The sequence below is a fragment of the Ensifer sp. EB106-03-01-XG145 genome (genome assembly GCF_058792075.1).
The window spans coordinates 115344-343687 of the sequence record NZ_JBYTEC010000004.1 but is presented as its reverse complement, the minus strand read 5'-3'; the positions used below and the strand labels follow the sequence as shown (position 1 = coordinate 343687).

General features: G+C 60.5%; 208 protein-coding genes and 6 pseudogenes (1 of these 214 only partly in view). 100 read left to right on the top strand and 114 right to left on the bottom strand.

The window, feature by feature from the left end; all coding sequences use genetic code 11:
• Positions 1 to 1017, bottom strand: the 5' portion of a protein-coding gene (locus tag AC3WWH_RS14060; RefSeq protein ID WP_113511700.1) for an amidohydrolase. 138 nt of this gene lie to the left of the window's left edge; 1017 of the gene's 1155 nt are visible here — the first part of the coding sequence; the start codon lies at positions 1015 to 1017; its stop codon lies off the left edge, out of view.
• Between the two features lie 693 nt (positions 1018 to 1710).
• Between AC3WWH_RS14060 and AC3WWH_RS14055 the strand changes: the two genes are divergently transcribed.
• The 9 genes from AC3WWH_RS14055 to AC3WWH_RS14015 all read left to right on the top strand — a co-directional run bounded on the left by AC3WWH_RS14055 (position 1711) and on the right by AC3WWH_RS14015 (position 10036).
• The gene (locus AC3WWH_RS14055; protein WP_492377073.1) at positions 1711 to 1959 is read left to right on the top strand and encodes a Y4oE-related protein; all 249 of its coding nucleotides are present in this window, start codon (positions 1711 to 1713) and stop codon (positions 1957 to 1959) included.
• 217 nt (positions 1960 to 2176) lie between these two features.
• Positions 2177 to 3217, top strand: coding sequence for an ABC transporter substrate-binding protein (locus AC3WWH_RS14050; protein ID WP_492377072.1), 1041 nt, complete (start codon positions 2177 to 2179; stop codon positions 3215 to 3217).
• 125 nt (positions 3218 to 3342) lie between these two features.
• Complete coding sequence (locus AC3WWH_RS14045; RefSeq protein WP_492377106.1) at positions 3343 to 4107, top strand: ABC transporter permease; 765 nt, start codon at positions 3343 to 3345, stop codon at positions 4105 to 4107.
• 15 nt (positions 4108 to 4122) lie between these two features.
• Positions 4123 to 4926 (top strand): ABC transporter permease, encoded by an 804-nt coding sequence (locus AC3WWH_RS14040; protein ID WP_492377071.1) that lies wholly within the window; start codon positions 4123 to 4125, stop codon positions 4924 to 4926.
• The gene (locus tag AC3WWH_RS14035) at positions 4923 to 6011 is read left to right on the top strand and encodes an ABC transporter ATP-binding protein (RefSeq protein ID WP_492377070.1); all 1089 of its coding nucleotides are present in this window, start codon (positions 4923 to 4925) and stop codon (positions 6009 to 6011) included. The genes AC3WWH_RS14040 and AC3WWH_RS14035 overlap by 4 nt, the downstream gene beginning before the upstream one ends.
• A gap of 123 nt (positions 6012 to 6134) precedes the next feature.
• Positions 6135 to 6995 carry a TauD/TfdA dioxygenase family protein gene (locus tag AC3WWH_RS14030; protein WP_492377069.1) on the top strand — a complete coding sequence of 287 codons (861 nt, stop codon included), beginning with the start codon at positions 6135 to 6137 and terminating at the stop codon, positions 6993 to 6995.
• 34 nt (positions 6996 to 7029) lie between these two features.
• The gene (locus AC3WWH_RS14025) at positions 7030 to 7677 is read left to right on the top strand and encodes an RraA family protein (RefSeq protein WP_058329148.1); all 648 of its coding nucleotides are present in this window, start codon (positions 7030 to 7032) and stop codon (positions 7675 to 7677) included.
• Positions 7677 to 8606: a carbon-nitrogen hydrolase family protein gene (locus AC3WWH_RS14020; protein ID WP_113511708.1), complete on the top strand. Its 930-nt coding sequence runs from the start codon at positions 7677 to 7679 to the stop codon at positions 8604 to 8606. The genes AC3WWH_RS14025 and AC3WWH_RS14020 overlap by 1 nt, the downstream gene beginning before the upstream one ends.
• 59 nt (positions 8607 to 8665) lie before the next feature.
• Positions 8666 to 10036 (top strand): MmgE/PrpD family protein, encoded by a 1371-nt coding sequence (locus AC3WWH_RS14015; RefSeq protein ID WP_492377068.1) that lies wholly within the window; start codon positions 8666 to 8668, stop codon positions 10034 to 10036.
• Positions 10037 to 10087: 51 nt separating this feature from the next.
• Here the strand turns inward: AC3WWH_RS14015 and AC3WWH_RS14010 are convergent.
• Together AC3WWH_RS14010 and AC3WWH_RS14005 are read right to left on the bottom strand one after the other, a co-directional pair.
• Positions 10088 to 10291 (bottom strand): annotated as a pseudogene (locus AC3WWH_RS14010) (type II toxin-antitoxin system RelE/ParE family toxin); the annotation flags it as partial.
• A pseudogene (locus tag AC3WWH_RS14005) lies at positions 10272 to 10516 on the bottom strand (type II toxin-antitoxin system ParD family antitoxin). The pseudogenes AC3WWH_RS14005 and AC3WWH_RS14010, both read right to left, overlap by 20 nt.
• 272 nt (positions 10517 to 10788) lie before the next feature.
• On the opposite strand from AC3WWH_RS14005, the gene AC3WWH_RS14000 reads away from it, so the two are divergent.
• Together AC3WWH_RS14000 and AC3WWH_RS13995 are read left to right on the top strand one after the other, a co-directional pair.
• Positions 10789 to 11859: an ornithine cyclodeaminase gene (locus AC3WWH_RS14000; RefSeq protein ID WP_492377067.1), complete on the top strand. Its 1071-nt coding sequence runs from the start codon at positions 10789 to 10791 to the stop codon at positions 11857 to 11859.
• A 33-nt stretch (positions 11860 to 11892) separates the two neighbouring features.
• A complete protein-coding gene (locus AC3WWH_RS13995) occupies positions 11893 to 13242 on the top strand; it encodes an MmgE/PrpD family protein (RefSeq protein ID WP_492377066.1) in 1350 nt (449 codons plus the stop codon).
• A gap of 98 nt (positions 13243 to 13340) precedes the next feature.
• On the opposite strand, the gene AC3WWH_RS13990 is transcribed toward AC3WWH_RS13995, so the two are convergent.
• The 3 genes from AC3WWH_RS13990 to traI are packed head-to-tail and all read right to left on the bottom strand — an operon-like array spanning position 13341 to position 16112.
• Entirely contained in the window at positions 13341 to 14696 is a 1356-nt protein-coding gene (locus tag AC3WWH_RS13990) for an amidohydrolase family protein (protein ID WP_113511718.1), read from the bottom strand.
• Between the two features lie 35 nt (positions 14697 to 14731).
• A complete protein-coding gene (locus AC3WWH_RS13985; protein ID WP_492377065.1) occupies positions 14732 to 15493 on the bottom strand; it encodes a winged helix-turn-helix transcriptional regulator in 762 nt (253 codons plus the stop codon).
• 13 nt (positions 15494 to 15506) lie between these two features.
• Positions 15507 to 16112 carry an acyl-homoserine-lactone synthase gene (gene traI, locus AC3WWH_RS13980; protein WP_492377064.1) on the bottom strand — a complete coding sequence of 202 codons (606 nt, stop codon included), beginning with the start codon at positions 16110 to 16112 and terminating at the stop codon, positions 15507 to 15509.
• 257 nt (positions 16113 to 16369) lie between these two features.
• Between traI and rctB the strand changes: the two genes are divergently transcribed.
• From rctB to AC3WWH_RS13955, 5 genes are all read left to right on the top strand, one after another.
• Positions 16370 to 16687, top strand: a complete 318-nt coding sequence (gene rctB / locus AC3WWH_RS13975) for an SMa0974 family conjugal transfer regulator (protein ID WP_082663692.1) — start codon at positions 16370 to 16372, stop codon at positions 16685 to 16687.
• A 380-nt stretch (positions 16688 to 17067) separates the two neighbouring features.
• Positions 17068 to 17301 carry a type II toxin-antitoxin system Phd/YefM family antitoxin gene (locus AC3WWH_RS13970; protein ID WP_058323408.1) on the top strand — a complete coding sequence of 78 codons (234 nt, stop codon included), beginning with the start codon at positions 17068 to 17070 and terminating at the stop codon, positions 17299 to 17301.
• A complete protein-coding gene (locus AC3WWH_RS13965) occupies positions 17298 to 17687 on the top strand; it encodes a type II toxin-antitoxin system VapC family toxin (protein ID WP_058323407.1) in 390 nt (129 codons plus the stop codon). The genes AC3WWH_RS13970 and AC3WWH_RS13965 overlap by 4 nt, the downstream gene beginning before the upstream one ends.
• 170 nt (positions 17688 to 17857) lie before the next feature.
• Complete coding sequence (locus AC3WWH_RS13960) at positions 17858 to 18043, top strand: helix-turn-helix domain-containing protein (RefSeq protein ID WP_492377105.1); 186 nt, start codon at positions 17858 to 17860, stop codon at positions 18041 to 18043.
• A gap of 65 nt (positions 18044 to 18108) precedes the next feature.
• Positions 18109 to 18285, top strand: a complete 177-nt coding sequence (locus AC3WWH_RS13955) for a hypothetical protein (protein ID WP_162764612.1) — start codon at positions 18109 to 18111, stop codon at positions 18283 to 18285.
• Between the two features lie 199 nt (positions 18286 to 18484).
• Here AC3WWH_RS13955 and traA read toward each other — a convergent pair whose 3' ends face one another.
• Entirely contained in the window at positions 18485 to 23092 is a 4608-nt protein-coding gene (gene traA / locus AC3WWH_RS13950; protein WP_492377063.1) for a Ti-type conjugative transfer relaxase TraA, read from the bottom strand.
• Between the two features lie 222 nt (positions 23093 to 23314).
• On the opposite strand from traA, the gene AC3WWH_RS13945 reads away from it, so the two are divergent.
• The 4 genes from AC3WWH_RS13945 (at position 23315) to AC3WWH_RS13930 (ending at position 26411) form a co-directional block, all read left to right on the top strand.
• The gene (locus AC3WWH_RS13945) at positions 23315 to 23602 is read left to right on the top strand and encodes a TraC family protein (RefSeq protein ID WP_113399669.1); all 288 of its coding nucleotides are present in this window, start codon (positions 23315 to 23317) and stop codon (positions 23600 to 23602) included.
• A complete protein-coding gene (locus AC3WWH_RS13940) occupies positions 23592 to 23822 on the top strand; it encodes a conjugal transfer protein TraD (protein WP_058323405.1) in 231 nt (76 codons plus the stop codon). The genes AC3WWH_RS13945 and AC3WWH_RS13940 overlap by 11 nt, the downstream gene beginning before the upstream one ends.
• Positions 23822 to 25735, top strand: coding sequence for a Ti-type conjugative transfer system protein TraG (traG, locus tag AC3WWH_RS13935; protein WP_113399658.1), 1914 nt, complete (start codon positions 23822 to 23824; stop codon positions 25733 to 25735). The genes AC3WWH_RS13940 and traG overlap by 1 nt, the downstream gene beginning before the upstream one ends.
• Positions 25736 to 25880: 145 nt before the next feature.
• Positions 25881 to 26411, top strand: a complete 531-nt coding sequence (locus AC3WWH_RS13930; RefSeq protein ID WP_113399659.1) for an RES family NAD+ phosphorylase — start codon at positions 25881 to 25883, stop codon at positions 26409 to 26411.
• Positions 26412 to 26572: 161 nt separating this feature from the next.
• Here AC3WWH_RS13930 and AC3WWH_RS13925 read toward each other — a convergent pair whose 3' ends face one another.
• Both AC3WWH_RS13925 and AC3WWH_RS13920 read right to left on the bottom strand, forming a co-directional pair.
• Positions 26573 to 26740, bottom strand: a complete 168-nt coding sequence (locus AC3WWH_RS13925) for a hypothetical protein (RefSeq protein WP_197423518.1) — start codon at positions 26738 to 26740, stop codon at positions 26573 to 26575.
• Positions 26741 to 27071: 331 nt separating this feature from the next.
• On the bottom strand, positions 27072 to 27395 hold the full coding sequence (locus tag AC3WWH_RS13920) for a DUF736 domain-containing protein (RefSeq protein ID WP_058323403.1): 324 nt from the start codon (positions 27393 to 27395) through the stop codon (positions 27072 to 27074).
• 1100 nt (positions 27396 to 28495) lie between these two features.
• On the opposite strand from AC3WWH_RS13920, the gene AC3WWH_RS13915 reads away from it, so the two are divergent.
• Together AC3WWH_RS13915 and AC3WWH_RS13910 are read left to right on the top strand one after the other, a co-directional pair.
• Positions 28496 to 28735: an antitoxin gene (locus AC3WWH_RS13915; protein WP_113399660.1), complete on the top strand. Its 240-nt coding sequence runs from the start codon at positions 28496 to 28498 to the stop codon at positions 28733 to 28735.
• 328 nt (positions 28736 to 29063) lie between these two features.
• Positions 29064 to 30254: a DUF1173 domain-containing protein gene (locus tag AC3WWH_RS13910; RefSeq protein ID WP_113399661.1), complete on the top strand. Its 1191-nt coding sequence runs from the start codon at positions 29064 to 29066 to the stop codon at positions 30252 to 30254.
• 463 nt (positions 30255 to 30717) lie between these two features.
• Here AC3WWH_RS13910 and AC3WWH_RS13905 read toward each other — a convergent pair whose 3' ends face one another.
• A complete protein-coding gene (locus AC3WWH_RS13905) occupies positions 30718 to 31635 on the bottom strand; it encodes an ArdC family protein (RefSeq protein ID WP_492377062.1) in 918 nt (305 codons plus the stop codon).
• Positions 31636 to 31900: 265 nt separating this feature from the next.
• Positions 31901 to 32035 (bottom strand): hypothetical protein, encoded by a 135-nt coding sequence (locus AC3WWH_RS13900; protein WP_336409524.1) that lies wholly within the window; start codon positions 32033 to 32035, stop codon positions 31901 to 31903.
• Between the two features lie 473 nt (positions 32036 to 32508).
• Here AC3WWH_RS13900 and AC3WWH_RS13895 point away from each other — a divergent pair, with 473 nt between their 5' ends.
• Entirely contained in the window at positions 32509 to 33519 is a 1011-nt protein-coding gene (locus AC3WWH_RS13895; RefSeq protein ID WP_113399662.1) for a GSU2403 family nucleotidyltransferase fold protein, read from the top strand.
• Positions 33520 to 33782: 263 nt separating this feature from the next.
• Here the strand turns inward: AC3WWH_RS13895 and AC3WWH_RS13890 are convergent, their stop codons facing one another.
• From AC3WWH_RS13890 to AC3WWH_RS13880, 3 genes are all read right to left on the bottom strand, one after another.
• Complete coding sequence (locus AC3WWH_RS13890) at positions 33783 to 34883, bottom strand: DUF475 domain-containing protein (RefSeq protein ID WP_058323445.1); 1101 nt, start codon at positions 34881 to 34883, stop codon at positions 33783 to 33785.
• Positions 34884 to 35436: 553 nt separating this feature from the next.
• Positions 35437 to 36759 carry an epoxide hydrolase family protein gene (locus AC3WWH_RS13885; protein ID WP_113399663.1) on the bottom strand — a complete coding sequence of 441 codons (1323 nt, stop codon included), beginning with the start codon at positions 36757 to 36759 and terminating at the stop codon, positions 35437 to 35439.
• Between the two features lie 101 nt (positions 36760 to 36860).
• The gene (locus AC3WWH_RS13880; RefSeq protein WP_058323396.1) at positions 36861 to 37301 is read right to left on the bottom strand and encodes a VOC family protein; all 441 of its coding nucleotides are present in this window, start codon (positions 37299 to 37301) and stop codon (positions 36861 to 36863) included.
• 345 nt (positions 37302 to 37646) lie between these two features.
• Here AC3WWH_RS13880 and AC3WWH_RS13875 point away from each other — a divergent pair, with 345 nt between their 5' ends.
• On the top strand, positions 37647 to 38603 hold the full coding sequence (locus tag AC3WWH_RS13875; RefSeq protein WP_113399664.1) for an alpha/beta fold hydrolase: 957 nt from the start codon (positions 37647 to 37649) through the stop codon (positions 38601 to 38603).
• On the opposite strand, the gene AC3WWH_RS13870 is transcribed toward AC3WWH_RS13875, so the two are convergent.
• Positions 38600 to 39508: a LysR substrate-binding domain-containing protein gene (locus AC3WWH_RS13870; protein WP_113399665.1), complete on the bottom strand. Its 909-nt coding sequence runs from the start codon at positions 39506 to 39508 to the stop codon at positions 38600 to 38602. The genes AC3WWH_RS13875 and AC3WWH_RS13870 overlap by 4 nt on opposite strands.
• 46 nt (positions 39509 to 39554) lie before the next feature.
• Positions 39555 to 40193, bottom strand: coding sequence for a TetR/AcrR family transcriptional regulator (locus AC3WWH_RS13865; RefSeq protein ID WP_492377061.1), 639 nt, complete (start codon positions 40191 to 40193; stop codon positions 39555 to 39557).
• Between the two features lie 271 nt (positions 40194 to 40464).
• Between AC3WWH_RS13865 and AC3WWH_RS13860 the strand changes: the two genes are divergently transcribed.
• The 4 genes from AC3WWH_RS13860 to msrA all read left to right on the top strand — a co-directional run bounded on the left by AC3WWH_RS13860 (position 40465) and on the right by msrA (position 42377).
• Entirely contained in the window at positions 40465 to 41001 is a 537-nt protein-coding gene (locus AC3WWH_RS13860; RefSeq protein ID WP_082640969.1) for a YkgB family protein, read from the top strand.
• Between the two features lie 89 nt (positions 41002 to 41090).
• Positions 41091 to 41246 carry a DUF1127 domain-containing protein gene (locus tag AC3WWH_RS13855; RefSeq protein WP_082640967.1) on the top strand — a complete coding sequence of 52 codons (156 nt, stop codon included), beginning with the start codon at positions 41091 to 41093 and terminating at the stop codon, positions 41244 to 41246.
• Positions 41247 to 41417: 171 nt separating this feature from the next.
• The gene (gene msrB / locus AC3WWH_RS13850) at positions 41418 to 41861 is read left to right on the top strand and encodes a peptide-methionine (R)-S-oxide reductase MsrB (protein WP_113399668.1); all 444 of its coding nucleotides are present in this window, start codon (positions 41418 to 41420) and stop codon (positions 41859 to 41861) included.
• Complete coding sequence (gene msrA / locus AC3WWH_RS13845) at positions 41862 to 42377, top strand: peptide-methionine (S)-S-oxide reductase MsrA (RefSeq protein ID WP_058323391.1); 516 nt, start codon at positions 41862 to 41864, stop codon at positions 42375 to 42377.
• 198 nt (positions 42378 to 42575) lie between these two features.
• Here msrA and AC3WWH_RS13840 read toward each other — a convergent pair whose 3' ends face one another.
• Entirely contained in the window at positions 42576 to 43115 is a 540-nt protein-coding gene (locus AC3WWH_RS13840; protein WP_058323443.1) for an RrF2 family transcriptional regulator, read from the bottom strand.
• A 271-nt stretch (positions 43116 to 43386) separates the two neighbouring features.
• On the opposite strand from AC3WWH_RS13840, the gene AC3WWH_RS13835 reads away from it, so the two are divergent.
• From AC3WWH_RS13835 to AC3WWH_RS13805, 7 genes are all read left to right on the top strand, one after another.
• Positions 43387 to 44595: an NAD(P)/FAD-dependent oxidoreductase gene (locus AC3WWH_RS13835; protein ID WP_058323390.1), complete on the top strand. Its 1209-nt coding sequence runs from the start codon at positions 43387 to 43389 to the stop codon at positions 44593 to 44595.
• Positions 44596 to 44670: 75 nt separating this feature from the next.
• Entirely contained in the window at positions 44671 to 45081 is a 411-nt protein-coding gene (locus tag AC3WWH_RS13830; RefSeq protein ID WP_492377060.1) for a cupin domain-containing protein, read from the top strand.
• Positions 45082 to 45103: 22 nt separating this feature from the next.
• Positions 45104 to 45559 (top strand): carboxymuconolactone decarboxylase family protein, encoded by a 456-nt coding sequence (locus tag AC3WWH_RS13825; RefSeq protein ID WP_093234180.1) that lies wholly within the window; start codon positions 45104 to 45106, stop codon positions 45557 to 45559.
• 278 nt (positions 45560 to 45837) lie between these two features.
• A complete protein-coding gene (locus AC3WWH_RS13820; RefSeq protein WP_058324821.1) occupies positions 45838 to 46746 on the top strand; it encodes a DMT family transporter in 909 nt (302 codons plus the stop codon).
• Positions 46747 to 46817: 71 nt separating this feature from the next.
• Entirely contained in the window at positions 46818 to 47213 is a 396-nt protein-coding gene (locus AC3WWH_RS13815; protein WP_058324822.1) for a VOC family protein, read from the top strand.
• A 127-nt stretch (positions 47214 to 47340) separates the two neighbouring features.
• Positions 47341 to 48120 (top strand): ABC transporter substrate-binding protein, encoded by a 780-nt coding sequence (locus AC3WWH_RS13810; protein WP_058324823.1) that lies wholly within the window; start codon positions 47341 to 47343, stop codon positions 48118 to 48120.
• A 483-nt stretch (positions 48121 to 48603) separates the two neighbouring features.
• Positions 48604 to 49353, top strand: a complete 750-nt coding sequence (locus AC3WWH_RS13805; RefSeq protein WP_058324824.1) for an SDR family oxidoreductase — start codon at positions 48604 to 48606, stop codon at positions 49351 to 49353.
• A 23-nt stretch (positions 49354 to 49376) separates the two neighbouring features.
• Here AC3WWH_RS13805 and AC3WWH_RS13800 read toward each other — a convergent pair whose 3' ends face one another.
• Positions 49377 to 50240, bottom strand: coding sequence for a LysR substrate-binding domain-containing protein (locus tag AC3WWH_RS13800; RefSeq protein WP_058324825.1), 864 nt, complete (start codon positions 50238 to 50240; stop codon positions 49377 to 49379).
• Positions 50241 to 50349: 109 nt separating this feature from the next.
• Here AC3WWH_RS13800 and AC3WWH_RS13795 point away from each other — a divergent pair, with 109 nt between their 5' ends.
• Positions 50350 to 50760, top strand: coding sequence for a tautomerase family protein (locus AC3WWH_RS13795; RefSeq protein ID WP_113399345.1), 411 nt, complete (start codon positions 50350 to 50352; stop codon positions 50758 to 50760).
• 522 nt (positions 50761 to 51282) lie between these two features.
• Here AC3WWH_RS13795 and AC3WWH_RS13790 read toward each other — a convergent pair.
• Positions 51283 to 51723: a hypothetical protein gene (locus AC3WWH_RS13790; protein WP_156433237.1), complete on the bottom strand. Its 441-nt coding sequence runs from the start codon at positions 51721 to 51723 to the stop codon at positions 51283 to 51285.
• 479 nt (positions 51724 to 52202) lie between these two features.
• Here AC3WWH_RS13790 and AC3WWH_RS13785 point away from each other — a divergent pair, with 479 nt between their 5' ends.
• From AC3WWH_RS13785 to AC3WWH_RS13725, 13 genes and pseudogenes are all read left to right on the top strand, one after another.
• Positions 52203 to 54296, top strand: coding sequence for a GumC family protein (locus AC3WWH_RS13785; RefSeq protein ID WP_063891552.1), 2094 nt, complete (start codon positions 52203 to 52205; stop codon positions 54294 to 54296).
• A gap of 162 nt (positions 54297 to 54458) precedes the next feature.
• A complete protein-coding gene (gene nusG / locus AC3WWH_RS13780; RefSeq protein WP_058324828.1) occupies positions 54459 to 55013 on the top strand; it encodes a transcription termination/antitermination protein NusG in 555 nt (184 codons plus the stop codon).
• Between the two features lie 308 nt (positions 55014 to 55321).
• Complete coding sequence (locus tag AC3WWH_RS13775) at positions 55322 to 56926, top strand: nucleoside/nucleotide kinase family protein (protein ID WP_492377059.1); 1605 nt, start codon at positions 55322 to 55324, stop codon at positions 56924 to 56926.
• Positions 56927 to 57124: 198 nt separating this feature from the next.
• On the top strand, positions 57125 to 58306 hold the full coding sequence (locus AC3WWH_RS13770) for a glycosyltransferase (RefSeq protein WP_113399344.1): 1182 nt from the start codon (positions 57125 to 57127) through the stop codon (positions 58304 to 58306).
• Between the two features lie 176 nt (positions 58307 to 58482).
• Positions 58483 to 59835 (top strand): exopolysaccharide biosynthesis polyprenyl glycosylphosphotransferase, encoded by a 1353-nt coding sequence (locus tag AC3WWH_RS13765; protein ID WP_058324830.1) that lies wholly within the window; start codon positions 58483 to 58485, stop codon positions 59833 to 59835.
• Positions 59836 to 59895: 60 nt separating this feature from the next.
• Positions 59896 to 61239 carry a polysaccharide biosynthesis/export family protein gene (locus AC3WWH_RS13760; RefSeq protein WP_082641205.1) on the top strand — a complete coding sequence of 448 codons (1344 nt, stop codon included), beginning with the start codon at positions 59896 to 59898 and terminating at the stop codon, positions 61237 to 61239.
• Positions 61240 to 62163: 924 nt separating this feature from the next.
• Entirely contained in the window at positions 62164 to 63918 is a 1755-nt protein-coding gene (locus AC3WWH_RS13755; protein ID WP_058328541.1) for a type I secretion system permease/ATPase, read from the top strand.
• Positions 63919 to 65253 (top strand): HlyD family type I secretion periplasmic adaptor subunit, encoded by a 1335-nt coding sequence (locus AC3WWH_RS13750; protein WP_058328515.1) that lies wholly within the window; start codon positions 63919 to 63921, stop codon positions 65251 to 65253. It abuts the gene before it with no gap.
• A 67-nt stretch (positions 65254 to 65320) separates the two neighbouring features.
• Positions 65321 to 66256 carry a sulfotransferase family protein gene (locus AC3WWH_RS13745; RefSeq protein ID WP_492377058.1) on the top strand — a complete coding sequence of 312 codons (936 nt, stop codon included), beginning with the start codon at positions 65321 to 65323 and terminating at the stop codon, positions 66254 to 66256.
• Positions 66253 to 67755, top strand: a complete 1503-nt coding sequence (locus AC3WWH_RS13740) for a lipopolysaccharide biosynthesis protein (RefSeq protein WP_440660895.1) — start codon at positions 66253 to 66255, stop codon at positions 67753 to 67755. Before AC3WWH_RS13745 ends, AC3WWH_RS13740 begins: the two co-directional genes overlap by 4 nt.
• 347 nt (positions 67756 to 68102) lie before the next feature.
• A pseudogene (locus AC3WWH_RS13735) lies at positions 68103 to 68504 on the top strand (transposase); the annotation flags it as partial.
• A gap of 267 nt (positions 68505 to 68771) precedes the next feature.
• Positions 68772 to 71150 (top strand): RTX toxin, encoded by a 2379-nt coding sequence (locus tag AC3WWH_RS13730; protein WP_492377057.1) that lies wholly within the window; start codon positions 68772 to 68774, stop codon positions 71148 to 71150.
• A 140-nt stretch (positions 71151 to 71290) separates the two neighbouring features.
• Complete coding sequence (locus AC3WWH_RS13725; RefSeq protein WP_492377056.1) at positions 71291 to 75217, top strand: metallophosphoesterase; 3927 nt, start codon at positions 71291 to 71293, stop codon at positions 75215 to 75217.
• Positions 75218 to 75351: 134 nt separating this feature from the next.
• Here the strand turns inward: AC3WWH_RS13725 and AC3WWH_RS13720 are convergent, their stop codons facing one another.
• From AC3WWH_RS13720 to AC3WWH_RS13680, 9 genes are all read right to left on the bottom strand, one after another.
• Positions 75352 to 75651, bottom strand: a complete 300-nt coding sequence (locus tag AC3WWH_RS13720; protein WP_082641195.1) for a hypothetical protein — start codon at positions 75649 to 75651, stop codon at positions 75352 to 75354.
• A gap of 91 nt (positions 75652 to 75742) precedes the next feature.
• Positions 75743 to 76735, bottom strand: a complete 993-nt coding sequence (locus AC3WWH_RS13715; protein ID WP_492377104.1) for a nucleotidyltransferase family protein — start codon at positions 76733 to 76735, stop codon at positions 75743 to 75745.
• Entirely contained in the window at positions 76735 to 77874 is a 1140-nt protein-coding gene (locus tag AC3WWH_RS13710) for a PqqD family protein (RefSeq protein ID WP_492377055.1), read from the bottom strand. Before AC3WWH_RS13710 ends, AC3WWH_RS13715 begins: the two co-directional genes overlap by 1 nt.
• A gap of 46 nt (positions 77875 to 77920) precedes the next feature.
• Positions 77921 to 79138 carry a cation:proton antiporter gene (locus AC3WWH_RS13705; RefSeq protein WP_492377103.1) on the bottom strand — a complete coding sequence of 406 codons (1218 nt, stop codon included), beginning with the start codon at positions 79136 to 79138 and terminating at the stop codon, positions 77921 to 77923.
• Positions 79139 to 79231: 93 nt separating this feature from the next.
• A complete protein-coding gene (locus tag AC3WWH_RS13700) occupies positions 79232 to 79810 on the bottom strand; it encodes an adenylyl-sulfate kinase (RefSeq protein WP_492377054.1) in 579 nt (192 codons plus the stop codon).
• A gap of 23 nt (positions 79811 to 79833) precedes the next feature.
• The gene (locus AC3WWH_RS13695) at positions 79834 to 82014 is read right to left on the bottom strand and encodes a pyruvate kinase (RefSeq protein WP_058324711.1); all 2181 of its coding nucleotides are present in this window, start codon (positions 82012 to 82014) and stop codon (positions 79834 to 79836) included.
• 97 nt (positions 82015 to 82111) lie between these two features.
• Positions 82112 to 83140, bottom strand: a complete 1029-nt coding sequence (locus AC3WWH_RS13690; RefSeq protein ID WP_058324712.1) for a hypothetical protein — start codon at positions 83138 to 83140, stop codon at positions 82112 to 82114.
• A gap of 2 nt (positions 83141 to 83142) precedes the next feature.
• Complete coding sequence (locus tag AC3WWH_RS13685) at positions 83143 to 83991, bottom strand: ATP-binding protein (protein ID WP_492377053.1); 849 nt, start codon at positions 83989 to 83991, stop codon at positions 83143 to 83145.
• Between the two features lie 11 nt (positions 83992 to 84002).
• Positions 84003 to 84926 carry an O-antigen ligase family protein gene (locus tag AC3WWH_RS13680; protein ID WP_492377052.1) on the bottom strand — a complete coding sequence of 308 codons (924 nt, stop codon included), beginning with the start codon at positions 84924 to 84926 and terminating at the stop codon, positions 84003 to 84005.
• Here AC3WWH_RS13680 and AC3WWH_RS13675 point away from each other — a divergent pair.
• Positions 84916 to 85164 carry a hypothetical protein gene (locus AC3WWH_RS13675; RefSeq protein WP_197423497.1) on the top strand — a complete coding sequence of 83 codons (249 nt, stop codon included), beginning with the start codon at positions 84916 to 84918 and terminating at the stop codon, positions 85162 to 85164. The genes AC3WWH_RS13680 and AC3WWH_RS13675 overlap by 11 nt on opposite strands.
• A 497-nt stretch (positions 85165 to 85661) precedes the next feature.
• Here the strand turns inward: AC3WWH_RS13675 and AC3WWH_RS13670 are convergent, their stop codons facing one another.
• Positions 85662 to 86453: a response regulator transcription factor gene (locus tag AC3WWH_RS13670; RefSeq protein WP_082641197.1), complete on the bottom strand. Its 792-nt coding sequence runs from the start codon at positions 86451 to 86453 to the stop codon at positions 85662 to 85664.
• Between the two features lie 319 nt (positions 86454 to 86772).
• On the opposite strand from AC3WWH_RS13670, the gene AC3WWH_RS13665 reads away from it, so the two are divergent.
• Positions 86773 to 86907, top strand: coding sequence for a hypothetical protein (locus AC3WWH_RS13665; RefSeq protein WP_280938353.1), 135 nt, complete (start codon positions 86773 to 86775; stop codon positions 86905 to 86907).
• Between the two features lie 659 nt (positions 86908 to 87566).
• Positions 87567 to 88085, top strand: a complete 519-nt coding sequence (locus AC3WWH_RS13660; protein WP_058324715.1) for a sigma-70 family RNA polymerase sigma factor — start codon at positions 87567 to 87569, stop codon at positions 88083 to 88085.
• A 15-nt stretch (positions 88086 to 88100) separates the two neighbouring features.
• Here the strand turns inward: AC3WWH_RS13660 and AC3WWH_RS13655 are convergent, their stop codons facing one another.
• The 6 genes from AC3WWH_RS13655 to AC3WWH_RS13630 all read right to left on the bottom strand — a co-directional run bounded on the left by AC3WWH_RS13655 (position 88101) and on the right by AC3WWH_RS13630 (position 91183).
• A complete protein-coding gene (locus AC3WWH_RS13655; RefSeq protein WP_063891540.1) occupies positions 88101 to 88769 on the bottom strand; it encodes an HD domain-containing protein in 669 nt (222 codons plus the stop codon).
• A 2-nt stretch (positions 88770 to 88771) separates the two neighbouring features.
• A complete protein-coding gene (locus tag AC3WWH_RS13650) occupies positions 88772 to 89203 on the bottom strand; it encodes a CBS domain-containing protein (RefSeq protein WP_058324716.1) in 432 nt (143 codons plus the stop codon).
• A gap of 19 nt (positions 89204 to 89222) precedes the next feature.
• Positions 89223 to 89447, bottom strand: coding sequence for a DUF2934 domain-containing protein (locus AC3WWH_RS13645; RefSeq protein WP_058324717.1), 225 nt, complete (start codon positions 89445 to 89447; stop codon positions 89223 to 89225).
• A 506-nt stretch (positions 89448 to 89953) separates the two neighbouring features.
• Complete coding sequence (locus AC3WWH_RS13640) at positions 89954 to 90568, bottom strand: response regulator (protein WP_058324718.1); 615 nt, start codon at positions 90566 to 90568, stop codon at positions 89954 to 89956.
• Positions 90565 to 90930, bottom strand: coding sequence for a hypothetical protein (locus AC3WWH_RS13635; protein WP_113399336.1), 366 nt, complete (start codon positions 90928 to 90930; stop codon positions 90565 to 90567). The genes AC3WWH_RS13640 and AC3WWH_RS13635 overlap by 4 nt, the downstream gene beginning before the upstream one ends.
• A gap of 10 nt (positions 90931 to 90940) precedes the next feature.
• Positions 90941 to 91183 carry a hypothetical protein gene (locus tag AC3WWH_RS13630; RefSeq protein ID WP_058324720.1) on the bottom strand — a complete coding sequence of 81 codons (243 nt, stop codon included), beginning with the start codon at positions 91181 to 91183 and terminating at the stop codon, positions 90941 to 90943.
• Positions 91184 to 91473: 290 nt separating this feature from the next.
• Between AC3WWH_RS13630 and AC3WWH_RS13625 the strand changes: the two genes are divergently transcribed.
• From AC3WWH_RS13625 to AC3WWH_RS13600, 6 genes are all read left to right on the top strand, one after another.
• Positions 91474 to 91758 carry a DUF1236 domain-containing protein gene (locus tag AC3WWH_RS13625; RefSeq protein ID WP_058324721.1) on the top strand — a complete coding sequence of 95 codons (285 nt, stop codon included), beginning with the start codon at positions 91474 to 91476 and terminating at the stop codon, positions 91756 to 91758.
• 38 nt (positions 91759 to 91796) lie between these two features.
• Positions 91797 to 91952: a DUF3309 family protein gene (locus tag AC3WWH_RS13620; protein WP_082641198.1), complete on the top strand. Its 156-nt coding sequence runs from the start codon at positions 91797 to 91799 to the stop codon at positions 91950 to 91952.
• Entirely contained in the window at positions 91953 to 92984 is a 1032-nt protein-coding gene (locus AC3WWH_RS13615; protein ID WP_492377051.1) for a DNA topoisomerase IB, read from the top strand.
• A 99-nt stretch (positions 92985 to 93083) separates the two neighbouring features.
• Positions 93084 to 93389 carry a hypothetical protein gene (locus AC3WWH_RS13610; RefSeq protein ID WP_492377050.1) on the top strand — a complete coding sequence of 102 codons (306 nt, stop codon included), beginning with the start codon at positions 93084 to 93086 and terminating at the stop codon, positions 93387 to 93389.
• A gap of 60 nt (positions 93390 to 93449) precedes the next feature.
• On the top strand, positions 93450 to 93662 hold the full coding sequence (locus AC3WWH_RS13605; protein WP_156433222.1) for a hypothetical protein: 213 nt from the start codon (positions 93450 to 93452) through the stop codon (positions 93660 to 93662).
• Between the two features lie 195 nt (positions 93663 to 93857).
• Entirely contained in the window at positions 93858 to 94097 is a 240-nt protein-coding gene (locus tag AC3WWH_RS13600; RefSeq protein WP_058324724.1) for a hypothetical protein, read from the top strand.
• A 21-nt stretch (positions 94098 to 94118) separates the two neighbouring features.
• On the opposite strand, the gene AC3WWH_RS13595 is transcribed toward AC3WWH_RS13600, so the two are convergent.
• Positions 94119 to 95171 carry a PAS domain S-box protein gene (locus AC3WWH_RS13595; protein WP_162752649.1) on the bottom strand — a complete coding sequence of 351 codons (1053 nt, stop codon included), beginning with the start codon at positions 95169 to 95171 and terminating at the stop codon, positions 94119 to 94121.
• A 215-nt stretch (positions 95172 to 95386) separates the two neighbouring features.
• Here AC3WWH_RS13595 and AC3WWH_RS13590 point away from each other — a divergent pair, with 215 nt between their 5' ends.
• The 4 genes from AC3WWH_RS13590 (at position 95387) to AC3WWH_RS13575 (ending at position 99253) form a co-directional block, all read left to right on the top strand.
• Positions 95387 to 95590: a CsbD family protein gene (locus AC3WWH_RS13590; protein WP_058324726.1), complete on the top strand. Its 204-nt coding sequence runs from the start codon at positions 95387 to 95389 to the stop codon at positions 95588 to 95590.
• Between the two features lie 652 nt (positions 95591 to 96242).
• Positions 96243 to 97358 (top strand): hypothetical protein, encoded by a 1116-nt coding sequence (locus AC3WWH_RS13585; protein WP_492377049.1) that lies wholly within the window; start codon positions 96243 to 96245, stop codon positions 97356 to 97358.
• A 445-nt stretch (positions 97359 to 97803) separates the two neighbouring features.
• On the top strand, positions 97804 to 98073 hold the full coding sequence (locus AC3WWH_RS13580) for a hypothetical protein (RefSeq protein ID WP_058321433.1): 270 nt from the start codon (positions 97804 to 97806) through the stop codon (positions 98071 to 98073).
• A 196-nt stretch (positions 98074 to 98269) separates the two neighbouring features.
• A complete protein-coding gene (locus tag AC3WWH_RS13575; RefSeq protein WP_113399629.1) occupies positions 98270 to 99253 on the top strand; it encodes a L,D-transpeptidase family protein in 984 nt (327 codons plus the stop codon).
• A gap of 108 nt (positions 99254 to 99361) precedes the next feature.
• Here AC3WWH_RS13575 and AC3WWH_RS13570 read toward each other — a convergent pair whose 3' ends face one another.
• Positions 99362 to 99550, bottom strand: coding sequence for a hypothetical protein (locus AC3WWH_RS13570; RefSeq protein ID WP_113399630.1), 189 nt, complete (start codon positions 99548 to 99550; stop codon positions 99362 to 99364).
• A 163-nt stretch (positions 99551 to 99713) separates the two neighbouring features.
• Between AC3WWH_RS13570 and AC3WWH_RS13565 the strand changes: the two genes are divergently transcribed.
• Positions 99714 to 99968, top strand: a complete 255-nt coding sequence (locus AC3WWH_RS13565; protein WP_058321431.1) for a hypothetical protein — start codon at positions 99714 to 99716, stop codon at positions 99966 to 99968.
• A 202-nt stretch (positions 99969 to 100170) separates the two neighbouring features.
• Here the strand turns inward: AC3WWH_RS13565 and AC3WWH_RS13560 are convergent, their stop codons facing one another.
• The 16 genes from AC3WWH_RS13560 to AC3WWH_RS13485 form a co-directional block, all read right to left on the bottom strand.
• The gene (locus AC3WWH_RS13560) at positions 100171 to 101013 is read right to left on the bottom strand and encodes an HpcH/HpaI aldolase/citrate lyase family protein (RefSeq protein WP_113399631.1); all 843 of its coding nucleotides are present in this window, start codon (positions 101011 to 101013) and stop codon (positions 100171 to 100173) included.
• On the bottom strand, positions 101010 to 102227 hold the full coding sequence (locus tag AC3WWH_RS13555) for a CaiB/BaiF CoA transferase family protein (RefSeq protein WP_492377048.1): 1218 nt from the start codon (positions 102225 to 102227) through the stop codon (positions 101010 to 101012). The genes AC3WWH_RS13560 and AC3WWH_RS13555 overlap by 4 nt, the downstream gene beginning before the upstream one ends.
• Positions 102224 to 103273 (bottom strand): sn-glycerol-3-phosphate ABC transporter ATP-binding protein UgpC, encoded by a 1050-nt coding sequence (locus AC3WWH_RS13550; RefSeq protein WP_113399632.1) that lies wholly within the window; start codon positions 103271 to 103273, stop codon positions 102224 to 102226. The genes AC3WWH_RS13555 and AC3WWH_RS13550 overlap by 4 nt, the downstream gene beginning before the upstream one ends.
• Positions 103274 to 103303: 30 nt before the next feature.
• Positions 103304 to 105403: an ADP-ribosylglycohydrolase family protein gene (locus AC3WWH_RS13545; RefSeq protein WP_058321427.1), complete on the bottom strand. Its 2100-nt coding sequence runs from the start codon at positions 105401 to 105403 to the stop codon at positions 103304 to 103306.
• Positions 105404 to 105419: 16 nt separating this feature from the next.
• Positions 105420 to 106625, bottom strand: a complete 1206-nt coding sequence (locus tag AC3WWH_RS13540) for an ADP-ribosylglycohydrolase family protein (protein ID WP_113399633.1) — start codon at positions 106623 to 106625, stop codon at positions 105420 to 105422.
• Positions 106615 to 108036 (bottom strand): extracellular solute-binding protein, encoded by a 1422-nt coding sequence (locus AC3WWH_RS13535; protein ID WP_492377047.1) that lies wholly within the window; start codon positions 108034 to 108036, stop codon positions 106615 to 106617. The genes AC3WWH_RS13540 and AC3WWH_RS13535 overlap by 11 nt, the downstream gene beginning before the upstream one ends.
• Positions 108037 to 108086: 50 nt before the next feature.
• A complete protein-coding gene (locus AC3WWH_RS13530) occupies positions 108087 to 108989 on the bottom strand; it encodes a carbohydrate ABC transporter permease (RefSeq protein ID WP_113399637.1) in 903 nt (300 codons plus the stop codon).
• A complete protein-coding gene (locus tag AC3WWH_RS13525; RefSeq protein WP_082640721.1) occupies positions 108989 to 109954 on the bottom strand; it encodes an ABC transporter permease in 966 nt (321 codons plus the stop codon). The genes AC3WWH_RS13530 and AC3WWH_RS13525 overlap by 1 nt, the downstream gene beginning before the upstream one ends.
• 3 nt (positions 109955 to 109957) lie before the next feature.
• The gene (locus tag AC3WWH_RS13520) at positions 109958 to 111007 is read right to left on the bottom strand and encodes a LacI family DNA-binding transcriptional regulator (RefSeq protein WP_058321425.1); all 1050 of its coding nucleotides are present in this window, start codon (positions 111005 to 111007) and stop codon (positions 109958 to 109960) included.
• Positions 111008 to 111393: 386 nt separating this feature from the next.
• A complete protein-coding gene (locus AC3WWH_RS13515; RefSeq protein ID WP_492377046.1) occupies positions 111394 to 113013 on the bottom strand; it encodes a dihydroxyacetone kinase subunit DhaK in 1620 nt (539 codons plus the stop codon).
• 10 nt (positions 113014 to 113023) lie between these two features.
• Positions 113024 to 114019, bottom strand: coding sequence for an ABC transporter ATP-binding protein (locus AC3WWH_RS13510; protein ID WP_058321423.1), 996 nt, complete (start codon positions 114017 to 114019; stop codon positions 113024 to 113026).
• Complete coding sequence (locus tag AC3WWH_RS13505) at positions 114012 to 115109, bottom strand: ABC transporter ATP-binding protein (protein WP_058321422.1); 1098 nt, start codon at positions 115107 to 115109, stop codon at positions 114012 to 114014. Before AC3WWH_RS13505 ends, AC3WWH_RS13510 begins: the two co-directional genes overlap by 8 nt.
• A 4-nt stretch (positions 115110 to 115113) precedes the next feature.
• Entirely contained in the window at positions 115114 to 115302 is a 189-nt protein-coding gene (locus AC3WWH_RS13500) for a hypothetical protein (RefSeq protein ID WP_058321421.1), read from the bottom strand.
• The gene (locus AC3WWH_RS13495) at positions 115299 to 116237 is read right to left on the bottom strand and encodes a carbohydrate ABC transporter permease (RefSeq protein WP_113399636.1); all 939 of its coding nucleotides are present in this window, start codon (positions 116235 to 116237) and stop codon (positions 115299 to 115301) included. Before AC3WWH_RS13495 ends, AC3WWH_RS13500 begins: the two co-directional genes overlap by 4 nt.
• Positions 116234 to 117181 (bottom strand): carbohydrate ABC transporter permease, encoded by a 948-nt coding sequence (locus tag AC3WWH_RS13490; RefSeq protein WP_057249298.1) that lies wholly within the window; start codon positions 117179 to 117181, stop codon positions 116234 to 116236. The genes AC3WWH_RS13495 and AC3WWH_RS13490 overlap by 4 nt, the downstream gene beginning before the upstream one ends.
• A 191-nt stretch (positions 117182 to 117372) precedes the next feature.
• Positions 117373 to 118707: an ABC transporter substrate-binding protein gene (locus tag AC3WWH_RS13485; RefSeq protein ID WP_058321420.1), complete on the bottom strand. Its 1335-nt coding sequence runs from the start codon at positions 118705 to 118707 to the stop codon at positions 117373 to 117375.
• Between the two features lie 274 nt (positions 118708 to 118981).
• Between AC3WWH_RS13485 and AC3WWH_RS13480 the strand changes: the two genes are divergently transcribed.
• A complete protein-coding gene (locus AC3WWH_RS13480) occupies positions 118982 to 120010 on the top strand; it encodes a LacI family DNA-binding transcriptional regulator (RefSeq protein WP_058321419.1) in 1029 nt (342 codons plus the stop codon).
• Between the two features lie 121 nt (positions 120011 to 120131).
• Here the strand turns inward: AC3WWH_RS13480 and AC3WWH_RS13475 are convergent, their stop codons facing one another.
• From AC3WWH_RS13475 to AC3WWH_RS13460, 4 genes are read right to left on the bottom strand one after another with little or no spacing between them, the layout of a single operon-like run.
• The gene (locus AC3WWH_RS13475) at positions 120132 to 127298 is read right to left on the bottom strand and encodes a tetratricopeptide repeat protein (protein ID WP_492377102.1); all 7167 of its coding nucleotides are present in this window, start codon (positions 127296 to 127298) and stop codon (positions 120132 to 120134) included.
• The gene (locus AC3WWH_RS13470; RefSeq protein ID WP_058321417.1) at positions 127298 to 128128 is read right to left on the bottom strand and encodes a polysaccharide deacetylase family protein; all 831 of its coding nucleotides are present in this window, start codon (positions 128126 to 128128) and stop codon (positions 127298 to 127300) included. The genes AC3WWH_RS13475 and AC3WWH_RS13470 overlap by 1 nt, the downstream gene beginning before the upstream one ends.
• A gap of 1 nt (position 128129) precedes the next feature.
• Positions 128130 to 130301, bottom strand: coding sequence for a glycosyltransferase family 2 protein (locus tag AC3WWH_RS13465; protein WP_492377045.1), 2172 nt, complete (start codon positions 130299 to 130301; stop codon positions 128130 to 128132).
• An 8-nt stretch (positions 130302 to 130309) separates the two neighbouring features.
• Positions 130310 to 131101 (bottom strand): glycosyltransferase family 2 protein, encoded by a 792-nt coding sequence (locus AC3WWH_RS13460; protein WP_058321446.1) that lies wholly within the window; start codon positions 131099 to 131101, stop codon positions 130310 to 130312.
• A gap of 768 nt (positions 131102 to 131869) precedes the next feature.
• Here AC3WWH_RS13460 and AC3WWH_RS13455 point away from each other — a divergent pair.
• Positions 131870 to 132172 (top strand): hypothetical protein, encoded by a 303-nt coding sequence (locus AC3WWH_RS13455; protein ID WP_492377044.1) that lies wholly within the window; start codon positions 131870 to 131872, stop codon positions 132170 to 132172.
• Positions 132173 to 132200: 28 nt separating this feature from the next.
• On the opposite strand, the gene AC3WWH_RS13450 is transcribed toward AC3WWH_RS13455, so the two are convergent.
• A complete protein-coding gene (locus tag AC3WWH_RS13450; RefSeq protein WP_113399574.1) occupies positions 132201 to 133250 on the bottom strand; it encodes a POTRA domain-containing protein in 1050 nt (349 codons plus the stop codon).
• Between the two features lie 175 nt (positions 133251 to 133425).
• Between AC3WWH_RS13450 and AC3WWH_RS13445 the strand changes: the two genes are divergently transcribed.
• The 4 genes from AC3WWH_RS13445 to AC3WWH_RS13430 are packed head-to-tail and all read left to right on the top strand — an operon-like array spanning position 133426 to position 139740.
• Complete coding sequence (locus tag AC3WWH_RS13445; RefSeq protein ID WP_082640719.1) at positions 133426 to 134514, top strand: GNAT family N-acetyltransferase; 1089 nt, start codon at positions 133426 to 133428, stop codon at positions 134512 to 134514.
• Positions 134504 to 135346 (top strand): glycoside hydrolase family 16 protein, encoded by an 843-nt coding sequence (locus tag AC3WWH_RS13440; protein ID WP_058321412.1) that lies wholly within the window; start codon positions 134504 to 134506, stop codon positions 135344 to 135346. Before AC3WWH_RS13445 ends, AC3WWH_RS13440 begins: the two co-directional genes overlap by 11 nt.
• A complete protein-coding gene (locus AC3WWH_RS13435; RefSeq protein WP_492377043.1) occupies positions 135346 to 137871 on the top strand; it encodes a phosphotransferase in 2526 nt (841 codons plus the stop codon). The genes AC3WWH_RS13440 and AC3WWH_RS13435 overlap by 1 nt, the downstream gene beginning before the upstream one ends.
• A 6-nt stretch (positions 137872 to 137877) precedes the next feature.
• Positions 137878 to 139740, top strand: coding sequence for a hypothetical protein (locus AC3WWH_RS13430; protein WP_492377042.1), 1863 nt, complete (start codon positions 137878 to 137880; stop codon positions 139738 to 139740).
• Positions 139741 to 139832: 92 nt separating this feature from the next.
• Here AC3WWH_RS13430 and AC3WWH_RS13425 read toward each other — a convergent pair whose 3' ends face one another.
• On the bottom strand, positions 139833 to 140756 hold the full coding sequence (locus AC3WWH_RS13425) for an NAD-dependent epimerase/dehydratase family protein (RefSeq protein WP_492377041.1): 924 nt from the start codon (positions 140754 to 140756) through the stop codon (positions 139833 to 139835).
• Positions 140757 to 141386: 630 nt separating this feature from the next.
• Between AC3WWH_RS13425 and AC3WWH_RS13420 the strand changes: the two genes are divergently transcribed.
• Positions 141387 to 142379, top strand: a complete 993-nt coding sequence (locus AC3WWH_RS13420; RefSeq protein WP_492377040.1) for a GNAT family N-acetyltransferase — start codon at positions 141387 to 141389, stop codon at positions 142377 to 142379.
• A 412-nt stretch (positions 142380 to 142791) separates the two neighbouring features.
• Here AC3WWH_RS13420 and AC3WWH_RS13415 read toward each other — a convergent pair whose 3' ends face one another.
• The 7 genes from AC3WWH_RS13415 to AC3WWH_RS13385 all read right to left on the bottom strand — a co-directional run bounded on the left by AC3WWH_RS13415 (position 142792) and on the right by AC3WWH_RS13385 (position 150893).
• Positions 142792 to 143415: a dual specificity protein phosphatase family protein gene (locus AC3WWH_RS13415; protein ID WP_057249401.1), complete on the bottom strand. Its 624-nt coding sequence runs from the start codon at positions 143413 to 143415 to the stop codon at positions 142792 to 142794.
• 17 nt (positions 143416 to 143432) lie between these two features.
• Positions 143433 to 144326 (bottom strand): inositol monophosphatase family protein, encoded by an 894-nt coding sequence (locus AC3WWH_RS13410; protein ID WP_058321406.1) that lies wholly within the window; start codon positions 144324 to 144326, stop codon positions 143433 to 143435.
• 70 nt (positions 144327 to 144396) lie between these two features.
• Positions 144397 to 145494, bottom strand: coding sequence for an ABC transporter substrate-binding protein (locus tag AC3WWH_RS13405; protein WP_373419837.1), 1098 nt, complete (start codon positions 145492 to 145494; stop codon positions 144397 to 144399).
• Positions 145495 to 145563: 69 nt separating this feature from the next.
• Complete coding sequence (locus AC3WWH_RS13400) at positions 145564 to 146643, bottom strand: ABC transporter substrate-binding protein (RefSeq protein WP_245299080.1); 1080 nt, start codon at positions 146641 to 146643, stop codon at positions 145564 to 145566.
• 85 nt (positions 146644 to 146728) lie between these two features.
• A complete protein-coding gene (locus AC3WWH_RS13395; RefSeq protein ID WP_058321403.1) occupies positions 146729 to 147865 on the bottom strand; it encodes an ABC transporter substrate-binding protein in 1137 nt (378 codons plus the stop codon).
• Between the two features lie 47 nt (positions 147866 to 147912).
• Positions 147913 to 149043: an ABC transporter ATP-binding protein gene (locus AC3WWH_RS13390; protein ID WP_113399569.1), complete on the bottom strand. Its 1131-nt coding sequence runs from the start codon at positions 149041 to 149043 to the stop codon at positions 147913 to 147915.
• Positions 149043 to 150893 carry an ABC transporter permease gene (locus AC3WWH_RS13385; protein ID WP_058321402.1) on the bottom strand — a complete coding sequence of 617 codons (1851 nt, stop codon included), beginning with the start codon at positions 150891 to 150893 and terminating at the stop codon, positions 149043 to 149045. Before AC3WWH_RS13385 ends, AC3WWH_RS13390 begins: the two co-directional genes overlap by 1 nt.
• Positions 150894 to 151476: 583 nt before the next feature.
• Between AC3WWH_RS13385 and AC3WWH_RS13380 the strand changes: the two genes are divergently transcribed.
• Complete coding sequence (locus tag AC3WWH_RS13380) at positions 151477 to 152466, top strand: LacI family DNA-binding transcriptional regulator (RefSeq protein WP_058327540.1); 990 nt, start codon at positions 151477 to 151479, stop codon at positions 152464 to 152466.
• 9 nt (positions 152467 to 152475) lie between these two features.
• Here the strand turns inward: AC3WWH_RS13380 and AC3WWH_RS13375 are convergent, their stop codons facing one another.
• From AC3WWH_RS13375 to AC3WWH_RS13350, 6 genes are all read right to left on the bottom strand, one after another.
• Positions 152476 to 154122 carry a Na/Pi cotransporter family protein gene (locus tag AC3WWH_RS13375; RefSeq protein ID WP_492377039.1) on the bottom strand — a complete coding sequence of 549 codons (1647 nt, stop codon included), beginning with the start codon at positions 154120 to 154122 and terminating at the stop codon, positions 152476 to 152478.
• Between the two features lie 17 nt (positions 154123 to 154139).
• On the bottom strand, positions 154140 to 154433 hold the full coding sequence (locus AC3WWH_RS13370) for a MurR/RpiR family transcriptional regulator (RefSeq protein ID WP_492377038.1): 294 nt from the start codon (positions 154431 to 154433) through the stop codon (positions 154140 to 154142).
• A 2-nt stretch (positions 154434 to 154435) separates the two neighbouring features.
• Complete coding sequence (locus AC3WWH_RS13365) at positions 154436 to 156136, bottom strand: metallophosphoesterase family protein (RefSeq protein ID WP_492377037.1); 1701 nt, start codon at positions 156134 to 156136, stop codon at positions 154436 to 154438.
• A complete protein-coding gene (locus tag AC3WWH_RS13360) occupies positions 156129 to 156749 on the bottom strand; it encodes a dual specificity protein phosphatase family protein (protein WP_058321398.1) in 621 nt (206 codons plus the stop codon). Before AC3WWH_RS13360 ends, AC3WWH_RS13365 begins: the two co-directional genes overlap by 8 nt.
• A 61-nt stretch (positions 156750 to 156810) precedes the next feature.
• Positions 156811 to 157650 carry an inositol monophosphatase family protein gene (locus AC3WWH_RS13355; protein WP_058321397.1) on the bottom strand — a complete coding sequence of 280 codons (840 nt, stop codon included), beginning with the start codon at positions 157648 to 157650 and terminating at the stop codon, positions 156811 to 156813.
• 85 nt (positions 157651 to 157735) lie between these two features.
• Positions 157736 to 158212 carry an Lrp/AsnC family transcriptional regulator gene (locus AC3WWH_RS13350; protein WP_058321396.1) on the bottom strand — a complete coding sequence of 159 codons (477 nt, stop codon included), beginning with the start codon at positions 158210 to 158212 and terminating at the stop codon, positions 157736 to 157738.
• Between the two features lie 126 nt (positions 158213 to 158338).
• Here AC3WWH_RS13350 and alr point away from each other — a divergent pair, with 126 nt between their 5' ends.
• The 3 genes from alr to AC3WWH_RS13335 are packed head-to-tail and all read left to right on the top strand — an operon-like array spanning position 158339 to position 161162.
• Complete coding sequence (gene alr, locus AC3WWH_RS13345; RefSeq protein WP_492377036.1) at positions 158339 to 159472, top strand: alanine racemase; 1134 nt, start codon at positions 158339 to 158341, stop codon at positions 159470 to 159472.
• A gap of 27 nt (positions 159473 to 159499) precedes the next feature.
• Positions 159500 to 160750, top strand: coding sequence for a D-amino acid dehydrogenase (locus AC3WWH_RS13340; RefSeq protein WP_492377035.1), 1251 nt, complete (start codon positions 159500 to 159502; stop codon positions 160748 to 160750).
• 34 nt (positions 160751 to 160784) lie between these two features.
• Positions 160785 to 161162, top strand: a complete 378-nt coding sequence (locus AC3WWH_RS13335; RefSeq protein ID WP_492377034.1) for a RidA family protein — start codon at positions 160785 to 160787, stop codon at positions 161160 to 161162.
• A 94-nt stretch (positions 161163 to 161256) separates the two neighbouring features.
• On the opposite strand, the gene AC3WWH_RS13330 is transcribed toward AC3WWH_RS13335, so the two are convergent.
• The 3 genes from AC3WWH_RS13330 to AC3WWH_RS13320 form a co-directional block, all read right to left on the bottom strand.
• A complete protein-coding gene (locus AC3WWH_RS13330; RefSeq protein WP_492377033.1) occupies positions 161257 to 161955 on the bottom strand; it encodes an alpha/beta fold hydrolase in 699 nt (232 codons plus the stop codon).
• Positions 161956 to 162326: 371 nt separating this feature from the next.
• Positions 162327 to 162779 (bottom strand): DUF2721 domain-containing protein, encoded by a 453-nt coding sequence (locus AC3WWH_RS13325; protein ID WP_058321384.1) that lies wholly within the window; start codon positions 162777 to 162779, stop codon positions 162327 to 162329.
• A 242-nt stretch (positions 162780 to 163021) separates the two neighbouring features.
• Positions 163022 to 163483: a hypothetical protein gene (locus AC3WWH_RS13320; RefSeq protein WP_492377032.1), complete on the bottom strand. Its 462-nt coding sequence runs from the start codon at positions 163481 to 163483 to the stop codon at positions 163022 to 163024.
• 390 nt (positions 163484 to 163873) lie between these two features.
• Here AC3WWH_RS13320 and AC3WWH_RS13315 point away from each other — a divergent pair, with 390 nt between their 5' ends.
• Positions 163874 to 164386 carry a tetratricopeptide repeat protein gene (locus AC3WWH_RS13315; RefSeq protein WP_492377031.1) on the top strand — a complete coding sequence of 171 codons (513 nt, stop codon included), beginning with the start codon at positions 163874 to 163876 and terminating at the stop codon, positions 164384 to 164386.
• Positions 164387 to 164621: 235 nt separating this feature from the next.
• Here AC3WWH_RS13315 and AC3WWH_RS13310 read toward each other — a convergent pair whose 3' ends face one another.
• From AC3WWH_RS13310 to AC3WWH_RS13245, 14 genes are all read right to left on the bottom strand, one after another.
• Complete coding sequence (locus AC3WWH_RS13310; protein ID WP_492377030.1) at positions 164622 to 165200, bottom strand: hypothetical protein; 579 nt, start codon at positions 165198 to 165200, stop codon at positions 164622 to 164624.
• A gap of 188 nt (positions 165201 to 165388) precedes the next feature.
• Positions 165389 to 166693: a DUF8689 domain-containing protein gene (locus AC3WWH_RS13305; RefSeq protein WP_492377029.1), complete on the bottom strand. Its 1305-nt coding sequence runs from the start codon at positions 166691 to 166693 to the stop codon at positions 165389 to 165391.
• Between the two features lie 16 nt (positions 166694 to 166709).
• Positions 166710 to 167654, bottom strand: a complete 945-nt coding sequence (locus AC3WWH_RS13300) for a type II secretion system F family protein (protein ID WP_492377028.1) — start codon at positions 167652 to 167654, stop codon at positions 166710 to 166712.
• 7 nt (positions 167655 to 167661) lie between these two features.
• On the bottom strand, positions 167662 to 168615 hold the full coding sequence (locus AC3WWH_RS13295) for a type II secretion system F family protein (protein ID WP_492377027.1): 954 nt from the start codon (positions 168613 to 168615) through the stop codon (positions 167662 to 167664).
• Positions 168612 to 169985 (bottom strand): TadA family conjugal transfer-associated ATPase, encoded by a 1374-nt coding sequence (locus AC3WWH_RS13290; protein WP_492377101.1) that lies wholly within the window; start codon positions 169983 to 169985, stop codon positions 168612 to 168614. Before AC3WWH_RS13290 ends, AC3WWH_RS13295 begins: the two co-directional genes overlap by 4 nt.
• A 103-nt stretch (positions 169986 to 170088) precedes the next feature.
• Entirely contained in the window at positions 170089 to 170700 is a 612-nt protein-coding gene (locus AC3WWH_RS13285; protein WP_492377026.1) for a L,D-transpeptidase, read from the bottom strand.
• Positions 170697 to 171839 (bottom strand): pilus assembly protein, encoded by a 1143-nt coding sequence (locus AC3WWH_RS13280; protein ID WP_492377025.1) that lies wholly within the window; start codon positions 171837 to 171839, stop codon positions 170697 to 170699. The genes AC3WWH_RS13285 and AC3WWH_RS13280 overlap by 4 nt, the downstream gene beginning before the upstream one ends.
• A gap of 28 nt (positions 171840 to 171867) precedes the next feature.
• Positions 171868 to 172491, bottom strand: coding sequence for a TadE/TadG family type IV pilus assembly protein (locus AC3WWH_RS13275; RefSeq protein ID WP_492377024.1), 624 nt, complete (start codon positions 172489 to 172491; stop codon positions 171868 to 171870).
• The gene (locus AC3WWH_RS13270) at positions 172485 to 172967 is read right to left on the bottom strand and encodes a TadE/TadG family type IV pilus assembly protein (RefSeq protein ID WP_492377100.1); all 483 of its coding nucleotides are present in this window, start codon (positions 172965 to 172967) and stop codon (positions 172485 to 172487) included. Before AC3WWH_RS13270 ends, AC3WWH_RS13275 begins: the two co-directional genes overlap by 7 nt.
• Positions 172967 to 174589: a TadE/TadG family type IV pilus assembly protein gene (locus AC3WWH_RS13265; protein WP_492377023.1), complete on the bottom strand. Its 1623-nt coding sequence runs from the start codon at positions 174587 to 174589 to the stop codon at positions 172967 to 172969. The genes AC3WWH_RS13270 and AC3WWH_RS13265 overlap by 1 nt, the downstream gene beginning before the upstream one ends.
• Positions 174590 to 174689: 100 nt before the next feature.
• Positions 174690 to 175028: a pilus assembly protein gene (locus AC3WWH_RS13260; protein WP_492377022.1), complete on the bottom strand. Its 339-nt coding sequence runs from the start codon at positions 175026 to 175028 to the stop codon at positions 174690 to 174692.
• Positions 174973 to 176460, bottom strand: a complete 1488-nt coding sequence (locus AC3WWH_RS13255) for a type II and III secretion system protein family protein (RefSeq protein ID WP_492377021.1) — start codon at positions 176458 to 176460, stop codon at positions 174973 to 174975. Before AC3WWH_RS13255 ends, AC3WWH_RS13260 begins: the two co-directional genes overlap by 56 nt.
• 66 nt (positions 176461 to 176526) lie before the next feature.
• Positions 176527 to 177528 (bottom strand): Flp pilus assembly protein CpaB, encoded by a 1002-nt coding sequence (cpaB, locus tag AC3WWH_RS13250; RefSeq protein ID WP_492377020.1) that lies wholly within the window; start codon positions 177526 to 177528, stop codon positions 176527 to 176529.
• A 94-nt stretch (positions 177529 to 177622) separates the two neighbouring features.
• Positions 177623 to 177814, bottom strand: coding sequence for a hypothetical protein (locus AC3WWH_RS13245; protein ID WP_492377019.1), 192 nt, complete (start codon positions 177812 to 177814; stop codon positions 177623 to 177625).
• A gap of 330 nt (positions 177815 to 178144) precedes the next feature.
• Between AC3WWH_RS13245 and AC3WWH_RS13240 the strand changes: the two genes are divergently transcribed.
• Both AC3WWH_RS13240 and AC3WWH_RS13235 read left to right on the top strand, forming a co-directional pair.
• Complete coding sequence (locus tag AC3WWH_RS13240) at positions 178145 to 178657, top strand: A24 family peptidase (protein ID WP_492377018.1); 513 nt, start codon at positions 178145 to 178147, stop codon at positions 178655 to 178657.
• A gap of 179 nt (positions 178658 to 178836) precedes the next feature.
• Positions 178837 to 179914: pseudogene (locus AC3WWH_RS13235) on the top strand (IS630 family transposase).
• Between the two features lie 296 nt (positions 179915 to 180210).
• On the opposite strand, the gene AC3WWH_RS13230 reads toward AC3WWH_RS13235, so the two are convergent.
• Entirely contained in the window at positions 180211 to 181227 is a 1017-nt protein-coding gene (locus tag AC3WWH_RS13230) for an IS110 family RNA-guided transposase (protein WP_492377017.1), read from the bottom strand.
• Between the two features lie 212 nt (positions 181228 to 181439).
• Between AC3WWH_RS13230 and AC3WWH_RS13225 the strand changes: the two genes are divergently transcribed.
• On the top strand, positions 181440 to 181814 hold the full coding sequence (locus AC3WWH_RS13225) for a VOC family protein (RefSeq protein WP_492377016.1): 375 nt from the start codon (positions 181440 to 181442) through the stop codon (positions 181812 to 181814).
• 66 nt (positions 181815 to 181880) lie between these two features.
• On the opposite strand, the gene AC3WWH_RS13220 is transcribed toward AC3WWH_RS13225, so the two are convergent.
• From AC3WWH_RS13220 to AC3WWH_RS13155, 14 genes are all read right to left on the bottom strand, one after another.
• On the bottom strand, positions 181881 to 183194 hold the full coding sequence (locus AC3WWH_RS13220) for a TRAP transporter large permease (protein WP_492377015.1): 1314 nt from the start codon (positions 183192 to 183194) through the stop codon (positions 181881 to 181883).
• Complete coding sequence (locus tag AC3WWH_RS13215; RefSeq protein WP_492377014.1) at positions 183191 to 183703, bottom strand: TRAP transporter small permease; 513 nt, start codon at positions 183701 to 183703, stop codon at positions 183191 to 183193. Before AC3WWH_RS13215 ends, AC3WWH_RS13220 begins: the two co-directional genes overlap by 4 nt.
• Before the next feature lie 124 nt (positions 183704 to 183827).
• The gene (locus AC3WWH_RS13210; protein WP_492377013.1) at positions 183828 to 184805 is read right to left on the bottom strand and encodes a C4-dicarboxylate TRAP transporter substrate-binding protein; all 978 of its coding nucleotides are present in this window, start codon (positions 184803 to 184805) and stop codon (positions 183828 to 183830) included.
• Between the two features lie 196 nt (positions 184806 to 185001).
• Complete coding sequence (locus AC3WWH_RS13205; protein WP_492377012.1) at positions 185002 to 186279, bottom strand: L-fuconate dehydratase; 1278 nt, start codon at positions 186277 to 186279, stop codon at positions 185002 to 185004.
• Positions 186280 to 186300: 21 nt separating this feature from the next.
• Positions 186301 to 187146, bottom strand: coding sequence for a fumarylacetoacetate hydrolase family protein (locus AC3WWH_RS13200; protein WP_492377011.1), 846 nt, complete (start codon positions 187144 to 187146; stop codon positions 186301 to 186303).
• Positions 187147 to 187171: 25 nt separating this feature from the next.
• Positions 187172 to 187906, bottom strand: coding sequence for an SDR family oxidoreductase (locus AC3WWH_RS13195; RefSeq protein ID WP_058321364.1), 735 nt, complete (start codon positions 187904 to 187906; stop codon positions 187172 to 187174).
• Positions 187907 to 187916: 10 nt separating this feature from the next.
• Positions 187917 to 188363, bottom strand: coding sequence for a MaoC/PaaZ C-terminal domain-containing protein (locus tag AC3WWH_RS13190; RefSeq protein ID WP_058321363.1), 447 nt, complete (start codon positions 188361 to 188363; stop codon positions 187917 to 187919).
• Position 188364: 1 nt separating this feature from the next.
• Positions 188365 to 189444 carry a Gfo/Idh/MocA family protein gene (locus AC3WWH_RS13185; protein WP_492377010.1) on the bottom strand — a complete coding sequence of 360 codons (1080 nt, stop codon included), beginning with the start codon at positions 189442 to 189444 and terminating at the stop codon, positions 188365 to 188367.
• A complete protein-coding gene (locus tag AC3WWH_RS13180) occupies positions 189437 to 189787 on the bottom strand; it encodes an L-rhamnose mutarotase (protein WP_058321361.1) in 351 nt (116 codons plus the stop codon). The genes AC3WWH_RS13185 and AC3WWH_RS13180 overlap by 8 nt, the downstream gene beginning before the upstream one ends.
• A 10-nt stretch (positions 189788 to 189797) precedes the next feature.
• Positions 189798 to 190910, bottom strand: a complete 1113-nt coding sequence (locus AC3WWH_RS13175) for a mandelate racemase/muconate lactonizing enzyme family protein (RefSeq protein ID WP_058321360.1) — start codon at positions 190908 to 190910, stop codon at positions 189798 to 189800.
• A gap of 1 nt (position 190911) precedes the next feature.
• The gene (locus tag AC3WWH_RS13170) at positions 190912 to 192009 is read right to left on the bottom strand and encodes an ABC transporter ATP-binding protein (protein WP_058321359.1); all 1098 of its coding nucleotides are present in this window, start codon (positions 192007 to 192009) and stop codon (positions 190912 to 190914) included.
• A gap of 6 nt (positions 192010 to 192015) precedes the next feature.
• Positions 192016 to 192882: a carbohydrate ABC transporter permease gene (locus tag AC3WWH_RS13165; protein ID WP_065373026.1), complete on the bottom strand. Its 867-nt coding sequence runs from the start codon at positions 192880 to 192882 to the stop codon at positions 192016 to 192018.
• Positions 192882 to 193778 carry a carbohydrate ABC transporter permease gene (locus tag AC3WWH_RS13160; protein WP_492377009.1) on the bottom strand — a complete coding sequence of 299 codons (897 nt, stop codon included), beginning with the start codon at positions 193776 to 193778 and terminating at the stop codon, positions 192882 to 192884. Before AC3WWH_RS13160 ends, AC3WWH_RS13165 begins: the two co-directional genes overlap by 1 nt.
• Positions 193779 to 193856: 78 nt before the next feature.
• Positions 193857 to 195176 carry an ABC transporter substrate-binding protein gene (locus tag AC3WWH_RS13155; protein WP_492377008.1) on the bottom strand — a complete coding sequence of 440 codons (1320 nt, stop codon included), beginning with the start codon at positions 195174 to 195176 and terminating at the stop codon, positions 193857 to 193859.
• 167 nt (positions 195177 to 195343) lie between these two features.
• Here AC3WWH_RS13155 and AC3WWH_RS13150 point away from each other — a divergent pair, with 167 nt between their 5' ends.
• Entirely contained in the window at positions 195344 to 196132 is a 789-nt protein-coding gene (locus AC3WWH_RS13150; RefSeq protein WP_492377007.1) for an IclR family transcriptional regulator, read from the top strand.
• A gap of 76 nt (positions 196133 to 196208) precedes the next feature.
• Positions 196209 to 197045 (top strand): amidohydrolase family protein, encoded by an 837-nt coding sequence (locus AC3WWH_RS13145; protein WP_492377006.1) that lies wholly within the window; start codon positions 196209 to 196211, stop codon positions 197043 to 197045.
• Positions 197046 to 197634: 589 nt separating this feature from the next.
• Here the strand turns inward: AC3WWH_RS13145 and AC3WWH_RS13140 are convergent.
• From AC3WWH_RS13140 to AC3WWH_RS13115, 6 genes and pseudogenes are all read right to left on the bottom strand, one after another.
• Positions 197635 to 198129, bottom strand: coding sequence for a GNAT family N-acetyltransferase (locus AC3WWH_RS13140; RefSeq protein ID WP_492377005.1), 495 nt, complete (start codon positions 198127 to 198129; stop codon positions 197635 to 197637).
• On the bottom strand, positions 198126 to 198422 hold the full coding sequence (locus AC3WWH_RS13135; protein ID WP_058321439.1) for a type II toxin-antitoxin system TacA family antitoxin: 297 nt from the start codon (positions 198420 to 198422) through the stop codon (positions 198126 to 198128). The genes AC3WWH_RS13140 and AC3WWH_RS13135 overlap by 4 nt, the downstream gene beginning before the upstream one ends.
• Before the next feature lie 230 nt (positions 198423 to 198652).
• Positions 198653 to 198904, bottom strand: a pseudogene (locus AC3WWH_RS13130) (HEPN domain-containing protein); the annotation flags it as partial.
• Positions 198905 to 199031: 127 nt separating this feature from the next.
• On the bottom strand, positions 199032 to 200168 hold the full coding sequence (locus tag AC3WWH_RS13125) for an ABC transporter substrate-binding protein (RefSeq protein ID WP_156433028.1): 1137 nt from the start codon (positions 200166 to 200168) through the stop codon (positions 199032 to 199034).
• Positions 200165 to 201325 (bottom strand): CaiB/BaiF CoA transferase family protein, encoded by a 1161-nt coding sequence (locus AC3WWH_RS13120; protein WP_492377004.1) that lies wholly within the window; start codon positions 201323 to 201325, stop codon positions 200165 to 200167. Before AC3WWH_RS13120 ends, AC3WWH_RS13125 begins: the two co-directional genes overlap by 4 nt.
• A gap of 6 nt (positions 201326 to 201331) precedes the next feature.
• Positions 201332 to 201883: a MaoC family dehydratase gene (locus tag AC3WWH_RS13115; protein WP_492377003.1), complete on the bottom strand. Its 552-nt coding sequence runs from the start codon at positions 201881 to 201883 to the stop codon at positions 201332 to 201334.
• Positions 201884 to 202386: 503 nt separating this feature from the next.
• Here AC3WWH_RS13115 and AC3WWH_RS13110 point away from each other — a divergent pair.
• The 4 genes from AC3WWH_RS13110 (at position 202387) to AC3WWH_RS13095 (ending at position 205005) form a co-directional block, all read left to right on the top strand.
• Entirely contained in the window at positions 202387 to 203163 is a 777-nt protein-coding gene (locus tag AC3WWH_RS13110) for an NAD(P)-binding domain-containing protein (RefSeq protein WP_492377002.1), read from the top strand.
• Positions 203129 to 203392, top strand: a complete 264-nt coding sequence (locus AC3WWH_RS13105; protein ID WP_255571427.1) for a hypothetical protein — start codon at positions 203129 to 203131, stop codon at positions 203390 to 203392. Before AC3WWH_RS13110 ends, AC3WWH_RS13105 begins: the two co-directional genes overlap by 35 nt.
• Positions 203393 to 203590: 198 nt before the next feature.
• Entirely contained in the window at positions 203591 to 204460 is an 870-nt protein-coding gene (locus AC3WWH_RS13100; protein WP_492377001.1) for a DMT family transporter, read from the top strand.
• 170 nt (positions 204461 to 204630) lie between these two features.
• Positions 204631 to 205005 (top strand): hypothetical protein, encoded by a 375-nt coding sequence (locus AC3WWH_RS13095; RefSeq protein ID WP_058321437.1) that lies wholly within the window; start codon positions 204631 to 204633, stop codon positions 205003 to 205005.
• Positions 205006 to 205048: 43 nt separating this feature from the next.
• On the opposite strand, the gene AC3WWH_RS13090 is transcribed toward AC3WWH_RS13095, so the two are convergent.
• Complete coding sequence (locus tag AC3WWH_RS13090) at positions 205049 to 205543, bottom strand: NUDIX hydrolase (RefSeq protein ID WP_492377000.1); 495 nt, start codon at positions 205541 to 205543, stop codon at positions 205049 to 205051.
• 116 nt (positions 205544 to 205659) lie between these two features.
• Here AC3WWH_RS13090 and AC3WWH_RS13085 point away from each other — a divergent pair, with 116 nt between their 5' ends.
• From AC3WWH_RS13085 to AC3WWH_RS13030, 12 genes and pseudogenes are all read left to right on the top strand, one after another.
• Positions 205660 to 207315, top strand: a complete 1656-nt coding sequence (locus tag AC3WWH_RS13085) for a SulP family inorganic anion transporter (RefSeq protein ID WP_082640713.1) — start codon at positions 205660 to 205662, stop codon at positions 207313 to 207315.
• Positions 207312 to 207925 (top strand): annotated as a pseudogene (locus AC3WWH_RS13080) (ParB-like protein). The gene AC3WWH_RS13085 and the pseudogene AC3WWH_RS13080 overlap by 4 nt, the downstream one beginning before the upstream one ends.
• 133 nt (positions 207926 to 208058) lie before the next feature.
• Positions 208059 to 208655: a DJ-1/PfpI family protein gene (locus AC3WWH_RS13075; protein WP_058321348.1), complete on the top strand. Its 597-nt coding sequence runs from the start codon at positions 208059 to 208061 to the stop codon at positions 208653 to 208655.
• A 24-nt stretch (positions 208656 to 208679) separates the two neighbouring features.
• Complete coding sequence (locus AC3WWH_RS13070) at positions 208680 to 209030, top strand: ribbon-helix-helix domain-containing protein (RefSeq protein WP_057249375.1); 351 nt, start codon at positions 208680 to 208682, stop codon at positions 209028 to 209030.
• Positions 209031 to 209604: 574 nt separating this feature from the next.
• A complete protein-coding gene (locus tag AC3WWH_RS13065) occupies positions 209605 to 210108 on the top strand; it encodes an Lrp/AsnC family transcriptional regulator (RefSeq protein WP_158539416.1) in 504 nt (167 codons plus the stop codon).
• Between the two features lie 3 nt (positions 210109 to 210111).
• Positions 210112 to 211656 carry a hydantoinase/oxoprolinase N-terminal domain-containing protein gene (locus tag AC3WWH_RS13060; RefSeq protein ID WP_492376999.1) on the top strand — a complete coding sequence of 515 codons (1545 nt, stop codon included), beginning with the start codon at positions 210112 to 210114 and terminating at the stop codon, positions 211654 to 211656.
• Positions 211653 to 212774 carry a DUF917 domain-containing protein gene (locus AC3WWH_RS13055; protein WP_058321345.1) on the top strand — a complete coding sequence of 374 codons (1122 nt, stop codon included), beginning with the start codon at positions 211653 to 211655 and terminating at the stop codon, positions 212772 to 212774. The genes AC3WWH_RS13060 and AC3WWH_RS13055 overlap by 4 nt, the downstream gene beginning before the upstream one ends.
• A 36-nt stretch (positions 212775 to 212810) precedes the next feature.
• On the top strand, positions 212811 to 214376 hold the full coding sequence (locus AC3WWH_RS13050) for an ABC transporter substrate-binding protein (RefSeq protein WP_058321344.1): 1566 nt from the start codon (positions 212811 to 212813) through the stop codon (positions 214374 to 214376).
• Positions 214377 to 214394: 18 nt separating this feature from the next.
• Positions 214395 to 215417: an ABC transporter permease gene (locus AC3WWH_RS13045; protein ID WP_113399513.1), complete on the top strand. Its 1023-nt coding sequence runs from the start codon at positions 214395 to 214397 to the stop codon at positions 215415 to 215417.
• Entirely contained in the window at positions 215414 to 216253 is an 840-nt protein-coding gene (locus tag AC3WWH_RS13040; RefSeq protein WP_492376998.1) for an ABC transporter permease, read from the top strand. The genes AC3WWH_RS13045 and AC3WWH_RS13040 overlap by 4 nt, the downstream gene beginning before the upstream one ends.
• Entirely contained in the window at positions 216240 to 217193 is a 954-nt protein-coding gene (locus AC3WWH_RS13035; protein WP_492376997.1) for an ABC transporter ATP-binding protein, read from the top strand. Before AC3WWH_RS13040 ends, AC3WWH_RS13035 begins: the two co-directional genes overlap by 14 nt.
• On the top strand, positions 217190 to 217996 hold the full coding sequence (locus tag AC3WWH_RS13030; protein WP_492376996.1) for an ABC transporter ATP-binding protein: 807 nt from the start codon (positions 217190 to 217192) through the stop codon (positions 217994 to 217996). Before AC3WWH_RS13035 ends, AC3WWH_RS13030 begins: the two co-directional genes overlap by 4 nt.
• Positions 217997 to 218126: 130 nt before the next feature.
• Here AC3WWH_RS13030 and AC3WWH_RS13025 read toward each other — a convergent pair whose 3' ends face one another.
• Positions 218127 to 218552, bottom strand: a complete 426-nt coding sequence (locus tag AC3WWH_RS13025) for a plastocyanin/azurin family copper-binding protein (RefSeq protein ID WP_058321339.1) — start codon at positions 218550 to 218552, stop codon at positions 218127 to 218129.
• A gap of 382 nt (positions 218553 to 218934) precedes the next feature.
• The gene (locus AC3WWH_RS13020) at positions 218935 to 221499 is read right to left on the bottom strand and encodes an SH3 domain-containing protein (protein WP_063891447.1); all 2565 of its coding nucleotides are present in this window, start codon (positions 221497 to 221499) and stop codon (positions 218935 to 218937) included.
• Between the two features lie 613 nt (positions 221500 to 222112).
• Here AC3WWH_RS13020 and AC3WWH_RS13015 point away from each other — a divergent pair.
• The 4 genes from AC3WWH_RS13015 to AC3WWH_RS13000 all read left to right on the top strand — a co-directional run bounded on the left by AC3WWH_RS13015 (position 222113) and on the right by AC3WWH_RS13000 (position 226449).
• Positions 222113 to 222697 carry a tyrosine phosphatase family protein gene (locus AC3WWH_RS13015; RefSeq protein ID WP_058321337.1) on the top strand — a complete coding sequence of 195 codons (585 nt, stop codon included), beginning with the start codon at positions 222113 to 222115 and terminating at the stop codon, positions 222695 to 222697.
• A gap of 215 nt (positions 222698 to 222912) precedes the next feature.
• Positions 222913 to 223359: an MEKHLA domain-containing protein gene (locus tag AC3WWH_RS13010; protein ID WP_058321336.1), complete on the top strand. Its 447-nt coding sequence runs from the start codon at positions 222913 to 222915 to the stop codon at positions 223357 to 223359.
• 176 nt (positions 223360 to 223535) lie between these two features.
• Entirely contained in the window at positions 223536 to 225032 is a 1497-nt protein-coding gene (locus AC3WWH_RS13005; RefSeq protein WP_058321335.1) for an NAD-dependent succinate-semialdehyde dehydrogenase, read from the top strand.
• 37 nt (positions 225033 to 225069) lie between these two features.
• Positions 225070 to 226449 carry an aspartate aminotransferase family protein gene (locus AC3WWH_RS13000; RefSeq protein WP_058321334.1) on the top strand — a complete coding sequence of 460 codons (1380 nt, stop codon included), beginning with the start codon at positions 225070 to 225072 and terminating at the stop codon, positions 226447 to 226449.
• A gap of 208 nt (positions 226450 to 226657) precedes the next feature.
• Here AC3WWH_RS13000 and AC3WWH_RS12995 read toward each other — a convergent pair whose 3' ends face one another.
• Positions 226658 to 227971, bottom strand: a complete 1314-nt coding sequence (locus tag AC3WWH_RS12995; RefSeq protein WP_113399508.1) for an alkyl/aryl-sulfatase — start codon at positions 227969 to 227971, stop codon at positions 226658 to 226660.
• Positions 227972 to 228344: the final 373 nt, after the last annotated feature.

Genomic DNA, 228344 nt, shown 5'->3' with positions numbered 1-228344 from the left:
CACGCGCCCGAAAAGGCCGAAATCCTCCGACCCCTTCATCGGCAGCACGCCCTCGCCCTTGTCGTGGCTGACGCCCTCCTCGTCCATGGCGCGTTCGAGCGCGGTGACCGTCGCCTCCGCATTGCTGCACTGGTGGAACACGTCCTCATAGCCGATCGTCACCTTCAGGCCGGCAGCCTCCGCCTCCCTGGCAACCAGCGCCTCGGCGCGGGCCACGAGGTCGGACATGCGCTCGTCGGTGAGTGTCCTGAGCGTCGCCCAGATCTCGGCATAGCCGGGGCTGATGCCGAAGGCCGCCTCGCCGAGCCGCGCATGCGTCACCGTGACAAGCGTATAGGTGTCGTCGAGCGGCCCGTTGTTGCCGAGCGCCGTCAGGCCGGAAAGCAGCGCGGCAACAGCAAAGGTCGGCGCAATGCCGTCCTCCGGCGTCGAGGCATGCGCCGTCTTCCCCGACAGCGAAATCCGCATGCCGCGCGAGGCGCAGTTCACTGGCCCGCTGCGAAGCGCCGCATGACCAAAGCCGATGCCCGGAAAATTGTGCAGCGCGAAGACGAGATCCGGCTTGATTGCCGCAAATTTCGGGTCGGCGAGCACGGCCGCGGCACCCGCGCCGTTTTCCTCCGCCGGCTGGAACATCAGGATCGCCCTTCCCCTCACCGGCCGCTCGCGCCCGAGCCCTTTGGCCAGCGCCGTCAGGATCGTCATGTGCCCGTCATGGCCGCAGAGGTGGCCTTTGCCCTTGATCTCCGAGCGATGGGAAATCTCGGAAATCTCTTCGATCGGCAACCCGTCGAGCTCGGCCCGCACCATGACGGTTCGGCCCGGCTCGCGTCCTTCATAGATCGCCGCAACCCCATGCCCGCCAAGGCCGGTCATCACCGCATCCGGTTTCGTCTCAGCCAACGCCTTGACGACCGTTTCCGCCGTCTCCCGCTCCTCGCCCGAGACCTCCGGCCGCCGGTGCAGGTCGCGCCGAAAGGCGGTGAGTGCCTCCAGTTCACGGTCGATCAGAAACATAACGCCCCTCACGTTCTTTATCCGGACAGAAGCTCCAGTTTCCGGCTTCATTGCTCACGTGTTTGGACAACGCATGATGCTGGCCCCTTCAAAAGTCTCCCAACCACAACCTTTAGACCATCTCCGCTATTGAAAGAGAAGAGCGAACCACACTCAAGGCACAGCGACCGCGTACTGACTTCAACTCCGTCTTGGCACTTGCGTTGCCGATCGCAATGGAACTTGTTCGCCCCAGTTGCAATCAGGAAGCTGGTTGCCGGGAGCCGCGCTCAAAGTATGGACGGCTCTCGCGCCGAACTTGGGGCGTTGAATGGCCTGTTAGGCGGATTCGGATGCGACACGTCTCTCGCCAAATTGCTTAGAGCGTGTCGCGCAAGCCGCGTCATTTCCGGTTGAATGGCGTGCCACTCCCAATTGCTGCAACCCCAACATCGTGCCACGGCAATCGTGAGTTACGAAAAATTCGTCAGGCGGCAGTCAAAGTAGCTAGGGCAAGATCTCCTCCGCGTTGGCCCAAGGCCTCCAAGGGGTCGATGAACGATGTCGGCGGAGAATTTTGACTTCTCCCAGAGCGGGAAATAGGCTAAGATTCAACCAGCTCGATATGAGTGGCATGTGTTTCCGGACGACGCGATCTTCGCTGTGAGACCGTCCGGCCACATTTCCCCGCCGGACTCTCAAAGGAGAGTCGCCATGTCGAAGCCATTGAAGAATGCAATTGAACCGTCAACCGAGGCGGATGCACAACATGACGTCGCGGTTGCGGCGGCTGTGGAACTTGCAATGGAGTTTTACGGCTGCGACGCCGTGACCGCCGCGGCCAAGCGCGCGTTCGAGGCCAGGGACCTCAATCGCGAAAGCCATTACCGGTTCTGGCTTCATATCTTCAAATCCCTGAAATCCAATCCAAACCTGGTCACCGAAATCTGCCAGCCGGGGTGACGGAGCGGCTGCCTATGGCAGCGCGCATAAACCCAACGCTCGGATTCATAGAGCTTGAGGCACACAAGACCGAATCCGATGCAAGCCGCCCGCCAGTCCAGCGAAGGCAACACAATTTATATGATTTCCGCATCAATACCGGGAAATCAATATTGGAGATCGCAAGACTGACGGGCGCAATGTCACCGAACCGACAACACCAACAAAGGGGATCGTCATGAGGTACACTGCGCTGTGCGCACCTGCGATCGTATCAATGGTTTTGGCTGCGAACGGCCACGCCGAAACGCTCATCGTCAACAGCTATGGCGGGCCGTACGAAACCATCATTCGGGAGCGGATCATTGAGCCTTTCGAGGCTAAATTCGGGATCGAGGTAATCTACGACGCTGTCGGTTCGGCCTCCCAGGATTATGCCAAGATCAAGGCCACCGACGGCCGCCCTGGCTTCGATGTCGTCGTAATGACCGCTTCTCAATCGCTCGAAGGGTGCAAGGAAGGCCTGCTTGAGGAATTCTCATCAGAGGAGGTTCCCAATCTTGAGCATCTGTCATCGGTAATTGCCGGCGTTGCTGGTCCCTGCGGCGCGGTTCACGAAGTGCAGTATCTCTCGCTTCTTTACCGGACGGACAAGCTGGCAGAGCGTCCGAACTCCTGGAACGCGCTTTTGGATGATGGCCTCAAGGGCAAGATCATCCTGCCGACATTCCAAAACGTGATGGCCGCCTACCTGATGGAGATCTTCTCGGTCGCCCATGGTGGCGATCTACTCGAGAACGTCGATCCCGGCTTTGCCGCCATGGCCAAGCTTGCCGGGCAGTCGATCGGCTTTGAGCAATCATCCTCAGTCATGGAAACGTACATCAAAGGGGGCGACGTCTGGGCCATGCCCTTCTGGAATGGGCGCGCGCAACTGCTCATCGATAGCGGTTTGCCGGTCGACTATGTCCTGCCGAAGGAAGGATCGATCCCCTTGGTCGCAACCCTGAACGTGCCGAAGCACGCGGCGAACCGAGACGCAGCTCTCAAGTTCGTCAACTTCTTTCTCGAGAAATCCAGCCAGGAGGCATGGGTCACCGGCTACAAGGTCGGCAGCGGTAGGATCGACATCGAGGTGCCCGCCGATATCCGTGCCAAGCAAATCACCACCGAGGCGGATCTGAAGGCCCTTCTATTGCCCGATCTCGCTGCGGTCGCGACACGGCTCTCCGCCTGGGGCGAACGATGGGAACGTGATGTCGTCGCGGCGGCCAAGTGAGGTAGATCATGGCCGTCATTATTTGCTCCACTCCGACAAAGCCCCTGCGCGCCGTGGTCCCTGTCAAGGGACTTGTGCCGCTGATAGCCCCGTCGCTCGTCCTTGTGCTCTTTTTCGCGATACCGATGGGCATGATGATCGGGATCAGCTTTCAAAGTCAAACGGAGGACAGCCCGACACTTGCGAGCTATAGCCGCTTCTTCAGCAACGACCTGGTCCTTGTTGGCCTGGCCCGCACCGTCGTGATGTCGGGCCTCGTTGCGCTCTGCGTGACCGTCCTAGCCTACCCCCTCGCCTACTATCTGGCACGCGCCACATCGCGCTGGCGAACGGTCATCTTCGCGCTTGCCATTGCGCCGGAACTGGCGGGGGTCGTGCTTCGCACCTATGGCTGGCTCATCATTCTTGAAGATCGCGGCTTCATCAATTCCGCGCTGATATGGACCGGATTGATCACGGAACCCTTGCCCTTGTCGAAGAACCTTTTCGGCGTCGTGGTTGGGCTTACTCACGTCATCCTGCCATTTGGCGTGCTGTCGCTTCTGACGAGCCTCCAGGGTATCAACCCCAATCTGGAAAAATCTGCGCAAATTCTTGGCGCGTCACGTCTTGCTGTTATCCGGCACATCATCCTGCCTCTCTCTGTGCCGGGAATCGTAAGCTCTTTCTTGATTGGCTTCACCATGGCCGCAAGCGCTTATGCGACCCCGGCCCTCCTGGGCGGCGCTGGCTTCAAAGTCATGGCCACAATGGTCTACGAGCAGGTGCTGTTCTATCTCGACTGGCCCTTCGCGGCGGTGATGGCGAACGTTCTGCTCATCCTGATGCTGGCCGCCGGCTTTATCGGATCCAGGCTGGAGTCGCGCCTCCACCAAAAACTTCACCTTTAATGTCGGGAGGCTCCAATGAACCGACTGCTCACATATTTGTTCAGGATGGCGCTTGCCGCCATCCTGGCCTTCATCACTCTTCCTCTGGTCGTCGTCGTCGCGGCCTCTTTCAGTCCCACTTCGGCCGTGACGTTCCTGCCAAGCGAATGGACCTTGCAATGGTACGCGGCGCTCTGGGACAGCCGCTGGCTCGATCCGTTTCTACTCAGCGTCGAACTTGCGGTCATCGTGTCGCTCGCAAGCGGACTGCTCGGCGTCCTTGGAGCCTACAGCGTCGCCTACGTAAAATGTCCGGGGCACACCGCCATCATGGCGTTCCTCTTGTCACCCATGTCCGTCCCACAAATCGTCAAGGGCGTGGCGGTCGTTCTTTTTCTGTCCTCGATTGGACTTTACGACCTGCTCGGAACGCCCGGCCTTGTCATGGCTCACATCATCCTGACGTTGCCCTACGTCGTGCGCATGGCGGCCACCGCGATGTTCGGTTTCGACAAGCGCCTTGACCGCGCGGCACGCATACTAGGCGCCAGTGTCACGCGGAGGATCAGATATGTGCTGTTGCCGCTGATCCGCTCCGGCCTCTTCTCGGGGATGACCTTCGCCTTCATCATTTCCTTCAACAACATCCCGCTCTCCGTCTTCCTGGTCAGACCCGGCCAGACGACACTTCCGATTACCGTCATCAACCATCTCGAATACAGCCTGGATCCGGTGCTTGCGGCAGTGAACGTCGCGTCACTCCTCTTCATCCTTGGCGCAATCATCCTTTTCGAAAAGATCGGCGGCTTTTCCGCCCAATTCCACGGGGGTAGCAAATGACCACCATCGATATTGAACTCCTTTCCGTCAGCAAGCAGTTCGGTGCAAACCGGATCGTCGACGATATCAGCCTTGCCATCCCGAAGGGAAAATTCGTCAGCATTCTTGGTCCGTCCGGATGTGGCAAGACGACGACCCTGAACATGATCGCCGGATTTGAAGCGCCCTCTAGCGGGCAGATCCGAATTCGCGGTCGCGATCAGGAAGGCGTCCCGCCGGAAGCCCGGAAAATCGGACTGGTCTTCCAGAACTACGCACTCTTCCCGCATATGACGGTCGCCCAGAATGTCGGCTTTGGCCTAAAGATGCAGGGCCGGCCCCGCGAGGAAATCGCCGACGGTGTCTCACGAGCCTTGAAAAGTGTGCGTCTCGAGGGCTTTGAGGATCGTTATCCGAAGGAACTTTCAGGGGGCCAACAGCAACGGGTCGCGGTCGCTCGGGCGATTGCGCCCTCACCGTCGGTGCTGCTTCTCGATGAGCCGCTCTCAAACCTTGACCTTAAGCTCCGGGAAGCGATGCGCGTCGAGCTGAAAGAGATCCAGGAAGATCTCGGCATGACCTTCATCTATGTCACACATGACCAGGAAGAGGCGATGGCCATGTCCGACCGGATCATCGTCATGCAGGGCGGAGTGGTCGCGCAGGAAGGAGCGCCCGCGGACATCTACGGCCGCCCGAGGACCTCCTTCGTAGCGGATTTCATCGGCAAGTCCAATATCCTCCCGGCATCCGCAGAGACCGGGACCGATCGGAACCTGAAGGTATCCCTCGGCGCGGGAAAGGCGGTGCTCACAGCCGCGCGGGGAGACGACGTCGCTCCTGACAATGTGCGCTTCTGCTGCATCAGACCGGAGGCCGTCAGGCTCGCAGATGCGGCAGGGGCGCTCGACGAGCCTGCAAACCGCCTGACAGGTACCATCCAAAAGGTCGTCAATCTGGGCGCCTATCTCGAGGCCTGGATGCTCGTCGATGGCGGGATCACCTTGAAGTCCATGATCCGCTCAACCCGCCTCGAGAAGCTCTCGGCCGGCTGCCGCGTAGACCTCGCCATCGCGCATTCCGCTGTCCAACTGCTGGAGCAATAGCGAGATTTATTACTATCCATTATCAATGCGAAAGAATTGATATTGGAATATCGATTTATCACTCCGCTAAGCTCGATGTGATCCCGAGCCCGGGATCTTCCCACACGGAGGCGAAAGATACACATGAAAACAAGAGTTTCGGCAATCCAGAATGACAGCAACGTCTGCGCAGACATCGTCGGGTTCGATTTCTCCGGCTACGACGACGCGGACATTGCGGCGGTTCGATCCCACTGGCTGCAATATGGCGTCGTCCGCTTTCGGGCGACCGATATCACAGACCAGCAGCAGGTCGACTTCTCCCGTCACTTCGGTGATTTCGTCATCCATCCCAAGCAATTGCAGGAAGGCGGACACCCGATCCATCGCGAAATCCTGGTGATCAGCAATGTGATGAAGGACGGCAAGCCGAGCGGCGCGCTCGGCAACAGCGAAGCGACGTGGCACACGGACACATGGTTCTACGAGCGCCCACCTGCCGGCGCCATCCTCAGGGCGATCGCGGTTCCCCCTTCCGGCGGCGACACGTATTTTCTGTCAACCTACCAGGCTTTCGAAACGCTCCCTGAGGAGCTGGGCAGGGCCGTTGAGGGGCGGCAAATCTTCTTCCAGAATGTCTACGACAAGACGGGCAAGTTGCGCCTCGGGAAAGGCGAACCGACGAGCACGGATTTTCGGGAGTGGAGTGGCGTTGTCCATCCGTTGGTCAGAACTCATAGCGAGACGGGCCGCAAGGCGCTTTATCTGGGTGGAACGTCGGAAGGGGCGTGGATCGTCGGCATGCCGCTCGATGAAAGCAACGACCTGATCTCAAGGCTTTGGGAGCACACCACCAACGCGCCTGAAGTCTTCGTCCAGAAATGGAGCGTGGGCGACATCGTGATGTGGGACAACCGTTGCACAATGCACCGGCGCGATTCATTCGACCCGAATACCATCCGGATCATGCATCGGACGACGACATCCGGCGAGCGCCCGGTCTGATTTGTGAACCATAGGGCAGATCGGAGTCTCGTCGATGACCCAGCCATACAAGATTAAGAAACAACCTGAAGCGATACCAGACGCACTGCGAACACTGCTGGAGGGTGTCGAAACCGCAACCATCGGCCACTTCGAATATCTTGGATTTGTTGGGGCAGGAATTGCGCCGGTCTTTCCGGCCAAGGCAATTGGAACGGCAGTCACGGTCGCCGCGCCCGGCCGCGATGGAGCCGTCATCTATACGGCAATCGATCTGCTCCGCCCGGGAGATGTTCTCGTCATCTCCCGGGTCGACCGGGACGACGTTGCCTGCGTCGGCGGCGGTGTCGTTGCTGCTGCCCGAGCGCGTGGCGCCGTCGCCATTATCGTCGATGGTCCTTGCACCGACATCGAGGAGATCCGCGCCAGCCGCTTCCCGGTCTGGTGTCGCGGAGTCTCGTCCAAGACAACCAGCCGCCGGCACCAGATCGGTGGCGCGATCAACGTCCCGATCGCCTGTGGCGGGGCGGCCGTGCTGCCCGGGCATGCGGTCCTGGCAGATACGGAGGGTGTCTTCGTTGCCGATCCCTCCGATATGCGCTGCATCGCCGACACTGCCCTCGAGCGCCAACAACGTTCCCTTAAGCTCCGGCCCTACCTTGAGGCCGGCCATTCCATCTTCGAATTGGATCGGATCGTGTAATGAAGATTTCCCTCGTCCAGATGAACTCCCAGCCCGACCGCGACAGCAATTTGCGCGCGGCCGAGAGCCTGATGCAGCTGTCAATCGCACGCGATACACCAGATCTCATCGTTCTTCCGGAACATTTCGACTGGTCCGGCGGCACGGTGGCGGAAAAACTGGCGGCGGCTGATCATATGCCGGGCGGCGACGCCTATCGCATGTTGCAGGCGTTCGCCGCCCGGCAAAAAGTCTGGATCCACGGCGGCAGCTTGCTCGAAAGGGTTGATGGAAGTTCAAAGATCTACAACACAACGGTCGTCTTTGATCCGGACGGTAACGAGGTGGGCCGCTACCGCAAAGTTCACCTGTTCGACATCGAGGCGCCAGATGGCAAGAAGTATCGAGAATCCGCCACCGTTGCGCCTGGAGAAAGCCTATTCGTCTACGAAGCCGACGGCTTCAGGATCGGCTGTGCCATCTGCTACGATCTCCGATTCCCCCGGCTCTTTGATGCGCTCGCAGACGCCGGCGTGGATGTGTTCATTCTACCCGCGGCCTTCACGTTACAGACCGGCAAGGACCACTGGGAAGTGCTCTGCCGTGCACGCGCGATCGAGCATCAGGTCTATTTCGTCGCCTGTGGTCAATGCGGAGGCTACACTGCAGCGGACGGAGATCGCCGTTTCACCTACGGCAACTCTCTCGTCTGCGACCCCTGGGGACAGGTCATAGCCCGCGCCGTCGATCAGGTCGGCCTGGTTTCCGCACACCTCGATCTCGACCGTGTGGCGGCAGTTCGCAATCTCATTCCCGCCGCGTCGCACAAGGTTTCGTTTGTCGATCAGGCACGCGTCTACCGAGGTTGCAGCCGCGGTGAGCGCTGCAATTCCTCCTGCAGCTCGCCTGTGCAGACCTTGGGGGCACCAATTTCTTCTAGTAGCACGTAGACAACGCCCCCCTGAAAATGGACCTCCAATCTCCATCCTCGGGTAATCGGACACCAGATATGACCGCTTTTATCACGCAAACGCTCGGCAGCTATATCGCCGAGGAAGCACTCGCTCGCGTTCCCGGCGACGTCATCGACAAGGCCAAGCTCTGCCTCCTGGACTCGCTTGGCTGCCTGTTCGGAGGGCATCAGCTGCCGATGGCTGGCATGCTCGAGGTGCTGCGGGCGGACAGCCAGGTCGCACCCTCCTCCGGCAGACCTGTCAGTGGCTGTGCCGAACCGGCGGCTGCCGCCTTCGTCAAGGCAACTTTGATCAATGCGCTCGACTTCGACGACATCTACGAGAAGGGCCACCCCGGAGCCACGGTGATTTCAGCAGCCTTATCGGTCGCTGAGCACACGAAGTGTTCGGGCACAGAATTACTCGAGGCCGTGATCACCGGCTATGAAGTGAGCTGCCGCGTTGGCATCTCACTGGCTCACGTCCAGCCCAGAAAGGCGATTCACGGCCATGGGACTTGGCAGATATTCGGTGCAGCAGCCGCGGCCGTGAAACTCATGCGTCTCGACGCCGGACGAGCGGCGCATGCAATCGCGATCGCCGCTACGAATGCGCCAGTCGCGTCCGTCATGAAGACCGTCTACGGAGACACGCCATCGATGGCGAAGAACAACTTCGGCATGGCCGCGCAAATGGGCGTCTTGGCCGCGCGCCTTGCCGCTGCCGGCTACGAGGGGCCTTTGGATGTCTTCGAGGGGGAGGCAGGTTTCTGGCGGATGGCGGGCGCCGACGAGTGCCGTTTCGATCGATTGACCAACGACTTGGGTGGTGCCTACGAAATTCTCCGGGTTGGCTTCAAGCCCTTCAGTTGCTGTCGGCTCATCCAAAGCAGTGTCCAAGCCAGCCGCGACGTCGTCCGGATGGCCGGCATTGATCCCGCCGACGGCTTGCACGCCAAGCTGGTCGTGACCGCACCTCCGATTTTGTGCGAACCGCCATTTAGCGAGGCGCGTCCGCGGCACATGTGGGCAGCGCAGTTCAGCGCACCGCACGCCATCGCTATGGCCGTATTCGGCGTTGAGCCGGGTCCCGACTGGTTCGTGGATGACTGGCTCAATGACGAGATCGCCGGGCGGTTTCAAGACAGTATCGAGCTGAGGCCACATACCATCCACGCCTCACCTCAAAGCGCTCACGCCGCAAGCGCTTGCTTGCAGTTGCGCGACGGGCAGAGCTTTGAAAGGCACGTAGACGTTGCGGAGGGAGAGGCAAGTAACCCCATGCGGAAATCAGCTCTCGAGGGCAAGTTCTTACGGCTTGCGAGCCCTGTCGTGGGAGACAGCAGTGCTTGCGAAGCCATTGATAACGTGTACGCGCTGGATAAAGCGGGATTGCTCCGGCCGCTCCTCAACTTATTGGTCAGCTGATACCGGCATACTCCGACATGACGGCATTTTGTTCGCAAACTAAGCCCGCAAGATCCCGGCAAGAATATCGGGGATACAGGGCGTATCGACGAGACGATCGATTTCGACACGCAATCTGTTGACCCGTTCAGCAGTACGCTCCACCGCCTCGTCAGGCGCTTCCCCGAGTTCGACATAGGCGTCGAACAGATGATCGAAGATCAACTCGAAATCGCGTTCGGCATCCTCAGAATATTCAAGAGTCCACACGAACAACCCGTCTCTCCGCTCGATCATTCCCGCCACGCGAATTTCCATTTCCGTCGCAGAAATCATTGGTCCGTTCAATCGCCGCTGGACCAATTCGCGAAGCGCTGCCGTTTCGACGGTCTCGGTCTTTTGGCGAAGCGGTTCCAGGCCGTGTTGAAAAACGGAACTCATGCTGGAATACCGGCCGCCCTCCACCAGCGAACGGGCAAACGAATTCTGCTGCTCGGTCAGGCACGCGGCTAGCGTCTTCGACTCAGATCGACGAGCGATATGTGCAAGCAATTGGGGCACGCTTCGGATGAACTGCCGCGGCACTTTCCATCCCCTATCCCTCCCAGGCGCCTCTCCTGTTCGTGGCACGAAAACACTAGGTCACAACCTAAGGTTCTGCTCGTTCATTTATAGACGACAAAAATGTATCCGAAGCTTTCCTTTAAACCCTCCATTCCAGATGGGAAATTGCTCCCCGTCACATGACGTCGACAAAACCACGGAGAACGGTGATGGAGAGCACACCCAGATACATTTCACTTGCGGAAATGAAGCGCCTCGGCGTCCGCCTCGAGGCATCCGCGCTCCACGATGCCGCCAGGGCAGCTTGGTCCGACATCCGCTTGGGCCAGGCCCATGGCCTGAAATCTGTTTTGTCCCTTCCCGAAGCCGACTTGTGGAACCAACCCCAGTTTGAAGCTTACCGGGATACGTTGCAAGGCGAGCGATTAGGCTGGAAGCTCTCTGCGCTCTCCAGCGTCGGGACCAGATACGCCGCCGTCAAGGTGGTCGGTGCCAATGCGATAAACCGTCAATTGGGTCAGCCGCGTTCGACGTCGACGATCCTGCTGCTCGACAACTTCACGCTGCGCCCGCTTTGCGTGATGGACGGAACCGATATCTCTGCCGCAAGAACGGCAACCTATGCCTCGATGGCGCTTGAACTTTTCTTTCCCAAAACAGAAGAACTCTCCGTCTTCCTCTTTGGGGCAGGCCCCATTGCCGAGCAGATCATCAGAGTGCTCGGTCATTTCGGAGCCGGCATCGTCTCGAAGATATTCGTGCGCAGCCGCTCAGGCGCTTCCGCGCACCAACTCGTTAAAAGACACAGACAGTCACCTGGAATTCGGCTCGAAGCTGTCGCGGATAATCAGAGGCTGCGTGATTGCCGGTTTGTCATCACCGCTTCCAATGCCAGCGCACCGGTGTTTGAGAGCGCAGAAATCTGCCCAAATGCCGTTTTCCTGCATCTCGGTGGAGACGAGACGCCGTCGGGCCATATCCAAAACGTTCTTCGGTGCGGATTGGCGCTCTGTGACGACGTTTCTATGGTGTCGCGGCGAAACTCCCAAAGCCTGGCGCTCTACTTCTCACGCAAGGGATCGACATTGGAGCAGCTTGGCCCAGTGCTCGGTGTCTTGAACTTAAAGGATTTCTGCGACGCGGGCGGCGGATCGGAATTCCCGATCCTCATTACGTGCGTTGGCCTGCCTATGCTTGACCTTTACGTCGCCGCTCATGTTTACGAAACCTGGTTCTCGCCAGATGAAGGCATGGCGTCATCCTCATCTAGCACGAACTGACGCCCGGCGGCCTAAGCTTTATGGAGGGGGCGGATGTATGTCACCGAAATCCTCGCAGAGTATCTGGCGAACTATCCTTCCGAAGCTCTGCCTCCCGACCTGAGGTTAAGTGCCACCTGCTGTATTGTGGATGCAGTCACCGCCTACGTCGTCGGCTGCGATGTACCGAGTGCGCGCGCAGCCCGCGCGGTCGCCCGGCACGATTTTGGAACCGGCCGGGCTTCGGTCTGGTTTACGGGGGAATGTCTCGGGGTCACTGCTGCGGCAGTCTGTAACGCTGCGTCAGCCTCCGCACTCGATTTCGACGACGGTCATCGCGCCGCGCGCGGTCATCCCGGTGCGGCTGTGATACCCGTAGCACTCTCCGTGGCATCTGCGATTGGTTCATCCGCCGATGACCTCCTGACCGCAATCGCTCTCGGATACGAGATCGGAATTCGCATTGCCGTGGCGCAGAACCCGCAAGCGATCAAAAGCCGACAATCGGGACGTTGGACCGGCTATGCTGCTGCGGCCACGGCCGGCCGCCTCTACAGAACCGATCCCCCGGCACTCGCACACGCACTCGCTGTGGCCGGAGTGCTCGCACCAAACCAGGAGGCAAACGGCAGCTCCGGCTATGCCAACCTCACCGGGAACGACGTCAAGGAGGGTATTCCCTGGAGTGTCGTGACGGGCCTGACCGCATTACGCCTCGCGGAGCGGGGATTTACCGGGCCGCTGGATTTGCTCGATCATGCGTCGCACTTCAACTGGCCGAGCATTATCGCGGACTTGGGTGATCCAGCTGAGATCTCGAGGGTCTATTTCAAACCCTATTCCTGCTGCCGCTACATCCATCCCGCTCTTGATGCCTTTGCGGCGCTTTCGGAAGTTGCTGACATCAGGACCGAACAAATCGCATCAATCGAAGTTCAGACCTTTCAATGGGCTCTCCGACTCTCAAACACCGTGTCTCCCAGGACATTGACAGAGATCCAATACAGCCTGCCCTATTGCATGGCGATTGCTGTTGTTGATGGGCCTGCGGCACTGGCGCCAGTCGGTAATGCGCAGCTGGATAGGCCCGACCTCCTCGAATTCGCCCGCAAGGTTCATCTCTCGGTCAATCCTGAGATCGACGCACGCTTTCCGACAGAGACCCTTGCGCGGGTATGCCTGCAAATGATCGACGGCAGATTGATCACCTCTAAGGTGACCTCGCCGCGCGGGGACAAGGCGCGCCCCTTAGCCTGGGAAGATCTCGTCAATAAATTCTCGGCAGCAACGCGGGGCAAGCTTTCTCCCAAGGCACAATATACTGTCCTGCAGGCTTTTGAGGCACTGAAAAGAGGAGATGCTGCTCCCCTCCTCCAGCGCCTGAGGATGCGTTTGATCGACTGACATGTCGACCACTGCCCCTTGTGTCAGTCGGATCGCATCCGTCGGCGATATCGCGTAATTGCGGCGTCGGCGCGAGAGCCAAGCTCAGGCTGAAGCCGTCAGACAAGCCGGCCATTCCTGACGACTATACAGCCTGCAATCACGACATGCCTGACGCGGCTCAGATTAACGTGGTCGACAACGATCAGGTCTGCACGCTTGCCCTTTTCAATCAGCCCGCGGTCACCGGCCATTTGAGTGAAGACGCGCGCGACATTCCCGGTCGCAAGGGCAACGGCCTCCGCCGCAGACAACTGCTTCTTTCTGACCATCCGCTGGATCGCTTCAGGAATTCCATCCCAATGCCCGCCGGCAAAATCGGTCGAAATCGTATCGACACAGCCCGCATCGATCAGCGCATCGAGGTTGGAGGGATCGTTGCGCCAGCGGGTCCCGATACAATCCAATGTCGAAACATCGATGATAGCCCCCTTCCGTCTCAGGTTCCGAGCAATCGAGACTGCCTCGTCCGGGAGAAAACTCGGGTGATTGCTATGACCGGCGACGAAACGTGCCTTCTTGTTCTTCTCGACCACGGCGATCAAACGCTTCGCAGATGGCGCCGCGTTGTGGAAGATCGCGGGATATCCGACCCGCTCGGCTTCGCGGGCGATTTGATCGAATCCGGCCAACGAGAGGGCAACCGAAGGCATCACCGATTGCGTAATGATCTCGCGAACGCGATCCGCTCCGGTGACCCCGGAAAGACCGCAACGCTCCAGCTCGTCGATCAGTGTCAAATTCGCTAGGCCGTCTACCGGATCGAGATAGCGGCCAAGGACGGCGTTCTTCAAGCGCCTCGCGGCTGCGGGCGTCACTTCGACCCCGAACTCCTGCAAGAACGCTTGCGGGATGAACCTGTATTCTTGCGCGCCACCACCCAATGTCTGTCCGCCACCTGCCTCACCAAGCGCGACCGCGCCGGAGGCCAACAGGTCATCTATCGTCGCACTCAGGTGCCGTGCCGAAAGTCCCTTGCCGTCGACCACAAGCGCCGCCTCGATGTTTTTCGGAGTGTGAGCCGTGGAAATGCGGATATCCATTGCATGAGGTTCTGCCTCGTTGACATCTACTTCGTCAGCCATGGCCAGGCCGCAGACGTTGAGAAGGGTCGTTGTTCCCTGAAGAAGATGGCGGTTTCGGAAATAGGCGACATCTTCGCCTTCAAATGGCTTCGAGCCGCTCGGCATGGAAGGCCCCCGAATACATCCATGCGCATGTGCGTTTATGAGACCTGGCATAACGATGCCGCCGGTTGCATCGATGGTTTCTCGCGCCGCGATTTCAGCGCCTGCGGCAACCTCCGCGACTTCGATACCGGCGATCCTTCCCTTCCGGACAAATACGGCAGCCCGTTTGTGAAACGTCTTGCCGTCGCCGGTGATTAGACCCCCATTTCGGATTACCAGATCCATGACGGATGTTCCTTTTCGTCAGCCGGGATGCTGTCCTAGTCGCCGGTCCCTTCGCCCGGCCGATCCGCCTTGTGCTGCGATTGCTCCTGACTGGAGCCATCGAGCATGTAGCCGGACGATCGAACCGTTCGGATGAGATCAGGGCCACCTGCCACGCTAAGCGCCTTGCGCAGTCGACCAATATGGACGTTGACCGTCTTGAGGTCGACGAAACGACGCTCGGGCCAACCAGCTTCGATGAGTTGTGCGCGACTGCACGTCTGCTCGCGGTTCTCCATCAGGAACTGAAGCAACCGGAATTCGATCGGTCCCAAGTGGACGCTGATGCCCAAACGCCTGACGCTGTGCCTGTTGGTATTCAGTTCAATTCCTGCACAGGCGAGGATATGACCGTCGCTCGCCATTGGACCCGACGCGTGCGGAAGGAGGATACGGTCGCGAAGGAAGCTGAGTAGCTTGGAAGGAGTAATCGGTCTTACGAAATTCTCGTCAATACCGGCCTTCAGCAGATCGATAAACCGACTTTCCGCACCAGGTCCAATCAATCCGACCGTCGTGATCCCGAATGTCCGCGGCTCCTGTTTCAGCTTTACACAGGCTGCAGGAACCCAATCTTCTCCCGATCGACAATCGAGAAGGATGGCTCCGACATCGTACTCGCCTGCAAAATGGACAATCTCCTCGACCCCGGAACCAAGAATAACCTGATATCCCTGGGATTCCAGGATATGGACGAGCAGCAAGTAGTAATCCGGATCGGTCGAACCAATCAGGATCTGGCGCCGCGCTGAACTCAAAGGCTTCTCCTCTTTAGGCTTTACGTCTGTTGTTGATCACAGCACGAATCCGAGTGAGACTTGCGACATCTGCAGAAAGAACTCCTGCTACGGCCATCGTGTTGCCAATGGAGCACGGCCGGCCAAGGCGCCGCATTGGCCACCCAGCGCGCTTCAGAATGCGCTCGAAACGCAAGTCAGTGGCCGTGACGACCTCGCGGTAGCCGTTCGCCATCGACCACTCGATGATGCCGGCGAACATCTTCAGCGTAGTCCTGTGGAGAAGCCCCTGCGTCCTGCCTTCGTCGAGCGCAGTGTCGACACAAAAGCGCGAGCTTTCGACCATGCCCGCGTGAGCGTCCAGCCGTCGCGATGAGAGGAGTTGCGGGAAGGTATTGGCGAGCATCGTCGGCCCGGTGGCAGGGAGAAGCCTCGCGCAACCCGCTACCGCACGCGTGGCCGTGACAGCCAGGATATAGGTAGGATTGAATTGATCGTAAGCATCGGTTTCACGACCGTCCCTTATGTCTACATCCCAGCCCAGCCTGTCGCCAAAGACGCGGGCACGCAACCGATGCATCGAGTCGATCAGGTCCGCAAATTCTCCGTGCCCTGCGGCAGGTACATCCAGTATCTCCATCACCAATCTCCGAAGAAATCTCCGTCTCTGGCTACTGGACACGAGTTTTGCCGCTCGGACGACTAATAGAATCAGTAGTCGTATGCTCGACCCAACCGTGCATAAATATCGCAGATGTGAGTAGTTCGATGACGAGCGAACTGCGTCGTAACCGCCGAAATAGGTGCGAATCCACGAACGTGTAGCAACAGGGCGCGGAGCCGCCGAAGGGCCGATTTCCGGGCTTGGATGGCGCAGATTGGAGGCCACGAATTTCAATGTACAAGCACACCGCCGAAGCCTACGTACTGGTCCCGCATCCGGAACGGGTCGCGGAAAAGGTCTGCGCGCGTTCCGGAAACTATTGCCGCTCGATCGACGATATGGGCGCCGATAGGTTGCTCGACTTCGGCGACGCGCGTGCGATCCTGAGGCTGACGGATGAAGGTCTGCACCTCCAAGTCGACGCGCAGGACACCATCACCTTCTATGGCATCAGGACACTTCTGCTAGGAAGCCTGTGCGCCGTCGCGAAGTTTTCAGGTGAACACGTTGAGTGGCACTCGGCCGGCAGCGTGCCTTTCGGCGCGATGTAAGGATGCCGCGGAGGCGGTGGCCCGCCCTCTTTGCGGGTACCCTGCAGGCATGGTTGTCCGCACGGGTTCGCAGTTCTGGCAAAGCGCCCTTTCCCGCATAGCCCCATTTTCGGTCCCCGACGGTAGACAATATCCTCGCCACATCAGACGTCTCTGCGGCAAATCTTCGAAATCAGAAAGTGGTTCTAAAATCATACATTACCGCCTCACGCTGATGTAACGTGAACACGGCAATTCATGAGAAAGGGCTTTGCGACAGATAGCGCGCACGGCATCGGGCTCTATTGAATTCGTAGCCCTCGCTCGCGCTCCACGCGATGAGACTGGATTCTCAGAGGCAAAAGCACTAAGTATAGCCAAGTTAGCTAAACGGAACTCCCATGCAAGTTACAATCCATAACGCCAAAACGAATCTGTCCAAACTCATCGAGGCGGCAAAGGCTGGCGAAGAAGTTGTCATCGCGAAGGGCAAGACCCCTGTTGCCCGGATCGTTGCTATTCCACAAAGCAAGTTCACCGTCGGGCTGCTGAAGGGCAAGGTCACAGGGCAGGGACCGGATTTCTTTAAGCCGATGAGTGAAGATGAACTCGCTCTTTGGGAAGGCGCGGTGTGACAGCTGTGCTTCTCGATACCCATGCTTGGGCATGGTCACTAACGGGCGATATGCGCCTGTCCACCAAGGCAACCGCTCTCATCACGGAGGCTGACAGCGTTTTTGTCAGTCCCATCAGTTTCTTCGAGATTGGGCAGAAAGTCCGTATCGGCAAGTGGCCGGAGATGGAACCATTCATCAATGACTTGCCGAGCTTGCTGGCTGAACAGGGTGGCAGAGTTGCGGCCTTGGCGCCGGAAGTGTGTTTGAAAGGGGCGACCCTCGCCTGGGAGCATCGCGACCCATTCGACCGATTGCTGGCGGCGACCACGCTCGCTCTTGGAATCCCGCTGATTTCAGCGGACGAAGTTTTCGACACGCTCCCGGATATTAGCCGATTGTGGTGACTTCTGCCCCAGACGTCGCTAGTCCGATGGTACGCCTCCAAACATGATCGAATCAATTACTTGACGGGCAGCTGGCAGCGCCACCCCGCTTCACCGAAAAGCAGGGCCAGTACCTCGCCTTCATCTGGGCCTATAGCCAGATCAACGAACGGGCGCCGGCCTAGCGTGACCTGCAACGCTATTTCGGCGTCCCCCCACCATCTGTCCACCAAATGGTGCTCACCCTCGAGCGGGCCGGCTTAATCCGAAGGAAACCCGGCGTGGCCCGAAGCATCGAACTGCTCGTCAATCACAACAGCCTACCCACGCTGCAACCCAACCCGTCAAATCCTCTGTGCAGAGGTACTAAGGCCTGAAACCTTGCCGCTTTTCCTGGGAATAGATGCCGGCGAGATTGATGCTCCCAACTCAGTGGCAAGGAATGTACAGCAATTCGGAACATCCTTCCCTGTGCTCGGGCGGCGGTGCGGCCGAGATAGATCGTGTTCCCGTGCACAATGGCGCCGATGTGCGCGAGGATCGTAAGATGGCGGCCGCCGCGCGAAATGCCCGCTTCAGCATGAGCGCTGATGCAAATACCGCAGGAAACACCCTTTGACGCAATCTGCAAACCAGGCCACCAACGTCGCGCATGCCGGGCTTGGTCATCTCTTCAGCGTTACGGTGAGGTTGGCTAACGCAATCTGATCCTTGATAACCGCCCGGTGGCGATCTCAGTACGGCCGATCGATCGTAAAGGGTTCGTGTTCAGCCTTGCGCTTCTCCTTCTGCCTTCTTCTTCAATGCGCTCCGGTAATTCAACGGGCGCGGTCGATGACGCGCCGCTCACGCTCCGAAATGATCTCCTGACTGCTCTGCACGCGAACCGTCTGCTGCAAGACCTGCAGCCGATCCCGCATCGCCTCCAATGCGCGGCGCTGCGCCGGCGAAACGCGATTGATGACGTCCTTCTCGCCACGCAGGATGGCGTTTCTGCCGAAGCGCTCGTCGAGCGCCCGGCTGACGGAGACGAATTCTTGGACGACGCGCGGATCGAGAAAACCCGCGGCAATCTCGATCTTGCCCTCCCTCTTCTTCATCTCGGTCGTCAACTGCCGCAGCGCGCCCTCAGCCTTCTGCGATAGACCGGGAATGGCGACCGCCATACGCCGGCGCTCGCCGGCCACAACTTGGGTTTCGGCCTCAAACGCGGCGGTGTAAGACGCTCCGAGGGAACGGACACGACTTGTCGCTTCGGGCAGAGCCTGAAGCGCCGCCTTCCGCTCCCGGCCGACAGCGAGCAACCTGTCCACGATGCGGTCGGAGCCACGCAGCGCGCCATAGGCGGCCGGATCGTTGCTGACGGCTGCGGCAATCCGCTCGCCGGCAAAGCCCTTCACGACAAGCTCCTCGATCTTGGCGACCGCGCCGGCCGGATCGCGCCAGATGCGCGTTGCCGCCTCGGCGAGGACGGCGCGATGATAATTGTAATGGGGAACGGCAAGCGCCCTTTCCCGCGCTTCATCGGCAATCGATGTCTTGAACTCCGTGACGGCGGCAAGCATGGGCAACACGGGCACTGTCTCCTTTCCGAACTCGATGCTTGCGCCGGCGACGATTTTCGAGCGATCCTGCTTTTCTGCGAGATACTGCTCGTCACTGAAACGCCTGATCACTTCGAACAGGCGCACTAGGTTTTCACAGTGGTCAGTTGTGAGATTTGCCGGCATGCGCTCGGCAACATTTCGCTCGGCGATCGAATCGGCCTTCGCGGTGAAGGCAGACCAGCCAAAACGTGTGGTCAACGCCTCGTTGACGGCCTTGACCTCCTGAACAAGCAAATGGTCCTCCGCGGCATAGGCGAAGGCAGTCTTGTAGGCATCGGCCCCGCCGCGCTCCCGAACCGCCTCGACTTCGACGAGACGCGCCATCGCCTGTTTCGAAAGCGCGGGAATGGACAATGACATATCAGCGCGCCGCTGTCGCTCGCGGATGGCGAAGCGCTCGGCCTGCCTGCGGAACTCGGTTGCATGCGCGCGCGCCAACGGCAGCAGCTCCGATAGGGCGGCCATGGCAGCGTTGCGCTCGTCGCGGGCGGCGCGGCCATCGATCATCAGATTGGATCCGCACAGGCGGCCAAGGCGGTCGGGCGCCAGGGCAAGATCTTCTGCAATCTTGCGCGGCTCGACGCCTGCACCCGACGCCAGAGCGTTGAGCGCCGACAGCGCGCCATCGGGGTCGCGATAGATTTTCTGCAGCACTGGCCGAAGTATTTCCTCCCGCTCCTTCCACCGTTCCGAGGAGAGCTGCGCAAGACGCGCATCCTCTTCAACGCTGCGCGGGAATTCGGTGGCGGGTGGAATCAAATAGTTCCCACCCAACGGGATACCGGCGGCGAAGGCTTCTCTGCGTTCCTCCCTGTAGGAGACGCTCTGTTCCCGTTCGATCGCGAAATCGAGCGCAATGCTCGCCCTCTCCCAGAGCTTCACCAGCTGCGACCGCTTCTCCGCAAGCCACGCCGACCGTCGCGCCGCGCCCTCCTCTAATTCCAAAGTGACCCGGGCGAGCGTCTCGATGCCGCGCCGGCGGGCAAAATCACGGACATGCTCCCGATAGCCTTCCTCGCTTTCGAAATCGAGCGTCGTTGTCTTGGCGCCAGATCGCCCAAGTCGCTCAACAAGCCGCTTGAACACATCCGGCCGATGGCTTTCTTGCTCAATCCTAGCCTTGCGCGCATCGGCAGTTTCGACTTGTGTTCCAGTCCAGACGTTTCGCTCGACCTGACGTTCCTCGAGGCGCTTCTTGCCGGTCTCTTCATCAGTGACGGACACCTTTACCGTGACCGTCTCGACGCCATCCTTGCGGAGCGTCACGGTATCGCCTGTCGAGATTCCACTCTGCTCCAGTGCCTTCGGCAGGCTCACGCCCCAAAGTCGGTAAACGGTTCCGTCGTCCGTCCTCACATCGGCGTACGGGCTTTCCTTTGCATCACCATCCTGCGGCCGGAACCTGGCCCACCCGGTGTCCACCAATTCACCGGTGACGCCGGATGCGTGATCGACACGCGGCCTGCGCCCCCTTTCCGGCTTCGGTTCAAAATTCTCGCGCGCAGCGTAGAGATCGGCGCGGTTCCGATGCCGGGTCATCGCCACATAGGTCAGATGCCGGTCCATCATTCCGGTGGCGAGCACGAAGGTCCGATCGATGGTCGAGCCTTGAGATTTATGGATGGTCGCGGCATAGCCGTGATCGACATTGCGGTAGCTGTCCTTGCTGATCACGACGTCGCGGCCATTATCGAGATGCACCGTCAGCAGCGCGTCTACGCGTTTGTCGCCAGTCGAAATGACCGTGCCAAGCATACCGTTCTTCACATATTGGGGACCAAGCCGCCTTGCGCGCGGTTCGAGGAAGCGGGCGTTTTCGAGGAAGATGACCCGGTCGCCGGCGGCAAACTCACGAAGTCCACGTGCCGTCTGGAATTGCCGCGCTCCTGTCAGCGCGCTCGCGTCGATCATGACCTTGCGTAAGGCCTCGTTCAGCTTCCGAACGTCATTGTTGGTGTGGGCGAGAACAAGCAGTTCGTCACCGCGAAGACGATCCGCATGTTCGCCCGCAGCCGATTTGCGCAGCAGTTGATGACGGGCATCGGCCCAATCTGCAACCATGCGGTCGATGATCTCGGCCCGGGTTTCGGTCTCGACAATACGGCCCTGCTGGGCGTAGGCGTCGAGGCCCTCTTCGACCTTGCCGCGGGCGAATAGGCGGGATGCCTCGCGCGCCCACGCATCACGTTGGCGGCGCACACCGGCAAGTTCCGCAAAGCCGATCCGTTCTGTGATTGCCCTGAACGCCGCACCCGCTTGGATCGGTTGAAGCTGCATCGCGTCACCGACGAGCACGACCTTCGCTTCTGCCTGCTCGGCAATTCTCAGGACGCGCGCCATCTGCTGCGAGGAGACCATGCCGGCCTCATCGATCACCAGCACATCGCCACGGCTGAGCTGCTCACGCTCAGCGGCCCAAGCTAATTCCCACGAAGCCAGCGTGCGCGACCGGATGCCGGAACTGTCCTCCAACCCTTCGGCGGCCTTGCCGGCGAGGGCCCCGCCGATCACCCGCCGGCCGTCGCTTTCCCAGGCAACGCGTGCGGCAGCAAGCAGCGTCGACTTGCCCGCCCCCGCAAGACCAACGACGGCGGCGATGCCGTCGTCACGCGTGACATGACGAACGGCATCGACCTGCTCGGAATCGAGCCTGAAGTACTTTTCCGGATCGGCCGTTTCAATGCTTCGGACGGCGGCGGAGACCTTGGCAGCGCAGACGGCGAAGCCCGTTCGCACTGACAGAACCTCGGCAGACTGCGCCATATCATATTCGAGGCGCAGGATTTTCCGCGTGGTGAACACCGCCGGCTCTGTCGCCTTGCCCATTTGGGTGTCGACCTGCTGCGGCTTCAGCAGCACCAGATCGCCCGAAACCATAAGCCGCGCGCGGATATTGGCGAAGTCCACTGGATCGTCGACATAGCGGTGCAGCGCCTTGGCGATATCGCGCTCATCAAAGGTGGAGCGTTCGTTGCCGAGCTGCTTGAGGAGAAGCTCCGGATCGGCAAGCAGCCGGTCGGCCATCTCCTGCCGCCGCGCCAGATCAGCCGGCGCAAAATACATCTCGACACCCTTGCGCGCGAGCGCCGCCTTCTCCGGACCGAGGTGTTTCTGTGCGATCCCGTCGAGGCCTTGCTCAGCATAGGAGCGGCCGTCGAGATGGATCTCATGGCCGGCCAGCGCCAGGTGACGGTTGACCGTTTCGGCCCAGGCGACCTTCCATGCCTTCATGGTTTCCTTGTCGCCGGCCCAGAGCTTGTAGACGATCTTGCCGTTCGGCCTGTTCGGCGTGACGACACGCAACAGCTCCCCGTCATCGCCCAGGACCGGCACCTTCTTCGGCCCAAACCCCTCCTCCGTGAGGGGCCTGAGCGCCGTCATCAGATGGATATGTGGATTGCCGTCCTTGTCGTGAAACACCCAGTCAGCGATCATTCCTTTCGACGTGAAGTTGTCGCGGACAAATTCACGAAAGAGCGCGGTATTCTCCGCTCGCGTCAGCTCTTCCGGCAAAGCAATGATCAACTCCCGCGCAAGCTGTGCGTCCGCCCGCGTCTCAAACGCATCCACCGCATTCCAGAACGCCTCGCTTGCCGCGGCGACAGTCTTCCCCGCAATCGCCGCCCGCAGCCAGCCCGGGATATCGTCCGGCAGCGCCAGTTCCTCATGCACCAGCTCCGACGCGCCACCACGATAGCTGAAGGACGTTCCGGCCTGCTCGTCCATCATCCGGGCGCGATGGCGGTATGCGGCGGCCGAGACGATACTGCGTCCCGCTCCCCTGCTGATCACCTGCGCTCTGACGAACATGATCGCCACGACTGTCTCCAGACCTTTCCGAGCACGTCGCGCCAGCGACGTATATTGCGCCCTCAAACCGGTCGGACCGAAGGACCGATGCCGCTTCTCCGGAAGGCGACCGACGGTCGGAATTCCGACCGCGACGTTTTCGGGATGGTGCATCCTAGCTCGATTTACTATCATTTTATAGATAGTATAATCGACGCTGGTCAGATTTCTCAAACACGGAAGGACACCAGGATGGTCACAAAAACATCGATTTCCGATATCGACGCCCAGATCGAGAAGCTGCGCGACCGTAGACGAACGCTGATAGTAAAATCCGCCGAGCGGTTTGCGCGCGCCGCCACGAAATCGGGTCTGGCGGAAATGGAGATCACTGACGAGGAACTTGACGCGGTCTTCGGGGAGATCGCTGCTCGATTTCGCAAAGGAGAGAAGGAAGGGGCCTTTGGCTCAACTGCTTCGCCGCGTCGACCGGCAAGTGGCGGGTCTGGAACGACGGCGGAGGTTTCTCATGACGAGTGAACGAAAGCGAGAGTCCCGCGAGAAAACCCTGCTCGGTGGCATTGTCGCGAGAGCGGGTCTCACGAAGGCCGACCGGGCGTTTCTACTCGGCGGTCTCATCGAACTTGCAAGCGTCGCGCCGGGCACTGCCGAGCATCGGCGCCTGCGCGATATCGGTGAGGAAGCATTCAAGGCGCCCGCGTCAGAGGGCGGATCACCTCGTATCGCGGAGACGGCGTAATGGCACTGAAGTCAAAACCGCATCCGAGCCATTTGCTCATTCTCTTGCCCGTCGCTGTCACCGCCTTTGCGGTCTATGTCGTGGGCTGGCGCTGGTCGGTGCTCGCCGCCGGACTGTCCGGGAAGGCGGCATACTGGTTTCTACGAGCCTCACCGCTACTACCGCTATTGCTCGGGCCGCTCGCAGGCCTGTTGACCGTTTGGGCCTTGCCGTTGCACCGGCGAATGCCGGTAGCCATGGCGAGCCTCGTTTGTTTTTTGACAGTCGCCAGCCTCTACGCGCTGCGTGAATTCTGCCGACTGTCCCCATCCGTGGAAAGCGGCGCGCTATCATGGGATCAGGCGCTGTCCTATCTCGACATAGTCGCTGTCGTCAGCGCAGTCGTTGGCTTCATGGCCGTGGCTGTGGCCGCGCGCGTTTCCACTGTGGTCCCCGAACCGGTAAAGCGCGCCAGGCGCGGAACCTTCGGGGACGCGGACTGGCTGCCGATGTCGGCGGCGGGAAAACTGTTTCCGCCGGACGGCGAGATCGTCGTCGGCGAGCGCTACCGCGTCGACAAGGACATCGTCCATGAACTGCCCTTCGATCCAAACGATCCGGCCACATGGGGGAAAGGCGGCAAAGCGCCGCTACTGACCTACAAGCAGGATTTCGATTCCACCCATATGCTCTTCTTTGCCGGGTCGGGTGGATACAAGACCACAAGCAATGTCGTGCCGACGGCGCTGCGTTATACCGGCCCGCTGATCTGCCTCGATCCCTCGACCGAAGTCGCGCCCATGGTGGTCGAGCACCGCACCCGCGTGCTTGGACGCGAGGTGATGGTGCTTGATCCGACAAACCCGATCATGGGCTTCAACGTGCTCGACGGAATCGAGTACTCGCAGCGAAAGGAAGAGGACATCGTCGGCATTGCCCACATGCTCTTGTCGGAGAGCGTGCGCTTCGAAAGCTCGAGCGGTTCCTACTTCCAGAACCAAGCACACAATCTCCTGACCGGCCTGCTCGCGCACGTGATGCTGTCGCCGGAATATGAAGGGCGGCGAACCTTGCGCAGTCTTCGGCAGATCGTCTCCGAGCCGGAGCCCTCGGTGCTGGCGATGCTGCGCGACATTCAGGAGCACTCGCAATCGGCCTTCATCCGCGAGACCCTCGGCGTTTTCACCAACATGACTGAGCAGACGTTTTCAGGCGTCTACTCGACAGCATCGAAGGACTGCCAGTGGCTGTCGCTCGACAGCTACGCCGCACTCGTCTGTGGCAATGCTTTCAAATCGAGTGACATCGTCTCGGGCAAGAAGGACGTCTTCCTCAACATCCCGGCATCGATCCTGCGCTCCTATCCGAGCATCGGCCGCGTGATCATCGGCTCACTGATCAATGCCATGATCCACGCCGATGGCGGCTTCAAGCGCCGGGCGTTGTTCATGCTCGATGAGGTCGATCTTCTGGGATACATGCGCGTTATGGAAGAGGCGCGCGACCGCGGCCGAAAGTACGGCATCTCAATGATGCTGATGTACCAATCGGTCGGCCAGCTGGAGCGGCATTTCGGGAGGGATGGCGCGACGTCGTGGATCGACGGCTGCGCCTTCACGAGCTATGCCGCGATCAAAGCGCTGGACACAGCGCGCAACGTCTCCGCCCAATGCGGTGAGATGACGGTCGAGGTGAAGAGGAGTTCCCGTAACGTTGGCTGGAACACAAAAACCGCCAGGGCCCGCCAATCCGAAAGCGTTAATTTCCAGCGCCGGTCGCTGATCATGCCACACGAAATCACCCAGTCGATGCGCAAGGACGAGCAGATCATTATCGTGCAAGGTCATAGCCCGATCCGTTGCGGGCGCGCGATCTACTTTCGGCGGAAGGATATGGATCAGGCAGCAAAGGCAAACCGCTTTGTCCGGGTTTAACGCCAAGCCGTACTCATGCTTATTGCGCCGGCCGAACGCGGGCGCGTCGCGGCCGTTCGAACAAAGGTGTGCATGATCGTCGACGACAATGAAGACGAAGTAACCCCTTGAGTGGCATCCGGCTGAGAGACGGCAGCGCCAGCCGATGCGAGCCAAGTTATGTCCGAGACGCGAGCGGCTGCCAGAATGGGCCAGCTTGCCGAGGAGCGGCGCGGCGCGCAAGGGCGGCCGGTTCAATCGAGAGGGCGTCGAAGCTCTTTACCTAGCGTTGGACGAAGTAACTGCCCTCCGTGAGTATCAGCAGACCTCTCCTTTTCTGCCGCCCTGCACCGTTTGCTCGTACACCGCGACATTGGTAAACCTCGTCGACCGTCAACAGCTGAGCCACGGCGCCCCATGGGACGACCTCTGGCATAGCTGGCGGGAGGACTGGCGCCACCACAAATTCGACCTGCACGTCGAGCCGCCGACATGGGTACTGGGAGATCTCGTACTAGAGGCCGGCCATACAGGCATCATTTTTCCCAGCATAGCCAATCCGGGTGGGGCGAATGTCGTTATCTTCAGCGAACGGCTCGAAGGCAAGAATCGGATCGAAGTCAATGATCCCAAGGGTAGACTCCCGCGTAATCGGTCGAGTTGGGAGCGGTCAACCCACCCTGCGGATCAATCGTAACCAACGTCCTGCCGTTTCCTGAAGAGCTGACCATCCGCAAGACCGCGCAATTTGCCTGCACCGAACTATTCAGACCTCAGCGAGCCCCGTCCGACCATTCGACAGAATGCAGACCATTCCTAAGCGCGCCGTCAGCGGTCTACACATGGCTATGGCCTTCCTTAGAAGGGAGGCTTGGCATCGATGCGGCCCTCCTGTTCGGCGATTGCCACTTCCAATTCCGCCTGTGTCAGTTCGAGCTCCTCTGCGATCTGAGCGCGCTCGGCCGGGTCGCAGCAATTCAGCTCGCGGCGCAGTTCCTCGATGTGGTCTTCCAGTGCAACCGTCATTGCCGTCATCTCCTTGAATAATGTGAAAGATGGCGCCGGTGGTCGCGAGGATCGGGCTGGGTCAAGGATCGCGGGACGCGACCGGCGGAGCCGGCGGGCGGGGGAGCCAAAATGCGAAGCATTTCGGGGGGACCGCTCGTCCTTGAGGCGGCACGATTGCTCGTGACAGACTTGGCACCCTGAGCGGATAGTTTTTGATCTCGTGTGGCAGCGGTAGCGGACCCGGTGCGGGCTCGATGCCCTCACCGGGTCCTATCGACCATGTACAGTCCGCTTGGGCCGAACGCATTCAGGGCGCCGGTCCCGATTGGTCGGGACCGGCTTTGGCGGTTCAGTTCGGATTATTCCAGAGGATCACCTTGCGGTTCGGATCACCGCCCGGCGCCTGCGCAAGGTTGCCGAAGATCACCCCGATCTCCGGAGCCTCCAGCTTCACCGAGAGGTACTCCTCTCCGGTCTGGCGGGCGACACGGTTCCAGGCCGCGCCGATTTCAAAGCCGGTCTTGCGGTGGATGACGCGGTAGTCGGGGGCTTCTTCGCTTGCCTTGTTGGCGTTGGGGATGATGGCGATAGGGGCGTTGACCCGGATCGTGGCGAAGACACCCTCGAGAGTGCCATCGGTCTTCTGCGTCAGAGCTGCGATCGTGGTTGCCATGGTATTGTCTCCTTCGGTTGCTCGGGACCATTCCCGATGACGCGCGAAGAGACGGCCGATCTGCTGCGGTCATCTCGCACGAAAATTCTGCGAAAATTCTATTCTCCGCAAAAAACGCGGGCGCGCTTCGTCCCGCTTGCCGGAAGAAGTGCAAGAAGCCCGCATGAAGAACCTAAATCGAATTTTGCTGAATTTTCGTGCGAGACATACCCCTTCAGGGGTTGACCGCGAAAGCAGGCGGTCGACTAAAGGGCGACATAGAAACGGGAATGGTCTTGTTGCAACCGAAGCCGGTGACAGACCGTTCAGGCCACCCGGTCCGGCACTGCTTAAGACCGCCGGCACATTGCAACGTGGGCACATCACTTCGGTTTGCGCTACGCCCCCTCGCCCATCTCTGCCAATCGAAAGCAGCAAGGAGCGTCGACTGCCGCCACATCTCTCGGGTGCACGTTGAGACGACCGCGGTGGACCATATTGCCAGAAAGCCGTACTGCAATATCTCGAGACGCTAGGCCCCGCCGAGATCGACCAAGTCGATCTTCGACAATCTTGCCCGCCGTCCGGTCTTGGCACGAGCACAGTCCCCCGACAGATACCCGTCTGCTTCGATCAGTGGGTCCTGAGCAATCGGGGCTGGCATCGCTTGACGATATCCGGGGTCGCCGACCTGCCTGATCGCCGAGGGCGTCACGCTTCTGGAACTGCAACGCTTTCGAGCCCAGCGCGGCATGGGAAATCCCGGTTCGTGCTGATGAGTTGCGAGCATTGCGAGCGAATGCGAGCAGAAGGAGATCCTCGACGGGGCCATGGTATCTCCGCCGGAAGAACACAATGAACTGTTCGCCGCGGCGATCGGCTGCGAACGGCGAGGGATATATAGCGCCGAGCAGTGAAGCTCCTGCCCGCGAGAACTCACCGAACGCAAGGGATCGTCAGGTCGTCAAGGCGCGAAGACTGGGTGCAGGCTTCGTGCAGCCGGCTCGCCGGCGAAACAGTGCCCGCTGGGGCAGATCGCCGGATGCGAGTGACCCGTCCTTCCTGGACTGCGGGTCAAAAAGCCGTATATACGCCTCTGTAGATACATAACGGAGGCGACCATGCCCCATCTTGCACGGGTATTCCATTTCGGAAACTCGCAGGCCGTCCGCCTGCCGAAGGAATTCCGCTTCAACGTCGAACGCGTAGAGATCGCGCAAGAGGGCGATGCTGTCATTCTCCGCCCGCATGTTGAGGCGGGCGAGCCGTGGTCGTCGCTGATGGCAGCGCTGGCCCGCGGCATGAGTGAAGACTTCATGGAGAGCGGGCTCGAGCAACCGCGCCATCGTCGTCAAGGTTGAGCGCTAACAACGAGGTGACAACCCGTGACGTCGGCAACACGCTGTGCTGTTGTCGGTTCACTGCGCTTGTGACAGATGCAGCCCACGCACCGCTTGGCTTTAGCGTATTCGGGTCTTTTCTGTCCGACATAATTCCCGGGAAGCGCTCGTAGCCGAGCGCGTCCGCCGACATCTTCGGACGCGTGTTTTCGCAGAAGAACATCTTCTTCCACCGCTGCCGCGCGGGGTCCGCTTTATACTATCGTATTTCCGATAGTCTACACGACAGATCCGTGCTACATCGTCACCGACCCTTACAGACCCCTTGGATGGGCGGCGGAGATGCAATGTGCGACGGTTTCTGATCGGCGACAGGTCGTTCGAAGAGGAATCGAACGAATTCCAGGCTATTCTTCCACGTGCTTACGAACATGGGCTCCGGCCGCATTGTCAGTGCAAGGAACCGCCGGTTCCGATGTATATCGCGCAACTTGAGGGGCAGCATTTCGTCAAACGCATGCCGCTGTCCGGGCGCGATCACGACCCGGCTTGCCCCTCCTACGCCCCCCCTTACGAGTTGTCCGGCCTCGGTCCTTTAATCGGCAATGCCATCCAGGTTGATGCGAACGGCCGGGCAATCTTGAAGATAGATTTTTCGATGACGAAGAAAGGTCCGCGAGCGGCGGCATCTCAATCGGCGGATCCGTCAGAGCGCGCCATTCGCAATGAGCCACAGAAGCTATCGTTGCGCGCAATGTTGCACTACCTCTGGGAAATGGGTGAATTGACTGAATGGCGTTCCTCCTGGGCCGGAAAGCGCGGCTGGGGTCGGGTCCGCACGAGCCTCATGAACGCCGCGTCGCAAATGACGACTCGTGGCGGTCAGCTCAGCGATATGCTGTTTGTGCCGGAGACTTTCCGTCAGGAGGACAAGGAAGCAATTGCCGCGCGCCGAGCGACCGCACTTGCCGGTGCGCAAGCGTCCGGGTCAGGACCGCGCAAACTGATGATCGCAGTGGCGGAAGTGAAGGAGTTCATACCCGCACGCGTGGGGCATCGGATCACGTTGCGGCATCTGCCCTTTCCACTCATGCTTGAACACGAAGCATGGAAGCGACTCAACGCCAAATACGAAACGGAACTGGAGTTATGGCGTTCGAACGATGAGCTGCATCTCGTTATGATTGCGACATTTGGGGTTTCGGCATCCGGGGTCGCTGCCGTCGCAGAACTCGCGATGATGGTGGTGAACGAGAACTGGATCCCATTCGAAACCGTCCACGAACGTCATCTTCTGGAGAGACTGGGTGCGCTGCGACGCAAGTCCGTCAAAGGGCTACGCTTCAATCTCCCACAGGAGCAACCAATCGTGTCGGTCACCTTGCCGGAAGAGCGGCCCTCCCCGGTCGCGATGTTCATCATCCCGGCCGGTGCAAGTGGGGACTACCAGCGGGCATTGGCGGAAATGATCAAGGCGAGACCAGAGATGACACCTTGGATTTGGTGCATCGCCGAGGGGGACATGCCGAAATTGCCGTGATCGCCAGAGTGCAGGAGGGATGGTTATTGTCTTTGCTCAGAGCAAGCTCGTTAGATGGTGAAGGAAGCAGCAAATGAAGGCGTTCGTTTCGTAAAGTTCACGTACAGGCACAGGCTCTCCCGGTAGCGCCGCTCAATCTGGTCGAAATCGATCTCAGTCAAACTATGGATGCGGATTCAACGGACAGAGAAAGCGCACGGCGCCACAGCCCATTGCATCCTCGGCAACTTCTTTTCCGCCAAAGGGGGTGCCAGGCGGCAGAGGTGCCGTCATGCGGCGAGCCAACATAGCTCGCTTTGCCGGACGTCCTTACTTCACAAAATTCAAATGGCCGCCGATTGCCGCAGCAACCGGCAATTCGAAAACTGCTTCCCTGCCGCCGCGGTCAGCGCTCCCAAGCATCACCTCGCAATTTTTCGCCCGCAAGGTGATGATCCTTGGCTGTTCTTCTTGAAAGGGACGCCTATGCGGCGCCCCGGGCCTCATCCTGCTCGGCCTGTTGTGCACGCATCCAATCGGCGATCTCCTGGGCTTTGCTGGCGGCAGTGAAGATTGCGCGCTTGTCGGAATTCATCACCTCAACCCACGAGGCAATGTAGCGCGCGTGGTCGGGCCGCGGCTCGACACTGAGGCCCAAGTCGGCGCAAATCATCGCACTCAAGAGCTCGACCGTGCATTCCTCCATCGCATAGGCAGCCGTGCCGAAGCGTCCGGAGAGATCGCGGCCGAGGCGGTGGCTGGCGCCAGAAGCATGGCCACATTCATGGAGCAGCACGGCGTAGTAGGCGACCGCGTCGCGGAAGCACGCGAATCTTGGCATCTGCACCTGGTCCGTAGCCGGGCGGTAATAGGCCTGCGAGCCGCCGTGGCGGATGTCGATGCCGAGAGCCGCGCAGAACCGTTCGGCCCGATCGATCCGCTCAGCCTCGGTCAACACCGGCATCACGGGCGGTGTGTAGCCGTCAACTTGGGCGCAGTTAAAAACCGAATAGCCGCGAGCGAACATGCGGCGGGCGGGCTCTTCACTTTCGCGATCTCCGTCTTGGTCATCCGCTTTGTCGCGATCGCTAGCCTTCCAGAACACGACAAGGTGGCCGTGCTCGCCCTTGCGAACCTGGGCGCCGAGCGCCTGCCATTGGCGGTAGGTGCCCCAGATGCCGGTGGGGTAGCCTGCCGCGTGCGCCGCAGCCCAAAGTGAGAGAATGTTGATGCCGCGGTAGGTCTTGGTTGAGGCGATATTGACGGGCGTGGTGATGGCCGATCCGTCGTGATGCCAGGGCATTCGGTAGTTGCCGGCGCCGGCCTCGATGGCAGCGATAATCTGGTTGGTGACGCGCTCGTAGATATCGATGGGTGTTTGGCGTCTGCGATCTGTGGTCATGGGTGCCTCCTTCAGCTCGCCCTCTCCGTCGAGGGCGAGGCGGCACGGGCAGACGCGGGAAGCCTGCCCGTCATACCCTGTTCTCGGTGCTGGTGCGGAACAGGGTTGATGGGCTGGCAGCGTCTGCCACACCCGAGCCATGTCCCGACGGGCGCGCTTAAGGAGGCGCCGACCATGATCGGCGCGCGGAAGAAAACGGCCGGGATGATGCGCGCCTCTCAGCCAGCGTCGTCTCGTGGCGCGCTTCAGGGGGAGAACCCCGGCGTTACCGGAATGGGCCAGTGCCGCAGACCCTCTCGATGACGGCATTCCGGCCGGCGTCCTGCAGCGTCAGCACCTGGCTGTACGGGGCGGGCGTGTAGACGAGGCCGGGCAATTCGGCGATCTCGGTGCCGCGCATGGCTCGAAGCTCGGCTTGAGCGCGCGGACGGGCGCTCCTTGAGGGCTTTGAGTAATGATCGCCGTCGGCAGGATTCGGCAGTCCGGAACTCGGCGAGAAGACCGACCGCACGATTCGCCGTCGCCCGGCTGACGGCGGCTTCGTACGCCAGGTTGGAGACGGTGAGCGCGTCATCTGTGCGCTCGGGGCGGCCATCGAGCAGCCGTGCCATCGCCGCCCGCAACGCCGCCTCGCTCTTTGCGCTGAGCGCGCTCATGCTCCGCCCTCTATCAGGGGAGCGATCAGCCGGCACTTGCGTTCATCGTCGCTGCGGCGGCTTCGCGTTGCAACGGCAACAAGGGCTGATTGCATCGAACGATACCAAAAGAGCAAACATATTCAACCAATACTGGTGTTTATGTAAATTATGCCATTGAAACAATTCAATTTGTCCTGCAAGATATGTTACATGATGAAATGCAGGACAAATTCCGATGGTTGAGTACACATCCCCGTATTCAGATGAGCAGCAGCGTGTTCTGATCAATATCGAACAACACTATGATACCTGGATGGCAGCCGAACGTGCTGCGACAGCACTCCCATATGGAATGAAATGGGCGGAAAGATCGGGTAAGGAGTACCTCTATCAGGTCTTAGACCGCATCGGTAATGCCAAGAGCTTAGGCCCGAGGTCGCACGAGACAGAGGCTGCCATGGCGAACTACACGTCATCCAAAACCGAGATCAATGAGCGTCGGCAAGCCAGTGCTCGGAAGCTCACAGAATCTTGCGCTCTTTATCGCTCCTTGCGTCTGCCAATGATCCCATCCGAAGCGGCCAAAATTCTCCGCGAGGCGGACCGGCGATCTATGCTCGGCAGCAAGTTGCTTGTGGTGGGCACGAATGCGATGCCTGCCTACAGCATCGAGGCGGGTGGTGAGATCAATGACGCTCCGACCGAAACCGACGATTTCGATATGGCGTGGTCAGCCCTCGTCAAAGATGACGCAGACTTAGGCGTGATGGCAATGTTGAAAGGGGTGGACAGCACCTACACCGTGAATACAGAACGAACTTTTCAGGTTAGGAATGCAAAAGCATTTGAATTTGAGCTTCTGGCCGCCCCGTCGACGGTAGGCAACATGATCAGCAATGACAGGCCCAGCCCGTTGCCGCTAGAGGAACAGGAGTGGCTGCTGTTAGGAACGTATCTGCGCCATGTTGTCGTTGCCCGTGATGGGACTCCTGCTCGTTTGGTAGTACCCGATCCTCGGTACTTCGGCTTGCAAAAACTTTGGATGTCGGCGCAAGTGAAGCGCGACCCACGGAAAAAGCCGAAGGACCGCAGGCAAGGCATGGCAGTCTTGTCGGCAACAAAGGCGACAATGCCGCATATTTCGATGGATGAAGAATTCGAGAAGGCGATTCCAGTAGAACTCCAACCTTTCTATGAGGCGTGGAAGGTGAACTATATCGAGTCACCAACACCCCGCTGGAGGTAGCATCGTGCGCTACGATCAAAGTCACAAAAATCCGCGCATCTGGCATTGACGCAGCAGAAACCTTTGATCTGGTCTGATGCGAAACGTTTCCAATCGTAGCTTTCTTAATGGAGAATCTGATATTTTGTCTAAATCTCAATCTACTCAAGGCTCTAAACCTTGAGTAGATTCTGCTTAATTTTGATGGCGAAAGTTCAAAAGTATGTGTCGAACAGCACCGACGGACGCGTCCGCCGGGCTCGTTGTCACATCCAAAGATCTTATCAGGCGCGCAGTCGCTGCTCAGAATCCTTCGTGTCCACCTGCTCCAGTTCGCGTTCGCGCTTGTTGTAGCGGATCGAAGACCAGAGCGAGATGCCGATGAGCGCCGCGCCACCAAGACCGGTGATCACTTCCGGAATGTGGACGAGCGTCTGGAAGTACATGACGACCGAAAGGATCAGGATCGCGTAAAACGCACCGTGTTCCAGGTAGCGGTATTCGTTGAGCGTTCCCTTCTCAACCAGCATAATCGTCATCGAACGGACATACATGGCGCCGATGCCGAGGCCAATCGCAATGACGAAGAGGTTCTGCGTCAGGGCGAAGGCGCCGATGACGCCGTCAAACGAGAAGCTGGCATCGAGGACTTCGAGGTAAAGGAAGGCGCCAAAGCCGCCCTTTGCCGCCGCACTCATGGTTTGTTGTGAGGCATCGAGCAAACCGCCGACCACCTCAACCACGAGGAACGTCAACAGGCCGTAGATCGCCGAATAGACAAACGTGTGGACCTCTGCCGGTTCGAGCAGCGTCGAAAAGCCAAGAATAAGGGCGAGAACGAAGGCGATTTCGATGCCCTTGATGGTCGCAAACCTGGCCATCTTGCTCTCGACCCACTTGATCCAGTGCACGTCCTTCTCGTGATCGAAGAAGTAAGTCAGGCCCACCATCATCAGGAAGGTGCCGCCGAAGGCTGCGATCGGCAGGTGCGCGTCGTTCATGATGCGCGCGTATTCCTCAGGCTTGCTTGCCGCCAGAACGATCGCTTCGATCGGTCCGATCTTCGCCGCAATGACGACGATCAGCAGCGGGAAGACGATACGCATGCCGAAGACGGCAATGATGATGCCCCAGGTCAGGAAGCGATGCTGCCACGCGGGCGTCATGTCCTTGAGCTTGTTGGCATTTACGATCGCGTTGTCGAACGACAGCGAGATCTCGAGCACCGCGAGCACGGTGCAGATGAAGAAGACCGAGGCCATACCGCCGATGGTTCCGGTCGATTGCCAACCGAGCCAGGCGCCGAGCACCAGGCCCACCACCGTGACAATGAAGGCCCATTTGAAATAGCCGAGAGCGTTCGTATGCGATTGAGGCTGTGTCATCGACGGGCCTCCTTCGCGCGAACGACGCCGGATTCGGTGAAGAAATGCGGTTTCAAAACGGAAATGCGCACGGCCGAAGGGGCACATGCGTGAGGCATGAGATCAGTTTTCATTGGAGCTAATCCGCCGGCTAATTTGCTGGCGGTACCGACATCACGAGAGCGCCGTAAAAACTCTCGCCAGAGGGGCCCGGCACCAGTGTTCATCCCGCGTCCGATGTCTTAAGGGCGGGACCGCTTTCTAATTAGCAGCGTGCGGTGGAACGTCAAGAGGGCGCTTCTCGCTTTAGGAAGTCGTTCACGCAAAGGCGCCGTGTTTCGGTCCGACGCAAACGACCCTCGCGATCGCGGCCTTGTCGAGATCGTAATTTGACGAATTGTGCGCTGCGACACTTACCGCGAATGGCCAGGCGTCATCGCAACTCGCCGGCCATATCCCGGAGCTTGACCAATGAGACGGGCATCAATCAATCAATCGCCGTCAGGATTGCCAACCGGTGGTCGCCGCCGCCAATACCTGGCCAATTCGTTGTCCGCCATGCTTGGAGACGAACTTAGTTCCGAAAACGCATCGCCTTGAAGCCTGCCCTAATCTCTTCGGCGAAGAGTTCCGGCTCCTCCCAGGCAGCAAAGTGCCCGCCCTTCGAGGCGTGATTATAGTAGACGAGCTTCGGATAGGCTTTTGACAGCCATTTTCTTGGCGGCCGATAGACCTCCCCCGGAAACACGGTTACGGCGACAGGAACTTTGGCCGCGGTGAGCTTTACTCCAGCCTTGAGGTTCTCCCAGTAGATGCGTCCGCTCGACGGGCCGGTGTTCGTCAGCCAGTACAAAGTGATGTTGTCCAGGATGTCGTCTCGGCTCAGAGCCTGTTCCGGGTGACCCCGTGTGAACACCCAATCTGCGATCTTGTCGTAGAGCCAGGCCGCCAGGCCGACCGGAGAATCCGCAAGCCCGTAGCCAACCGTCTCCGGACGCGTGCTGAGGATCGAAGCATAGCCAAAGCCGTTGTTGAGGAAGTCGCGAGCCTCGTCGAAAACTTGCCTCTCTTCGGCCGACAAGTTGTCGGGAGCCGGCCCTCCGCTCTTCAGCGCTTGGGCGGCGTCGGTTGGGAATGTCGTCGCGCGCTCGATCCGGTTGACGTGGATACCGAGCAGGCCTTCCGGAGCCTGACGCCCGAGGGCGTCGCTGATGATGGCGCCCCAGTCACCGCCTTGCGAGACATAGCGGTTGTAGCCGAGCCGTTTCATCAGCGTGTCCCAGACCATGGCGATCCGCTGTGCGTCCCAACCTGTCGAGGTTGGTTTCTGCGAAAATCCGAAGCCGGGGATAGAGGGAATGACAAGATGGAATGCGTCTTCAGCCTTGCCGCCATGAGCGGTCGGGTCGGTCAGCGGGGCGATGACGTCCAGCAGCTCAAAGACCGAACCCGGCCAGCCATGGGTCATGATCAGCGGAAGTGCATTCTCATGGCGCGAGCGCACGTGGATGAAATGAATATCCAACCCGTCGATGTTGGTCAGGAACTGAGGAAACGCGTTAAGCTTTCGTTCCGCTTTTCGCCAATCGTAGCCGGATTGCCAGTATGCCACGAGATCCTGGAGCGTCTGCTGCTCGACGCCCTGGGAGCGATCGTTGACGGTCGCGCTGTCCGGCCAGCGCGTCGCCGCGAGACGGCGTCTCAGATCCGCGAGGGCGGTCTCGGGAATGTCGGCCTTGAAGGGGCGGATATCGTCGCTGCTGATCGGCGCTTTCGCGACGTTGGCGGCAACGCCGGTCGTCGGTAGCACCGCTGCCGCTACTCCGATCGCAGCGCCTGAAAGCAGAAACGAGCGCCGCGTCACCTGGCGCTTCGCAGCCTTGTTTTCCAAGTCCATTTAAGAAATCCTTTTGAACACTCACAATCGTCGTCGGACAGATTTTGACGCTATGACGGAGCCTCACCGATGGCGGCGGGGCCCCGGACTACGCAAATTTGTCAGGCCTCGTCGGGGCCTGTGCGGTAGATCAGGAACTTGTTTCCTTCCGGATCGCGAAAATAGGCACAGTAAGGGTCACTACCATCAGGGCCTCTCGGACCGGGAGCGCCTTCGTCCGAGCCGCCCGCTTCGAGCGCCGTCGCATAAGCGAGGTCCACCTGCGCCCGCGATCGGGCCTCGAAGGCGATCATCGTACCATTGCCAGCAATGGCCGTCTCGCCATTGAAGGGCTTGAGCACGCCGAACTCGAGGGTACGGTGCCCGTAGTAGACGGCACGTCCCGGCTGAACGAGCACGCGTCCGATACCGAAGACGGCGAGGAATTTATCATAGTAGGCAACGGCAGCGTCGAGATCGTTCGTGCCGACCGTCGAGTGGCCGGGCAGCGCTCTGGCTTTTTCCGCAACCGCATTTTGCGAAGAGGGCGTCATATCGTTCATTCTGATCTTCCTGTTTAGGCGAGCGATTTTCGTCTCGCTGGTTCGCTTGGGATCGCTGTCGAAAACCGACGATCCGCGAATGAACAGAAATCTAAGAACGGAGCCGGGCAGCCGGCACCCCGCGGAATTGAGAGCCATCCTCTCACGCAGGCGCGTGCTTCGACCGGGTCGGCTGGGAGCGGGCGGAGGTCGCGGCACCGCAGGAACGGGCATTGGAGCAGGCATCATGCCGCCGGCGGCCTTTGCTCAGTTCAAGAGGGTCCCTCTCACAAACACCATCTGCCCACGACCATTCGGATATCGGATCTTCTCAGTAGGATCAGACAGACCAGAAGGACGCCTGACATGGTCATGCCATCGCTCAAGAATTTCGCCATAACCGCTTCCATGGCAATGGCGTCGGCTGCATCAGCGCACGCCGGCGCCGCCATCTCCGTGACCGGGCCGAAGATCGACTTCATCAAAATCGACGAGACTATCACGTTGCGGCGCATGGTTACCGGCCCAACCTCCGCCACCGGCACGGTTCTCTTCCTGCACGGTTTCCCGGAAACATTGACCGTCTGGAAGGAGATCGCGGAAACATTGGGCAAGGACTACGAAGTGCATGCTTTCGACTGGCCTGGTTACGGCCAGTCTTCGCGCCCCTCGGCGTCACAGTTCTCCTATTCGCCGAGGGATTACGCCAAGGTTCTCAGGGCCTATATCGAGAAGACGGGCGTCGACCGATCAAATTTGGTCATCTACGCCTCGGATATCGGCGGCCTTCCCGCACTGCTGTTGGCCCTCGACGAACCAACCGTGGCAAGGAAGATCATCGTCGGCGATTTCGCCCCGTTCAACAGGCCGCAGTACATGTATGAGAGCCTGCAGAACCTCAAGGCAGAGCCGACGGCGACGCCGACGCGGGCTTACATGAACAAGACCAGCGACGAGATCCTGCAAAACGTGCACCGCCGTGGCCTCGCACCGGAGACCCAGTACGAATTGGCGCCCGAGGTGCAGGCGGACATGAAGGATTCTTGGGCGCGCAACGGCGTAACAAGCGCCGACGCCTTCGCCTTCTATTACTCCCATTTCACGCGCGACGAGGACTATCTCGAGGCCAATCTTCACAAGCTCAAGACTCCAGTGAAAGTGATCTGGGGCGACCGGGATATCTACATCAAGGCGGGGATGGGCAAGGAGTTTGCCGAGCGTACCAATTCGCAGTTCGAGCTTCTGGCAGGTATCGGCCACTTCCCGCATCTTCAGGATCCGGCCCGGACTGTTGAAGAGGTGCGGGTCGCCTTCGCAGACTAGGCCTGCGATACCTCGCCTCTTTTGCACACAGCGCGCAGGCGAGGCAGCGCCCAGTCGACGAAGGACCGTACCTTCAGCGTCAGCTGACCTTGGCGGGAATAGACAATATGGATGGGTCGGGGCCTTTGGTCGAAAGCTTCCAAAACCGGCACGAGGGCGCCCGAGCCCAACTCGTCCGGGATTTGATAATCGAACAAACGGGCTATGCCGGCTCCGCCGACCGCCGCTGCCACGCAATTGGCCGCAGTGTTCAGCTCGAGACGGTTGCGGGGGACCGACTCCAGTTGTTGCCCGGCGACATCGAAGGTCCAGAAGAAACTCCGCTTGTTGAAGAATATTCCGTCATGGTCTGCGAGGTCGCTCGGATGCTCGGGCACGCCCCGTCGCTGCAGATATGCGGGGCTCGCGCAAGTCAGCAGGCCGAACTCACCGGCCTTGACTGCGTAGAGAGAACTGTCGGCGAGGTCGCCCAACCGGATGGCGATGTCGACTTGTTCTTCTACCAGGTGCACCGTCCTGTCGAGCGAGAGCAGGTTGAGCGACACCTCCGGATACTTCTCCATGTAGCTGAGTGCGAGCGGCATCACATAGCGGGCGCCGAACTCGACCGGCATGGTGATCGTCAGGGTGCCGCGAGGCGTCTGGTACTCGCCGGACGCCCGACGTTCGGCTTCCTCGAGGTCGGCCATGATCTTTCGGGCCGCCTCGACATACTCCCTGCCGGCATCGGTGAGCTGAAGATTGCGGCTGGTGCGCACGATAAGGCTCGCCCCCAGGTGCCGTTCGAGTTCGGCAACCTTGCGGCTAACGCTGGGCAACGGGGCATTCAGCTTCCTGCTCCCTGCAGAAATACTGCCGGCATCGACAACTGCCAGCAACATTTTCATTGCTTCGAGACGATCCATCGTGTCCCCCGCAGGCGCTTCCGGTGTTGCTTACGAAATTAAGATCCTATGCTCTGGCTGCGTCCGCAGCCGTAGCTCGCTCTTCTCCACCCTCGGTCCTGGCCAATGGTTCCGAAGAAGCGCGCATCTCCTGCGCGAGCAGGCTGACCGCCATGCGTTTGCTCTGCCGAACCGGCTCGCCTGTTCGCGTCATTTGCGCAATGGCCGTCGCCCCCTCGTGCAAGAGGTTGATCGTGTCGGAAATGCGTTTCGGTTCCGCGAACCGGGCCGCATGCGCGAGCTCCTCGAAATAGGCAAGGACCAGACGTTTGTGCATCAAAGCGGCGCGGAACACCGGATCGACGGCCTCCTTGTGCTCCCCCGCCGCGCTCATGAAAATGCAGCCGCGGAACTGCTTGTCCCGGACCGAAGCTTCGAGGAAATCGAAGGTCGCGAGAAGACGCTCATAGGGATCGTTCGTGCGCTGCTCGACAAAGATGCGCATCTCGGCGCGGGATTGTTCGTCGCGCCGCTCAAGTGCGGCCAGGATAAGATCCTCTTTGGTTTCAAAATGCCGATAGAGCGTCGTCTTGGCCACCCCCGCCTCGGCGATGAGGAGATCGATGCCGGTCGCGTGGTAACCGTGCAGGTTGAACAGGCGCAAAGCGGTATCGAGCAGATGACCTCGGATCTCTGAGCGGCGCATATTCACTCCTTAAAACAAAACAGATTTGTATCATTCTATCGCGCTCGACGAGAAATGCAAGCCACGCGCGCCGGCCTCCCAAGTGCCGCTCCCAAAGGCACGCCACAGGCCTCCAAGCAGTATTTCTGGGGTAACGCCACAACAAATTCCCAAAAAGCAGGATTGCCAAACGATACAGATCGGTATATTTAAGCATACACCGATACAGACCTGTATCGTTTAGCAAGGCCAATCGGGAGAATGGCCCGACGCCGCCAACCAGGAGAAGACAATGCCTCGTGATCTCGCACACCACAGCGCGGCGCGTCCGCGTGTCCACATTCGTTCCGCCGCCTCCGCGCTCGACGTGATCGATAGCCACGGCCAGGCCGTGACTGCGGCTGGCCTTTATGGCGCGCTCGCCGTGATCTACGGCTGGTTCGGCGGCATGAAATTCACCCGTTACGAAGCGGAGGGTCTGGTCGGCCTGGTCAGCAACAATCCCTTGCTGAGTTGGACCTATTCGCTCTTCAGCGTTGAAGGCTTCTCAAACCTTCTCGGCATCCTCGAGCTAAGCATTGCCGCCCTCATCGTGGCCCGGATCATAAAGCCGATCTACTCGCTCATCGGCGGCCTGCTCTCGGCTGGGCTTTTCGCAACGACCGTGAGCTTCATGGCGACGACACCCGGCGTGTTTGTATCTGAGCTCGGCTTTCCAGCGATCTCGGTCGCTCCCGGGCAGTTCCTGCTCAAGGATGTCGGGCTCTTCGCCCTCTCCGTCTGGATCGCCGTCGACTCGTTCGCGGCGCTCCGTGCGACACGCGCCTGATTGACGAATTGCGCGACCCAACGGTCCGCCTCCTCCACTGCAATCTACGTCTCTCCGGCGATGTGGCCGGCTGAACAAAGGAACGTCTCATGATCATGCACTATCTTTTGTCGAGAATCCGCGCTCATCAACGCTACCGCCAGACCGCTCTGGAACTAGGCCGTTACAGCGATCAGCAACTGGATGATATCGGCATCTACCGCTTCGAAATCGACGATATCGCTCGCCGGCAGTTCAACCAGTGACCAACCCACGACGCGGGGCCGGTGCAACGAGGTATTGCGCAAGAGGTGCATCGGCCAGCGTCCTGGCCAGGACAAGGCAGCTGGCCGCGCGCCGCGGATGCGGCGCCGGCCAACGAAGCCTGGGCGTCATCGCCCGTTCCAAGCAACACGCCTCCTATTGGAGACAAGCAAATGACCTACAGAAAGACAGACGAAGCGATCCGAAAACTGACGCCCGAGCAGTTTCGCGTCACTCAACAGAGCGGGACCGAGCGTCCCTTCACGGGCGAGTACAATGACAACAAACGCCCGGGGATCTATGTCGATATCGTTTCCGGCGAGCCGCTGTTTGCGTCTTCCGACAAATTCGATTCCGGCTGTGGCTGGCCAAGCTTTACCAAGCCGATCGTGCCAGCAAACGTCGAGGAACTGCATGATCGTTCCCATGGCATGATCCGCACCGAGGTTCGCTCGAAGCATGGCGACAGTCACCTTGGCCATGTGTTTGCTGATGGGCCACTGGATCGAGGCGGCCTTCGTTATTGCATCAATTCCGCCTCCCTGCGCTTCATTCCCCGCGAGGAGATGGAGATCGAGGGTTACGGCGCGTTCATCAACCAGGTGGAGGATATTTGAATGACCGATAGAGCTGGCAGAGCTGTTTTGGCCGGCGGCTGCTTCTGGGGGATGCAGGATTTGATCCGCAAGCTGCCGGGGGTCATTGCCACTCGTGTGGGCTACACCGGAGGCGATGTGCCTAACGCCACCTACCGTAACCATGGCACCCACGCCGAGGGTATTGAGATCGCCTTCGATCCGGGGACGATCAGCTACAGGCAGATTCTGGAGGTATTCTTCCAGATCCACGACCCCACCACAAAGAACCGCCAGGGCAACGACATCGGCATGTCCTATCGCTCGGCAATCTACTACGTCGACGACGAGCAGAAGCGAATTGCCGAAGACGCCATCGCAGACGTCAACGCTTCGGGCTTGTGGCCGGGCAAGGTCGTGACTGAACTCGAACCGGTCGGAGACTTCTGGCAAGCGGAGCCGGAGCACCAGGATTACCTGGAGCGTTACCCCAACGGCTACACCTGCCACTTCCCACGCCGGAACTGGGTGCTGCCGCGGCGGACCGCCGCCGAATAGCCGGCCGCCGATGTCGCAAAGAAGTCGGACAAGCATGCTAGCTTGCCCGACTTCACCTTAGCCTGAGGCGACATCACGCGACCACCGCGTCATTGCGACGACGCTTCGCCGCACGCCTCTAGATGTTGTGTTTGTCCGCAAGCAGGAAAAATCCGAGCGCACGGGCTCTGAAAGCGCGGCCGTATGCGGCGCCGAGCATCAACCGCCCTTCGCTACCGTGCCGCGGCGGCGACGCTGCGGCGTCCGGGCCGCAAGCCAGTCCTTAATGTTGCCCGCATGCTCCTTGGGCGCCTTCGACGCTGCGCGTCCGGCAATGCTCGCCAGCGTATGGCCGGCCATCACTTCTCTCGCCCGTTTTTCGGCCTCGATCATGACTGCGTGAATGGAGCAGACGCCGTCCTTTGCCCAGGCAGGCGTCCGATCGCCGAACAGCGCGCACTGTCCCCGGATTTCCTTGCATTCGAACAGCGGCTTCCGTCCGTCGATGGCCTCGATGACATCGAGCGCGGTGATGTCGGTGGCGGGGCGGGCAAGCGCGAAACCGCCGCCGATCCCCTCTCGGGCGACGACGATGCCAGCCTTCTGTAGCTTGGTGAAAAGCTTTGCAACGAATTCGGCGGAAATCTTCTGCAGCTCGGCAAGATCGCGTGCACTTGCCGGCTGGTCTATCTCCTCCGCCTCGATGAGGAACAGGAGACAGTGGAGAGCGTATTCGACGCCTGCGCTTATGTGAGCCACGGAAACACCAAAACACCGACAAATGCAGTCGGAGATAACATCGAAGCCTTGCCGGCGCAAGTCCTTGGGCGTCTTCCCTGCGTTGACGGTGCGTTTCCAAGATCGACCGGATTCGGCATTGCTCATTAACTACGACTGCGCTAGTCGTAGTTAAGCGACGACATTGGATCATCGCGAAAACCGTCTCCGGTTTGGAGACATCATCGAAACGGCAATCGCCCTAAGGCTGGCCCCGGTCAGCCAATGGCGAAGCCTTGTCTGAGGAAAAGAAATGCGTGAACGAATTCTGATTATCGGCGCTGGATTTGCCGGAATGTGGTCGGCACTCGGCGCCATGCGGCTACTGGACCAGCAAGGAAAGGCGGACGGATCCGTCGAGGTTGCCGTGATCGCGCCGCAGCCCGAGCTCCACATTCGCCCCCGCCTCTACGAAAAGCATGCGGCCAAGATGAAGGCGCCCCTGTCCGAGATCTTTGCTAACGCAGGCGTGCGTTTCATCAAGGGTTATGCGACGTCCATCTCGACGGCGGACAACGCCGTTACCTATGCGGATGACCACGGCCGGGAAGCGACGATCAGCTACACTAAACTTGTTCTCGCGACGGGTAGCGTCCTGTTCCGCCCGGATATCCCGGGGCTCACCCACGCCTTCAATGTCGACCAGCTTGCGGATGCGGCGAAATTGGAGGAACACATCGCCCAATTGGGTCGTCTTCCGGAAACCCGTGCGCGCAACACCGTGATCGTCGCCGGCGGCGGCTTCACCGGCATCGAAACGGCCGCCGAATTGCCGCATCGTCTTCGCGCCGCGCTTGGAGAGAACGCGGACGTCCGCGTCGTGATCGTCGAGCGTGGCAATGCGATCGGACCGGATCTCGGGCCGGGCCCGCGTCCGGTCATCGAGCAAGCGCTTTCGGAATTGGGCGTTGAGACACGGCTGCGGTCTCCAATCGTTGCCATCGACCATAACGGCGTCACCCTCTCATCCGGCGAGCGCATCGACGCGGCCACCGTAATCTGGACAGCGGGCGCCCGCGCCAATCCGATCACCAAGGAGATCGACGCGAACAAGGACTCTTTCGGCCGCCTTCACGTCGATCGGAATCTCAAGGTCATCGGCCACTCGAACGTCTTTGCGACCGGCGACGTCGCATGTGCAGCAACGGACGATATCGGCAACCGAACGATGATGAGCTGCCAGCACGCCCAGAACCTCGGGCGTTCCGCAGGGCACAACGTTGCTGCCGATCTGCTCGGCGTGACCTCGATTCCCTACAGCCAGGAAAAGTACGTCACCTGTCTCGATCTCGGCCCGTGGGGTGCCGTCTACACCGAAGGGTGGGACCGTCAGGTAAAGTTGACCGGCGCCGAAGCAAAAGAGCTCAAGACGAAGATCAACACCACCTGGATCTATCCGCCGAGTGCCGATCGCGCAGCAGCTCTGGAAGCTGCCGACCCGCTCCGCATCGTTGTCGCCTGATCACTGCAGAAGCGAGCCCGCCAACCTCCCTTGGAGGCTCGCTTCCTGCCAGATCTCATCAAGGAGAACATCATCATGAGCACTCGATTTGTCACAGGCGCACTCTTTGCCGCTATCGCTTCGGCGCTGCCGGCCGCAGCGCACGATCCCGGCGACGTTGTCACGCCGCACTTCGAAAAGGCGATACCCAATATTCCGGGCAAGACCTTGACCGCCCTGATCGTCGACTATCCCCCAGGCGGCGCCTCGGTTCCGCACACGCATGCAAAGTCGTCCTTCATCTTCGCCTACGTTCTCTCCGGAGAAATCGTGTCCAAGGTGAATGACGGTCCGACACAGACCTACCGCGCCGGCGAGAGCTGGTACGAGCCGCCGGCATCGAAACATCTCGTCAGCCGCAACGCGAGCCAGACGAAGCCGGCAAAGCTGCTGGCGGTGTTCGTCGCCGACACCGATGAAAAAGAACTCACCACCCCGATCAAGTAGACCCGAATTCAGGAGCAGAACAATGAGCAAGCGTCTCGACTACAACCAGATCGCACCGGCCGGCGCCAAGGCCCTTGGAGGCGTCTACGGCTACGTCCTGCAAAGTGGCCTGCCGCCGGTGCTGGTGGATCTGGTTTATCTTCGCATCTCACAGATCAACAACTGCGCCTACTGTCTCGACATGCACACCCGCGACCTCCTGAAGAAGGGCCAACCGATCGAAAAGATCGCATTGGTCCAAGCGTGGAGGGAGGCCGGCAACCTCTTCGACGCGCGTGAGCGGGCGGCCCTTGCCTGGGCCGAAACCGTCACACGCGTCGCCGAGACGGGTGTGCCGGACGAAGCCTACACGGCTGCACGTGCGCTGTTTGACGAGCGTGAACTCACCGACCTCACGATCGCGATCGGCCTGATGAATGCCTACAACCGCATGGCGATCAGTTTCCGCAACACGCCGCAGGCAGCACTTGAAAAGTAGTCTCATAGCTCGTCGCGGGCGCAATCACTGCGCCCGCAAGCTCTCTGCTAATTTCCGGGGATCTAAATGTGTGAGGCGCCGCGCTTTTTTGGATCGGAACATGTGCCGCAAACGGTGAAATCAATTTAGCCCACGGTCGGAACCAATTTTGTCCCGTGAGGTCGAGGCGCAATACCCAAACCGATTCATTCGCAAAACTTATGGTTCCATATGCAGACGGCAATGGATCGACCCGGCGGAATGTGTCATGGCGTGCGCAACTTGCTGAAGGCCCCAACATGACCGTAATCACTGCCCCCGTAACCGCCCCGAACGCCGCCCGAACCGGTGTCCTCATCATGCTGCTCGGCATGCTGATGTTTTCGCTGAACGACGTCATGGGGAAATGGCTGGTCGCGACCTATTCCGTCAGCCAGTTGATGGTGATCCGCAGCATTGCGGCACTTCTGTTTCTGTCGCCTTTCATCCTCAAACGTGGCCTGCGCTCGATGTTCAAGGTCGAGCGGCCGGGACTGCAAGCGCTTCGCTCGCTGCTGTTCGCGATCGATGCCTCGGCCTTCTATTTCGCCGTCGCCTATATGCCGCTTGCCGATACCATGACCTATTGGCTGGCGGCGCCGATCTATGTTGCTGCCGCCTCGCCGTTCCTGCTCGGCGAAAAGGTCGGCTGGCGGCGCTGGACGGCGATCCTCGTCGGTTTCGCCGGCGTGTTGATTGCGCTTGAACCGTCCAAGGAGAGCTTCAGCCTGCCGGCGCTGATCGCGCTTGCAGGCAGCACAGCGTTCGCCTTCGCACTGATGCTTGGTCGTACGCTGCGGTCGACACCGGACACCACCCTCGTCTTCTGGCAGATCGTCGGCGCATTGATTTTCTCGCTCGTCGGCGTTGCGGCCAACCCTTCCGGCTGGGCGCCGGTCGACGGCGAGGCACTCCTGCAGCTCGGCATGCTCGGCATCGTTGCGATGCTGGCGCACATTCTGGTCAACCGCTCGCTCAAGCTTGCCGATGCCGCGACCGTCGTTCCCTTGCAATACACACTGCTCTTCTGGGCCGTGGTCTTCGGCTGGGTCTTCTTCGGCGACTCGCCCCGCCCGACCGTGATCATCGGTGCAGCGTTGATCGTCGCGTCGGGCCTCTTCATCTTCTTCCGCGAGCAACAACTGAAGAAGCGGCAGGCAAAGTCCTGAGCAGCCAGGCTGGTTTCATTGAGCGTCGCTCTCTGCTACCCCACCGGCAATTAACGCTGAAGGAGAGGCAGATGGCCAAGGCGATCCATTCGATGATCCGGGTTCTCGATGAAAAGAAGTCGGTCGATTTCTATCGCCTCGCCTTTGGGCTTGAAGTCGCCGAAAGGCTGGACTTCGAAACCTTTACCCTCATCTATCTCAGCAATGAGGAGAGTGAATTCGAGCTCGAACTGACGGTCAACAAGGATCGAAGCGAGCCCTATGCGCTCGGCGATGGCTATGGCCATCTGGCGCTCTCAGTCGACGATCTCGATGCAGAGCATCAACGTGCCGCCGATGCGGGCCTCAACCCTGGCAAGATCGTCGCCTTCAACCGCGATGGCGCCCTGCTCGCTCGTTTCTTCTTCCTGGTTGATCCCGACGGCTACAAGATCGAGGTGCTTCAGCGCCACGGTCGCTACAAGTGACGCCTGACAGACAACGTCAATCAACCAAAACAATACCGGTTATCGCGCCTATCTATTTCGCTTATAGATCGGAGCGACATAGTCTTCCCTGGAAGCATCAAGAATGATGCAAACAAGGGGAACGCGAATGAAGAAACAGATTGCAGCAGCCATGCTGGCCATCATGGCAGCGACCGCCTCGTCGGCTCAGGCAGCGGAAAAGATCAAGATCGGCACGGAGGGCGCCTATCCACCCTTCAACTTTATCGATCCTGCCGGCAAGATCGGCGGTTTCGATGTGGATATCGGGCTCGCGCTCTGCGAACGCATGAAGGTCGAATGCGAAGTGGTTGCCCAGGATTGGGATGGCATCATTCCCGGCCTGCTTGCCAAGAAATACGACCTGATCATCGCCTCGATGTTCATCACCGAGGAACGCAAGAAGCAGGTCGCCTTCACCAATCCCTATTATCTCGCAGCCATGACGCATGCTGCGCCAAAGGGCTCCGGCATCACCGAGTTCACCAATGAGGCCCTCAAGGGCAAGGTGATCGGCGCTCAATCCGGCACCACCCAGGCCGAGTACATCACCGCCACCTATCCCGATGCGGAGATCAAGCTCTATCCGACCCAGGACGAAGCCAATCTCGACATGGTCAATGGCCGTCTCGATCTGCAGGTCGGCGATATGCTGCCGCTGCTCGACTGGGTGACCAAGAACGCCGATGGCAAGAACTGCTGCGAACTCATCGGCGAGCCGATCACTGACAAAAAGTTCGTGGGTGACGGCGTTGGTATCGCAGTGCGCCAAGAAGACAACGATCTACGCGAGAAACTCAACAAGGCGCTCGACGAAATCCGTGCCGACGGCACCTACAAGAAAATCAACGACAAATACTTCTCGATCGACGTCTACACGATGAAGTGAGGCGGTTGGCATCAGCCAGCCCCTTGAGAAATCCGACCGCGCCTCCATGGGCGCGGTCGGTCACCTCCCAATCGTTACTCGTCGCACGTTGCCGCGCCACGATGGCCGCGAATTTGGGATCACCTCTGAGCGACTCCGGGGCCGAGTAGCCTTCGAGACATTTGCCTTCGCCCTGCCAGCCGCCATCGACAGGTCGTCGGAAATAATTGAGCGAGCGCAGGCGTTCAGCGACAAGGGCGCCGCGGCTCGGAACCCCTACCCTTCGATATGCTCGCTCGCCCGCTCCAGGTGAGCACCCAAACTCCGGCAGGCGCCGAGATCGAGATCGCCGACGTTGGCATCAAGGTTCCCGGCCTTTCATGCCAGCGGCACCGGCATGGCTGATGGGATCCGAGGTTGGCGGATAGAGTGACAGGCGCTAAACCTCGTTCCTGAAGATCTGATTTCGCTTCGACCAGGAAATAACGGGCACCGAGGGCCGGCATGTTCAATCTCAGCGGAAAGACGGCACTCATTACAGGCGGTGGCCGCGGGCTCGGCCTCGAAATGGCGAAGGCTCTCGCCTCAGCCGGCGCGGCGGTAGCAATCAACGGTCGCCGCCGCGAGAAACTTGAAGCTGTGCGCCAACAGCTTGCCGAAGATGGCATCGCACTCGATATTGCTCCGGGCGATGTCGCAGCGGATGCGGCACAGATTGTCGATGCGGCTGTAGCTGCGACGGGGCAGCTCGATATCCTGATCCATGCGGTTGGCGAGCGCGACCGGCGTGGCACCGACGCCATGGACCCCGCCTCCTTTGCGGCTCTGATCAACGCGGATTTGACGGCGGCCTACACGATGGCGAAGGCGGCGCTTCCTTATCTTCGCCGTTCCGTTTCCGGGCGGCTGATCTTCGTTACCTCCATTGCCGCCTTCGCCGCGCGCCCTGGAGACCCAGCCTACACCGCCGCAAAAGGCGGCCTTGATGCACTCACCCGCTCGCTTGCAGTCGAGCTCGGCTGCGACACGTTGACGGTCAACGCGATCGCGCCTGGCTGGTTTGCGACGGAGACCAATGCGGCGCTTGCCGCCGATCCTGCGCTCCAGGCTTTCGTTGACGTCCGCATTCCCTTAAAGCGCTGGGGCCGACCGGAAGAGATCGCGCCTGCGGCCGTGTTCCTGGCTTCCCCCGCTGCAAGCTTCGTCAACGGCATTACACTGACCGTCGATGGCGGCATGACCGTGCAAATGTAGCTGCCGTTCGCCCCAAGATAACATCATGGTCTGCTGCTCTCGTTCGGCAATCCTTCTGCGAGAAGCATCGCGAGACTGGAGGCGGCCTTGTCCGCCTTCGGCTTGAGCCGCAGACTGAACTCCGCCTTCGGCAACGCCGGCAACGAGAGGGCTTGGGGCGCGACGGCGACCCCCTCGCCTATAAATCGCGCAGTCCGCGCCGTGATCGCGATGCCGCTGCGGACCGCAGCTCGCAATCCGGAAAGGCTCGGACTGGTCGCCGCGATACGATAGGCACGTCCGACGTCATCGAGCGCACTTGTAGCCGCCGAGCGAAACCCGCAGGGCGGGTCCAATACCGCGATCGGCAGCTCACCACCGGCGGGAACCGGATCAGCCGATGCAGATAACCACAGCATCGGTTCGCTCAGTATCGCGATCTCGTCCGGTTGCGCGCCGTCGCGCATGACGATCAGGACATCGACCGCTCCTTGGTCATAGGTTGCCGTCAGCTCTCGGGAGCGCCCGACCCGCAGATCGAGGCGCACGCGTGGATGGGTTCGCCCAAAGAGACGTAAGAGATCAGGCAGGTTGCTGTCGGCAAAGTCCTGGGTGCAGCCTAGCGTCAGGCGACCATCGGCCTTGGCGCCCTTGAGGCTGAGCCACGCGTCACGGTGGACTTCGAGAATCCGCCGCGCATGGACGAGCAGCTCCTCCCCGGCTGGCGTGAGGACACGTCCTCTTCCCGACTGGGCGAGCAGCGGCTCTCCCACCATTGCCTCCAAACGCTGCATCTGAGCGGTGACAGCGGAAGCGGTGCGGCCCACTGCGGCAGCCGCGTGAGCAAGCGAGCCGCCTTCGGCAAAGGCCAGGAACGTTCGGAGCAGGTCGGGATCGAAAGCTTGCATACTTCACATTAATCGAAGCATTGATATAAAACAATTCGATGTTTATTCACGAAGTAAGATGGCAGATTGAGTTCAACAACAGATCACAAATCACCAAAAGGAGCCTTTCATGCCTATCATCAACATCACGGTCAGCGGCAAGGCCGACGCGGCTCTGTCTTCCCGGATCGCCGCCGCGGTCAGCGAACTGACGGCCACACACCTGCGCAAGGATCCGACAATCACTGCGATCGTCGTCGCCTACATCGATCCCGCCCATTGGTTTGCCGGCGGCAAATCACTGGCGGAGCAGGATTTGAACAGCTTCTGGCTGGACATCAAGGTCGTCGACGGGACAAACACGAAGCCGGAAATGGCTGCCTATCTGGAGGCGGTATACGGCCGCTTCGAGCAACTTCTCGGCAGGCTGCATTCGGAGAGCTACATTCTCGTGCACGAGGTGCCGGCCGCCGCCTACGGCTACGGCGGCAAGACGCAAGAGTTTCGATACATCAGCGGGAAGGTGAAGGTCACCGCATAGCAGCGGACATCCTCTCATCTGGCGACCCCTCCGCGCAGTCCGAACTGCGCCGAGGGGTCGCCAGTTTCATGACGCGGCAAAATGGGAGCGCCGGGAGCAGCCGGATGGGAGGGAACAATCGCTTGGCAAGGCCGTCCGACGCTGAACTGACACCCGTAACGGAGTGCCGATCATCGTGGATCCGGTCCAAAAGACGGGGCATTGGGCGACTATGGCGATCGCACTAAGCACCGGCGAAGTATGTTCAGGATCACGCGAAGGCGACAAATGAGTGGACGCACTTAGAAGGGTGGAAATATTGCGGGCAACCAACCCACAGACGGGCGGTCACACCTGGAACCTTCGATCAGTCGACGACGCGTAGGCTCACAAGGCCTTCTGCTTCATTCGCGCGCCCGACCTGCAGCCGCTGCTTGCACGATAGGAAAAGGCAGCGCTGATCCTGCCACTGGCGAATAATCCTGCTCTTAAGAGACCGACATCGAACGCGCCTGGTGCCGCTCGATCAACCCAGTTCCCTACCTAATCTCGCGCATTTGCATTGAAGACTTGGCGCCGTCCTTCTGTGATCTCCAGGTCGCGGACTGCCGACCTCGTCGCATCGAGGTCCGCCTGCATCTTCAACACTCTCTTGCGCAGGTTGAGTACCGCTGTCGAAACCACGACAATTTCGGCGATCACAACGACACCCGCCCCAGCAACGCCTCCAATGCCAAACAGGATCAATGTGGCGGCGCCAATTAGGACTGCGATAGCGCTGCATCTGAGGCTGCGGCCGCCCCTCAGGAATAGAACAGCCGGAAAAGTTGCCAGCAGGACCTCTACAACCCCGGATTTATCTCCAATGGCCTGCGAAGCGAATTCGATGAGCGTATCCATAGCTACCCGCGGCTCGGTGAGACAATTTAAGTTTGGCGTTTGATCAACCGAAAGTTCCACTTCGAAGCAAGTCGGTGTTTTCATCGAAGGGCATTCATCAAAGCGTCATCGCAATTGGCTAAAGTACACGCGGAGCGGTCTCTGGCCGCCGTCCAAGCCTACGCGGGCTTCACGATTAACATTTTGATGCTCTGATCGTCAGCAGTCTCATCCCGTGTATGTGCTCAATGCATCTACCACAATAGCGGTACGCGACATTCGCCTTTTGGCGTTGTGCTCGATCAAAAGTACGGGTCGCCTCATCCATTGCTTCAACATCATACGCCCTAGTGCTGATGGCACGTATATTAGCGAACCTGATATGTTCCCGGTTGGCCGGCAGTTTGGATCGGTCAACGGCGGAGCAGGATGACTTGGACGTACCGCAATTTGGGGCGCCAAACCCCAGCTTGCCGCGTGTGAGTGCGACTGACCGTTAGCTCCCCAACGTTCAATACTGCAGGCCTTCCGCTGGTGCAGCACCGGCGGACCTTATCATTACGGTTATTTGAAGGGATTTGAAGATGCAGAGCTCGACCGACCGTGTGATCGTAACACCGGAACCGGCGCTGCTCGACGTGAGGGAGATCATCGATTTTCTTCGCCGGCGTTGGAGGTTCATCTCGTGTACTGCCGCCCTAACGCTCGCAGTATTCGTTGCAATTTCGCTGGCCATCACCCCCTCATATACGGCGTTTTCCAGGATCCTGCTCGACGCCCCCAAGGACTACATTTTGTCTCAGGACGCAGGGCCTGAGCTGCGCGACAACTCCACCTTCATCGAAAGCGAGATTGCCGTCCTGACGTCCGCTTCGCTGCTCCAGAAGGTTGTCGAAAGCGAAGGGTTGGCGGAAGAAGACCCCGACCTTAGCGCCGGAGCCCTGGCATGGCTGGAAGGTGCGCTAGAAGTTTCGCGCGTCGGACTGGCGGATGTCATCGAACTGTCTGTAACCTCGCATGATCCAGAAGAAGCGGCCCGTCTGGCCAATGCCCTTGCCGAGGTCTATGTGCAGGACCGCATTGCGTCCCGCTACGAGGGCGCCAAGAAAGCTTCCACATGGTTGAGCGAGCGGGCCGGAATTCTGCGCGAAGAACTGAGCCACTCGGAAAACGCCGTTCAAAAGTTCCGTGCCGAGCACAATCTCCTGGCAACGCAGTCGGGGAGCCTGACCGAGCAGCAATTATCAGAGTTGAACATAGCCCTCATCAACGCCCGCGCCGAACTGGCAACGAAACGCTCGAAGTTCGAGCAGGCAGAGAAAATACTTCGCATCGGCGGCGACGCCCAAACCTTGCCTGACGTGCTGCAATCCAATGTCGTGAGCGCGCTGCGCACCCAGGCCGGCGTGATGGCGCGCAAAGAGGCAGACTTGCGCCTGAGGTACGGTGAACAGCATCCGGAAGTGATGACGGTCCAGGCGGAGCGGCGCGACATTGAACAGCAGATCTCTGCCGAAACCCAGCGACTCATCGGCAACCTTAGAAACGAGGTGGAAGCCGCGGAAGCGCGTGAAGCTGCGCTCTCTCGGGCGCTCGCATCGGTCTCTGGCCAGTCGGCGGTCGAGGATCAGGTCGGCGTACAGTTGCGCGATTTGGAGCGTATCGCGGCCGCAAATAAAGAACTGTTCCAGACATTCCTGTCGCGAGCTAAGATCGCCGAGGAAAAATCAACGCTGCTCAGCAGCGGTGTGCGCGTCATTACGCATGCTGGCGTTCCGCTCGCACCGAGCTTCCCGAACAGGCCACTTTTCGCGGCTGTGGGTCTGGTTTTTGGCGCCGCGTTGGGGGGCGCCGGCGCACTTGTACGCGAGCTGTTTGCTTCCGGCTTTATGGCAAGACGTCAGGTGGAAGAAGCCTTGGCGTTTCCAGTTCTGGCCTCCCTGCCCCGAATGACGGAATGGTCGAGGACGAAGTCGAGGGTGCAGCCAGTAGCATACCTGGAGCACCGACCGTTGTCGCGCTACAGCGAGGCCATCAGAAGGCTGCGCCTGGGGCTGGGCGGCATATCCGAAGCGGATCACTCGCGATCAATCACTCTCGTCACCTCGGCCTTGCCTGGAGAAGGAAAGACGACCCTTGCTTTGAGCCTTGCTTACTCCGCTGCTGCCGATGGCGAACGCGCGCTGGTAATCGACGCCGACCTCAGGGTTTCGGCCACCACCGCCTTCTTTGGGATGGCGGAGAATGTTGGCCTGGTCGATCTTCTGACGCTCCCCATTGATCCCGCCAAGGCAATCCATCTGGATGAGCGTTCCGGCATTCACGTTCTGCCTGCCGGCGGAAAGACCTTAAATCCCCCGGCCCTTCTCGCCTCCGCACGCATGCGGGCGATGCTCGAGGAGTTCCGGCGCACCTATGACACGGTGATCATCGATGCGCCGCCGGTCGGGCCGGTGGCGGATGCCTCCATTCTCGCAGGCCATGCCGACAGGGTGGTCTTCGTCGTGAAATGGCGTGACACGGCGCGCGAAGCGGTCGCTGAAGGCATTCGATACCTCGGCAACCGGTCCAAGATTTCCGGCATTGCTCTGACCATGGTCGATGGACCGAAGCTGCCCAAATACGGGCGTTACGCGTCGCTCGACGGCAAGGGATATGACAATCGCTACTTGAATTGAGAATTGGAGCGCTTCGCGCTGCTGGCGAAAATGACTCGCCGAGAACAACATGGTTAATGCCAAGATAATAACGAAACACCATCAGCCATCTGAATACTATCAGAACGATATACTACCTGAGATTCAAACATTTTAAATAAAATAGAAAATAGAGGTGGAGAGATGCTAACTGACAACACACGCGGCGGCTCACCTACGGCGCCGATGGGCGATACTCAGCTCGAACGCTGGTACGTTGTACAGACACATCAACACTGTGAGAGCCTGGCTGAAAGACACTTGTCCTCACAAAACTTACGGACCTACCTGCCGAAAAGGCACCGAACCATTCGTCACGCGCACACCATAAAGACCGTTTGCTCGGCCTATTTCGACGGCTACCTTTTTGTCTCGCTGGACATTCAACGGCAGAGGTGGTCGCCGATCAATTCGACCGTTGGTGTACGGAAGCTCGTCATGAGCGACCGCAAGCCGATACCGGTACCCTACGGGATTGTAGAATCTTTGATCATGGCAACAGACGAAGACGGCTTCCTGCACCCAAAAGATATATTTCAAACTGGTAAAACAGTTAAGGTCTCAAGCGGCCCATTTGCAGAACAACTAGGCGTACTCGACTATGTCGGTCGGTCCGGCGCCGTTAGAGTGCTGATGGACATTATGAACCGTGCGGTTCCGATTTATATAGACAGAGATAAATGCATAGTATTAAATTGACACAGGAACTTTGTTCCTCGTAGCTTGCGGTCTATTACTTATTAATGGCATTTTATGCACAGATGATGAGTCCGATCGACTCACCTTCGGTGCGGTAGCCTGCGAAGAATTGGCCGGCGTCGGCTCGGATGAGCGACAACATCACACCATGGATTTTCAATGATGACGCTCCCGACAATCGATTGCGACGGGCTCCGTTGGCCATGCCTAAACAGGGCGAGAGGGGTGAACCACACTCTCTCAAAGAGGTCCACGGAGCCGACAGGCAGCCGTGAACGGTTTCGGTGGCTCCCATGAGCTCACAGCCCATGTCCACTTGGCAAGAAAACATCGTTGCACGGGATTCTACGCCTTCGGCGGCGAACAGCCTGGATCATGTGACAGTGTTGCGCTGCGATCCCGCTTTGTGCACATCGCCGCCTTCAGTTTCGCCGCTGGCGGCTGCCGCTGAACTATTCGCGGCGCTGGATGCAGCCGGCATCCGTTATGGAATGATCCAAGACATGGCAAGCCTGCCCGAAGCACTCGCTGGCCGTGATGATATGGACATGCTGCTCGATAAGCAGGACTACCCGGCCTTTTGCGGGATCATGGCGCGATTGCACGGTCTGCGCAGTGTGAGCCTCTCCTGCTACGACAATGCCTGCGCAGGTCGAGAAGACTGGTTTGTCCCTGATTTTTCACGCAGTGCCTATCTTCATATCGATCTTCATGTTGGCATCCGCGTTGGCTGGGAGTTCCGCAAGCGCTATCTGGCGTTCGACTACGCGGCAATTGAGCAATGGGAGCACCTGTCTATCGCTGGGATATCCATACCGGTCGCCTCTGCGGAGGCTGAGATCGGGTTGGCGATTGGCCGTTTCGCGTTTCGTTTGCGAGCATGGCCGTGGACACAATGGCTGGCTGTACCTGGGGATTGGGGTAATAAACTCGCGCGGCTGCCCTTACTATCGGGCAAACCGGAAGAATGCGTCATCGAATACGATGGCGGCCCGAACGGCAAAGTAACCTGCAGAATACGGCCGAGCGACAGCGGCATCGAGGTGCATCGCGCTGATCTTGCACGGCTGAGGCGCTCGATCCGTCACCGGTGCGGGTTTTCGAGTGGTAGCGGTCTGGCGGATGCAACAATCCACGTGATCCGCAAGGCCTCCTATCTTTCGTTAAGGGTCCTCGGACGCGTGTTGCCGGGTAGCGTTCCGGCCAAAAGGCGCGCATTGACAGGCGGGCTCGTGGTGGCTCTCGTGGGACCGGACGGGCTTGGCAAGAGCACCCAGACCAATCTGCTGGCGCGGACCTTCGCTTGGAAGTTCGGCTGCGCGCAGGTTTATGTCGGCACCGGAGAGGGCAATGGTTGGTGGTTCCGCAAAGGACTACAGAACCTGCTTGCACCCCGCAGACGTCATTTCAAGGCGATGATCCAGCGTGATCGGAAGGAGCCAGGCAGCGGGGCGAAGGGCAAGGCACTTGCGGCCGGGCTGGCCCTTTGGGGCGTGCTGATTGCGATCGAAAGATACGGGGTCGTCAAGCGCGCACATCGCTGGGCGACACGCGGCCTCATCGTCGTCTGTGACCGCTGGCCACAGACGCTTCAAAAGGGCTATCTGGACGGGCCGATGATCCCGTCGAACCTGCCCGCCGTTCCCGGAATTGCGGCCCTCGCCCGGTTCGAAGAGTGGCTTTACCAGAAGATGAATGAGTGCAAGCCAGACCTGACCCTTCACCTCGTATCGGATTTCGCGGTCTCGCAGAGCCGGAAGCCTGGCGAAATCAGCAAGGAAGGGTTTGAGGCGCGGATGTCATTGATGGCCGAGCTTCGCGCACTCGACAAGGACATCAGGGTCATCGACGCAAGCGCCAATACCGAGACCATCAACGGGAACCTTTTCAAGCAAATCTGGCTGTCCCTGTAGGCCGCCCCGTCCTCCCTACAGCCCGGACAGATAGCCCGAACAGACCAAAACGCACCACGCCTGCGGCGGGGCCAACTGCATGTTCCCTTGGATCGCAACGTTTTGAGGAACCCCACGCGGGCAGACACCCGTCGTTTCCCAGGCCACGGCTCCCGTCTGAAGGATCCGCAGTCATTAATGTCGCGGAGATACAAAAAGATGAAGATCGTTCACGTGTTAACCCGCCTGTATCGCGCAGGTTCGGAGGAAAATACGCTGGCCTGCTGCCACGCTCAGGTGAAACACGGCCATGAGGTCTTGCTGGTTCACGGCAACGAATACGATCCCAGCCTGCAGGCTTCGGTCGCCAAGACCATGCGTGTTGTTGGCCTCGACGCGCTTGTCCATCCAATATCTCCCTCCAACGATTTCGCGGCCCTGATGCAGCTCAGTCGATTTTTCCAAGAATGGCACCCCGATATCGTTCATACCCACCAGAGCAAGGCCGGCATCATTGGTCGGCTCGCCGCCAGGCAGGCGAATGTTTCAGGCATCATCCATGGCGTCCACATCATACCTTTCGTGCAGGTCGGCAGCGCGCAGAAGATGACGTTTCTGGCGGCCGAGCGGCTGACGGCCAGGTACACCCGTGCCTTTATCGATGTCAGCCAATCGATGCGCGAAATCTGCCTGTTCCACCGCATCGGCAGTCCCGCCCAGCACTATGTCGTTCATTCGGGCTTCGACCTTGCCCGCTTCTCTGGCGCAAAGTGGCCGAAGGAGGCGCCGCGGCTTCTTGGCATTGCCCCGGGCGAACCCAAGCCACCGGTCGTTTTGATGCTGGCGGCGCTCGAGCCCAGGAAGCGCCATATCGAGTTCATTGAAGAATTCCCGCAGGTTGTCCAACGCGTTCCGGACGTGCGGTTGATTCTTGCTGGCGAAGGGCCGGCACGGCCTGATATCGAAGCTGCCATTGCGCGTTCGCCGGTGGCGCAAAGTATCCACCTGATCGGATATCACTCCGAGCCGGAGCAACTGATCAGCTTGGCCGATGTCTGCGTGCTGACGTCGATGCGGGAAGGACTGCCGCGCGTTGTCATGCAATATCTGGCTGGCGGCCGGCCCTGTGTCGTGTCGGAGCTGCCCGGGTTAGGCGAAGTCGTCAAGCACGGGATCAACGGCGTCGTGACGCCAGCGGGTGATGTGGGCGCGGCGGCAGCGGCCGTTGCCGACCTCCTCGAATACAAACCGCTTCGCGCCCATCTGGCCGAAGGAGCAAGGCGCACCGACCTCACATCCTGGGGGCTCGATGCGATGTGCGACAGCGTCGAGATGGTCTACCAATCCGTTTTGGGGGCACCCGCTGCCGACCGTCCTTCAGGCGCGCAGGCATACCACTAACGAAGGCAACACCAACGCTTGATGCAAAGATCCCGGCGCCGCCGTCTGTGCCAAGCCGGGCGTCGATTCCTTTCTTTCAAAGGCAATAGGTTCGTCCCGTTTCCCCTGGGAGATGTATCGTGACTCAAATACCCGCCGAATCCACACGTCCCTGGCACAGGGCAATTTCGCTCCCAATGGAGCAAGTCAAGAACCGCTACGTGCTCAGATGCCTGCTGTGCTCCTTGGCGATGCTCAGCGATCTATGCATGATCATTGCGGCAGCGATCACGGCCGACGTCACCAGCTTCGAGGTGGTCGGCTTCGCCCAGAGCCCAAAGCTCGCCTACGTCGTCTTGCCCACCTATCTGGTCGCGGCCTGGAGCCTTGGCGCGTACCACTTGCCGACCTTACGTTCAGCCACGAACTCTATCAAAAGCTGCCTTGCCTCACTGGCTGCGGCAACCGGCTTTTCGCTGCTGGCCGCACACGCCTTCAATGTCATCGGCAATTTTCTGTCGCAAGAAACGCTTCTCTTCCTCGGCCTTACAGCCATTGGCCTCACCGTCCTTCATTGCGGCATAGCGGCGGGACTACGTCGGCGAGAGGATCAGACGGAGGCAAAGGTCGTTCTGCTTGGCGACGACAGCGTCCGTTCCAATCGCCAGCGTAAAGTCGCGGCGACGATCAACGTGAGGGCATGCGACTGGCATCCGGTGGAAACCGACCCAAATTTCCTCAATGATCTGTCGCTTGCCGTCGCTGACGCGGACCGGATCGTGCTGTCGTTCAAGGCTTTCAAGGAACAATTGAAATGGGCGAAGCTACTCGGCGAACTCGGGTTTGAGACCGAGTTACTTGAACCAGGTCTTGCTGGCCTGAAACCGTTGGCTCTCCGCTACCTCGACTCCACTCCAACGCTGGTTGTTTCCACGGGACCGCTGACTTTGCACAAGCGCGCCTTCAAGCGCACCTTTGACCTGCTGCTCGTGCTCTTGGCCGCGCCGGTGATGGTACCCCTCGTCGCCGTTCTCACCGTACTCGTGCGCGCGGACTCGCCCGGTCCAGCATTCTTCGTGCAGAAACGCATCGGCACCAACAACAGATACTTCAACTGCATCAAGTTCAGAACCATGCGTGTCGACTTGACAGACACAGCCGGTAACCACCTTACCGAACGGAACGACCCCCGGATAACACGGCTCGGGCATTTCCTGCGCCATACCAGCCTTGATGAGCTGCCGCAGCTTTGGAACGTCTTCTTGGGACAGATGAGCCTCGTCGGTCCGCGGCCGCACGCGCTTGGTGCATCCGCGGAGGGTGCGCTTTATTGGGAAGTGGTGCCGGATTACTGGCATCGTCACGCGATGAAACCAGGCCTGACGGGCCTCGCTCAGATCAGGGGCTATCGGGGCCCGACCGAAAAGCGATGCGACATCGAAAGCCGGGTCGCAGCCGACCTCGAATACATCCACTCCTGGTCGCCATGGCTGGATGTGAAGATCCTGTTCAGGACGATGCGCGTCCTTGTGCACAGCAACGCATTCTAAAACGCATTCTAAAGTGTATCGAGTATCGTCACGCCTTGAGCGTTGACGAAGGAGGCGGCGATGAAAAGGTGTGTCGATCCAACCTATGTCTCAGTTCCGTTCGGACGCGTGTGCCGGGGCTTCCATCGACCTGTCAGTGGGATTGATTGCGGTCGCCTTCTGCTGCGAACTCTTGCGCTCGTCATCGCTTTGTTCGCCGCGAACTTCGCCCGCGCCGACGGGTATCTCCTCGACACGGGCGACGTGGTGCGCGTCTTGGTCTTCGGGGAACCAGCCTATCCGTTGGAGGTTGTGGTCGATGATCGCGGCGCGATCGCGCTTCCACTTCTCGGAGACGTTCGGGCCCGTGGCCTGACGACCGGCGCCCTATCTCAGGATATCCGGAGCGCTTACCAGCAACGGAAATTGATCCTCGACCCTTATATCAAAGTCGAGATCGGGCAATACCGGCCGTTCTTCATTTCCGGCGCCGTTGCCCATCCTGGCTCCTATCCGTTCCAGCCGGGAATAACCGTCAGGCACGCATTGGCTCTCGCTGGCGGCTTCCGTCCAACGACAGCTGGAGAAACTGTGCCTGCGCTGCAGATCGCGGACCTGCGCAGCGAGCGGGCAAACCTGCTGATCGAGGAGTATCGCCTGAAGGTTCGCCTTGGCCGGCTTCACGCAGAGAGCAAACTCGTCGACAGCATTGTTGTCCCGACCGATCCCCCGGCTGAACTTGGCCAGAGTTTGATTGGCGAGATCATAGCAACCGAGCAGGCACAACTAACGGCCCGACTGTCCGCATTCCGCGACGACATATCCTATCTTCAAGCCTCGCTCGCACGCTTGAACAAGGAAGCCGAAATGTTGGCCGGCGCCAAGGGCGAGCGGCAGCAGACGGTGAAAAGCCAGCTCGACGAACTGGAATCCGTCAGGTCCCTGCGCCAGAAAGGTCTGATCACCAACTCGAACGTGATGGCATTGGAGCGCGCGCACAACAACTACCGCCTCGACCTCGCCCAGTTCGAGATGCAGCAGACGCGACTGCAGCAGGATCTGCTCAACATGGAGAGCGAGTTGCGCAAGAAACACCAGGAGCACGAGTTTCAGTTGATTTCGGACACGCAGGAAACACAGGTTCAGCTGGCGAAGCTGGCAAGCCAGCTACGATACCTGTCGGACAAACTGCTTTTCGTCTTCGAATATGGCGAGCACCGGACACTCGAAGACCTGCAGGGCTCCGTAAAGATCCTGATCTTCCGGCGCGGCAAAGAAACGGGCCAGGAAGTTGCCGCAAATGAGAACACCGAAGTCAATGCCGGCGACCTCATAGAGGTCTCGGTGGTGGCAAGCAAGGGCTTCTATTCGTCAGCGGCATCCCGTCCGGACCCGGCGGCAGACATGGAGAAGAAAGCCTTTTGAGGTGGGGTTGAGACGCTGTCCACCGTTTCGGCGGCCGATTTACGCGTTATGCGCCACGGGCGCAGCACCAGCAAACCGGTCAAAGAACCCAATTGCACGGTCATAACGGCGAGCAACGTCAGCAAGATCACAGGGAGAGGGCTGACGATCTCTCGATACTGCACCAGGTAAATTGGTGCGATCAACAATACTCCAACGGACGAAACGAAGATCCAGGCAACCCGCCTGGAGCATCCTCCGAGGAAACCAAACGTCAGAAGGATTGCGAGTTCTAACACCAGTCACTCCTCATGCTGAAATCTTCATCCGAAGCCACAGTTAGAGTCACGGGCAAATATCGTAGCAACGATCAACGAGAACAATGACAGTGGTGCAACAGTTTCGCAAGATGCGGCTTGCCGGTCGTTGGTTTCCGGCCTTTTGGGCGGCCGGGATGCACTAGAGATGGTTTTCAGCGGCCCAAATATTGCAGGCATTTTGACCTTCCTTTCAGGTGCGGCCGTCGTTGTTGTGGGAAGTCGCATGCGCTCAGAACCTCGCCACCCAACCGCACCGGCAAAACAGGCTCATCTTTTGCGCGGGCCGCGGCGCCGATCGCGCCATCGCACAAGCCCGCTCACAACCTTGCAAGTGCTCGGTGCGTTCTTGTTCGCACTCGCACTTGGTCGGTTCGCGTTTGAGTTCCTGCCGACCAGCGGCGCGTGGAAGACAGCAAGGTCCGAGCTCTCCGTCGCTCCATGGCGAGCCTGGATGGAAAGCCTCAACGCAAGCGCCACCCTGATAAGCGATCAGCTAACCAAGCTGACCGGTGTTGCGTTGGATGGCACATTGCTTTGGATAGCGATCACGGCACTGGGTCTGCTGCTGATGCTCGTTCCACGGAGGCGGAAAATCAAAGTCTCCGTCGCCAATAACTCTGCGGCGATGCTTTCGGCCGCTCAACGTCCCGCGCCTGGTACGGAACTTGCAAGCGGTTTGCGTTCCTGCCGTAGCGCACTTGTAGGTGTGGCAATATTCAGCGGCGTCAGCAACATCCTCATGCTGAATGGCGCGATTTTTATGCTGCAGGTCTACGATCGGGTCCTACCGAGCCGGAGCGTGCCAACACTTGTCGGCCTGTCGATACTGGCCGCTGCGCTCTTTTTTGGGCAAGCGCTCATTGATCTCCTGCGCGGTCGGATCATGACGAGGATCGGCGCTGAACTGGACGAAACAGTCTCCGCGCGAGTGTTCAGCGCTATTGCACGTCTACCTCTCCTCGTCGGGCAACAAGGCGACGGTCTGCAGCCTCAGCGCGACCTCGATAGCATTCGGACCTTTCTCGCCAGCCCGGGTCCCAATGCGCTTTTCGAACTGCCGTGGCTGCCCTTCTACATCGCAATCATCTGGGGTTTCCATCCCATCCTGGGGCTGACCGCGATCGGCGGCGCAATCGTACTTGTAACACTGACAATCACGACCGAGATGCTGACGCGAAAGCCTGCGAGCGCGGCGACATCTTCCGGGATCCGGCGCAACAACCTGGCGGAAGCCAGCCGCCGCAATGCCGAGGTATTGGCGGCCATGGGTATGCGCCGGCACCTGCACGACCAATGGCGGGAAACGAGCCGCGAACATATCGCCCAACAGCAAAGCGTCAGTGATGTCGTTGGAGGCCTCGGCAGCCTGTCCAGGGCGTTGCGACTGATGCTTCAATCGGCCATGCTGGGCATCGGCGCGTGGCTGGTCATCCATGGCGAAGCGACGGCCGGGGTCATCATCGCGGGGTCAATCCTCGCAGGGCGGGCCCTTGCGCCCGTTGATCTCGCAATTTCCCATTGGCGCAACTTCATCTCGGCCCGCCAAAGTTGGCGCAGACTGAGCCAGTTGCTCGCGCGGCTGCCTGAGGATATTGCACCGATGGCTCTTCCCGCTCCGCGCTCCAACCTCACGGTAGATCGGGTCGCCGTTAGCGCGCCCGGCACACAACGGCTGATCGTCCAGGGGATTGAGTTCGATCTGAATGCTGGCGTCGGGCTTGGGGTTATCGGCGCCAGCGGCTCCGGCAAATCAAGCTTCGTGCGTGCCCTCGTCGGCGCGTGGCGACCAACCATCGGCCGCATAAAGCTTGACGGGGCGGCACTCGAACAATGGCCGCAGGGATATCTCGGGCGCTACATCGGTTACCTGCCGCAGGACGTTGAGCTTTTCGCAGGAACGGTGGCAGCCAATATCGCGCGCTTCGAACCGGTGGCGGATGCCGATGCCGTTGTCGCTGCCGCCCGTGCCGCAGGTGTCCATGATCTGATCGTCAGTCTGCCCAACGGATACGAAACCCAGATTGGCGAAGGCGGGGCCGCTCTGTCGGCCGGACAACGTCAGCGCATTGCTCTTGCCCGCGCGCTCTATCGCGATCCATTCCTGATCGTCCTCGATGAGCCGAACTCAAACCTTGACGCAGATGGCGAGATTGCACTTGGCGATGCCATAAGAAAGATCAAGGCCCGCGGCGGTATCGTCGTCATCGTTACGCATCGGCCCAACATCCTCGCCGCCGTCGACCTGGTGATGGAAATGAAGGAAGGGCAGATGCAGATGTTGGGCCCGCGAGAACGGGTGCTTTCCAAGCTCATCCCGTTGCACCCCGCCAACATTGACGGCCTGAAACGCGTTGCCGCACAGTCCAAACCATCGAATTGAATGGTCGCCAAGACAATTACCGACTCTCAGATGAACGCGACACACTCCCACCGACGCTCCATTCGCCGTAACCTTCTGGGCGGGGTGACTATCATCGCCCTGCTCTTCGGCGTGGTCGGCGGATTTGCCGCAACCATTGAGATTTCGGGCGCAATCATCGCCCACGGCGTGGTGGTTGTCGCTTCCAATGGCAAGAAGGTCCAGCACCCGACTGGCGGCATCGTCAGCAGGATCCTTGTGCGAGACGGCGCGCATGTTGAAGCCGACGATCTTCTCGTGCAGCTCAGCGACGTCGTGCCCCGCGCCAATCTGGCCTTCGTGACCAGGAGCTTGGACGAGCTCTACGCTCGAAAATCACGCCTCGAGGCTGAGCGCGATGGCGACCAACAATTGACCATCGCCCCGACACTTACCGCGCGGATGAGCCAACCGGAGGTCGCGGCACTGGTTGAGAGCGAGCGGCGATTGTTCGAGATACGTCGCCTCGAACGATCCGGGAACAAGGCGCGGCTGCGTGAGCGCATCGAGCAACTGCAGAAGCAGATCGAGGGCTACCTGGCCCAAGGAAGGGCCAAGAAAAAGGAGATCGAGCTGATCCGGGAAGAACTCCAGGGAATTCGCGATCTTGTTGAAAGGAAACTCACGCCGCTGTCGAAGCTGACGGCCTACGAACGCGACGCGACCCGGATTGAGGGCGAGCGGGCACAGTTGATTGCCAGCACTGCACAGGCGCGGGGCGCGATCGCTGAGGTGCTTCTCCAAATCCTGCAGCTGGACAAAGAATTCTCGAGCTCGACCGGCAGCGAATTACGTGACGTCGACGCAAAGATCGCTGAATTCGAGGAACGCCAGGTTACGGCCACGGATCAACTTCTGCGCGTCGATATCCGTGCACCCGCAAGCGGTACCGTCCATCAGTCGACGGTGCACACCATTGGCGGCGTGATCGGCGCGGGCGAGCCGATCATGATGATCATTCCGGATCACGATGTTTTGGCGGTCGAGGCAAAGGTTGCCCCCCAAGACATCGACCAGATTCAAGTCGGCCAAAGCGCCCTGCTGCGGTTTACCGCCTTCAATCAGCGCATTACGCCGGAGTTCCAAGGTGTCGTGTCATTGATTTCGGCCGACGTCACGCATGACCAGCGAACGAACGAGAGCTATTACGTCGCGCGGATCACGCCGACGCTCGATAGTCCGGCACACGCAAGTCCCTTGGCCCTCGTTCCCGGCATGCCCGCCGAAGTGTTCATCACGATCGGGGATCGGACAGTGATGTCCTACCTGATGAAGCCTTTGTCGGACCAGATGATGCGCGCTTTCCGGGACGAATAGGCTCAACCCAGGTTGGGCCACCATTGCCGTTTGCTTTGCCCGGTATCTCCACAGAACGAGGTTTGCCGTGATCGCGACCAAACTCAGACCCCCGATATTCCTGATTGGCAACTATCGATCAGGCACGACCATCACACAGAAATTGATCGGCCTGCATCCTGATGTGGTGACCTGGTATGAGCCGAGGACGCTCTGGCTCTACGCGGATCCCGGGCGGTGCCACGACGTGTTTACCGAGCGCGATGCGACGGAAAAGGTTATCCGCTACATCCGCGGCCGCTTCCTCGAGTTTCAGGTAAGGAACGGTGGCCGGCAGATCATGGAGAACACCCCGTCCAACGTCCTTCGCTCATCCTATGTGCACCAGATTTTCCCTGAGGCGACTTTCCTCTTCATCACGAGAAATCCGTTTTCCTATATCAGCTCCATGGAACTGAAATGGCAGCGAACGAAGACGCTGAAGGGAATGAAGAGAACGCTTGCGACAACACCAATAACACAGCTTCACCATTATGCCGGCGCGTTGATCCGACAAATCTTCGTCAAGAAGATACTGCGGAAGAAATACGCGCCGATCTACGGGCCGAAATACGAGGGGATCGATCAGGATCTGAGGGAACACGACAAGCTGACCGTAATTGCCCGCCAATGGGCGCGTGGCAACCGCCGGGCGAGAGAAGATCTCGCCCAGCTCGGAGAAGGCCGCGTATTGACCTGTCGCTATGAGGACCTGATGCAGGATACCGAGACGACCTTGCGCCGCATCTACGACCACTGCGGGCTCGTCTGCAGCGATGATATCCTTCGTGTCGCCAAGGAGATGGTCGACCCCACGCGCCAGGAGAAATGGCTTCGTTTCGATCCAGAACAACTGCAGGCGATCCTGCCGGAAGTCGAAGAAGAGATGCGCGTATATGGCTACGAAGTACCCCTTCCGCTTCGAACAGAGAAGGCCGGCAAGGGCGCCGTGTTAGGTCCTTCGCCTGAGGAGTGCAAGGCGTGAGCGATATCCGACAGGGACTGGCAAAGCGCAGTGTCGTGGGCATGTTCTGGACGGGTTTGTCCATGGGGGCCCTCGCCCTGGCGGAGGTTGTCGCGCTCCTCGTGCTCGCCCGGCTCCTTTCTCCCAGTGAGTTTGGGCTTTATGCCGCGGCTCTTGTCATTATCAAGCTCGCAACCATCTTCGAAAACCTCGGTGTTGCGCCGGCAATCGTGCAGCGACCCGAACTCGACGAGCGTCACCTTCGGGTCGGCTTTACATTGTCGCTGGTCCTTAGCCTCCTGATCGCCGGACTGGTCTGGTTGGTCGCACCGGCTATCGCCCACGCCATGCGACTTACCGAACTGGCAACGGTCGTGCGTGCCACCAGTGTGGTCTTCCTTTGCCAAGGGATCGCACTGGTGGCGCAAGCCGTTGCCCAGCGGGCTTTGCGGTTTGAGTGGCTGGCCGCCGTCGACGCGGCGACTTTTGCCGTCGGCTTCGTGATCGCAGCACCGATCTTTGCCTTGGCTGGCTTCGGCGTCTGGGCGCTTGTCGGTGCACTCATGACCCAGAACCTGCTGCGCACGGTCGTGCTGCTCATCGGCCAACCACATCCTAAGCGGCTCTTGCTTGAGCGACGGGCAGCCGGAGAGCTGCTTTATTTCGGTGGCGGGTTCACCATAGCTCGCGTGTGCAACTACCTCGCAACCCAAGTGGACAAAATCATCGTGGGGCGCTGGCTCGGAGCGGAAGCGCTCGGCATCTATTCGCTTTCCTCGCAGCTCATGACGACGCCGGCGGTCATCATCGGCCAGATTCTCGACCGCGTCCTGTTTCCAACGATGGCCCTCGTGCAACAAGAGCCCGCCCGGCTCGCTCGCGCCTATCGCAGTGCGGTGGCGGCCTGCGCACTTGTGGTGCTGCCGGCAAGCGTCGTCGTCGCGATAACAGCGCCCGAGCTCGTTTTGGTCCTGCTCGGTCCGGGATGGGACGCGGTCGTCGCTCCCTTGCAGATCCTGGCCGTCGGTATGTTGTTCCGCACAAGCTACAAGCTCAGCGACTCCATCTCGCGTGCCACCGGTGTCGTATACGCAAGGGCATGGCGGCAGGCGATATTCGTGGTCACCGTGGCGACAGGCGCCTTCTTTGGACATTTCTGGGGCGTGACAGGTGTGGCGGCCGGCGTCGTCGCGGCAGTCGCGTCCAATTTCATGCTGATGGCGCATCTGAGCCTGCGCGTTACCGGGATCAGTTGGTCCGAATTCATCGGGGCACATGCGCCAGCGCTTGCACTTGCAAGCGTGGTCGGTGCGTGTGCCTGGATCGCGGTCGATCAATTGCGCCAAGTCCAAGTGGCGCCCCTCGTTCTCCTTCTCAATGTGGCGATTGCCGCCGGCGCGTCGGGGCTGGTGTCATGCTGGCTGTTGCCGACGCTGTTTCTTGGGCGGGACGGACAGTCGATGCTTCGCCTGATCGCAGGGATGGCGCCGGCGTGGCTGCGTCGAAGCCGGCCAGGATAAGGAGGTCGCTCTTCAACATTCGGCGGGCATAGTCCCGCCGACGATGCTCCAGCGTTCTAAAGCCCATCCCCGCGATCTGAACGTGCGACGCCGCCTTGACCAACGGCGCCGCTCCTTCAGCCGCGGGCTTCGGCGTTGCCCCGGGATGCCCGGCGTTCGGCGAGCATCCACACGGATAGCAGACCCGCAAAGGCTGGCTCGCAGAGCCGCCTCGGAAAAAGGAGGTGACATGAAAGAGGTCGCCTCTGGACAGAACGGATCACTGAGATGCAGGTGATGATCGGGGGACAGTCACGCTTGCAGCCTTTCGGCTTATCCTGTTGGCGTTTTCGAGAAATCGACACGGGAAGACGATCCCCGGCATCGGCGAGTTCTTCGCAAGGCTGATCGAGGCGGAGATCGACGATATCAGCCGGTTCCGCAACCCGAAGAAGCTGGCCGCCTATGCGGGCCTCGTACCGTCGACCTATTCGAGTGGCGGTAAGACCCACTACGGCAAGATCATCAAGCAGGGCAACAAGTGACTGCGCTGGGCCTTCGTCGAAGCGGTCGCACCGGCCGTGGCCAGCGATCCTGAGCTTCGCGCCCAGCACGAGCACCTGAAGATCAGAGAAACCAATAAGGCGCGTGGGGCGATTGCACGCAAGCTTTTGACGATCGCCATCCAGATCCTGCGTGACCAGCGCGCCCATGAGCGGCGCGGCAAAATCCAGGAGGAAGGCGCTTGGGCGATATCCCGGCTGTCCTGATGACTTCGTATCGAGCCCGGCAGGATTGGGCTGCGCTCTTCAAGGAGAATGGGAAACCGGGAACCGAGCCCTCTGTGACCGAAGCCAAGGCATAAGGTCACGCATTGGAGATTGGTTCAGAACCGAAGGACGGAAAAACAACCGGTCCAGCGGCCAGAGACGATTGAGCCGATCGGCGCCAATGCCGATCAAAACCGAACCGAACCCAAGGAAAAGCCGCCGGTTCAACGCGTTTTGCCCCTTGCGTTCTTTCATTGGAGATACGACATGACCAGCCTGGCTCGGTTTCCTAGCGTCAAACAGCTCTTGGCAGATATCGACCTCGACTATGGCCTCAAGGGCGATGGGCTGACCGCTGACGGATCAATGACACTGACCGGCATCTCCGCTGCCGATGCATTGGCTTCATTTTTCCAAGACATACTGCGAGCGACGGTCTCGTTCGAGGGGATCGGCGACTGGGACCGCTGGCCCACTGGCTTCGATCCATGGGGCGCGCCAACGCACCACGACGACGCCACGGCTCCAGCCGAAAGCGGGGTGGCGAACCAGACCGAGACCGTATCCCCAACCCTGGCGTCTGACGGCGACGCAGCCGCCAAGACGATGAGCGCTCAGAGTTTTGCGGTTTCCAGCAGCAGCACACCGACGACTTTCGAGACACGCGTGTCAGGTGCGGCCGATGACGCCGAGGAAAAGGCCTCTGGTTCAATAACCGGCAATGTCAATGATCTTGAACTTGGATATGATGACAGCACGCGCCAAACGGTCGGCTTGCGCTTTGCCGGCATCGATATCCCGAAGGGTGCGATCATTACCAACGCGTACATCCAGTTCACCACGGACGAGGTGAGCACGGGGTTAGCTTCACTACTGATCCGTGGTCAGGATTCGGACGACGCTGCCGAGTTTACCACCGCAAAATTCAATGTCTCCTCACGACCGACCACAGACGCATCGGTCAGCTGGTCACCGGCGGACTGGACGATACGCGGCGAGGCTGGCACCGGGCAACGTACGCCCGACCTGAAGGCGATCATTCAGGAGATTATAGATCGTGGCGGTTGGGCGGCGTTGAATGACATCGCCTTCCTGGTCACGGGGACCGGCACCCGCACTGCCAAGTCTTTCGATGGCAATGCCGTGGCCGCGCCCTTTCTGCACATCGAATATTACGTTCCGACAGCGAGCGCCCCGGTCGCCTTCAATAGCCCGGCCGATGCCAACTCCACCGCCAATCAGATTGCTGAACTGGCGGCCGCCGGAACGGCCATCGGCATCACCGCTTCAGCAAGCGATCCAGATGCCAGCGATACGGTGAGCTACAGCATAGACGACGCGCGTTTTTCCATCGATGCATCGACCGGCGTCATTACGCGTTCGGGCGTCGGTGTCCTCGACTTCGAGACCCAGACTTCGCTAACCCTGACTGTGACGGCGACTTCATCCGACCAAAGTACGGCCACCCAGTCCTTTACCGTTGGCATTCTCAACAGCCAAGAGCCGGTCGCCTTCACGTCCCCGGCCGATACCGACACGGCCACCAACCAGATTGGCCAGAACGCCGCCGCTGGCACCAAGGTGGGAATTACCGCTTCAGCGGCCGACCCGGACGCCGGCTCGACCATCGCCTACAGCCTGAACGATACGCGCTTCGCAATCGATGCGAACGGCATCATCACCCGCTCGGGCACGGGTACGCTGAATGCCCAATCCCAGCCTTCGATCACCTTGACCGTCACCGCGACGTCCTCGGACGGCAGTACCGCCTCCCATGACTACAGCGTCAACGTCATTTCAGGCACGCCCAGTCCGCCCACGTCAGCAACGCTCGTGCATATCGTTCCGACCTCGCAGTGGTCGCCGGCGAGCCCGGACCCTTCGGGTATCACCTACATCTCCCATCTCGGAACCTTGATGATCTCCGACGCTGAAGTCGATGAGATGTCGATATTTCAGGGAAAGAACCTCTTCGAGATGAGCCTTAACGGTACCTTGGTGAGGTCGATGACCACCACCAGCTATTCAGACGAACCAAGTGGGGTTGCCTACAATCCAACCAATCATCATCTCTATTTTTCCGATGATACCGGCACGAAGAGTATTTACGAACTCAATCCGGGAACGGACGGACTCTACAATACGGCCGATGACATCGTAACCTCGTTCAGGACATCCGCATTCGGCAGCTCCGACCCGGAAGGCATCGCCTATGACACGAAACGTGGTGTCCTTTATCTCGCAGACGGCTCGGCAAATATCTACACGATCAACCCGGGCGCCAACGGCAAATTCGACGGAGTGGCCTCCACCGGCGGCGATGACGTGGTGACGAGTTTCTCGATCGGCACGCTCTCCAATGGAGATCCTTGCGTCGAATACGACCCCGTCCACGACCTGCTCTATGTCGTCAAGTCGCGCACTCAGGTGGTCATGATGTCGACGACGGGGCAGCAACTGGGCACACTCGATATTTCGGCGGCCAATGCCCGCAAAGTGGCCGGTTTGGCCCTCGCACCGAGCAGCGACGACGCGAACCAGATGAGCCTCTACATCGTCGACCGTGGCGTCGACAACGATTCCAACCCGAACGAAAATGACGGCAAGCTTTACGAGTTCCAGCTCGACCACTGGCTGCTCGCGTGAGCGCGACCAACGTACATGATCGGCCGTCGGGCCACAGCCTGAAGTGATCCCGTCGCGCGCCTGGTCGCACGGCGGGCATGGAAGCACCGGCCTTGCCGGCTTGCCCCAATTGTCCGCAACCCGCGGAAAGGAGATTGGACATGTCCAAGCTGTCTCGCATCCCGTCCGCCCTCGACGACCCAAAACTGCTCGCGCTCGATTTTGCGCTGAGTTTTGACGTCAACGGCAACTACGTGTTTGACGATCTCGACGCCGATCCGATCGGCTTCATCGGGCTGAGGGCAGCTCAACCACGGTCGATAATTGACCCTAGCGCGCCCTGGGGTTTCTTCGCATCCGTCAACCGCAGCGAGCGTCCCTCCACCGTTGCGAACGATGACCAGGGCCCTGTCGTCGGGACGATCGGCAACCCAGCGCCAGCCGGCGCCCCTGAGCAGACGACGAACTTTGACACGCAGCCAAGTGGACTGCGGCGGTCGATCGCGCCGGCAACGGAGCCGATGTCGCAGACACCCGATACCGACACGGCGTCTCTAAACAGTGCTGCAGTCACGGCACTTGCGGCCGATCCGATCTTCGAGGCGCGCGTGGCCTCAAGCGCAGACGACGCGGAGGAGCGATCAACCGGTTCGGTGTCCCTGAACAGCAGTGACCTCGAATTGACCGTCGATGACGGCGTGGGCCAGACCGTCGGCATCCGCTTTACCGGCATTGACATCCCCAAGGGAGCAATCATCACCAACGCCTACATCCAGTTTACCGTCGATGAGGTGAGCACGGGGACGATTTCGCTCTTGATCCGCGGCCAGGACGTGGACGACGCTGCGGCCTTCACCACTGCGAAGTTCAACGTCACCTCTCGTCAGGCCACCGACGCATCGGTTGCGTGGGAACCGGTGGATTGGGCGACGCGCGGAGCGGCCGACCCTGCCCAACGCACCCCTGACCTCAGCGCAATCATCCAGGAAATCGTCAGCCGCGACGGCTGGGCAGCGCTCAACGACATGGTGTTCCTGATCACCGGTACCGGTACGCGTACCGCAAGAGCCTATGATGGCGGCCCGGCTGCCGCACCGCTCCTGCATGTCGAATATTCCGTGCCGCCGACCAGTGATCCGGTCGTCTTCAATACGCCTTCTGACGGCGATCCCAGCGCAAACCAGATCGCCGAGCTCGCGTCCGCCGGCACGGCCATCGGCGTCACCGCTTCGGCGGCCGATCCCGACGCCGGCGACACCGTCACCTACAGCATCGACGACGCACGCTTTACCATCGACGCAAATGGCGTCATCACCCGATCGGCCACAGGCACCCTGGATTTCGAAACTCAGACCTCGATCACGCTAACGGTCACGGCAACCTCATCCGACCAAAGCAGGGCCGTTCAGGCCTTTACGGTCAGCGTTCTCAACAGTCAGGAGCCAATCGCCTTTCGCAATCCGGCCGATAGCGATCCGACCGCCGACAGGATCGACCAGAATGCTGCCGCCGGCACCCGGATAGGCATCACTGCTTCGGCCAGTGATCCGGATGCTGGCTCGACCGTGACGTACAGCCTCGACGATCCGCGTTTTGTCATCGACGGAAACGGCGTCATCACACGCTCGGCAATCGGTGCGCTCAATGCAGATACCGAGCCGACGATTACACTCCATGTAACGGCGACTTCGTCCGATGGCAGCACGGCCACCCGCGACTACTCCGTCATCAACAGTCCGCCTGCCACCAATAGCATGATCTTCGAGAAGAGAGTTATCGCCAGCCTCGATGATGTCGAGGAGGCTGCTTCGGGCTCAGTCTCGGCCAATAGCAGCGACCTGGAACTGACGGTCGACGGCGCCAAGGTCCAGACGGTCGGCATGCGCTTCACCGGCATCGACATCCCAAAGGGCGCGATCATCACAAACGCCTACATCCAGTTTACCGTGGACCAGGTGAGCACTGGAACTGTATCGCTTATGATCCGCGGCCAAGATGTGGACGATGCCGCCGCGTTTACCACCGCTCAGTTCAACGTGTCTTCCCGCTCGGCAACGGACGCATCGGTCGCATGGGCGCCAGCGGACTGGACAACCCGGGGAGCGGCAGGATTCGCGCAGCGAACGCCGGACCTGAAGGCGATCGTTCAGGAGATCATCGACCGCAACGGCTGGACGGCGCTCAACGACATGGTGCTCCTTGTAACAGGTACCGGCACGCGCACCGCAAGAGCATTTGATAGCAATGCCGCGGCAGCGCCGCTGCTGCACATTGAATACTACGTACCGCCGGCAAGCGCGCCCGTTGTCTTCAACACACCCTCCGATGCAGATCCCGGTGCGAACCAGATCGCGGAGCTGGCCATCGCGGGCACGGCCTTGGGCATTACCGCTTCGGCCAGCGATCCGGATGCCGGCTCGACCGTTACCTACAGCGTCGACGACCAACGCTTCTCTATTGGCTCGAATGGTGTGATTACCCGCTCCGGTGTCGGCACGCTCGACTTCGAAACCCAAGCCTCGATCACGCTGACTGTCACGGCAACCTCGGCCGATCGTAGCACCGCCACCCAGACCTACACTCTCGGCGTTCTCGACAGTGATGAACCCGTCACCTTCAGAACGCCGGCCGACGCCGATACAGCCACCAACCGGATCGTCCAGAGTTCTCCCGCCGGCACCAGAGTTGGCATCACCGCCTCGGCAAGCGATCCCGATATAGGCTCCACTGTCACCTACAATCTAAGCGATAGCCGCTTTACCATCGATGCCAACGGCGTGATTACACGATCGGGTACTGGCACTCTCAATGCCCAGACCGAACCTTCGATCACCCTTCACGTAACGGCAACGTCCTTAGACGGTAGCACGGCCGAGCACGACTACATCGTCAGCGTCGCAGCCCAAGCGGGACCGCAGACCCTCTACCGCTTTGCGGTCTTCGGCGATTTCGGAGACACAAGCCTCAATGGAGAAAAGGCGGTCTCGGCTCTCATTCACAGCTGGAATGTCGACTTCGCCCTTACTGTCGGCGACAACGTCTACGCACCGCAAACCCTGGATGGGGCGGTAGGCCAGCAATATCACGACTACATCGGCAACTATCAGGGGGCCTATGGCGCCGGCAGCGCCGTCAACCGCTTCTTCCCCGTACTCGGCAACCACGAATATGGCGAGAACAATGTCACCAACTACCTGAATTATTTCACTCTGCCCGACAACGAACGCTACTACGATTTTCAGATCGGGCCGGTGCATTTCTTTGCCCTCAACAGCAACAAGGAGGATCCGGACGGCCGTAGTTCGACGTCGGTCCAGGGCAAGTGGATGCACACAACGCTCGACGCGTCGAACGCAAGCTTCAACGTAGCCTACTTCCACCACACGGCCTACAATCCGAGCGGCAGCACCAGCACGATGCGCTGGCCCTTCGAACCCTGGGGCGTGAACGCGGTTTTCGCTGGGCACGAGCACAACTACTACCGCGAAAACCGAGACGATAACGGCGACGGGCTCCAGCTCCCCTACACCACCACGGGCCTTGGCGGTGCGGGGCGCGACGTCCCCAATGTCGGCGCCAGCCTCGTAACAATCACCGATCAGGGAATGTTGATCGAGTTTTACAACGTGACCAGTTTCAACGGCACCACCGTCACCAGCTCTTTGACGGATACCTACTTCATCGCGACGCCTGCAGGCCGTGCCCCGACAATCTCAAACAACGGAGGCTATGTGCTGAACGGCACGACAGCTGCCGATTATCTCTGGGGGCTCGGAAGCGATGCAACACTAACGGGCGGGCGCGGCAACGACACGCTCGTCGGCGGCAAGAACAGCAATCTCTTTGTCTTCCAGGCTGGTGACGGCAACGACACGATCGTCAATTTCCGCGCCGGCGCCAGCACGGGGGACGCACTGGATCTGCGTGCTTACGGCATCGATAGCGCCAGTGAGTTCCGGCAGGTGGCGTCGAACCAGGGCGCGAATGTGGTGGCCAATCTCAGCGGCACAGACCACCTGACATTGCTCGGCGTGCATGCCGAACAACTCCACGACGACAATTTCGTCCGCGCAAGCCTGCTTGTCTGAAGCGACCTGGTCTGCCGCTTCTGAGCATGACCGGTGGGATATGATGAAACGAAAAAAGCCGGCATTTCCGCCGGCTTCGTCAAAACTTAAGGATCAATGCGTGATCCAAGACACCTGACTTGCGTCAGTGAGGTTTATTTCTTGCGCTTCCCAAAATCCAGGCTGGCGACTTTTTTCAGTTGGCCGCGTGACCCGTAGTGGGCATGTTTCTTGTCTCCCCATCCCTTTCCCGAGTGCGCTTTTTGTTTCGGGCGCGATCCACAGGATTTAGCAATCGCTCGTGAGCTCAAGCTTGTACCGAGCAACAACGTTATAGCTGGCGGGGTAATCGAAGCAAATTTTCCTGCCTTTAAGAGAAAATCGCGACGCGCCTCGGATTCGGCGCTAAGTTCTTCTTGCGCATTTTTTACATTATGCTGAGAACTTATCGACATAAAACTCTCCAGTGACGCGACTTAAGATTGTTTTTGCATTCTAACACCTTGATTAAGGTTAAGCAATCAACAATTTTCATCAATATATACTTCATACCTTGGAGCGAATATTTCTGTTTAGAAGAACGATCACGATCCGGCGAACGAGATGGGCCGGATCGTGCCGCGCCAGGTCTCGGACGCGTGAAAGCCGTCTTGCGCCCCAGACCAGGTTGCCAGCCAGTCGCAACGGCGCACCCAAGATCGGGTGACGCGAGGCAAACACGCGCCTCCAATGCTGAAACCGGATCGTTGGGCGCTGTCCGCACTCGCGCGGAATGTTCGTCCCGAAGAAGCGATACAGGGCAAGCAACTGCGTATCGACGGCATTGCGCACACTTTTGTCCACCACGGTCGCTCGAAGTCCGGCCCAGTCGAGAGGTTCGCTTTCGGCAAGCTGTGCCAGGTCGTACATGTGCCTGAGATCTATTCGTCCTCGGCAGTAGTCACCTTCCTTGAGCAGGTCATGCACGATCCAGTGCAGGGCGCGAGACTGAGCCGGAGGGATCTTCACCAGCAGGTCGTTCTGCCGGACGAGCTGGGGACGCGAAAAGCCATCGGGACGATGCGCGCGCAGCTCCAGTACGCCGACGTCCTGATCGCGCGCCAGGCCGCGGCCATCGGACAGAGGGACGTAACCGAGGACTTCGAGACAGGCTTGAGCCAATGCCTCGTCGCGCGCCGTGACGGCCAGATCGATGTCGCTCGTTATCCGGTCCGGAATTGCTTGGGAGAGAAACAGCGGCACTGCACCCTTCAATAGAACCGGAGCAATGCCAACTGCGTTCAGAGCTGCAACGGCTTCATGCAATTGCGTTCGCAAGCGTTGGTTGCGCTCGCGATTGCAGTCCCGAATGAACTGAAGATAGTCACGCACATCTCCCGGCACGCGTTCCAAGAGACCTGTCCGTTCAAATGACGCGAACAAGGCCGGCGTAAGCAGGGTCTGGTTCGCCAGCGCGATCATTCCCTGCCAGTCCGGCGGCTCCTCCAACCGACCGCGCAGGCCAGCGATCAACGCGTCGAGCGAGTTCACCACAGGCATCATTGGCAGGCTCGCTCAACCAGACCGACCGCGTCATCGAGCCCTGAATAGCTCAGGCGGTAAGCTCTCACCGACGCTATGACGCGGGCCAGGACGTCGAAGCCGGTGTCGCCGAGTTCACCGCTCGGCGCAAATGCGCCGCCAACCAGGCCCCTTAGGACATCGACCGGGTCGATCGGATCCAGGCCGGGATGGGCAGCGCGATCTCGGTGGAGCAGAATGACCGAGCCCACAGGCCAAGACTCCGTTGTGACCGCGGCGGACGCATTTGGCGCAAGATAGCGCACACGCCGGTTGTCCGGGCGGCGGAACGTTGGCGTGGTGTCGAGGTCCGGGAAGTAATCCGCCAACAGCGGCCAGGCACCCGACTTGACGGCCGGTGCGAATGGAAGCCCGACACAGCGTCCATCAGCATTCAGCAGCGCGACATCGTCCGACGCGAAGCCGAACCCGGCATGAACCAACGCAAGCGTCAATGTTGTCTTGCCTGCCCCCGGCTCGCCGCAGAGCAGAACAAGGCGCCCGTTCTTGAGAAGAGCAGCCGCGTGGAGAGCCAGTTCATAGGTGGCGGCCCTGAGGACATCACTCAGCACTTCCCCCTTCAATACCGTCGCCATCTCGTTGGGAGCCGACGCCACGATCCACTCGCCATTGCGAAACAGGTGCAGCCGGCCAGCATGGGCCGCCAACTGGAATACGACGTCGGTATCGCCCTCGCCGACTTCGAGGTGACTGAATATGGTCATCGTCGGAAGAGCATGGGCCTTTGGATAGAGGATGCGCACGCGGCGGCCGGCGACGCTCAACATCTGGCTCACATGCCCCTGTGCCGCAACGTCGTGCGGCGAGATATGGGGCCGGATCAGCCCGAGACGCTGCCAATCCCCCAGCGCTGCTTTGACCTGCCCGTGCGCATCCCGGGTGCTGATGCGGTCGCGCGCAATGCCACGCGCGACGGCTTCGGCAGGCATTCCCTCCTCCAACAATCGCCAGATATCGGCGGCCGTATCGTTCAGGGCAAAGATCGCGTGCTGCGAAGCACTGAACAGAACATTCTGCCCCTTTATACGCACGAGCCGCGCCTGGGTAACGAAGCGCGCCGACGCACCATCGCCCGGCGCTCGCAAATGGGCCTGCATCGGCTTCCGTCCCCCCTCAACCCGCGGCACTGGCGGCCACATACCCTCACTCGGCCGGCGACCCGGCCAATTCGGCAAACACCTTGGGATCACGCACGATCCGCCAACGCAACCAGAGCCCCGTGCCAAACGAGGTCAGGATCGAGGCCAGCACAAGGGCAGTGAACATCCGTCCATCGATGATGCCAGCGGCGTGCGCCACACTGGCCAGCACGATACCTGGCCCGCCACGGGTGTTCATGGAGACGCCGTAGTCGAATGCTCTCACCCAGTCGCAGTCGGCGGCTTTCGCGGCAAGCGTGCAACTCAACAGCTTGATTGCCGTGCTCATGCCTATGAACAGAACAGTCAGACCGGCATCGAACTCCTGCGCCAAGTTTAGCCGTTGCCCGACAAGCGCGAAATAGATCGGAACGAAAAACCAGATCGCGATGTCGGCGATGTGTTGCTTGACGGGAGCAAGGTGCCGCGAGGGGAACCGAGCCATGACAAGGCCCGCGACAAGCGCTGCGAAAACGATGTTCACATTCAACAGGCTCGCCACAGCGACGAAGATCAGGCACAGCAGCATGGTATAACCGGTGAACGGCGCCTCGCTGAACTTGCCGATGATCCACCGGCGGAGCGCCCTTACGACTGGAGGTGCGAAAAATAGCGAGGCGAGCACGAAGCCGAGCGTAATAGCGACCACGCGCCCGATACCGAGCGCATTCGCCGCCTCGCCATGCTGGACTGCGGTAGCGACGGCGAGGATCGTCCAGAGGATGAGATCCTGGATCGTGGCGGCACCAATAACGTTACGTGCGAATGGCGTTCCCATCACGCCGAGATCAAGGAATATGCGCGAAATGACCGGGATCGACGTGACGGCGGCAGCTATGCCCATAACCAATTTGAAGGCGAAGGGATCGCCGAGCTGGGTATCTGCAAAAAGCGAGGCGCTCGCATAACCGAACGTGAACGGGATCATCAGCGCGCCGACCACCAGCGCGACAACAATCCGCCCGGCCCCCACAACGCCCTCTGCCTGAACCTTGAAACCTGCCGTGAACATTAGAAGGACAAGGCCGAACCAATAGAACGCGGTCAGCAGAGCGGCCTGCGCTGGGAAAGCCACAAACAGCGATTTGTGTGCTTCGGGCGAAATCGCGCCGAGCACCGATGGGCCAAGGACGATGCCGCCGGCTATCTCTCCGATGACCCGCGGCATCTTCAGCCGCTCAAACAGCTGACCGCCGGCAAGAGCTGCAACGAGCAGCAACACCAGGGACAGGAAGAAACGAGCAGTTTCGGAATCGCTCACAACACGTCCTCGGATATCGGCGCGACCGGACGGTTAACAATAGAGCCGCGCATGTCACGCACGACCGTCGATCCTTGTGTAGGTGGCGACGACACGGGCAGCCAATTCATCAAGCGAATGGAGTTCCGTATCGAGAACGAAGTCTGGGTTTTCCGGCGGCCTGTACATACTATTGTAGCCGATGAGGGTATCGATCTCGCCGCGCATAGCCTTGCCGTAGAGCCCTTTCGGGTCTCTCTCTGCGCAGCCCTGGATGGAGCAGGCAACGTAGCCCGTCGTCAGGTTTCTAACATTCTTGCGCACGTATTCGCGTGCATCCTCACCCGCTGTGAGCGCCGCGACAACCACATTCAGGCCGGCCTCGGCCGCTTTGTTCGCCAGATGCGCAAGAACCGAAACGACAAGGAGCCGGCTTTCTGCACCAAAACCAAGCTGAGCGCCAAAGAAGCCGCGCACCTCATCACCATCGAAGAGAATGGCGGGAATCCCGGCCGTCCTTAGATCGGCAACCACGCGTGTTGCCAGCGTGGTCTTGCCGGCCGAAGTTGGTCCAAGCAGCCATAGGACCGTTCCGGCCTGCGGAAGCGCGCGCACGTGCCGGTTTTCGGGCTGTAGATGTGTCCGTCCCTGCACAGTCTATCCTCCCTATCTGGGCGCTATTCCTGGAACAGCGCGTGTTTCATCATCAGCTCTGCCCGAACGACATCCTGCACCTCGGAACGCATCATCCAGTTCGGCAATGCTTCGCCTGCCTTCAGCGCGCGCCGGATTTCAGTACCGCTGATGGGGCTGGCTGTTCTGCAGGCGCTCAAGTCGACATAGCGTTCGGATTGAGTGTCGTAACCAACGGCATCGAAGAAGATCGGTTCGATGCCGATATCACCGAGCTCGTCGAAAAGTTCGCGACCGGCATTTGCTCCGTAAAAGTCACCAACGCCAGAGTGATCGCGCCCGACAATGATGTGACTGCAGCCCATATTCTTGCGGCAGAGCGCGGTGAAGACGGCCTCGCGGGGACCAGCAAATCGCGGATAGGTGATGAAGCTTGACAGTACCACCTTGCCCGCGGGGTAAATGCCGTAGTCCAGCATGGCCTGATAGCCGTCGAGGATCAGGTGCGGCAGGAAGTCTCCGCGCTTGGTATGTCCGACAATGGGGTTGATCAACAGGCCGTCGGCATATGTGCGCTCCAGGGCTTCGAGCTGAATCATCTCGTGACCGCGGTGAACGAGGTTGCGGCCGTGGAATGCGACCACCCGGTTCCAGCCCTTGTGAGCAAAAACTGTCCGCAATTGCGACGGGGTCAGATCAAAACGCCGGCAGGGCAATTGCAGCGGCTGCACGAGCGTGACGTGGCCAGCGAGAAAGTGTCCCCCGCGCGCGCGTACGCGGGCGACGCCGGGATGCTCGCTTGAGTCCGTGCCGAACCATTTGCGCGCGAGACGATCAGGTTGGAATTCGTAGGTTTCGGATACATCAAGTACGGAATGTGGCGATCCGCCTTGTGTGGATAGCAGGATGCGGTCACCCTTGGCGTAGCGGGTCGCTGTTTCTTTCGGCACGGCCAGCAGAACCGGCATTGTCCAGATTGGCCCCCCAGGCAGCCGCTTTTCCTCGAGCACGCTCTCCAGGCAGGCTTTTTCCATGAAGCCGCGGAGTGGCGAGAACGTGCCGCGGGCAATTTGCTCGACGTCGGTCAGTTCTTCGTCAGCGACCATGATCGATGGCAAATGCTTGATGTCGCGGATTTCGGCCAAGCCTACCGCCTGACAGACGAGGCGCCCGCCATGGGGTTCCACCCCCGGAGTGAGCGACGAAGGCCGCACGCGGATGGGCCGCCCGCCATTGTTGGCGTTCCTGAGGAATTGCTGGGCGACCTTTGCCACCATCCGCGCACAATTGACTGGATACTGGCCGATCGCAGTCTCTGCCGCCAGAACAAGACCATCGGCGCCATCGGCCAACGTGTTATAGATATCGTTGACTTCGGCGCGAGTGGGAGTGGGCGCGCTGGTCATCGACTCGAGCAGATTCGTTGCGACATAGGCCTTGGCGCCATGTGCCTTCGCCTGACTGATGATCATCTTCTGTATGGCCGGGATCTGTTCGATCGGAACTTCGCGCGAAAGGTCGCCGCGGTCGATGAGGATCGCCTGAGACCTTTCTGCGATAGCTGCCAGATGACGCAGTCCACTGAGGCACTCTATCTTCGATATGATCGTCGCGTCGCTGCCGGCATGGGAGCGGATGACATCCACGTCGGAGGCACGATGGGCGAAGGAAAGCGCAAAGTGGCGAATGCCCATTCGCCGGCCGATGGCAATCGCGGCGATGTCCTTCTCCGTGAGCGGCGGCATCTCGATGGTACGCTGGACCGTCACCGCCTTGTTCTGCCCGATCTCTCCGCCGTTCAGGACCCGAAGGAGAACCTCTTCGTCGCGTTTTTCAACAACCTGGGACAGGACCGCGTTGAAATCGATGCTGACGAAGTCGCCGACTTCGAGCTTGCTGACGATGTATGCCGGGTAGAGGCTGATGGCGGACTGGTCACCCGCGACGGGCCGAGCATGCGCCGTCAGAAACCGATTTTCTCGCACGATCACCTTGCCATCGGCAAATGGCCCTGTGCGGACCTGGGCGCCTTCTGTGTCTAGGCAAAGCGGAACGGATGTACGCTGTTTGATGAAGCCGACAATGCGCTCGATATCTTCGACCTTCGTGTGCGACAGGTTGAGACGCAGGAGCGATGTGCCTGTCCGCTCCAACCAATGGATCACCCTGTCGTTGAGCGACGCCGGACCCAGTGTGCACAGCAGTTCGACTTGTCGTGCTTTCATGGCTTTAACCTCAGATCGGGTTCAATGCTCTTCAAGATCATGAGCGCGTTTGTCGGATGCGCCGCCCGGCACAACTCGCGCATTCGGTTTGAAGACGTCACAGTTCGTCATTGGAAAATCGGGGAACTGCCGGATGTGCGGTGATCCATTGTCGGCGGGACTTGTTCCAATAGTTGCGGGCGTCATTGCCCGTCAGCAAATCAAATCCTGCGGATGGAAGCGGCAGCTCCGGTGGCATCGGTTCATCTGGGAGCCACAAAAGCATATTGCCCTGGCTTTCAGACACTCTTTGCCAGGTTCGTTCCAAACGCCGAAATCCTCGCATCTTTGGCGAAGAAAAAGCGAATACCGAGTTCGTAATTTTCAGCTGTGGGGATACGTCGGAGGCTTTGACTGGCGCTTGGTGGACTAAGTCGCCTTTGGCAAGGTAAGCCTGCATGCGGATCAGTGATCGGTCTATCGTCACGACCTCTTTGCTGCCATCGCGATCATTCGATGCCGGGTCGAGACTCACGCCCGAAAAGCAGCCGTCGAACAGGCAATCTTGAATGGCACCGCCGAGGAGGTAGTCATCTTCTACTGCATCGTCCCTGATCTCGCTCAGCCAGCAACTCTTGAGCAGAAAGCCGTTTGCTTGGTCTGTCAGGCGAATGCCATCCCAACAACGACGCGCCCGCAGGCCCTCGATTGTCGGCCGCGTCGTTCCGTTTTTGACGAGCAGGCCGGCACTGTTGCAGTAGGTGTGCGCCCAGTCCGTATCAAGCGGCACTTCGCCGTTGATTCGCCCACCGACGAAATGAACCTCGGGGCAATCGCGAAGGACGACGGGATAGGGATTGACCGGCTGCATACCGATATCGCATCCAAGGATCGCATTCGGAGCCGTGTTCCGGCTGTTGGCGACAGTGAAAAGAGCCTGCGTAGCATCAACCGTGGTTTCGGGCGGAAGGTTGCGCAACATCTTCTGCGCGTAGCCGAATTCGCCGCTTAACACGACGCGTGTACCGTCCAGATCGTCTTCGTCGCGTGGTGCCTGCCGGTCGTCGGTCACGCCAGGGCCGGTCAACAGTGCGAGGGCGGGACCGACACCAGCAAGGCGCATGAAAGCACGACGATCGAGTTTCACGTTCAATGGCCTCCCGGTTCGATAGCTTTAAGCCTACGCTGGTAGGCCAGGAGCACTGCTTGCAACGTCTTGTCCGCCACCTCGTCCGGCGAGGCAGAGGCGGTCATGTCCACCACTGCAAGCATCGGCATGCCGCGTGCTGCGGTCTGTGTCTTCCAAAGGTCGGCGGCGATTGTGCAATAAGCGCGTTCCGCCTTGGTCCAGAGCGACACCTCGCCTGTTGAAGGCTCGCGTTGCAACCTGGAGGCGCGATCGTCCCTGCCTCGAATTCGATTGCGCGCCAGATCGATGCTACCGCGCAAGTCGACGAAGACGATGTCGTCCAGTCCAATGGCAGACATGATATCCAGCCAGTGCTCGGAAGTGCCCCTATTCCGGCTCTTCAGCAGAATGGACCAGAAGCCTTGCAGCAGTCCCTGGTCAAGGACCGTGACGTCGGCATCCTTGGACCGCTCCTCGACAATGTAGGCGGCAACCGACCACAGAGACCAAGTCCAGCGCATCAGATCCGCAGGCGCCTCCTGTCCATCCTCGGCGACAAACTTTGCAATTCGCAACGCGATCGAGCGGAAGTCGCGGTTGCGCAATCTTGGCAGGACAAGGCTCAACCTATTCAACTGACGCGCGACGAGCGGCTTGTCTTCCCACGTCACCCTTTTTTCATCGACGAGTGAACCGGTACGCCGCAGCCTTTCAGCCAACAGGCGCGAAACGGTTGTTTTCCCGATTCCCGGAAGACCGAAGAACTCGATGAAACGAATACCCGCTGGCAGCGGTCGGGCGCCGATGCCTTGGGGTTCCGCCCCCGCCATGGCGCGCAGCCGCTGCGATCCCGCAGGATCCCTATCCAAGGCGGCTACCCTCATGTGCCCAAAGCCTGCGCAGCCCGCGGGATCGCCTCGCGGTAAGTCAGGCGGCGCTCACCTGTCTCTGGCGCCGGCGATCGCCGCATGCTGCGATAGGCGATCAGCAGCGCGAGCGGGATCCAGAAGAACGGCGCCGTCGATGGGCCGAAGGAGTCGCTCATCTGGTTCGCCACAAGATAGTTCCAAACACAAACTGCGGATCCAAGCAGCATGCCATTGGTGCTGGTCGCGTACTTGCTCTGGCCCTGGCCTATCACCGTGGGGACAACAGCACCGGCAAGGATAACAACGACCAGCAACACCATGATGGTGATCAGCCCCAGTCCGGGGACACCCAGGGTGCGAAAATATTCGATGAACAGGTTATGGCTGTGGGGCGCGATATCGCCGATCGGCTGGCCCGCGCCGACACCCGTGAACGGATGGGCAAGACCCAGATCAATCGAGATGGACCACAGCCGCTCGCGCGAGATCATCGAATGCGCCTCGCCGCCGGACAATTGGGTCATCAGGAGTCGGTGCGCGCGCGGATTGAGGGATTGCAGGATGAACAGTGCTGCCTGGAGCACCAAAGGCGCCGCGACCACTCCCGCGATGACCGTCAACGGGCGCTGTCTCCTGACCGCGAGATAGGTGGCATACAAGGCGAAGAAGAGCCCGAGGCCACTGACGCCGACGACGAAATTGGTCTTGGAGCCGGACTTCACCAGGCCAAGGAGTACCGTAACCAGACAGCCGGCGAGCAACATTCGGTGTTTGCGTGCGGTAACCAGTCGGGCGGCAATCAGTGGCAGGCCAGCCGAAAGCGCTATTCCCAACTGATTTGCGTGCTTGAAATAGCCTTCTGCCCTATCCGCAAACTTGGCGCCGCCGAACCCGGCGATAACGATGCAAGCTGTTGCGACGCTCATGATGATCATCGCCGAAACCAGCCGTTCGATCAGAACACCGCCGTTCGGCCTCACAGAGATCGCAGCGATCGCAGGGATCGTGGCAAAACCGAAGATCTGCGCGAAGATCGCCCGCATTGTCCGCATCGGATTGTCGGCGTGGAGCATCGACAAAAGGGACAAAATGATGATCAGGCCGGCCGTCATAAGCAATGCCGTTGCCAAGGTCGCCTCAGTTCGGTGGATGCGTTTTCCGAGCGCGCCATAGGATGCTATGCCGACTACGGCGCAAAACAGAGCCAACAGGAAGGAAAGCGAACCATCCGTCCCGGCAATCCGTGTGGCGCCCGGAAACCAGATCGACGCAATCAGCAGCAGAAGGGAGACTTGAAGCAAAGTTCACCTGAACGATGCAAGGGTACGATACGGTCAAACGATATGGTGGCGGGTTCGCTTGAGTTCCGGGAGGGGATCCGTCTCAGATAGCAGACTTTCGAAACAGCCGATGTCCAGCAGTAAGACTGGAACTAGATTGTCATTCGATCGCTATTGGAAAATCTAAATACGCTACCGCACTGCAGGTGAATTTCCCCCGCATGTCTGGTGCGTTTTCGCTTTCGGCGCCGCCAGGGCAACTTTATCGCCAATGGCGCAGTTGCTGATAGTCTGGCAGTCAGAATAGGCGGAACCCTTTACTTATGCAAGAGAAGTGCGCGCGGAACTGCTTCACAGATTGGAACGCACTATGCATCGATCTCAGCCTCGTCAGCGATAGCGTGGGCTGGCATCGTCTGTTGGAAGGTCACCGGGAAACAGATCGTTTATCTTGTATGCAACTTCGGTCCTATTCGTAGCCTTGATCTTTTTCATGATGTTGCGGACATGAACCTTGACTGTGCTCTCCCGAAGGTTGAGTTCATAGGCAATGATCTTGTTGGCCTTTCCTCGCCTTAGGGCTTCAGCCACTTCGGCCTGGCGGGCAGTGAACATGCTGGCAAACGGCCGCGCGACTGTGTTGCCCGTCTCCAGCAACTGCCGCACCGCAAATACGCTGCTGGCGGGAACGAAGATGCCACCCGCCAAGGCAAGGTAGATGGCCTCTATGCATACGTCGATGTTGACGGAGGAAGGAATGTATCCTTTCGCCCCACATTCGAGCGCCTTCATGATCTGACCAAGCTCGTCTGTGTCGGCCAAGACAATGACTGGCGCGGGGTCGAATTCCGACGACAACCTACGAATCTCTTCGGCGACGGTGTGTTCCGAGATCTTCCTGCTCCCGATATTTAACAGGATCGCGGACAGTCGCGGTCGTTGACTGCGCTGCTGTCTCCATTCTTCGATTGATCCAAGGGCCAGCACACGCATGTCCGACTTTTGCGCGACGATACTCTTCGCCAGGCATTGCCGGTCAAGCGCGCGCCCGTCGATAATAACGAGCAAGTGCTCCTGTTGTGTTGACGGTTCTGGCGGATTGACGGCTTCGAAGTGTTCGCTGGCCAATGAGTGTGTGGTATCGCGAGCGATTTGCTTTCCGTTTGATGCGTTTAAGATCATAACTTCGATGCTCCCCGACCCGAAAATATTGAGACCAAACGCGGCAATGCATCCCTCACGCCACACTACTCGGTCATACGATATACTTCGGAAAATACTTAGAGAGCTTACTAGCGCATTAACTTGACTGCGGCTCTCCACTGCCGCGAAACACGCATACTCTACAGCAGCAACAAATTTCAGCCTACTACAAAGGTCGCCTCTGGAATACGATCAAATTGGGCTCTTGCGAATGAAAAAGGAAGTACGCCATCCGAGTATGTTCCGATGACATAGGTATCAAATATCCCACCTAAGTGGTATGCGTCGGTATAACCAAATGGTGATCGAAGATGTGTTCCTCTCAGTGGCGCGCATTGCCTTTCGGAGCGAAATTAACGTGCGCCACGACGGCTTCCAATGGCGTGCTGTTTGGCATCGTCTGGTTTTTCTTGGGATTTTCGTGCAGTACTGACGCTATGCCACGTTATTGAAATGGCTCACGCTTTCACTCTTCGCCGATGTCGTGGTCGTCATTGATGTTCCCTAAATGGAGGCGGTGCGTATCCTGGCGCTCGTCGGTCATAAGCGGTGTGCTCGCAGGGGCCCTCATCGCCATTGTGACGATGAGGGCCGCCAACAGGCGCATCATGGGCGAACTCAAAGCGCCCTGGTGGATGCTGACGCTCGGCGGCGCGACTATTGTTGCAACGGCCGAAATGTCCCTGCTCTAGAAAGGGCGCCGAGGTGCTGACATTCCTCTATCTTCTTTTGGCGTCGTCCGTGGCGCGGATTTCCGCGCGGCTGAGATGTCCATCAATTCGCTGAGGGCGTTCTGTCGAGCAAAGTCCGGGTCTGGAATGATGCCCGGGGCTTGCATGTGATCCTGGACGTCGCGGTCGTGCCATGAGCCTTTCCCAGCACGCGTCATCACGGGCAGCAACCGCCAAAAGCCCGGTCAGCAGTTTACCGGCTCGACACCTCGCCTTGGGTGCTGGAGTTCCGTTGGGATTTGTTCCTGAGGCTTACAGGTGCGCTGGCCCTTTGGCACGCTTAGCGCGGGCGACGGAACATAAAAGCCAGCCGCGCATTGTTAAAAGAACAACTTAGCTATTCAGAAAGGCAGTTTTTCCGATGCCTTCCACCCTCAAGAAGGAAGCGCAAACTCAGCCGCTGGAAAGTCAGGTCGTTGATCTCATTCCGGCGTTGCGCGCGTTTGCACGCACATTTGTCACCTCCAACTTCGAGGCGGACGATCTCCTGCAGGAAACGCTTTTCCGCGCGCTGCGCGGTATCGATGGTTTCGAGCCCGGCACAAACTTGAAGTCGTGGCTCTTTACCATCATGCACAATACGTTCCGCACACAGTACAAATTGCGGCGGCGTGAAGCGCCAGGCGTCATCGATTGCGCCGAGTTGCCGATACCCATGGCGCCACCGCAGGAGTGGTGTGTGCTAAACTGCGAATTGCGCACTGCGCTGAAAACGCTGGCCCCCGTGCATCGGGAGGTCCTGATCCTCGTCGCCGGCTATGGCCTGAGCTACAAGGAGGCCGCCGATATCTGCGACTGCGCCGTTGGAACCATCAAGAGCCGGCTCAGCCGAGCTCGTGACGAGCTCGCCTACCGCATGAACGGTGTGCCGGTTGAATGAACCGGCACGTTCGGATCACTGCATGAAGATCAAATAGAACGCACCGACGATCGCCAGGACGATCGCCAGGCCGAAAGGAACGACGAAAGATCGTTTCGCGACACGAGCGGTATATTGGCTGCGAAGTGTGCGGCGAGCGGCATCAATGCGAGCAAGCCGCGCCTCGCTCGTTAGGCCTGCCGCAGCGTCTTCGTCGTCTGCAGTAGCGTGCTTATCGCTGACGACTTCCTCAAGCAGATGCAACCTGCGCCTGTATTCGGCGCCGCTTTTGCCTTGGCGTTCAATCTGGGCGAGATTGTCGCCGAGGTCCGCCCGCTTCACCTCAAGGGTAAGCCGGTTGGCGGCGGCACGGATCGTCAACGCATCCTTCGTTTCTCCGGGCCGTTGCGTCAGGCATTCGACGGCGGCAACGACCTCTGGCGAAAAGCCGGAATCCAGCAGCCTTTCTGCTGTCCATCCCGGCGACTTTTCCAGGACATCGTGCAGAAAGGCAACGGTCTTGGCCTTGTCCCCCTGAACGGCATCGGCAACGCGTTGACAATGCCGTATGTAGGGTTCGCCCGCCTTGTCGCGCTGGCCGGCGTGGGCGTGAACGGCGACTTCTCGCGCCCAAGCATGCTCCTCGGGCGCCGACAGCAGGACTGGGGAGCGCCATAGTGAGCGCCGATCACGGGTGTCGGCCATCGTTATGGTCTTTGGTTGTGAGCGCCGCCAGGGGCGGTTACACCTTTGAGGCCAATGCCCGCCAAAGCAGGATCTCGTCGTGCCGCATCTGCCAGCGAAACGATGCCGACGAGGCGCTTGTTGCGATCGACAACCGGCAGGCGGCGCACCTGCTCGTCGCCCATGTTGCGGGCAACCTCGGACACGTCTTCGTCGTCAAAGCAGTACTTGACGTCTGCAGTCATGATATCGCCGACGCGGGTCTTGTCGTCGCGACCGTCTGCGACACATCGTACGACAATATCGCGGTCGGTGATCATGCCGATCAGGCGATCGTTATCGCCGACCGGCAGGAAGCCGATATCGTTTGCGGCCATCTCCCGCGCCACCGTTGAGATCGTATCGTCCGGGCTGGCGACGTGAACGTCCCGTGTCATGATGTCAGCAATTCGCATGAGAGTTCTCCTTCCACGTTCAGGATTCATCGGCGGGGCGACCGGCCTTTCCGTGCGGAGCCGTCGACGGCGCAACAATTGTTCCGGTATCGTCGTCGGCTTCTTGCGTGGGATGGGGACGCTCACGTTCAGCCAGTTCGCGGCTTGCCTGTTCCCAGTGGCGCTCGTCCTGACCCTCGGGCCGTCCCTCGCTTTCCCATATCGCATAGGCACGCCGGCGAATGAGTTCCTCCCTGTCGTCCATGGCACTGACCTCCTCAAGTGTTGCTCTGCAAACTCTGAAAACATGGATTTGTTCCGTTTCCGCCTCGGCGGATTGCCGCGCCGACAAGGGCTCTGCGAAATGCCCGGATCGGTCGCTTGCGCGTCGGGTGGGTCACGCACACGCCATTCCCGCGCGACCTACGCTACAGGGCAGTGGCCTCTCGTTTTGGCGACGAGGGAGCCGAGCGGGCTGACCTCTTAAATCTCGCTCGAAAGCGCCGCTCGCAACGATCCTCGAAACTTCTCGGAACCATGTGGGAGAACGCCGGTTCTTCATGGAAACGAGGAAAGCGAAATGAGCCCGAGCCCCTATAGACCCGGCGAGCAACCGCCCCCAGTACCAGAGCCGAACCGGACACCGCGCCCGATCGAGGAACCAGAACCCGAAGATCTGCCGGACGAAAAGCGAACGCCCAACCCGGACGAAGTCCGTGAACCACCCATTCACACCCACCCATCATTCGGGTAGTCGGGTAGTGGTCGCTCTCAGTTCGGCCCGTATGGGCCTTCGCTGTAAATGATCGTCATCAACTCGTGTAGCCACGTATCGAGTGGCTGTGCCCTCTCTCTCGTGGCAGCCAAGGCAATCGCACGTTCGAGTGTGCGCTCGACGAGAAAATCCGCAGCCTTGACGCTCGACATCAGCACCCTGGCCCGGAGACGCAGGCCAGGAACGAGATCCGTAACGAGTTGATCGGACAGGCCACCGTAGATTGGGGCAAGGGTCGACACATTCAGGAGGTATTGCTCAAAAACGGCGTTCACCAAGTCTGAGGAGCCCGCGCATTTGCTAAGACGTGCCGCTGACCTGAACCGCTCCGGAACGCTCAAATCATCGTAGCCGCTGAAGAAGATCAAAGGCACCGAACGGCGTGCGAGTTCGTCCGCTACGGGAAAGACCAACTCTCCATTCAGGTTGATGTCGAGGATGGCAACCTGAATATCGTCCGCCTTCGACAGGCTCTTCAAGGTTTCTTGCACTGTTGGTGTGGGGCCAATGATGGTCGCCCCGGCCCGCTCGAGCAATAGGGCGATGTCATTTGCGACATAGAACTCATCCTCCGCCACCAGCACCCGCAAATGCTGCAGGCCCGGCATCATTGTTCGTCCTCGATCTTTCTGTCCACCTCAGTTCTTCTGGCGCTGTGCGCGCTTGCGGCTCGCCGGGAATCGAGAGCCCTCTGCAGCCTGTTGGCGAGTATCAACAGCCGGTCCGGGACATCATCGACTCGTCCCACGTCCGGCTCGACCGCACGAAGAGCCGGATTGCCCATCAGCAACCGATCGTTTTCTGTCTTCTTGCCCGAAGCCATCGCTTCCACCTTGGTCGTTCCTACAGTGCTCTGTCGGGCATGCTCGTCACCAGTAGTGGCGAAACCGTGCGAAGGATACGCCCCCTGGAAGTGGAAGCCAAGCTTTCCGGCTGCGAGCATGACTGCAGGATGCCCTGGTGCGGAGCGCATGCCAGCCGCCTCAGTGCCGCGTGTTGCGCTTCGGGACAAAGTTGGCGCGTTCCGCGGCTGCTTCCAACGGCCTGCGCATGGCGGCAACATAATCATCGGTCAACTCCAGCAAAGCGATCGCGATTTCGTCCCACGACCAACCGGCACGTTCGGCACATTCCGTCAGGAGCTGAAATTGATTGCTCATCGCCAACTGACACTCGAAGCCACGTTCGGCACCGGCGTCGACATTCGCTTCGATCGTTTTCACCATCGTTCCTCCTGTTCGACAAATAAACTCGGAGGACGACCGCGGGTTCCGGCCAAGTTGATGGCACCGGCGAAAGTCCATCGAATCGGACCCGGAGCTAAAGCGCGAAAAAGCGGGATATTTCCGTTGGATAGGCAACGGATGCTGAGCCGCGAATAGACATCGTCACGGCACCCTTGCGACCGACCGAAGACGCTCGCCCACCCGCCCCGCTCCGCCCGACGCTGGTTGCGGCATTTCGGAACCATTCCCGTGCTCGTCGGTTAGTCCCCCGCAAGTTAGGAGGCTTGATCATGAAGAAAATCATCCTAGCAAGTGTATTCGCGGGCCTGTCCTTCGGCGGTATCGCCGTGGCGCAGACGACCGTCGTCGTGCCCGGTGAAGTCAAAACATACGTCCTTGAGCAGAGCAGCCCTTCCGTAGTCTATCAGGGCGACCTGGTGGTCGGAACGCGCCTTCCCGACACCGTCGAGATCCATACGATCCCGGATCAGCCTACCTATGGCTACGTCGTCCTTAACGACCGGAGAGTGCTCATCAATCCGCAGACCCGCGAAGTTATCGAGGTCCTGCAGTGATTATCAACCAAGGGTATGAATAGCGGAAGGACCGTAAGATGCTTGGAACCGTACTGCTGATCATTCTGATCCTGCTGCTGGTCGGCGCATTTCCCGCATGGCCCCATTCTTCGAATTGGGGCTACGGGCCGTCCGGAATCGTGGGCGTTCTGGTCGTCGTCCTGGTGGTCCTCTTGTTGATGGGGCGAATCTGATTGGAGATAGGCCAGAGTGCATCACCAGCTGAGCCCGACCTTGTCTACGTTTCAGACAAGGAACCGGGCTACAGCCGGTCGCGCACGGCGAACGGCTTTTGTTATCGACGCCCGAACGGCGCGCCGCTGAAGAACCCCAGCATCATTGCACGCATCGAAGCGCTTGGATTGCCGCCAGCCTACGACCGGGTCTGGATCTGCATGAACAAGAACGGTCACCTTCAGGCGACCGGCTATGATGCGCGCGGCCGGAAGCAGTATCGCTATCACGATGCCTGGCAGAAATTGCGAAGCCGCGCCAAGTACGACCAACTTCCCGACTTTGCCAAGGCGCTTCCGCGGATGCGGCGAACTGTCCGCAAACAGATGAATGGGCCGATTGACAACCCGACGACAATTCTTGCGGTACTGACTGCCTTGCTCGACCAAGCGCCTCTTCGCATCGGGAATTCGAGCTATGTGGAACAGAACGGCAGCTACGGCGCCGTTACGCTTCTCAAGCGACATCTCAGGATCCGCGACGGCCGCATCGAGCTGAACTTCAAGGGCAAGGGCGGGCAGCGGATCCGAAGGCGGCTGCGCAATCCCCGTCTACAGCGGATTCTGGAGGAGATTGCCGAGCTTCCCGGGCGGCAGCTCTTCGTGTCAGTGGGGGCCGACGGCAAGGCGAAACCTATCGAGTCCGGGCGTTTCAATCGTTACCTTGCCGATATTTCCGGTACCCCGATCTCCGCCAAGACGTTTAGAACCTGGGCGGGAAGCGTTGCTGCCTTTGCTGTCGCGCGACAAGCCCTGCAGGAGGGCCGGCACCCGACAGTCAAGCAAATGTGTGAGGCGGCCGCGGAAGTCCTCCACAACACGCCTGCCGTTTGCCGTAAGAGCTACGTCCATCCGGCTGTCCTCGCTCTTTCAAAACCAGGCGAAACAATCCCGCCTGCAAGCCGCAACGTGAAGCCGGCCAACGGCCTTCGAACTGACGAAGCCCAGTTTGCTCGATTTCTGAGACGGCGCGGGCCGAAGAAGTCGCAATAGAGCCAACGATGCCGCGCATGAGCACCGCCTTGTGGGCGCTCCCGCTGCCGGGAACCAATTGCGTGCTAGCCGGTTCGGCTGCCGGAGGAGTGCACGGTGATGAGCAAGGAAGCGCCGACGCTCGATGCTGGACCACACAACCAGCCTTATCTCGATGCAAATGCGGATCCTCATCGGCTCGAAGACCAATTGGTAATGCTGCGGCAAATGACGAAAGGGCTCGAACACGAGATCGACGCAATCCTTGCGGATGCGAGCGCGGTCGTTCGCGCGGCGCCAGACATCAACCGCGCCAAGGTGATCAAAGTGCTCGTTGCCGACAATCGGAAGAAGCTTCTCCGCCTGCAATCCTACCTGGTGATGCTGGAGGAACGTGTGGGCCGCGAGGCGATCAATTCCGATTGAGCGCAGCTTGCGACAGCCCCTGTTGCCAAAGGCACTCGCCTCTCTCCACGGAGGTGGAAAATGCCTAGCTTGTTGCGTTTTCTCTTTTGGCACCTGTCGTCCGGTTTCCTGTTGGGAACAATGACCGCTCTGGTGATCGTTGCCCAGACCCCCCAGGCGCTTGGCCACAACGGCTCAATCGACCCTGTCGCCCTGCTGATGCAGATCTTCGCCTTCGGCGCTTCGTTCGCGATGGGCAGTCTCGGCACGGCGCTGATGGGGAAGATCGACTGACCAAATCGACCGGCCGCCCCTCGCCCACCACCCTGATGATGCGACAGCATCGAACCGCCTCTTCCGTCGCAATCGAAGGTTTCTACAGGGAACAAAAAGCCGTTTGGAGCACTTGGGCACGGATACGCAGTGCCCCACGGGTCGGCGTGGGCTGCGAAGCGAACACTGACGTTACACGGCATCAGGAGATCTGAGATGGCACAGGACCAGCCCGCTTCCTATGGGAGCAAACCGTCTGCAGCTGCGAAACGAGGGCGCGCGAAGATCATCAATCCGTCGGAAGCCGTCTACTACGGGCATTACGACCTCGCGGAATTCATTGCCAAATACGGTTTGACGCCCTTGGTTGCGCGCGAGATTTTCGGTCGTGTCGGGCCAGCGCGCAGTGATCTCGACAAATACATGACCGAACGTCGCCATCGCCTGGCAGGGTGACCACACGAAACCGCGGAGCCGCTATGCCCCATCGGTCGGGCGCGGCTCCGAGGCGGTCTGGTATGGCTCCAGGAACCGATCCGCCTTTCCCGCCAGCCGCCACCGGAGCACCCCGTCACCGCAGACGACGTCGACCGTCGCATTCAGTGCTTGCGCCGCGCTGCGCCTCAGCACAACGGCTCCGAACCCGGACTGCGGAAAACTCGGGCCTTTTCTTCCCGGTGCGACCCGCTCTTCCCATGTGATCGAGAAGCCTCGGATCGGCCCCCGTTCGGCAAGCGCCCATTGCACTGAGATCGCTCCGGTTCGATTTTTCAGGACACCGCTGCGCAGCGAATTCAGCGCCAGCTCGTGGATCGCCATGCCGAGATTCTCGATCGCGACTGGTACCAACGCAAGGGACGGCCCTGAAATCTCATAGGTGTCACCGGCATAGAAGGGCGCCAATTGTGTCTCGACGAGATCACCGAGATCGGCCCCCTTCCAGTCGGCCGACGCAATCAAATCGTGAGAGGCCGCCAATGCCCAGATGCGCTCTTCGAGACGTTTTTGGAAAGTGCCGGCATTGGATGCCTCGCTGCGGCTCTGCCTGATCATTGCAAGGATGATTGCGTACTGGTTCCGAACCCGGTGGTTGACCTCACGCAGAAGAAGGCGAATGCGCCGTTCCTTTTCTTTGGTCGACGTAATGTCACGGGCAACCACCGACGCACCCACGATCTTGCCCACGCCGTTTCGAATAGGCGAGACCGTCAGCGAAACGGTGACGTAGCTTCCAGCCTTGCGTTGGCGTACCGTCTCGAACGGCTCGATCCGCTCCCCTCGCCTCAGGCGGTCGAGCAGTCTCATCTCTTCTTCGTGAAGATGCGGTGGGATAATGGTGAGGATGGACTGCCCCATCATTTCGTCTGCCATGTAGCCGAAGAGCCGCTCCGCGGCTCCGTTCCAAGTACGGACAGTGCCATCCAGATCCTTACTGACGATGGCATCGAAAGACGATTCCACGATCGCAGCGAAACGCGCCCGAAGGACATCGTCGGCGACTGCGTCCTCATCGAATAGGCGTGACGGCATCGGTTCTGCTCGCGTCCGACCAGGCATTCATTTGCGGATTCGTGCTACCTGACCCAACTAGTACGTCCGACCTCCCAAAATGTTCCGCTGCACTGCCGCCCAATCCATTCTGCTTTCCCAATGTTCCTGAAACTTCGGAGAAGCCAACGGCCTGGCGAGAACCAATTTGGTCCCCGCGAGTTGGGGGGCGTCTCTAAATTAAGGAGGATCCTTGAATGGACTGGAATCGTATCGAAGGAAATTGGAAGCAGGTCAAAGGCAAGATCAAGGAACAGTGGGGCAAGCTAACCGACGACGATCTGGATCAGATCGCCGGCAACCGCGAGCAACTCGAAGGCCGAATTCAGGAGCTTTACGGGATCGAACGAGACCGGGTGCGTCGCGAAATTGATGACTGGTACGGTCGCCAAACCTGGTAATTCGAGGTGGAGGCGATATGGCCGCCCCGGCCAAAAACATAGCCGGGCGCGGCCCTCTTCTTCCCTATCCCCCGCGGTGTTTTCGAGTTGACTAATTCTGCCGTGGGCTCCGATGCGCTTTGCGCGTTGTCAGTCCTGATATCTTTCGTAGGGGTCATGGCGTTGCAAGCGCCAATATAGTCTGTCGGCAGTCCGTTCAATGCCATCCCGGGTTGGGCTCGTTTACGTCGAATTCTACTTGGCACAAGGTTCAGCGTGAGGTTATGCTAATGCAACTATCGCGTCATACCTTCACCGGCCGCAGACGTGGCTCCAAAGTGGGAGGTGACATGATGTTGCCATCCTTGGGGGCATTGCACCAATCTGCGTAGCTTATGGGTTGATGAAGAGCCTCTCTTATGACTTGCTTCGCGTAAGCGAATTTACAAACCCACTAACTGCCACGGAGCACACTACTGCCCGCTCGTCTTCGAGGATCACCTCCGTTTCTTCCTTTTATTCGTCTTCTTCTAGGGAGTTGGATCTCGTTTCCCATGACCCGAATGTTTGTCACGACTTACAGCACTAAATTCATAACTCGATGTGGTGAGACCGATAGAAAGTCGACTTATGTTTGGTATGATTATCTTTTCGCGGCCGGAAACGAGTAAAAATGAGCGAAATCCGTTCGCTTGAAAGCACGGACATCCCAGCGATCGCAGGCATGTTCCAGCGGGTGTTCCGCAACGACCAGGGCACTCCGCCGCCGGCACTTGCCGATTACATGCAGCAGCTTTACCTCGATGCGCCCGGCTGCGATCCGGAGATACGCCCCCTCGTGCACGTGAACGACAAGGGCGTCATTTCCGGATTTGTCGGCGTCAACGTCCTGCCAATGGTGCTGAATGGCCGCCGGCTGCGTGCGGCCATCTGCGGCTCGCTGATGGTCGAGGATCGCGAGAACGATCCCTTGGCCGGAGCGCGCGTCCTCAAGGCCTTTCTGGCCGGACCACAGGATCTTTCCTTCAGCGAAACTGCAAGCGACGTCTCGGCGCAGATGTGGACACGGCTTCGTGGCGTCGTCCTGCCGCAATACAGCCTCGACTGGGTGCGCGTCATCCAGCCCGCTTCCTTCAGCCTGAGTGTTGCGTCCAACCGCATCAAGCCGGCGCGGCTCGCCGCACCTTTCGCGCGGGCCATTGACAGCGCCTACCGCAAGCGGATGGCGCCGGGCGAACAACGCTGGTCCGCCGTGTCTGCCGCCGGCATTAGCCAAGCCGGTTTCACGACACAGGAAACCGATCGCAATGGCTTTGCCGCCGTGGTCGATCGCTTCATCGCGCAGTTTCCGCTTCGCCCCGAATGGGCCGAAGGGCAGCTCGACTACATTCTCGGTGATGCGGAGCAAAAGCCCGAACAAGGAGAGCTCGTCTACGCTCTGGTCGCCGCACGCACCGGCACGCTCGTTGGCGCTTTCGCCTATTACGCCAAGGCGGGCGAGATCGGGCGGGTGCTGCAGGTTTTGGCGCTGCCGGGCCAGGCCGGCCCGGTCATCGACTGTCTTGTAGATCATGCCACCAAGCGTGGACTTCCGGGCCTGCGGGGTCGGACACAGCCGGTACTTATGGAAGCCATGCTCGGGCGTCGGATTGCCTTCGTCCATGTTTACTCAACAGTACTCCACTCCCGTGACCCGGCAATCGTCCAGGCCTGCCGGGACGGGCAAGGCTTCTTCAACGGTATTGCCGGAGAGCATTGGTGCCGGCTGATCGCCGGGACCTTCGGTTAATCTTGCTCCGTGATCCGCATCTGTTGCTACGCTGTTCGATCAGCCGCGCCGAACTAATGAAGCACCTCGGCCGCGGCTTGGGGCCCGCAACATCGAACGACGCGCCAATGGAAAGCTGTACGCAATCAACTTTGAATTCTTGTATCGATTCATACGCTCCCTTTCTGCAGATAGCGATGATCACCACGAAAGACAGGTGCTGCGGGTGCCGAGTCCACGGCAACCCAACGTCACTGGCTTAATTCCATGAAGAGGTATAGATTGACCGGCCGGTCGTCGCCCCGGAGCCGACGACCGGGAATGACTGCATGGGAGATCGGGCGAATGAAGCCTGTCTCCCCCAAGAAGGTCCGCGGGTCGAAGCCAATATCAGCGATACCCCGCGTGAAACTGAGAGCGTCAACTGGAGGATGGGCCGGGAACCACGGCCGCCAGGGAGGTTTCAATGCAGTGGGCAGTCAATGATCTTAATGGCCAATGGAATGCAACCGAGCTTGAAATGCTCCAGCGCACATTCGACCGGGTCTGCCTGTGGCAGAACATCCCTGCGAACAGTCTGCGTGCAGTGCGCCTGGTTCGGTATCTGACAGATCAGCTTCGCGGCGGCATCTGCGATGAGGGTACCCTGTTTGAAAACGCCATGTTGCTTGAGCGATCGCGTTCGGAAGCGACGTCCTTTCCCCGACGCGGCGCGCCGATGCGTGTGCTCAACTAGCTCCGCCCGATAGATAGGTCCGCGAGACCTGCAAGGTCGATCCCTTTTGAGGGCAGAGCGCTTCCGCGCCGGCCATCGGGGCGGTGCGGAAAGTGGCTGTTGCCGCGATCAACGGCGTGTCGGCTTTCCGAGCTATGATCCCGGCCGGCTGCGGTATCTCGATGGGCGGGAACAAATCCGGCGCCCAGTTGATTGAATGGTCATGAAGAACATGACCCTGTCGACTGTACTGTTGATGCTGTTTCCCGCCGCTGTGGCTCTGGCCCAACCGCTTCAGCCAGATGCGATCAACAACGCTTCGATCGCGCCCACTTCGTTGGAGCCGAAGACTGGAGCCTCTGACGATCCCGACCCCGCCATCGTTCGGCTTCAAGTTCTTCTGGATCGCGCGGGTGTGTCGCCTGGCGTCATCGACGGCTACGACGGCGAGAACGTGCGCAAGGCGATTGCCGCCTTCGAGACCATGCAGGGTCTGCCGGCAGACGGCAAACTGGACCAGGATGTCATTGAACGACTTTCGGATCAGACGCCGGCGGTACAGCCCTATGTGATCTCCGAAGAGGACACCAAAGGTCTCGTCGCCACTATACCCAAAGACTACTCCGAACAGGCGAAAATGGATCAGCTCGGATATACAAGCGTCGCCGAGAAGCTGGCCGAGCGCTTTCACATGGACATCGATCTCCTCAAGGCGCTCAATGCGGCCTCGATGTTTTCGGTCGGCAATAGCGTGTCCGTCATGGTCCCTGGAGCCCCAAGGCAGGGGACAGTCAAACGCATCGAAGTGCACCGACGCTCCGGCCAAGTCATGGCCTTCGCAGGCGACGGAACCCTCATTGCCGCCTACCCAGCCACGATCGGCAGCCGCGAGGCCCCGTCGCCCTCCGGCACGCATAAGGTCAAGGGGGTCGCTCGCACGCCTCCCTATGTTTACAATCCGAAGATCAATTTCCAGCAGGGCGACAACCGGAAGAAACTGACCCTGCCCGGCGGTCCGAACGGCCCTGTTGGCAGCGTCTGGATCGACCTGTCGAAGCCAACCTACGGAATCCACGGCACGCCGGAACCATCGATGATCGACAAGTCCGGATCGCACGGATGCGTTCGCTTGACGAACTGGGATGCGGAAGAATTGGCAGGGATGGTCAAACCTGGCGTCATCGTTGAGTTCGTAGACTGAGCCTCGTCAACGCTGCGAAGGACTGAAACGACGTTGCGAATGAGAGAGCGAAGCCCCGCAAACGAGCGGTCCAGCCGTGGTACTCCGTGAAAAGCCTGTATCGAGCAATCAGCGTATGCGCGTATGAACGCGCACGATGTTCATCTGAAGCTCATGACTCGTCGCGTATCTGCCCAGCACCTTCATCAGGCGCTGCTCTTCGGTCTTGTGAATGCCGGTGCGCCGGCAATAATCGGCGACATCCCAGATATGTTTGGCCTGGGGGTTGTCGACTGTTCGGATATCCGCGTGTTTCATCCTGCACCTCCCCTTGCGAGCGCATAACGTTGGGAGGCCGCTTTGGTTCCGCGCAAGCCGCTGAAAGCCAACGCGCGGACGGCAATTGTCGCCTTCAAGGGAACGTAGTTTCCGCCCGCTGGTTTGGGGCGCGAAATACCGCCCAAAACAGGAGGCAGATGCGATGTTCAACAAACTTCTAATTGCAGCCGTCATGGCCGCTTCTTTCACCGGCGTCGCCATGGCCCAGGCCGATATGACCTGCGATGAGGCCGGCATGACAAAGCTGGAAACGGACGTGGGTTCCATCACCGACGCCACCAAGAAGGACATGGCGACGAAGGAACTGGCCATGGCCAAGGAAGCAATGGCGGCGAAAGATGCGGCAAAATGCAAGACCCACATGGAGAATGCCATGAAGGGCAAGGACGCCATGTGATTTCAGGTTGCGGCGGCTACTGCATGTTTCCTTTAATCGTAGCCGGTTAAAGGACAAAAACATGCAGCACTCCAAAGTGCTACAGCGACCTTTGCGCGTCTGATAAGACGCGCGGCGCTGTAGGGTGTTTCGCCACTTTCCGCGTGGCGTGACACCCAGGCCGGCGGCTCCTTGTAAAAAGCGGGGTCTTCGCGGGCTTTGACTAATCGATCGTCTGCAGAATGCGGCGGGCGCGTTCGATGATCGGTGCATCGACCATCCGGTCGCCGACAAGGAAGGCACCCCTGCCCTCGGCCGCCGCACCTGCCGCGGCATCGAGCACGGCGCGCGCCCAGGCGACCTTTTCTTGGCTGGGTGAGAATGCCGCATTCATGATCGGCACGGCAGAGGGATGAATACAGGTTGCACCGTCGAAGCCATGGCGGCTTGCTTCGCGGGCAGCGGCCTCAAGGGCATCGCGCTGCTGATAGTCGGCAACGGTCGTAAGAGTGCCAAAGGACAGCTTGCCCTCCGCCTTGGCTGCGAAATGCACGAGCAACTTCGGCAGACGCAACACCTCGGGGAGCGGTTCGGCCCCCATGCTCGTGGCGATATCCTCGCCACCGGCCACGAGGCCCAACACGCGCTGACAGGCGGCAATTGATCTCGCGTCCAGCACCGCGCCGGCATCCTCCAACAGCGCAACGAAAACGAGCGGTTCGCGCCCGAGTTTGCGTTCGGTCGGTGCCAGATGTTCGGCAACAGCGCACACCTGCTCGGGCGAACGGGCCTTGGCGATGAAAAGACCGAAGGCGCCTGCGCGACAAGCGGCCTCGGCATCCGCCTTCTGCCAGTCCGGTTCGGCATTGATCCGCACGAAGACCTTGGCGCCGCTTCGCCCGGCCAGGGGGACTGACTGCGCAAGTCCAGCGCGTGCCGCCTGCTTATCGCCGTCGGCGACGGAATCCTCGAGATCGAGGACGATGGCGTCAGCGCCACGTTCATGCGCCTTGGCGATGAAGCGTTCGGACGAGGCAGGCACATAGAGAAGAGACCGCAGTCTCATGCTGCCCTACCTTTCAGAATGAGGTCGATTGCGCTGGCATCCAGCCCGGCTTCGGTGAGGACCTCAGCCGTGTGTTCCCCAAGCGTTGGCGCCGGTCTCCGCCAGACACCCGGCGTCTCCGAAAGCCGCGGCACGGTGTTGTGCATCGGCAGGCTGCCGAACTCCGCGTCCTCCACGTCGACGATGATCTCGCGCTCGGCGAAATGGGGGTCGGAAACGGCATCTGCGATGTTGTAAATCGGTCCAACCGTCGCGCCGGCGTCGCGCATGATCTTCAGCGCTTCATCGTGGTCGTGCCGGGCGAACCAGCCGCCAACGGCTTCGTCGACGAGGTCCCGGTTCTTGACGCGCTCCGAATTGGTCGCGAAGCGTGGATCCTCGTTCATGTCGGCGCGGCCGATGATCTCGAATATCCGCCTTGCGATCTGGGGTGTCGAACCGGATAGCGCCACGTATTTACCGTCGCGGCACCGGTAGACGTTGCGCGGTGCGGCTGTGTTGGAGGCGCTGCCCACGCGCTCCTTGATCTTGCCGGTCGTCCGGTAGATCGCGGCTTCCGGTCCGAGCACCGAAAACATCGGCTCGAGCAGCGAGAGGTCGATCACCTGTCCCTTTGCGTAACCGCGATCACGCGCGAGCAGCGCCGTGACGGTGGCCGAACTTCCGTAGACACCGGCGATCATGTCGGCGAGTGCCAGCGGCGGCAGCACCGGTTCGCGGTCGGGAAAGCCGGTTCGGTAGGCAAATCCGCTCATGCCTTCGACGATCGTGCCGAAGCCCGGGAACTGCGCATAGGGGCCGGTCTGTCCGAAGCCCGAGATCCGCACGATGATCAAGTTGGGGTTGCGCGCATGCAGCGCTTCCGGCGAAAGGCCCATGCGCTCCAGCGTCCCCGGCCGGAAATTCTCGATGAAGACGTCGGCCGTTTCGATCAGCGCCCAGAGCGCCGCCATGGCCGCCTCCTGCCGAAGGTTGAGCACGACGGAGCGCTTGTTGCGGCTATAGGTCTTCCAGTAAAGCGAGTGGCCGTCGTCTTTCCAATCCCGAAGCGGATCGCCGGCTGGCGGCTCGACCTTGATGACGTCGGCACCGGCATCGGCGAGCTGCAGCGACAACATGTTGCCGGCGACAAGGCGTGAGAGATCCAGAACCCTAGTGCCGACAAGCGGCCCCTTGGCAGCGGGATCGAACTGTCGCTTGGCAAACCCGCTCATCGAATGCGCTCCCCGGTTTCCTTGTCAAAGAGCAGAACCTTGTCGACGTCGATCGTAAGCGTCACATCCTGGCCGGCCGAAAGCAGCTTGCCGCCGTGGACAACGACGGAAATATCCTGGCCGCCCATATCGACGACGATTTCCTGATCTTCGCCGGTCGGTTCGACCAGGCTGATGCGGCCCGGCACGCCCGTTGCTCCAAGCGTGATATGTTGCGGGCGGATGCCGCAGACGACGCGCGTACCCGGCTGCACCTGTCTTCCAAGCGGCAAGGAGACTCCGCCGCGGGTCAATGCCGTTTCGCCGTCAGCGGTCGCCTCGATGAGGTTGATCTCCGGCGAGCCGATGAAGCCGGCAACGAAAAGATTGGCGGGATCGTTGTAGAGTTCGAGCGGCGCGCCCTCTTGCTCGATCTTTCCGCCGTTCATCACCACGATCTTGTCGGCCATGGTCATGGCCTCGGTCTGGTCGTGGGTCACGTAGACCATCGTCCGGCGCAACCGCTGGTGCAGCTTCTTGATCTCGCCGCGCATCTTCACGCGCAGCTTGGCATCAAGGTTCGAGAGCGGCTCGTCGAAGAGGAAGGCGCGTGGGTCGCGCACGATGGCGCGGCCCATGGCGACACGTTGGCGCTGGCCGCCGGAGAGTTCCCGCGGCAAGCGGTCGAGCAGCTTTTCCAGACCGAGGATTTCGGCGGCCTCGGTCACGCGCTTGTGGATCTCCGCCTTCGGCGCACCGGCGAGTTTCAGCGCGAAACTCATGTTCTCCGCGACCTTCATGTGCGGATAGAGCGCGTAGGACTGGAAGACCATGGCGATGTCACGCTCCTTCGCCGGCATGTCGTTGACGACCTTGCCGCCGATAGTGATCTCGCCGGCTGAGATATCCTCCAGCCCGGCGATCATGCGCAGCAGCGTGGACTTGCCGCAGCCCGAAGGGCCGACGAGCACGACGAATTCGCCATCGCCCATTTCCAGCGAGATGTCGTTGAGCACGGCGACACTGCCATAGCTCTTGCCGACACTTCTGAGCTCTATCTCGGACATGTTTCCTCCCTTCCTTTCCGCGTCACGCGGTTAGTGCTCGGCGACCTCGAGCCGGCCGATCGACATGCGTCCAGCCGAGGCCATGCGTAGACCCGCCATGCCGTAGCTGAGCGTCGCATCATCCGCTTGGAGCACCCGCTCGCCATCGACGAAAAACGTCAGCTTGCCGCCTTCGACCGTGAGATCGACCGCGTAACTCCGGCCGTATTCGATACGGAATGGGCTGCGCGCGAGGATCGTGGTGCCGTGATTTTCCAGAAGGATCACGGCCTCGCCATTCTCAAAACCGGCGGCATAGAAGCGGCTTGTCCCTTGAGCGCGTGCCACCACCAGATGCGAGGCGCCGGAGAGCGGCTGAAGCTCCGCGACGACACTGACGTCCCGCAGGTAGGCATTGCCGGTCCAGGCATCCGCGTCGGTCGCCGTATGCGCATGGATGCGCCCCTGCTGCAGGCTCCAATGGCCACGGTTCCAGGTGAAGCGGGTAATGCCGCCCCATTCGTGCACTTCTTTCGCAGGGTCGATCACGGCACGTCCCTTGCCGGATACGGAGAAGTCCGCCAGGAACAGCCGGCCGAGGAACTTCAAGCGCCCGAAATATTCGACCAGGATACCGATCTCATCGACCGCCTCGCCGTTGCCATCGGGGATGGTGAATTCGTAGTCCTGCCAGCCGCTCGCCGAGGGCACGTGCCAGGCGCTCGTTTCCTGAATGGTGCCGGTCATGGCACGACGGACGTAGGACGCTACGCGCAAGTTGCCGTCGCCGTTCCACGGGTCGAGCCAGAGCTTGAACTTCACCGTCTGGCCGTCATCGGCAAGCGGCGTGAACATCGGGCGGTAGCGCTCGTCGTCGAAGTCGGAGCGGCGATAGAAGGGCTTCCAAAAGATCCGCCCACCCTGCCCGCGTTCCAGCCGGTCGAGCAGGATTTCTAGCGATGCCTTGGCGTTCTCCGTATGACGCTCCGCCGATGCCTTGACGGCAATCTGGTTGAACGGCTCGGTGCGGAACCCATGGGTCGCGCCGGGAGCGTCGAAGTCGAAACGCACGCCGCGACGCTCGAAATCCTCGACCCAGAGCGCCGGGGCCTCCCGTCCCTGCAGGCGGAGCGCAAGCACCGTCAGCTCGCGGGCAAAAGAGGGAATATCAACGACGTTGATCGTGCCGGTAACGCCCGAGGCGACGACGAAATCGTTGATCGGCTTGCGGTATTTGTCCCAGCTCGGCTGCACCTGCTGCAGGGTGCCGACGATCGCACCGGCATTGCCGGCATTGCAGTCCGTATCCCAGCCGGCCATCGTCGCGATTTCGACCGTGCGCGGCAGGTCGCCCTGACCATAGATCAGCGCCATGACGAGAACGCCGGCGTTCGGAATGATGTGGCAGACGCCGGGATAGCGGTCATAGCCCCATTCCGCAGTCAGCATGTCGCGGCAGGCGCGCCAGTCATTCGGGTTGCTGTCGTGGAAACGAAGGACTGCGCGAGAAACCTTGGCATAGAGCGAATCGGCCAGGATCGTCGCGAGGCCCGTCTCGACGACTTCCTCGATGCTTTTTGCAACGAAGGCCTGGGCGATCGCCGCGGCGCAGAAACGCGCGCCGTTCAATCCTTCGCCGTCATGCGCGACACTTGCCGCGCGCGCCGAGGCCTCAGCCGCCGTCTTGGGATCGGCCGGATGCACCCAGCCCCAGCTATCGATGAAGATCTGGCCGCCGATCTGCTCGGCAACCGTGGTGCCGTTCTGGGCGATCGAGCCGGACTGCGGCGCCGGGATGCCGGCCCGAAGGTTCTGGTAGGCGGTATGCTCGGTCGAATTGCCGAAGCCGCCCCACCAATACATGCCGTGTTCCTCGGCCGCATAGTTCAGCCAGGTCTTGCCGACCTCTTCCGCGGTCGCGCCGAGACCGTAGTCGCGCAGCGCCCGGATGAAATAGACCGGACCGTTGGTGTCATCGTCCGCCGCGAAATTCTTGAAATCGCGCAGATATTCCGTCACCTCGCCATAGGTGTCGCGGATGCGTTCATAGCTCCAGATGGTCGGCTCGACGGGCGCGCCGAGGCGCACGCCGATCGCCTTGCCGATGAAACCGGAATAGATCCGCTCGAAGATTTCTGTGGTGCTGAGCATCGGATGCTTTCAAAGACTAGAGACTGGAAACCTGGGTGAGTTCGGGGACGGCAACGAGGCCCGCGCGTGCCTGCGCCCGCGCTGTTTCTCGGCTGCGGTCTGCCGCCTGGATTGCTGTCACCGTTTCGGTGAAGGCATCGGCGGAGCCGAAGAGGTCGAGCTTGTTGACGCGGTCGAGCTGGGAGGCCATCGGCCGGTCAATAATGCTTTCGCCATGCATGGCGCCGAGGATCGCGCCGGCCATGACGCCGATCGAATCCGTGTCGCGGCCGGAATTGATGCCGTCGACGATCGTCTTGTAGAAATCCCCGTCATTGACGACGGCAAAGCCGAGGGCCAGCGGCAATTCCTCGATCGCGTGGAGGCGCGACGGCTGGTAGGCGTCGGTGGCAATGCCGGCCTTCTGCGGCGTATGCTGCACATTGTCGCCCATCGGCGAATAGCGGGCGATGATCCGGTGAAACTCGGCGACGACCGTCTGATGGTCCGCGCCCCTCAGTGAGCGCGCGGCGCCCAGGATGTCGGCGATCGCATCACGCGTACCGTCCTTGGCAACGGCAAGCGTTTCTTCGATGACGGTGTCGAGCGTGGTTCCCGGCACGAAAGCGGCGGCAACGGCAGCCGCAAGCACGCCGGCAGCCTCGAGACCGAAACTCTGCTGGTGGCCGGAGGCAAAGGCGATCGCCTCGTCATAGGCTGCCTTCGGATCGCAGGCGTTCGCCACGCCGATCGGCGCGATGTACATGGCCGCTCCGCAATTCACCATGTTGCCGACGCCACCCTGTCGCGGGTCGCAGCCGGAAAGCTGATGGCGCTGAAAGATCCACTTTTCCGGATAGAACAGTCGCTCGATCAGCATCGTCTCGCGCTGCAATTCCGGCACCCAGCGCGGCGTCCAGGCGATCTCGCGCACCATGCCGGAAGCCATGTCCCAGGCATCAAGGTGACGCTTGACGTCGTCGTAGATCGACATGACGCAGAGCGTCATCAGCGTATCGTCGGTGACGATGCCGCCGCCGCGGACACGGCCGTTACGGGCCGCTTCGCTCTGCTTCATCCGGTGCCATTCGGTATCGAGCGACGTCACCCGGCCATAGCGCTCGCGAATTTCTGCGGCGGAGAGTTTTTCGACCGGCGCCCCGATGGCGTCGCCGTAAGCGACGCCAAAGAGAAGCGCCCGGACCCTTCCCCTAAGGGAGAGCCCTGCAGCATCATTTGTCATTGAGAACCGTCCTTGCATATTCGGTCATCTTCTCGCCGCCGGCACCGTTCCATTCGGAAACGAACTGGTCCCATTGGTCCATCTTGGCTTCACCGGAGACGAACTTGTACACCCAGGCCCGGTAGACGTTTTCGGTGGCATCGATGTCGGTGGCGTAGTCGGCAGGCCAGACGAAGGCATTGTCCGGCTTGAAGTCGGCTGAGATCGTCTTCAGCGATTGTTGCGCGGCCTCACTTAGCCACTGCACCGGCGGCTGCCAGTTTGCGGCAACGAGGAAGCGAGCATACCAGGTGGCGAGCTTGTCGGTCGGTTTGATGGTCTCGCCGTCCTTGGTGTACTGCTCGCCTTCGAAGCCGAGCCGCTCGATCGCCTGGCCCTCGGGGCTGGCGATAAAATCGAGCAGCTTGACCACCTCTTCCTTGTGTTCAGAAGTCGTCGCGATGGCGAGGCCGCGGGATTCCTTGGAGACGTCGAGCGCCATCAGCCCCTGACCGGACGGCCCCTTCGGCGGAGACAGCAGGCTCAGCGTCACGTCAGGATGGGCTTGGCGCATCTTGCCGCCATAGATGTCGATGACCTCAGCGGAAGAGCCGAAGATCACGCCGGCGCGGCCGGAATAGAATTTGTCTTCCTTCACGTCCCACTTGGTGGTGATGAACTCCGGGTCATAGAGGCCCTGCTCGCGAAGCGAGGCATAGAAGGCGATCTTCGCCTTTTCCGCTGCCGAGACGCGCGCATGGATCCATTCACCGGCATCGTTCTTCAGCCAGGTGCCGGTGACGCCGAAGGCCTGGTTGAAGATCGCATCGAGCTCCTGGGTGTTGTCGGCAGTGGTGACGCCGTAGCTATCGGCATTGCCGTTGCCGTCGAGATCGCCGTCCTTGATCGCCTTGAAGAGGGTGACGTAATCGTCTGTCGTCTTCGGCGCGGCGACGCCCGATTTTTCGAGCCAATCAGCGCGGATGACCGGCTGCGGCATGCGTGGCGGATAGACATAGAGCAGATAGGGATAGTTCTTCAGCCGCTCGACATTGTGCGGAAAAAGCGCGTCCTTGAGATAGGTCGTCTTCGGCAGCCAGTTGTTCCAGTCTTCCAGCACGCCCTGTTCTGCCATCTTGGCGTCGCCGCCCTGGAAATAGATGAGATCCGGGATATCGCCTGACAGAAGCATGGCGCTGAGCTTGTCGGCGTAACCCGAGGACGGCAGGTCGATGACCTGAATGTGGATGTCGGTGCCCTTGGCCTTCAGCGCCTCCTCGTAGGCCTTCATGAGCTTGACGTCGTCAGGATTGCTCGTCGTGAGGTCCTTCGAGACGACGCGGATCGTTACCGGATCGGCGAAGGCGGGCATCGCGACGCTCGCCATCAGTGCCACGGCGGTCGTTGCGCCAAGGATCAGTCTTCCAAGCATGTTTGTTCCTCCCAATATGCTTTGGCCATTTATGTTTCGGTTCGACATCGTCAGCCCTTCAGCGCACCGCTCATGGTGCCCTTGGTGAAGAACTTCAGGATGAGCGGGTAGATCGCGAGGATCGGCGCGATGGTGAGCAGGATCATGCCGGCCTTCAGCGCACGGATGTTGATCTGGCTGGCACCCGTGTAGGTGTTGCTTTCGACCACCCCGACCATGGCGAGTTTGTCGCCCTCGACCACGAACTGGCGCAGCACCACCTGCAGCGGCCACTTCGACTGGTCGTTGAGGTAGATCATCGCCCGGAAAAACTCGTTCCAGTGGAAGACGAAATAGAAGAGCGCGATGGTCGCGAGCGCCGATTTGGCGAGCGGCAGCGCCACGTACCAGAATATCTGGAACGGATTGGCGCCGTCGAGCTCGGAGGCCTCGATCAGTTCCTTCGGCACCTCCTCGAAGAAGCGCACCAGGATGATCAGGTACCAGGCGTTGACCACCTTGAAGAGGATCAGCGACCAGTAACTGTCGAGCAGACCGAGGCGCTTGTTGATGAAATAGTCCGGGATGATGCCGGGCTCGAAGACGATCGTGACCAGCACGAAGACGAAGATGATACGCCGGCCCGGCAGACCGGGACGAGAAAGCGCCCAGGCCATCAGCGCCGTCATGACGACGCCAAGAACCGTGCTGACCAGCGTGATGAAGATGGAGTTCACGAGGCCCCGCTGAACGGCGGAATTGTTGATCAGCAGATCCCAGACCTCGGTCGAAAACCCATTGGGGATGACCGTCAAGCCACTCATCCCTGCGACCTTGCCCGGGTCGGAGAATGAAATGGCGAGCAGGTTGAGGAGCGGCTGGACCGTCAGGACGACGAGGAACAGCAGCGTCGAGACGATGATCGCATATTCGAGCCGCTCGAGCGGCGTTCTGCGAACGTTGTGGGCGGCCATCACCATACCCCCTTGCCAGTGAGACGTTTGGAAAGAAGGTGCGCTGCGACGATCATCAGCATGCCGAGCACCGCCTTGAAGAGGCCGGCGGCCGTCGCCAGCGAGTATTCGCCGGTCTGCAGGCCGATGCGGTAGACATAGGTGTCGATGATATCGATCTTGCTGCGCACGACGTCGTTGGAGAAGTTGATCACCTGGTTGAGATCGGCATTCAGGAACATGCCGGCATTCAGGATGAAGAGCGTCGCGATCGTCGGCACGATGCCGGGAATGGTAACGTAGCGGATCTTTTGCCAGCGGTTCGCCCCATCGATCTCGGCCGCGTCGTAGAGCTCCTGGTCGATGGCGATGATGGCGGCGAGATAAAGCAGGCTGTCCCAGCCGGCCGACCGCCAGATCTCCGAGAAGACCAGCACCCAGCGGATCGAGCCGGTGTCGGTCATGAAGGAGACCGGCTGCATGCCAAAGAAACCAATGATGTCATTGACCGCGCCGTCGCTCGGCGAAAGCACCGCAATGAACACGCCGGCAATGACCACCCAGGAGAGGAAGTGCGGCAGGTAGATTGCCGACTGGATGAATTTGCGGAAGGCGCCTCCCCGGATCTCGTTGAGCAAAAGCGCGACGATGATCGGGATCGGGAAGAAGAAGACGATCTTCATCGTCGAGAGGATCAGCGTGTTCGCCAGCACCTGCCAGAAGATCGGTGACGAGAAGAGCGTCTGGAAATGCTTGATGCCGACCCAGATGTTCGGCGGGATGATACGTAGCTGCTCGAACGCAATCTTGGCTTCCCAGATCGGAAAGTAGTGAAAGATCACGAAGAAGATCAGGCCAGGAGCCATCATCAGGTAATAGGGCCACCATTGCCGAACGCTTTTGGCGAAGCTCTGGCGCCGAATTTTGGGAACGTTCCCATTTCGTGGCATAGTTGCGTTCACCGCAAGTTCGTTGCTTACCGCCATTGCCTACCTCCCTGCCGCAACACGCACGGGTGCCGAGGCTGAAACGTCGGCAAGCGAGCCGCGCTCCACCAATCGGCACGGCAGATAAATCCGCTCGCGCTGGCGCCCACCAGCAATCTGATCGATCAGGCATTCGACCGCACGAATGCCGATCTGCCGGCCGGGCTTTTCGATGGTCGTCAGGCCCGGCCAGGAAAAGGCTCCTGCCGGGATGCCGTCGAAGCCCAGTATCGAGATGTCCTCAGGACATCTCAGCCCCGCCTCGCGAACGGCTATCATGGCCCCAAGCGCCATCAGGTCGTTGGCGACGAACACGGCGCGGTTTCCTCTCCACTGCTTCGCAAGCAGGCGGGCCATCGCGCTGCGACCGCCCTCGACCGTATAGTCGGACTCTTCGACCATCAGGACTTCGGGATCGACATCGCGGGCGATGCAGTGCTCGTGGACCGAGCGCAGGAAGCGGGCGCGCGCGAGACGAGACCTCGGCCCGAGCATCAAGGCCGGCGCCGGGTGTCCGCGCTCAACGAGGATATCCATGCCGAGCCGCACCGCCTGAGCGATGTCGGAGCCGACGCTCAACGTATCGGGGAAGCGCTCGGCGCTGGAGCCGATGAAGACGAAAGGCATGCCAAAACGGTCGAGGTCGTCGAAATTATCCGCAACGGGATTGATGATCGCCCCGTCAACACGCGCCCGGCGCAGTGCGCGCAGGTGGGTCGCCTCCTTGTGCGCATCCCAATCGGACGAGAAAATCAGAAGCGAAATGTCATCCTTCGCCGCCCGATCCTGGGCGCCGCGGGCAACTTCGGCCCAGAACGGGTTGGTTATATCAGGAATGACGATGCCGAGCAGGCCGCTGCGGCCCGAACGCATGCCGACGGCAAGCTGATTGGGCTCGTAACCGGTGGCAGCAACCGCCTTCAAGACGCGGTCGCGCGCTTCCTCGGAAATATTGGCGGAGCCGCCGAGAACCCGCGCGACGGTGCTCTTCGAAACGCCTGCGCGTTTGGCGACGTCGATAATGGTCGCCCTTCGGCCCGTCCTGTTGTTCATAAAGCTTCCTCCCAAAGCTCAAGCAATGCCTCTCAAGGCATCACCTGAACTCTGTGGGAACGTTACCATGACGAAAAACACTTTGGCAATATGCAGAAGAAAATATCCCGATCTTTGCTGTTAGGCCGCCAACGGCCGAGCGGGAATGTCGATCCTGGCCCGAAATCGCACTTCGTCCGTTCACGCACTGTCGAAACGGAAGTCGCGGCTGTAGCTTTTCAGCCTCTGGCGGAGATTGGGAATGCTCGATGCCCTTAATGTCCTGGGGTCGTCTTACGATCCATCGGCGAGATGTGGCGGGCTTTCGATCAGACATAGACGGGAGGCAAGTAGCCTACGCCGCCGAACGCTAGGCTCGGCGGCGTATTGCCAGTGGTAGCGGCAAACTAGGCTGCCAGATGCTCGAACAGCCGGGCGACGGCCTCGGCACCGGGGTCGACATGGCCCTCAAGCTGCTTCGCGTTGATATAGGCCGCGCGACCGGCCTTGGCACGCGTCAGGGTGGAGGTGAAGTTCGCCCCCGTTCGTGCGGCGGCCGCTGCCGCGACCACGCTGTCGCCGAGCGCATCGAGCGCCGGAGACAGGGCATCGATCATCGTTCGGTCTCCGATCCTGGCACCGCCGATCTCCTGCATGCGCGCAAGCCCGGTTCGAAGCGCCTCGCGCATCGGTAGACCGCTTGATGCTCCGTCGCCGGCGGCTGCGAAGAAAATGGCAAGCAGCACGCCGGAGGAACCGCCCATGGTCTGGCTCAGTTCCTGGCCGATCGCCCGCAAAAGCTGAGTGTGATCGGAAAGTGGCAGCCGATCGATAGCGTTGATCAGGGCGCGAGCGGCTCCCGCCAGCGTCGAGCCCGTATCGCCATCGCCGGACTTTGCGTCGAGCGCATTGAGATCCTGCTCGGCGGCGATCAACACCTTGCAGCAATCGATCAGGAATGCACGCGTCGCCCCATGGTCGGATGCCATCGGCGTGATCGGGGTCAGGCCATCCGGCAACGCGCTGACGGCGATCGGTCGGACCTCCGAGACACCCGGCCAGGCGGCGATCGCCACCGGTGCCTTCAAGAGTTCAAGTTCCGCCTGGTCTGCTGCAAAGACCGAGACCGAGAAGCCTTGCATGTCGAGCGATGTCATCAGCGGCGCCGGACCAATCGTGTGAGTGATCCTGTTTCCGAGAGGCAAATTGATGAGGTCGTGGGCGAGCACCGACATTTCGAGAACCGAGGTGCCGCCCAGATTGTTGATCAGCGCGACATGGGCGCCTTCCCCCATGACGGCTGCCAGACGCTCAGCCATGGTCGCCACCGCCGAGCGGGCGCCCGCAAAATCGATCTGTTCGACACCGGCCTCACCATGGATGCCGAGGCCGAGCTCCGCCTTGCCCGAAGGTATCCGCGCTTCCTTTGGCGAACCCGGTACCCGGCAGGTGTCCAGCGACATGCCGATGCTGCGCGTGCCCGCGATCACCCGTTTGGCCGCCGCCGTTACCGTCTCGAGGTCCGCCCCGCGTTCGGCGAGCGCGCCGGCGATCTTGTGCACAAAAAGAGTGCCGGCAACGCCGCGCGCCTGCGGCAGGTCGGGCAGCGCGATATCGTCCCCGACGATCACCATGCTGACCTTCAGCCCGAAGGCGCGGGCGCGCTCTGCCGCAAGACCGAAATTCAGCCGGTCGCCGGTGTAGTTCTTGACGACGAGCAGGCATCCGGACGGACCGGTCACGGCGAGAATGCCGGCGAGGACGGCGTCGACGCTCGGCGAGGCGAAGACATCGCCACAGACCGCCGCCGTCAGCATGCCGCGTCCGACGAAACCGACATGAGCGGGTTCATGACCGGAACCGCCGCCCGAGACGATCGCGACCTTCGATTTATCCCAGTCGCTGCGCAACACGACCCGGATATGCGGATAGCCGTCAAGGCGGGTGAGCGCGCCGCCGGACAGGGCCAGAACACCGTCGATCGCTTCTGTCACGACATCTTCCCGTTTGTTGATGAATTGCGCCATATCGAGCTCCTTAAGCCAAACGCATGCCTGCCGCATCGAAGTAGAGCGGCTTTAAAGGTTGAATCTTGATCGTTTCACCGCCACGGAGTGGCGTGTGGGCGTCCGTGACGGTGATGAGATCGTGTTTCCTGAAGGTCAGATGCAGGCGCGTCTGGTCGCCGAGATGCTCGACGCGCTTGACCAAAGCGTCCTCCCCCGCACCCTGCTGGATGTGCTCCGGTCTGAGGCCGATGCTTGCCGCGCCTAAGGGGGCGCCGGCAAAAATGTCGGCCGGAAGCACATTGATCCGCGGCTGTCCGAGGCGCGTCGCCGCATAGACGCTGACCGGCTGCTCATACACCTCGCGCGGCGAGCCGAACTGAACGAGCTTGCCCTCATTCAGCACGCCGACATGGGTCGCCATCGTCATCGCCTCGATCTGGTCGTGGGTGACGTAGAGCAGGGTTGCGCCCGACCTTGCCTGGATGCGTTTGAGCTCGATGCGAAGATCGGCCCTGAGCTTGGCATCGAGCGAGCTCAACGGCTCGTCCATGAGGAAAATCTGCGGATCTCGGACAAGAGCACGGCCGATGGAAACGCGCTGCATCTCTCCACCTGACAGTGCCGTCGCCTTGTTGTCGAGCTTGTGCGCGATCTGGAGAACCTCGGCAACCTCCCTCACCTTCCGGTCGATCTCTTCCCTTGGCGTCTTCAGCAGCGGAGATTTCAGCGGGAACTCCAGGTTCTGACGAACGGTGAGATGTGGATAGAGCGAGTATTGTTGAAAGACCATGGCAACGTTGCGCTCGGCAGGCGCCAGTCCTCTCATCGGCTGTCCATCGATATAGACCTCACCGCGATCGGGCGTGTCCAGGCCGGAGACCATTCTCAAGGTCGTCGTCTTTCCGGCACCAGTCGGGCCGAGCAGCACGACGAACGAACCATCCGGAACCGTCAATGACACATTATCGAGAGCAACCGTGCCGGCGAACGTCTTCGTCACATTTTCCAGGACGACTTCAGCCATGTCTCAGCACTCCTTCATTGCCGTCGGATAACAGCACCTTGCCGGTTTCCGCATCGAAAACCGAAAGCGTCCTCGCGTCGAATTCGAGGCCGATCTGCTCGCCTTCCTGAACCCGGTGGCCCGATGGAATGCGTGCCTTCAGGTTGCCGTGGCTCGTTGCGAGCGTCACGATCTGGGTGGTCCCGAGATATTCGACAGCGCTGACACGGCCCCGATAGGCGCCGTCACTGACGAATTTCACATGTTCCGGCCGGACGCCAAGCGTCAGCCTTCCGGCGCGTCCTTCCCGCGAGGTCGGCACCTTGACCTCTATGCCGCCGAGATCGATAGCGCCGCCGCCCACGCCGATCATCCCCTCGAATTCCAGGAAGTTCATCGGCGGAGAACCAATGAACTGAGCCACGAACTTCGTCGCGGGCCAGTCGTAGATTTGCTGCGGCTTGCCGAACTGTTCGACGACCCCATGGTTCATGACGACGATCTTGTCGCCCATCTGCATCGCTTCGAGCTGGTCATGGGTCACATAGACGGTGGTCGCGCCCATGCGGTCGTGCAGTGCCCGCAGTTCCTCGGCCATGTGCTCGCGGAACTCGGCATCGAGCGCGCCGAGGGGTTCGTCCATGAAGAAGGCCTTGGGGCGACGCACGATTGCGCGTCCGAGCGCAACGCGCTGGCGGTCGCCGCCCGAAAGGCCGCCGACGGGCTTGTCGAGAATGTTCTCGATCTTGAGAATGCGGGCGACTTCGGCGACGCGCGACCTGACTTCCTCGCCGCGCAAGCCCTGGCTGACCAGCGGATAGGAGATGTTCTTGCGCACATTCATATGCGGATAGAGCGCAAACATCTGGAAGACGAAGGCGATGTCGCGCTTGCTGGCCGGCTTCATCCCGACCTCTTCACCGTCGATGAAGATCTCGCCGTTCGTCGGCAGTTCCAGGCCTGCCATCATGCGCAACGTTGTCGTTTTGCCGCAGCCGGATGGGCCGAGCAGCATGAAAAACTCGCCATCCTCAATGGTGAAGCTCGAGGAGCGCACCGCGGTGAAGGCGCCGAACTCCTTGCGCACATTCTGAATTCTGATCTGCGCCATCGGCTTACTCCGGAAAATGGCTGACGATGATGAACATCACCGTGCCCAGCAAGGTTATGACGAAGGACCAGGAATAGAGCACGAGCACGAAGGGCTGCATGAGCATGAAGACGCCCGCCGCAATCAGAGCCGATGCCAGCATTTCCCAGGCACCGCGGCGCAAGTGCAGCAATCCATTGAAAAATCTTGTCATTTGCGTACGGCTCCGAAGGTGATGCCGCGCAGCAGGTGTTTGCGCAGAAGAATGGTGAAGACCATGACCGGCACGAGGAACAGGGTCGCCCCGGCGGCAACTGCCGGCCAGTCCTGGCCGCTGACGCCGATGATGGTTGGAATGAAGGGGGGTGCCGTCTGGGCGTTGCCCGAGGTAAGCAGCACCGCGAAGGCGTATTCGTTCCAGGCAAAGATCAGGCAGAAGATGGCGGTGGAGGCGATGCCTGTTGCCGCCTGCGGCAACACCACCTTGTAGAACGCCTGGAAGCGGGTGTAGCCGTCGATAAGGGCCGCCTCCTCATACTCGATCGGTATCTCGTCGATGAAACCCTTCAGCAGCCAGACCGACAGCGACAGATTGACGGCCGTGTAGAGCAGGATCATGCCCGCATGGGTGTCGTTCAAACCCAGCGACCGGAACATCAGGAAAATCGGGATGGCGACGGCGATCGGCGGCATCATGCGCGTCGAGAGAATGAAGAACAGCAGATCGTCCTTCAACGGAACCTTGAAGCGCGAGAAGGCGTAGGCGGCGGCCGTGCCGAGCACAATGCAGAGCACGGTCGAGCCGAAGCCGATGATCACCGAATTGGTAAACCGCTCGGCAAAGCGCGACGGACCGGAGATGACGAGGCCATCCTTGCGAACCAGCCGGTCATACCAGGTCTGCGGCTCGCCGACCGCCTGCAATTGCTCCTCGGTAAGCCGGGTGCGCGTCGTGAAGACGTTGACATAGCCTTCCACCGTCGGCGTAAAGAAGGTCTTGGGCGGATAGGCGATCGCGTCGGCGGGCGACTTGAAGCTCGTCGCGATGATCCAGACAAGCGGCAGGATCGTGATCAGCGCGTAGCCAACGACCAGGATCCCGGCGAACCACTTTTGCCGTTGCGACGGCTCGGTAACGGAATAGCTCATCGTTGTTTGACCTTGTTCAGGGCTTTGACGTAGATCGACGCCAGTCCGAAGACGGTGACGAAGAGGATGACGGCGTAAGCGGAGGCGTAGCCGGTGCGCCACTTCTCGAAAGCTTCACGCTTCAGGTTGATCGAGGTGAGCTCGGTGATCGATCCCGGACCGCCGCCGGTCAGCTGTACGACGAGGTCGAACATCTTGAAGTTCTCGATGCCGCGGAAAAGCACAGCGAGCATCAGGAACGGCAGTACGAGCGGAATGGTGATCGTCCAGAATTGCCGCCACTTGCTGGCGCGGTCGCATTCGGCGGCCTCATAGATGCTGCTCGGAATGGAGCGAAGGCCCGCAAGGCAGATCAGCATCACGAAGGGCGTCCACATCCAGGTGTCGACGATGATGATTGCCCAGGGAGCAAGCGACACGTCGCCGATCATCGAGAAACTCGACGGATCAGCCCCTGTCAGGAAACCGACTGCGTAATTGAAGAGACCGATCTGCGGCTGGTAGAGGAAGGTCCAGAAATTGCCGACCACCGCCGGGCTCAGCATCATCGGCAGGACGATGATCGTCGTCCACAGATCGTTGCCGCGGAACTTCTTGTTGATCAGATAGGCAAGGGAAAAGCCGATCAGTACCTGAAGGACGATCGTCCAGATCAGGAAATGGGCCGTCGCCTGCATGGTCAGCCAGATGTCCTTGTCGGACAGGATGCTCAGGTAGTTCTTGAGCCCGATGAACTGGACCTCGGCATTCGGCCTGTTGACGCGAAAATTCGTAAAGCTCAGGCGGACCGTCCAGATCAGCGGAAAGATATTGACCGCGAGAAGCAGGACGATGGACGGGGCAACGAACAGCCAGGCCAGCGAGCGATCCGAGAGACCTCGGACCCGTTTGGCAAGGGCATGCGGTGTCGCTCCGGCGACCCGGTCCACTGTTGATTTCAGCATGGGTAGTTCCCTCATTTGACTGCCGCGCCGCGCAGGCCGCTGCAGCACTTTGAATTGCTGCATGTTTTCGTCCTTCAATCGACCACAATCGAAGGAACCATGCAGAAGGCGGCGACAGAACCGGGGAAAATCCCCGGCTCCGTGTCGCGCCATGGCGCGCTGGGAGGTGCACAGCCATGGCCCTTTTGGCGTCAGTACTTGCCTTCGTCGTCGAAGATCTGCGTCCAGTCCTTGACGAGACCGTCGAGTGCATCCTGCGCAGAACCCTGACCGGCAACCACATAGTCGTGGAAGCGCTTCTGCGTCGCCTGAAGCAGCGAGGCATAGGAGGGCTCGGCCCAGAAGTCCTTCACGATCGCCATGGAGTCGAGGAAGGTCTGGGCATAGGGCTGACTGGTTGCAAAGCCAGGATCTTCGACAACTTTGCGCAGCGCCGAATAGCCGCCCATCTGCCACCACTTCTGCTGGATTTCCGGTTGGGCGAACCACTTAATGTAGGCGAGCGCATCGTCCTGCTTTTCGGACGCTGAGACTACGGAGATGCCCTGGCCGCCGAGCTGCGCGAAGGCAACGCCATCGGGACCGGCCGGGTTCGGGAAATAGCCCGACTTGTCGCCACCCACATTGGCGTCGGCATTGATGCCGGGCCAGGTAAAGGCGAAGTTCATGTGAAGGGCGACCTGGCCTGACTTGTAGGCGTCGATGTCCTCGGACATGTAGGCGTCGGAATGCCCAGGCGGCGTGCAGCAGTCGTAGAGCGCCTTATAGAATTCCAGCCCCTTCACCGCCTTGGCGGAATTCACGTATCCCTCGAGCTCGTAAGGCTTGTCGGGGTTTTGATACTCGAAGCCGAAGCTATAGAGCACGTCCATCGCACCCATGGTGATGCCTTCGGATCCGCGCTCGGTATAGATCGCAGCACCATAGACCGTCTTTCCGTCGATCTCCCGTTTCTGGAAGAATTCGGCGATGTCCTTGAGTTCGGCAAAGGTCTTCGGCACGGCAAGGTCGCGACCGTACTTGCTCTTGAATTCCGCCTGCAGCTCGGGGCGGGCGAACCAGTCCTTGCGGTAGCTCCAGCCGACGACGTCGCCGAATGCCGGCAGCGCCCAGTAGTTCGGCGAGTTCTTCGGCCACTCGGCATAGCCGACGACGGTTGCCGGGATGAAGTCGCTCATCTTGATTCCTTCCTTGTCGAAGAAATCGTTGAGCTTGACGTACTGGCCGTTTTCAGCCGCACCGCCGATCCACTGGCTGTCGCCGATCATCAGGTCGCACAGCTTGCCGCCGGAGTTCAGCTCATTCAGCATGCGGTCGGCGAAGTTCGGCCATGGCACGAACTCATATTTCATCTTGATGCCGCTCTTGACCTCGAAATCCTTGCTGAGTTCGACCAAGGCGTTTGCCGGATCCCATGCCGCCCAGCAGAGCGTCAGCTCGGTTGCGCTTGCGTGGCCGGTGTTTGCGACACTTGCCGCCAGCAGGGCACCCAATGCGGCCAATGGTTTGAAATGACGAAGTTCCATAGCTGGGGCCTCCTCCCCTTTCCTCCCGACCTCCATCGGAAGCTGAAAACGCCTGTGGCGAATAGCGGACGCAAAGCGACGTTTCTTCGTGGGCAGGCCTCCCTCGCATCGCTCCGTGGCCTCACGCACTCCACTGCCGGCCACAGTATTATTAATATTGAGGTGCGCACCTCAATGCAAGCAAATTTTGAGGTGCGCACATCAATTCTTGCTTTTCGATTGCTTTTGTTGGAGGAATCGCCCTGAAGGTTCGTGAGCAAAGAGAAGCGATTGCATGCGCCCTACCGCGAAAGACCTGGCAGAGGCCGCCGGCGTGAGCCTGGCCACCGTAGACCGCGTGCTGAACGACCGACCGAATGTCAGCAAGAAGGCTTTCCGCAAGGTCAACGACGCCATCGAGCGCATCGGCTTCGTCAGGAACCCGGCGGCGGTAGCACTTGCGCGCAACAAGACCTACCGGTTTCGCTTCGTCCTTCCCGTCTCCGGCGACCAGTATCTGAGCGAACTGATTGGGCGCGTCACCGAGGCACGCGACGCGCTGCGCGCCGATTCCACCGAGGTCGAGGCCGTGCAGATCCCGATGGCAGACCCGCACCACGTCGCCAAGTATCTGAGCCTCATCGATCACGAAACTGTCGATGGCGTCGCGGTGATGGCACCGGAATCGCCACAGGTGCGCGATGCGCTGGTGCGGCTCGTGGAACGAGACGTGAAGGTCGTGCAGTTCCTGTCAGGCCAGGAACGGCTGGAAAGGGCCGACTATGTCGGCATCGACAACTTCGCGGCCGGCGCCACGGCCGGCAAGATCGCAGGCCGCTTCATCGGCAACCAGCCCGGCAAGATCATGGTCGTGGCGGAAACCATGATGGCACTCGACAGCATCCAGCGCCGTCTCGGCTTCGACAGCATCATCAACGCGCAGTTTCCACATCTTGCGTGTCTGCCCTCGCTCGAAACCTATGCCGACGAGAAACGCGCCGAACTGATCATCAACAGGACATTGCAACACAACCCCGATACGCTTGCCGTCTACGTGCTGAGTTCCGAGGCGCGGGCGCCGCTAACCGCGGTCTGGAATGCGCAAGGGCCACGCGACCTCACCGTCATTGCCCACGAGCGCACGCCCTTCAGCGAGCGCGCGCTGATGGACGAACGCATCGACGCACTGATCGCTCAGGACCCAGGCCATGCGGTCAGAAGCGCACTTCGCATTATGCGCGCCCGCGCCGACCACCGCGAGTTGCTCGCCTCGCAGGAGCGGATCCGCATCGAGATCCTGCTCAAGGAAAATCTACAGTTCTAGGGGCCATAGGCTGCGTCCGCGGCATAACCAGTTCTGCACACAAAAAGCCAAACGACGGTGAAGACGGCGCTCACGGCCGGAAGCAGCAACGACGCAAAATTCCGACGATAGTTGAATTGTGTCAAAACATTTGAGTAAGTGTCTCAACGACGCGGGGCGCCGAAAAACCTTGATTGCATTGGCGTGCCGGCAGAAGCGTGCGGCAATGCCGGACCATTGCTGTTTGGGCAGCCGAGTTGAGGCGACCGTCAATTGGCCCGACGCGAACCCCCCTCTGTCGCAATTGTGCTTCCATCAGGTAGGCAAACAGTCGAGGGTTGGTCCTTGCCAAGTCACGCACGACCCTTTGGCGTTCCGGTTGTGTCAGGGACTTAAACCTGTTGCTGAGCGCCGCAAACGCTTTGGCATTTGCGATCGATGCATCCAGCAGGAAGGTTTGCACGCTCATTTCCGGACCGGAAAGCAGGTCCGCCGACGCGAGCAAGACTGACTTCGCCTTCGCGTTGTCCCTTCTTACGAGTTGTGTGCGGCCATCGCGCTTGCCATCACGATAGGCTTCGATCAAATCGATCGCGGCAATCCGATCGCCCTCCTTGGCAGCTTTCTGCAGGACGGCGAGAGCCTTCTTGCTGCTGCGCGTGACGCCGTGACCGTAAAATAGGGCCTCGGCGACAACCGATGATGCTCCGACCACTTTCTCGTCTGCGGAGCGTTGGAGCAAGACCATGCCCGCAGCTGCATTCTTGCGGGTCTTTGTCGACGCCTTGAAGCGGCCGAGCGCCACGCTGGCACCCGGGTTCCCCATTTCGAAGGCCATCTGGTAGTACCTTTCGGCCTCCTTCGTATTGCGTGGGACAAGACGTCCGTTGTTGTAGGCATCACCGAGTCTGAGCATCGCTGAAACGCTACCCTGCTCCGCCGCGGCCTTATAATGTTTCACAGCCAGCTTCGGATCTTGCGCAGTAACTTGCCCCCCGCCGTAAATGTCACCGAGGGAGAGCAGGGCGGAAGCTGAGCCCTCAGCCGCCAGCGATGAAAGCACATTGACCGCCGAAGCGACGTCCTTCTTTATGCCCTGGCCGCGTGCTTCCATCTCGGCAAGGCGTATTTTGGCGTCCACATCGCCCTGCTCGGCTGCCTGGCGATAGTGCTCAAGCGCAGCGCTGTAGTCCGCCTTTACATCATCTCCCTCGGAATAAAGGTCGCCCAGCCGTAGATGCGCCCGGACGGATCCCAAATGCGCCGCCTTCTCAAGCGCCGAGACGGCAAGCGCTGGCTGCAAAGGGATATGTCCGGAGAGGTAGAGTTCGGCGAGTGTGACCAGGAGGTCCGGGCTCTCGCTTGCTCCGAGTGCACGAAGCTCCGCCATGCCGGCATTCACGTCTGGCTGTGTCCCCTCGCCCCTGATTGTCAGTTCGGCGACACGTAGCTGGCCTTCCAGGTTACCTTGATCTGCTGCTGTGCTATAGACCGCAAACGCCTTACCTGGATCGTCCGACCGATAGCCGTCGCCAAGCCTCAACATGGCCCTCACGCTGCCTTGATCTGCGGCTTGCTGGTAATATTGCCGAGCCCGCAGCGGATCAGCTGGCACCGTTTGACCCTTGGCGTAAAGGTCGCCCAAAGAGTAGGCCGCGCCCGCTTCACCTTGGGCGGCAAGCATCGCCAGTTCGCCGGTGGCGCCTCCCGCGTCGGGAGCCATGCCCCGGCCGAGTGCCTTCATTTCAGCGAGCCGCACCTTTGCCTCCAGGCTGCCTTGATCGGCCGCCTGGCGATAGTGCTCTAGCGCGAGGGCATAGTTGACCGTTACGGCATTCCCGGCGGCGTAGAGATCGCCGAGCCGTACATGCGCCGGCACCGAGCCGAGGCGCGCAGCGCGCTCCAAGGTTGTGATGCCGAGTTCCGGCTGCATCGGCACGCGACCGGACAAGCAGAGGTCGGCCAGCGCTTCCAGTACGTTCGGATTGTCACTTTCGGCGAGCGAACGCATCGTCGCAACGCCTTGCGGGACATCGCGTAACGTTCCTTCACCACGGATCGTCAGCTCCGCAACACGCAGGCTGCCGTCTAGACTACCCTGCTTGGCCGCTGCGCTAAAGGCGGCGAAGGCCTTGCCTGGTTCGCGACCTCGATAAACGTCGCCGAGCCGCAGCAGCGCCGTCAAACTCCCTTGTTTTGCGGCTTGTTCGTAGTAGTGGGCGGCCCGGATCGGATCATTAGGCATCACGCCTGCACGTCCATAGAGATCGCCAAGGGCGAGTGCAGCGCTGGCTTCGCCTCTGTCGGCAAGCGCCGCCAATTCGGCACTGGCGGCCTCCAGGTTCTGCTCTCCACCTTGGCCTCGGGCCTGCATCTCTGCAAGCCGTATCTTCGCCTCGACGTTGCCCTGTTCTGCCGCCCGGCGGTAGTAGCTTTGGGCCAGCGGAAAGTCGGTCGTGGCTGCCTCGCTTTGCGAATAGAAATCCCCAAGCCGCAGCAATGCGGCGACATTGCCTTGCGCGGCGGCCTGTCGATAATAGTCCGCCGCGCGGGCGCGATCGGCAGGCACAGCCTCTCCTTTGTTGTAGAGATCGCCGACGGCAAGCGACGCTTCAGCCCCGCCGCGGGCGGCAAGGTCTTCCAGCTCGGTCTTGGCAGCGGAGAGGTCCTGGGGGATGCCCTTGCCCTGCGCCCGCATTTCCGCAAGCCGAACCTTGGCCTCCAAATTGCCCCGCTCTGCCGCGCGGCGATAGTGATCGAAGGCGGCTGCAAAGTCCGTCCTCACCCCCTTGCCCGCGTAATAGAGGTCGCCCAATCGAACATTCGCCGTGGTGCTGCCTTGCGACGCGGCTTGCCGGAAATATTGCACTGCTTGGGCGGGATCAGCCGGGACAACTTTTCCGTCACCATAAAGATCACCCAATGCCAGTGAAGCCTCCTGTCGACCGGACGCAGCAAGGCTTTTAAGCTCGGCCTGGGCCGCCGCGAGGTCCTGCGGAACGCCAAGGCCCCGAGCTTTCATTTCCGCAAGCCGGACCTTCGCCTCAACGCTACCCTGGCTTGCCGCCTGACGGTAGAAGTTTTGCGCGCGAGCGTAGTCAGTCATGGCCGTCTGGCTCTTGGAGTAAAACTCGCCGAGACGTATCATCGCCGTCACGCTGCCGCGCTCGGCCGCCTGGCTATAGTACTCGACCGTGCGCCCAGGGTCGGCTTGCACAACCTCCCCCTGGCGATAGAGCTCACCGAGAGAAAGCGCGGCTACCGTCTCTCCCTTTTCTGCCAGGGCAGCCAATTCGTGTGTGGCCGATGCCACATCCCGCGCCATGCCCTGTCCCCGAGCCTTCATTTCGGCGAGCCGGACTGCGGCCTCTGTGTTCCCCCGACCGGCAGCCTGCCGATAATAGTTTTGCGCCAGAGCAAAGTCCGCCACTGGCGACCCGCTTTCGGAGTAATAGCTCCCCAGTCTCAGCAACGCGGTAATACTGCCGTTCTGGGCGGCCTGCCGGTAGTAATGCAGCGCTCTCACCGGATCGGCTGGGACCACGTCTCCCGCGCCATAAAGGTCCCCAAGCGAGATCGCAGCGGCGGTCTCTCCCCTGTCGGCGAGCGCAATCAATTCACGCGTTGCCGTTGCTACGTCGCGGGCAGTCCCCTGGCCCCGCGCCGTCATTTCAGCCATCCGGATCTTTGCCTCGTTGCTGCCGCGCTCTGCCGCCTGGCGATATTGGTCGAACGCTCCGGCGTAGTTCGTCGCCAAAAGACCGCCAGCAGAGTAAAGATTGGCCAAGCGAAGATGTGCGGTGGCGCTTCCCTGCGAGATCGCCTGCCTATAGTAGTTGACGGCGGCTGATGGATCTTGAGGTACGACCTTTCCTTCAGCATAAAGATCACCAAGGGCGAGGGACGCGCTGGCCTCCCCTCCCTTGGCAAGCGTCGCCAGATCGGCGGTGGCAGCCGTCACGTCTTGCTGGACGCCCTGCCCTCTTGCCTCCATCTCCGCGAGCCGCACCCTTGCCTCAACGCTACCAAGCTCTCCGGCGCGGCGATAATAGCCGGCAGCAAGGGTTGGGTCGGCAGGCACGACCTGTCCATTGCTGTAGAGTTCGCCAAGCGCAATCGCTGCGGCTTTTTCTCCTCCTTTTGCCAGGGCGGTCAATTCGCTTGTCGCCGACGCGATATCCGGCGCCATACCCTGGCCGCGCGCCTTCATTTCGGCGAGCCGAACCTTCGCCACCAAATTCCCTCGTTCAGCAGCGCGGCGGTAGTGGTCTAGCGCTGCCGCGTAATCCGTCGCCGATGTGGTGCCGGCGGAATAGAGGTCGCCAAGCCGCAAATACGCAGTCATGCTGCCTTGCGTGGCCGCCTGGCGATAATATTGCAAACCCTGCGTCGGATTGACCGGTACGGCTTCTCCCCTGCCATAGAGGTCGCCCAACGCCAGCGCGGCAGCCGTCTCACCCCGCTGCGCGAGCTCGGTCAGTTCCCGGGTCGCGGCCACAACGTCCCGCGCAATACCTTGCCCGCGTGCTTGCATTTCGGCGAGCCGGATCTTGGCGCTCACATTCCCCCGGCCGACCGCTTGACGGTAAAAGTCCTGCGCAAGCCCGTAGTCGAGCATCGTCGGTTGGCCTTGTGAATAAAAGTCGCCGAGCCGCAACAAGGCGGTCACGCTGCCCCCATCGGCAGCCTGCCGATACTGGCTGAGAGCTTTCTCAGGATCGAACGCGACGACTTCGCCCCTACCATAGAGGTCGCCGAGAGCCAGTGAGGCATCTGCCTCGCCCGCAGTTGCGAGCTGCTCGAGTCCGGCTTTCGCGGCGGCGATGTCCTGGTGGATGCCGCGCCCCCGCGACTTCATCTCCGCCACCCGTATCTTTGCGTTGACGTTTCCTGCATCTGCGGCCTGGCGATAGAACTCGATGGCGCGCGCGTAATCGGCGGCGGTCCGTTCACCGTCGGAATAAAGGTCGCCAAGGCGAAGAAGCGCCGTGACACTGCCCTGTGCAACTGCCTGCTGATAGTAGAAGAGGGCCTGAGCCGGCTCGGCTGCCAGAGCCTGTCCGTCACTGTATAGATTGCCGAGCGATAGCGAAGCGCCCGCGTCCCCGGTCGACGCGAGAGAATCCAACTCTGCCTTCGCGGCTGCAACGTCCTGCGTTGTGCCGCGTCCTCTCGCCTTCATTTCCGCGAGCCGCACCTTCGCACCGACGTTTCCCCTCGCCGCTGCCTGCTCATAGCTTACTCTTGCGGCCCTATAGTCGCCCGTTAGTGCGCCCTGGGTGAGGTAGAGATCGCCCAGTCGAAGCAAGGCCGTTATGCTTCCAAGCGCGGCAGCGTGCTGGTAATATGCGGTTGCGCGTGCCGGATCCGCCCGGGTGACTTCCCCGGAGTAATAGAGATCACCCAAGCTAAGGGCGGCAGCCGGTTCACTCCGTTCGGCAAGCGAGGTCAAAATTCGCATCGCCGTCGATACGTTGCGAACGCCCCCCTGCCCGTGAGCCGCCATTTCTGCGAGCCGCACCTGGGCGCTCACGCTTCCTCTGCTGACGGCGCGCCGATAGTAGTCCTGCGCGAGGGTATAGTCTGGCGTAGCCCTACCGTTGCCGGCGTAGAGATCGCCAAGCCGTGTCAGCGCAGCGACGCTTCCTTGATCGACAGCACGCCGATAGTGGAGCCAGGCTTGGGCAGGATCGGCTGGCATGACATCCCCACGGGCGTAGAAATCACCCAAAAGAAGGGATGCCTCCCCCTCGCCGCGGGCTGCAAGGTTTTCCAGTTCAACTTTGGCAGCGGCGACATCCTGTGGCACGCCTCGGCCCATGGCCATCATTTCTGCCAACCGGACCTTTGCACTGACGCTGCCCCTAGCGATTGCGGCACGATAGTATTCCAACGCACGTCCGTACTCGGGTCGGGATAACTCGCCTTGCGAATGGAATTCCCCGAGCCGGAGCAACGCCGTGACACTGCCCTGAGCGGCGGCCTGTCGATAGTAGATCAGAGCCTTGGCGGGCTCGATGGCTAACGCGCGCCCTTCGCCATAGAGATCGGCAAGCGCCAAAGAGGCGCCGGCCTCTCCTGCACTTGCAAGCGTCATCAGTTCCGTCGTCGCCGTGGCAAGATCCCGCGGCATTCCGCGCCCTCGCGCCTTCATTTCCGCAAGCCGTACTCTCGCGCCTGGATTGCCGTTCGCTGCGGCCTGTTGATAGCTTTGAACGGCTGGACCATAGTCGCCAGTCACCGCCCCCTCGTCCGCATAGAGGTCTCCAAGCTGCATCAGCGCCGTCCCGCTGCCACGGGCGGCGGCCTGACGGAAGTATTTTGCCGCACGAACCGGGTCGGCCAGCACGACATCGCCTTTCAGATAGAGACTTCCAAGGGAGAGGTCGGCAATCGGCGCGCCGAGATCGGCCAGAGCCTGCAATTCGCGCACCGCCTTCGTCACGTCGCGGGCCATGCCTTGACCGCGCGCCTGCATTTCGGCAATCCGAACCTTCGCCTCCACATTTCCGTGTCCCGCAGCGAGACGGTAATGAACAAGCGCGGCGGAGTAGTCCGAAACCAGGACTGTTCCGGCGTAGTAGAGTTCGCCGAGCCTGAAGTGCGCCCTTGCGGAACCCAAATCTGCCGCCTTGCGCAGCGCCGAAACCGCGATATCGGTCTGTTCCGGTATGCGTCCGGAAAGACAAAGCTCAGCTACTAGCTCCAGCACGCTGGGATTTTCGGATTGACCGAGCACGCGCAGGCTCGCCTCGCCTGCCTTCACATCGCGTTTCGTGCCCTCACCGCGGATCATCAATTCCGCCATCCGCAACTGCGCCGCGGGGATCCCCTGATTTGCCGCCTCGGCATAAGCGGCAAATGCCTTTTCGGGGTTGCGAGGCACGAGTTCGCCACGACTGTAGAGATCACCGAGACCAAACAGCGCGCCCCGATAGCCGTAGGCCGCCGCACGTTCGTAGAGAGTAAGCACGCGGGCGCCATCGGGCGCTTCGTTGACAACCTCACCCGAGCCTCTCGGCTGCGATACCGCGACAATCGCATCCGGCCCGGCATTGCGCAGCATACCTTCATACTCGCCGAGCAGACGATCCACGGTCGTGGCATCGACCTTGCGTGCAATGTAGAGGTCAGCCAGTTGCGCCAATGCCCGGCCAAGGTTGGGCTGGAAGACAACCTGTTGCCCTCCTTCAGGCCGATCGTGTTGGGATAGAGGGTCGATCGCTGAGGTTTCCGGCGCGGCGGCAGACGCCGACCCGGCCAAGAGGACACCGACAGCGACAAGTCCGATCCAGCCCGAGGAACTCATCACGCCCCACTTTCTGATCCGGCCACTTGGCGCCTTGGAAACACCGAGCGGTGCAAGGCGCGCAGGCGTCTTGCTGCGCGCCAACCGGTGGCAATCAGCCGATCGGCTGGCGGTGCGACGGGAAGCTGCGGCGTCTCGATCATATCCAAGAGCGCGTCTGGCGTCACTTCACTGGTGACAACAATGCGAGAAAGAGCGAAGAGATCTTCCGTCTCGTCGCTGAGCGCGTGACGAACACGGCAGGCGGCGAGGTAGCCTGCATCTTTTGCAATCCTGCGCGTTGCGCGGGACGCGTAGCCATGAGGGTATGCGAATGTGGTGACTGCCGCGCCCAACCCGTCTTCCAGGGCCCTCTTGCTGTCGCGAAGCTCGCTGGTAGCCTTTCCAAAGGACAGTGTGTCAAGTTCGGGATGAGTTACAGAGTGCGCGCCGATCTCGATCCCGGCGTCGTGCAGGTCACGCAGCGCGGTCCAGTTGAGCATCGGGCGATTGCCTTCGTCGAGATCCGCAAGCCATCGGGCGGTCGCCCCCACGAAACCGGTGGCGACATAGAGTGTGGCGGCAAACTTCCGGTCGACCAGAACTGGCATCGCGCCTTCGGCAAAGTCGCGAAGTCCATCGTCGAAGGTAATGACGCAGGTGCGCGGAGGGATCGGTTGTCCGCTGCAACGCAATAGCGCAAGGTCGCGAACCGTCATTGAGCGGTAGCCGCGCTGCGTCAGGGCCTGGAGATGTGCGTCCAACTCCCGCTCGGTCACCAGCCAGCGTCGATAGGCCGGGCCGCAAGTACGGCCGACGCTGTGATAGACCAGGATCGGGATAGCTTGCATGTCAAACCTCTCTTTCTGCCGGTCGTCTTGCGTCAATGCCATTACGCGGTCGATCGTCGCGCCGACGTTTTGCCCGGCTGCGCAAATAGCCTGGTACACCTGCAAGGATGCCAAGGCGCTCCATCCAGACGAGCCGCAGCGGGTAGTCGCTCGGAAGCCGCGCGGTTTTCTGCGACGTCGGCCCGGCCATGTGTAAGATGCCTGCTGGAAATGCCGCAGCGAGCCGAATAGCCCGACGTGGTTCGTCGACAACGATCTTCGTCAGGTAGGCGCCAAGCCCCATGCCATAACAAAAGGCTTGCCGACGCATGCCGTCTTCACCGCGGCGGTGGTAGTGCCAGATAATGCCCTGAGGCTGGTAGACCAGTCTAAAGCCGCCGCTAACGATGGCGAAGAAGGCAGCAAGGTCATCGCCGCCACGCGCCAGCGTTCCAGCACCGAGTGCTGCATCGAAGCAGCCAACCCGGCGCAACACACTTGCCCGGAACGCCATGTTGGCACCGGAGCCGAATTGACCAGCGGTGAAGGGAAAGAGCATGCTTTTGGGACGGTTCGCCTCCAAATCGTAAACTCGACGTTGCAGCCCCTTCCCGAAGCCGCCGTGCCGCTCCGTCCAGACCTGCGCCCGAGTTTCGAGTTCGGCTGGCAGGATCAAACCGGTCACGCAACCGACAGCCTTATCCTCCTCCATCGGCGCAGCCATCGCTTCGACCCAATGTCGGTCGAGCACGACGTCATCATCGGTAAAAAGAACGATGTCGCTGGACACGTAGCGCAGGCCAGTATTGTGTGCCCGTCCGAGCCCCGGGGTTGGCTCAAGCACATAGTGCACTCGTCCGCGGTACTGTGTCGAAATCAGATCCAATGTCGCCGACGAGGCCGGAGCGTTGTCTACAACGTGCACCTCATCGGGGGCGCGGGTCTGATCAAACAGCGACGCGAGGCAGCGATCCAGGCTCTCTGCGCGATCACGCGTTGCAATCACCACCGCCACCCTTTCACGCGTAGGCGCACGGTAGGAGTTATCTGAAGGCAAGGAGCGCACGGAGCCGATCTCCGCGAGCAAGTCTGCAGGCGCAATCACGGGGCCAGAATGCTGCAACTCGACGAGTGCGAGCGGCTGCGCGCCAGAGCGGATCAAACAGAAAACGCCGCCATAGGGCACATCGCCGCCCGGCCTGGTAAGGTCGATCGGCGGAAGTGGCTTGGTATGGTCTATGTCTACGATCTTGATTGGGCGAAACGGACCGACGTGTCTGGAGAATTTTGCGGCAAGATAGGCTGCCGTCGTAAACATAAGCCCCGCGATGATTGTGAACGCACGCATCGGCCCCGAAGGGTCAAGTCGCGTCACCATATCCATCAAGCCGCGAATGACGCCGGCCGGCAAGGTGCGGGTAACATAGGCACGCTCGGCACCAAGCTTTTCGCCCGCCCCTGCGGTCTCGACCACCGCACTTTTCGAGCGTCCCTCAGCCTGGCATCGTCTGCGGAAGTAGGCCCACCGCGTCCGTTCTCTGGTAACGTGGTGATGAACCACGGCTAGCGGATCGTAGAGAATGACTGCTGCCGGGAAGTGCCGGCGGGCGCGAATGCAAAGCTCTGTTTCCTCGCACCCGGCGGCATCCTGGCCACTGCGACCGAGACCTTCGCGAAAGCCGCCCACGGCATCAAAGACCGTCCGTCGGAACGACATATTGCAGCCAATCGGATTGCGAACCGGGCTCAGCCTGTTCGGCAGGCCCTTGTAACTGCAGCCGACCACCCACTGGAATTCTTCTGGAAACCAGCGCGGTCGCTGATCTGGCCAAAGTGGCAGCACCTTGCCACCGACGCCGATAATGTTTGGATCCACATAGTGCAGAGCGAGCCGTTGCAGCCAGTCGGCTTCGGCGACAGCGTCGTCGTCAAGAAATGCAACGATATCGCAGGGCGCGGCGGCACGCACGCCGGTGTTTCGCGCACCCGAGAGACCTTTTGCCCCGTCATTGGCGATCACCTCGACACCTGGGTAAAAGGTCCGCATGTCCCGCAGCAAGTCGTCGTTGTGGTCGATGACGACGACGAGCCGATCAGGTTTGCGGGTTTGTTTCAATACCGAGTTAATAGCGTCGCCCAGTTGTAGGCGGCGCTCATCGCAGTAAGCGCAGATCACAACCGCAATCGAAGACATGGCAGGCCTCAACCTGCCCGCTGCGTACGGTTTCTGGCCAAGGCACCGGCGCGACTGTGTTGACTGAGGCCCAGCCGAGCAATTGTCTTCAGGACGCGCCAGCCATCGGGGATCGTGCGTAGGTTGCTGACGCCGTGAATCCGCGCATATTCCCGGCTCGGAAGCTCCGCTATGGCGAGGCCTGCTTGGAGCGCGCGGATATTCATTTGCGTTTCGATCTCGAAACCGGTCGCGGACTCGACCCGCAAATGGGGTAAAACGTCACGCCAGAAGGCGTTGTAACCGTAGCAAAGATCGCTATAGCGGCCGCCGAAGCGCAGACGCACCAATTGCAGAAGACCCCAGTTTCCAAGACGTCGGTACCACTCCATGTCACGCGTATCGCCGCCTTGGAGAAACCGCGAACCCTTTACGAAATCGGCGCCTGCAAGCAATGCGCCCACAAAACCAGTCATCTCTTCGGGGTCAGCGGAACCATCCGCATCAAGGGTGATGAGGATGTCTCCGCGGGCCGCGGCGAAACCAGCAGCAAGCGCCACCCCTTTTCCAAGGCGCGGCTGCTCTATTACGACGATATCGGGCATAAGTTCGCGCGCAACGGCGACGGTGCCGTCGGTAGAGTTTCCGTCGACAAGGATGACCTCGTCTATCCAGGCGGGTATGCGTGGCAGGACATGCGGTAGGTTTTTTGCCTCATTTACCGTAGGGACGATGACACTGACCCTCGGGACAACGATGGCCCTGTCCATGGTGGACGGGCGGAGGGCTGCTCTTAACGAATTGTGAAAATGCTCACCCATTTTATTCAAAATCCTCCAACCAAAAAAAGAAAGAAAATTGAAAACAATAAGCGTTCATCCCCGGTCATGCAGATGGCCGCGGAAGAGAAAAGTGTGTAATACTTGTACATATTCAGTTTTATTACAATATTCTAACTTTGTAAACTACCGCGTGAATTTCTTGAAAAAGAGCATTTTATAGCAGAAGCCGTTATTTTCCTTGGTTTATTCCAATACAGGCTCGATGCTGCCGTTTTATTGCAGAAATATGTCGCAGTATAACAGATGGAATAGTTCCATTCACAAAAAAATTTAGGAAACAAATTCTCTCACGGACGCAATTTCTCCGGCGTCGTTATATTTAGACCCTTTATTTTTCTCTGGAAAATAAGATATTTTCCTAATTTCAATACATAAACCTAAATATCAGCAACCCCTTAAATGAAAGGAGTCGCCGGAGATCAATGACGAGCGGGGCTACACTGCGAGCGCATGTGGCTGACCGCTATCCACACACGTTGTCGTGACCACAGCGTCTCGTCGCTGCGGCAGTTAAACAAAAGCTCTCCTCCGGATTTCCTGGTTTGCGTGCCGAAGAAGCACAACATAGCGTCTCGCAAAGCTGAGCTCAGTCGAATCTAACCGATTGAATTTGCCTAATTCTGAGGGATAACGGAGAGTTGCGACCCACTAAGGTTGCAAGATCGATGGCTTATCATGTGGGAATCGCGTATCTTGCGACGCGAGGCATGATGCAGATCACCGTGCAATCAAAGGCAAGCGAGGCTGATGCAGTCGGAAGAACATATCGCCAAGGCACCGGCAACGGACCCAGTCAAGCGGTGGATGAAGCTCATGGAAGAGTGGAACGCTCTGATTGCGGACTTGAGGGAATTGCGACATTCCATCGCAACGACCGCAAGCGCGGATAACGCTACCTTAATCGAGGCCGAAGCGGCGCTCGTCGCCAAAGGCCAGGCGCTTAAGGAAGAGATTGACGCTGTTCTCGGTCAGGCCGCCAGTCAACGCCAGCCGGTCAACGGCCCACTGATTGTCGGAACGCTTATTTCGACGCCCAAAGGCGAGCAATAGCACACGTTCAGCCTAACCCATGCCGGCGTCAAGCTAAGAAGCTAACGAGCCTGAGAGCCGCCAACACTGCAAATATCAATAGGCAGCCACCTGTGCACCATATTAATGGGCGCAACCGGGATCGCGGCAAGCCGGTCTGTGCTCCCATCTGAACAAAAAATAGACCTGCGATCGCGGCGAGGCCACTTCCAACGTCGAGCGGGTTCGTATGGCGCAGCGTCTCGAGATTTGCAGGCGCTTCGCGGATCCTGACATCGATCGGGACCATTCCGTCTTCGTCTTTACCTATGGCAATCCTTACAGACTTCACAGTACCAAGGGCCTCAATATTGTGACGTAGCTGTTCGACAGCTGCGGCGCTGTAGCGGTCGCCGGAACGAAAGGGAACGAGGCGCTGGAGTTCGGATTGCATGCGAAGAGCGCCACTAAATCGAACCTCACCGAAACGGCTGCGGGGGCCCAGGTCGAGATCAATGACCGCAGTCGCGACACCCTCGCCCTTACGGACCCAATCCGTTGCCCGTCGCCGTGCGTGCGCGAAATCTTGGGCGGTGACGATTTGGAGGATACGCCGAGTGAACGTATCAACGACGAATGTTGTCGCGGGCTGCCCGACAAACTCATCAATGATCGCGGCGAGCCGATCGAGGACCTCACGGTCCAGTTCCGATGGACGAATGCCCTTGAGTTCGACGGACGTCACCCTGTAGAGATCACCAAGCTTGGGGTGGAGAACTATTTGCCCTTTCTGATCCTCCTCGGAGACATCCGCGTCCAAATAGCCAAAGCCGGCGATCACGCCCTTGAGCCGGGCCTTTTCGGTCGCGAGCGCCTCCTTTCGTTCGGCCGGCGAAGCGCCGGCGTCTAACAGAAGCGGCAATTGGTAAGCCTGCTCAAGTGCCCGCGCGAGATACGGTAAGGAAACTTCCTGCGTATTGAGCACCACCGATTGGGCTGACGCCGGTAAGACCGCAAACATCCAGACGGCGCCAGCGGTAAGGAACCTTGTGACGCGCCAGTTCATCTTTTTGAGCTTCTGTTTCGCCGTCAATATTCGGTTTTGCGATCGATGCGGCATTTGCTGGCTCCAAGCATAACCTGCCAGTGTGTTGTCCTACATTAGTAAAGCACAAAATTGTGAAGATGCACGCCCCCTAAGAGATCATTCTCGGGCATTTCATTTCCTGCTTATTCGTCTTATGCTTGTGAAGCGCACGGATGAACGACCATGAGGGAAGCGCTGGATCGGCTGTATGAGTTTGGAGACGGCATCAACGCAACCGATCGGCCCTAACGCCTTTGGTCACCTCATCCAATCCAGTGGGCCGGCCTCAGATGCCGTTTGGCTTGATCTCTATCAAAGTGACCGGACCGCGCTCGTCAGCCAGTCGCCCCAATGGGCACAAGCCGTCACTGCCATCGGCAACTACAGATGCAGCCCGCAGTACTTCCATTTCGCCGACGGTGCCCAAGCGGTATTGCCCCTATTTACCAAGGGTGTCGCCCCATTGCGTTACGCTTGGTCGCCACCGCCGGCCTGGGGGTTCGGTGGCCTGCTTTCTGACCAGGGAATTTCGCCTGACAAGTTGCGTTGCGTTCTCGCTCACCTTGAGACGTTGCCCTATGTCGGACTTAAAATCCGACCAAACCCTCGTTTAGCGAATATCTGGGCTGAGGCTGTCCGCCCCGGCTGGGCGACCATTCCCCGTCTGGCGCATGTCGTTGACTTGGCCGGAGGGATGGAGGTTGTACGGGCGCGCTTTCGCTCTAATGCTGGAACTAACATCCGACGCGCCCAAAAATGTGGCGTTGAGGTGGAAGTAGGTAACAGCGCTCGACTGATCGAAGAGTTTCACAGCCTGCTCGAACTTTCGTTGTTGCGTTGGGCGCGCAAGCAGCATGAACCTGCAGTACTTGCACGCTTCCGTGGGTTGCGCCGTGATCCACGTTCAAAGTTCGCCGAGATGGCGAGCCATCTCGGCGAGGCTTTTCGGCTCTATGTGGCGCGCATCAACGGCCGGCCCGTTGCCGCAATATTGGTGCTCATGCATCACCAAGCCCATTACACGCGCGGCGCGATCGATGAGGAGATCGCTGGCGAAAGCCGCGCCACATACCTGCTTCAGGCCCGGGCGATCGAAGATGCCTGCCGGCTCGGCAGTACACATTATCATATGGGCGAGACTGGGAATTCCGCTTCGCTCGCCCAATTCAAATCTCGCTTCGGCGCGGTCGCCATCCCCTATGCGGAATACCGCTATGAGCGACTTCCCCTCGCAAGCCTCGACAGTTTCGCCCGAAGTACAGTCAAACGCGTGGTGGGGTTTCGTGATGTATCTTAGGCAATCGATCACCATCACCGCCATACTCCTGTCTCTCTGTCTCGCAACATCGGCGGCACGTGCTGACGGACCGGTTCCGATCGCTGCCAAAGGTTCGTGGCGGCTGATCTTTGAAGATAACTTCGACGGGCCCGAACTTGACCGGGAAAAGTGGACCACCTGTTATTGGTGGAACAAGGACGGCTGTACCAATCTCGGCAATGCCGAACTGCAATGGTACCGACCAGAAAACGTCAATCTGTCCGAAGGACTTTTACGGCTCACTGCTCGACGACAAAAGGCCAAGGGCATCGAAGACCGGACTTTCAACTACACCTCCGGCATTGTCACCACGGGGCGCGACTACGACGAACTGCCTCGTCCCTCGCGTGTTCGGTTCCGTTACGGCCACGTTGAAGTCAAGGCAAAAGTTCCTGCGGGCAAGGGGTTCTGGGCCGCGATATGGCTTCTGCCGGAGACACGCAAATCCCGTCCGGAAATCGATATTATGGAGGTTCTCGGCGATTCATCCTCCACGTTGCGAATGCACTATCATTACCTTGACGCGGCCTCTGAGAAGAAAAGCGTCGGGAAGGACGTCGAGACATCAGACTTGACGGCGAACTGGCACGTCTACAGTCTGACCTGGGACGCGGACAAGATCATTTGGTACCTCGACGGCAAGGAGGTCTGGCGACACACGGACGTCCCGACGATATCCAGTGAAGAGATGTACCTGCTCCTCAATCTGGCTGTTGGTGGTGAGTGGGCGGGGTCTCCATCGAAGTCTACGAAATTTCCCTCCGCGTACCTCGTCGACTACGTACGTATCTGGCAGCGGGACGACGGCTGATGTTGCAGCGTAACAACCACGACCATGTCAACTTCATGGCCCGGATCTCGCGGGCCTATCCAGCGTTGGCTGCGCTTGCCAACTCGGCACTCCTAAAAAACGGCTACGCGCTAATCGCGAGCGCCGGGCTCACTTCGGTGCTCGGACTCGCCTTCTGGGGCTTGGCTTCTCGCTTTTACTCCCCCGAACAAGTCGGGCTTGGGGCAGCACTCATCTCTACCATGCTGGCGCTTGGAAACATTTCGCAGCTCAACATGGGCAACTTTCTGAACCGCTATCTACCAGCGACCGCGAAGGAGGGCGTCCGGCGTCTTGTGCTTTGGGCCTATGCATTAGCCGCCATTGCGGCGGCTTTTCTTTCCACGCTCGCCATCATTTTCATCTCCCGTATCACACCCGAATTGGGTTTCCTGCGAGAGCAGCCCATCTCAGCCGCAGCCTTCGTGGTCGCAACGGTCGCCTGGACGCTCTTTGCCCTACAGGACAGCGTGCTAGCGGGCTTGCGGCGGGCGACGGTCGTGCCCATTGAAAACGCCATATTCGCCGTTGCCAAGCTTTTATTGCTTACACTATTTGCAGGCTCCTCCATTCTCGGTGCTGGGCTCTATGCAGCGTGGATCTTGCCGCTGCCACTCTTGTTGGCCGGCATTAACTGGCTGATTTTTATCCGTTTTCTTCCGCAACACCGTATCAACGGCGAGCCCCAGAGAGCTGACCGCAGAGCGCTCACTCGATATTTTGGATGGGACTATCTGGGTACACTCGCCTCAATGACGGCAATGGGCATCGCGCCTCTCGTCGTCCTGCATTATGGAGGCTCGGCCAATCTGGCTGTCTATTATATCAGCTGGGAAATCGTCTACGGGGTCTATTTGATCAGCCGTTCGATGGGCGTCTCCCTATTGGCGGAAATCGCGTTCGATAAGTCGAAATTGCATCGGCTCGCTGTAGATGCCTTGCTCTACACCATCGCGCCATTGGCAGCTGTTGTGTTGGTGCTGATCATAGGCGCGCCACTTCTGTTGACGGTGCTCGGTATCGATGTCTCGTTTACAAATTCGACGCTGCTGCGCCTACTCGCTATATCCTGTCTGCCTTGGAGCCTCGTCACGCTCGTTCTCGCCGTCCACCGTGCGACGGGTCGGACACAAGTTGTTGCACTGGCACAAGTCGTAACGTTGGTCGTCGTGCTTGGTCTTGGCACTCCGCTTGTCGTCGCCTATGGCGCTCTGGGGATGGCGGCCGCGTGGCTGATCGCCCACAGCTTAACGGCGGTCGGCCTGTTAGGCGACCTGTCGCGCCGTCTCGGACCGTCCGGTCGGATCGATCTTACATTGCGTTTGTTATCGTCGCTGGCGCGGATCTGGAGCAATGTCGCACCGCGGCGGCATTCAGCGCCGCCTCTCGAGGCGTCAATTGCGAGCTTCTGTGCCGCCACCGGACTTGCAACGCCAGCTGCGCAATCCGTGCGGGAATTTTACCGTGAAAGCGACGTACGAACAGGTATGTTCCGGACGGATGACGCTGCGAACGAACTCCTCGTCTTCAAGGCATCGACCTCGCCAGAGGGTCACCGAGCAGTTACCCGCCACATCGAACGTAGCCGTGAGCTCGCCAGCAATCCCGCGTTCCGACACCTTGATTTTGCGGTTTCAACGATTATCGCGAGTTCTGTTGACCCATCAGGAGCGAAGCTCGCGGAGCGCGCGTTGCCGGGTGCCGACGGTCGTTCGGTATTTGCCAAGTCTGAACAGTACCTTTCCGCACTCACCCAAGCGATAGACGCCATCCACATAATGCACTCGCTGACAGGAACAAAAGGGGTAATCAACCAGGATTGGCTGGAAAGCTGGCTCTATTATGGATCCGATATTGTGTGCGCATCGCAATCGCATTTGCTCGGCCCGGCGTCGCGCGCAGAGGCACTTGCTGTCTTTCAGGCGCAGCAACGCGAGTTCTGGAGCGGTCGTTCGTTGTCTCTCAGCCTCGGCCATGGGGATTTCGCCCCCGGAAACCTGCTTTTCACGTCCAGCCCAGATGAAGCTGATGTCCGCTTGAGTGCTATCATTGACTGGGAGACCGCCACCCAGGATACCCCGCCCGGCCTTGATGTCATCTTCCTGTTGCTGACCGCACGCGCATTGCGCAGCGGCGAAGACCTGGGTTTCGTTGTACGCCGTTTTTTGGAAGTGCCGCAATTGTCACCCGAGGAGATGAAGGCCATGGCACCAATGCGTGCCACACTTGAGGAGAGCTACGGTGCACTTACGGACCCCGCCGTGTTGCGCGCGCTTTGCGGGTTGGCGTGGTGGCACCACATTGCGACCAATTTGACCAAATCGTCTTGTTTTGCTGATAAGGCGCTATGGCTGGCGATCAACATCGACCTCGTCCTGGCCTGGTACGGTGGTAAGGTGAACGCGGCACCGCACAAACTTGCGGCCGGCTGCCTCCGGAGACAAAAGCGCAATACAAGCGCGACGTCTTCCTACCCCATTCCTGCCGGCTCCACGAAGAGGGGGTAGCAGGTAATGACCGTCCTTGCCCGCGTCGAAGACATGCCATTGAACACAGGCGCTGACACAGTCTCCAAGCGATATGGTGTAGCCCTCGCCGCTATACTCATTGCGACGCTCCTCCTTTGGGCGATATCGTTGCCTGCGATCGAGCCCGATCGGATGACCGACATCGGCTTGGTTTCGGTTTTGCCCAGGAGCTTCTTTCTGTCACTGGCGTTGCTAGCAGTAGGTTTTGCCTGGCTGGTATGCGCTGGGCGTACCGCTGGCCCCTTACCCGTCTTCTATCTGATCGCGCTCGTGATCGTCCTTCACGCGACCCCCCCGATCGTTTACGGAACATTGCGCTATTCCTGGGCCTGGAAGCACCTCGGCGTCGTCGACTACATCCAACGTTATGGAGCCGTTGACCGAAATGCATCTTTCCTCGCGGCCTATCACAATTGGCCCGGGCTGTTCGCGGCGACGGCTTGGTTGGCCGACCGCTTCGGCTTGAGATCGGTCGATCTCGCACCGATCGTAAGCTTCACCCCGCCGGTCCTCACGCTCGGGCTTGTCGGGGCGTTTCTGGGAATTGCCAAACGCCTGTCCGCAGATCGCCGCCTACAACTGACGGCCTGTTGGCTCTTCGTGGTCGCCAACTGGGTCGGCCAGGACTATTTTTCGCCGCAAGGCGTTACATTTCTTTGTTACCTCATTCTCGTAGGCCTATTTCTTGGCCCCCTGCGCAAACGCGAAACGACATGGGCGGCGCGACGACCTGGTTTTCTGTATGCGCTCGGCCCTGTCTCACGCCCCATCGGGCTACCTTTCTGGACGGGCAGCCGGTTTGTGCGTACCTTCTCCGCGTTGCTGGCGATGGTGCTCATTTGCGTGGTCGTGGTCACGCATCAACTGACGCCTCTCATGATCATCCTTTCGGCGGTTTTCCTGACCGTACTCGGATGGCTTTCGCCCGCCTATCTGGTGTTTGCTATCGTCGCTGAAATTGGATGGCTTCTCTGGCCAGCGGCCCCCTTTGTCTACGAGCAAATTTTGAGCGAACTGGCCAGCATGGGTACGCTGTCAGAAGCCACCAGCAAGCTCGCGAATGTGGCCGACGTGAGTGCCGAACGTGCATGGGTGGTTTTGTTCGGGCGCGCGCTTTCGGCAGGCGTCATTGTCCTTGCGCTCCTCGGCGGTTTGCGTCGGCTCTTAAATGGCCACTGGGACCTCACCGCCGCCGCACTCTTGCTCTCACCAATGCCGCTGATAGCGGTTGCGTATGGCGGAGAGTCGATATTTCGCGTTTACCTCTTTGCGTCGCCCTTCCTTGCCTTCTTCGCTGCCGCCGCGTTCTTTCCATCGACGCGGGCGGGAAAGCCGGCCTATGTCTTCCTGCCGCTTGCTATCGTGCTTCTTTTTTCGACCATCGGTTTCCTATTCGCAAACAATGGCAAGGACCGCGAATACCGCTTTGCGCAAGACGAGGTCGCGGTGGCCGAATGGCTCTATCGCACAGCTCCGGAGGACACACTCCTCATCGAAGGTTCGCGTAGCTACCCGTCGCAGTTCATGAACTACGAGAATTTCTACTATTTGGCGATTTCGTTGGAAGCGAAGTCAACGCGAGAAGAAATTGCCGCCGACCCATCAGGTGTCTTTTTGCGGTGGATGGACAGTCCCCAATGGCGTGACGCCTACGTGATTCTCACGCGCAGCCAGAAAGCTTCTCTCGAAGCCAACGGGCAGTTGCGGCCGGGCGACTTCGACCACATCGAACGGGACCTGCTGGCCTCACCTCGCTTCAAACTGGTGCGGGCATCGACCAATGCCAAAGTATTTCGCTTACTGCCCGCGACTGCGGACGGCAGCACCCGCGACAATCGGTACCATTGAGCGGAGCTCAACCAACATCAGAAAGGTGTGTCGCATCGGAGCGCACATTATGGTGTAGTCATACGTGGGGGCCGCAAACAAGGCCTTTCAGGCTATTGCCGCCCTTGCGTAAGCAACTGTGCCAGTCCAGCGCGAAGATCCGTGCGGCATCGATGGTCGAGCTCTGCCTGGAGCGCTTGGGTGCACCCTTGAGAACGCCTGACTTCGCCGAGCAGTCCGTTCACGTAACTGATTGCGCATTGAGACTTGGTTTCTTCGATCATGATCCGCGCGAGCTCATTGATCGATGTCTCGACCCCGCTGCAAACATTTAAGATCCGAGCACCGTCCGGAATCCGCTCCGCTGATCGGATAAGCGCCTCGACGACATCGGCGACGTAAACGAAATCACGGGTCTGTTTGCCATCGCCGTAGATCACGATGTCCTCGTTGTTTCCCAGCCGCTGCGCGAATTTGGTGATCACGCCGGAATAGGGTGACTGCGGATCCTGGCCCGGTCCGAAGACGTTGAAGAAGCGAAGGCCCGTCGTCGAGAGACCATAGACTTCGTAGGCGGCTCGGGCGTGCAATTCGCACGAAAGCTTGTCGGCGCCGTAGGGCGAAAGCGGAACGCACTTGCCTTCCTCCGAGAGCGGCAGGTTCTGGCTCGCCCCGTAAACGGCGGCTGAGGAGGCGTAGACTATTGTTCGCTTGGTGCCAGACTTCGCAATTTCCTCAACCAGATTTAGGAACCCGGTGATGTTGATTGCGTGAGAATGCGTCAGCTCTCGATTGCATTTTTCGACGGAAGCGACGGCGGCCAAGTGAATGCAGGCATCGACACCGGAAAGCGCACCGCGAACGACCTCTTTATCCAGAATAGAACCGTTAATAAACGTGGCAGCCTTCGGCACATTGTCGCGCTTTCCTGAACTGAGGTCATCCAGCACCACAACCTCTCGGCCAGTTTCCAGCAATCGCCGCGCCAGATGCGCACCGATGAACCCTGCCCCCCCGGTAACCAAGATCGTTTTCAACCCGTTTCCCCCCATGACATTTGGTCTCGGCGAAAGTTGTCGCGGCAGATAGCCAACCAGAACGCGCAAATGAGTTGCTAACGAAACCAATACCTTGCTGTCTCTGCGCCACCAGCGACGCTCTCAGCTTCTCCATTCAATCCTCCATTTTCGCTGCCCAGCAGTCAAGTCATCGATCCCCCCACATCCTTCCTGCTCGCGTGCAGGTAGCAGACGTCGAGAGCGGGGTTCTCCGTCAATATGTACTCGTCGCGACGCCATGCGAAGCGCTAAATCCTGGCTGCCAAAACTTGAGGGCCGTTCCTGGTCGCAAACTAGTTGTGGGTTTACTCGGTGTCGGGGAGCGCGCGAATGTAGTCTGCGCCCTCTTTCCTTAAATTAAAACATACGTAATATATATCGTGCGGAAGTTTGTGCTGCCGAAGTGAATTATGGGTTTTAGCTTCTTCGCGGACCGACGCTTAAGTGTCGGATCCCGCGCGATTATTTGCATAAGATGATTTTCTTGTTCTTGCGTGTCCACTCTTCTTGCGTCTTGGGCCAATGCAACACACTTACGACAACCGGATCGCATCCACGATTTGCTATCGCGTCACAAGCCCCGCACCGCGTGACGCGTGGAGGCAATTGATGAACCATGATCCGGAAGCGATGCCTTATCAATCGCCAGAGTGGAATAATGCCATCTGCGCTGAGGGCAGGCTCAGGGACATCAGCCGCTACTACCAGTTCGAAGACGGGTGCCAGATCCTAGTTCCGCTCGTGACCGTGACGGCCATTGGTCCCGTGGACCTTGTTGCGGGGTCGTATCCCGATGGTTGCGGTATGGGCGGGGCCGTATGCTGCGACAACACAACCAGCCGCCACCTCAGGGAGGTCCTGAAGGATCTCATGGCGTTGCGTTTCCTCAGTATTCGGATCAGGCCAAACCCTCTACAGGGAAAACGATGGTCCGAAGCGGCGGCGGGCCTGGGGCTGATGACGAAACCGCGCCGTGCCCACGTTATCGATCTGAAGGACGGGTTCGACCACGTCTACAGCAAGCTCTTCACCAAGGCGACGAGGGTCAGTATTCGCAAGGCCGAAAGGGAGGCCGTCATCGTCAAAAGCAGCAGCACCGGTGAGTTGATCCCCCTCCTCCACAACTTGCTTGAGAGGTCCGTCAAGAGGTGGGCTGAGCAGCAGAACGAACCCCTCTGGCTGGCGAGATTTCGCTTCGGAAGGCGGGACCCAATCAAAAAACTCTATCAGATTCAGGAAGCGCTCGGAGCATCCTGCAAGGTGTGGGCAGCTTGGGTGAATGGGCAGCCGGTTGCAGCGTCCCTGGTCTTGATGGGGAAGAATGTGAACGACTCCCGGGGTGCAATCGATCGGGTTGCCTTGGGAACATCGCGCGCCAACGACCTCCTACAAAAACTCTCGATCGAAGATGCGTGCCGGGCAGGCTGCCGTTTTTACCACCTCGGCGAGAGCGGCAATTCGGCGTCACTTTCACATTTCAAAGAGCGTTTCGGAGCGACACACTACGACTACTCCGAGATATTCATCGAGCGATTCCCGATTTCCCGAGCCGAATACCTGCTTAAATCAGGCGTCAAGCGAGCGATCGGCTTCAAGGACTGAATCCGCGTTTGTCCCGTTCACCGCGCCCCGCCCATTTAACGAGAATGTGCCGGGGGCCGTTAAATGGGGCACAGGTTTGCGTCACTTATACGCATTGAATCGCCGCGAGCGCACCAACAAATCGGCATCTGATCTCGGCAAGCCGGAAATGGATGCCAAATGGAAGGCCCGGATGGCTCCCGAGGAGCTGCCCACCGGCGCAACTGTCGGCGTTGCCGATCTTGGCGGCGACACGCTGATCGAAGTCGGCGGCGGCGTTCAAGTGACGCCTCGGTCGTAACGGCACTCTGCGGGGCCGCCGCATCCCGCAGCGTGCTCCACCGTCATTCGCACACACGCCACTTCGCAGGCCCCGATTTGTCAGCTTGCTCCCGGGCCTCGCGCGAGTGTCGAGGCCATCGTCCTTGGTGTATCAGCAACCAATTGCGCGTGCCCATCCGGCCGCGCGCCGCGCCGCTTCCGTCAACACGGGCTTAGGTGCCTTGTACCATTCCTCTTCAGGAAGGTTGCGCCTATCACGAACGAAGTCGATCGCGGCCTCCAGGGTTGGGAACTGCTCGGGTAGTGTAAGATGCAGAAACAGCGACACGACGGCTACGGACCGCGAACGCCCGCCGCGGCAATTGACGAGAACCCCACCGCGCTCTCGCCTTGGGTAGGACGGCTTTTCCGGCAGGATCTGCTCCAGCGCAGCGCGTAGGATATAGTACGCTGCCAACATCTGGGTATCCGGATTCCCGTCCCCGTCGATCAGCCCGACCTTGTAGTAACGGATCTCACCCGGACCATGGACACTGTTGCGATGATCCGAGACGAGTTGCGGTTGGCGGACGAAATTGAAATCCAGGTTGACCGCGCAGTTGACGACGGCGGTAATGCCATTGCTGCGCAGGAGATCGAGATCGCTCGCCCCCTCCTTGCCCGCGATGAAGATGTCGACACCATAGGCCGGATGCTTGGCGTATATGAGGCTGAGCTTTGGCAACACGCTGCTGGTCTTTTCGGTTGTTGGGGTGTCGGTCGCGCTAATTTGCATGATTTCCTCATAGGCAGTCATGGTGCGAGGACTTTAGCAACACGGCCATCCGAAATGGCCATGGCGACACGGTTCAAGGTCGGATAATCCGCGCCGGCGCCGTATGCGACGTAACCGGGGCACAGATAATCGGGGGAACCGGCCGGCACCTTGCCTAGGGTCAGAGGCACATAGCGGCCGCCGGCGTTCTTCAGGATCAGCGTGGCGGCCGCCACGTCCCATGCATTGACACCGAAGCCGGCGGCGGCATCGGCGAAGCCCGCGGCCACATGCGCGATGCTGAGCGCGGCGCTACCGGGCCTTCGCAACGTCGAGAAGGTCTCGACCAGATCGCCGAAGCGGCGAAGCGCGACATCCTGCCCATCGAGGCGAAAGTCCCTGGAAACGGGATATCCTGTGATCAAGGTCGCACGGTTTTCATCGCTGACCGACTTTGAGACGATGACGTGCCCATTCAAATAGGAGCGCTCGAGATCACTCGCGAAGAGCATGTCGGCGACCGGGTCGTAGACGACCCCTGCCACGACGGCCCCGGCTTCGACCGCGGCGATCGACACGCACCAGAAAGCAAGCCCTCTGGCGAAATTGGCAGTTCCGTCGATCGGGTCGACATACCACTGGATGTCACCCTTGCCGATCTGGCCTCCTTCCTCGCCAAGCATGGTGGAGTTCGGTTCGTTCGCGAAGATGACGTCGCGGATCAACGCCTCGGCATTCCTGTCATGTATCGTCACGATATCATGCAGGTCGCGCTTGTAATCGACCGCCATTTCGGCCCGAAAGGCGGCAATCAGCGACGGTCCGACGGCGCGGGCAGCGCTCTCGGCAATCTTCATCAGATGACGCGAGCGGCCAAGTCGGCCGGCATCGTCCGATCGGCTCTGGCTTGCCTGCGGATAGGCGTTATCCATGCTCTCTTTCCGTTCATTCAGAAATGGCCGGCGCGACCCGCATTCGTGAGGCCGCGCCGAGCCCAAGTTTCTATTTCCCGTAGTTCACTCGCCAGAAGTCCTGCCATTCCTCGCGCCGGTCAAAATCCTCAAGACCGGTTGCGGCATCGTAGGGGAACAGGCGGTCCGCCACTTCCATGATCCCCGACGGCTCGTCCGCCGGCATCTTGATATCGGAGTTGGTCGGCAGCTTGCCGTCCTTCATCTGCGGCGCAATGCCCTCTTCCGTCAGCACGTAATGGATGAAGAGCCTTGCGGCGTTCGGGCTTGCGGTCTTTGTCGCGACCAGGCCGAGCTTGGTGTAGGTCCAACCGACCCATGGCTGGAGTTCCGTACACAGCCCGAGCTTATAGCCCTTGCCTTCATTGTCGCGAAACTTGGCCGAACTCAGGAGCCCGAAGAAGGGCTCCTTCTGGCCGGCGGCGCCAACCGCTTCAGCCACCGGGTCGTCGCCATCCGTGACGAGCGGTCCGTTCTGGGCGAGCGCCTTGATCCATGCCGCCGCGGCGCTCTTTTCACCCGTCTCCAAGTCCCTTCCAAAGTGGACCTTGTAGGCCTCCGCGACCTTGGCGTCGGCGTGTCTCTCCAACTGGTTGAACCAGTCGGTATAGGTACTCTTGGTCAGGGGATCGACGAGCGCGATCTTGCCTTTCCATTTCGCCTCCGTCAGTTCCCAGATGTTGCTGATGGGGCATTTGTCATAAGCCTCGGTGTTATAGGCCCAGACATTGGCATTGGTCGAAATCGCCAGAGGGCTCTGGAAGGCCGCCGGTATTTTTTCCTTCATATCACCGGGCAGATAGCTTTCGACAAAGCCCTGCGGCAGTAGCTGCGCCAGCGCGGCGGGTGCATCGGTGATCAGCGCGACATCGCCCTGGACATTGCCGGCCTGCGCCTCCCGGATGATCATCTCCAGCTGGCTGTTTGCCGACACTTTCACGCCCGTTGCCTTGACCCCGTATTTGGCGGTGAAGGCCTCGGCCATTTCGACGATCTTGCCTGTACTGTCATAGACGTTGATGGGTTTTTCCTTCTTCGCAGCCTCGACTAACGCTTCGAGATCGAAGGCTTCTTCGGCGCGCGCCTCAACTGCGACGGCGGTCGCAAGGGCGGCAAACGCCACCCCCATTGCAAGAAACTTGCTGTTGCCTTTTTTCATGGCTTCCCCTCCCAAGGAGACCGTTTCAAATTCACGAAGCTATTTCTGGTAGTTGATCCGCCAGAGGTCCTGCCAGGTTTCGCGCTTTTGGAGATCGTCATCGGCCGTCGCGGCATCAAAGACCATCAGTTCACCGAGGTGTTTGGAGACGCCGGAAGGCTCGTCCGCAGGCAGGGCAATCGTCCTGTTGCCGGAGACCTTTCCGTCAACGGTCTGCGGCGCGATCCCCTCGGCGGTCATGAGATACCGAACAAAAAGCTTCGCCGCGTTCGGGCTCTTCGTCTGGGCGGCGATCAAGCCAAAGCCGGGATAAAGGAAGCCCGTGAACGGCTTGACTCCGGCACAAATACCGAGCTTCAGTCCCTTGGTGACATTCTCCCGGTACTTTGCAGTCGAGGTAATCGCAAAGAACGGCTCGGCCTGACCGGGCGCACCTGCGGCCTCGGCCACGGTTGATGAATCGGCGAGCAGCGGGCCATTTGAGGCAAATGCCTTGACCCAAGCGACCGTTGCGCTCTCGCCTTGCGTATCGAGCGTCTTGCCGTAGTGCGCCTCATAGGCGCGCGCAACGTCGTTGTCGCGATGAGCAGCGATCTGATTGAACCAATCCGCATAGAGCGGCTTGTCGAACAGATCGAGCATCGCGACCTTGCCCTTCCATTTCGGCTCGGTCAGCTGCCAGATGTTGGTAATGGGGCATTTCTCGTACTTCTCCGTGTTGTAGGTCCATACGTGCGGATCGGAGACGACCACCAACGGGTTGCGCGACGTCTCGGCAATGTCACCCGCAAGATCGGGCGGCATCCAGCTGGTAGCGATGCCCTCGGGAAGAATCTGCCCAACTGCGGAAGCAACATCCATGGCGAGGCTGACATCGCCGACGGCGTTGCCCGCCTGATGCTCGCGGATCATGAGTTCGACCTGCGTCGCCTCATTCACCTTCTTGCCATTTGCTTCAATTCCGTATTTTTCGGTGAAGTCTTTGACAGTATCGACGATTTTGCCGGTGACGGCATAGACTGTGATCGGCGGTTCTTTCTTTGCCGCCGCGATCGTCGCTTCAAGATCGAAGATTTCCTCGCCCTTGGCTGCGGAAGCGAAGGATATAACGGCCGCCATACCCAAGGCGGTGACGGACACAACCGCTCCGAGCCGACGGGACCCCATGATTTGAGTGCTCATAAAATTATCCTCGGAGCTCGCTTCATTTCTGGTAGTTGATGCGCCAGAGGTCCTGCCAGGTTTCGCGCGCGTCCCAGTCGTCGAGGCTGGTCGACATCTCATAAGGCATGACCTGGTCGAGGACGGCGCCGATGCCGGACGGTTCGTCGGCAGGCAGCGAGACATCCTTGTTCGTCGACATCTTCCCGTCTTCGGCCTGCGGGGCGATGCCTTCGGCGGTCATCACATAGTGGATGAAGAGCTTCGAGGCGTTCGGGCTGTTGGTGCCCTTTGTGATCAGCCCGACACCCGGATACATCCAGCCGAGCCACGGCTTCAGGTCCTTGCAAAGCCCGAGCTTCATGCCCTTCTCGGCATTGTCACGGAACTTCGCGGAACTCATCAGTCCCATGAACGGCTGCGATTGACCGGGCGCCCCGACGGCATCGGCAGCCGCCGCATCGGCATCGGTCAGGAGCGGAGCATTGGCGGCAAGCGCCTTCACCCAGGCGGCGGTTGCACTGCCGTCGTCGGTTTGAAGGTCCTTGCCATGGAGCTCCTTATAGGCGGCGGCAACCTTGTCGTCGCCGTGCTTGGCCATCTGGTTGAACCAATCGACATAGGACGCCTTGCCGAGCGGGTCCTGCATCGCGACCTTGCCCTTCCATTCCGGTCCCGTCAGCTGCCAGATGTTCGTGACCGGGCACTTGTCGAAGAGTTCGGTGTTGTAGGCCCAGACATTGGCGCTGGTGACCACAGTGAGCGGGTCGTGGTATTGCGCGGAAATCTTCGATGCGAGGTCCGGCGGCAGCCAGCTCTCGGCAAAGCCCTGCGGAATGAGCTGCGCCATCGCGGCCGGCGCGTCGCTGATGATCGAGACATCGCCCTGGATATTGTTGGCTCGGGCTTCGCGAATGATCATCTCGAGCTGTGCTGTCGCCTTGACCTTGGAACCCTCGGCGCCGACCCCATACTTCTCGGCAAAGGCCTTGGCCATTTCGACGATCTTGCCGGTGCTGTCGTAGACCGTGATCGGCGGCTCCTTGCGCGCAGCCTCGATCAGCGCGTTGAGATCGAACGGCTCCTCCGCCAGCGCCGGGCCACCCAGTGTGGCGATGGCCGATGCCAGCAACGCGCGTCTGATTGCCCGTCTTGTCCTGTCAGTCTTCCGAAATTGCATCGTCTGTTCCTCCCTCAGAGCGTGTTTCGGTTTATCGCTGTGGCGCCTTAGTTCAGCGTGCTCGCGCGCAGAAGCGCGTCCGCTTCGGCGATGCGCTGGCCGTCTTTGTCGAAGAGGTGCAGCGCATCGGGTGGCGCAAAAAAATCGACCCTGGATCCGGTCTCGACGCGCGGGAGCGCATTGGTTGTCAGGAACAGCGTGTCGTTTTCGTTCCTGAGTTCAAGGATCCAGCTGCCGCCGGTCGGCAGGACGCCCGTCACCGTCATCTCACCTGTGAAGCTTCCGGCCGGAACATCCCCGCCCTTTGTCGCGTAGCCGATCGCTTCCGGCCGGATGCCGGCCGAACCGACGCCGCGCAACGACGGATAGCGCTCGCCGAGATAGGCTGCGGCGGCCCGCGACATCGCCGATGCGGACGATCCGAAGGTCAGGATATTGATCGGCGGGCTGCCGACGAATTCTGCAACGAAGCGATTGGCGGGGCGGTCGTAGATATCGTTCGGCGTGCCCATCTGCTGCAACGTGCCTTCGTTCATGACGGCAATCGTCGTCGCCAGCGTCATCGCTTCCCATTGGTCGTGGGTCACGAAGACGATCGTCGTCTTGAATTCCTTGTGGATGCGCTTGAGCTCCGCCCGCATTTCGAGACGCAGCCGCGCATCGAGGTTGGAGAGCGGCTCGTCGAGCAGAAGCACGCCCGGATTGACCGCGAGCATCCGGGCAAGCGCCACACGCTGCTGCTGGCCGCCGGAAAGCTGCGAGGGGTAGCGGTCGCGATATTTGGCGATGTCGAGCGCTTGCATGACCTTCTCTACCCGCTGCTCCCGCTCTTCCTTCGGCAGCTTGCGCAGGCGCAGACCGAAGTCGGTATTGCGTTCGATGGTTAGATGCGGCCACAGCGCGTAGCTCTGGAAAACAAGCCCCATCTCGCGCTTTTCCGGCGGTATGAACACGCCTGCCCTGACCGAGTCGACCACACGCTCGCCAATGCGGATTTCTCCATCGGAGAGGTTTTCGAGGCCGGCGATCATACGCAGCGTCGTGGTCTTGCCGCAGCCGGACGGCCCGAGCAGGCACATGAACTCACCGTCGCGGATTTCGAGGTCAAGGTTCGAAACGGCATTGGCGGAATTCACGCCATAGTTCTTCTGAGCACCGCTGAGATTGATGGTGGGCATCAGCTTCCGAGTCCTTCTGCGAGGTTGGTCTTGGTCAGCTTCTGGGCTGCCAGGGTTCCGAGATAGGCGATGGCGGCGATGATCAGCACGACCGCGTTTGCCGCCTGGGTGTAGTGGTAGTCGACGAGCCTGAGCGAGTAGGTCGTCAGCACATCGGTGCTCGGCACGGCGAGGATGACGAAGAGGCTCAGCCCCTTGATGCCGGAGATGAACGGCAGCAGCACGCCGGTGACGAGCGACCCCTTCTGGATCGGGATGACGATCGAGATCATCCGTCGGAACCAGCCGGCGCCGGCGATCTGGGCGGCCTCTTCGGGATCCTTGCCGAGTTGGGTCATGGCGGAAATACCGGCGCGCGAGGCATAGGGCATCTGGTCGGCAATCAGCGCCAGGATCAGGATCGTGACCGTGCCGTAGAGAGCGGGCATTGGCCCACGCGGCACGGCGAAGAGCGAGAGGTAGGCGGCGGCGAAGGCGATGCCGGGCACCAGATAGGGCAGGAAGGTCACCTGGCGCAGATAGACCGACAGCGCTTTGACCGGTGTGCGGATGACGACATAGCCGACGAGCAGGCCGAGGATGCCGGAGGTCAGCGAGGCAAGACCGACGATCATGAGCGTGTTCTTGGCGGCAGCCCAGAGGTCCGGGCTCAAGAGTATGCCTGTCTGCAGCGCCACGGTGTTGAGATCACGGCCGATCCAGTAGTCGAGCGTGAAGTTGTCGAATGTAAACTGTGCCGGCAGCTTCATGATGGTGGACAGGAACAGGGTGAGCAGCGGCAACCCGACGCTCAGCAGGAAGATAAGCGCGGCGAAACCCGTCGCCGGCAGACGATACTTACCAAGCCGGCTCTGGCGGTTCATCGAGCCCTTCGAGCCGACGGTGACAAACCGTCTGGCTTCGCGGACAAGCCGGGCGTCGATCATCAGGGTAATGATGCCGATCAGCATGATCGAGGCCGCGACGACACCGGCAACGCCCGTCTGACGGGAGGCGATGCTGCGGAAGAGAGACGTCGAGAGCACTTCGAACTTGACCGGCAGGCCGAGGACATAGGGTACGCCGAACTCGCCGAGGCATTTGGCGAAGATCAGCACCATGGAGGACAGCAGCGCCGGGCGCATCAGCGGCAGGATGATCTGGATCGCCACCTGGTAACGCTTGGCTCCCAGGATGCGCGCGGAGTCTTCGAGCTGCGAGTCGAAACGGCGAAGAGCCGAACCAAACAACAGGATGACGAACGGCGTATAGTGCAGCGCCAGGATAACGATGATCGGGAAGCGACCATAGGCGACCCAATCGGGCGGCGTCAGCCCCATCGCCTCGAACCACCCTGGTTGGCCGCCAACCGTCCTGTTCTTGAAGAGCGTCGTCCAGGCGAGCGCGAAGGTCCAGGCTGGCAGCATGTACGGCACTATGAGCGCGGTCGCGAACCAGCGGCGCCCAAACATATCTGTTCGGCTGATCAACCATGCGAGCACAGTCCCGATCAGCAGCGACAGACTGATGGCCCCGAGGGCGACCGACAGGGTGTTCAGGAGGGGCCGCCAGAAGAGATCAACCGAAACAGGTGAAAGGAACGCACGATTAAGATAGTAGAGCGTCAGATCACCAAAATCCTTGCCGAGCCGCCGCTCGTGACCGAACTGAACCCGAACTGAATCCAAGACGATCGAAATGATCGGCACGACGATCAGATAGGTGAACAGAAGAGCCGTCAGGATTCCGATCAATGTGGTCGGCTCTCGGGAAGCGACCTTCGCGCGATAGCGCCAGCGCTGCCATGGCGTCGGCGCGATCGCGCCATCTGGCACTGTCGACGCCTTGGCTGTTTCACTCAATAAGGCCATGCTCTTCCCCTCGGAACTCGACATGCGCAATCTGTCGCGGCGATCGACGCCGGGCAGCGCTCCAGTAATATTGATGGGGAAAGCAGAGTTCGCGCTTCGCTCTACGCAGCGCCGCACACGGACACAAGATACCGCACCCGCCCGGCTCCAATCCTCCCCACTCGCGGACAGGTACGAACGCCCTGCCAAAACGACAGCTCCAACTCCTCAAAGGCGCCGCCATTGTCGCGAACACAGACGGAACAAATATTCCAAAAACGCTCCGACTGTGGAATGCATGATCCAACGGCGACGATATCTTGTCAATAAAAAAATGCACACGTGCGCAATGATTTATCCATCTGTTTTAATTGATATTTTTTTGATGGTTGGCTATTCATTTTAGAACACGTGATCAATCGCCTATCGAAGGGTCTTTCCGGGGCTACGATCAATGGCGAGCGCGGAGGTAAAAGTACCGTGGATAGGGGCTGTCGAGCGGGAACCGAGGACCGTCGGTCCTAAGCGATTGCTTGCACTTTTTCGTTGGAATGGGGCAGCTTTTATGGCCCTGATGGAAATGTCTGATTCAATGGGGGAAGGCATGGCAAGAGGGTTCGTGACGGCCGAGGAAGTCGCAAAGCGCGCGGGCGTCTCGCGCTCGGCGGTCTCTCGGACCTTTACACCTGGAGCCAGCGTTTCCCAGTCCGTGAGGCGCAAGGTTTTGAAGGCGGCCCGGGAGCTCGGCTACCGTGTCAACCGGCTGGCGCAAGGCTTGAACAACGACCGATCGAACCTGATCGGTGTCGTCGGCGCCAACCTCAGCTCACCCTTCATTTCGAAACAGCTCGATCTGCTGAGCATCGGCCTCTTGCGAAAGGGTTTGCAGTGCCTGCTACTCAATGCCGCGGATGCCCGCAAGGATATCGCGCCGCTGATCGAACTGCTCTTCGAGTTCCGCGCGCAGGCCATCGTGGTTCTTTCCGGAGAGCCGCCGGAATCGATCGTCGACCAGTGCATCGCGAACGGCGTTAGGTTGATCCTCATCAACCAGAAACTCGAACGCACCGATACGAGCATGGTCTTGAGCGACGATTCCCGTGGCGCCGATCTCGCGGCCGTTCGGTTGATTGAGGCGCAGTGCAAGAAGGTCGCGGTCATTTCAAGCGGCAGTCAGACACCGGCGCAGGTTCGTCGGGCAACGGCTTTCAAGCAGAAGATGGCTACGGCAGGCGTTGAAGTCGTTGCCTGGTCGGGCGGCCCGACCAGCTACGAGAGTGGTTATCAGGCCGGTTGTGAGGTGCTGAAAGATGAGGCCATTGACGGCGCATTCTGCGTCACCGATCTGCTCGCCCTCGGCTTTCTAGATGCGGCGCGTACCGAGATGCATCGCCGCATCCCTGCCGACCTTTCCGTCGTTGGCTTCGACGATATTCCGCAGGCGAGTTGGAAGAGCTACGAGCTCACCACCGTCGCGCAATCCTTTACCGCGCTGACCGATCACGTGCTGGCCGCGCTTGATTCCGACGATGCCGAAACCCGTCTCCAGGTCGTGCCAGTCGCGATGGTCGAGCGCAAGACGGCAAGACGCTAAGCCATTTCCTCAAGAAGCCGCCGGCCTGATGCGGCTGTCGATCAACAGTCCGCTTTGATCCAGGATCGGATGCGCAACCGACGCGATATGCGCATTGATGCGCTTTAAGTCGCGCAACATGTCGAGATGAAGCGAGCTGGTTTCGATGCTTTCGGCGCGTCCGTCGCGTAGCCGTTGGAGATGCCGTTCGGCCGATTGCCGCTCCAATCTGCGAACATCTTCTTTCGCTTCGACAAGGCGCCGCGCCATGGCGTTGTCGCGCGTGGCAAATACCGCCTGCGCCATGCGCAGGTTGTCGATCGTGACCGCGAATAGCCGCGATAGTTCTTCGTGGCCGTCGCGGGAAAAGGTCAGGCCTCGAGTGATCTTCTTCGCGAGTTCGGCCAACAAACCCTTTTCGATGATGTCGCCGATGTGCTCGAGGTTGATGGCATAGTCGACGATGTCCGTGGCCCGGCGTCGGTGCTGGTCGCCGATTTCGGTCTGGTCCACGCGGGAGACATACACCTTGATTTCGTGCTGAACGCGATCGACCCGCCCCTCGAGCGCACTGATCGTCGACAGCTTGGAAATGTCCGTCTGCTGTAGCGCGTCGTTTGCCTGCACGAGCATGCGCTCGATCATGTCACCGACGCCGAGGACCTCGCGGCTGGCGCCAGCGAGGGCTGCAACAGGTGTCTGTAGATCGCTGTGTTCCAGAAACGACCGGCCATTCTCGGCTTTAGCCGGCTCCGGCAAAAGCCGCGTGGTTAGGCGAGAAAGCAAGCCAGTAAAAGGAGCAGCCAGGACCGCCAGCGCAAGATTGAAGCCGAGATGCGCGTCGACCGGCAGCTTGTCGTGCGACAGGGGCAACAGTTCGAGCAATTGGGCGGAATAGCCAGCGAGCGGCAGCGCCAGCAAGCAACCGACCGCCCGCACGATCAGGTTACCAACCGCAACGCGCCTGGCGCTCGGCGCTGCATGCAGCGTGGCCAGCACCGGCGGCACGGCCCCGCCAAGATTTGCGCCGAGCACAAGGACGATGAGCAGGCCTGTCGAAAGGTGCCCGGACGCCGCAAGCGAGAGGATCAACACCACGATCGCCAGGCTGGACGAGGCAAGCACGGCGAGGACGGCGGAGATGATGAGGGCGACCGGCCAGGCGTTGTCGAGCAGCGCGAGGAAGGCCGAAAGCGCGGCTGATGTGCGAAGCGGCTCCGTCGCGGCGCCGATCAGATGCAGCGACAGCAACATCAGCCCGATGCCCACAAGGGCAGCACCTGCCCCCTTGCGTGCGTTCGAGCTTCCACGCCCCACGACAACGCCAGAAAGCAACAGAAGCGGCGAAAGCCAACCCACGCCCATTGCGACGATCCAGGCAGTCATTGCCGTTCCGACATTGGCGCCAAGCAACACCACTTGCGCCATGCGGGGCAGGATGAGGTCACGCTCGACGAAGGACGAGACCATGAGGGCGGTGGCGGTCGAACTCTGAAGCGCGACGGTCGCGACAAGGCCGGCAAAGAAGGCGCGCGGACCATCGCGCGTTCCGGTCGCCAGACCCGCCTTCAGGCGAGCACCGAAGGCGCGCTGCATGCCGTCACGCACCAGACCGAGACCGAACAGAAGCAGGGCCACGGCGCCGAAGAGATTGATGCTGACGATCGCCGAATCCATGGCCTCTCCCCTGAACGCTACTGTCTGCCGCGCATCAACTCGGCCCGGAAGAGCCGCTGAAAGGCCGCGTAGCTGTCGAAGCCAAGATCACTGACCAGGCGCATCACGGTCGTCGTCGAGACACCACTGCGTTCGGCCACTTCGCGCGCACTCGCAAAGGCGACATCATAGGGGTGAGCAAGCACGAACTTCGCCACCTCGAGGCGCCCGCCCTTCAATCGCCGAACGCCGAGGCGGCAGGACTCTCGCAGTTCGATGAAGGTCGCAGGCGGGGCGGTGGAGGTCGCGCAGAAGGACAACTGATGCGTCATGTTCAGGCCGCCTCCTCTTTCGCGGACGCGTTCTCAATGCGGATGCGAAGACCGCCAGCCTCGGCGCGATCGAGGAAGGCGTCAAACGCGCCGAAGAAGATCGAAAGGAACCCGTCCGTCGAGCCATCCCAGCCGCTTTCCGGAGGGCGCCCAAACCGTTCAGCGAGTGCGCGATAAAGCCAAAGGCGTGGCGCGGGAATTTTGTCGAGTGCAAGCACCGCGGCCTGCCGCAGGCAATACCAATCGGCGATCAGTTCGAGCATATCGAGGCGAGCCAACTGACCGGCATCTTCGAGCGCGCATGCCGCGACCACATCTGTTATCGTGCCGGGACCACCGAGGCGTTCGCAGACACCTTCGACAGTGAGCCCGGAAATTTCGTCGACGACTTCCTTCGGCCATTCCTTCGGGAAATAGCGGTGCTGGACCAGAGCACGCTTGTGCGCCTTCAGGAGCGCTCCGTAGTCAGACGGATCAAAGGCGGGATCAAGGTTTTCTTCCAGTTGCGCCATTTCGCGGCGATAGCCGTGCAGGATGCGCGGATCGACAGCAGTGGAATACAGTTCAATAGTTTCAATCAAGAAATCCGATGCGGATGGCTCGACGACCTTGAAGGCTGGTGGAAAGGCCACCAGCGACGGCACGGCAATATTGGTGAGCTGCCGACCGCCCCGTTCTCGGCGTGTGACGCCCTCGACATGAAGATGTCCGCTGAAATGCACCGTCATCCCGCCGTCGATGAGCACTTCCGCGACGGCCTCGCGTGGCGTCCTGCGGGCAATGTTGGTCTCGCCGAAGAGCACGCCTTCGGCTCCCGTTGCGCCGTCGAAGGGGTCGAGCACCGGGTAATGCGAGAAGGCAAGAAGCGTTTTGCCGAGCCTCCTGGCCCGCGCCGATACCTCGGCGATCCACTCGATGATGAACGCCTTCAGCCTCAACAGTGCGTTCCAGCCGGCGCCGGTACTGTCGACGAAGCCGGCCTCGCCGCCCTCCTCGAACGTTCCGTCGCGCGGCTCGAACACGTTGGCATCGATCATCATCAGCCAGAGGCCGGGCGCCGGCTCGACCAGATAGGAAGCGTCCATCAGCGTGTAGCTGTTTCGGCCATCGGGGGATGAAACCTGATATAGCCGGTCCTCGGCCTTGTCCGATGTGCCGAACGGCGTCTCCCAATGGATGTCGCCGGGCCTCCGGAAGTATCCGAACGCGGCCATGGGGGCGAGACCCTTCGGATATCCCTCACAGTACATCAGCGGCGTTGCGTACGTGCCAGGGCCAGCCTTCTCGCCGTCGCTCGTGACAATGACCCTCGCGGCGTTCGCACCAAGGAACTGCTTCGTGTGATGGCGCCCCTTCGGGCCGAAGATGTCGTGGTTGCCGGGAAGCGCATAGAAGCGCGTATCGTGCTCGCGTTCGTGTCGCTCCAGGATGGCGCGCAGCCGTTCGGTGGTTTGCCTTTGGCCGTCATCCGTGTAGTCGCCGAGAAGGACGACATGCCGGATGTCGCGCCGAACCACCTCCGCAAGCGCCTCGTCCAATGCCTTCGCACTCTCGTTGAAAACGCGGGTGGATTCGCGGGTATCGGCCCAGCTTCTGATGGCAACCCTCTCGCCATCGACCTCGATGGCGGGAAATTCGAAGTTGCCCTCAAGATCATGAAAGTGAGCATCGGCAATGACGGCGATCCGCGGCAAATCAGCCATTGGAATTGACCTGCGCACGGGATGTTTCGACGAGATCGATCCAGGCGGAGGCACGCCTCGCCGCTTCGTACAGCATGGGCTTCGGCGTCTCGAACCATTCGTCCGGCCTCAGTTCGCGGTGCTCCCGGATGTGGGCGACTGCGGCGTCCAGCGTTGGAAACAGATGCGGCTGTTGCTTGTGCAGAAAAAGCGCCACCAACGATACGGAGCGACTTCGCCCGCCGCGGCAATTGACCAGAATGTTGCCGCCGTCGACGAAGGGGTAGGTTGAGCGTTTCGGCATCGTCTGGCGCAAAGCGCCATCGAGAATGTAGTAAGCGCCGAGCATCATCGTGTCCGGGCTGCCGTCGCCGTCAATCATGCCGAGCTTGTAGTAGCGTATGTCGGCGTAACCACTCGCACAGAGGTCATCGTTGACTGCAATTTCCTCTTCGCGCACCAGATTGATATCCAAGTTGACCGCGCAATTGACGACGATGGTGATCCCGTGGCGCTTGAGCAGATCCATGTCGCGCGCGCCGTCGCTACCGCCGATATAGAGATCGGCGCTGTGCGGTCCGAGCCCCTTTGCGATCAGACTGATTGCGGGGCGCGCGTATACCGGTGCATTCATTGGTGTTTCCTTCTAGGGCGGCGAACGCGTCATTCGGCCGGTGATCCCGCCATTCGTTGTTTCAGGCCGATTGAAGCGCAGCCGTCATTTCGCGGGCGCTGACCGGAATGCCCGAAGCCTCGCTCACACCAGCGGCGATGGCCGGTGTCGACGCAAGCACCGGCCCTCCCTCCTGAAGGCTGCCGATCTCCATGAAGGGGCACACGACGCCGCCCGCTTCGGCCACGAGCAGGAGCCCGGCGAGACAATCCCATGAGTTCATATGCAATTCCACATAGGCGTCCGAGCGCCCGTCGGCAACATAGGCAAGCGCAAGTGCGCCCGACGCGCCGCGCCTGACATTGGCTCCTTTGGCGAGCATCCGCCGCATGGTTTCGAGGTAGGCCTCGTCCGGCACGCGGCGTGACCATCCCATTTCGATGGAGGCCGCATCGAATGCGACCGTCGACGAGATGCCGATGGGTTTTTCGTTCAATGTCGCTCCAGCCCCCCTTCGACAAAAATAGAGTTCGTCCTGAGCGGGATTATAGATGGCGCCGATCTCTGCCCTGCCCCGCTCCACATAGGTGATCGAGATGCAGAAATGCGGAATCCCGCGCGCAAAATTGGCTGTGCCATCCACCGGGTCGACGACCCACATGCGCTCGGCGATCAAGCCGCCGCCTTCCTCCCCCAGAAATGCATCGCCCGGGAAGTGTGTCGCAATCGCCTGACGGATGTGAGCCTCGGACGCAGCATCGGTCTCGGTCAGAAAGTCCTGAGGGCCCTTCAACGAGAAGCCGCGCCTGAAACTCTCCTTGAAACCGGCGAGCACCAGCTCGCCGGCGGAGCGAATGACGTCCCGACATAACGACGCTCGCCCTGCGAGATCATTCGAATAGCGCGGATTTTGAACGTTCATCAGTGGGACTCCATTGCACACGCGTGCACATTTGCACGCGTGTGCACGGCGCGCAAGCAGAATCTGCGCCGCCGCCTCGTCGTCTCTACGGCCGCATGGGGCGCTTAGTACCGGTTCGCGTCGCGAGCACGTTACGGATCGCAAAACTCGAATGTATTCGCGAAACACCGGGAAGAGCCGAGAGGATTTCCTTGTGAATGCGCTCGAACTCACCGGCATTGGCGACTTCGACGCGCAATAGATAATCCGATCCGCCCGTCATCAGGAAACACTCCTTTATTTCGGGGTGCCTGCGTATCGCAGCCTCGAAGCGGTCGAGGTAATCCTCCGTCTGACGATCGAGCGTGATGTTGATGATCACGGCGATGGTGGCCTCGACGTTCGATGTGTCTACCAGCGCAGTATAGCCGCGGATAACTCCGGCCTGCTCCATCAGTTTTATGCGCCTGAGGCAGGCCGATGGCGAAAGGCCGACTTCGGCGGCAAGGCTCGCGTTGCTGCGCCGGGCATCGAGACGAAGCAGGCGAAGAATGTTGCGGTCTATCGCATCAAGTGCGGCCATTGCAGATTATTCCAATTTATCATCGTTTCTTTTAATGATCATGATTTTACGCAACGATCAATCATTCTTTCCTTGGCAATTTCACGATCGTTTCACTAATCTCCCGCCAACACGGGGGAGGCTGGAATGGACGGGGCAATACAGGCAAGAAGGCAAGGTACGGCGACCGCCACGGGCGGCGCATCGGGCTACCTGGCCATCGATCTAGGGGCCATTGCTCGCAACTATGAAAAGCTGGCGGCTGAGGTAGCGCCTGCGCGCGCAGCCGCAGTCGTCAAGGCGGATGCCTATGGGCTCGGCGCCAACCGGGTCGCCGCCAGGCTTTACGAACATGGTTGCCGTCACTTCTTCGTCGCCCAATTCGTTGAAGCCCTGCGCCTGCAGCCAAGTCTCGCAGCCGATGCCACCGTCTATGTGTTGAACGGCCTCCAGCCCGGCAATGAAACGGACTGCGCCGAGCATCGCATCGTGCCGGTCATCAATTCGCTGGAGCAGTTGCAGCGCTGGAACGAGACTGCGAAGACGCTCGGCCGCAAGCTGCCGGCGGCTCTGCAATTCGATACCGGCATGTCGCGCCTCGGCGTTCCACCGGCAGAACGCGCCGCCGTTGCCAGCCTGCTGACAGCAAGCGGTAGCATTGATGTCCAGTTCATCATGAGCCACCTCGCCTCGGCCGACGAGGCCGAGAGCGAGCAGAACGGAAGTCAGCTAGCCGAGATGAACCGCATCACGGCTGAATTCCCCGAGTTCGACCTGTGCTTCGCAAATTCGGGCGGCATCTTCCTCGGCAGACCCTATCATGGTGTACTTGCCCGCCCCGGCATCGCACTCTACGGCGGCGCGCCGACCGCCATCCAGCCCAATCCGATGGAACCCGTCCTGCGCCTCGATGTGGCTGTCGTGCAGACCCGCACCGTGCCTGCCGGCGCGCGCGTCGGCTACAGCGGCACCCATATTGCCACGGGAGAAACCCGCCTTGCCATCATTGCCGCCGGCTATGCCGATGGCCTGCCGCGCAGCCTGAGCGGCCGGGGCGCGGTCTATTGCGACGGCATTCGCCTGCCGATCGTCGGCCGCGTTTCGATGGACAGCATCACCATCGACATCTCCGCTTTGCCGGATGGTCGCCTGCATCTTGGCAGCCTTGTGGAAGTGCTCGGCTCCAATCAGGCGCTTGAAGACATTGCGCGCGACGCCGGTACCATATCCTACGAAATCCTGACCGGCCTCGGCCAGCGCTACGAGCGGCAATACCGCTGACCCCTTCTCTTCTCCCGTGAGGACATCATGAAAGTTATCGTTCTCGGCGCCGGCATCATCGGCGTGACCTCGGCCTACCAGCTTGCCAAGGCAGGACATGAGGTGACGGTCATCGACCGTCAGCCCGGCCCCGCCTTGGAGACGAGCTTTGCCAATGCCGGCGAAGTCTCTTTCGGCTACTGCTCACCCTGGGCCGCGCCCGGCATTCCGATGAAGGCGATGAAGTGGCTGTTCATGGAGCATGCACCTCTGATCCTGCGCCCGAAGGTCGACACCGCCATGCTGTCGTGGATGGTGAGGATGCTCTCCAACTGCACGTCCAAGCGCTACGCCATCAACAAGAGCCGCATGTTGCGCCTCGCCGACTACAGCCGCATCTCACTCGCCACACTGCGCACAGAGACCGGCATCGCCTATGACGAGCGGATGCAGGGCACGCTGCAATTGTTCCGCACACAGCAGCAGCTCGATGCGTCCGGAAAAGACGTCAAGGCGCTCGCCGCCGACGGCATTCCCTACGAGGTGCTGGACCGCGACGGCTGCATCCGGGTCGAGCCGGCGCTGAAGCACGTGCGCGAAAAGATCGTCGGCGGCCTGCTGACACCGAAGGACGAGACCGGCGACTGCTTCAAGTTCAGCAACGCACTTGCGAAGAAGGCCGAAGACCTCGGCGTGCGCTTCAACTACGGCAGTATCATCCGTGGCCTCGACGTCGAGGGTGGCCGCATACGTGGTGTCGTCACCGCGCACGGAACGCTGCAGGCCGACGCCGTGGTCGTGGCGCTCGGCAGCTTTTCGCCGCTGCTCGTCAGGCCACACGGCATCCGTCTGCCGGTCTATCCGGTCAAGGGCTATTCGCTGACGATCCCGATCACCGACGCGTCGCGCGCGCCGGAATCGACTGTGATGGACGAGACCTTCAAGATCGCCATCACAAGGCTCGGTGATCGCATCCGCGTCGGCGGCATGGCCGAAATCTCCGGCTACACCAACGATCTCGGCGAGCCCCGCCGCCTCACACTGCAGCATTCTGTCACCGACCTCTTCCCCGGCGGCGACGTGTCGAAGGCGAGCTTCTGGTCGGGCCTTCGCCCGATGACGCCGGATGGCACGCCGGTCATCGGTGCGACGAGGGTCGCGGGCCTCTATCTCAACACCGGTCACGGTACGCTCGGCTGGACGATGAGCTCCGGTTCGGCCCGGGTGATCGCCGATCTCGTCAGCGGGCGCAAGTCTGAGATCGACGCAACCGATCTCGCAATAGCTCGCTACGCTTAAGCAGCTCTCTTAATCACTTTCGAGGAAACAAATCATGATCCAGGAAATCCACACGAACGACGCGCCGGGCGCAGTCGGCCCCTTCTCCCAGGCGATCAAGGTCGGCAACCTGCTGTTCGTTTCCGGCCAGCTCCCGATCGATCCAGCGACTGGCGAATTCAACTCGGATGACGCGATCGCGCAGACCGAGCAGTGCCTAAAGAACCTTGCCGCCATTGCCGCCGCCGCCGGCACAAGCCTCGCCAACACCGTCAAGACGACGGTCCTTTTGACCGACCTCGGCAACTTCGCCGAGATCAACAAGGTCTATGCCGGCTTCTTCTCCAAGCCGTTCCCCGCACGCGCCTGCTACGAAGTCAGCGCGCTTCCAAAGGGTGCAAAGGTCGAGATCGAGGCGGTCATTGCGCTCTAAGCGCCTCGCGTAGGAGACGTCAATCAAATGAGCGGCCAACACCGCCCAACCTCTCCAGGCATGGCGTGCCTTGATACCACGCCAAAAGTGTTCGTCAGCTTCCGGCGCGTTGTCGTTCAAGCCATTCCGCGATGACCTTGGCGAGGCGCTGCGGCGCCTCCATAGGAACCATGTGTCCGGTGTGTTCGATAATTTCGAAGTCTGAGCCGGCGATGCCCCGGTGAAGCTCAAGCGCTTCGGCCCGAGACCTCAACCGGTCCTGCTCTCCCGCGATGACGAGGGTTGGACACCGGATCGTTTTCAGATCATCCCGTTCGTCCCGCCGGTCGATCAGCGACTGCCTGCGAAACACGTCGCCGCCCAATCGCTGCCCTGCCGCCTGGATGCGCGCAACGATATCTGCCCGCTCGGCATTGTCAGGGTGCAGCGACGAGACCACAGCCGTCCTGCTCAGCCCCTTGAAGACGGCACTGCCAGTCTGTCCAGCGATTGTTTTCTTCCGCTGAAGCTCAACATCGCTGTCACCGCGCGCGGATGTTGCGATCAGGATAAGGGCGGTTACCCGGTCGGCGGCCTGCCGGACGATTTCCCGAGCGACATAGCCACCCATGGAGAAGCCGACGAGCACGAATTTGGACGGCGCTTCCCCGAGGGCGCGGCGGGCCAGAGCCGGTATGGAACTGTCCTGCGAAAGATCAGCGTATGTGGCGGGGCCAAATTCGCCCAGCGCGGGAACCACGTCACGCCAAAGATCGGCGTCGAGCATGAAACCCGGAACCAGAAGCATCGCCATGTTTCGCCACCTCGCCGCGCACGTTGAGTGACGGTATTGGAAGAAAGAGGCGAGTCGTCAAGGAAGGACCTCGCTTCGAGCCAAAAGTCGACACGAGGAAGTTCAGTTCTGGATCCCCCCACGGCCGGCTATTCCGGTGGCATGACCTGGCGCGGCTCCGGGCTGAAAGCCCAACATGCTGGCGCGAAAATTCTGCAGGTGAACATTGCCTGGCTTCTAAATGGGCAAGGCAGAGGTCCTGCGGAGGCGCGATAAAGCTCAACGGGCAAACCGTGGGAACGTCTTCGTCACTCGGTCCGGACGCCCCCAATGCGAGCCGAGATAGACGGAAAAGGCGGGCTCCATTCTCAGCCCGCCATGTCTCGCGAAGCTCAGTCGCGTCCGGCAGCCGACTGATCCATCCGCATCTGGCGCAGCATGTTCCGCCCGGCGATAAGCATCTCAAACAGGAACGCCACGAGCGAGACGATGAGCGAGACGATCGCACCGCCGAAGAACCAGAACAGGTTCTCCTCACGGAAGCCGAACGCGAGCGCGCCGGCAAGCAGGTTAAGGATCGCGCAGCCAGTACAGATCGCAGCCAAGGTTCCCAAGGCGACCGCTATCTCCAGGGCAAACGTCCGCCGGCGCAGATAGTCCAGTTGTATGCGACGCGCCTCATCGTCCCCATCCTTTTCCCCCACCTCGTTAACCCGATCCGAGACCCTGCCGAGACGTGTCGCATAGACATTGACAAAACCGGCTGTACCGGCGAGCAGGAAGACAGGCGCCAGGGACGTCTGGATGATCGAGGCCAAGTCGTTGACGATTGATGGTGGCTCCATGAGTGCTCTTAATAACTTCCGCGCAAGAGTATTCGCCTTGATGTGGGTAGCGTCCGATCAACCTACAGCCGCAAAAATAGACAATTTTCCGGCGGCAGCTCAGACGACTTGCCGCAGCTCCCTTGCCGAGAGCCGCCTGCTTGATCGCATAGCATCAGATCAATGCGTGAAGCGATATCCTCGATCCCGGATTGGAAGTCCGTGAGCTCTCGTTAGTAGACATCCTCGGCGGGCTCTTCATTTCATTTGGTGCAATGACGAGCGAAACGGATGCTCTTGATGATCGCCGCATGAGCGCTAACGCAGGCCAAGAGGATCAGAAAGAACAAGGCGAACGCCGCAGACGAGCCGTCGACGAGCGACCAGTCAACTGGCGGAAGTTGCGAAAACGAAACACTGGCGAGCCCGGCACTGTTTTGCGATATCTGGAGCACAGCGAGCCCGGAGGCGATGAGCGCCAAGTGCGCATGAAGGAAGCGCAGCTGCAGATATCGCTCCGGCCGGACCGCCACATAGCCGCCAACCGCGGCGGCGACAAGGAGCGTAAAGGTCACGCCCCAAAAGACCATGTCGGAAGCGGTTACGAGCCTGAGTAAAAGCGTGCGCGTCGTCGGCAACATGGTCGTGTACAAGGCCCAGGCGAGCGGGCTGGACGGAGTGTTACCAAGCAGCGCGACACTCAGGAGTGAGATGGTTGCGAGCAAGTAGGCTCCGCAGGGCCCAAGTCGAATGATGGTCAGCGCTAACGCTCGCATGGCTCCGCTCCTTTATGCCCGCCCACCCGATGTGGGATGTGTCAGACAGAAAATATAAGATGATGCTTAATTGACGCTTACGAGATTGCCGCCTTGATTCGGAATATCTCGCGGTTTCACGGGGCCGCCCTCATCGAAGTCTGTCGGCTCCAACCCCTTGATTCGCAGGGCTGAAAGGCGAAATTACGAAGGCAGATGCGGCCGGCCAGCCGGCATGTGTCTCTTTATTGCGACTCTCAGTTTCAATTCTATCTTTATTAGCTATTTTTCTGGAAGATTTCCGGTGAGCTCATTTCTTGGCGAGGCTAGGATGCCCGCAATCGGGGGAATGTAATGGAAATGTCTCGGAGCAAAATAGGCCGCGTTACGCTGCTCGCGGGGGTGCTGTTGCTAGGCGGGTGCCAATCGGATGCACTCGACGATGTCGCCGCCTTCGGCGATAGCGCGAAAACGCTCAACGATGATTCGGCGGTCGCCTTCTACAAGGACGATGAGCTGGTGACCACGGGCAAGCTCCAGTTCCAAGAGAAGAACTACGGAAAGTCCTACGCGATCTACAAGCGGGCGGTTGAGGTCTTTCCGCGGGATCCTGCGGCATGGCTGGGCTTTGCGGCCTCGTCCGACATGGTTGGTCGCTTTGATACCTCGGATCGTGCCTATGCGCAGCTTTCCAAGATGATCGGCGGCACAGCCGTCTACTACAACAATATCGGCTATTCCCACCTGCTGCGCGGTGACCTGCCCGGGGCCCGCACCTACTTCCTGAAAGCATACGAGATCGACCCGTCAAACGAGACCACGGCGAAGAACCTCGAATTGATGAAAAACAGCGTCAAGTACGCTCAGCGGTAAGTCGCCCTTCGCTGAACTCCTTCAGCGCTAAACCGCCTGGCGTGAGGTCCCCTTGCAACTTCTTCTGGGAGCGCGAAGCGCGGCGGCACTGCCCTGTCCGCGAAGCAAGAACCTGCGCGGAGGCGCGCTCAACCTCGATCATTTCATTGTTTCATCGAAACACTGAAGTGATCTAAGCCTTTGAAATTACGCAATTCCGGACGGAAAAACGTTTCCCACTTTTCCTGGAATTGCTCTAGCGCACCTTTCTTAGAACAAGCTTGCCATCCGCCGAGACAGTTCGTTCATAGCGCGGCAGGTTGGCGATGGAACCGCCCTGAGGGTCAGCTGCGGCGAGGACATCGTCAACAGCGGATTCCGGAGCGGACACCGAATAGGATGATGGTGCCAGCCGCTGGGTCACTTCTTTCCCCGGCGCGCTGATGATCATGCTGCCACTGGATGCGAACATGCTCGTACCCATGCGGCCATCGAGGTCAGCGACATCCTTCTGCAACTCTTCAACGGATTTACGAACAGCCGCCATATCATCGGCCTTGGCCCCGCTGGCGATGTTCACGGCCTGTTTGCTGATCTGCTGCTTCAGGCCGTCGATCGAGCGTTTGAGTGCAGAAAGGGTTTCGCGGCTTTCGCGCACGTCTGCGGCATTCTTTGCCGTGTAAAGCAGGATGCCGGCGTTGAGCGGCAGCAGCATGAGTCCCAGCGCAATAATCGGCATGCTTCTCGAACGGATTGGCTCCTTCGCACCGTACTCTCTGCCCCGCAATTCGACGTCGGGCTCGATTTCCACATCGACATTCGAAATATGCGTCATCGACTTCCTCCGTCAGCAATCTGGGCCACGGCCCTGACTTTACCGATCCCCGAACCCCACGTGACCCCCGCTGGACCGCACTCGCTTTAAATGTTTTGCGCTCTTGCGCCGATGGCCAGCTTGCACGAGTATTTCAGACATTCTTTAACAAGGCTACGTCCCTGCCGAGAGCGACTCAGTCTCCCGCCTCAATCCAATGTGAACACCCCTCCCCAAGCCCGCTCAAGCATCTCCAGCGACGCGACCTTCGGCAGGTCATTGAACTCGCAATAGGAGGCGATGAAATCCAGGAGGTATTTGGGATGGTAACAGGACGCCAGCGTATCTCCCTTGTATTTTCGATCGTAGAACAGGCGCAAATCATCGCTCAACAAGTTTATCGCGACCTCGCGCGCGTAGGACTCGAAGATGCGGATATATTCATCTGGCGAGGGGTTATTCACAAATATCTTATATTTGAGGCGCCGCAGGCCGGCTTCATCGGAGAGTTCACGCGGCGCAATGTTGGTCGAAAAGACGACGAGCTCATCGAAGGGCACCTTGAACTTCTTGCCGGTATGCAATGTCAGGAAGTCGTAGCCACGCTCGAGCGGCACGATCCAGCGGTTGATCAGCGCCTGCGGCCGGTCCTGTTGGCGGCCGAAATCATCGATGATGAAGACGCCACCCGATGCCTTCAGATGCACTGGCGCTTCGTAGACATTGGATCCCGGGTTGTAGGTCAGGTCCAGCAGATCCAGGGTGAGTTCGCCACCGGTCTTGATGACCGGCCGCCGGCATTCCACCCATCGCTGGTCCGCCTTCGGATGCGACCTAACCGCCGGCTCGCGCACAGGCTGGTGCGTCGCCTCGTCATAGAAACTGATAACATAGCCGCCGACTTCGATAGCGTAGGGCACCCAGATCGTCTGGAGGAAGAGCTCCGAGGTTCGCTCGGCGATGCTCGTCTTGCCATTGCCCGGGGGGCCATAGAGCAGGATGGAACGACCCGAATTGACGGCAGGCCCAAGTTTCTCGACCAGCGCCGGCGACAGCACCAGCCCCTCGAGACTCCGGATCAGCCGCTCGGAGGTGACGCGTTCGTGGTGAATCGACTGCAAGCCGATCTGGCGGCAGAAGGCATCGAGAGGCACGGGAGCCGGGCCGACATATTCCGACTGCCGCGCCGCCGTCTGAGCGTAGTCCAGGCCCTTCATCGAGAGCGCGTAGCGGATGTCGGACTTGACGTCCTCTCCCGCAAGCCCTCTCGCTTCGAGATAGGACAGCTTCACCAACTCCTTGATGAGGAGGTTTGTCAGTACTTTCGACAGCTTCATCCGTTCGGCAAGGTGCGAAGCTGTAACCGTGTCCTGCTCGGTCGCGCACTTGGCCGCCAGACGCAGCAGGAACGACAATTCCAGTCCGGTTTCTTCAAGACTTAGCGGTGCCACCGGCATGCGCCGATCAAGCGCGAGGGCAAAGTCTTCACGGTCTTGGCTTTGCGAATACTGCATAGAGCCTCACTCCTATCTAGCCACCGGGCTTCAAGCCGGTGAGAATGCCGATGACGCGAAGGACGATAGGGACGAGCACGATGATGAGACTGACGGGAAACAGGAAGGCACCGAGCGGCAACAGCATCTTGATCGGCAGGGCATTGGCCTTCTCCTCGGCCCGCACGAGCCTGAGATCACGCATTTCCTTGCTGTAGACGCGCAGCGTCAGGGTAACGCTCGTTCCAAGCTCCTCCGACTGGCGGAAGAGCACGGCAAGCGCGCGCGCTTCGTCGATCCTCAAGCGCGTAGCAAGATTGGTCAGGGCTTCTCGCAGACGGCGGCCGCCGCGCACCTCCAGCATCATGATCGACAAATGCAAACCAAAATCCTGACGTTTCTGGACGAACTCCCGGGCGACACGATCCGCTGCCGCCTCAATGCTCATGCCCGCGTCAAGGCACACGATCAGCATATCCATGAAGTCTGGGAAGAGCCGCCGGTATTCCCGCTCCTTGGCGTCACCGCGCCGGTCGATGTAGATGTTCACCAGCACGAAAGTGGCGCCGGTCGCAATGATCGCGACGAGCAGGATCGCAAGCCTGGACATCTGCGGCGCGAATCGGTCCAAAGCCCAAGCCGCCGCAACCATGACCACGCCGCAAAGGAGCGCTCGCACCACCTGAAAGACGGTAACCGCTCTGGCTCCGAAATATCCCGCCCGGATCAGCCGGTTCTGTGTGGAATTGGCATTTTGGTCGCGCCTGGTAATTTCGAAATAGCGGCGGATCAGGCGGTTCTCCGCCTCTCCCAGGTCGACAAGGGTGCTATCGCCGAGCTGAAGGTCGTCGGCACCTGCCTTTGCGGTCGTCTCCGACAATCGGAGGCCGATCGCGCGTCGGCGAAACACCAGCTCCGAAGTAACGGCGGTGAATATCAGAACCGCAAGGAAGACGACGATGTAGATTCCGTACTCGCCCATAGCGGCCTCAATATTCGAAGTTGACCATCTTGTAGAGAATGATGTTGCCGATGATCATGACCACGCCCAGCACGGCCACGATGGTCGTGCCGTGGCCGCTCGCCCACACCGGATCGAAGTAAGTCGGCGCAAGCGCCCTGATCATCGCGTAGAGAAGGAACGGATAGACCGACATGAAAATCGCGGTGATACGCCCTTCTGACGAAATCGCTTTGACCTTGGCTTTCAGCATCGTGCGATCACGCAGGGTTTTCGAGAGATTTTGCAGGATTTCGACCAGATTACCGCCGGTGCCTGCCTGGACGCTCAAGGCGATTGCCAGCAGGTTCAAGTCTTCCGCACCGACGCGGTGACTGAGATTGACGAGGGCGTCATCCAAGGTGGTGCCATAGGTCAACTCATCCGAGAGCAGCCCAAATTCCGTACCAACCGGATCGGGCATTTCGCGCGCTACAAGCGAAATTGCAGCCGGCAGCGGATGACCCGCAGATAGGCTGCGATTGGCAACGTCGAGTGCCTCGGGAAGCTTCAGGGTAAATTTGCGAATCCGGCTCGCCCGAATGCGCCAGACGACAATGACGGGAACGAGAAGGCAGATTAGCAGGAAGACGGGAATCCGGACGAGGGTGCTCGGAACCAGGAATTGAACGACCAACCAGATCAGCACCGCGCCAGCGATCCCGTAGAGCGCGAAACGCTGCGCGTCGAACTTGATGCCTGACTGAGCATAGAACTGCCGGGCGCGCTGAACCAGCGGCATGGATCGCCAATCTTCGTCGGCGCCGCGCTCCTTCAGCATCGCACGGTAAGTCTTTAGGTGGTCCTCGCTCCCATCGAGCAGGCTTAGCCGATGATTGACGGCGCGTTGCCGCTCGGACTTCCGAAAGTAGCTGCGCAACAGCGCCTCGACGGAAACCAGCGCAGCGATGAAGACCGCAGCGTAGAGGAGCAGCAGAGTCATGGTTCAACAGCTCCCGTTTGCAGAGGTTTTCCCGGATCAAAGATCGCCGAAGGAATCACGATTCCAAGCTCCGCGAATTCCTCGACGAAGCGGGGCCGAAGGCCGGTCGCCCGGAATTCGCCGTGGATGCGGCCGTTCTCGTCGGTAGCGGTTCGCCTGAATCGCATGATCTCCTGCATCTGCACCACCTCGCCCTCCATGCCAGTGATCTCGGAAATCGAAACCACTTTGCGGCTGCCGTCGCTCAGGCGCTGGACCTGAACAATGATGGTGATTGCCGAGGCGATCTGCGAGCGGATGCTGAGCTGCGACATGGGCATGCCCGCCATGCCGACCATCTGCTCGAGCCGACCGACGGCATCGCGCGGTGTGTTGGCGTGAATGGTCGTCATCGAACCTTCGTGGCCGGTGTTCATCGCCTGCAACATGTCGAACGCCTCTTCCCCGCGCACCTCGCCGACGATGATGCGATCGGGTCGCATGCGCAGCGCATTCTTCAGGAGCTCGCGCTGGCGCACTTCGTTACGGCCATCGAGCGTCGGCGGCCTGGTTTCCAGCCGTCCGACATGCGGTTGCTGCAGCTGCAATTCGGCCGCGTCTTCGATGGTGATCAGGCGCTCCTTGGTCGAAATCTGCGACGACAGGGCGTTGAGCAGGGTCGTCTTGCCCGAGCCTGTGCCGCCCGAGACGACCATCGACACCCGGCCTTTGACCGCAGCACTCAACAGAATTCGCATCGCGTTCGCCATGGCGCCATTCTCGACCAAGCGCTCCAGCGTCAACGGCTTGCGCGTGAACTTGCGGATCGAGACGAGCGGCCCGTCGACCGAGATCGGCCGGATGGCGACGTTGACGCGCGATCCATCCTTCAACCGAGCATCGACGAGCGGTGTCGACTCGTCCACACGTCGTCCGACGGCAGAGACGATCTTGTTGATCACGCGGAGCAGGTGATCTTCGTCCTTAAAGCGTACCGCCGTACTTTCAAGCTTGCCACGCCGTTCGACGTAGACGCTGTTGTAACCGTTGATCAGGATATCGGCGATCGAGTCATCGGCAAGCAACGGCTCGATCGGCCCGAGTCCGAGCATCTCGTCGGTGATGTCGCGGATCAGGTCGCTGATTTCCTTGGCATTGAGCGGGAAATTGTTGCGCCGGATGTAATCCTTGACGAGCGGCCTGATCTCGGTGGCAATTTCCTCGTCGTCCATCGTGTCGAGTATGCCGAGGTTGATGCGGTCGAGCAGGTAGCGATGCAGATTGACCCGCTCGGCCACCATGTCGAGCCCGAGTGACTCTTCCAGCCTGGCACTTGCCGCAGCGCCGGCTGCCTCCGGACTGGGTATGGACGCGGCCTCGGCCACGGGCATCGAGCCAGGCTCAGGAGCCTCCCGAACGTTCTCCTCATCCGGCTGCTGCTGCTTGTAGAAACGTCCAATGAACCCGGTTGCCATCGCTTCCCACCTTGTTCGACTATTCGACGATCACCGTTGCTCCGACCCTCACCCGCTCGTAGAGATCGATGATGTCGGCATTGCTCATGCGGAAACAGCCGGACGAGGCGAATTGCCCGACCGTCGACTGCTCATTTGTTCCGTGGATGCGGTAAAGTGTGTCGGCTTTCCCCCGGTAGAGATAGATGCCCCGTGCGCCGAGGGGATTGAATGGACCGGGAGGCACCAGCTCCGGCAGTTCTGGTGCGCGCGCCTTCATCTCGGCCGGCGGTCGCCAATCGGGCCACTCGGCCTTCCGCCCAACCTTCACCACGCCGCTCCAACGGAAACCGTCGCGGCCGACGCCGATCCGATAGCGGATCGCGCGATTGCCTGAAATGACCAGATCGAGGGTCCGCTCCTGACTGCCGACCACGATCGTGCCAATCGGATATCTTTTCTCGATCGTTACGACCGTGCTCGTTTTCGGCCCGAGACTGCGCGGCACCGTCCCGCCTGCCAATGCTCCAGTAGCAACCGGCGTGAGCGCCAGCGCACTCAAGAGCAACACGGCCTGCGTCAACCGGCCACGACCGAAGCCAGCGCTGCTTCGGTCCACCGATCCACTGCTGCCGTAGAGGAATGCCCTCATCTGACGAGCGCTCCGAGCTTGCCAACGGCGGCGCAGAAGGGCGATCGCGAGTTGACCTCGTCGGGCAGAACGCCGCGGTTCACGGCCTCACTCAGCGTGTCCCAGTCATAGGGGATGATGTGCGCATGCGTATCATTGAACACTTTGTCCACCTGCTCGCGACGCACCCCAAGGCTGAAGAGCTTGGTATGATACTTGTTGATGACCACCTGGATAGAGTCGGCACTGCCGCGCTGCCGCACCAAGTCGGCGAACAGATCCTTGGCCTGATGGAGCGCCGGGATGGTCATCTCGGTGACGATTGAGACGCTGTTGACCGACCCCAATACGTCGCTCTTCCAGGGCGTTTCGTAATAGGGAACGTCGATCACCATGTGGTCACTTTCAAAGGATGCGACATCAAGCATGCGCAGCACCAGCTCGGCCCCTTTGGCCTCGAGCAGCAGGGACGGCTGTTTGAACGACAGCAGCGTGAACCCGCCGGAATGACGCTTACGTACGAGATCGATGAATTCGAGATCGACACGCGCCGGATTGGCGATGACGGTCTTCAGATCGTAGTCGTTGAGAAGGTTGAGGTAGTAGCCGAGCGATCCGGACGAGAAATCCAGATCAAACAGACCAACACGCGGCGCGACGCCCTTCGTCGGCTGCGCCAAGAGATGGGCAAGCGACGAGGAAATGACGCTCGCCCCGGCCCCGCCTACGGCAGCAACGATGGCATGAACCCGGCTCTCGTTGCCGTCGACGCCTGGTGCATGGGTCGAGATCATCTCGATCAGAGCACGACGCTCAAGCGGCTTCTTCAGCCAGTCGTCACCGTTCAGCCGGAACAACGGCCGCATCAGTTCATCAGACAGAACCTCGGAAACGATGACCATCGGAATATTGCGATGGCTGGCACGAAACGCGAAAATCTCCGGGCGGCAGAGCATGTCGCCGCAGTCGACGTCGAGCACGATCAGGTTGAACTGTGTCGGATCGACCCTTCCCGCCTCGTCAAGCGCACTCAACGACATGTGCCGCGCTTCGTAACGCGACAGCGACCCGAACGTGTCGAGCATGACGCTCGCCGCTGCCGCGTCGTCGGAGAGAACGAGGATCTTGGTGGTCGTTGCAAAGTTCATGTGTGCGGTCATCTCGCTCCCCCACGCAATATTGACGGGCTCAGCAGGTTGAACATGTCTCTAGGTCTTCCGTCGTCAGTGTCACCGGGTGAGCGGGAACTTCGATCTGATCCAATCCCAGCAGAGCGCCAAGCAGCGGCAGGTCGAATGTGACGTTTCGCACTTCCAGCCGCATGGTCAGCACCGGCCCGTTCGGCCGCCCCCAATAGCCGAGCCCCGAGCGCTGGTAGGTGACCACCAGGTTTGCCGGCTGTATGCGCCAGTTGAGGTCGCAGATGCCCGGGTTCGGGTCCCCCGCCACCCCGCAGACACCGTCGCTTCCCATGACGACCCGGTTTAGCTCGTCGCTGCAATTGGCGAGGGCCGGCCCGCAGGTCGACGATATCGTCGCGTCGTTCGGGGTCGCGTCACCGTTGTTCAACGGATCGTCGGCGTCGGTCGGGAACACGTCGGCGAAGTCGCTGGTCAAGGGATCGGAGACGGCTGCGAGGCGGGCGCCAAATTGCAGGGCCTTCACCGTCTGGTTCCACTGCGACATGGCGTAACCGAACTCGACGAAAGCCGCGAACACCAAAAGCACGAGCGGCAGCGTTATCAGCCCTTCGGTGAGCGTCACGCCATACTGGTCCTGCCAAAAGGAGACGGGCGATCGCCGCTTTACCATCCGATATACCTCTCTTCGTGAGAGGAACTGATGGTGATCGCGTCGAGACCGAGCCAGGAAAAGACAGGCGAACTCTGGTAGAGATGCGCGGTCTGCACCGTAATCGTACCGTTCGCGTCCGCCGGCGTAATCGTGATGTCGGACAAAGCAGGCCCCCAACCGGCAACACGCAATGCCGCGCCTGCGGCCGGGCTTTGCGTTCCATAGAAGGCGATAAGCTTGGCGGTCGTCTCGTTGCACGTTGGGTCGTAAGTCCCCGAATCCGGCCGGCATCGCGCGAGATAACGGCCGGCGTCCCTGAGGCCGGCGTCGATCTGCATCCGCTGCCAGAAGATATTGCCAAACTCGAGAATACCGGCCGCAAATATCGTAATGAAGGGCACGGCAACCAACGCTTCGGTCAGCACCGCGCCGTCATCGCTCGGCCAGAAGCCGCGACGGAAGCGATCGGAGATGAATTTTCGCAGAGCGATGATCATCGGACCAGCTCCGTTTCTTCGCGCAGGAACTCGTCAAGCGTGCCTCGCCCGCCCTTGCCGCTGATGTCGATCATCTCCAGCGAGAGATAGCGTTCGCTGGCGTCCTTGACCGCCGGCTTCGTCAGGAACATGCGCGCAAAGGCAATCGCCTGGGTGGCCTTATGGCCGTTCAGATGGCCAACCGAGGCTTCGTAGCCACAATTGACGATGGCGGAGAAGATCTCGCGGCGATCGCCATATTCATCCGCGGTATAGTTCGAAAGCGCCGGCCCCGTGTAGCACTGGCCGCCCGTCCCCGGCGTACCTTTTTCTCCGTTTGCCGAGGCGTGGCTGATCAGCGACGGGTTGTTGAGTTCGTAGCGATAGACGTCGTAGGCGGAGGGCTGGCTCGGTGCGGAAGCACCACCGCCCGGATAGCTCGAGTGGTTACTGAGGACGGCGGTGACCGACGGTGCCGAGCCACCCTGCGCGACATTCCAATAGGTGTTATAGTTCCAGTTGTTGCTGCTGCTGATCTTGCCGCCGCCCATCGCAGTCATGGTGGCGCCGTAGCCGAGCGGCACCGCCTTGGTGACATCTCCGACTGTGCTTCCGTCCATGACCGGGTTATAGTCGCCGCAGATTTTGCTGGCACCACCCGTCTGGTTCTGTGCTGAGCGCACATTGTCGGCCGGTCGGTAGCGACCGTCATTGCGGGCACTGTTGAACGATCCCGAGTACAAACCGAAGCGGGTGTTCACGCCGGCTTCCACCGGTCCCGCCTTTGCGCCGGTTTCGGTATCGAGGTTGTCCTTCGTGTAACAGGTGCCCGGATTGCCGGTAGCAAGGGCCTCTGCCAGCACCGACGCACCACTGCCCAAAGGTGTCCTTAGGAAACCGAAATTGCCCGGTCCGGGATTGGAGGACGATGTACTGTGCAGCTCGATCTGGCGACCATAGAGATCGCCGGCGGCGAATTTGTTATGCAACTCTTCCGCTGCCTGTTCGCTGACGGTCGCACTGCTGTTGCCAACCGGCTCGTAAGGATTGCAGATGAAGATCGGCGTGACGTCGCAGGCACTGACCCGATAGGCTGCGACCGCATCGGCGGACACATTGATCGTATCGCGGTTGAGGCCGACGGGCAGCGGGAAGATCGTCTGCATCGCCTGGTCCTTGGCCGTGACCCAGGCATAGCCGGCCTCGTTCGGGTCCGTCGTGACCATCGCCTCGGTAATTGGATCGTCGTCGTCGCCCGCGAAGGTCCCGTCACCGGGAATGCCCTTCAGGAACTTGACCGTCACCGTGCTGGCCGCATCATTCCCCGCGTCATAGGACACAGTGATATAAGAGCCGAGCGAGAAGCCGGCCCCGCCGTCGCCGAAGGCCGCAGTGTTGGCCAGCTTTTCGATCGCAGCTTCGGCGCGGGTGATCGCGTCGTCGCGGCCGTCGAGCTCGCGGGCACCCGCCAGCGCCATGGCGTCGACCGCGTTCTGCAGATCGGTATGGAGATTGGCGCTGCGGCCGACGTCGATAACGATGAGGGAGAAGCCGAGCAACAGCGGCATGGCAATAAGCGTCAACGCGATGACGTAACCCCGATGGTCGTCCCAAAACCGTTTTATTGCCCTGTTCAACATTGGCATGCCTCTCCGATCGCGGCGGCTTACCGTCGTGTCGCGTTGTTTTTATTACATTCCTTTCCGGCACTGCTGCCGCATCAAACTCTGCCTTTGCCCGTCAGTTGCCGGGCATTGCGCCGTTGCCCCCCGCCCCCGCGGGCGGGATCACGAACGCCGGCGCCCCCCCGCCCCCCTGATAGGTACGTACAGCTCTGCTCACTACCTTGCCATCGGTCGCGATTCGCGTGTTCTGCGCCACGCGTGGGAACGGATCCTGGGTGTGGATAGCTTTGTTGGCTTCTGCCGCGTTGCCAAGGCCAAACGTGATCGAATCTCTGTGGTTCATATAATCGGCACAGCTCGAGACAAGGCTCGCGATTGCCAGCACCAGAAGCGTGCGCCTACTTTTTCGCAACAGCAACGACGCCTCCTGTGTCGAGATCGAGCCTGTGGCCATATGGGCCAGTGACGCCTTCGCCGTTGCGGAAGCGACGGAGCATGTCTTTGTCCACCTCCAGAACGCCGAGTGCAAAAAGCTCCACGTCATTGGATGAACGCGTCTGCTCAAGCGGACTATAGAGCGCCTCGCCCGGTGCCGCCGGCCGTACGATGTGCGGGGTAACGACGATCACCAGATCGGATTCGCGCTTTAGGAAGCTCGTCGAGCGGAAGAGCGCACCGATCACCGGCAGCTGCCCCAAGCCCGGGAGCTGCTGAATATCCTTGGAGTTTATCGATTGCAGCAACCCGGCCATGGCAAAGCTCTGGCCATCACGCAACGCCACGGTCGTCTTGGCCGCGCGCGAAATAAAGCCCGGATTGCCATTCACGTTGATCGATGTGTCGAGTTCGGAAACTTCCGGCTCAACCCTCAAGCTAATGAGCCCGCCGTCAAGGACTACTGGTGTAAATGTCAACCGCACACCAAAAGGACGATAGTCGGTCTGCGTCGCGACCGTTGCGCCGTTGGCCACCGTCGTCTGGATCGGCACCTCACCACCGGCATGGAAGCTGGCTGTCTCGCCGCTCATGGCAATCAGGTTTGGCTGTGCGAGGCGTCGAACCAGACCCTTTTGTTCGAGGGCGTTGATGACGACGTCGATCTGGCCGCCGGAGATCTCGAGAACCTTGGCAATTAGTTGCCCAAAGGGTTGCATGCCGGTGGCTGCGCCCGCTGCATCTTCGAGGGTTCGAACCAGGGCACCATCCTTCACACCGATGCCCTGACTGGTCGTGGCCTTGCCGATGCCATTCCTGCCCGCCCCTGCCCAACCGATGCCGAGGTCGCGACCGGTTTGACGCGACGCCTCGATCACACGAACCTCCAGCATGACCTGCTGGGAATCGTTGACGCGCAACTGGTTGAGAACCGGCTGGTCCGAATAGGACTGGGCGATTTCAAGCACCCGCTGCAACTCGGTGGCGTCGCGCACCATGCCCGTCAGGCGGATACGATCATTCGAGTTGATCACCCGGACCCGTGACCCCGGCGAGGCGGAGCGGATCGCCGATGCTACTTCGCTGAAATCGCTGGCGACGCGGATGTCGATGACGCCGAGAAGCTTCTTGTCATCGCCATAGACCGATATGTTGGTCGCCCCGGTCTTCTTGCCGCGGATAAAAAGCGATTTGTCGGAAAGCGGCACCACGTCGATGAGTTCTGCGCTGCCGATGACGAGATCGCCGAAAGGCTTGCCTGTTGCAATCGTCATCGTGTCGTTCGGTGGCAGCACCACCTGTTGAACCGCCCCGCCGAGATTGATGAACTTCTCCTGCGCGTCCGCCGAACCGATAAGGCCGGGCCCCCAAAGGCCGCAGGCCGAAACAAGCGCAACCGTCGCCGCGAGGGCCTTGCGTCTTGCCGTGTATCTTGTACTTCCCCTCAACATTCCTGCGTACGCCCCCTCTCCTCGAAGTCGGCCCTACCCCCGCCTCAGGGTAGGCTGCATCACCTGTTACTGGATCTGCCCCACCCGGTACTCTTCCCGTTTGGTCGCACTCCAGACACCGACGGTCGCCCACTTCGGCTCCACCGGCAAGACCGGATCGACGTTTCGCTCGACAATTTGCACCTGTTTTTCACCTACCGGTGCCTTTATGCGACTTTCGACGGAGTTGATCCGTCCCCCAAGGTCGTCGCCGACCTGGCGAAGCATGCGTTCGATCTGCTCGAATCGCCCATCGTCGGCGTTTTGCGCGAGTTCGACCGCGACCGGGCCGCCCCCTAGATCCGCGACTGTGACCGGCCGCGTCTGCTCAACAGAGGCCGAGGAGATGTTGCGAAGCGCAAGCGAGAGCGTGCCGATATTGGTGCCAAGCGTCAGGCGCTGCGCCTCGGCGGTCGTCACCTCGAAAGTGACCGTCTTGACGATCGAGGGTTCGTCCTTGCGCTCGTCGGCTGTCTGGTCGACGGCGAGCACCTTCACACCCTGCAATAATACATCCACCGAGGTCTGCTCATTGCCGCTCTTGGGGTTGCGGATAACGCGGGTCAGGAGTACATCGACCCGATCCGAGGGACGCACGAAGCCGGCGACACCGAGCACATCGTTGACGCGAATGGAAACCGCTTTCATCCCTTGATCAAGGGCCGCCGACAGGGTGGCACGTTCGCCAGCGCCGGTAATCTTTGAAGTCAGCACCGGCTCTCCCGGATCGATCGCTTCCATGGCATAGCGCGGCTCGTCCTTGTCGCCGAGCACCGCCTGGATTGCCTGGAAGGAGCCCTCCGGTCTTTCCTCCGAGGGCCAAGGAATGGTCTTCAGATTTTCTGGGCGTACTCGATCGCCGAAGCGCATGGCCTTGGCGGCAACAACAAGCATCTTTTCCGAGGATTTCGCACCGCTGTTTGCGGCAAGCCGCGCCCGCTGATCAGCGAGGTAGGTACGCGTGCCAAAAACGGCGGCGACAGCAAGTAGAAGAGCAACAACGAGACTGATGATCGTCGAGGAGCGCATCGCCGATACTCCATACTTTATCAAAATAGCCTTATCGACAATTACTAAATTACGAGAGAGGGGTTAACAAACCCCTCTCTCTGAAAATCTCGAATTACGTGCCCATATCTGTATTGGTGAAATAAGTCGCCCATTCACCCCAATAAATGCCAAGTTGATCTCCGATGGTGCTCACCGAAACAATCACCCCGCCGACGAGCAGACCAAGCAGAATAAGGTATTCAGTCAGCGCTACGCCGTCTTCTTCCCGCGCGAAAGCGGGGACTTTTGTCAAAAATGCTTTCATCGAGAATTACCTCCAACACAGTATACTTTCTGCGTGACCGCTTATTTTCCCGGCCCCCGCCTGTCATCGAGACCGCCTCTCCGACTGACATTATTAATAATCCCTTAATTATTATATCGTCAACTTCTAATACGAAGTGGTATGAGCCATCTTTGGGTTATGGTTAAAATCATAGCCCCTACTTTTTAAGGGTTAATAGAGAGACCACCTGCGGAAACATGACATCCGTTAATATTTCTTGAGCTTTTCTGATCCGCGGTTTCTTGCGAAGCCTTTGGAAGAGCAGCACAATTGCATCTGAGATCACCTATCGCGCAGAACTGGTGAAACATGACAGAACTTATCAATATAATCCCTTTGGTAGCGGCGGCGCTCTTTCTTTACTCCGCCTGGAGCGACTTCCAGCGCTGGCGCATTCCGAATGGCGTCGTGCTCGCGCTCGTCTCCGTCTACGCGCTGGGCGCCATGATCCGGCTCACGACAACACAGGACATCGGCGCCGCGCTCTTCTCACTCGAAGGCGTCGGCGGCGATATCGGAGCTGGCTTACTGCTCTTCACGCTCGGGGTAGCGCTTTGGGCTTTTCGGCTGTTCGGTGCCGGCGACGCCAAACTATTCCTGCCGATTGGCCTCTTCGTCGGCTGGCACGGCATGCTCCCCTTCGCCGTCTTCCTGCTGATCGGCGGGATCTTGACCATGCTGGCCTTGAGGTTGCCGATGCCGTTGGCGTTCGCGCACTACGCCGTGATCATGCGGATCGAAGAAATTCGCGTCACTCGCAAGATCCCCTACGGCGTCATCATGGTCTTCGCCGCGCTTGTCACGATGGCCCTCAGCTTCTAAAGGGCCTGGATAAGCTTACCCATGGCGCTTCGACTGCGTACGACCGGCCGCTTGAACGGCCAGTCAGCGATCTGCTGCCATTGGGCTCTCCTCCTCCGTTCCCTGCCATCGATCGCTCATACCAACGAGCGCGATTTCTGACTCTCGTGGGATTCCTTTTGGGCTTCGAATCTGAATCGATGCTGCAAACAGGAGGTTTGCGGTGGGCGATATCTTTGCGACAGGACTTTAATGGGTTGGCGCTCCGGCAGTTGGCTCGGCAAACGAAGAATGCCGATCAAGCCCGGCGCTTGCTTGCGCTGGCGTCGATCTACGACGGCGGCTCTCGTTCAGATGCCGCTCGCCTCGGCAGCGTGACGGTGCAGATCGTCCGCGACTGGGTCGTGCGGTTTAACGAGCGCGGTCCCGATGGACTGATCAACGGAAAAGCGCCGGGTGGACGCGCGAAGCTGAACGACGCGCAACGGCAGGCGCTGGCGAAGATCGTTGAAAGCGGTCCGATCCCCGCTATCCACGGTGTGGTGCGTTGGCGGCGCAAGGACCTCGTTCAGTGGCTGTTTGAGGAATTCCGGATATCCATCGACGAAACCACCGTCGGACGCGAACTGAAAGCTCTGGGCTTTGCCAAGCTGTCGGCTCGGCCTCGCCACTATGTCCAGAACGAACTGGAGGGCGAGGTTTTTAAAAAGACTTCCCTACCGCACTGGCAGAAATCAAGGCGACCCGCCTGCCAGGCACGGATATCGAAATCTGGTGGGCGGACGAAGCCAGAATAGGCCAGAAGAACAAGATCACTCGGCGATGGGCGCGGCGAGGAACCCGACCATCCGCACCGCATGATCAGCGCACGATGTGGGCCTACATCTTCGGTGCGATCTGCCCGAAGAAGGGCAAGGGTGCGGTCTCGTCCTTCCCTATTGCGACACCGAGGCGATGCAGGAACACCTTGCCGAAATCAGCAACGCCGTCGATCCCGGTGCACATGCCGTGCTCATTCTCGACCAAGCCGGATGGCACGTCACGCCGAAGCTGAAGGTGCCGGACAACATCACCTTGATGTTCCTGCCGCCGCGGTCGCCGGAATTGAACCCGGTCGAGAACCTCTGGCAGTTCATGAGGGACAACTGGTTGTCGAACCGCGTCTTCAAGGACTACGACGACATCGTCGATCAATGCTGCCGCGCTTGGAACAGGTTCGTCGATCAGCCGTGGAAGATCATGTCCATCGGAATGCGAGATTGGGCGCATCGGTCATGATCAGCACACGTTGGTTCTCTACATTTGGCTGCTGCGTCAAGATTTTTGTTCGCGTTGCCTTCGTCCAATCCGGCTGAAGCATCACAAGCGTCCCATGGTTCTCTTCGGTGTGCGGTCTGTCCTGTCCGTCACCACTATCCGGGGCTCTTCGCTTCACATCCAGGGGGCCGATGCAGTGTATTAAACGCGGTCTTTGATCCGCATCCAACTGTCTCGCATTCGTCCGTCCCGGTCCGGTCGCTTCACCCATGGACACTGAGGGCTTGGTCTGCGAACGAACTTCACGATCTCGGTTTCTAAAAAGCCTTGCCGCTCGTTGCGGCGCGGAAATGATCCTCCCTTTTCCAAAGCCCAAGCAGCAGGACCGCCAGTTTGCGTGCGACCGCCGCCCGTGCGCGCTTGGGACCCAGACGTTTGGCCAGTCTCAAGCCCCAGCTTCGCAGCGCGGACGGCGCGGTCACCGTCGTCAGCAGGCAGCCAGCCGCCTCATAGAGATAGTGCCGCAACATCCCGTCGCCCTGTTTGGAGATCGCGCCTGTCACATCCCGATCCCCCGACTGATACCTCTTCGGCGTCAGGCCGATATAGGAGCCGATGGACCGGCTTTTTCCAAATCGTTGCGGGTCTTCCACCGTCGCCACGAAGGCCAGAGAGGTCAGCGGTCCAACGCCTGGCACTGACATCAGATGCCAGCACGGCTTCGACGCCGCCACGATCTGCCGCACCTTCTTGTCCAGGCCGGCCAGTTCGACCGCAACCCGCGCAAGCGTGTCGAGAAGTGCGGCGACACCAATATAGAGCGCATCATGCCGGTTGCAGGAAGAACGGACCTCCTCGTCAAACCGCTTGCCACCGGCGCGCGCCGAGATCTTGATTCCGAACGGGCGCAGCAGTCCGCGGACCTGGCCGTAAAGCTGGCGCTTCACGGTGACCAGTTGTTCACGCGCGCCAAGCAACGCTTTTAACCGATGGCTTTCCATGGTCTTCACATGCACCGGTGAATACCAGCCACTCGCCAGCATCTCGGCAAGCGCCTGCGCATCCGCCTTGTCCGTCTTCTCAGGCCGCGCCTTCAGCGCATCTGCGGCACGCCGCGCATCCATGCAGACCACCGGAAAGCCCAGACTCTTCAGCTCGTGGTAAAGCCAGGGCGTCATCGAACCCGTCTCTAGTCCGACTTCCGCAAGATGACCTTTCCACTTCTTCAGCCGCTCCGCGATCATCGACGGCTGCGTGTCTGCGCTCCCGCGCCACACCACCTGCCGATCCCGGTCCATAACGCAGATGTGTGTGCTCTTGAGGCTGACGTCCAATCCAACGTAATATTCCACCGCTGCTCTCCTCAGGTCTTCGACAAACCAAGGCGAATGCTCTCATCCGCCAAGGGGAGCAGCAACCTCATGTATGGGATGTATCAGGCATGCCATTTAGGCCCGAAGTAAATCGGCCGGGAAAGACCGATCTGCGGCACATGCTGCACTGAAGGCCCCACCGCCAGGCAGGCTCGCACACGTCAGGAGAACTCATGTTTGACCACGTCAAATTCGGCGTCAGGGACTTTGCCGCGAGCAAAGCGTTCTACCTTAGGGCACTCGAACCGCTCGGTGTAGCTATGATAGCCGAGGGCGAACCTTCCTACGGTGTCGAACTCAGTGCGAAGGGTAAGGCTTCGTTGTGCCTGCACCAGACCGAGGAGAACCCGGCGCATCTACACCTCGCTTTCGCAGCCGAGAGCCGCGAGCAAGTCGATGCTTTCTACCGCGCGGCTCTGGAAGCGGGTGGTAAAGACAATGGTGCGCCGGGTCTGCGCCCACGCTACCACGCGAACTACTACGCGGCCTTCGTGCTTTGCCCGGATGGACACAACATCGAAGCGGTTTGCCACGAAGCTGAGGCCTGACCGAGCGGGTTGAATGTCTCTGCCAGCGCCAGGCCCTCCGCCAAAGCGGAGGGCCGTCTCATTGCGCTATTGAACCGCGGCGGTTCCATAGACGAGGTTGGGAAGCCACAGCGAGAGCTGCGGAAACATGCTGAGCATGACCAGAAGGACCATCATCATCGCGAGATAGGGCAGCACCTCGCGCGCATAGGCCATCATCGGTACCCTCAGCACCATGGACGAGATGTACATCAGGCCACCGACCGGGGGCGTGATGCCGGCGATCGTCAGGTTGGTAATGAAGACGACGCCGAAATGCACGCGATCGATGCCGACGCCGTCGATGATCGGGATCAGCATCGGGGTCAGGATGATGAGCGCCGCCGACCCCTCGATCGCCGTGCCGATGACGATGAGGAGAACGTTGATGAGGAGCAGCATGAGCAGCGGATTGTCGGTTGCACCGCCCAACCAGCCGGACATCGCTTGCGGCACCTGTTCCCAGGCGAGATAGAAGCCGAAGGCGGCCGCCGCGCAGATCATGATCATCACGACCGCAGAATCGCGCACCGACTCCGCAAGCACTTCCGGGATCTGGCGGAGCGTGGATTCGCGGTAACCGAAGACGGCAACGAACAGCACATAGACGACGACAACCGCGCCGGCCTCGGTGGTGGTGAAGATGCCGTAGCGCGTGCCAGCGAAAATCACAACCGGGATCGACAGCGCCCAAAGCCCGTCGACCAAAGCCCGACTCGCTTCCGCCCGGCTGGCGCGCTCCTTGCGAAGCGGTTTGTAGCCGCGCTTGCGCGCGATGAAGTAGGTGGTGACCATCAGGCCGGCTGCAAGCACCAGGCCGGGGACGACGCCGGCGGCAAACAGCCAGCCGATCGAGGTTTCCGCCAGGAAGCCATAGACGATGAGGCCGATCGAAGGCGGGATGAGGCTGGTGATGATCGAGGCGGACGAGGTGATGACGGCGGCGAAGGCGCGGCTATAGCCTCGCTCAGCCATCTCGACGCCGAGGGTCTTGGCGAGCATCGCGGCATCGGCATTGGCCGATGCGGTAAGGCCGCCGAGCAAGGTGCCGAGCACGGTGCACATCTGCGCCAGCGCGCCGGTCATATGGCCGACCATCACGTCGGCGAGCGCCAGCAGGCGCCGGGTGATGCCCGACGCATTCATGATGCAGCCGGCAAGCACGAAGAGCGGCAACGCCAGCAAAGACACGGACTGGCTGCCCTCCGCCATTTCCTGGGCGAAATTGGCGAGCGGGATCATGTCCATGTTGATGACGAAGAAGGCGAGTGCGCCGATCGCCATGGCCCAGGTGATGGGCGTCGACAACAGGAAGAGGATGACGACCAGCAGCGAAGGGCCGGCCAGATGGAAGAAGGTCATATCAGCGATTCCACATTGCGATGCAGACGGACAGTCCACGGCCTTTCGACGATGAGGTGCTGGAACAACATGCCGGCCGAAGCGAGCGCGAGCGGTCCGTAGGAAAGACCCCGCGACAGATCGAGAGCGATCGTGTGCACATGCCGCGACGTCCAGGCCTGCCAGGCGAAGAGGACCGTCATGGCGATGAAGAACACGGCCAACAGAAAATAGTTGAACCAGGCGACCGCCTTCTGCCAACCCGCCGGGAACGCTGCGACGAGAACGTCGATGGCTGCATGGGTGCCGAGACGGACACCGGCAACTGCGCCGAAGAAGACCAGATAGGCAAAGGCCATGATCGCCAGTTCGTAGGTCCACGCGGCGGGCTGCGGGAAGATATAGCGGCTGATCACTCCCCAAAGGATCGAAATGACGATGACGAGCAACGCCGCAACACCAATCGCCTCATCGGCGCGGCGCAGGCTGAGCAGAGGAATTGCTTCCTCGGGTGGTCGTGAGGTTTCCATGGTTGTCTCGATATCCTAAAGGGCGGAATGGGGACGGCGGAATGGCCACGCGGCCCCAGGTCATCGCACCGATGCGCGACAGCATGAATGGGCTCGGCCGTAAGGGCCACGCCCGTTCGAGCGCTTACTCGGCCATTGCCTTCTGCACCTGATCGTACATCCCGGGCGTGATGTTCGGCACCTTCTCGTAGGCCGCGCGTGACGCGTCGATGAAGGCGGGGATATCGATGTCGGTGACGATCTCGACACCGGAGGCGGCGAGCTGCTTGGCATAGGCGTCGTCCGTTTCGAGCGTCATCTCCGTCAGTTCCTTGGCGATCTTCTGGCCTTCGTCGAGAAGGATCTTCTGCAGGTCTTCCGGCAGACCGTTGAAGAACTGGCTCGATGCCACCCAAGCCGTGAACATGATCTGATGGCCGGTCTTGGAGATGACCTTGCGGGTCTCGTTCAGCTTCGCGCCGGCGATCGAGCCGAATGGGCCTTCGGCGGCATCGACGACGCCGGTCTGAAGGGCGTTATAGACATCGCCCCAGGGCAGTTCCGTCGGCCGTGCGCCGTAATTGCCGAAGGTCGCCATCATGATCGGTGACGAGGGGACGCGAATGGTGACACCGGCAAGATCGGCCGGCGAACGGACCGGCTTGTTGGCGATGATGTGGCGGTAGCCGAAAAGGCCGTTCGGCATGATGATCTTGATGCCCTGCGCTTCGAGCTTGCCTGAAAGTTCCTTGTAGAGATCCGAGGCGAACAGACGGTCGGTCGCTGCCAGGTCCGGATAGACATAGGGACCCGCCAGAATGGACAGATCCGGCACAAACTGGCCGAGCTGGCCATAGTCGGTGGCGCTGAGCAGGCTCGCGCCGCTCATGACCATTTCATTGACCTTCTTCTGCGCGCCGAGTTGGTCGCCGGTCATGACGGTGATCGCGATGCGGCCGCCCGAACGTTCACCGACACGCTCGGCATAGGTCTTCATGGCTTTGACGATCGGCTCGTTGGGATTCACCTGGGAGGTCGAGAACCGCAGGCTGTATTCCTGCGCATGAGCGACGCCGCAGAAAGACAGGGCAGCCATGGCTGCGGCCAGAACAAAGGTCTTCATCAGTTCCTCCTCTTTCCGGACTCCTCTCCGGAATTCACAATGAATGAATAGATCATTCATAAATGAACCATTGCCGTCAAGTGGCAGGATGCCCTTTGACGCCAGTGAACAGCGGAAAACGACGAAGCCGGAGCGACTTATCGCCGCTCCGGCTTCTATTCTTGAAGAGCATATTCTTATATGAAAATTTCTTGCACTATACGCCGAACGTGTAATCGGCGATCGACTGCGGCTTCATCTCGATCGAGAATCCGGGTCGCTGCGGCGGCGTGTAAGCCGCGTTCTCAATTACGCAAGGGTCGAGGAAGTGCTCATGCAGATGGTCGACATATTCGATCACGCGCCCATCCTTGGTACCCGAAACGGCGACATAGTCGATCATCGACAGGTGCTGCACATATTCGCAAAGGCCGACACCACCGGCATGCGGCCAGACCGGCAGCCCGTATTTGGCTGCGACCAGTAGCACCGCCAGCACCTCGTTCAGCCCGCCCATGCGGCAGCTGTCGATCTGGACGATGTCGATCGCGCCCTCGGCAATGAATTGCTTGAACATGATGCGGTTCTGGCACATCTCGCCGGTCGCGACCTTCACCGGCCCGATCGCCTCGCGGATCTTGCGGTGACCGGCGACGTCGTCGGGGCTCGTCGGCTCCTCGATGAAGAAGGGCTTGGCGAAGGCAAGCTGCTTCACCCAATCGATCGCCTCGCCGACCTCCCAGACCTGGTTGGCGTCAATCATCAGATAGCGGTCCGGCCCGATCACCTCGCGTGCGATCGTCAGCCGCCGGATGTCGTCGGCAAGATCACGGCCGACCTTCATCTTGATGTGATTGAAGCCTTCGTCGATCGCCTCCTGGGCGAGCCGCCGCAGCTTGTCATCGTCATAGCCGAGCCAGCCGGCCGACGTCGTGTAGCAGGCGTAGCCTTCCCTCTCGAGCGTCGCTATGCGCTCGGCCTTTCCGGGCTCGGCCTTGCTGAGAATTCCGATCGCCTCGTCGCGGGTGAGCACATCCGTCATGTAGCGATAGTCGACGATGTCGGCGATCTGTTCCGGCGACATGTCGGAAACGAGCCGCCAGACGGGTTTGCCCGCTTCCTTGGCAAGCAGGTCCCAGACGGCGTTGACCACGGCGCCGGTGGCGAGATGGATCGCCCCCTTTTCGGGGCCGATCCATCGCAATTGGCTGTCACTCGTCAGGTGCCGCCAAAAGCGCCCCGGATTGGCGAGGATGTCCGCCGTATCCTGACCGACGATCAGGTGCTGCATAGCCTTAATCGCCATGCAGCAGATATCGTTGCCCCGGCCGATGGTGAAGGTGAGACCATGGCCCGCAACACCGGGCCTGTCCGTGTCGAGGATGACATAGGCCGCGGAATAATCCGGGTCCGGATTCATCGCATCGGAGCCGTCAAGGCTCTGTGAGGTCGGAAAGCGCAGGTCGAAGACGCGCAGATCAGTGATGCGGGTCATGGTCACTCCAGTCGGTGGTAATTAATCGTCCGCGCGTACGGACTGCTTCTGGCTGCCGAGGCCCTCAATGCCGAGTTCGACGACATCGCCCGCCTTGAGATAACGCGGCGGCTTCATGCCCATGCCGACGCCGGGCGGCGTGCCGGTCGAGATGATGTCGCCCGGTTGCAGCGACATGAACTGCGAGAGGTAGGAGACAAGATGGGCGACGCCATAGACCATGGTCTTGGAGGAGCCATTCTGCATGGTCTCGCCATTGACCTTCAGCCACATCGGCAGGTTCTGCGGATCCGTCACTTCGTCCTTGGTTACGAGCCAGGGGCCTGTCGGACCAAAGGTGTCGCAGGACTTGCCCTTGGTCCACTGGCCCTGGCGTTCGATCTGGAAGGCACGCTCGGAGACGTCGTGCACGACGCAGTAGCCGGCGACATAGTCGAGGGCTTCCGCTTCGCTCACGTATTTCGCCTTGCGGCCGATGACGACACCGAGCTCCACTTCCCAGTCGGTCTTTTCCGAGCCGCGCGGAATGATCAGGTCGTCGTTCGGGCCGACGATCGCCGACGTCGCCTTCATGAAGATGATCGGTTCGGAGGGAACCTTGGCGCCGGTCTCAGCCGCGTGATCGGAATAGTTGAGGCCGATGCAGATGAACTTGCCGGTTCCGGCGATACAGGGACCGAGCCGCTGGTTGCCGTCGACGACAGGCAGGCCGGAGAGATCGAGTGCCTTCAATTCCGAGAGCTTGTCGGGGTCGAGGGCGGCGCCGGAGAAGTCGGCAACGTGGCCCGAGAGATCACGCAAGGTGCCGTTTGCATCGAGGATACCCGGCTTTTCGTGGCCCGGAAGGCCGTAACGAATAAGTTTCATGTGTCTGCTTCCTGCTTGTGTGTTGTCAGATGGTCCAGCCGCCATCGATGGCATAGGCCTGGCCCGTCGTATAGGTGGCGCCCGCGAGGTGGACGGCAAGGTCGGCAATCTCTTCCGGCGTGCCAAGGCGACCCATCGGCTGGCGGGCGATGAAGGCGGCACGTGCCGTCTCATAATCGCCCTGGGCGCGCATGCGGTCCTGCAAGGACGGGCTCTCGACCGTGCCGGGGCAGATGGCGTTGCAGCGAATACCCGCTGACACGTAGTCGGCCGCAACAGCCTTCGTGAGACCGATGACGGCGGCCTTGGTGACGCCATAGGCGAAGCGGTTCGGCACGCCCTTGATGCTCGAGGCGACCGAAGCCATGTTGATGATGGCGCCATCCTTGCGGGCAAGCATGCTTGGCAACACCGCGCGGATGGTGCGGATCATCGCCTTGACGTTGAGGTCGAGGGCGAATTCGAGATCGCTATCCTTCATCTCCAGGATCGAGCCGGCATGAACGAAGCCGGCGCAGTTGAAGAGGATATCGACGGCGCCGATGTTCGCGACGAGCGCTTCCACCGCTTGCGTATCGAGCACGTCAAGCCGGTGCGTTTCGACGTCCGCTTCCTTGGCAAGTGCTGCAAGCGCGTCGAAATTGATATCGGTCGCATGAACTTTCGCGCCGGCCTTTACGAAGGCCAAAGCCGAAGCGCGGCCGATGCCCTGAGCTGCGGCCGTAATCAGGACGACCTTGCCTTTAAGATCCGCTGTCATTCTCGATCCCTCATGCTTTGCGTTCGACGACCAGGATATGGTCGGCGGCGAGAACGACCTCGCCACGCTGGTTGATAACTTCGCATCGTTCCACGACGCGTCCCGCCTTTGGCCGCTTCGGATCGTCCTCCTTGGCCGAGATCGTCACGCGGGTGCGGATCGTATCGCCGATATGGACCGGACGCACGAAGCGCAGACGATCATAGCCGTAGGAAAAGGCAACCGGGTTGATCAGCGAGGCTGTCAGACCCACGCCGATCGAAAAGATCATGGTGCCATGGGCGATACGCTGACCACCCGGCAAGGTCTTGGCGAATTCCGCATCCATGTGGTGCGGAAAGAAATCGCCGGTGTGGCCGGCATGAACGACAAAGTCGGTCTCGGTGATCGTGCGACCCGTCGTCAGACGTTCGTGTCCGAGCTCGTAGTCTTCGAAATGGATGATCTGTTCTGCCATGTCATTGTCCTGGAAGCGGCGCGATCGCCGTTGCCGGCGCAGCACTCGCTTGATAGGCGGCCTCGACGAGCGCCATCGTCTGCCAGGCGTCTTCTACCGAGCCGATCAGTTCATTGTCCTCACCCGTGACGAAGCGCTGCAGGTTCGCCATGCGGTTGGCGAAGGCGTCGGGAAACCATGCGCCCTCGAGCGGCACGGCAACCCAATCGCTGCCGCCTGTAGGCCTGATCCAGAGCTCATCCGGCTCGCCCTTGGGATAGTCCAGATTGACGCCGAGCTTCACGTAGGCCGCACCGGACGTGCCGGAGATGCGGAATTCGCAGGCCTGGAACTTGCGGCCGAAATCATGGTCGTGGTTGACCGAGAGCACGCAGCGCACGCGGTCGCCGTAGTCGAGGATCGCTGCCGTGCGAGTCTGGGCGACATCGTGGTTCGGATGGCCGATCGACTTCGCATGCACGCCCTGGGGATTGCCAAGCAGGCCGCGGACGAGGTCCAGGTAGTGGATCGAATGCATGGCAATCTCGATGCGCGGCAGACCTTTGAGGAACGGCCAAAGGCCCCAGGGGGTCGAAAGCGCCAGCCAGGCATCGAAATCCACCACCTTGCCGAGATGCCCCTTGGCGATGGCATCCTTCAGCGCCAGCATCATCGGCGCGAAGCGAAGCTGGAAGTTGACGGCTGCCTTCAGCTTGCGCGTCCGGCAGATCTCGAGAATGGCGGTTGCGGCGGCGAGGTCCGACCCCATGGGCTTCTGGATCAGCGCTGCCGCGCCGATCGGCAATCGGCCAAGGATGGCCGCATGGGCGGTGGGCGGCGTTGCGAGGTCGAAGATCGCTTCTTGCACCGAAAGCGCGTCCGCCTCACTTTCGAAGGCGTGGATATGCCATCTCTCCGCCAGAGCGGCCGCCTTGGCGTGATCCGGATCGTAAATCCCGGCAACGGGGAAGCCGGCTTTGCGGTAGGCCGGCAGATGCGCGTCGCCGACGATGCTGCCGGCACCGAAGATCACAATCGGTCGCGGCTTGCTCGGCTTCGGCCACCATTGTCTGAGCGCGCCCGGATCGAAGCTTTCAGTCATGACCGGATGCCTTCCCGTCGTGATGAAACACCTCTTCCATCATCGCCCACCACTCGCCTTCCTGTCTCGTCTCAAGCGGCTTCTGGCAGGGCATGCAGACTGACCACCATTCCTGGTTCTTCGGATGCGCCGCCATCTTGGCCATATCTGCCTCAAAGTCCGAGCCGACATATTCCCAATAGCCGAACAGCAGGTTTTCCGGCTCCTTGAGGAAGATCGAGTAGTTGGTGACGTTGCACTCGGAAATCAGCGCTAGGATCTCCGGCCACACGGCGGCGTGCAACGCCTTGTACTCCGCGATTTTCGACGCTTCGAGGCCGATCACCATTCCCATTCGCTGCATGATGACCTCCCTACCCGCGGAACTCACGGGTGAATTCACTGATCGAGCGGGCGCGCACGGCGTCCCAATCCCAGGCGATGCCGATGCCCGGCTCAGAAGGCGCGATGGCGCGGCCGTCGCGGATCTCCATGCCCTTGGTGGTCAGGTCATCAAGCTGCGGAATGTACTCGACGTATTTGCCATTCGGCACGGCGCAGACGAGGCTCACATGCAGTTCCATCAGGAAATGCGGGCAGACCGGGATGTCGAATGCTTCGGCTGCGTGCGCGACCTTCAGCCAGGGCGTGATGCCGCCGATACGGGCGACATCGACCTGGACGATCGAGCAGGCGCCCTTCTGCATGTATTCGCGGAAATGGCGGATCGAATACATGGATTCGCCGACAGCAATCGGTGTCGGCGTCGAGCGCGTCAGACGGATATGGCCGTCGAGATCGTCGGCCGGCAGCGGCTCCTCGATCCAGGCGAGATCGAGCTCCTTCAGCCGTGACGCCCGGCGGATCGCCTCGTCGACGGTGAAGCCCTGGTTGCAGTCGGTCATGATCTCGAAGCCGTCGCCGAGCGCCTTGCGCATGGCGGCAAGCCGATCGTAGTCCTCCGACCCGTGCGGCTTGCCGATCTTCACCTTCGAACCGGAGAAGCCCTTGGCCTTGGCGGCGAGTGCATCCTCGACCAGCGCCTCCTTCTCGATATGCAGCCAGCCGCCCTCGGTCGTGTAAAGCGGGCAATTGTCCTTGGCGCCGCCGGCGAGCTTCCAGAGCGGCAGCTTCTGCTTTTTGGCGCGTAAGTCCCAAAGGGCGGTGTCTACGGCTGCGAGCGCCAGCGCGGTGATTGCGCCGATGGTCGTGGCATGGGTCGCAAATTCTAGTCTGTGCCAGATTGCCTCGATGCAATCGGCATCCTCGCCAATCAGGATCGGCACCAGGTGATCGGAAAGAAGCCGCATCACCGACGATCCGCCCGTGCCGATCGTGTAACTGTAGCCCGTGCCCGTCGCCCCGTCGGAATCGGTGATGGTGACGATCGGCGTTTCCTGGCTGGCGAAGCTCTGGATCGCATCGGTCCGCTTCACCTTTGGCGGCAGATCGACCATGCGCAGTTCGATTTTCTCAATTCTTGCCATGTCAGCCTTCCAGAGCCTTGCCGGTATCAATGTCGAAGAGATGGGAACGGGAGAGATCGAAGCTCATGCGCACCTTCTCGCCCGAGGCAAGCGGGCGCGGATTGAGCATGCGCGAGACCCAGTCGCGGCCGTTGAACTGAATGAAGACCAGTGTCTCGTTGCCAAGCGGTTCGGTGATCGACACCGGCAATTCGACCTCATGCACGGCCGCTGGATCGCCGGCATGAAGACCGTGGCCGCTGGGATAGATATCGTCGGGCCTCAAGCCAAATGTCACCTTCTGGCCCGGGCGCAGGACGTTTGCAAAGCGCGGCGGGATCGGCAGGCGGGCGCCGCTGACAAAGACCAGCGCGCCGTTGTCGACGATCGCCTCGTCCATGTTCATCGGTGGCGAGCCGATGAAGCCGGCGACGAACTTGGTGGCGGGGCGCTGGAACACCTCTTCCGGCGTGCCGACCTGTTCGATATGGCCGTCGCGCATGATGACGATGCGGTCCGACAGCGTCATCGCCTCGACCTGATCATGGGTGACGTAGATCATCGTCGCCTGCATACGCGCGTGGAGCTTCTTGATCTCGGTGCGCACCTGCGTGCGCAGCTTCGCATCGAGGTTGGACAGTGGCTCGTCGAACAGGAAGACATCCGGCTGGCGCACGATCGCGCGGCCCATGGCGACGCGCTGGCGCTGGCCGCCGGAAAGCTGCGACGGCCGGCGTTCAAGCAGATGGCCGAGATCGAGGATGGCGGCCGCTTCGGCGACCCGCGCCTTGATGTCATCGGCCGAGCGGCCGGCGATCTTCAGCGAAAAGCCCATGTTCTCGGCAACGGTCATGTGCGGATAGAGCGCATAGGACTGGAAGACCATGGAGATGTTGCGCGCCCGCGGCGGCAGATCGTTGACCTTGCGGCCGCCGATCTCGATGGCGCCGTCGCTGACGTCCTCGAGGCCGGCGATCATGCGCAGCGTCGTAGACTTGCCACAGCCGGACGGGCCGACAAGCGCGATGAACTCGCGGTCCTTGACCTCGAGGTCGATGCCGTGAACGACCTCGAGGGCGCCGTAGCGCTTGACCAGTTTCCTGAGGGTGACAGGAGCCATGAACGATTATCCTTTCACCGCGCCGAAGGTCAGGCCCGAGACGAGGTGCTTCTGAATGATAAAGGTGAGGGTCAGCGCCGGGATGATCATCACGACGGCAAGCGCGCACATGCCGCGCCAGTCGATGGTGAACTCGGCGGTGTAGTCGAGAAGCCCGACCGGCAAGGTCTTGGAATTGACCGAGCGGGTGATCTGCGAGGCGAGCGCATATTCGTTCCAGGAGGTGAGAAACGCGAAGATGCCGGCGGACGCGATGCCTGGACCGGCGAGCGGAAACTCCACCTGCCAGAAGGCCTGCCAGGGCGTGCAGCCGTCGATCTGGGCAGCTTCCGCGAGATCCTTCGGCACCTGGCGGAAGAAGCCGTCGATCAGCCAGATGGTGAAGGGCACGTTGAGCGCGACATAGGTGAGGATCAGCGAGAAATGGGTGTCGATGATGCCGGTGCGGGCGTAGAGCATGAAGAGCGGCAGCGACAGGGCAATCCCGGGCACGGCCCGCGTCAGCATGAAGCCGAGGAAGATCGCCGACTTCGCCTTGAAGCGATAGCGGGCAAAGGCGTAGCCGCCGGCCATGCCGATCGCCAGCGCGATCACCGTCGACGTCACGGAGATGATCAGTGAGTTGCGGAAATAGTCCCAGACGGGAACGCCGCCCTGCCCCGCGCCCGAGAACATGGCGCGATAGGCATCGAGCGAGATGCTCTCCGGGATCCAGACCGGGGGCTTTGCCATGATCTCGACGGTCGGGCGCAACGACGAAAGCACGATCCAGAGGCCGGGCAGGCAGATCACGAGCATCGCCAAGAACAGGCCGATCAGATGTGCGGCTTTCCAGAAACGGCGGCGCAGGCGATGCGAAGCGTTGATATCCATTACCACTCAGCTCCAATCTGCTGGCGCGCGGCGGCGAGCTTGCGGAAGAAATAGACGGTGAAGACGATCGACAAGAGGATGGCGACATAGGCCATGGCGTTGGCGAGACCCATGCGGGCATCGGCATAGGCCGTGCGGCCAACGAGCGTCCAAAGCAGTTCGGTGCGTTTGGCAGGACCGCCGTCGGTCATGATCTTGACGATGTCATAGGCCCGCGCCACGTCCAGCGAACGGATCGTCATGGCGATGAAGGCAAACGGCATGAGATAGGGCCAGGTGACATAGCGGAAGGTCTGCCATGGCGTGCAGCCGTCGACATGGGCGGCCTCGACAGGATCCTTCGGCATGGCGAGCAGGCCGGCGAGGATCAGGATGGCGAACACGGCGGTCGAGGACCAGACTTCGGCGATGATGATCGAAAGCAGCGCGAGATTGCCGTCGATCAGCCACGGGATCGCCTGATCAGTCAGCCCCAGTGACTGCAGCGCATTGTTGACGAAACCGATATTGTCGTTGAACAGGAACTTGAACTGGAAGCCAACCAGCACCGGCGAAAACATCATCGGGAACATCATCATCGTGCGCAGCAGTCGCTGGCCATGGGTCGCCTTGTTGACGAGCAGCGCCAGGCCGAGACCGAGCAGCATCTCGGCGTTCAGGGCAACCGTCAGCAACAGCACGGTGCGGCCGAAGGCGACCCAGAACTCGGCGTTGCCGAGAACGGTCGCGTAGTTGCGCAAACCGACGAAGATCCACAGCGTCTCCGGCTTGGTCAGGCGAAAGGGTGTGAAGCTCGAATAGAAGGAAAAGAGCAGCGGCAAAACGATCACCACCGCGAGCACGACAAAAGCCGGAAGCAGAAGCAGGGCCGGTGCTGACAAATTCTTGAGCTTCATCGGGCAGTCCTGAGGATGGCATGAAATGGCTGAGGCGGCGCCGGCACCGAAGCGCCGGCGCCGCCTCCTTGGCTGTGATCAGAGCTTGCCCGCTTCTTCCAAAATGCCGGTCGCCTTCTCAGTGGCGGCATCGAGCGCTTCCTTCGACGTCTTGTCACCGAGGATGGCGGCCTGCAGTTCCGGATAGACTGCGTTGGAGATTTCGATCCATTCAGCCGTCTTCGGCACCGGGAAGGCATGCTTGGCGGCTTCCTGGAAAGCCTGCAGCACTTCGGTCTTGTAGGCGTCGCCTGCGGCTGCCTTGATGTTGTATTCCCAGACGGCCGTGCGGGTTGGCAGCGGACCGGCAGCCGATTCCAGCTTCTGACTGTCCTCGTTGGTCAACCACCAGACGAGCGAGGCGGCGGCCTCCTTGTTGGCGCAATCCTCGGTGACCGAGAAGCCGTGATGGCCCGACCAGCCGGTGCGCTTGCCGGAAGAACCGGCCGGCTGCACCTTCACGCCGACATTGCCGGCGACCTTGGACGACTTCGGATCGTTGAAGAAGCTCGCCCAGCCGGGCCAGTCGAGGTTGAGAGCGATCGAGCCCGAGGCGAAGCCCTGACCAAGGTCGTCCCAGAGATAGTTGGTCGTGCCAGGCGGTACCGCCTTGTCCTTGTAGAGCTTGACGAACCAGTCGAGCGCGCGCACGCCGGCTTCGGAATTGAAGGCCGGGCGACCATCCTTGTCGAGATATTCCCCACCTTCGGCGACCAGCATTTCATAGAAGCGACCGTTGATGGCCTCTTCCTTGCCGGCGAACTGCGTGCCGTAGAAATTCGGTGGCGCTGCAAAAAATTCGGCCTGGTCGCTAACCTGAGCCCAGGTGTCCGGCGGCGCGAGGTCGTAGCCATACTTTGCCTTGAAGGCGGTCTTCTTCGCTTCGTCCTGATAGAGGCTCTTCTGGTAGTAGAGTGCCGATACGTCGAACTGCGCGCGCGGCAGCATCACCAGCTTGCCGTCGAGTGTCGAGGCATCGATCAGTGCCGGCACGAACTTGGCGATCTCGTCCGGCGGCAGAAGCGCTAGCAGGTCGGTGTAGATGTCAGGATATTGCGGCGCGAAAGACGAATGGTTGGAACCGACGCACCAGCTGACGCCTCCGGTCGCGATATCCGACTTGATCTCCTTGTCGAGTTCGAAGTGGTTCTTCTTCGACAGGATGTTGACCTTGGCGCCGGTCGCCTTCTCCCACTCGCCGATACGCTCGTAGAGCTTTTCGTATTGCTGTCCGCCGATCAGCTTGGCGTCGATCGTGACGCCTTCAAACTTGCCGGGCAGGTCCGCGGCCATAGCCGTCCCCAATCCCGCGGCAAGCATGATCGCTCCGGCGGACACGCCGGATAGCAGCCTTCTCATCTCCACTCCTCCCTGGTTCACGCCCCTCATCTTGGCGCGATGTTCTCATTTGTGAGAAACTAATTCATATACAAACAACAAATTTATCCATCGTCAAGGGCGAACTTTCCTTTGTCGGCGCCTTTCTCTGCGTATATGGATATGAATATTCACCAAGGAGGGATCTCATGGACACCGAAGAGTCTGACCGCTATCGCGCGCCCGCCCTCGACAAGGGGCTCGACATTCTCGAGTTGCTCGCCAGCGTCGACGGCGGCCTGACGCAGGCGGAGATTTCCAAGCGCCTGAACCGCAGCCCCAACGAGTTCTACCGGATGCTCGACCGGCTCGTGCGGCGCGGCTACGTCACCCGCATCGACGGCGATCGCTATTCCCTGACACTAAAGCTGTTCGGTCTTTCGCAACTGCATGCGCCGGTTCGCAGGCTCGCTTCCTACGCAACACCGTTGATGCGCGACCTGGCGCAGCGCTCCAAGCAGGCCAACCACCTCGCCGTCTTCGATCGCGGCTCGGCCGTGGTCATTGCCCAGCAGGAAGCGCCTGATTATTGGGGCATCTCGATCCGGGTCGGATCGCACATCAGCCTGTTCGACACCGGCTCCGGCCACATCCTTCTCGCCTTCCGCTCAGCCGAAGAGCGCGAAATGATGATCGCAGAACACGCCAAGAGCAAAGACGAAGTCCCGCGCGGACCGGAGTTCCACGCGCGACTCGACCAGATCCGCGAACGCGGCTACGAGATGATGGCGAGCGCGCAGACCGCCGGCGTCTACAACCTTTCGGCACCGATCCTAGGTCCCGATGGCCGCGGCATCGCGGCACTCACCGTGCCCTATATCGCGCTGGTCAACGCGCCCTCGGCGCCGGATATTACCGAAACGATTGCCCTTTTGCTGAAGACCGCGGAGCAACTGTCGACGCTTGCTGGCTCGGACGTGGCGCCGGTAGCCGATTGACGGCAGCCGGCGACGGCCTTACTTCTTATTTGAACAGTCCATTCTTATGTGAGATGACGTTCGGAGGAGAAGCGCCTTGATCATCGACACCCATCTTCACCTTATCGACAGGTCGAAGCTCACCTATCCCTGGCTCTCGGGCGTGCCGGCGCTCGACCACGACTTTCTCTACGCGACCTACGCGCGCGAGGCCCGTCGGCTCGGCATCGAGGCCTGCCTGCACATGGAGGTCGATGTCGAGCCTTCGGAGATCGAGAAGGAAACGGCGGAGATCGAACGGCTGGCGCGCCAGCCGGAAAACCTGCTCAAGGGTGCCATCGCCGCCTGCCGACCCGAAGACGATGGCTTTGCCGCCTATCTCGAACGCCAGGAGGCAAACGATTTCGTCAGAGGTTTCCGCCGGGTGCTGCACGTCATGCCGGACGAGCTGTCCGAGGGGCCGACGTTCCGCGACAACATCCGCAGGCTCGACGGCCGCCGCTTTACATTCGATCTCTGCGTCCTGCCGCACCAGATCCCGAAGGCCATCGCCCTTGCCGATCTTGCACCCGATGTTCAGTTCATCCTCGACCATTGCGGCGTTCCCGATATTCGCGGCGGCGCCGAGCATCCCTGGCGCGAGCACATGAGCGAGATCGCGCGACGGCCGCACGTCACGGCGAAGATCTCCGGCGTCGTCGCCTATGCCGACGAGGCCTGGCAGGTCGCAACACTGCGCCCCTATGTCGAGCACACGATCGGCGTTTTCGGATGGGACCGGGTGGTCTGGGGCAGCGACTGGCCGGTCTGCACCCTCGGCGGCAATCTTTCGACCTGGGTCGGGGCCACGCACGCTCTTCTCGAAGGCTGCAGCGCAGACGAAAAGAGCAAGCTGCTCTCCGGCAATGCGCGGCGGATCTGGAAGCTCGCCTAGCGCATGGTTCACATGGATAGTATCCGGCCCGAGACGATCGCCGTCCAGTTCGAACGCGCGTTCGTTGGGCTTTCCTAGGCCGTCGACTGTATGCGCGCCGGCGGAGATCCGGATTTCATCGCGCCCGTCGTGTGCTCGGACGTGCAGGAAGTCGACCCCTGATCAACGATATGGTGGTCGCCGACATTGGCATCCGCAACATGGGTATGCACGTCATTCTAAGCCGACCCAAATGGTTTGTCGCCTAACCGCTCAAGGCGATGAAATGGAAATCCACGTCTTGAAGCGGGAAGCGAGAGCCTTCAGGACTTAAGCAAGCCAACCTTGCTGCAAAGTTGGGAAAGTATCAGCCGTTCGGCCCGTCTTTAAAGCGGACAGCGCGGAGTGGACGCGGTGGGGTTTCGAAAGCTCGCATTTGAGGTTTACTCGGCACGGAATGGATCAGCTTATCTCAAGCCCAAGAATAATAATGCTTCGACGATCGGAAGAGTAGACCGACTAAGCACGTTCCCGACGATACATTATGCGATGCATGGAGCAGGACGCGAACATGCCTGGCCAATGGGTGCTGATAGTTCACAAGTTGCGGTTAGAAGTTGAGCGCGCTTTTGAGATCATGTAACCCGACCATAAGCATCATTGGCGATGGCGAGGGCAGGAAGCCGACCGCCTCATAGAAGGCCCTCGCGTCCTCGGAAATTGCATGCACCAGCACGCCGCGGATACCCAGGATTTCTGCGGCATTGAGCAGGCGCAAACCTGCGTCGCGCACTAACGCTCTGCCGATACCGCGTCCCTGATAGGCCCCATCGATGGCGAGGCGGCCAAGCACGGCAACCGGAATTGGATCAGGCATGTTGCGCCGAAACCGACCAGGTGCTTCCGGCTGCTTCACTGCGCCGGAGGCGAGTGCATAATAGGCGATGACGCGATTTCCTTCGCACACGACGAATGTTCGCGATGCGCCGCCAATCTGATTGGTACGGGCGCGGCGACGCAGCCAGTCGTCGAGTTCAGGCACACCGGAATTAAAGTCTGCCAGTTCGTGCTGATCGGCCAGTGGTGTCGGTGCGTTAAGAGTCACGCCTCATCCCACGGCGCTTTGGTCGACATGGTGCGTTTCAGACGCTCATTTGTTTGCGCGGGCGCATCGAGCCGGGCAAGGTACTCGGCATAGATTTCGGGGCTGACCGTGAATACGGAACGGTCTAGCAGCACTTCCTCGGCGCGGCGCTCGGAAGCCTCAAGCATGAAATCCGTGCGCGTCTTACCTAGCAACTCGGCGGCTCGGTCGATCAAGTTGCGTGTCGCAGGCTTGATTCGCATATTTAGCGGCACGCTTGCGTCCGGACTTTTACTCGTGTTCGAGGTGGCCATGGAAAACTCCTGTCTGCACTCATTTAGATAGCGTAACGACATCATCTTTACAAGGCCCGTAAAGATTATGTCGTTACATATTGGTCGTGGGCTATTTCGGCAGCATGAGGTTCATTGCACGCCTTGATGGGAGTAGAACCGTAGCTTCGCGATTTGCGGCAGCCAACTAAGGGTCCCTGCCCATGGGCCGTGATAGCTGTCGGCGCCGTCGATGCCGTCGCGCCCAATACCCGAGCCAGCTCAGTGAGCCGTTCCTTGCAGATTATCTCGACGAGGCGGTGGAGATGTTCCGTCCGGCCGAGGAGCCAGGCGAGTGTTTCTTCGGTGACCTCGAAGTGCTTGGAGTAGCGTGCTTTCACATAGGCTTCGTTGAGAATGTTGTACCAGGCGACTTAGCGATGTTGGTCGCGCGGCCAGGCCTCGACAAGCCGCTGATCACGATCTTCGGCTAAGCCAAGCAGGAATTTGAGATTGTGCGAAGGTTTATGAGTAGGTCGCGCCCACAAGCGGTGCCGCAGATCTCGATATGAAATCCAGCCGCTATGCGCTGCCCTTCATTTCCCCGGATCGAAGACCATGCCGCTAAGCTGCGCAGCAGTCGCCGGCTGCTCAAGTGGGAGCAAAGCTCGCACCAAATAGGCGATTGAGATCGTCGACGACCTTTCGCGCCGCGTCCTTGCGCATGAGGCCGTCATTGATCCGATCCGAAGCTGCCTGCTGGAAGGCCATGTAGCCATCGTGCCGGGGGCGAACCCAGGCGGTTTCCAGCGTCTTGCGCGTTGCGCGATAAAAGTCCGAGGTTGTGGCATTGACGCCGTCGTCGTCCCAGGCGGCCGCGTGGCCGGGCTGCCCGCCGCCGGCGGCATAGGGGCCGCGCTGGACCTCGCCGCTCGCGACGAAATAGGCGAAATCCATCGCGGCATCGATCGAGTGGGAGAAGGCCGAGACCGCGATCCCGGTTCCGCCCAGGGCGGAGCCTGCGGGGCCAATGTTTCCGGCAACCGGTATGTCACCGAACTTCACAAGCGACGGCCGAAAACCCGGCATCGAATAGCTGACATAGCCGTAGATCAACGGCACGCAGGCAAACCCGGATCCCGGATGGCTCATGGCCTCCAGCACGGCGATCGGATCCATCGAGAAACAGGCGGGATCGATCAGATCCGTCAATTCACGCAGGCGCTCGAAGGCGTCGGTGCCCGCATCAGGAGCGATGAGCTGCCCGATACCGTCGCTGCAGCAGGCGTGCCCGAGATTGGCTGAGAGCGTGTAGAAGCTCATCAAGGAGTGCGGCGGGCGCATCGGCAACGCAACCTTTCCCTGGCGTGCCATCGCCAGCATCTCGGACCAACTGTCGGCCCGCTCCGTCCGGTCCGGCCGCCAGGCCTGCACCTGGGTCGCCGCGTCGATCGGAAAGCCCCATTGCCGGCCCTGCCAGGTGTAACTTGGATAGGAGCGACCGACGCTAGCATCGGCCAGTGCCTTCCGTTCGGCCTCTCGTCCTTCGACATCGAGCGGCGCCAGACACTTCTCCTTGGTGATCTGGCCGACATGCGGATGGTCGATGACGATGAGGTCATAAGCTCGCGCCAGTTCCTCGACCGGATAGGTCTCGAAATCCTGCAGCGAACGCTTCTCCCATTCGACCGTAACCCCGGTCCGCTCCCGCCACAACCGCGAACAGGCGATCATCGGATCGTAGCCGCGCGGGTGGCTCCAGGTCATGCCCTTCAATGTTATGCTCACAGGCCGAACTCCTCTCGGATCGCGATGCTGTGTTCGCCGATGCGCGGAGCGGCGCGGTCAACCTGGGCGCGCTTGCCGTTGACGCGTAGCGGCGATCGCGTGGTCAGGATCGAGACATCGTCCTCGCGCACGACCGTCTGCAGCATGTCGAGCACCCGGAAACCTTCGCTTTCGAGCAGTTCGTTCCAGTTGAGGACCCGCGCGCACCAGATGTCTGCGGGTTCAAGCAAGCCAAGCCAATGGTCGATGGTGTTTTCGGCTATCCGCCTGGCGATCAGCGCCTTGATCCTGTCGCGCTCGGAGAACCAGGAGGCCGGATCGTCGCGATAGAGGTCGAGTTCGGGCATTTCCAGGAGATCGGCGAGCTTCGGGATCGGCGTCATGGCGATGGCGAGATAGCCGTCTTTGGCCGGATAGACACCGTAAGGCGCCGACAGATAGGCATGGGCGCTGCGGAAGCCGGAACGTGCCGGCAGCCGGCGGCCGTCATTCAAGTGCGTCGTCAGCACTTCGAACTGGAAGTCGACGAGTGCCTCGAGCAGGCTGGTTTCGATCAGGCTGCCCTTGCCGCTGATGCCGCGACGGACGAGCGCTGCAAGAATGCCTTGCGCTGCCGCGGCGCCGGCGAGCATGTCGCCGATCGCCAGGCCGAATGGAACCGGCCCTTGGCCCTCGTCACCGTTCAACCACATGACGCCCGAGCGCGATTGCGCGAGCAGATCCTGCCCCGGGCGCTTCACCCAGGGACCATCCTCGCCGTAGCCGCTGATCGAGGCATAGACGATCTTAGGGTTGATCGCCTTGACCGCCTCATAATCCAACCCGAGGCGCTGGATGACGCCGGGGCGGAAGTTCTGGATCAACACATCGGCCTTGGTAAGCAGCGTCTTCAAGGCGGCAACGTCAGCCTCGTTCTTGAGGTCGATTGCCAGACTCTCCTTGGCACGGTTGATGGCGTGGAAGATCGTCGAGTCGCCACCGATCTCGGTGTCGCTCAGATAGAGCCGGCGCGACAGGTCACCGCCGTCGGGGCGTTCGATCTTGATCACGCGTGCGCCGAGATCCATGAGGCGCAGCGAGCAATAAGGACCTGAGAGAAACTGGCTCATGTCGACGACGACAAGGCCGGCAAGCGGTAGTTCGTTTGCTTCCGTCATCGCGGTTTATTTCTCGGTCTTGCCGACAAAGTCGGCGGGGTTCTTGTACTTCACCGTCTGCAAGTGCTCGCAATAGAGCACCAGTTCCCCTTCGCCCTTGAAGACCTGGTAGCTGGCTCGGATGAGCCCGAGCTCCTTGTAGCGGGGGGTTTTGTCCATGTTGGTCCGGATCGTGTAGATCGTGTCGCCGATGAAGACCGGCTTGATGAAGCGCAGCTTGTCGTAGCCGTAGGAAAAGGCGTTGACGCAATTGGTGGCGACGAGCCCGAGGCCCGCCGAAAAGACGAAGGCGCCAGCGACGAGGCGCTTGCCGAACATGCCGTCGCGCTCGGCAAACATCTGATCCTGCACATAGGGGTGGATGTCGACAACCAGCGTGTTGAACAGATGGCTGTCCCCCTCGGCGATCGTGCGGCGTAACGACCGGATGCGCTGGCCCACGGGCCAATCTTCATAGAACCAGTTTTCCGCATTCCACACCGGCAGGGCGGCATGGTCTTGCGGCATGTCCGTGGGATGCGTCGAGGAAACACCGACGGTGGGCGTGAATTCATGCATGAGCAGACCCTTGCGTAGCGAAAGCGAAGTCCGACCTTGATTTTCGCCATCGAACGCCAGTGGTGCTCAGCGGCAGCGATCAATTTCTTCTTATATGAATAGCTTACTCACATATGGGTCGACATTGCAAGAGACTCGAGTCTTCGACGGGCACTGCGCGATCCCGAGTGCAGCGAAGGTTATGGCGCCGCACGAGCCGAATCTTCCAGGTGCCCAATCTCCGCTCCGCCGCCGCGCAGCTCTCCAAAAGGGCTTGCCGAGCGGGGGATTTCTCCAAACGATGCCGCGAGCGCATTGCGTGTCCGGCTTCTTACGGTCACAAGGATGCGTAGAAGAGCTGGGTTTCGCTTTGCTCGGCGGCCGAGCTACGCGTTGCGAGGTCCCAGAGTGACTGACACCATGCCATCCACAGCCTCAACGAATGCGGCGCTTCACGCCGCGATCAAGGTCAACATTGTGGTGACGGCGCTGGCCAAGCCGGGCTGTCATCGGCCTATCACCTGATGAAGCTTGGCCTCCAGCCGGGCCGGAATTTCATCGTCCTCGACAAGAACGATAAACCGGGCGGCGCCTGGCAGCATCGCTGGCCGTCATTGACACTGAGCACCGTCAACCGTCTCCACGACTTGCCGGGCATGGAGTTTGCGGAAGTTGTTCCCGTTGGCGAAACGGAAGCACGGGCGTCGACCGCGGTTCCCAGCTACTACGCCGCCTACGAAGAGAAATTTCGGCTGCCGATCTATCGGCCGGTCGCGGTCAAGTTGGTCTGCGAACGTTTCGGGCGGCTTCGGGTGGAGACCGACCGGGAAACTTTTTCGGCCGAGGGGCTCATCAACGCCACGGGAACATGGGAGACCCCATCCATTCCCGCCTATCCCGGTGCCGACCGGTTCGAAGGTCAACAGCTTCACTCCCGCGACTATCAAACGGCGGACGCCTTTGCGGGCAAACATGTGATTGTCGTTGGCGGCGGTATTTCTGCGCTGCAGCACCTCGGCGAAATCTCGCAAGTAACGACGACGACGTGGGTCACGCGTAGCGAGCCGCAGTTTCGTGTACGGCCATTCACGCCGGAAGACGGCCGCGCCGCGGTCGCCGCCGTAGAAGAAAGGGTACGCAATGGGCTGGTGCCGGGGCTCGGTCGTGTCGGTCACGGGCATTCCCAGGACCCCGGCCCTGCGGGCCGTCGCAAAACGCGGGGCGCTGAAACGGCTGCCGATCTTCAGCGAAATCCTTCCGCACGGCGTGCGCTGGCCGGATGGAACGGAACAGACGGCTGACGTCATTCTCTGGGCGACGGGCTTTCGCAGCTCACTCGACCATCTCGCTCCGCTGCAGCTACGCGAGGACGATGGCGGCATCGTCATGGGCGGACGCCTGGCGACGCGGGTCGAAAAGGACCCACGCATCCATCTGGTTGGCTACGGCCCCTCGGCTTCCACGATTGGAGCGAACAGGGCGGGCGGCGCAGCAGCACGGGAACTGGCCACCCATCTCGGTCTGATCTGATGCGGCCGTGAGCGCGATTCCAGTCGCCGTTCCTTCGAGAAGCAATGCGGCCGCAATCCGATCGCGCGACGAGCCAATGGAGCGATCTCGTCGCCATTCCCAAGTCAAATGCGACGGGAAGGAACCCGTCGTTTGGTTCGAGCGCTCACGAAATGTCTATGCTAATCAAGTGGCCAACGATTCTGAGTTTTTAGTGTGATGAGCGCCAAGACCCGCGGCTATGTGTTTGCCTTCCTCGCCATCTGCATCTTCGCTGGCCAGGATGCGATAACCAAGTATCTGGGTGATCGCTATCCGGCGCTCTTCATAACGATGATCCGGTTCTGGGCGTTCGCCCTCTTCGTATTTGCCTTTGCCGCGTCGTCTCCCGGGGGCATTCGCAAGTCCATTCAAACGCGCCATCCCTGGCTGCAGGTTGTTCGCGGCCTTCTGCTGGTCGCAGAGATCGTCGTCATCGTCTTTTCCTATGTTCACGCCGGGCTCGCCATGAGCCAGTCGATCTTCCAGGCAACACCACTGATCATCACCATCCTGTCGATACCTCTTCTCGGAGAGGTGGTCGGATGGCGGCGCGGGGCCGCGGTGGTGGTTGGTCTTGTCGGCGTGCTGGTGATCATCAACCCAGTGGACGTTCATTTCGACATGTCGCTGCTTCTGCCGCTTGTCGCCTCCGTACTGTTCGCGCTCTACAGCATCGCCACGCGCGCAGTCAGCCGCGAGGATTCAGCGGTGACGAGCCTCTTTTATGCGGGTGTGGTCGGAGCACTGGCGATTTCGCTGATCGGCCCGTTCTACTGGACCGAAGTCGTCCCCACCGATTGGTTCGCATTGGCAGCCCTTTGCGTCTGCGGCACGCTCAGCCACTACTTCCTTATCCGGGCCTATGGACTGCTGCCTGCCGCGGAAGTTCAGCCGGTCACCTATTTTCAGCTGGTTCTCAACGTGATGTTTGCCGTCCTGTTGTTTGGCGAAACGATCACGCACAACATGATCATCGGCGCCCTGATCGTGGTCAGCGCAGGTCTTTTCACAATCTGGCGCGAACACCAATTGGCCAAGCGCTCGTAGCCGATACCGCAACTGAAGACGCGCACGCTTTGCGATCCGTGGGGCCAGCAGGATCTCGCTTCACGGCCACGCCAACGTCCTGATCGCCACGCGACGGAACAATTTCCACCTTCCCGTGTTGTCGGAGCAGCCGATCGGAGGGCAAGGTTTCTCCGCGGATGGAGTTTGCGATGAAATGGCTTCTCCCAGTCCTGTGTATCGCGGCAGGCCCCGCATATGCGCAAAGCCCCGAGCTCGAGACGACCTGCATGGCGGTCGCCAAGAATTTCTTCATGGTCGACACCCTTAACGTCGGGGTGGTCCAGTCCTTTCCCGAGATTGCACCGCCCGGAGCACGCTTCAAGTATTCCGAAAGGGCCGACACGAAGAAGGCCGATATGACGGACACGTTCGACTGCGAGTTCGACAATGTGAACGCGCCACGGAAAATTCTGCGCTTCTGCGTTTCACGCACCTGCTACGCCGCCGATGAGGACAATCCCGAACGCAAACGACGATTTCAGGAGATGCAGGTTCTGCTGCAAAGAGGGAAAACTGCAAACTGAGTTCGCTTGACGGCCGGCCAAGGCTCGGCCGACGCTGACAGAACTACTGCGTCTCGAGCTCAACCCCGACACGCAGCCCATTTTCCGCAAACAGGAGCAGCAGCTCACGAAGCTTTGGCTGCGAGACTTCCTCGATCGCGGCTTCGAGCGCAGTCCATTGCAGTCTCCTGCTCTGTCTCTCGGGGAAATCCCCCAGAACTTCCTGGACTTCGAGCAAATGCACGTTGAGGTGATAGCTGAGGTCGGTGCTATCCTTGGTGTAGACGAACGAGCCGATGGCATCGCTCGATACCCGGCCCCTGACGCCTGCCTCTTCCATCGCTTCGCGCGCGGCGGCGGCGCACGGCGTCTCCCCCGCCTCTATGCGACCCTTTGGTATTCCCCAGCGGCCGTTGCGGCGGCTGGTGACAAGCAGCACTTCAGGGGGGCCGTCTGCGGACATTCGAAAACAGATCGCGCCAGCCTGCTGGACACATGTCATTGAACGAGCAGAGTTTTGTGGCAACGTTGCGCATGCCAGCGACAATTGCTCGGACATTTCTCTCTCGGTTTCGATGGACTGCAGCGAGAATCTTGTCTGCGTTTATGACAGATATGTGACGCCCCGTCTCGCAATGAGCGATTGCAAAATGAAACGGCGGAGACAGTGTAGGGATGGCCACGAGGAGAAAGGTCGGAACAAGGGTGGGCAACAGGAACTGGATTGCTGGCTTCTCCGTCGCCGGACTGATGCTGCCCGAAGCCGTCGCCTATGCGGGCATTGCCGGCATCGCGCCACAACACGCTGTGGTCGCTGCCATTGTCGGCTGCCTGACCTATTCCATCTTCGGCAGAAGCCGTTTCGCCATCGTGTCTCCGACGTCATCTTCCGCTGCCATTCTTGCGGCCACGATGGCGACGCTGCCCGGATCGACGACCGACAAGATTGCGCTCGTGACCGTGATCGTGGCACTGACAGGCGTTCTGTTTGTCACGGCGTCGCTGCTGCGGCTTGGAAACCTCGCCGGTTTCATCTCACGCCCGGTGCTCCGCGGCTTCGCTTTGGGCCTGGCGATCACCATCATCATAAGACAATTGCCCGCCGTCACCGGTGTTGGCGCACCGGCCACGGACATCATCCACCAGGTCACAGCGCTTCTCACGGCATTCCCACAGTGGCATGCCGTGAGCATCACGGTCGGTCTTGTGGCCCTGGCCGCCCTCCTGCTCCTGCGCCGCGTGCCGTTTCTGCCCGGCGCCTTCCTGGTGCTGTGTGCCGGTATATTGGCTTCGAGACTGCTGGACCTGCCAAGCCATGGCGTGGGGGTCGTCGGCCCGCTGTCCGTAGCGCTGACCTGGCCGTCGTGGTCGCTCGTTCAATGGAGCCAGCTCAGGCAACTGGTGCCATACACGCTTCCGCTCGTCCTCATTCTCTTTGCCGAGTCCTGGGGCACCATCCGTTCGCTGTCGCTGCGCCATGGGGAAACTGTGACGGCCAATCGCGAACTGCTGGCGCTCGGCGCCGCGAATGTGGCCAGCGCCGTCGCGCAAGGCATGCCCGTCGGCGCCGGCTTTTCGGCCGGGTCCGCCGCCGAGGCGGCCGGCGCTGAAAGTCGAATGACGGCGTTCATCGCCGCGATCGGTCTTGCCGTCCTGGTCATCGTCGGCGCTGGCCTGGTGGAGAGCCTGCCCGAACCGGTTTTGGCGGCGGTCGTCATCGCCGCGCTGGCGCACGCCCTCGATCCGCGCCCGCTTTTGCGATTGTGGAAGCTGAAGCATGACGTCGTCATTGCGCTCGCTGCGGCAGCGGGGGTTATCGCCTTCGGCGTCGTAAACGGCATCACGATTGCGGTCGCACTCTCCCTGGCCGTTCTGCTGCACAGGCTTGCCACCCCCTATGTTGCCACTCTTGGCCGCCTCGGTCAGGGGCACGACTTCGTCGACATCGCCCGCCACTCCGATGCTGAGACAATTCCGGGGATCTCCATATGGCGACCGGCCCAGCCACTCTTCTTTGCCAATGCGGATGCCATCCTCACCGAGACGGCAGCAAGGATCGGCCGGGACCAGACCGCGCGCGCCATCATCGTCAGCCTCGAGGAAAGCTTCGATCTCGACAGCACCGCCCTCGACGCGCTGCTCGAATTCGACACGCTCGTCCGGGCGCAGAACAAGCGCGTGCAATACGCACGTGTACATGACCGTGTACGCGACCTGATCGCGCTGGCGGCTCCCGCGCTTCTTTCCTATCTCAGCTACAGTGTCGATGATGCCGTAGCCGCCGTGTCTCAACCAGGGTCCACCACCCCCTTGCCCGGAGCCGTTCAATGACGACCGTCTATGAGCCGCAATTGCAACCGGTCGAGATTGCCGAACTTCGTCCGACCCAGATCACCGTTGGCCTCCTCGAAGTCGCCGACAAACGCCAGGAATGGCGAAGGAATGCAAAGAAACACGGCCCGGAATATCTGGGGCGTCATATGGTGCCGGTCGTTCGGACCCGAAGGAGCGGGCCTATCTGGTCGACCACCACCTCGTGCGTGCCCTTTACGAGGAGGGCGTCGCCCATGTGCTGACCAGCATCGTGTTTGACCTCAGCCATCTCGGCAAGGATGAATTCTGGTCGGTCATGGACCATCGCCACTGGATGTATCCCTTCGATGCCGAAGGCCTGCGCCGACCCCATCGGGACCTTCCAAAGACCATAGCCGGCCTCGTCGACGACCCCTACCGGTCACTGGCGGGTGCGCTTCGCCGAGCGGGCGGCTACGCCAAGGATATCACCCCCTACAGCGAGTTCATGTGGGCGAACTTCCTCCGATCGCGCGTCGACGCGAAGCTGATCGCCAGCGACATAGACAAGGCTTTGCGTGACGCGCTCAGCCTTGCGCATGACAGGTCCGCCAGTTTTCTGCCGGGCTGGTGCGGTGTCTCGGACTGACGGGATTTTTGGGGCGGAATCTCCACTATCCGGCGTCAGCCGAGCCGACCGGAATTTTCGTTGTAGTATTCCGTTAGTACCTGCAGGCGTACCTGCACTGCTAAGCTCCTCCCATTGGTTTTGGGAGGAACAGATGACAGCTTCGAAAATTCTGATGATCACCGGTGACTTCACCGAGGACTATGAAACGATGGTCCCGTTTCAGACGCTGCTTGCCTGCGGCTATACCGTCCATGCCGCCTGCCCCGGCAAGAAGGCCGGAGAGACGGTCGCGACCGCCATCCATGACTTCGAAGGCGACCAGACCTATTCCGAAAAGCGCGGCCACAACTTCGCGCTCAACGCCACCTTCTCCAGCATTCGCGCCGACGACTACGACGCGCTCGTCATCCCCGGCGGCCGCGCGCCGGAGTATCTGCGCCTTAACCCCGATGTCATCAAGGCTGTGCAGCATTTCTTCGAGGCCGGAAAGCCGGTGGCGGCCATCTGCCACGGCGCGCAGCTTCTTGCCGCAGCCGGCGTGCTGAAGGGGCGCACATGCTCGGCATATCCCGCCTGCCGTCCCGAAGTCGAACTCGCCGGCGGCATCTATGCCGATATCGCGATCGACGATGCGGTCTCGGACGGCAACCTCGTCACCGCACCCGCATGGCCGGCGCATCCTTCGTGGCTGCGGCAGTTCATGGCTGTGCTCGACGCCTCCGCCCTGCTACAAACGGACGCCGCCTGAGGAAGCGGACAAGGGAGGGGCGCCATGTGCGAGTTGTTCATAAAGGCAGACGCAAGGCTCTGGGAAAGCACGACCCGTTCGCTACGCATTGATGGCATGGTGACAAGCGTTCGGCTGGAGAATTTCTTCTGGTCGAAGCTCGAGGAGATCGCCCATCGCGATCGCATGAACGTCACGCAGTTGATAACCAAGCTGCATCATGAGTCCATCGATGCCGGCCACGATCTTGGGAACTTCACTTCGTTCCTGAGGGTCTGCTGCGCGCGCTATCTCGACCTTCAACTGACCGGGGACATTCCGACGGATGTCAAACAACCGATCGCCGGACTGAACGCTCCGGCGATCCTCGTTCGCGAGCAGGAAAAATACCACTGAGCCGGCGGCCCTCAACGGTTGAGGGTCGCAAAACACCACCGCACGCTCGGCCAGCCCGCCTGAAGCGGCTGAGGTCATTGCGGTTCGTCAGCGTACTCGCCGCGATTGTCAGGCCGACGGCGGCTCTGCAGGCGGTCGCCTGGACCTTCGACGGCAGCTGCGGCCTGGGCAATGGTGACGCCGCCGACAGCGCCAGGTCCCCGCTCGTAGCGACCGGCTGAGCCGTCTGTCGGCCGTGCCCCCACAGAAGGCACAACCTCCACATCTACACTCGGTTCCTCTCGTATCGATACGGAAGCATTCCGTTCGAGCTTCCGTACTTTTTCGGGCGCAAAATGGCAGCGCTACAGACCCCGAGCACAGCCCGCGCAAAGCGGAATTCAGCCATGCTGCCCCTCGGCCGTATCGACTGCCTCGCCATCCTGGCGCCGTTTCCGATTCGGCAACTTCCAGAAGAATCTTTGCCTGAAACAGGAAATTTTCGACAAGAATTGCCTTTGCCGACTGAAATATTCTTGACACAGTTCCGTTTCGGAAATTTACTCTGCCTATCAAGGCCGAAATGGAAACGGTGATGACCCAACGCTACCTCGTCGATGATCTGGACCGCGAGATTATCCGTTATCTCTCCGAAGACGGGCGCCTTTCGGCGGCCGAGATCGCCGGCCGGATCGGCAGCGTCTCGGAGCGCACGATCCGCAACCGCATTGCCGGACTGCTCCAGGCCAAGATGATCGTCATCGGCGCCATTCCTGACCCGGTCGCTCTCGGGCGCGATGTCCAGGTCGAGCTTCTGATCGAGGTCGAGCCCGGCAAGCAGGAAGACGTCGCCATCCTGCTCGCCGAGTATGACGAGATCGGCTACCTCGCCGCCACGAGCGGCACGGCAAACCTGAGTGCTTCGCTCTTCGTCGCCGACCATGCGGCATTGCTTGAATTCATCGATCAGGAGCTGGGCAAACTGCCTGGCATCAAGCGCGTCACGAGCTCGGTCGTGCTGCGTCTCTACAAGGTATTCGGCACGAGGACGACCGCGATCAGCCGCGGTACCGACCTCGGCAGCAAGAAAAAGGGATAGACCATGCTTCGTATCGGAGTGGATGTCGGCGGAACCAATACGGACGCGGCGCTGCTGCGCGGTGCCGAGGTCCTGGCCACGGTAAAATCCTCGACCACCGCAGACGTGACATCGGGCGTCAGCGCGGCGATCCGCACCGTCCTGGCCCAAGCAGACGTTTCTGCCAGCGCGGTCAATGCGGTGATGATCGGCACCACGCATTTTCTCAATGCGATCGTCGAGGGTCGGCATCTTGAAAAGGTTGGCGTTCTCCGACTTTGCGGCGCTGCAACGCGCTCGCTGCCACCGATGATCGATTGGCCGGACATGCTCCGCCCCGTCGTCGACGGTGGTGCCGCCCTGGTTGGCGGTGGCGTCAATTACGATGGTTCGGAGATTGCACCGCTCGACGACGTGGCCATCCGCGCGGCATGCCGCGACTGGCGTGCGCGTGGCATCTCTGCCGTCGCGATCTGCTCGGTCTTCGCCCTGGTCGACCCGAAAATGGAAAACGACGCGGCAGAAATCGTCGCCGGGGAAATGCCCGGCGCGGCAATCAGCCTGTCGCACCGCGTCGGCCGCACCGGCCTCCTGCCCCGCGAAAACGCAACGATCCTCAATGCGAGCCTCCACACGCTCGGACGCGAGACGGTCGGCGCCTTCCGCTCGGCCTTCGCCGCCCTCGGCCTCACCTGCCCGCTCTTCCTCACGCAGAACGACGGCACGCTAATGGCCGCCGAATTCGCCGAACGTTATCCGGTGTTCACGATCGCGTCCGGACCGACCAATTCCATGCGCGGTGCGGCCTTCCTCACCGGGCTCTCCGACGCGGCCGTGATCGATATCGGCGGCACCACCACGGATATCGGCATGCTGGTCGCTGGTTTCCCGCGCACCCGCAGCGAAGGCGCGATGATCGGCGGCGTGCCGACCAACTTCCGCGTGCCGGATGTGTATTCCTTCGGGCTTGGTGGCGGCAGCATCGTGCGCCCGGGTCCGTCTTCGACGATCGGCCCTGATTCGGTCGGTTTTCGCCTGCCCGAAAAGGCTCTCTGCTTCGGCGGCGATACGCTGACGGCAACCGATATCGCCGTTGCTGCCGGCCTCGTCGACCTCGGCGACCGCGCCCGGCTCAGCCACATCACGGCGGAACTGGCGCAGAAGATGCTAGCGCAGATGAAAGCCAGCATCGAAACGGTGCTGGACCGCATGAAGCCAAGCGCCGATCCGATCCCCGCCATTCTCGTCGGTGGCGGTTCGGTGCTGGTCGAAGGGCTGCTGGAGGGAACATCCGTTTCGCTGAAGCCGGATCATTTCGGCTCGGCCAACGCAATCGGCGCGGCAATCGCGCAGGTCTCCGGCGAGGTGGACAGCGTGGTTTCGCTTGAAGGCACCACACGCGAAATCGCACTAGAATCCATTGTCGCGGAGGCTCGGGCGCGCGCCGTCGAGGCCGGCGCAGATGCCGATACGACCACCCTTGCCGAAATTGAAGAAACGCCGCTGGCTTACCTGCCCGGTAATGCCGTTCGCGTGGCCGCGAAAGTGATTGGGGAGTTGCGGGCATGAAGTACTGGACGCTCAGCGAAGCGGATATCGACCGCATCGCCATCGGCTGCGGCATTCTGGGTACCGGCGGCGGCGGCAGCACCTATCACGGTCTGCTGCGCGCCAAGGCGCTCTTACGTGAAGGCAAGCGCATCCGCATGGTGCGCCCGGCCGATATGGCGCCGGATGCCCAGATCCTGGGTATCGGCGGTATTGGCGCCCCGACGGTAGGTATCGAAAAGATCCCCGAAGGCAGTGAGGGTGTCCGGCTCTTGAACGCGCTCGAACGGCATCTGGGCCAAAAGGTCGATGCGCTGCTCGGTGACGAAGTCGGCGGCGGCAACGGTATTGCGCCGATGCTGACGGCAGCGATGGTCGACCTGCCCGTCGTCGATGCGGACGGCATGGGCAGGGCCTTCCCGGAAGTACAGATGACGACCTTCTTCATCCACGGCCAGGCCGTGCAGCCGGCGGCTCTTGCCGATGCCGATGGCAATGTGCTCGTCGTCACCGACGCGACGACGCCGAAGATGCTGGAGAAGCTGCTGCGCGCCAGCACCATTGCGATGGGATGCACGGCGCTGATGACGACGGCGCCGATGTCCGGTGAATTCGTCCGCCGCTTCGGCGTGCCCCACACCACCAGCCAGGCCTGGAGCCTCGGGGACGCGGTGATGAACGCGCGCGCGGCCAAGGAAGACCCGGTCGAGGCCATCTTGAAGCAATCCGGCGGTGTGCGGCTGTTGCGCGGCAAGGTGACTGATATCAGCCGCCGCGTTATGGCGGGCTTCACACGCGGCAAGCTCACCGTCGCGGGACTGGATGCGGACGCGGGCCGCACCCTCACCGTCGACATCCAGAACGAATATCTGATCGCGCGCGAAGGCGAAGAGATCATCACCATGGTGCCGGACCTGATCTGCATCGTGGATTCGGAAACCGGCCGGGCGATCGGCACGGAGGAACTGCGCTACGGCCTGCGCATCGACGTGTTGTCCATGCCTGCACCGGTGCTGCTGCGCAGCGAGATCGCGCTCGCCTCTGTCGGCCCGCGTGCCTTTGGTTACGATTTCGACTTCGTGCCGATGGGCGTGTCTGCGGATGCGCCTGCCGTACCCCACTACAAAGAAGACGCCTAAGCGTCCGCACCTCCAGAACTCGATTGGGAGCCTGACATGAACCGCCGCAATTTCTTGAAAACCGCCGCCCTCACTGCTCTCGCCACAGCCGCCGCGTCGCGCTGGAATTTTGCGATGGCCGAGGGCGCTGGCAGCATCTTCACGCTCGCCTATCCGACGAGCTTTCCGGATCTTGACCCCGCCACCTCGTTTTCCAACGACGGTGCGGTGCTCGCCAACGTCTATGAGGGACTGACGCGCTACATTCCCGCGACCGACACGGCCGAAGCCAGGATCGAACCCCTGCTCGCGACGTCCTGGGCTGTGAGCGCAGACGGCAAGACCTGGACCTTCACCCTTCGCGATGGCGTGAAGTTCCATGACGGCAGCCTGCTGACCTCACAGGCGGTGAAGGGCTCGATCGAGCGAACCAAGAAGATCGGCGGCGGTGCGTCCTTCATCTGGGGCCCGGTTTCGTCCATCGAAACGCCGGAACCGCTGAAGGTAGTCTTCGTGCTTTCCGAACCGCAGCCATTGGACCTCATCGCATCAGCCGGCTTTGCCGCCTGGATCTACGCGCCTTCCTCGCATGACAAGGAAGCGTCCTGGTTCAACGCCGGCAACGATGCAGGGACCGGGGCGTTCAAGATTTCGCGCTACGAGCCCGGTCAGCGCGCCGTTCTCGACCGGGTCGAAGGCTATTGGGGCAAGGTGCCGGACGGTGCCTTCCAGACGATCTCGTTCGAGATCGTCGAGGATGCGACGCTCGCCCAGAACATGATCGAGAGCGGCCAGGCCGACTGGACCTACAGCCTCCCTTACGAAAATCTCGAGGCGTTGAAGTCCAATCCCGACCTGAACGTGGTCGTGAACCCTTCCTTCGAAACGCTGTTCGGCCTCTACAATGTCAAGCGCGCGCCACTCGACAAGGTGAAGGTGCGTCAGGCCCTGTCACTCGCCTTTCCCTATGACGACGTGATCTCCGCGGGAACGAGCGGCTTCGGCTCGCGCGCCAAGGGCGTCGTCCCGGCCGGCATCTGGGGCCACGACGCCAATGCGCCGATACCGAAAACTGATCTGGAGGCAGCAAAGGCACTGCTTGCCGAAGAGGGCGTCGAGCCTGGCCTGGAACTGGTCATGACCTATTCCACGTCCCAGGCGATCGAGGCGGTCGCAGGCGAACTCTGGAAGGCCAACCTGGAGACGCTCGGCATCACGCTGAAACTCCAGCCGATGGCATGGGAAGCGCAGTGGCAGCTGGGCAAGTCGAACCCCGAGGCGGCGCAGGACATTTTCGTCATGTTCTGGTGGCCGACCTTCGTCACCCCCTACGACTATCTCTTCAACCTGTTCCACAGCGAAGAGAAGCCGAACTTCAATCTCGGCTACTATTCCAACCCTGAGGTAGACGCCAAGATCGATGAAGCGGCCAAGCTCTCAGGCACAGACCGCGCGCGCGCCGAAGCGTTGTTCATCGAAGCGCAGCGCAAGATCATCGAGGATGCGGCAGCCATCTTCATGCTCGACCAGCCGAACGTCCATATCATCCGTGCGGATATCAAGGGCTATGCTGACAATCCGGCCTACGGGCACATCGCCTTTGTCAACGATCTGAGCCGGTAGGGCACGCGGGGGGGTCTGATGGAACTTCTACGCTACATCCTGCGCCGCACGTTTCTCTCCGCCTTCGTATTGGTCGGCGTGACCTTCCTGGTCTTCGTGGTGGCACAGGTCGTACCGTCGGACCCCGCAGCGCTCTATGCGGGCCCGCGTCCCACGGCCGAGCAAATCGAGAAGGCGCGCCGGGAACTCAATCTCGACGCGCCTCTTCCGGCCCGTTTCGCGACTTTCGCCGGCGCCATGGCCTCCGCCGATTTCGGCATTTCCTACAAATCCAGGCGCCTCATCGCAGAGGATCTCAGGGCCTATCTTCCGGCCACCCTGGAGCTCGCCATATTTTCGACCGTTCTTGCGCTCCTGATCGGCATTCCGCTCGGTGTCATCGCTGCGGCGCGGCAAGGCGGTTGGGCCGACCGGCTCTGTAGCTTCGGCTCGATCGCGGCCGTCGCCATGCCGACGTTTTTCCTGGCCATGATCCTGCAGCTCATCTTTGCGCAATGGCTTGGTATCCTCCCGCTTTCCGGGCGGCTTTCCAGAGAGATCGCGATCTCCGCGCCGCTGCCGATGGTGACCGGCTTCAACTTGATCGACGCGCTCATCGCCGGCCGCCTCTCCGCATTCGGCGACGCCCTGACGCACCTGATCCTGCCGGCATTGACGCTCGCCTCCTATCCTGCCGGCGTCGCCATGCGGTTGACCCGCTCAGCCATGATCGAAATCCTCGAACGCCGTCATATCGTTGCCGCTCGCGCGCTCGGCCTTTCCGAGCCGCGCATCCTCTTCGGTCACGCGCTGCCGAATGCCATGGGGCCGGCGCTGACGGTGATCGGTCTCTCCTTCGCCTATGCCCTGACTGGCGCGGTGCTCGTCGAGATCATTTTCGCCTGGCCGGGTCTCGGCCGTTACGTCTCCGAAGCGATCCTCGCCAAGGACTTTCCGGTCATCGCCGCCGTCACCATGGTCGTGACCATCTGCTATGTCGTGATGAATCTGCTGATCGACATCACCCAAGCCCTTGTCGACCCGCGGGTGGCGCTGTCATGAAAAAGCTCCTCCAACGCCTCGGCTGGCCTGGCACCGTCGCCCTTGCCATCGTCCTTCTCTTCGTGCTCGTCGCGCTCTTCGCGCCGTGGATCGCGCCTTATCCCCTGCAGGGGGCCGGCGGCCCGAATGTTGTCGCCAAGCTCTCGCCGCCCTCCGCAGACTACTGGCTGGGGACAGACCATCTTGGCCGGGATATTCTGAGCCGCATTGCTTACGGCACCCGGGTCTCGCTGACGAATGGCATATTGATCGTCGCCTTCTCGCTCCTGATCGGCCTGCCGATCGGTCTTGCCGCCGGCTACTTCGGCGGTTGGGTCGACGAGGCGCTGATGCGCGGTACCGACGTCTTCCTCGCCTTCCCAGCACTGTTGCTGGCGGTGCTGATGGCCGCCGCCCTCGGACCGGGCTTTCTGAACAGCGTCATCGCCGTCGCTGTCACCTGGTGGCCCTGGTATGCGCGACTGGCCCGCGCGGAGGTGCTGGTGCTGCGCGGTCAGCCCTATGTGGAGGCGGCGCAACTCTCCGGCGTCTCGCATTGGCGCATCATCCTCCGCCACATCCTGCCGGCGACAGGCAGGCCGCTGACCGTGCAGGCGGCTCTCGATGTCGGGCCGGCACTTCTTACCGCGGCTGCCCTCTCCTTCCTTGGCCTGGGCGTGTTGCCGCCGACCGCCGACTGGGGCCAGATGGTCGATGCCGGTCGAAAGTTTTTCCCCGCGCGCTGGTGGTATTCGGCCATGCCGGGCCTCACCATCTTCGCGATTGCGCTCGCCTTCAGCGTGCTCGGCGATGCGCTGCGCGACCGCAAGGGAGGAACCGCCCGTGCCTCTGCTTGATATCCGCAACCTGTCGGTCAGCATCCCGACGTCAGAAGGCGACGTTCATGCGGTGCGTGCGGTCAGCCTCGAGATCGAGCGCGGCGAGATCCACGGCGTCATCGGCGAATCCGGCTGCGGCAAGACCATGACCGGGATGGCGGCACTCGGCCTGGCTCCGAAGGGTGCCCGCATCGTTGCCGACCGGTTCCATTTTGACGGCGAGGATCTTCGGGAGCATGCGGCGCGACTGCGTGGCCGGCGGATCGGCATGATCGCCCAGGATCCGGCCGCCGCCCTCAATCCGGTGCTCAGCATCGCCACGCAGATGGACGATGTGATCCGCGCCCATCGCGACCTGCCGCATCGGGCCCGACGCGCCGAGGCGACCGATCTGCTTGCCGCAACGGGGTTGTCTGATCCTGAAAGAGTGCTCCGCAGCTATCCGCACCAGCTTTCCGGCGGCATGCAGCAGCGTGTGGTCATCGCCCAGGCGCTGGCGACCGGAGCGGACTTTCTCATTGCCGACGAACCGACCACAGCGCTCGACGTCTCGGTCGGCGCCCAAGTTCTGGCGCTTCTGCGCAAGCTGGTGACCGAGCGCGGCCTCACCGTTTTGATGATCACCCACGACATGGACGTCATCGCCGAGGCCTGCGATCGTGCAACCGTGCTCTACGCAGGCCGCTCCGTCGAGACCGGCCCGGTCGATGCGGTGTTGCAAAGCCCCGGGCACCCCTACACCCGCGCCCTGCTCGCCGCACTCCCCGACGCTGCACCGCTCGGAGCACGGCTTGCGGCCATCGAGGGCTCCATCCCGCCGCCGCGCTCGGCAATTGCCGGCTGTGCCTTTGCCACGCGCTGTCCCCAGGCGCTCCATGAGTGCGCAGTCACGCCACCGCCGGAGCGCAGCCGTGCTGCGCATCGCTGGCTATGCCACCTGCCGGAGGATGCTGCATGACCACGCCGATACTGGACATCGACAATCTCGTGATCCGCTACCGCGCCGGTCTCTTCGCGGCGCGCCCAAAACCCGCAGTCAACGGCGCAAGCTTCCGCCTTGCCAAGGGCGAGACCCTCGGCATCGTCGGCGAAAGCGGCTCCGGCAAGACAAGCCTCCTGCGCGCCATCCTTCGGCTCCTTCCGGTGGAAAGCGGGCAGATCCGGCTCGACGGCCAGGACTGGCTGGCGCTGCGGGGCAGCGCGTTGCGCCGAGAACGCCAGAAGATCGGGGTCGTGCTGCAAAACCCTTTCCTCTCGTTGAGCCCAAGATTGACGATCGCCGATATCCTTGCCGAGCCTGTCCTGGCGCAAGGCGGCCGACAAGGCGCGGCCATGCGGAAGAAGATCGCGGGCCTGCTCTGCGACTGCGGGCTGCCGGCCGATTTTCTCGACCGACGCGCAAGCGAACTCTCCGGTGGTCAGGCCCAGCGCGTGGCGATCGCCCGTGCACTGGCGCTGGAGCCGAGCCTCCTCATCCTCGACGAACCGACATCGGCGCTCGACGTCTCGGTGCAGGCGCAGATTCTCAATCTCCTTTCGGACCTGAAGGAAAGCCGCGGGCTGTCGATGCTCTTCGTAACCCATAATCTGAAGGTCGTCGCACATGTCTCCGACGCGCTTCTGGTCATGCGGCACGGCGACGTCATCGAATTCGGCAGAACGAAAGAAGTGATCGGCGCGCCGGCCGATCCCTACACCCGAGAACTGCTTTCCTACGGGCGCCGCGAAAAGCTTGTCGAGCGCGAACTGGCTCCCGGCTGACGCCAAGCGCCTGCCCCGCTTTCGTTTTCAGCAATCGGCATGGGCAGCGACTGAACCGCCGCTGCCCAACCCCACTGGCGGCCATGGGCTGACCGCCGCTGCAGTCGAGTGTCTCCGCGTCAGACGCGGGCTACTTCGTGACCGTCAGCATCGTATGCATGCCGGCTTCGAAGTGTCCCTTGATATTGCAGAGCAGCACATAGGAGCCTGGCGTGAGCTTGGCCTTCATCTGGCCATCGGCACCCGGTTTCAGGTCGGACACCTCGCCAAGACTTTTCAGCTGCTTTTCGTTGACGCGGTGCTTGGCCGCGACGACATCGATCTTCTGGTCGGCCGATTTCAGCTTGATCAGCACCATCTCGTGCTCTTCTGTCATTGCGTCGTTGTGGACCATGAAGGTCGTCTCGCCGGCCTTGATGGTCGATTGATCCAGTGTGAGGGTCATCGAACCGCCAGCCTCGCCGCTCTCGACAACTTTGACGGTCGTGCCGGCAAATGCAGGCGACGTCAGACAGATGAAAGTAAGCACTGCTAGCTTGTTTCGGGTGAACCGCATTTTAAGTTTCCCTTTTTTTGCTGCCGTTTATCGGCGATGTGCGCCATGACGCGCGACCTTGCTGACCAGTGGGCTCTTCCTTGGTCAGGACGCGATCGTGCGTTCAGCCTCGGCGCAATGAGCGGAACCGATCGGCAATGCCGTGCGGCCCCGACGCCGTTCTAGGCGACACACCCTGTCCATCGGCTGTCCTGCAGCTGCTTTGTGACGGCGCCAGGGTTTTGCGGACGGAACCGGCTCGACACGCCATCGCTTGGTTGGAAGCCGCCATCAGCGGCCTCCTCCAGTACAGTCGGACGAGCCGATGCAGGTTGTGGCCTCCGCCGGCCGTGCTTTGGCGAAAAGTCTCCCGATACGGCTTTCGCCAGATCAATCCGCGCGTTCAGCGGCCCCGGCCGCCGCCACCACGTCCTCCACCGCCGCCACCACGGAAGGCGGCCCCGCCGCCCCGACCGCCACCGCCGTGGAAGCCACCGCGGCTGCCGCCCTGAAAACCGCCGCCGCGATAGCCGCCGCCACGATCATAGCTTTGGAAGTTGCCGCCGGACTCCTGGTAGAGCCGGCCATAGTTGCGGCTCAGTTCATTCTGGTTGCCGAACTGTCTTCCGGCACGATCGAAGGATAGATGATCCGGCGCCCGCTGACGAACCTGCTGGTTGCGACGGGGTGCAGGCCTTGTCTCTACCCGGTTCTGAATACGTTGGGCGGCTTGAGGTCTGTTGGATGCTGCACGCTGACCGGCATTTCGCAGGTTCTCTCCATCCGGCCGCTGGACCGGTTGCCAGCCATCCGGCGTGTGCTTCTGCCACTGACCGTCCTGGCGGCGATAGACGCTGCCGTCGCGACCGGCATAGACGTCACCGCCCTTGCTGCCGACGATAAAGCCTTTGTTGCCTTCCGTGTTGCGCCAGCGCAAACCGCCGGCACTGCCCGTGGTCCCGCCGCTGATCCGTGCGAATTCTCCGCCGTGCTTGACGGCAACGCTGCCCCAGGAACCGTAGACATTCTGCCCGCCGCGCGCGACCACGGCATTGCCGGTGCGTGGATTGTAGGCGGAGATGAAGCCCCGTTCGCCGCCAGGTCCTGCCACCGCGCCGGCGCGGAACCGGGTCCCGGTGACGGGATTATAAGCCGCGCCAAACGCCAAACCCCTCTCGGGACCGTAGGCGTAGCCATAGCGGCCGAAGGTTCCGTAGGCCGGGTTGTATGAGGCGCCAAACCCATAGCTGATCGGAGGCGGATAGTAGGGCCAATCGTCATCGTAGTAGTCCCAATAGGGCGGATAGTACCACCCCGACCCCCATACGACGGTGTCCCAGGCGAGATACGTATAGAGGTAGCCGAGGGTGTAGCCGTACCAGACGGCGTCCGGTTCCGTGTCGTAAACGCGGACATAGGTGGCGTTATAGACCGGAGACGACGATGGAATGCCGTAGATCTCGTCAGCAACCGCGCGTGCAACGGCAAAGGGCCCGGTCGGCGTATCGCCGACGAACCAGATGCCATCCTTGAGGACGAAATACTTGTCCGCGACCTTGATGACCTGCTCGTTCGCGTTGACGGCATAAAACAGGGACGTGCCTTCGATCGGCTCGAACTTCGGCTCGCCATTGTAGTGTACGTCCACCTTCAATGACCCATCGGTCGAAACCCGCGCAAGCTTCGGAATACTCGCCCTCAGACGCGCCATTGCGCTTTCGGAGGTGCCGGGGATCGAAGCACGCACTGCTGAATAGGGCGCGTCGTCAGGTAGATTCACGAAATCGTCCGGCAGATCGGGAGTGGCAAAACTCCAGGGTCCTTCGAGCGCGGCTGATGAGAACCACCTTCCAGAGAGAAGGGTGTACCAGTTCTTGCTGGCCCGATGGAAAAAGACCGAGCTGGTCGTATTGGAAACCCAATCAAGCCCTGTGCCCGCCACCGGTTCGAGGACCGGCTTTCCGTCAAAAATCAAGAGTTCCGCTGGCTTCTCCGAATAGAAGACCTTCGGGATCTCGTTCTCGTTGAAGCGCGTTGGCGGAAGGGAGACCTTTACCCCTTTCCAGTTCTCGATGTCAGGCAGTTTGGAAAACAGATCCGGAACCGTTTCTGCCTCAACCCAGCTGGTCTCCAATGTCTTCGAGGTGAGCCAATTCTTGTCGCTTCGGAGATAGTAATCGCCTGATTGTTCGACTTTAAACAGGTCCCAGTTCGTGTTGACAACGAACGATAGGCCCTCAACGCCCTTGACCGGGGCCGTAACCGCCTTGCCATCCGTCTGCAACAGGATCGCTGGCGCCTCGCTCTCAAAGATCGGCGGCGGGTCGGCCTTGATATCCGGAACGTCTGCGAGACGCTCGAAATCCGCAAGGCTCGCGGCCAGCCGTTGCTGCGACACGACGATCGGATCGGTAGGAACAAGCTTGCCGATATCGAGCGCGAGATCGGCAAGTTGCTGGCGGTCGAGCGCAGAGAAGTCGAGCCGCGTGGTGCGAACATCCGTCAGCGTGACGTTTTCAGATGCATCGTCAGCGACAGTCTTTGCCGAAAGCCCGATGATCCCGTAGACCGGCTTTGCGTCTGCGGACGATTTGAGTTCGGTGGCGACAAGAGCCTCGAGTTCCTTGAAATCCTTCCAGGATGTTATCTGCGGTTGAAAGAGCGTGATCGTCGCGCCCTTGTCGGTGTTGAACACCCTTGGCCAGGCAGGCGCGGTGGCGTCAGACTGGTTGAGATATTTGCCCGCAACGAACCCATTTGCGCCGGAATAACTCACGGCACACCAGCTGGCTTCCGAATCACACTCCTTGATATCGACTTCCTCGCCCTGGGGGATGACGCGTATCGCGTCAAATCCGGTGCCCGGGCCAACCCTGAAATTCACATTTGCCGTCAGGACGGCGGGGTCCGCAAATGCAGGGGTCGAGAAGAACGAAGCGACCGTGAGGTAGGCAAGAATTCTACGCATGATCACATTCCTTCATTGGTGTGTAGGTGTGTTCAAGTCCTGTTGGCTGAAAGTTGCACTAGGCACGGATCGTCGCGCAAAGGCGTCTCGAGATTGCAGCTATTCGGCGTCGTTTAATTCGGAAATCATTGCACATTCGATGACGAGTGCAACTGGCAACGCTGCCAACTTCTAATTAAACCGGGCATTGAACGACGCCTTCCTTGTTGCCCGTAGAGCAGACCCCATCGCGGCGCCCCCCGGTTGGTGGAGCGGCTGGAGAACGGCATCTTCCGGTATCGTGAATGTCCAACCTTGCAGATGGTTGCGGTCCCCCGCCTGACGGGAAAGGGCGTGGTTTTCGTGCTCTCCTTTTCGGGGCGCAAGAGTTACCCTGTTCTCGAATATCGAGATTGCCAAGAAGGCCGGCGCACGTATAGTTTTCATCTCTCCCGACGGCTTCGTCGTCGCCTCCCGCCGATGAAACCGTCAGTCTCAACGCCTGCCGCGCGTCGATCCACCCCTCATCGTGCCGATCTGCGGCACCCCGATGTATGATGCTCGACGTGCTTTTTGCCCTGCCCGTGCGCAATGCGGGCAGATGCTTCATGAAACCGATGCAAGGATAGTGGACATGGAAACGACCTTTTCTCCCGTGCTGACCGTTTGCGGTATCGAGGAACTTCCGGGGCAGAGCAGCCGAAACGTGACCCACGTTCTGTCGATCGTCGATCCGGAACTCCCGGAACTGGAAGCTTTCGGCGCCTATGGCGAGCACCACCGCACGACGCTGCGTTTCCACGATATCATTGCGGCGGCGCCGAACCGGGTGATGCCCCGCCCGGAACACGTGGAAGCCGTTCTTCGCTTCGGTACGGATTTCCTGATGCGGCAGGATCGGGAAGCCGCGAGCCATGTGCTGGTTCACTGCCATATGGGCGTGTCGCGCTCGACGGCGGCCATGCTGACCCTCATGGCGCAGGCAAACCCGGATGAGCCCGGCGAAAGCCTCTTTGCCCGCCTTGTCGCCATCCGCCCGCAAGCGTGGCCGAATTCCCAGATGATTAGCTTTGCCGACGAACAGCTCGGCCGCCGGGGTGAGCTCACTGCGGCGCTTGGCCGTCACTATGGTCGGCAGATCAAGAGCCGCCCCGAGTTCACCGAATGGATGGCGACACTCGGCCGCGATGCCGAATTGCAGATGGCCATCCACGACTGACCGCCTAAGGCGCACGCAGTCTCGAGAAATCATCGGCAGAGGCGCTCAGCCTGGATAACGTGGAATTCTTCGCAGAGCGCCCGCCTTCAGGAACACCACGCGATCCAGGTGGCTGGCCGGAAACCAGGGCAGCATCGATAGCGGACTCTCGCCTCCACGATGGCCGATGTCTGCAAGATGCGGCCAATGGCGACGCACAGCAAAAAGGGAACGGCATGATGAGCGAGCGTGACGTCGAAGAGATTTCCGCACTGATGATTGCAAGCTTCCGCCAGCTGACAGGCAGAAGCTTAGGTGATCCTTCCGTAGACGGCAGGTGGCTCTATGAATCCGCGCCGTTCGCCTTGCTCGCACATGACCGGTCCGAGGATCCCCGTTTCATATACGCGAACAAGACGGCCCAGGCCTGTTTCGGATATTCTTGGGACGAATTCATCGGTATGCCGTCGCGCCTTTCTGCCGAGGCGCCAGACCGCGAAGAAAGGCAGCGCCTTCTAGACGGCGTCTCTGCCAAGGGTTTCATCGACAACTATCGCGGCGTTCGGATCGCGAAATCCGGACGCCGGTTCTGGATCGAAGAGGCGACGGTCTGGCAGCTTGTGCGCTCCGACAGCGCCTGTGTCGGCCAGGCCGCAGTCTTTCACACCTGGAAGAACCAGTAGGCGCGCTTTACGCCTTATCTCGTGAGCGCTCGAGACGCTGCTTCCCGCCTCCCAATAGAGAGATCGTCTACGGTCGCCCCTACCTTTGGCCAAAGTCTCTGCCGCCCACCCCGGCAATAGACAATCTGCCGCCTTCCCTCTGGCAGACTTCCTCTACACAACAAGAGGAGGCCGCCATGACCGCCGTATTTGCCCGCACGACCTTTCACGACGCCCTCGCCCGCCTTGCCGATCCGCACCTGTTGCGGGAGCTCGCCTATGTCGGCGGTCGCTGGATCGCCGGCCATGACGGTGCCGGCTTCAAGGTGACCGATCCCGCCTCGTCGGCGACCCTTGCCTGGGTCGCGGCCCTTGATGCTGAGCAGACCGGGGAGGCCATCTCGGCCGCGAGCGACGCGCTACCCGCCTGGCGAAGCATGCTGCCGCAACAGCGCGCCGCGATCCTGCGCAAGTGGCATGACCTGATCCTGGAGGCCCGCGCTGATCTTGCGCTGCTGATGACGCTGGAACAGGGCAAGCCGCTTGCCGAGTCCAGTGCCGAGATCGACTATGCGGCCTCTTTCATCGAGTGGTATGCTGAGGAAGGAAAGCGCCTCAACGCCGAAAGCGTCACCAGCCATCTTCCCGGAGCCGAGATGATCGTCCGTCGCGAGGCTCTCGGCGTCGTCGGCATCGTGACGCCGTGGAATTTCCCCTCCGCCATGATCACCCGCAAGGCCGCAGCGGCCCTTGCCGCCGGCTGCACCGTCGTTGCGCATCCCTCCAGCGAAACACCGCTTTCAGCACTTGCCCTTGCCGAACTCGGCGAGCGGGCCGGCCTTCCCTCAGGTGTCTTCAACGTGGTGACAGGGGATGCCGCCACCATCGTTGGCCGCATGAATGCCGATGCGCGCATCCGCGCCATGAGCTTCACCGGGTCGACGGAAATCGGCAAGCTCATCGCCAGCCAGTGCGCACGGACGATGAAGCGGCTGGTCATGGAACTCGGCGGGCACGCGCCGCTGATCGTCTTCGCCGATGCCGACGTGGAGAAGGCAGCCGATATCGCGATCGCCGCAAAGTTCGCGACGTCTGGCCAGGATTGCCTCGCTGCCAATCGCATCTATGTCGAGCGGCCGATCCTCAGGGCTTTTGAGGAGGCCTTTGCTGCGCGGATTGCGCGCTTGAAGGTCGGCACCGGGCTCGACCGCGACAGCGCAATCGGCCCGCTGATGCACGAACGAGCGATCGCCAAGGTTGAGGAGCAACTGGCCGACGCGCTGCGGCTTGGCGCCAAGCTTGCAGTCGGCGGACAACGCCACCTGGCCGGATCGCTTTTCCTTGAACCCACACTCCTGATCGACGTGCCCGACGAGGCACTGATCATGCGCGAAGAGACATTCGGTCCGGTCGCAGCCGTGACGGCCTTCGACGACGAGGACGAAGTGATCGCTCGCGCCAACGACACTGAGTATGGCCTCGTCGCCTATGTCGTCACCGCGAGCGGCGCGCGCCAGATGCGTCTCGGACGGGCGCTTGAGTATGGCATGGTCGCCATCAATCGGGTGAAGATCACCGGCGGACCGATCCCCTTCGGAGGCTGGAAGCAGTCGGGCCTCGGCCGCGAAGGCTCCCGCCATGGCATCGAAGCCTTCACGGAACTCAAATATCTCTGCATCGACACGGCCGCCTGATCGCGGGCGCCACATTTCATACGCGAAAGGAAACACCATGCTCGACAGAAGCAACGAACTTACCGCCTGGGACCGTGATCACTTCTTCCACCCGTCCACGCATATGGGCATGCATGCGCGCGGCGAGACGCCGACCCGGGTCATCGGCGGCGGCGACGGCGTCTACATTACCGACACCAGCGGCAAGACGAGCCTTGACGCATTTGCCGGCCTCTACTGCGTCAATGTCGGCTACGGCAGGCAGAAGATCGCCGACGCGATCGCCGAGCAGGCCAAGAACCTCGCTTACTACCACGCCTATGTCGGTCACGGCACAGAAGCCTCGATTAGGCTGTCCAAGTTGATCATCGATCGCGCGCCTCAGGGCATGAGCCGTGTCTACTTCGGTCTTTCAGGTTCGGATGCCAACGAGACCAACATCAAGCTGATCTGGTACTACAACAACATCCTCGGCCGGCGGGAAAAGAAGAAGATCATCTCACGCTGGCGCGGCTATCATGGTTCCGGCGTCATGACGGGCTCGCTGACCGGCTTGCATCTCTTCCACAACGCTTTCGACCTGCCGCGCGCGCCGATCCTGCACACGGAAGCGCCCTACTTCTTCCGCCGCCCGGACCGGTCGATGGATGAAGAGCAGTTCTCGCAAGATTGCGCCGACAAGCTCGAAGAGATGATCCTGGCCGAAGGACCGGAGACGATCGCCGCCTTCATCGGCGAGCCGATCCTCGGTACGGGCGGCATCGTACCACCGCCGAAGGGCTACTGGCAGAAGATCCAGGCGGTGCTCGAAAAATACGAGATCCTGCTCGTCGCCGACGAGGTGGTCACCGGCTTTGGCCGTCTCGGCACGATGTTCGGCTCCGACCATTACGGCATGAGGCCCGACCTCATCACCATTGCCAAGGGCCTGACCTCTGCCTATGCGCCCCTTTCCGGCACGATCGTCTCCGACAAGATGTGGCAGGTGCTGGTGCAGGGCTCTGACGAGCTGGGCGCGATCGGCCATGGCTGGACCTATTCCGCCCATCCGATCTGCGCTGCCGCGGGCGTTGCCAATCTCGAACTGATCGACGAATTGGGCCTTGTCGAGAACGCCGGCAAAACCGGCGCCTATTTCCGCTCGGAACTGGCGAAAGCGCTTGCCGACCACAAGCATGTCGGCGAGGTGCGTGGCGACGGATTGATGGCGGCGGTCGAGTTCGTCGAGGACAAGGACGACCGGGCCTTCTTCGACCCGGCAAAAAAGGTCGGCCCGCAGATCGCCGCCGCCCTCCTGGATCGCGGCGTCATCGGCCGCGCCATGCCCCAAGGCGACATCCTCGGCTTCGCACCACCACTCTGCCTGACGAAGAAAGAGGCCGGCATCGTCGTGAAAGCGGCCGCAGACGCGATCACATCCGTGCTCGGCTCAAAGTAAGGCCCGGCGAGCAGGAAACGATGAAAGAGGCTCAATGGCGCAATCATGCGTTTCCATTCCCTGCCTGCTCGAAGTTCAGGAGGGCCCGCGGCCACGCGCTCAATGAAGCCTCTGGTGTCTCGGACCGAAGAAACCTCCGGTCCTCACCTTGAAGCGAATTCAAGAACGATGGCGTGCCCGCGCGGACACAGCAACTCAATGGCGAGGGCTACGCCTGCCTCTCTCGCTTCAGCAGGTATTGAGCTGCGGTGAGGTAATAGTTCCGGGCGGTAGCATTGATCTGGCGTTCGCCCAACTCGGTCAGCGCCTGGGCCTTGATCTCCTTGGCTGCCATGTTCGCAGGGTCAACGACCAACACATGATCGATCATTTCTGCCGCCCATTGAAACTCCTTGGCCTCAATGGCTTCCCGGGCGCGGGCGATGATCTTATCTAGGCTTCCTGCCATTTCGAGCATCTTTCGGGCGCGCTCCCCGGGCGGCAGAGGATTCAAATTCGTGGCATTTCCATCGAACCAGCCGACGTAATCGGCGTAAATACCACGCACAGCCCACGCGACAGTGCCATAGTATTCTTGCAGGTAGGGGCTCTTTGAGAGCTCAGGAGAGAGTTTCACCTCCTGAACAAGATCGTCGGGTGTCTTTCCTTGTTTGATCCCGGCCAGGGTCTGGTCGAGGACGGTCTTGATGCCGTCGCGGTAATCGGTGAGAGCCTTGCGGACCTCGTCCTTCCCGAGGATCGGGCGCATGTGGCCCTGGACCATGTAGGTGGCGTCCAAGGCGAGCATTTTGTCGAGGCTTGCGATCCACTTCTCCGGCGGCCGCAGCTTCAGGCCGCGGATCGGCGAGAGGTTCGGGTATGATTTCAGGAAATCATCGCCGGGGACCAGCACTCCCTTCCCGGCGATCCAGATCGCCGTGTTCTCAGGAGACTCCCCTGGCGTATGGATGAGCTGCATCTGCACCCCCGCCAGCTCTATGGTCTCGCTCTCCCCTCTGAATGTGCGGGTCGGCGGCAGGAATCCCTCCCGCGTATGCGGGGTCACACGGCCATATTCGAGCTGCGTACCCGCGTTGATGAACAGATGGTCAGCGAGCTTGGTGCCGAAGGCATCACCGCCGTCGCGCGGTCCTCTTCCGAACTCAGGACCAGATTCCAACAGCGTCTGATGGCTGTAGATTTCGGGGTTGTCAGATCCGGCAAACACGCTCGCGCCGCCGGAATGGTCCGGGTGATTGTGCGTGTAGATGATTGCCAGGACGGGACGTACGAAGCGATTCCCGAAGGCGTCCACGATCGCCTTTGCGTCGACGGGGTTTGCAGACGTGTCGACGATAATGGAGCCTTTCTCTCCCTGTATCAGCGTGACATTGCTCGCCGAATACCCCACGGCAGCAAAGACACCGTCCGTGATTTCGATGACTTCCTTCCGGAATTCTGCGGAACTCGCACGCAGTTGCTCGCGCCCGGCGAATTCATCTGGAGACGCGGGCGACGTCTGCCCGAGTGTTGATGCGACCATCAAGGTTAGTCCTACTTCACGGCTCCACGAGCCTGGCATGGTACGTTCAGAAATGACGGCGACCGGCCGTCTGTCGTTGCGGTTGCGACTGCAACGCATCCCGTGGACTTGATATGGGAATAACTGACGGAAGTCCCGTCCTTCCTTGCGGCCGAGGTCTGCGTGGTGATCGTCGGTGACCTCAAGTCTCTTCGGCCGTAGGGCTAAAACGCGGCCGGCTGTCCTGGCCAAGCGGCGTGCCAGTGGAAAGCTACCTTTCTTTGCGCTGGTTCAAACAGCCCGGCCCCTCTTGCCTTTAGGCTGGACGTCGAAATACCGGATCGTGATTGCGCAGCGCCGAAAGATGCCGCTGCGCAACTCTGGACGTGGAACA

Excerpts from the sequence above, each read along its gene's own strand:
- AC3WWH_RS13930 (WP_113399659.1), top strand. The coding sequence starts at position 25,881 with ATGCGAGCCAAGTTATGTCCGAGACGCGAGCGGCTGCCAGAATGGGCC.
- AC3WWH_RS14045 (WP_492377106.1), top strand. The coding sequence starts at position 3,343 with ATGGGCATGATGATCGGGATCAGCTTTCAAAGTCAAACGGAGGACAGC.
- AC3WWH_RS14000 (WP_492377067.1), top strand. The coding sequence starts at position 10,789 with ATGGAGAGCACACCCAGATACATTTCACTTGCGGAAATGAAGCGCCTC.
- AC3WWH_RS13680 (WP_492377052.1), bottom strand. The coding sequence starts at position 84,926 with ATGATCATCATGAGCGTCGCAACAGCTTGCATCGTTATCGCCGGGTTC.
- AC3WWH_RS13940 (WP_058323405.1), top strand. The coding sequence starts at position 23,592 with ATGACGAGTGAACGAAAGCGAGAGTCCCGCGAGAAAACCCTGCTCGGT.
- AC3WWH_RS13815 (WP_058324822.1), top strand. The coding sequence starts at position 46,818 with ATGGCCAAGGCGATCCATTCGATGATCCGGGTTCTCGATGAAAAGAAG.
- AC3WWH_RS13640 (WP_058324718.1), bottom strand. The coding sequence starts at position 90,568 with ATGATGCCGGGCCTGCAGCATTTGCGGGTGCTGGTGGCGGAGGATGAG.
- AC3WWH_RS13660 (WP_058324715.1), top strand. The coding sequence starts at position 87,567 with ATGCCTTCCACCCTCAAGAAGGAAGCGCAAACTCAGCCGCTGGAAAGT.
- AC3WWH_RS13535 (WP_492377047.1), bottom strand. The coding sequence starts at position 108,036 with ATGCTTGGAAGACTGATCCTTGGCGCAACGACCGCCGTGGCACTGATG.
- AC3WWH_RS13895 (WP_113399662.1), top strand. The coding sequence starts at position 32,509 with ATGGTTGAGTACACATCCCCGTATTCAGATGAGCAGCAGCGTGTTCTG.
- AC3WWH_RS13885 (WP_113399663.1), bottom strand. The coding sequence starts at position 36,759 with ATGGACTTGGAAAACAAGGCTGCGAAGCGCCAGGTGACGCGGCGCTCG.
- AC3WWH_RS13275 (WP_492377024.1), bottom strand. The coding sequence starts at position 172,491 with ATGGTAAAGCGGCGATCGCCCGTCTCCTTTTGGCAGGACCAGTATGGC.
- AC3WWH_RS13920 (WP_058323403.1), bottom strand. The coding sequence starts at position 27,395 with ATGGCAACCACGATCGCAGCTCTGACGCAGAAGACCGATGGCACTCTC.
- AC3WWH_RS13865 (WP_492377061.1), bottom strand. The coding sequence starts at position 40,193 with ATGCGCCGCTCAGAGATCCGAGGTCATCTGCTCGATACCGCTTTGCGC.
- alr (WP_492377036.1), top strand. The coding sequence starts at position 158,339 with ATGGACGGGGCAATACAGGCAAGAAGGCAAGGTACGGCGACCGCCACG.
- AC3WWH_RS13915 (WP_113399660.1), top strand. The coding sequence starts at position 28,496 with ATGCCCCATCTTGCACGGGTATTCCATTTCGGAAACTCGCAGGCCGTC.
- AC3WWH_RS13215 (WP_492377014.1), bottom strand. The coding sequence starts at position 183,703 with ATGGAAACCTCACGACCACCCGAGGAAGCAATTCCTCTGCTCAGCCTG.
- AC3WWH_RS13260 (WP_492377022.1), bottom strand. The coding sequence starts at position 175,028 with ATGGCCACAGGCTCGATCTCGACACAGGAGGCGTCGTTGCTGTTGCGA.
- AC3WWH_RS13605 (WP_156433222.1), top strand. The coding sequence starts at position 93,450 with ATGCCTAGCTTGTTGCGTTTTCTCTTTTGGCACCTGTCGTCCGGTTTC.
- AC3WWH_RS13495 (WP_113399636.1), bottom strand. The coding sequence starts at position 116,237 with ATGAGCTATTCCGTTACCGAGCCGTCGCAACGGCAAAAGTGGTTCGCC.
- AC3WWH_RS13000 (WP_058321334.1), top strand. The coding sequence starts at position 225,070 with ATGCTCGACAGAAGCAACGAACTTACCGCCTGGGACCGTGATCACTTC.
- AC3WWH_RS13450 (WP_113399574.1), bottom strand. The coding sequence starts at position 133,250 with ATGCCGCATCGATCGCAAAACCGAATATTGACGGCGAAACAGAAGCTC.
- AC3WWH_RS13645 (WP_058324717.1), bottom strand. The coding sequence starts at position 89,447 with ATGGACGACAGGGAGGAACTCATTCGCCGGCGTGCCTATGCGATATGG.
- AC3WWH_RS13455 (WP_492377044.1), top strand. The coding sequence starts at position 131,870 with ATGCAGTCGGAAGAACATATCGCCAAGGCACCGGCAACGGACCCAGTC.
- AC3WWH_RS13595 (WP_162752649.1), bottom strand. The coding sequence starts at position 95,171 with ATGCCGTCACGCCTATTCGATGAGGACGCAGTCGCCGACGATGTCCTT.
- AC3WWH_RS13100 (WP_492377001.1), top strand. The coding sequence starts at position 203,591 with ATGAGCGCCAAGACCCGCGGCTATGTGTTTGCCTTCCTCGCCATCTGC.
- AC3WWH_RS13380 (WP_058327540.1), top strand. The coding sequence starts at position 151,477 with ATGGCAAGAGGGTTCGTGACGGCCGAGGAAGTCGCAAAGCGCGCGGGC.
- AC3WWH_RS13290 (WP_492377101.1), bottom strand. The coding sequence starts at position 169,985 with ATGCCCGTGGCCGAGGCCGCGTCCATACCCAGTCCGGAGGCAGCCGGC.
- AC3WWH_RS13280 (WP_492377025.1), bottom strand. The coding sequence starts at position 171,839 with ATGACCGCACACATGAACTTTGCAACGACCACCAAGATCCTCGTTCTC.
- AC3WWH_RS13065 (WP_158539416.1), top strand. The coding sequence starts at position 209,605 with ATGACCCAACGCTACCTCGTCGATGATCTGGACCGCGAGATTATCCGT.
- AC3WWH_RS13800 (WP_058324825.1), bottom strand. The coding sequence starts at position 50,240 with ATGCAAGCTTTCGATCCCGACCTGCTCCGAACGTTCCTGGCCTTTGCC.
- AC3WWH_RS13040 (WP_492376998.1), top strand. The coding sequence starts at position 215,414 with ATGAAAAAGCTCCTCCAACGCCTCGGCTGGCCTGGCACCGTCGCCCTT.
- AC3WWH_RS14040 (WP_492377071.1), top strand. The coding sequence starts at position 4,123 with ATGAACCGACTGCTCACATATTTGTTCAGGATGGCGCTTGCCGCCATC.
- AC3WWH_RS13790 (WP_156433237.1), bottom strand. The coding sequence starts at position 51,723 with ATGAAAACACCGACTTGCTTCGAAGTGGAACTTTCGGTTGATCAAACG.
- AC3WWH_RS13565 (WP_058321431.1), top strand. The coding sequence starts at position 99,714 with ATGTTCAACAAACTTCTAATTGCAGCCGTCATGGCCGCTTCTTTCACC.
- AC3WWH_RS13580 (WP_058321433.1), top strand. The coding sequence starts at position 97,804 with ATGCAGTGGGCAGTCAATGATCTTAATGGCCAATGGAATGCAACCGAG.
- nusG (WP_058324828.1), top strand. The coding sequence starts at position 54,459 with ATGCTAACTGACAACACACGCGGCGGCTCACCTACGGCGCCGATGGGC.
- AC3WWH_RS13085 (WP_082640713.1), top strand. The coding sequence starts at position 205,660 with ATGGCCACGAGGAGAAAGGTCGGAACAAGGGTGGGCAACAGGAACTGG.
- AC3WWH_RS13860 (WP_082640969.1), top strand. The coding sequence starts at position 40,465 with ATGCCTCGTGATCTCGCACACCACAGCGCGGCGCGTCCGCGTGTCCAC.
- AC3WWH_RS13875 (WP_113399664.1), top strand. The coding sequence starts at position 37,647 with ATGGTCATGCCATCGCTCAAGAATTTCGCCATAACCGCTTCCATGGCA.
- AC3WWH_RS13150 (WP_492377007.1), top strand. The coding sequence starts at position 195,344 with ATGGACACCGAAGAGTCTGACCGCTATCGCGCGCCCGCCCTCGACAAG.
- AC3WWH_RS14020 (WP_113511708.1), top strand. The coding sequence starts at position 7,677 with ATGAAGATTTCCCTCGTCCAGATGAACTCCCAGCCCGACCGCGACAGC.
- AC3WWH_RS13995 (WP_492377066.1), top strand. The coding sequence starts at position 11,893 with ATGTATGTCACCGAAATCCTCGCAGAGTATCTGGCGAACTATCCTTCC.
- AC3WWH_RS13210 (WP_492377013.1), bottom strand. The coding sequence starts at position 184,805 with ATGAAGACCTTTGTTCTGGCCGCAGCCATGGCTGCCCTGTCTTTCTGC.
- AC3WWH_RS13570 (WP_113399630.1), bottom strand. The coding sequence starts at position 99,550 with ATGAAACACGCGGATATCCGAACAGTCGACAACCCCCAGGCCAAACAT.
- AC3WWH_RS13600 (WP_058324724.1), top strand. The coding sequence starts at position 93,858 with ATGGCACAGGACCAGCCCGCTTCCTATGGGAGCAAACCGTCTGCAGCT.
- AC3WWH_RS13470 (WP_058321417.1), bottom strand. The coding sequence starts at position 128,128 with ATGCAAGCTATCCCGATCCTGGTCTATCACAGCGTCGGCCGTACTTGC.
- AC3WWH_RS13635 (WP_113399336.1), bottom strand. The coding sequence starts at position 90,930 with ATGCGCTCCGCACCAGGGCATCCTGCAGTCATGCTCGCAGCCGGAAAG.
- AC3WWH_RS13540 (WP_113399633.1), bottom strand. The coding sequence starts at position 106,625 with ATGACAAATGATGCTGCAGGGCTCTCCCTTAGGGGAAGGGTCCGGGCG.
- AC3WWH_RS13265 (WP_492377023.1), bottom strand. The coding sequence starts at position 174,589 with ATGTTGAACAGGGCAATAAAACGGTTTTGGGACGACCATCGGGGTTAC.
- AC3WWH_RS13405 (WP_373419837.1), bottom strand. The coding sequence starts at position 145,494 with ATGGGGGTGGCGTTTGCCGCCCTTGCGACCGCCGTCGCAGTTGAGGCG.
- AC3WWH_RS13330 (WP_492377033.1), bottom strand. The coding sequence starts at position 161,955 with ATGGCGATGCTTCTGGTTCCGGGTTTCATGCTCGACGCCGATCTTTGG.
- AC3WWH_RS14035 (WP_492377070.1), top strand. The coding sequence starts at position 4,923 with ATGACCACCATCGATATTGAACTCCTTTCCGTCAGCAAGCAGTTCGGT.
- AC3WWH_RS13590 (WP_058324726.1), top strand. The coding sequence starts at position 95,387 with ATGGACTGGAATCGTATCGAAGGAAATTGGAAGCAGGTCAAAGGCAAG.
- AC3WWH_RS13415 (WP_057249401.1), bottom strand. The coding sequence starts at position 143,415 with ATGCAAATTAGCGCGACCGACACCCCAACAACCGAAAAGACCAGCAGC.
- AC3WWH_RS13575 (WP_113399629.1), top strand. The coding sequence starts at position 98,270 with ATGGTCATGAAGAACATGACCCTGTCGACTGTACTGTTGATGCTGTTT.
- AC3WWH_RS13245 (WP_492377019.1), bottom strand. The coding sequence starts at position 177,814 with ATGAAAGCATTTTTGACAAAAGTCCCCGCTTTCGCGCGGGAAGAAGAC.
- AC3WWH_RS13350 (WP_058321396.1), bottom strand. The coding sequence starts at position 158,212 with ATGGCCGCACTTGATGCGATAGACCGCAACATTCTTCGCCTGCTTCGT.
- AC3WWH_RS13225 (WP_492377016.1), top strand. The coding sequence starts at position 181,440 with ATGTTTGACCACGTCAAATTCGGCGTCAGGGACTTTGCCGCGAGCAAA.
- traG (WP_113399658.1), top strand. The coding sequence starts at position 23,822 with ATGGCACTGAAGTCAAAACCGCATCCGAGCCATTTGCTCATTCTCTTG.
- AC3WWH_RS13480 (WP_058321419.1), top strand. The coding sequence starts at position 118,982 with ATGCGCCCTACCGCGAAAGACCTGGCAGAGGCCGCCGGCGTGAGCCTG.
- AC3WWH_RS13620 (WP_082641198.1), top strand. The coding sequence starts at position 91,797 with ATGCTTGGAACCGTACTGCTGATCATTCTGATCCTGCTGCTGGTCGGC.
- AC3WWH_RS13355 (WP_058321397.1), bottom strand. The coding sequence starts at position 157,650 with ATGAACGTTCAAAATCCGCGCTATTCGAATGATCTCGCAGGGCGAGCG.
- AC3WWH_RS13190 (WP_058321363.1), bottom strand. The coding sequence starts at position 188,363 with ATGGCAGAACAGATCATCCATTTCGAAGACTACGAGCTCGGACACGAA.
- AC3WWH_RS13870 (WP_113399665.1), bottom strand. The coding sequence starts at position 39,508 with ATGGATCGTCTCGAAGCAATGAAAATGTTGCTGGCAGTTGTCGATGCC.
- AC3WWH_RS13195 (WP_058321364.1), bottom strand. The coding sequence starts at position 187,906 with ATGACAGCGGATCTTAAAGGCAAGGTCGTCCTGATTACGGCCGCAGCT.
- rctB (WP_082663692.1), top strand. The coding sequence starts at position 16,370 with ATGTACAAGCACACCGCCGAAGCCTACGTACTGGTCCCGCATCCGGAA.
- AC3WWH_RS13045 (WP_113399513.1), top strand. The coding sequence starts at position 214,395 with ATGGAACTTCTACGCTACATCCTGCGCCGCACGTTTCTCTCCGCCTTC.
- AC3WWH_RS13315 (WP_492377031.1), top strand. The coding sequence starts at position 163,874 with ATGTCTCGGAGCAAAATAGGCCGCGTTACGCTGCTCGCGGGGGTGCTG.
- AC3WWH_RS13505 (WP_058321422.1), bottom strand. The coding sequence starts at position 115,109 with ATGGCGCAGATCAGAATTCAGAATGTGCGCAAGGAGTTCGGCGCCTTC.
- AC3WWH_RS13025 (WP_058321339.1), bottom strand. The coding sequence starts at position 218,552 with ATGCGGTTCACCCGAAACAAGCTAGCAGTGCTTACTTTCATCTGTCTG.
- AC3WWH_RS13015 (WP_058321337.1), top strand. The coding sequence starts at position 222,113 with ATGGAAACGACCTTTTCTCCCGTGCTGACCGTTTGCGGTATCGAGGAA.
- AC3WWH_RS13810 (WP_058324823.1), top strand. The coding sequence starts at position 47,341 with ATGAAGAAACAGATTGCAGCAGCCATGCTGGCCATCATGGCAGCGACC.
- AC3WWH_RS13880 (WP_058323396.1), bottom strand. The coding sequence starts at position 37,301 with ATGAACGATATGACGCCCTCTTCGCAAAATGCGGTTGCGGAAAAAGCC.
- AC3WWH_RS13310 (WP_492377030.1), bottom strand. The coding sequence starts at position 165,200 with ATGACGCATATTTCGAATGTCGATGTGGAAATCGAGCCCGACGTCGAA.
- AC3WWH_RS13525 (WP_082640721.1), bottom strand. The coding sequence starts at position 109,954 with ATGGCGGTAAGCAACGAACTTGCGGTGAACGCAACTATGCCACGAAAT.
- AC3WWH_RS13365 (WP_492377037.1), bottom strand. The coding sequence starts at position 156,136 with ATGGCTGATTTGCCGCGGATCGCCGTCATTGCCGATGCTCACTTTCAT.
- AC3WWH_RS13370 (WP_492377038.1), bottom strand. The coding sequence starts at position 154,433 with ATGACGCATCAGTTGTCCTTCTGCGCGACCTCCACCGCCCCGCCTGCG.
- AC3WWH_RS13020 (WP_063891447.1), bottom strand. The coding sequence starts at position 221,499 with ATGCGTAGAATTCTTGCCTACCTCACGGTCGCTTCGTTCTTCTCGACC.
- AC3WWH_RS13805 (WP_058324824.1), top strand. The coding sequence starts at position 48,604 with ATGTTCAATCTCAGCGGAAAGACGGCACTCATTACAGGCGGTGGCCGC.
- AC3WWH_RS14025 (WP_058329148.1), top strand. The coding sequence starts at position 7,030 with ATGACCCAGCCATACAAGATTAAGAAACAACCTGAAGCGATACCAGAC.
- AC3WWH_RS13490 (WP_057249298.1), bottom strand. The coding sequence starts at position 117,181 with ATGCTGAAATCAACAGTGGACCGGGTCGCCGGAGCGACACCGCATGCC.
- AC3WWH_RS13360 (WP_058321398.1), bottom strand. The coding sequence starts at position 156,749 with ATGAATGCACCGGTATACGCGCGCCCCGCAATCAGTCTGATCGCAAAG.
- AC3WWH_RS13165 (WP_065373026.1), bottom strand. The coding sequence starts at position 192,882 with ATGGATATCAACGCTTCGCATCGCCTGCGCCGCCGTTTCTGGAAAGCC.
- AC3WWH_RS13530 (WP_113399637.1), bottom strand. The coding sequence starts at position 108,989 with ATGGCCGCCCACAACGTTCGCAGAACGCCGCTCGAGCGGCTCGAATAT.
- AC3WWH_RS13555 (WP_492377048.1), bottom strand. The coding sequence starts at position 102,227 with ATGAGCGGGTTTGCCAAGCGACAGTTCGATCCCGCTGCCAAGGGGCCG.
- AC3WWH_RS13750 (WP_058328515.1), top strand. The coding sequence starts at position 63,919 with ATGGTCGCCAAGACAATTACCGACTCTCAGATGAACGCGACACACTCC.
- AC3WWH_RS13305 (WP_492377029.1), bottom strand. The coding sequence starts at position 166,693 with ATGCAGTATTCGCAAAGCCAAGACCGTGAAGACTTTGCCCTCGCGCTT.
- cpaB (WP_492377020.1), bottom strand. The coding sequence starts at position 177,528 with ATGCGCTCCTCGACGATCATCAGTCTCGTTGTTGCTCTTCTACTTGCT.
- AC3WWH_RS13675 (WP_197423497.1), top strand. The coding sequence starts at position 84,916 with ATGATGATCATCGCCGAAACCAGCCGTTCGATCAGAACACCGCCGTTC.
- AC3WWH_RS13440 (WP_058321412.1), top strand. The coding sequence starts at position 134,504 with ATGTATCTTAGGCAATCGATCACCATCACCGCCATACTCCTGTCTCTC.
- AC3WWH_RS13010 (WP_058321336.1), top strand. The coding sequence starts at position 222,913 with ATGATGAGCGAGCGTGACGTCGAAGAGATTTCCGCACTGATGATTGCA.
- AC3WWH_RS13300 (WP_492377028.1), bottom strand. The coding sequence starts at position 167,654 with ATGGGCGAGTACGGAATCTACATCGTCGTCTTCCTTGCGGTTCTGATA.
- AC3WWH_RS13520 (WP_058321425.1), bottom strand. The coding sequence starts at position 111,007 with ATGAACAACAGGACGGGCCGAAGGGCGACCATTATCGACGTCGCCAAA.
- AC3WWH_RS13770 (WP_113399344.1), top strand. The coding sequence starts at position 57,125 with ATGAAGATCGTTCACGTGTTAACCCGCCTGTATCGCGCAGGTTCGGAG.
- AC3WWH_RS14030 (WP_492377069.1), top strand. The coding sequence starts at position 6,135 with ATGAAAACAAGAGTTTCGGCAATCCAGAATGACAGCAACGTCTGCGCA.
- AC3WWH_RS13110 (WP_492377002.1), top strand. The coding sequence starts at position 202,387 with ATGAAGCTTGGCCTCCAGCCGGGCCGGAATTTCATCGTCCTCGACAAG.
- AC3WWH_RS13055 (WP_058321345.1), top strand. The coding sequence starts at position 211,653 with ATGAAGTACTGGACGCTCAGCGAAGCGGATATCGACCGCATCGCCATC.
- AC3WWH_RS13340 (WP_492377035.1), top strand. The coding sequence starts at position 159,500 with ATGAAAGTTATCGTTCTCGGCGCCGGCATCATCGGCGTGACCTCGGCC.
- AC3WWH_RS13200 (WP_492377011.1), bottom strand. The coding sequence starts at position 187,146 with ATGAAACTTATTCGTTACGGCCTTCCGGGCCACGAAAAGCCGGGTATC.
- AC3WWH_RS13475 (WP_492377102.1), bottom strand. The coding sequence starts at position 127,298 with ATGAGTTCCTCGGGCTGGATCGGACTTGTCGCTGTCGGTGTCCTCTTG.
- AC3WWH_RS13180 (WP_058321361.1), bottom strand. The coding sequence starts at position 189,787 with ATGCAGCGAATGGGAATGGTGATCGGCCTCGAAGCGTCGAAAATCGCG.
- AC3WWH_RS13670 (WP_082641197.1), bottom strand. The coding sequence starts at position 86,453 with ATGATCTTAAACGCATCAAACGGAAAGCAAATCGCTCGCGATACCACA.
- AC3WWH_RS13560 (WP_113399631.1), bottom strand. The coding sequence starts at position 101,013 with ATGAGACTGCGGTCTCTTCTCTATGTGCCTGCCTCGTCCGAACGCTTC.
- AC3WWH_RS13445 (WP_082640719.1), top strand. The coding sequence starts at position 133,426 with ATGAGTTTGGAGACGGCATCAACGCAACCGATCGGCCCTAACGCCTTT.
- AC3WWH_RS13005 (WP_058321335.1), top strand. The coding sequence starts at position 223,536 with ATGACCGCCGTATTTGCCCGCACGACCTTTCACGACGCCCTCGCCCGC.
- AC3WWH_RS13970 (WP_058323408.1), top strand. The coding sequence starts at position 17,068 with ATGCAAGTTACAATCCATAACGCCAAAACGAATCTGTCCAAACTCATC.
- AC3WWH_RS13655 (WP_063891540.1), bottom strand. The coding sequence starts at position 88,769 with ATGGCCGACACCCGTGATCGGCGCTCACTATGGCGCTCCCCAGTCCTG.
- AC3WWH_RS13630 (WP_058324720.1), bottom strand. The coding sequence starts at position 91,183 with ATGGTGAAAACGATCGAAGCGAATGTCGACGCCGGTGCCGAACGTGGC.
- AC3WWH_RS13285 (WP_492377026.1), bottom strand. The coding sequence starts at position 170,700 with ATGAGGGCATTCCTCTACGGCAGCAGTGGATCGGTGGACCGAAGCAGC.
- AC3WWH_RS14015 (WP_492377068.1), top strand. The coding sequence starts at position 8,666 with ATGACCGCTTTTATCACGCAAACGCTCGGCAGCTATATCGCCGAGGAA.
- AC3WWH_RS13395 (WP_058321403.1), bottom strand. The coding sequence starts at position 147,865 with ATGCAATTTCGGAAGACTGACAGGACAAGACGGGCAATCAGACGCGCG.
- AC3WWH_RS13695 (WP_058324711.1), bottom strand. The coding sequence starts at position 82,014 with ATGAAAGCACGACAAGTCGAACTGCTGTGCACACTGGGTCCGGCGTCG.
- AC3WWH_RS13890 (WP_058323445.1), bottom strand. The coding sequence starts at position 34,883 with ATGACACAGCCTCAATCGCATACGAACGCTCTCGGCTATTTCAAATGG.
- AC3WWH_RS13420 (WP_492377040.1), top strand. The coding sequence starts at position 141,387 with ATGAACCATGATCCGGAAGCGATGCCTTATCAATCGCCAGAGTGGAAT.
- AC3WWH_RS13335 (WP_492377034.1), top strand. The coding sequence starts at position 160,785 with ATGATCCAGGAAATCCACACGAACGACGCGCCGGGCGCAGTCGGCCCC.
- AC3WWH_RS13925 (WP_197423518.1), bottom strand. The coding sequence starts at position 26,740 with ATGACGGTTGCACTGGAAGACCACATCGAGGAACTGCGCCGCGAGCTG.
- AC3WWH_RS14050 (WP_492377072.1), top strand. The coding sequence starts at position 2,177 with ATGAGGTACACTGCGCTGTGCGCACCTGCGATCGTATCAATGGTTTTG.
- AC3WWH_RS13825 (WP_093234180.1), top strand. The coding sequence starts at position 45,104 with ATGAGCAAGCGTCTCGACTACAACCAGATCGCACCGGCCGGCGCCAAG.
- AC3WWH_RS13715 (WP_492377104.1), bottom strand. The coding sequence starts at position 76,735 with ATGCCTGTGGTGAACTCGCTCGACGCGTTGATCGCTGGCCTGCGCGGT.
- traI (WP_492377064.1), bottom strand. The coding sequence starts at position 16,112 with ATGGAGATACTGGATGTACCTGCCGCAGGGCACGGAGAATTTGCGGAC.
- AC3WWH_RS13730 (WP_492377057.1), top strand. The coding sequence starts at position 68,772 with ATGACCAGCCTGGCTCGGTTTCCTAGCGTCAAACAGCTCTTGGCAGAT.
- AC3WWH_RS13515 (WP_492377046.1), bottom strand. The coding sequence starts at position 113,013 with ATGGCGCAATTCATCAACAAACGGGAAGATGTCGTGACAGAAGCGATC.
- AC3WWH_RS13835 (WP_058323390.1), top strand. The coding sequence starts at position 43,387 with ATGCGTGAACGAATTCTGATTATCGGCGCTGGATTTGCCGGAATGTGG.
- AC3WWH_RS13155 (WP_492377008.1), bottom strand. The coding sequence starts at position 195,176 with ATGAGAAGGCTGCTATCCGGCGTGTCCGCCGGAGCGATCATGCTTGCC.
- AC3WWH_RS13500 (WP_058321421.1), bottom strand. The coding sequence starts at position 115,302 with ATGACAAGATTTTTCAATGGATTGCTGCACTTGCGCCGCGGTGCCTGG.
- AC3WWH_RS13625 (WP_058324721.1), top strand. The coding sequence starts at position 91,474 with ATGAAGAAAATCATCCTAGCAAGTGTATTCGCGGGCCTGTCCTTCGGC.
- AC3WWH_RS12995 (WP_113399508.1), bottom strand. The coding sequence starts at position 227,971 with ATGGTCGCATCAACACTCGGGCAGACGTCGCCCGCGTCTCCAGATGAA.
- AC3WWH_RS13725 (WP_492377056.1), top strand. The coding sequence starts at position 71,291 with ATGTCCAAGCTGTCTCGCATCCCGTCCGCCCTCGACGACCCAAAACTG.
- AC3WWH_RS13955 (WP_162764612.1), top strand. The coding sequence starts at position 18,109 with ATGTACAGCAATTCGGAACATCCTTCCCTGTGCTCGGGCGGCGGTGCG.
- AC3WWH_RS13135 (WP_058321439.1), bottom strand. The coding sequence starts at position 198,422 with ATGGCCACCTCGAACACGAGTAAAAGTCCGGACGCAAGCGTGCCGCTA.
- AC3WWH_RS13185 (WP_492377010.1), bottom strand. The coding sequence starts at position 189,444 with ATGACTGAAAGCTTCGATCCGGGCGCGCTCAGACAATGGTGGCCGAAG.
- AC3WWH_RS13710 (WP_492377055.1), bottom strand. The coding sequence starts at position 77,874 with ATGCAGGCCCATTTGCGAGCGCCGGGCGATGGTGCGTCGGCGCGCTTC.
- AC3WWH_RS13050 (WP_058321344.1), top strand. The coding sequence starts at position 212,811 with ATGAACCGCCGCAATTTCTTGAAAACCGCCGCCCTCACTGCTCTCGCC.
- AC3WWH_RS13785 (WP_063891552.1), top strand. The coding sequence starts at position 52,203 with ATGCAGAGCTCGACCGACCGTGTGATCGTAACACCGGAACCGGCGCTG.
- AC3WWH_RS13900 (WP_336409524.1), bottom strand. The coding sequence starts at position 32,035 with ATGCGCGGCACCGAGATCGCCGAATTGCCCGGCCTCGTCTACACGCCC.
- AC3WWH_RS13095 (WP_058321437.1), top strand. The coding sequence starts at position 204,631 with ATGAAATGGCTTCTCCCAGTCCTGTGTATCGCGGCAGGCCCCGCATAT.
- AC3WWH_RS14055 (WP_492377073.1), top strand. The coding sequence starts at position 1,711 with ATGTCGAAGCCATTGAAGAATGCAATTGAACCGTCAACCGAGGCGGAT.
- AC3WWH_RS13060 (WP_492376999.1), top strand. The coding sequence starts at position 210,112 with ATGCTTCGTATCGGAGTGGATGTCGGCGGAACCAATACGGACGCGGCG.
- AC3WWH_RS13070 (WP_057249375.1), top strand. The coding sequence starts at position 208,680 with ATGTGCGAGTTGTTCATAAAGGCAGACGCAAGGCTCTGGGAAAGCACG.
- AC3WWH_RS13765 (WP_058324830.1), top strand. The coding sequence starts at position 58,483 with ATGGAGCAAGTCAAGAACCGCTACGTGCTCAGATGCCTGCTGTGCTCC.
- AC3WWH_RS13400 (WP_245299080.1), bottom strand. The coding sequence starts at position 146,643 with ATGGCGGCCGTTATATCCTTCGCTTCCGCAGCCAAGGGCGAGGAAATC.
- AC3WWH_RS13090 (WP_492377000.1), bottom strand. The coding sequence starts at position 205,543 with ATGTCCGAGCAATTGTCGCTGGCATGCGCAACGTTGCCACAAAACTCT.
- AC3WWH_RS13435 (WP_492377043.1), top strand. The coding sequence starts at position 135,346 with ATGTTGCAGCGTAACAACCACGACCATGTCAACTTCATGGCCCGGATC.
- msrB (WP_113399668.1), top strand. The coding sequence starts at position 41,418 with ATGACCTACAGAAAGACAGACGAAGCGATCCGAAAACTGACGCCCGAG.
- AC3WWH_RS13385 (WP_058321402.1), bottom strand. The coding sequence starts at position 150,893 with ATGGCCTTATTGAGTGAAACAGCCAAGGCGTCGACAGTGCCAGATGGC.
- AC3WWH_RS13115 (WP_492377003.1), bottom strand. The coding sequence starts at position 201,883 with ATGCATGAATTCACGCCCACCGTCGGTGTTTCCTCGACGCATCCCACG.
- AC3WWH_RS13430 (WP_492377042.1), top strand. The coding sequence starts at position 137,878 with ATGACCGTCCTTGCCCGCGTCGAAGACATGCCATTGAACACAGGCGCT.
- AC3WWH_RS13755 (WP_058328541.1), top strand. The coding sequence starts at position 62,164 with ATGCTTTCGGCCGCTCAACGTCCCGCGCCTGGTACGGAACTTGCAAGC.
- AC3WWH_RS13410 (WP_058321406.1), bottom strand. The coding sequence starts at position 144,326 with ATGGATAACGCCTATCCGCAGGCAAGCCAGAGCCGATCGGACGATGCC.
- AC3WWH_RS13390 (WP_113399569.1), bottom strand. The coding sequence starts at position 149,043 with ATGCCCACCATCAATCTCAGCGGTGCTCAGAAGAACTATGGCGTGAAT.
- AC3WWH_RS13905 (WP_492377062.1), bottom strand. The coding sequence starts at position 31,635 with ATGACCACAGATCGCAGACGCCAAACACCCATCGATATCTACGAGCGC.
- AC3WWH_RS13795 (WP_113399345.1), top strand. The coding sequence starts at position 50,350 with ATGCCTATCATCAACATCACGGTCAGCGGCAAGGCCGACGCGGCTCTG.
- AC3WWH_RS13255 (WP_492377021.1), bottom strand. The coding sequence starts at position 176,460 with ATGTTGAGGGGAAGTACAAGATACACGGCAAGACGCAAGGCCCTCGCG.
- AC3WWH_RS13465 (WP_492377045.1), bottom strand. The coding sequence starts at position 130,301 with ATGTCTTCGATTGCGGTTGTGATCTGCGCTTACTGCGATGAGCGCCGC.
- AC3WWH_RS13485 (WP_058321420.1), bottom strand. The coding sequence starts at position 118,707 with ATGGAACTTCGTCATTTCAAACCATTGGCCGCATTGGGTGCCCTGCTG.
- AC3WWH_RS13030 (WP_492376996.1), top strand. The coding sequence starts at position 217,190 with ATGACCACGCCGATACTGGACATCGACAATCTCGTGATCCGCTACCGC.
- AC3WWH_RS13945 (WP_113399669.1), top strand. The coding sequence starts at position 23,315 with ATGGTCACAAAAACATCGATTTCCGATATCGACGCCCAGATCGAGAAG.
- AC3WWH_RS13830 (WP_492377060.1), top strand. The coding sequence starts at position 44,671 with ATGAGCACTCGATTTGTCACAGGCGCACTCTTTGCCGCTATCGCTTCG.
- AC3WWH_RS13120 (WP_492377004.1), bottom strand. The coding sequence starts at position 201,325 with ATGACGGAAGCAAACGAACTACCGCTTGCCGGCCTTGTCGTCGTCGAC.
- AC3WWH_RS13220 (WP_492377015.1), bottom strand. The coding sequence starts at position 183,194 with ATGACCTTCTTCCATCTGGCCGGCCCTTCGCTGCTGGTCGTCATCCTC.
- msrA (WP_058323391.1), top strand. The coding sequence starts at position 41,862 with ATGACCGATAGAGCTGGCAGAGCTGTTTTGGCCGGCGGCTGCTTCTGG.
- AC3WWH_RS13205 (WP_492377012.1), bottom strand. The coding sequence starts at position 186,279 with ATGACCCGCATCACTGATCTGCGCGTCTTCGACCTGCGCTTTCCGACC.
- AC3WWH_RS13295 (WP_492377027.1), bottom strand. The coding sequence starts at position 168,615 with ATGACTCTGCTGCTCCTCTACGCTGCGGTCTTCATCGCTGCGCTGGTT.
- AC3WWH_RS13775 (WP_492377059.1), top strand. The coding sequence starts at position 55,322 with ATGTCCACTTGGCAAGAAAACATCGTTGCACGGGATTCTACGCCTTCG.
- AC3WWH_RS13720 (WP_082641195.1), bottom strand. The coding sequence starts at position 75,651 with ATGTCGATAAGTTCTCAGCATAATGTAAAAAATGCGCAAGAAGAACTT.
- AC3WWH_RS13610 (WP_492377050.1), top strand. The coding sequence starts at position 93,084 with ATGAGCAAGGAAGCGCCGACGCTCGATGCTGGACCACACAACCAGCCT.
- AC3WWH_RS13550 (WP_113399632.1), bottom strand. The coding sequence starts at position 103,273 with ATGTCCGAGATAGAGCTCAGAAGTGTCGGCAAGAGCTATGGCAGTGTC.
- AC3WWH_RS13170 (WP_058321359.1), bottom strand. The coding sequence starts at position 192,009 with ATGGCTCCTGTCACCCTCAGGAAACTGGTCAAGCGCTACGGCGCCCTC.
- AC3WWH_RS13075 (WP_058321348.1), top strand. The coding sequence starts at position 208,059 with ATGACAGCTTCGAAAATTCTGATGATCACCGGTGACTTCACCGAGGAC.
- AC3WWH_RS13160 (WP_492377009.1), bottom strand. The coding sequence starts at position 193,778 with ATGAAGCTCAAGAATTTGTCAGCACCGGCCCTGCTTCTGCTTCCGGCT.
- AC3WWH_RS13545 (WP_058321427.1), bottom strand. The coding sequence starts at position 105,403 with ATGCTCAGCACCACAGAAATCTTCGAGCGGATCTATTCCGGTTTCATC.
- AC3WWH_RS13665 (WP_280938353.1), top strand. The coding sequence starts at position 86,773 with ATGGTGATCGAAGATGTGTTCCTCTCAGTGGCGCGCATTGCCTTTCGG.
- AC3WWH_RS13175 (WP_058321360.1), bottom strand. The coding sequence starts at position 190,910 with ATGGCAAGAATTGAGAAAATCGAACTGCGCATGGTCGATCTGCCGCCA.
- AC3WWH_RS13460 (WP_058321446.1), bottom strand. The coding sequence starts at position 131,101 with ATGGGTGAGCATTTTCACAATTCGTTAAGAGCAGCCCTCCGCCCGTCC.
- AC3WWH_RS13240 (WP_492377018.1), top strand. The coding sequence starts at position 178,145 with ATGACAGAACTTATCAATATAATCCCTTTGGTAGCGGCGGCGCTCTTT.
- AC3WWH_RS13510 (WP_058321423.1), bottom strand. The coding sequence starts at position 114,019 with ATGGCTGAAGTCGTCCTGGAAAATGTGACGAAGACGTTCGCCGGCACG.
- AC3WWH_RS13585 (WP_492377049.1), top strand. The coding sequence starts at position 96,243 with ATGAGCGAAATCCGTTCGCTTGAAAGCACGGACATCCCAGCGATCGCA.
- AC3WWH_RS13375 (WP_492377039.1), bottom strand. The coding sequence starts at position 154,122 with ATGGATTCGGCGATCGTCAGCATCAATCTCTTCGGCGCCGTGGCCCTG.
- AC3WWH_RS13650 (WP_058324716.1), bottom strand. The coding sequence starts at position 89,203 with ATGCGAATTGCTGACATCATGACACGGGACGTTCACGTCGCCAGCCCG.
- AC3WWH_RS13820 (WP_058324821.1), top strand. The coding sequence starts at position 45,838 with ATGACCGTAATCACTGCCCCCGTAACCGCCCCGAACGCCGCCCGAACC.
- AC3WWH_RS13855 (WP_082640967.1), top strand. The coding sequence starts at position 41,091 with ATGATCATGCACTATCTTTTGTCGAGAATCCGCGCTCATCAACGCTAC.
- AC3WWH_RS13325 (WP_058321384.1), bottom strand. The coding sequence starts at position 162,779 with ATGGAGCCACCATCAATCGTCAACGACTTGGCCTCGATCATCCAGACG.
- AC3WWH_RS13990 (WP_113511718.1), bottom strand. The coding sequence starts at position 14,696 with ATGGATCTGGTAATCCGAAATGGGGGTCTAATCACCGGCGACGGCAAG.
- AC3WWH_RS13760 (WP_082641205.1), top strand. The coding sequence starts at position 59,896 with ATGAAAAGGTGTGTCGATCCAACCTATGTCTCAGTTCCGTTCGGACGC.